The following is a 181256-nucleotide window of genomic DNA, read 5'->3' on the forward strand; positions in this document are numbered from 1 at the left end:
CGGGTGTCGGACTGCTCGCGGTAGGCCGGGTAGTTGGACAGGGCGAGGGTGAACTTCGCGCGGAGCACGCTCGGCGTCGTGGCCTGCAGCGCGCTCGGGTCGATCTGCAGCTCGGCGTACTGCCGCAGGATGGTCGCCTGGGCCGGGTTGTGCTCGATGCGGCGCAGTTCGGCCGCCTGCTCCTCGGTGGCGAACCGGCCGAACCGCTCGGCCTGGTGCTCGTACAGCTCGTAGGCGCCGACCGCGCTGATGAACTCGATGAGCGCGTTGGAGTCCCCGGTCGAGGCCGAGAACACGCTGGTCTCGAACGAGCTGTGGGCGGCGTCGGCGCGCAGCAGGGAGTCCAGCAGATTGCCGGTGAAGGTGGCCGCGAGGGCCTGGTTGCGGTCCAGGCCGAGGCCGTCGATCACGCCCTTGGCGGCGTTGTAGTAGGCCGGGTCGATGTTGTCGGCGGGCAGATAGCCCTGCTCGATGGTCCGGCGCAGACTGCTCAGGCCGTTGACCTCCCGCAGCGCCTGCGCCTCGGTCTCCGGCAGCCGGTCGCCGAACGTGGCGCGCACCTTCTCGACCTGGGTGTCGACCTCCCGTTGCGCCGTCCGGTAGTCGGTCAGCGAGGGCTTGGCGCCGCTGCCGCCGGCCTCGTACCGCACGGACAGCAGGATGGCCTGCTGGTGCTCGGTCTCCACCCGGTCGACGAGTTCGGCGACCTGCGCGCTGTCCCTGACGAGGGCGGCGGCCTCGGCCGCGCTGCGGGCCTGCGTGACCTGGCCGGAGATGAGATACGTGAGCAGCACCGCGAGTCCGGCCAGCGGCACGCCGACCAGGACGTTGAGCTTCTGACGGAACGGCCGGCGATCGGCGAAGCCGCGCAAGCCACCCCGGGCCGGCCCGGGGGAGGGCGCGCCCACCTCGTTCGTGGACACCGAGCCTCCTTCGTGGGGTGTCGCACCGCGCGTGGGTCAAACGCGCGTGTCCGTTCGCGTGTCGTTTCCGATCGGCTTCGGCCGGTGTACGACGACACCGGTGCGGTTTGTGTCACCGCTGTGACCGGAGGGCAACTGCGGTGAGACTATCGCCTCTTGGGAGGGCGGATCGCACCACTCCAAGTCAAGAATCCGTTACAACCTGCTCCTCGGAGCGCGGAAATCGTTCGCGCCTCCTTCACAACTGGTCACTTATTGAAGCCGATTGGTGACCTGGCTGCTCTTGACTGAGTGAGAACGGGCTGGATTGGATCAGTGAGTGCGGTGTGTGCGCTGCGTCCACGGGGGTCCGGTGTGCCCGCACGTCACGTCATCGCCATGCTCCCCCGCCAAATTCCTCAGCCGGAAACGGGAACCGTGACTTCAACCGTGAAGAGCACCTGGTCCAGTACGAGACACCGCGGCGCGGCCGCCGTCGCCCTCGCCGTCGCGGCGGCGCTGGTCGCCGGTTGTGGCTCGTCCTCCGACGACACGTCCGACAACCCGCTCTCCGAGGGCGGCGCGTCGGACGGCAAGACCGTCGTCGTCGGCTCCAACAACTTCGCCGAGAGCATCCTCCTCGCCGACATCTACGGCGAGGCCCTGAAGGCCAAGGGCGTCAAGGTCGAGTACAAGCCCAACATCGGCAGCCGCGAGACCACGTACGGCCTGCTGAAGAACGGCTCCATCACCGTCCTGCCCGAGTACAACGGCTCGCTGCTTGCGTACCTCGACCCGGACGCCGAGCAGAAGTCGACCGAGTCCGTGAACGCGGCGGTCAAGGCCAAGCTGGACTCCAAGTTGACGCTGCTGGAGTCGGCGCCGGCGGAGGACAAGGACTCGGTGTCCATCAACGCCGCGACGGCCAAGAAGTACAACCTCACCGCCCAGTCCACCCTCGCCGACCTCGAGGACATCGCGCCCGAGCTGGTCATCGGCGGCTCGCCGGAGTTCCAGACCCGGCACCAGGGGCTGGTCGGGCTGGAGAAGGAATACGGCCTGAAGTTCAAGTCCTTCAAGGCCCTCGACGCCGGTGGCCCGCTGACTCAGGCGGCGCTGACGAAGAACACCGTGCAGGCCGCGGACATCTTCACCACCGACCCGACCATCACCAAGGAGAAGTTCGTCGTCCTTCAGGACCCGAAGAACCTCTTCGGCTTCGCGAACGTGACCCCGCTGGTGTACAAGAGCGGCCTCCCGCAGGAGGGCGTCGACGCGCTCAACGCGGTCTCCGCCAAGCTCGACACCAAGACGCTGCTGGACCTGGACTCCCAGGTCCAGCTGGAGAACAAGGACCCGCTGGACGTGGCGCAGGCCTGGCTGAAGTCGGTCGGCCTGGACTGACACCTTCCGCCGCCCTCGCCGAGGGTCTCGCCGTACCTCACGTGCCCCGCGCCGCCTTGGAGCCGCGCGGGGCACGCACGTGTCAACCCTCGGACACCAAGGGTGAGTTTCCGGCCGGATAAAGGGTTTCCCCTGTATCCGTCCGGCGGTTCCGTTGCCTATCGTTCCAGCACAGCTGACCCACAGGTAACCCCTGACGGGTCGGTTCGCGCCAGGCCGGCCTCCGCACGCCGCTTTTCGACATACCCCCCTCCGCTTCGACGACGAAGCGCCTCGACCGCCGCTCCGCGCTGTCCGGAGTACGGCCACGAAAGGCAAGCCCTTGCGAACCTCCCCTGCCATCAGACGCAAGCTGATATCCGTCGCCGCCGTCTCCGCGGCGCTGCTCACCGCAGCCGCCCCGGTCGCCGCGGCCCAGGACCCCGCCCCGCGCGAAGCCGCCGTTCCCACCGCCCAGACCGAGGCCGCCCCCGGCACCCCCGCCGAACGCCTCATCGTCGGCTACAAGTCCGGCGCGGACGAGGCCAAGTCCAACAAGGCCGCCGAGGCCGACGCCGAGGCCAAGGGCGAGGAGGCCGGCGAGAACCTCGACTTCCAGCGCCGCCTCGGCACCGGCGCCGCCCTGGTCGACCTGGGCGAGAACCTCACGAAGTCGGACGTCGCCGACGTCGTCGCCGAGTACCGGGCGGACCCGCAGGTCGCCTACGTCGTACCGGACCGCCTGAACAAGCCGCAGGCCGACCCGAACGACACGGACTACGCCAAGCAGTGGGACCTCTTCGAGTCCACCGCCGGCATGAACGTGCCGGGCGCCTGGTCCACCTCCACCGGCACCGGCGTGACCGTCGCCGTCATCGACACCGGCTACGTCGCCCACTCCGACCTCGCCGCGAACATCGTCGGCGGCTACGACTTCATCTCCGACACCGCCGTCTCCGTCGACGGCAACGGCCGCGACAGCAACCCGGCCGACCCGGGCGACTGGTACAACGCCAACGAGTGCGGCGCGGGCATCCCGGCCAGCAACTCCTCCTGGCACGGCACCCACGTCGCCGGCACCATCGCCGCGGTCACCAACAACAGCAAGGGCATGGCCGGCATCGCGTACGGCGCCAAGATCTCCCCGGTGCGGGTGCTCGGCAAGTGCGGCGGTTACGACAGTGACATCATCGACGCCATCACCTGGGCGTCCGGCGGCACCGTCTCCGGCGTGCCCGCCAACTCCAACGTCGCCAAGGTCATCAACATGAGCCTCGGCGGCGACGGCGCCTGCAGCTCCGCCACGCAGAGCGCCATCAACGCGGCCGTGAACCGTGGCACGACGATCGTCGTGGCCGCCGGAAACGACAACGACAACGTGGCGAACCACTCGCCGGGCAACTGCAACAACGTCATCTCGGTCGCCGCCACCAACCGCTCCGGCGCCAAGGCGTCCTACTCCAACTACGGCTCCCTGGTGGACATCTCGGCCCCCGGTGGCCAGACCAGCACCGGCACCGCCAACGGCATCTACTCCACGCTGAACTCCGGCACCCGGACGCCGTCCACCGAGTCGTACGCCTACTACCAGGGCACCAGCATGGCCACCCCGCACATCGCCGGCCTCGCCGCGCTGATGGAGTCGGCCAAGTCGTCGCTGACCCCGGCCCAGATCGAGTCGGCGATCAAGTCCAACGCCCGTCCGCTGCCCGGCGCCTGCTCCGGAGGCTGCGGCGCGGGCCTGGCGGACGCCGCGAAGACGGTCCAGGCCGTGGCGGGCGGTACGTCCACCGGTACGACCTTCTCCAGCACCTCCGCCGTCTCGATCCCGGACGCCGGGTCGGCCGTCGAGTCGCCGATCACCGTCAGCGGCCGCAGCGGCAACGCGCCCTCGGCCCTGCAGGTCGCGGTGGACATCACCCACACCTACCGCGGTGACCTGGTCATCGACCTGGTCGCGCCGGACGGCTCGACGTACCGCCTGAAGTCCTCCAGCGGCTCGGACTCCGCGAACGACGTCAAGACCACCTACACGGTGAACGCGTCCAGCGAGGTCGCCAACGGCACCTGGAAGCTGCGGGTGCAGGATGTCGCCGCGCAGGACACGGGCACGATCAACAGCTGGAGCCTGACGTTCTGACGTAAGCCTTCACAAGAGCGTCTCCTGAGCGGGCGGGTCGACCGGTGCGGATGGGTGCCGGTCGGCCCGCCTTGTTGTCGTGTCCGGACGTGTCGGAGTCGGTTCACTGAAACGTCCGGCGGATCGCTACGCCACCCGGCTCTCCAGCGACGCCAGCACCCGCGCCCCCCGGTCGGCCCGGCTGTCCAGCCCGAGCAGTAACCCGGGCACCGCGATGCTCGGCAGCATGTGGGACCACAGCACGGACAGGCGTCGCCCCAGATCGTCCCGCCCGGTCAGGGCCCGTGACATCAGCTGTATGCCGGTGAACGCACCGACGAGCAGCTCCACCGTCTCCCGCGGATCCACCGTCGGCAGCAACTCCCCCTGTGCCCGCGCCTGTTCCAGCAGCGGCGTCAGATGGTCGGTCCACTGCCGGAACGGCCCGGTGTGATCCACCCCCGGCGGCGCGCACTGGTCCACCGCCAGCCGCACACTGCCCCGGAGCAGGGCGTTGCTCAGCAGCCGCTGGCCGACGACGAAGGTGATGTCGATGACCTCCTGCAACTTGCACGGCTGGGAGGGGATCGCGCCGAAGGGCACCTGCTCGTCGAGGACGGCCTGGGCGAGGGACTCCTTGGAGGGGAAGTGGAAGTACAGCGCGCCCTTGGTGACTTCGGCGCGTTCCAGCACCATGGCGATGGTGGTGGAGGTGTAACCGTGTTCGTCGAAGACCGCACCGGCGGCTTCCAGGATCGCCCTGCGTGTCCTGATGGCGCGCTCCTGTTTCGCCATGAGAACCCCCCTCCGACGCCCAGTTGGCCGGTTCATGCCGTTGGCGCCACGATCGTGCCGGAACTGCCCTGATCATAGGGTGTTACGGAGTGATCGCATTGAAAACAAACCGGTCGCCTCGTAATCTGACGCCCACCCGCAGCGGATGTCTCCACCGTCCGCAGAGCCCTTCGGGGGACGTAGGGAGAAACATGCCACTATCGCGGCAACTTGCCGAAACCCCGACCCTGACGGCGACTGTTCCCCGGCAGCTCGTGCACCGCGCGGCCGTCGCCGAGACCTTCCTCACCGGCTGGCGACGGACGGAAACCGACCGCTTCGCCGTTTCCGCCCAATGGCCCCGGGCCCACGGGTTACACGTGTCGCCCGACCGCTCCGCGTACGAGCCGCTTCTCGTCGTCGAAACCGTGCGCCAGAGCGGAACCCTGATCGCCCACACCGAGTACGACGTGCACCTGGGCCACCACTTCGTGCTCCAGGAATTCGAAGTCGACACGTTTCCCCAGCACTTGGCCGTCGGCCCGATACCGGCCGAGCCGGTCGTCGACGTCCACTTCGTCGAGGTGCGCCACCGGGCCGGCCGCCCTGCCGGGGCCCGCTACACCGCCGAAGTACTGCTCGACGGTGCCCGCGTGGCGACCGCCCGGGTCGCCTTCACCTGCGTCGCCGAGTCCGTCTACCGCAGGCTGCGCGGCGGCCGCACCCCCGCCACCGTGTCCGCCCTCCCCGCGCCGCCCGGTCTGCCGCCCCAGGCCGTGGACCGCGCGCTGCCGGAGGACGTCGTCCTGGCCCCGGCCGACCGGAATGACCGCTGGCGCCTGAGAATTGATACCGCGCATCCCGTTTTCTTTGACCATCCGCTCGATCACGCCCCCGGCATGCTCCTGCTGGAGTCCGCCCGCCAGGCGGCCCGGGCCCGGGCACCCGAGGCCGGGACGCCCGCCTCCTTCCGGTCGTTCTTCCATCGCTACGCCGAACTGGACGAACCCGTATGGATCGAGGCCTCTGACGAGGGTGGCACGGACATACGGATCGTGGCCACGCAGGGGGAGTCGGCGGTCTTCGAGTGCCTGGTCGGCATGGCGAAGGAGTGAGATATTGTGAACGCGGGGTAAGAAACAAACGGCATAACCCGTTTTCATTCCCAGGAGAGTCCAGCCGATGGCGAGGCAGTTACGAGCCGAGCAGACCCGGGCCACGATCATCAGGGCCGCCGCCGACCTGTTCGACCGTCACGGCTACGAGTCGACCAGCCTGAGCGACATCGTCGAGCACGCCCAAGTCACCAAGGGCGCCCTGTACTTCCACTTCGCGGCGAAGGAGGACCTGGCGCACGCCATCATCGAGATCCAGTCCCAGGCCTCCCGGCGGCTGGCCCGTGAGGTGGACGACCGGAAGTGCTCGTCGCTCGAAGGCCTGATGCGCATCACGTTCGGCCTCGTGCGGCTCACCGTCGAGGGGCCGGTCGCCCGCGCCGGACTCCGGCTCGCCACCGGCGGCGTCGGGGTGCGGCCGCCGCTGCCGCACCCCTTCACGGAGTGGCTCGACATCGTTTCCAGGAAACTCCTCGGCGCCGTCAAGGAGTCGGACATCCACCCGGACGTCGACGTCGACGCCGTCGCCCACTCCCTCCTCAGCTTCTTCGTCGGGATACGCGTGACGAGCCGCACCCTCGAACCCGTCCTGCGGCTGCCCCGCCGGCTCACCGAGATGTGGTACGTCCTCATCCGCGGCCTGGTCCCGGTGACCAGACGCCCGCGGTATCTCGGCCTCGCCACGCAGCTGGAACGTGAGATCAGAGCCATCTGAGCGGCGCGCGGTACGGTGAGCCGCATGCCCGACGCCGCGCCCGCGCCAGTGATCCTCGGCAACGAAACCGGTTCCTTCCCGTACAGCGTGCTGGCCGAACGCCATCCCGCGATCATCCGGCAGGTACGCGAGTCCCTGCCGTACGGCCCCCACCGGCAGCGCGCCCTCGACGCCCTGCTCACCAGCTGCACCAAAGGCGTGATCGAATCGTTCCCCTCCGACGCGCACGACCGGGACCGGTGGGCCGCGTGGGGACTCGACAGATACGCCGGACAGTCCTGGTTCGACGTGCCCTGGCTGTGGTCGGAAAGCTACTTCTACCGCCAACTCCTCGAAGCCGTCGGTTACTTCGGCCCCGGACCCGAACAGGCCATCGACCCGTTCGGCCCGGTCAAACTCGCCGAACTCGACGCACCCGAGACCGACGAGGAGCTGGCCGCCCTCGACAGCCTCGAATCCCGCCCGGCCGACGAGCGTGCCCAGGCCCTGCTGCACGGCTCGCTCTGGGGCAACCGCGCTGACCTCGGCTTCCGGCTGTCCGCCGGCGGCGACACCCCGGCCGCCGCCCCCGGCCTGGTCGCCGACGACAGCGAGACCCTGTGGTCACTCCTGCCGCCTTCCGGCACCGGCACCCTCTGCCTGATCGCCGACAACGCCGGCCGCGAACTCATCCCCGACCTGCTGCTCATCGCCCACCTCCTGGCCGAGGGCCGCGTCGAGCGGGCGGTGCTGCACGTCAAGCCCGACCCGTACTACGTCTCCGACGCCACCCCGGCCGACGTACTGGACGCCCTGCGCCGGCTGACTGCGGCGCCGGGCGCGGCCGCCGCGTATGGGCGGTGCCTGTGGTCGGCGACGACCGACGGTCGGCTGACGGTACGGGCCCACCCCTTCTCCTGCGGACCCCTGCCGTACGCCGAGATGCCCGACGATCTGCGCGCCGAGCTCGCCGCGGCGACGGTCACCGTCGTGAAGGGCGACCTCAACTACCGTCGCCTGGTGGGCGACCGCCACTGGCCCCCGCCCACCCCTTTCGCCGACGTGACCGCTTACTTCCCCGGTCCGGTCGCCGCCCTGCGCACCCTGAAATCCGACGTGATCTGCGGCCTCGACATCGACACCGAGGCGGCGCTGGTCGCGGAGGAGGGGCAGGGCTGGCGGACTGGTGGGACGCATGCGCTGATCCAGGTCAATGCGTGGGCGGGTGGTGGAGGTCGAGGTCCAGGTGCTTGATGCCGGGGACAGGCGGGGCGTGCGGCCTCACGCCGGTTCGCCCCCGGACACCGCGCCGTCTCGGCCCCCCATCCCCCCTCGGGCCTGCTACTCGTCCCGGTCCCGGCGGAGGAAGTCCTCGATGACGCGGATCAGTTCGAGTGGGGTCTCGTCCATCGCGTAGTGGCCGGCGCACGGCAGCTCGTGGAGTTCGGCGCGCGCGTACCAGGTCAGCCAGGTCCGGCGGAGGAGATCGGCCGACAGGGCGGGGTCGAGCGCTCCGGCGACGGCGAGCGCGGGGACCGTCGAGCCCTCTACCTGCTCGTGGAAGTCCTCGCCGGCCCAGGAGTCCAGCCAGGCGCGGAACGCCTTCGGGTCGCTTTCCGCCAGGGAGCGGGCGACCATGCGGTCCAGCCAGGCGGCGGGGCGGTGGCCGCCGGTGGTGATGTCGATGATGGCGCGCCGGTTCTCCGGCCGGTGAGCGGCGTCCGCGAACAGCTCCCACTGCTCCGGCGGCAGCGCGAGCCCGGAGGCGGGCACCGGGGAGACGCCCACCACCGTGCGCAGCCGGTGCGGGGCGATGGCAAGCATCCGCTGGGCGATGGCGCCGCCCATGGAGTGCCCGACGACGGAGAACCGGGCCCAGCCGAGCCGGTCGGCCAGTGCCACCAGGTCGCGCGCCGCCTCACCGGTCGTGTACGCGCCGTCCGCGTCCCTGGCCTGCCCGTAGCCGCGCAGATCGACGAGCGCGTACTGGAAGGACGTACGGTCCAGGTCCGGCAGGACGGGCGCGTACGCGGACCGGTCGGCGAACCAGCCGTGCACGGCGAACACCTTGTGGGTGCCGCTGCCGTGCAGCTCATGGGGGAGCATGAAGGAGGTCATGCGAACACCGTGGCCGGTGGGCCGGGGCTCGGCAAGGGCGCGCGGCGAGGGTGTCGCGTTGTCGCGCCCGGCGCCGAAGTGGCGGTGCCCCCTGGCAGAAGCGCATGGCTCCCGTGTCCTGGCGGGGAAGCGGCTCAGGCCACCCGTATGTCCTGCCAGACCAGCCGGTGGTCCGAGGTGGGGACCGGCCAGCCGCTGCCGACCAGCCGGTACAGCGGGTCGTCGGACGTCGGCCAGAACACGCCGTTCGCGACCGGCGTCAGTCCCTTGCTGGGTATGACGTAGTCCACCCTCAGGTTGCCGGGCGCGGAGTCGGAGAAGTCGGCGGTGTCGTAGGCGGGGTTGCCGGTGTGGGTGGTGTTGGCGCCGCCCTGGCGGCTCGCGGCCTCCACTGCGCCCGCGCTGGCCGGTGGAGTGGCCGGCAGGTTGACCGCCGGGTGGTCGAGCAGCTGACGTATCGCGTTGGCGTAGCTGTCGCCGTCGTGCGGGTCGGCGTTCTGGTCGCCCGCGATCACGAAGCGCGCGCCGGGGCGCAGTCCGCCGCGCCGACCCTTGTCGTCGTAGAGATAGAAGCCGCGCCTGCGGCCGCTGATGTAGTCGGCCCAGAGGCGGATCTCGTCGTGGTTGCGGCGGCCGTTGCGGTCCTCGGGGCCGTCGAAGGTGGGCGGGGTGGGGTGCGAGACGAGGAAGTGCACGGTGTCGTGGCCGATGCGGACCGGTACGTCCCAGTGGCTCTTCGAGGAGAGCCGGAAGACCGCGCTGGCCTCGTCGCTGTAGTAGTCCGCCGGGAGGAGGTTGCCCGGCATGTCCTTCCACAGGAAGCGCTGGAAGGTGCGCACCGCGCGGGTGTCGATGGGGTACTTGGAGAGTACGAGCATGCCGTACTGCCCCGGGAACCAGCCGTAGCCGAAGGCGTCCTGCCCGTACGCGTCGGAACCGGGCGTCGTGACGGCGCCGCCACGTCCGTCGAAGTCGATCCCGGAGGCCACGCCCGTGTTGACGGGGCCGGTGAAGTGGTACCGGTAGCGCACCGGACGCGCGCCGTTCTGGCTCACGGCCAGGTAGTTGCGCTGGAACTGGCGGGCCGCGGTGCCGTCGCTGTCGTAGTCGAACTCGTTGATCAGCAGGACGTCGGGGTCGACCCGCTGGATGGTCTCGGCGGCGTTGCGCGCCTGGACGTTGTCCGGGGTGGACAGGTCGGTGACGAGGGCGCCCTGGGCGGTGCGGTTCAGCGAGGCGTTGAACGTGGCGAACCGCACCGTCCGCCGGTGGTGGCCGGTGGCCGACGCCGGGAACGCCGCGGTGCCGGCCAGTGTCGCCCCGGCGAGCGAGGCGAGCGCGGTCCGGCGGGAGAGAGCTCTGGGGTCGTTCATCGGGACTCCGTAAGTCTGGGAGTTGCGTGGGTCCAAGGTCGCTTGTTCTGCAATTGCCGTAGTCTGCGCGCGTAGAGATGAACGCCACAAGGCCCGGCGAGAACTCCCGGATTCACCCTTGATTCACGCGATGGTGTGATCATGTCCTGGCCCGCGGATGCCCCCGGTGGGCCGGGGGTAGGGCCCGGCCATGACGCAGCAGCCGTTCGAACTCCCGCACTTCTACATGCCGTATCCCGCGCGGCTGAACCCACATCTCGACGAGGCCCGGGCCCATTCGACCGTGTGGGCACGCGAGATGGGCATGCTGGAGGGGTCCGGGATCTGGGAGCAGGCCGACCTCGACGCGCACGACTACGGCCTGCTCTGCGCCTATACGCACCCCGACTGCGACGCCGAAGCCCTCTCTCTCATCACCGACTGGTACGTGTGGGTCTTCTTCTTCGACGACCACTTCCTGGAGACCTTCAAACGCAGCCAGGACCGCGCCGGCGGCAAGGCCTATCTGGACCGGCTGCCGCTGTTCATGCCGCTCGACATGTCAACGCCCGTACCGGAGCCCCAGAATCCGGTCGAGGCGGGCCTCGCCGACCTGTGGGCGCGCACGGTGCCCTCGATGTCCATGGACTGGCGCCGCCGCTTCGCCGTCGCGACCGAGCATCTGCTGAACGAGTCCCTGTGGGAGCTGTCGAACATCAACGAGGGGCGGATCGCCAACCCCGTCGAGTACATCGAGATGCGCCGCAAGGTCGGCGGCGCTCCCTGGTCCGCCGGGCTCGTGGAGTATGCGACCGCCGAAGTGCCCGCGTCCGTCGCCGGTTCCCGGCCGCTCAGGGTGCTCATGGAGACGTTCTCCGACGGCGTCCACCTGCGCAACGACCTGTTCTCCTACCAGCGTGAGGTCGAGGACGAGGGCGAGCTCAGCAACGGAGTGCTCGTCCTGGAGACGTTCTTCGGCTGCACCACCCAGGAGGCCGCCGAGGCCGTCAACGACATCCTCACCTCCCGGCTCCACCAGTTCGAGCACACCGCGTTCACCGAAGTGCCCGCGCTGGCCCTGGAGAAGGGCCTCACCCCGGACGAACTGGCCGCGATCGCCGCCTACACCAAGGGCTTGCAGGACTGGCAGTCCGGAGGCCACGAGTGGCACATGCGCTCCAGCCGCTACATGAACAAGAACGCCACGGCCACCGCTCCGTGGAGCGCCGGCGCCACCGGACTCGGCACGTCGGGGACCGACATCCGGTCACTGCTCGCCTCGGCTGGTGCCGAGCGGCTGCGCGCGTACACGCACGTGCCGTTCCAGAAGGTCGGAGCGTCCCGCATTCCCGATATCTACATGCCGTTCCAGGTGCGCCTCAACCCCGCCCTCGAAGGCGCCCGCGCGCGTCTCCTGCCCTGGGCGCAGGGCCTCGGCATGCTCAGTGAGGGCGTCTGGGACGAGGACAAACTCGCCGCGTTCGACCTGCCGTTGTGCTCGGCCGGACTCGACCCGGACGGCCCCCCGGAGGCCCTCGACCTCAGTGCGGGGTGGCTGACCTGGGGCACGTACGGCGACGACTACTACCCGCTCGTCTTCGGCCACCGCCGCGACCTCGCCGCCGCCAGGCTGTGCACGGAACGCCTCTCGGCCTGCATGCCCGTCGACGGGGCGGAACCGCTCGTCCCCGTGAACGCCATGGAACGCGGCCTGATCGACCTGTGGCAGCGCACCACGGTCGGGATGGACGAGGACGGCCGCCGCCGGCTGAAGGCATCGATCGATGTGATGACGGAGAGCTGGGTGTGGGAGCTGGCGAACCAGCTCCAGAACCGCATCCCCGATCCCGTCGACTACCTGGAGATGCGCCGAGCCACCTTCGGCGCCGACCTCACGCTCAGCCTCTGCCGGACGGGCCACGGCCCCGACATCCCGCCGGAGGTCTACCGCAGCGGATCCGTCCGCTCCCTGGAGAACGCCGCCGTCGACTACGCCTGCCTCCTCAACGACGTGTTCTCCTACCAGAAGGAGATCGAGTACGAGGGGGAGATCCACAACGCCGTCCTCGTGGTGCAGAACTTCTTCGGCACCGACTACCCGACCGCCCTCGGCATCGTCAACGACCTGATGACGCAGCGCATGCGGCAGTTCGAGCATGTGGCGGCGACCGAACTGCCGGTCGTGTACGAGGACTTCGGGCTGTCGGCCAAGGACCGCGAGAGCATGGCGGGGTATGTGACGGCGCTGCAGAACTGGATGGCGGCCATCCTGAACTGGCACCGCGAGGTCCCCCGCTACAAGGCGGACTACCTGGAGCGACGAGCCCACGGCTTCCTGCCGGACCGCGCGCCTGCCGCACCCGTGTCGGTCAGCTGATGCCGCGCAGCCGTGCGGCTGTCTCCTCGGCGAGCTCTCGTACGCCCTTCGCGGCGTTTTCCGAGAGCTCGCCGAGTATCGCGTCCCCGGACGCGAGGACCGCGCGGGCCTGCTCCGGCAGGTTCGCCTCGGCCAGCGCGCGGGCAAGGGCGTAGTGCTCCGTGGTCGTGAGTCGGCCGAGGTTCACCTGCTGCCAGTGGCGCAGGGAGTCGTCGCCGGGGTTGTCGAGGGTGGCTCTGAGCGATGCCAAGGTGCGTACCGCTTCGAGCGGTTGCCCGGCCTCCCGCTCCAACCGTGCCTGCGTGAGACGGGCCGAGACGCGGTCCCACGCCGTGTCCTGGAGAACGGCGTACAGGCGCTGGGCGCGCAGCGCCTGCGACAGGTCACCCAGACGCTCGAACGCAGTGGCGAGTGAGCGCAGAGGGCTGGTGTTCAGCCGTGTCGGGTCGTCGGGGCGGCGCAGTTCGCCCTGGTCCAGGATGAATCCGTCCAGCCTGCGGATCAGCGCGACCCGGGCGAGCTCGGTCATGCCCTGGTCCATGGCCAGGTCGGTCCATGTGCACGACGGTTCGTCGGCAGGGTCGGTGCCGAACAGGGCGTCGTCCAGCTCCCGCGCCCAGCGCCGCAGCTCCGACGCGTCGGCGCCGCACTCGGGCAGGTCACTCAGCCCGCACGCGGTGTCGAAGTCCGTCTCCCGGACCTCGTGCAGCAGCGGCAGGTCGTCCGTGTGGCCGTGCAGGCCCACCAGTACGGCGGCCAGCCGCAGTTCGTCCGCCATCGACGAACTCGCCTCGTGCCGCAGCAGATGCCGCAGCAGGCCCAGATCGCCGTCCGCCCGGTCGAACTGCGCGGCGCGCAGGGCGAGTCGGCGCCGTGCGGCGTCCGCCGCGAGCGCGTCCCACACCGCACGGTCGCCGGAACGCAGCAGCGAGAGGTCGGCGCGACCGGCCGCGAGGACCGGCTCCCAGAGCGGTGGCCGAGGGTGGCCGTCGAGCAGGTCGTAGCCGCACAGCTCTTCGGCGTTGATCAGGAGGAAGTCGGGCTCGGTGCGCAGCAGCGCGGAGTGCAGCCGGGCCACGAGCTCGACGGGGGAGCGGTCCGGGAATCCCAGGGCGGCGCGCAACTCGGCCCGCTCCTCGTCGATTCCGTAGTACTCACGGAGCTCGTCCTCGACTTCCGTGACCCGCTCCCGGATCGCCTGCTCGCCGTCGGCCGGGGACAGGTGCGTACAGCTTCCCCAGCCGGGCAGACCGATCAGCATCTCCAGCGCCTCGTCGACGGTCGAGCCGATGATCCCGGCCGAGCCGTCGGAACTGGCGTAGAGCATCGATCCGTCCGCGCACACGAAGTACGTACCGCCCGTGTCGTCGCCCGCCACGACCTCCAGCGGCCCGCCCGACGCCAGGCGGACCGGCTCGACATGACCGTGCGCCGCGCGGTCGAGGTCGAAGTTGAACGGGAACGCGGCGAGAGCGGCCAGACGGGGGTCCCGCCGGAGCAGGCGCAGGGCGTGATCGGTCATGTCACAGAACGTAACAGGGCCCACTGACAACGCGGTGCGCCGCTGCCTCTGCCCATGCACTGGCGCACCTTCCATTTCTGATGGTGAGTCAGTCTCACTCGTTCGTGGCTCGTTGTGCGCCGTTGCGCCGGGTAGTGCACCAGGGGAGGTGAACCATGGAACAGACTGCGCTGCGTCCCAAGCCGAAGCCCGGTCAGGAGCCCGGTGGCACCGGCTCCAAACCCGTCAAGCGCCCGCATGCCGCGCGCCGACGCGGCCGACGGCTCACGACCCTGCTGCTCGGCCTGCTCGTCGCGGTGGTGCTGGTGCTGTCCGGCGTCGGACTGGGCACGGTGGCCGCGACGGTGATCGGCATGAGCAAGCTCGCCGAACTCCAAAGCCAACCAGGCCGACCCGGCCGCCCCGGACCGTCGGCGCCCGCATCGCCGGTGCACCCGTCCACCTCGCCGGGCCCGAGCGCTTCCGGACCGTCGGCCGCCGCGTCGACCCCTCCGGCGGACATGGTCCTGGGCGTCGAGGTCGTGGACGCCGAGAAGTCCGGCGCCCTGATCGTCGGCGTGCATGTCCCCGGGCCCGGCTATACGGCGGGCCTGGTGCGGGGCGACGTACTGCTCACCTTCGACGGCACACCAGTCGAGTCCGCGGCGGACCTCGTACGGGCGGTCGACCGGGCGCGTCCCGGGGCGACGGTCACGGTGACGGTACGACATGAGGGCGGCGGCTACCAGCAGTTGGCGGTGGCCCCGGGGATCGTCACGTGACCACCCGGAAGTGGCTGGTGAGCCGCCCCTCGTCGTCCAGCACGTGGAACGCCAGCCCGACCGGCGCCTCCCGGTCGGCGGCCCCTTCGCCCTCCCAGGGCAGCCGCAGCGTCCACGTCACACCGGGTCCGACGACCAGTGGCCGCCCGGCGAAGGTGGTGGCAGTGGCCGTGTGCGCGTGCCCGGTGATGAGCCCGGCGATCTCGGGTCGGCGCTCCATGAGGGCGGCCAGCCGGTGGGGTGCGCGCAGCCGGTAGGAGTCGGGCAGCGGGTGGTGCAGTGCGACCGGTGGGTGGTGCAGGGCGAGCAGCACCGGAAGGCTCCCGTCGAGCTCGTCGAGCGTCGCCTCGACCCAGTCGTACGTCTCCTCGTCCAGAGCCCCTTCGTCGCTCCCCGGGATGCTGGAGTCGCACATCAGTACGGTGGCGTCGTCGAAGACGTGCGCCCCGTTGACCGGTCCCTCGGTCGCGGGCAGGCCCAGCAGCGCCTTGCGGAAAGGGGCACGGCTGTCGTGGTTGCCCGGGCAGGTCAGCACCGGGAACGGCGCGTCGCCGGACCGCAGGCCGAGGATGCGGGCCGCCTCCTCGTACTCCGCCTCCGTGCCGTGGTCGGCGATGTCGCCGGTCACCAGCAGCGCGTCCACGTGCCCCGGCAGCTCCCACAGCCGCTCGCGCACCCGCTCGGCGCGCTGCGTCGCCCGCGTGCTCCCGTCCAGATGAAGATCGCTGATGTGTGCGAGTACGAGCACGCCGGGTCCTCCCCGTGGGTGTCACTAATGGAACCCACGCATCTAAGCATTAGATCCGGTTTTCTTGAAGCCTGGCGGATCGGCGAACAAGTAATCGGTTGCCTGTTGGCGGTGGTGGGGGATCCAATGTCCGGCATGGTCAGCATCGGTGCTCTCGTTCCGCTGACTCGGCCCGGCTGGGTCGAGGGGGGCCAACACTTGCTCGCCGGCCTCGAGTTGGCCGTTCGTGAAGTCAATGACGCCGGCGGGATCGTCGGAAGACCACTCGAGCTGGTGGTCCGAGACACCGCGGCTGATCCACACAGGGCCGCGGCGGCCGTGGATGAATTGGCTCACCTGGGCGTGGCTGCCCTGGCGGGGGAGTACCACAGCGTCGTAGCTCGCGCCGCTGCCGTCAGGGCCGACGCCCTCGGCCTGCCGTTCCTCTGCTCGTCAGCGGTTCTCGACGCGCTCACCGAACAGCCGACGGAATGGGTCGCGCGCCTCGCCCCAGCGCAGTCCCACGGCTGGCAGATCTACGCGGATTTCCTCCTCGGCGCGGGCCACAGTCGTATCGCCGTAGCAGCCCAGTCGAGTGTCTACTGGTCATCCGGGGTCCGCATTCTGCGGGACTACCTCGCTCCGCGCGGCGGCACCGTCATCGAACTCGATATGCGCGCGCTCACCCCCACGGCCGTGTGCGACGAACTCGTCGACAATCGCGCGACAGCCCTCCTTCTTCTGGTCGGCCACCCGGAGCCGGCAGTGTCGATCGTCAAGTCTGTCCGCCGCGACCAGCGCCTCGCCGAGATCATGATTGGTGCTCCGGCTGGGCAACCGGAGTTCGCCGAATGGGCGACGTTGCTGGGCGAAGACGGCTCAGCGGTCCCGTTCTTGCGCTACCTGCCCGAGCGCCTCGGCCCACTCGGTGCGCGAGTCGAGACGGCCCTCCGCGAGCGGCTGGGCAACGCGCCCTCCTTCGTCGCCTTCGAGGGTTACGACACGGTCGCCGTCCTCGCCGATGTGCTGCGTTCTCACGGCGCGGACCGGGCGCGCACTGCCGAATCCTGGCCGCGCGTTGCTGTCGAGGGCACTCGCGGGCAGATCCGGTTCTCCCGCACGCCGGGCATCAGCGTTTGGCAATGGGCTTGGACGCCGGTCCAAGTCGTTGATCGGGATCCGGCGGAACCCGATCGTTTTCGGATCCTTCACGCCAGTTGAGAGAGCACGCAGGTCCGACTGCCCCAGAGGCCGGCCGCCCCACCAGGAGATGTCGCCGCCACCGGAGGAAGATGGAGAAACCCATCGGATCACGGACGGGAGCAGACATGAACGGCACTTCTCGCGCCTACGACGTGGTGGTTCTCGGTGCCGGTCCCGCGGGCGAGAACCTGGCTGATCGTACGAGGGCCGCCGGGCTCACATCGGTGATCGTGGAGAACGAGCTGCTGGGCGGAGAGTGCTCGTTCTGGGCGTGCGAACCCAGTAAGGCGCTGCTGCGTCCCGTGATCGCACGCGCCGACGCCCGCCGGGTACCGGGGCTGAGGCGAGCGGTCGAAGGACCGCTGGACGTGCCCGCGGTCTTCGCGCACCGCGACAAGATGGCCACCTACTGGCAGGACGAGGACCAGGTCGACTGGCTTCGTTCCGTGTCCGTGGACCTGATCCGGGGGCACGGCCGGCTGGACGGGCCGCGCCAGGTCGTGGTGGACATGCCCGACGGTGAGACCGTACGCCTCACGGCCCGGCACGCCGTCGGGGTGTGCACCGGAACGGTCACCGCCTTCCCCGATCTGCCGGGCCTGGAGCACGCCCGCCCCTGGACGAATCGTGACGCGACCGCCGCCCGGCACGTGCCGGACCGCCTCGCCGTGGTGGGCGGCGGCGTGGTGGCCGTCGAGATGGCCACGGCGTTCCAGGCGCTCGGATCGCAGGTGACCATGCTGGTGCGCGGACACAAGGGCCTGCTCAACCGGATGGAACCGTTCGCCGGGGAGATGGTGGCCGACGCCCTGCGGGCCGCCGGTGCGGATGTGCGGTTCGGCACCTCGGTGACCGGCGTCGCCCGGGAGGACGGCGCGCAGAGCCCGGTACGGGTCGATCTGGACGACGGAGACTCACTGGTGGCGGACGAGATCCTGTTTGCGACCGGCCGCTCGCCCCACACCGCGGACATCGGCCTGGAGACCATCGGCCTGACCCCGGGCGACTGGCTCACCGTGGACGACTCGTACCGGGTGACGGACGTCGCCGACGGATGGCTCTACGCGGTCGGCGACGTCAACCACCGTGCCCTGATGACCCACCAGGGCAAGTACCAGGCGCGCATCGCGGGCGCCGTGATCGGAGCGCGCGCCAAGGGAGAGGCACTCGACGACAGGCGGTGGGGCGCCCACGCCTCGACGGCCGACAGCGCCGCCGTGCCCCAGGTGGTCTTCTCCGAGCCGGAGGTGGCGAGCGTGGGGCTGACGACGCGGGAGGCGGAGCGTGCCGGGCTCCGCGTCGACGTCGTGGACTACGACATCGGCCGCGTCGCCGGCGCGGCCCAGTACTCCGACGGGTACCAAGGCAGGGCGCGTGTGCTCATCGACGCCGAACGCCGCACAGTCGTCGGTGTGACGTTCGTCGGTCCCGGAACACAGGAGCTCCTGTACTCCGCGACCGTCGTCGTCGCGAGTGAGGTGCAGGTGGATCGGCTGTGGCATGCCGTCCCGGCCTTCCCGACGATCAGTGAGGTCTGGTTGCGCATCCTGGAGACGTACCGGGACCGCACCGGCACGGTGGCGTGATCGCATGGCCGGCACGCGGCAGACGCCGTACGCGCCGGCCCCAATGACCGCGGCCGTCACGGAGTTGCAGCCCCACGCGGCACATAGGGTCCGCCTGCGTGACGGTATGTGCTGCCGTGCCTCCTCGGCCGGGAGGGCCGCCTGCCGCCTCGTGTGGTGGCGGGCAGCCAAGCGCGGTACGTTCGAAAGAGTCGGCCACGCCGTAGCGGTGTCCATCGACGGCTTGTGGCGCTGAGATCCCCTCGCCGGGGAGGCCTCCCATGAAGCTGGAAGGGTCCGTCGCGTTCGTCACGGGGGCCAATCGAGGACTCGGGGAGCAGTTCGTACGGGCCCTTGTCGAAGCCGGAGCAGCCAAGGTCTACGCCGGAGCGCGTGATCCCGCGAAAGTCTCCGCACCGAGGGCCGTACCGGTCGCCGTGGACATCACCGACCACGAGTTCGTCGGAGCGGAGGCCGACCAGGCCCAGGACGTGACGCTCCATCAACGTCCTCTCCGTGCTGTGCTGGATGTCGATCCCGGTCAGCGCCGGATACGCCGCGGCCAAGTCCGCCGCATGGTCGGTGACCAACGCCTTGAGGGTGGCCCTCGCGGAACAGGGCACCCAGGTCACGGCGCTGCACGTCGGCTCCTCGCGACCGACATGGCTGCCGCCGTGCCGGCCCGAAGTCCGATCCCGGCACGGTGGCCCGCTCCACCCTCGACGCAGTCGAGGCAGGACATCTCCAGGCGCTCGGCGACGACGTCAGTAATCAGGTCCAGGCGGCGCTGTCCGAAGGACCGGACGCGCTGTACCCCCAACTGGGCGGTGGCCGATCGCTCGTCTGACGCACGAGGACGAACCCCGGCCCTCCGAACCGTCGCCGCCCACTCATCACCGGAGAAGCAGATGACGGGCAGCCCGCCGAACCAGCACCGCGGCCTGAACGAACAGACCGTGGTGGTGATCGGCGCCAGTCCGGGGATCGGACTTGCGACCGCGCGTCTCGTCCGCGCCCTCGGCGGCCAGGTCGTCATGGTGGCGCGCAGCAGGCAGCGGCTGGAGCGGGCGGCGGCCGAGATCCGGCCGCTGAGCACCGCGGCCCTCGACGCCACCGACACCGACAGTCTCCAGCAGTTCTTCCACGACCTGCCCGGCACGGTCGACCACGTCATCTCGACAGCCGGTTCCCCGTCGTACCTGCCCTTGGCCGACCTGGACCTCGCCGAGGCGCGCCACCACTTCGGCTACCGCATCGCCATGACGCTCGGCATCGCCAAGTACAGCGGAGGCAAGGTGCGGGACGCGGGGACGCTGCTGTTCATCGGCGGCACCGGCAGTCGGCGCCCCGGCGTCGGCAGAAGCATCACGTCGGCACTCACAGCGGCGCTCCCCGCTCTCACCGCCAACCTGGCGCTCGAACTGGCGCCGGTCCGGGTCAATCTCATCGCTGCCGGCTTCGTCGACACACCTCTGTCAGCCTCGCTCCTGGGCGATCAGCTCGAGGCGCGGCGAGAGGAACTGCGCGCCACGCTGCCCATACGACGAGTGGTCGGCCTGGACGATGTCGCACGCGCTGGCCGTACAGATCATGTGCAACGACGCGCTGACGGGCGCCACTTACGACATCGACGGCGGTCAACAGCTGCTGCCCCACTGATCGAGGCGACTCACCAACATGTGTCTCCGGGAGAACAGGAGGGTTCCATCGTGGACATGGCACTCGAAGTGGTGGTGATCCCGGTCGTGGACGTCGACCGGTCGCTGGGCTTCTACAAGGCGCTGGGGTGGCGACTGGACGCGGACTTCGCCACCGGTGACGGCCTTCGGGTGGTGCAACTGACACCGCCCGGATCCGCGTGCTCGGTCATCTTCGGGGACGAGGTCAGCTCCGCCGCGCCGGGATCCGCCGAGGGCCTGCACCTTGTGGTGACGGACATCGAGGCGGCGCGGGCGGAGCTGAGCGGGAACGGGGTCGACGTCAGTGAGGTGTTCCACGACGCCGGCGGGGTGTTCCACCACGCGGGTACGAAGAACCGGGTACCCGGGCCGGATCCTGAGCGGCACAGTTACGGTTCCTACGTCTCGTTCAGCGACCCGGACGGCAACGGCTGGACAGTCCAGGAAGTCACTGAGCGGCTGCCGGGCCGGTGAGGGTTTGCGCGGCACCGGAGGCGTGACGCTGGGGACGCGGTCGCTATGGCGGGCGGCGTCGGCCACTCGGCCACCGTGGGAATGGTCCGACCGCCGTCCGGAGTTCCCGCCCGACTTCTGCCGAATCCCCGTTTACTGGCTCGCGTCGTCCCCTCCGGGCGGGCAGGATGCTGCCCGTGGTACTCCCGTACCGGCTCAAGGAGGCTTGGATGACCGGCAGTACGGCCGCGCCCTTCACCGCCGACGACTACCGCGCCCGCATGGAGCGCGCCTCGCGGGCCGCCGCCGACGCGGGGCTGGCCGGGCTGCTCGTCGCGCCGGGGCCGGACCTGGTGTGGCTCACCGGCTACGCGCCCACCGCGGTCACCGAACGGCTCACCCTGCTGGTCCTCACCGCCGACCGGGATCCCGTCCTCGTCGTCCCCACCCTGGAGGCCCCCGACGCCGCGCAGGCGGCGGGAGCGGCGGCCCTGACGCTGCGGGACTGGACCGACGGCAAGGACCCCTACGCCCTGACCGCAGGCCTGCTCGCCGCCGCGGGACGCTTCGGCATCAGTGACAACGCCTGGGCCATGCACCTGCTGGGCCTGCAGAAGTCGCTGCCCGGCACGTCGTACGCCTCCCTGACGGAGGCACTGCCCATGCTGCGCGCCGTCAAGGACGCGGCGGAGCTGGAGCTCATGGCGGCCGCGGGAGCGGCCGCAGACGCAACGTTCGAGGAGATCAGGAAGGTTCCCTTCGGCGGCCGACGGGAGTCGGACGTCGCCGGCGACCTCGCCGACCTGCTGCGCCGGTTCGGACACTCCCAGGTCGACTTCACGATCGTCGCCTCCGGCCCGAACGGGGCCAACCCGCACCACGAGGCCGGCGACCGTGTCATGGAGCGCGGCGACATGGTCGTCCTCGACTTCGGCGGCCTCAAGGACGGCTACGGCTCCGACACCTCCCGCACGGTGCACGTCGGCGAACCCACCGACGAGGAGCGCCGGGTGCACGACATCGTGCGCGAGGCCCAGGAGGCGGGCTTCCGGGCGGTCCGACCGGGGGTGCCCTGCCAGGAGGTCGACCGGGCCGCCCGCGCGGTCATCGCCGACGCCGGGTACGGCGAGTACTTCATCCACCGCACCGGGCACGGCATCGGAGTCACCACGCATGAGCCGCCGTACATGATCGAGGGTGAGGAGCAGCCCCTGGTCCCCGGCATGTGCTTCTCCGTGGAGCCCGGGATCTATCTGCCGGGGCGGTTCGGGGTGCGCATCGAGGACATCGTGACCGTGACCGAGGACGGTGGGCGGCGCCTCAACGACACCGCCCGGGAGATGCTCATAGTGGAGTGACCCGACCCAGGAGTCCCTGTCCGCACCCGAGCGACAACGGTCCGACCATGACCCAGGCACCGACACCCACCGAGGACACCGTCCGCCGACTGATCCGTTCCCTGCTCAAGGAGGGCGCGGCCGGTGCGGACGTCCGGCCGGTCGCCGAGGGCGGCGGCCAGGCCACGTGGTGGATCGGTACCCGGCACGTGCTGCGTCTCGCCCCCGACCGGGAGGCCGCCGCGCGGCAGCGCCGCGAACTGCGGCTGCGCGACCTCGTCCGGCCGCACGTCCCGGTCGCCGTGCCGACCAGCGTGGCGCACGGCGAGTGGGCGCCCGGCCTCACCTACACGCTCGATGCCAAGGTCCCCGGCGGCTCGGCGCCCGAGCGCGACGTCTCCGCCCTCGGCGAGGCCGACCTGGCCGGACTCCTCACAGGGCTGCGCGAGGTGCCCGTACGGCAGGCCGAGGCGCTCGGCGTGCCGCGTGCCGCTCCACGGTCCCTGGAGGCGCTGCGCAGGGCTGCGGGACGGGCCGCCGAACGCCTCACCGCGGCCGACGAGTTCGACGCCGCCCGTCTGCACCAGTTCACCCCGCCCGCGGCGGTCCAGCTCGCCGCCCAGCCCGGCGGCGCGGTTCTCGTCCACCACGGCCTCACCGGCGCGCACCTGGTGGTCAGCGCCGACGGCCGGGTCCGCGGCGTTCTGGGCTGGGCCGACGCGGTCGTCGGCGATCCCGCCGAGGACATCGCCGCCCTCGCCCTCGCCGTCGGCGCCCCCGCCGCCGTCCGCGCCGCCACCCTGGCCGGTTACGGCGCCCGCCCCTGCCTGCGCGGCCTGTGGCTGGCCCGCTGCGACAGCGTCATCCAGCTGTCCGACCGCCTCACCGGCCGGGGCGAAGCACCCCTGCCCCACCTCAGGACCCAGCTCCACCACGCCTGGGAGCCGATCCTGCTGGAACGCGTGACGGAACTCCGCGGTGACGACCCGGAGGACGCGCTCTAGGGACGGGCGGTGCCTGCTTGCCAGGAGCGGGGACGCGCGTGTGCCGACCTGAGTGGGCACCCCGTCCGAGCGCGACCTGGTGCGGGCCCTTGCCCGTGCGCGACGCCCCAGCGGGACCCGCACGCGCGCGACGCCCCAGCGGGACCCGCACGCGCGCGACGCCCTGGCGGGAGCCGCGCGCGTGTGCCGACCTGCGTGGGACCCGTCCGCGCGCGACCTCGTGCGGGCACTCGCCCGCGCGCCACGCCCGAGCGGGACCTGTACGCGCGTGTGCTGCCCTGATTGGGCACCCGCGTGCGTGCAAACCTCGGACGGCATTCGCCCGCGCGCGACGCCGGGGCGTGTGCCGACGTGAGTGGGCACCCCGTCCGAGCGCGACCTTGTGCGGGCACTTGCCCGCGCGCCACGCCCGAGCGGGACCTGTACGCGCGTGTGCTGCCCTGATTGGGCACCCGCGTGCGTGCAAACCTCGGACGGCATTCGCCCGCGCGCGACGCCGGAGTGGGACCCACCCGCGCGCGTGCCGACCCGATCGGGCAGCCGCACGCCGTGCGCCACGCCCGAGCGGGGACCCGCACGCGCGCGTGCCGCCCAGCGCACGCACCCCACGCGCGCGTGCCCCTACGGCTGCGCCACCACCACACAGCACTCCCCGGGCACCCGCAGCACACCCTCCCCGTCCGGCGGTCCGACCGGCTCCCACGCGGCGAGGACCTCGGCGGGGCGGGTGCCCAGGGGGATCTCCGCGGGGGTTTTGGCTAGGTTCACGGCCACGCAGAGGTCCCCGCGCCGGAAGGCGAGCCAGCGCGCCTCCTCGTCGTGGGCCACCTTGATGTCGGCGAGGTCGGGGTCGGTGAGGTCCGGCTGTTCGTGGCGCAGGGCGATGAGCCGGCGGTACCAGGCCAGCACGCGCGCGTGGGGCTCGCTGTCGGGCTCGGACCAGTCGAGGCAGGAGCGGTCCCGGGTCGCCGGGTCCTGCGGGTCGGGTACGTCCTCCTCGGCCCAGCCGTGCGCCGCGAACTCCCGCCGCCTGCCCCGCCGTACCGCCTCCGCGAGGTCGGGATCGGTGTGGTCGGTGAAGAACTGCCAGGGCGTGCCGGCCGCCCACTCCTCGCCCATGAACAGCATCGGCGTGAACGGCCCGGTCAGCACCAGCGCGGCCGCGCAGGCCAGCAGGCCGGGGGAGAGCTGGGCGGAAAGGCGGTCACCCTGCGCGCGGTTGCCGACCTGGTCGTGGGTCTGGCTGTACCCCAGGAGCCGGTGCGCGGCGACCCGCGTACGGTCCAGCGGCCGCCCGTGGCGCCGGCCCCGGAAGCTGGAGTACGTGCCGTCGTGGAAGAAACCGCCGGTGAGCGTCTTGGCGAGCGCGCTGATGGGGGCGCGTGCGAAGTCGGCGTAGTAGCCCTGCGACTCGCCCGTCAGCGCCGTGTGCAGGGCGTGGTGGAAGTCGTCGTTCCACTGCGCGTGCACCCCCAGCCCGCCCTCCTCGCGGGCCGTGATGAGCCGCGGGTCGTTGCGGTCGGACTCGGCGATCAGGAACAGCGTGCGGCCCGAATCCGCCGCGAGGGCGTCCACCGCGGCCGACAGCTCCTCCAGGAAGTGCACCGCCCGCGCGTCCGCCAGCGCGTGCACGGCGTCCAGCCGCAGCCCGTCGATCCGGTAGTCGCGCAGCCACGCCAGCGAGCTGCCGATCAGGAACTCCCGCACCTCGTCCGACCCGGGCGCGTCCAGGTTGACGGCCACGCCCCACGGCGTGTGGTGCCGGTCGGTGAAGTACGGGCCGAACTCGGGCAGGTAATTGCCGGACGGACCGAGGTGGTTGTGCACGACGTCGAGGACCACGCCAAGACCGAGTTCGTGGGCCCGGTCGACGAAGCGTTTCAGCGCCGCGGGACCGCCGTACGGCTCGTGCACCGCCCACAGCGAGACGCCCTCGTAACCCCAGCCGTGCCGCCCGGGGAAGGGGCACAGCGGCATCAACTCGACGTGTGTGATGCCCAGTTCGGCGAGATGCCCGAGCCGCTCCGCCGCCGCGTCCAGTGTGCCCTCACGCGTGTACGTGCCCACGTGCAGCTCGTACAGGACCACGCCCGGCAGCGGGCGGCCGGACCACTCGGCGCGCCAGGTGTGGAGCCCGTGGTCGAGGACCGCGCTCAGCCCGTCGGGGCCGTCCGGCTGCCGCCGCGAGCGCGGATCGGGCCGCACCGGGCCGTCGTCCACCGTGAAGCCGTAGCGCGTGCCGTCACGCGCATCCGCCTCGACGATCCACCACCCCGCTCGGTCCGGATCGTGCTCCATCGCGCGCGTGGCTCCGTCGCAATGGAGCGTCACACGGCCGGCCTGCGGTGCCCACACCTCGAACTGCACGGACGGTTCCCCTTCGTCTGCTCACCGTGATGTAGCCCGATCATCGTGCTTCAAACGAGATCAATCCGCTTGTGGATACCCTCTTTTGCGGCGAGTGTCGTCCGGTTACGCGCGCGTGGTGGCCGTTTCCCCGATTTCTGGACACCCGGGGTTCACTGCCCGACAATCACCCGTGTGACGTCGTCCTTCGAGTTCTCGACCCACCCCGCGCGGCTGTCCGACGCGGAGCGCGACAAGGCGCTGAAGGTGCTGCGTGACGGCGTCGCCATGGGCCGTCTGTCGCACGACACGTTCATCCGGCGCATGGAACTGGCGCTCGCCGCCCGCCGGTCCGACGAGCTCGCCGCCCTTACCGCCGACCTGCACTCCGAGGGCCGGGTCGCGCGCCTGGTGTTCGGCACGGTCGAGGCGGTGTCGGGCTTCACCGAGCGGCTGCGCAGGGCCTGGCGGGCCGAACGGCTGCCGAAGCTGCTGCTGCCCCACCCGGCGGCCGGCCGCCCCTTGCGCATAGGGCGGGACCCCGCCAACGGGCTCCGGCTGACCCACGAGACGGTCTCCCGGGTGCACGCCGAACTCACCCGCCAGGGCGGCATGTGGGTCCTGCGGGACCTCGGCTCGACCAATGGCACCACCGTGAACGGGCGGCGCGTCATCGGCGCGACCGTGGTCCGCGAGGGCGACCAGGTCGGCTTCGGGCAGATGGCGTTCCGGCTCGCGGACAACTGACTATGAAATGGCCCGGCCCCTGGCGGTGTTGACGTACATCTGAACTCGTGACTGACTGTGCGTGCACCACATACACCAGGTGAACCGACGGCGCCACGGAGGTGTGCCCTGCCGCCCCTCCTCCGCTATCCGACCGTCGACGAGCTGGGCGCGCGAGCGGCCGCGCTCGTCGCCCGCCGGCCCCGTTCCGCACGGCTGCGCCGTATCGGCACCTCGCGCGCGGGTACGCCCCTGTGGCTGCTGTCCGTCGGCCACGGCAGCCGCCACGCCCTGGTCGTCGCCGGACCGCACGCCAACGAGCCCGTCGGCGGCGCCACCGTCCTGCTGCTGGCCGAACGGGCCCTCGCCGACCCCCGCCTGACCGAGGGCGCCGACGCCACCTGGAACCTGCTGCTGTGCCTCGACCCCGACGGCCTGCGCCACAACGAGGGCTGGCTGACGGGCCCGTACAGCCTCGACCGGTACTTCCGCGGGTTCTTCCGCCCCGGCTTCCTGGAACAGCCCGAGTGGCTGCCCGACGGCGCCGACGGTGCCGTACTGCCGGAAACGCGGGCCCTGCTCGCCCTCCAGGACGAACTGAAACCTTTCTTCCAGTGCTCCCTGCACGGCGTCGACGTCGGCGGCGGCTTCGTCGAACTCACCCGTGACCTGCCCGGTCTCGCGCAGTCCCTGTCGCAGACGTCGGCCCGTCTCGGCATCCCGCGCGAACTCGGGGCGTACGACGCCCTGTACTGGCCGGCACTGGGGCCCGCCGTCTACCGGATACCACCGCCGCGCCGGGGCAACCGGGTCGAGGCCATCACCGAGGCGGCCGTCGAGTCGACCTGGTACCACCCGCACCGGCACGGCACCGTGACGGCCGTCGTGGAGGCGCCCATGTGGGGCGTGGACGGCGTGGCGGACGGCTCCGCGCCCGCCGACCCGGACGCCGCGCTGCGCACCATCAGCCGCACCCTGCGCCAGGACACGCGGCTGCTGCGGGGCATCCTCGCGCGCGTGCGCCCGCATGCCGCCGCCGTCCCGGACGCGGCCCGCCTGCTGGCCCCGGTCGACGACTACCTGCTCGTCTGCCCCGGGCTCGCCGACGCCTGGGACCCCGACGTCGACGACCCGCCGCACCGCCCCCTGCCGCCGCTGAGCACCGCCCACCTGACCGCCCTGCGCATCGCCGGGCGACGGCTGGCCCTGCGGACCGCGGGGCTGCTGCATCAGCTCGTCACGCGCGCGGGGCGCGATCCGGCCGGTGTGCTGGCGGAGCTGGACCGACTGGTCGACCAGTGGTGTGCGGAGTACCGGGACGGCTGCGGGGCCCGCTGGATCCCCGTCCCCAGCCAGGCCGAGTACCAGGCCCAGGTGGTCCTCGCCGCTTTCGAGCTGGCCCGGCGGCACGCGGGCTTCCGTTCGGGTGAGCCGGACTGGGGTTGTGAGCCCGTCGTGCCGATGCATCGGGAATGACGTACACCCTCACGACGAAAGCCGTACGGGGCGGTCTGCTGGCGGCGGCCGCCCTCCTCGCCCTCGGCGCCGCACCGGCGCGGGCGACGGTCCAGGAGTCCCGCACGAGCGACTGGCTCTACCTCTCGGTCACCCGGGGCGAGGCCCGGTCCAGCGACACGTGGGACACCCTGCTGATGTGCGACCCGCCCCTGGGGCACGGGCGTGCCGTCGAGGCATGCGCCCAGCTGGATGCCGTGGGCGGCGACATTCGCCGCCTGCCGCTGAAGCATGCCTACTGCCCGATGATCTATGCGCCGGTGACGGTCCACGCGCGCGGGCAGTGGGGTGGGAAGTCGGTCGACTACCGGCAGACGTTTTCGAACGACTGTGAGATGGGGGCGAGGACGGGGGCGGTGTTCGCGTTGGACGGCTGACGGTTGATGGCTGACGGGTGGTGGTTGGCGGCTGGTGGTTTGGCGGCTGGTGGTTTGGCGGCTTACGCCGACCCGTCGCGCGCGTGGAGGGCTGCCGTGACGACTGTGCGGGCCTGGTGCTCGACCTGGTGCTCCAGGGGCACCCAGCGGGCGCGGAAGCGGTCGGCGAAGGCATCGCTCCAGGTCGCGACGAGCCGTTCGAGGTGAGGGGCCGCCTGGTCGTCGGTCTCCTGAAGGACCCGCAACAGCATCGCCGCCGCCCGCAGGGGCAGGCGGCGGGCGAAGGCGTCGACGCTGCCGACGTACGCCATCGTGTGCCCGGCGGGCGGCGCGTACGTCCAGTCGGCGGCCAGCCCCGGCACCAGCTCCAGCGCCCATCTGGCGGCCCGCAGCAGGGGCCCGTCGACGCCTTCCAGGCGGGGTGACGCGTCGGACAGCACACGTTCCACCTGGAGCGTGTCCCGCAGCAGCCGGTCCGCCAGGCGCCGCATCGCCGCGGCAGGCGCCGGATGCGGGGCGGGGTCGTCCACCAGGTCGCTCGCCCACATCGGCACCTCCACGACCGCCGTCAGGCCGCCGTACCGGTGGACGTGGTACCAGGTGCTGTGCCGGGCGTCGTCCGCGGGCAGGCTCGGATAGGCCAGGCCGGCACCGGCGGCCGGCATCACATGCACCCCGGGGCCGGTCGCGGGCCAGCCCGCGGCGTCCGACGCGCCGGTCTCCACGGGTATGTGCAGCTCCGCTGCGGACTTGGCGAACGGCTCGGCCAGGCCGGGTATCTCCTTCGTCAACTGCACCCAGCTGCCGCCCAGGTCGGTGCCGTGCAGGGTCACCTGGAGGTAGGGGCGCAGCTCGTCGATGACGCCGGTCAGGGCACGTGTCTCGGGCGGCAGCCGGTCCGGGGGCAGCACGGCGGGCGACCACTCAGGCTGCTCCGGGCCGGCGGGCCGGAAGAACCCGAGGTGGTAGTCGAACAGGCTGCGGGGCGCCGGGGTGACGTGCAGGCTCGCCCCGTCCGGGTCCGCGCACAGCAGGAAGTGCCACGATATGCCGGACCGCAACGGCCGCTCGTGCACCACCCGTTCGGCGACCGCCAGCAGCGTCGAACCCCCGGTCGGTTCGTTCGAGTGGGCGCCCGCGACGACCAGGACGGCGCGCTGGGCGCGCCCCACGGACAGCAGATGCAGCGGCCGGCCCGCGCGGGAGACGCCGATCTGCCGGAGGGCACACAAGCCGGGATGCTGAGCGGCCAACGCCCGGGCGAACGCCACGATTTCGGTCACGGTGGGGTAGCGCAGCTCCGGCAGGAGACTCACCCCCGTTTGTCCGCCCGGCTTCGCACCCGCAGTACCGCACGGTCTCCGGGCGGTGTCAAGGAGATGGCGGGGGAGCCTCCAGGGGGCGCCCGGATGCACACACGCCCGCCCGAAAGCGAGTTCACGCCAGGACACGGCGCACACGCCCCCGCCCCCAAGCCCCCGGACTCCGCCGCCATCCCGCGCCTCGGTTGGACCTGCCCCCGGCTGCCCCCCGGGCGACCTCCAGTGCCACCCGCCACCGACACCGACCGACTGCTCCACGCCCAACCCGTCCGCCCGTCAACCCACCCGCTCCAGCAACGCCACAGGCAGCGGATCGAAAAGGTCCCCCACGCGCGCGTGCCCGCTGAACTCCCGCACCGGAGTCAGCGCATCGGCCCAGCGTCCGGGCGGCAGTGGCAGGGTCGTGTTCCGCCAGCCACCCGCCTCCTTCAGTCGCAGCGACAGCCGGGTGACGGCCGCGACGACCTCGCCGGAGCGTGCGTACGCCAGGCAGTGCGCGGCCGCTGAGCCCTCGGGCGCCAGGGGCGTGTACGTCGCCGCCTCCCCGAATACCTCGGGTCGGCGCGCCCGCAGACGCAGCGCCGCCCCGGTCACCGCGCCCTTGGCGCCCGGATCGTCAGAGGGCGGGAAACCGACCGGGCGGCGGTTGTCCGGGTCGACCAGTGCCCGGTACTCGCCCTCCGTGCCCTGGTACAGATCCGGCACCCCCGGCATGGTCAGATGGACCAGCGCCGTACCGAGCACATTGGCCCGGATGTGGGGCTCCAGCTCGGCGCGCAGGGCGGCCACCGGCTCCCCCGGGGGACCGCACGGGCCCGCCGCGACGAAAGCCGTCACCGCCTCCTCGTACGGCGGCTCCTGCTCGGTCCAGCTGGTGTACAGCCCGGCCTCGCGCACATGCTTCAGCAGCGCCTGCCGTACCCGGTCCGGGTCGGCCGGGCCGAGGCCGAACACCGTCTGCCAGGCCGCCCACGCCAGTTGCGCGTCCGGTACGCCTTCGCCCGTGCGGGTCACCTCGGTCAGTACGTCCGCCCAGCGCTGCGGGCACTCGGTGAGCACGGCCAGCGCCGCCCGCACGTCCGCGCTGCGCTTGGTGTCGTGCGTCGACACGACGGTCCCGGTCAGCGGCCAGTCGCGCTGCACGCGCGCGCAGTACGCGTGGAACTCCTCCGGGGACAGCGCCGGGATCCCCGGATTCCCGCCCACCTCGGTCGCCGACAGCAGCGGCACATAGCGGTAGAACGCCGTGTCCTCCACGGACTTCGCCCGCAACGCCGACGCGGTCTGCGCGAACCGCGCCCGGAACTGAAGATGGTCCGGCGCGTCGCCGTACCGCCCCAGCACCAGCCCGCGCACGACATCGACCGCACCGGCCTCCTCGGGGACCACGAAGGCCGCCCTGGCCTCCGCCGCGGCCTCCTCCGTGACGACGCCCGCCGCGTCCCCGGAGGCGTACGGCCGGTAGACCTCCAACCGCACCAGCAGCTCCCGCAGCGCCGTGTGCAGTGCCCAGGGCGCGCGGTCGCGCAGCGCCGGGTCGGGTGACGCCGCGCACAGGCGGCTCGCCGACCGGGTCAGCCGGTCCACCTCGGCGGCCAGTTCGTGCTCCAGCACGCGGTACGCGGCCCGCCGTGCCGTCGCCTCCCAGTGGCCGCCCCGGTCCGTCTGCGGGGCCGCGAACCGGCGGTACTGGCCGAGGAGTTCACCGGCCCCCGCGGGGTCCGTGAACACGCCGTCGACGTGCCGCAGGGCGTCGTAGCCCGTGGTGCCCGCGACGGGCCAGGAGGCCGGCAGCCGCTCCCCGTCGGACAGGATCTTCTCCACGACCGTCCAGCGGCCGCCCGTCGCCTCGTGCAGCCGCCTCAGGTAGGCGTCGGGGTCGGCGAGCCCGTCGGGGTGGTCGATGCGCAGCCCGTCGATCACCCCGTCGTGCAGCAGCTGCAGGATCTTGGCGTGCGTCGCCTCGAACACCTCCGGGTCCTCCACGCGCACCCCGATGAGCTCGGAGATGCTGAAGAAACGCCGGTAGTTGAGCTCGGTGCGGGCCAGCCGCCACCACACCGGGCGGTACCACTGCGCGTCCAGCAGCTGCGGCAGGGGCAGCTGTTCGGTGCCGTCGCGCAGCGGGAACGCGTGGTCGTGGTAGCGCAGGACGTCTCCGTCGACCTGAAGGTGCTCGAGCTCGGTGCCGAGCGGGTGCCCGAGCACCGGCAGCAGCATCTGGCCGCCCTGTGCCTCCCAGTCGATGTCGAACCAGCGCGCGTACGGCGACTTGGGGCCCTCCCGCAGCACCTCCCACAGGGCGCGGTTGTGGCCCGGCACCATCGCCATGTGGTTCGGCACGATGTCCAGCACCAGGCCCAGACCGTGCTCCCGCGCGGTGTGCGCGAGCGCCCGCAGCCCTTCCTCGCCGCCCAGTTCCGCACGCACGCGCGCGTGGTCCACGACGTCGTAGCCGTGCAGCGAGCCCGGCACGGCCTCCAGGACGGGGGACAGGTGCAGATGTGAGACGCCGAGCGAGGCCAGATACGGCACGGCCGCCGCCGCGGCCCCGAACGGGAACTCGGGCTGCAACTGCAGCCGGTACGTGGCCGTGGGCACCACCGGGTCAGGACGCGCAGGTGTCATGGAAAGCTACGTACCCGCCCGGCCGGGTTTCGTGTCATCGTCCCCCGGTGCGTCCGCCCACACGCGGAGCAGGCCGCGCTGGTGTACGCCGCCATGGGAGTGACGAGCGCCGCCGCAGGGGCCTCTCCACGGCCGCCGCCCTCGCCGGGACAGTGCGTCCGGCGACGTACACCGGACGCACCGACAACACCTCCCACGCGCGCGTGCCCGACAGCGGCACCCCCGCCTAGTCGGGCCGCTGCAACACCGTCAGGCTCCGGTCCACCAGCGTCAGCCGGTCCCCGGCCGCCACCTTCGGGCCCGTGCCCGGCGGCACGCCCTCGGGCCGGGCGGTGTCGACGACGACCTGCCACTGTCGTCCGTGGTTGACCGGCACCACGAAGTCCAGCGCCTTGGGTGAGGCGTTGAACATGAGCAGGAACGAGTCGTCGGTGATCCGTTCCCCGCGCGGCCCCGGCTCGGAGATCGCGTTGCCGTTGAGGAACACCGTCAGCGCCGACGCCTGCGCCGACTCCCAGTCCCGTTGGGTCATCTCCTTGCCCTCGGGGGTGAACCAGCCGATGTCGGACAGATCGTCGTGCGTGCCCTCCACCGGCCGCCCGTGGAAGAAGCGCCGCCTGCGCAGCACGGGGTGGTCCTTGCGCAGCCACACCATCGCGCGCGTGAAGTCCAGCAGATCGTTGTCGTCCTGCGGCCACTGGACCCAGGACAGGTCGCTGTCCTGGCAGTAGGCGTTGTTGTTGCCGCGCTGGGTGCGCGCGAACTCGTCGCCGTGACTGATCATCGGCACGCCCTGGGACATCATCAGCGTGGCGACGAAGTTGCGCATCTGCCGGGCCCGCAGTGCCAGCACGGCAGGATCGTCGGTGTCGCCCTCCGCGCCGCAGTTCCAGGACCGGTTGTGGCTCTCGCCGTCGCGGTTGTCCTCCCCGTTGGCCTCGTTGTGCTTGTGGTTGTACGACACCAGGTCATGCAGGGTGAAGCCGTCGTGGCAGGTCACGAAGTTGATGGAGGCGAGTGGCCGGCGCCCGTCGTCCTGGTACAGATCGGACGAGCCGGTCAGCCGGGAGGCGAACTCCGCCAGCGTGCGCGGCTCGCCCCGCCACAGGTCCCGTACCGTGTCCCGGTACTTGCCGTTCCACTCCGTCCACAGCGGCGGGAAGTTGCCCACCTGGTAGCCGCCCTCGCCCACGTCCCACGGCTCGGCGATCAGCTTCACCTGGGACACCACCGGGTCCTGCTGCACCAGGTCGAAGAACGACGACAGCCGGTCCACCTCGTGGAACTGCCGCGCCAGCGTGGCCGCGAGGTCGAAGCGGAAGCCGTCGACGTGCATCTCGGTGACCCAGTACCGCAGCGAGTCCATGATCAGCTGAAGGACGTGCGGGGACCGCATGAGCAGGGAGTTTCCGGTCCCGGTCGTGTCCATGTAGTAGCGGGGGTCGTCCGCAAGCCGGTAGTACGACGGGTTGTCCAGGCCTCGGAAGGACAGCGTCGGGCCCAGATGGTTGCCCTCGGCGGTGTGGTTGTAGACGACGTCCAGGATCACCTCGATCCCGGCCTCGTGCAGCGCCCGCACCGCCGACTTGAACTCCAGGACCTGCTGCCCGCGGTCGCCCCAGGAGGCGTAGGTGTTGTGCGGGGCGAAGAAGCCGATGGTGTTGTAGCCCCAGTAGTTGTTCAGGCCCATGTCCACCAGACGGTGGTCATTGACGAACTGGTGTACGGGCATGAGCTCCAGGGTGGTGACGCCGAGTTTCGTGAGGTGATCGATGACCGCCGGATGGGCGAGCGCCGCGTAGGTGCCGCGCAGCTCCTCCGGCAGCTCCGGGTGGCGCATGGTCAGGCCCTTCACATGGGCCTCGTAGATCACCGTGTCGTGGTACTCCGTGCGGGGCGGCCGGTCGTCGCCCCAGTCGAAGTACGGGTTCACCACGACGGACGTCATGGTGTGCGGTGCGGAGTCCAGGTCGTTGCGCTTGTCCGGTGAGCCGAACGGATAGCCGTACACCTCCTCGCCCCACGAGATCGAACCGCTGATCGCGCGCGCGTACGGGTCGAGCAGCAGCTTCGCCGAGTTGCAGCGCAGCCCCCGCTCCGGGGCGTACGGGCCGTGCACTCGGTAGCCGTACCGCTGCCCCGGCATGACGCCCGGCAGGTACGCGTGCCGGACGAACGCGTCGCTCTCCCGCAGTTCCACCGCCGTCTCCGAGCCGTCGTCGTGCAGCAGACACAGCTCTACTCGGTCCGCGGCCTCCGTGAAGACCGCGAAGTTGGTGCCGGCGCCGTCGTACGTGGCGCCGAGCGGATATGCCTCTCCAGGCCAGACCTGCATGGATACGACTCTTCCAGGTGTGTCGCGCCGGTGGGGCCGCCTTTGACCCCGAGTCTCCCCGAAAGTGAGGGAACCACCTATGACTTACTCCCCTCTTACCGGTCGACCAGTGCATACGACGTATGCCGAACCAGTGGGGCAGACGCGTACTCCCATGGAGTTCAGGGGGAGTAGGGGGAGATTGTGCGCAACACAGTGCACCGCCATCTGGGCAAGATGGTGGCCGGTGCCGCCGTCGCGGTCGCCGGCACGGCCGTGATGGTGGGAATCACCCTGCCGGGCACGGCAGGAGCGGACGACACGGCCGGGGGAACGGCCGGTGGGGGTGGAGCCCGGCAGGCGGCTCGGAGCGCGGGAGAGGGCCAGGCAGCCGTTCCGCCGGGCGTCGTCGAGCAGGCCCCGGTCCAGGGTGAGAAGGGCACCGGCCGCGACCCGCTCACCGAGGACGAGGTGAACCGGGTCGAGCGGATCGCCCTCAGCCGGCAGCTGCGCAGCGCCGGTGAGGACGTCGACGGCGGCCGCGGGCCGCAGCGCCTCGGCGTCGACCTGGCCGAACCGGAGGCCGGTGAGGTGGGCGACGCGAAGGCGCCCCGGCGCGCCGAGGTGTCGTTCTACGACTACCGGGACGACACCCTCGTCACCAGGACCGTCAATCTCGACACCGGGAAGGTCGAGCGGACCGCCAGTCAGCAGGGCGTCCAGCCGCCGCTGAGCCGCGACGAGGCCACCGAGGCCGCCCGGCTGCTGATCGCCGACCCGCTGGGCGCGGGCCTGAAGGCCGACTACAAGGACGCCACCGGCAAGGAGCTCACCTCGCCGGACCAGCTGCTGCTCAACAGCATGGTGTTCCGCGCCACGCCGGGCGCCCAGCCCGCCGTACTCGACCAGTGCGGTGAGCACCGCTGCGTGCGGCTGTTCCCCAAGGTGAAGAACGGGCCGTGGATCGACGCCCGTTCCCTGGTGGTCGATCTGAGCGCCCGCAAGGTGGGCGAGCTCGCCGGCTGAGCCACCCGCGCGCGGGAGCGGTCCGCGACCACGCGACTCAGTCCGCTTTTCCAACCCGATACTCCAGAAGGCTCTGGTGAGCCTTCCGCAAGGGAGTCGTTTTCGCCATGCCCGTGATCATGCCCATGATCGGCAACAGCCGTGCCCGCAAGCGGACGGCCCTGGCCCTCGCCCTGGCCGGCCTGGCCGCCGGCGCCACCACCGGGGCCGCTCCGGCGGCCGCCCAGCCCAAGGCCGCGCCCGCTGCGGCGGCCGACTGCAGCGCGGCGTACCGCATCGAGCAGAAGCTCTCCACCGGCACCACCTGGCGGATGTGCTGGCGCTACCACAAGGAGGCCGGTCTCGTCCTGGAGCACATCACCTACCAGCCGCCGGGCGAGGCCCGCCCGATCAAGGTGCTGGCCTCCGCCAAGCTCGGACAGATCCATGTGCCCTACGACGACGGCCAGAACGAGTACCACGACCTCACCCAGGCTGGTTTCGGTCAGGGCCTGAAGGACCTGGCACCCGGCGAGTGCCCCGGCGGCACCATCAAGACCGTCCGGGTTCCCGAGGCCTGGGACCCGTCCCACCAGAACGTCAAGGGCCTGTGCACCACCACCCGTTCGCGTGGCCACGCCTACCGCATGCAGGGCGACACCGCGAACAAGGTCTTCCAGAAGCAGGGCAAGGACCTGCTCGTCTACACCGTCAACCAGGTCGGCTGGTACGAGTACATCACCGAGTGGCGCTTCCAGGACGACGGCACGATCAACATGAACGTCGGCGCCACCGGCTCCCTCTCGCCCATGGACTACGACGCCGGCGACGGCCGCGGCTGGCCGATAGGCAAGGGCGCCAAGGCCTACGCCACCAGCCACAGCCACAACGTCTTCTGGAAGCTCAACTTCAACCTGGACGGCTCCACCAAGGGCAGGATCGAGCAGTACGACTCCAAGGTCAGCGCCCCCGCGAACGGCCGCCCGGCGCCCACCAACAAGACCACCCGCACCCCGATCACCAAGGAACTCGCCGGTGACGCCAAGAACATGCGCTGGTGGCGCGTGGTCAGCGCGACCGGCAAGAACAAGGACGGACACGCACGGTCGTACGAAATCGTGCCCGGCGCCAGCGCCAAGTACCCCGGCCGCAGCTACACCCAGCACGACGTGTACTTCACCGAGTACAACAAGTGCGAGCAGTACGCCAGCGACAACCTGCCCAACTGCGGCGCCGGGCACGGCAAGTCCGTCGACAAGTGGGTGAACGGCCAGGCCCTGAAGAACCCCGTGGTCTGGGTGAACGTCGGCTTCCACCACGTGGCGCGGGACGAGGACCAGCAGCCCATGCCGGTCCACTGGCAGGGCCTGTCCGTCGCCCCGCGTGACGTCACCGCTATGAATCCGCTCACCCCGACCGAGCTGGCTGATCAGAATGGGCGGCCCGAATAAGGAAGTTGGGAAACGAGCCTGCCCATCCGGCTGCACCGCCGACCGCTCCCGGAGTACCCTTCCTTGATCGTTGAGACGGGAGTGCTCGGGGGAGCGGAAGGCGGTGCGCGGGTGGGCTCGGGAGGGCTGGAGTTGCCCCCTGGTGACGAGGGTCACGAGGGGAACTCCACAGACGTCCCGCCCGGCACGGTGTCCCTGGCCAGACCGATGGAGCCCCACTCGATCGGCCCGGAACTCGACTGGGACGCCGACGCCTGGCACGAGGTGCGCACCCGCGCCCAGCGAGCCGGGCGTGCCTACATCTGGCTGAACCTCGTCGAACAGCGGCTGCGCGCGGTCGTGGCCGCCGTACTGCGCCCCATCTACGAACCCGTCCACGGCGACGACTGGGTGGTCGCCGCGGCCGGCCCGGCCGGCCAGGAATGGGTCCAGCGCGCGGTCGCCGTACGCGAAGTCAGCCGCCGCAAGGGCTATCTGCTCGACCCCGCCGACGACAACGTCCTCAGCTTCCTCACCCTGCCGCAGCTGCGTGAGCTGATGGTGCAGCACTGGCCGTGCTTCGAGCCGTACGTCGACGAGCGGCGGGATGTCGAACTCGCGCTCGACGAGCTGGAGGTCACCCGGAACGTCGTATCGCGTAACCGGGCCCTGTCCGAGGCCGTGCTGAACCAGGCCGAGCGTGCCTCGGCACGGCTGCTGGAGATCCTCGGCGCGGGCGGTGACGTTCCCTCGGCGCGGCGGCTGCCGGTCGACGCGGTCGAGGACCTGGTCGGCGACCGCTACTCGGACGTGGTCGCCGTACACCCCGACCGCGTGCGGCTGATGCGCCAGTTCCCCGCCGAGGACATCTTCGGCGGCGCCCGCCGTCTCGACGCCATCGGCATCGGCCTCAACCTGCTGGTGCAGAACTTCTCCGGGCGCCGCCTGGTGCGCCTGGCCGAGAGCGGCTGCCGGGTGCGGCTGCTGTTCCTCAACCCGGCCTCCAGCGCGGTGAAGCGACGCGAGCGTGAACTCGGTATCAAACGGGGCGAACTGGGCCGGGCCGTGGAGATGAACATCCTGCACATGCGCCGGGTCCGCTCCCGGCTGCGGGACCCGGGCGCCTTCGAGATCCAGGTCTACGACGAGACACCCCGCTTCACCGCCTACCTCGTGGACGGCGACGGCTCCGACGGCATCGCGGTGGTGCAGTCCTATTTGCGCCGCACCCGGGGGATGGAGGCGCCGGTGCTGGTACTGCGGAACGGCAACCGGGTGGTCAAGTCGGGCGAGATGGACGAGGGCGGACTGTTCGGTACGTACCGGGAAGAGTTCGAGGCGGCATGGGTGGATTCACGGCCTGTGTCCTGAATCGGCGTCACCTTTCCCGCCCTCCCGCCCGCGCCTTGAGCCGTCAAGCCCGCACCCGAAGCGGAATGCTGTCCTCTGATTGTCAGTGCCGCATGCGAGGGTGGAGACCACTGGGGGAAAGCACCACCAAGAAGGGGGGCCGCCCATGGGCTGGCACCGGGAGCTGCTGATCGGCTTCGACCTGGAGACGACCGGGACCGATCCGCGTGAGGCGCGCATTGTCACGGGGGCCGTGATCGAGGTCAGAGGCGGACAGCCCCTGGGACGCCGGGAGTGGCTGGCGGACCCGGGAGTGGAGATCCCGGCGGACGCGGTGGCGGTGCACGGAATCAGCAACGAACGCGCGGCCGCCGAGGGCCGCCCCGCCGACCGGGTCGCGGACGCCATCGCGGACGTGCTCGTGGCGTACTGGAAGACGGGCGTCCCGGTCGTCGCCTACAACGCGGCGTTCGACCTCACCCTGCTCTCCGCCGAACTGCGGCGGTACGGCCTGCCGTCCCTGCGCGACCGCCTCGGCGGCCTGGATCCGGCACCGGTCATCGACCCGTACACCATCGACCGCCAGGTCGACCGCTACCGGCGCGGCAAGCGCAACCTCGAAGCGGTCTGCACGGAGTACGGCATCGCTCTCGACGCCGCCCACGACGCCTCCGCCGACGCCCTCGCCGCGGCCCTGCTGGCCTGCGCGATAGCCGGCCGCCACCCCAAGATCGCGGCCCTCGGCCCGGCGGAACTGCACCGCCGCCAGGTCGAGTGGTACGCCGAGTGGGCGGCGGACTTCCAGAACTTCCTGCGCCGCAAGGGCGATGCGACCGCCGTGGTGGATGGGGTGTGGCCGTTGCGGGAACTGGTGGGGGAGAGGGTGGCGGGGGAGGCGGTGTGAGGGGCGGGCGGTCTTGGGGCCGGGATGGGCTGAGGGCGGGAAAGGTCTGGGGGCTGGGCGGTCTGAGGGCGGGAAGGACTGAGGCGGGAAAGGTCTGAGGGCCGGGCGGTCTTAGGGCTGGGCGGTCTGAGGGCGGGCAAGGTCTGAGGGTCCGGCGGTCTTGGGGCTGGGCGGTCTGAGGGCGGGAGGTTTGAGGGCCGGACGGTCTGAGGACAGCAGGCCGTGTGCCGGCCGCCGGTGCGGGCCGGTCTGGGTTGCGGTGGCGTCCGGCGTGGTGCGCGCGGCGGTGGGCGGCGTCCGGCACGCGTGCCACGGGCGCGTGCCGCGTGCCGGTGGCGTCAAGAACGCGGCGCCTGGCGCATCGGCGGATGGCCGTAGCGATCCGAGCCTCCCGCGGTGCCCACCGTCACGCCGACGCCGACGCCGACGCCGACGCCGACGCCGACGCCGCGATGCGCTCGATGCGGGGCTTGGCCAGCCGCTCGTAGTCCGCGCCCGAGATGAGGAGCGAGCGGTCGAGCCTGGCCGCGTTGAAGTACAGCTTCGGCTGGGCCACGACGTCCGGATCGGCGACGACTTCGAGGTCGGGTTCGAAACTGAACGGCAGCACGGTGCCGGGGACGGCGCGGGCCAGCCGCTCGGCGGTCTCCGCGTCGCTGAAGCCGACGTAGCGCGCGTCGAACAACGCCCGGACGGCGTCCAGGTCGACCCGCCGGTCCCCGGGGACGACCGCGAGCACGTGGCGTGTGGTGCGTCGGTCCACCTTGACCCGCAGCACGATGCACTTCGCGGCCTCGGAGGCAGGGTGGCCGCGCAGGGCGCAGACGGCCTCGGTGCTGCCTTCGGGCTCGTGGTCGATAAGGCGGTAGTCGACGGAGGAGGAGTCGAGCAAGGAGATCAGGTGGTCGTAAGTGTCGTGGTGGGCGTTGGCGTCGGGGGTGGTGGCGTCGTGGATGTGCTCGGGCATTCGGAGTCCTTGTTAAGGGGGTGGGCTGAAGGGAGAGGGAGTTCTGGTCTGCTTCGGTGCGCTCGCTCCACCGCCTGCCCCCAGTAGGTACCGGCGACCATGAGGGCCGCCCCGAGGCCGGTGAGCGGGGTGAGGTGTTCGCCGCCGAGGGCCACGCCCACCGTGACGGCCCAGACCGGCTCGGTGCCCAGCAGCAGGCTGGCCCGACTGGCGGAGGTGCGCTGTACGGCCCAAGTCTGCGCCAGGAAGGCGAACACGCTGCAGAACAGGGCGAGATAGGCGAGCTGCGCCCAGGTCGCAGGGTCCGCGTGGACCAGTGTCGGCAGGTCAGGCGCCGCGACGGGGAGGAACAGGGCGGTGCCGACGAGGGTCTGCACGGTCGTCAGGTGCAGCGGCCGGATCGCCCGCCCTGCGGTGAAGCGGCCGACCAGCGCGACATGCACGGCGCGGATCAGCGCGGCGCCGAGCATCAGGAAGTCGCCGAGACGGGGCGCGTGGAAGCCGTTGCCGGACATCAGTAGTCCGACGGCGAGGACGCACACGCCGGTCGCGGCGAAGAAGGAAGGAGGCAGTGCGCCGCGGTGGCCGCCGCGGTCGAGGAGCGGGGTGAGGACGATGGTCAGGCTGATGATGAGACCGGCGTTGGCGGCGCTGGTGTGGGCGACGCCGTACGTCTCCACGAGCAGGACCGCGGCCTGGGTCAAGCCCAGGGGCACACCGGCCCGCAGTTCCGCACGCGTCCACAGCCGCGACCCGGCGGGCCTCCGGGCGGCGACGACGCCGAGGCAGGCGAGCGCGGACAGGGCGTAGCGGGCGAACAGCACGAGCAGGACGGGCAGCGCGGCGGTGGCCGTCTGGGCGGACAGATAGCTGGAACCCCAGACGAGCGCGACAAGGAGGAGTACCGCATCGGTACGGCGGACGTCGGACACGTGCCTACGGTGCACCGGAGGCGTCCCTGAAGCCCAGTACCACCTTCTAAAACGATCATTTAGCAGAGCTACAGCATCCCTACACTGACGGCATGGACGAACGGCAGCTGAGGATCCTGCGGGAACTCGGCGAACTGGGCAGTGTCACGGCGGTCGCCGAGGCACTGCTGGTGACGCCCTCGGCGATCTCCCAGCAGCTACGGCTGCTCCAGCGCGCGATCCCGGTGCCGCTCACCGAGCGTCAGGGGCGTCGGCTGGTGCTCACCGACGCCGGACAGGCGCTGGCGGGGGCGGCCGTCGAGGTGGAGACGGCGCTCGCGCGGGCCCGGCATGCGGTCGAGGAGTTCGTCGGGCGGCCGGACGGGGAGGTGTCGGTGGCGGCGTTCCACAGCGCGGGAGCCGCGTTCTTCCCCCTGCTGCTCAAGGCACTCGCCGCCACCCCGGGCAGACCAGTGGCGAGGCTGGCCGACGAGGACGTACCGCAGGAGGACTTCCCCCGGCTCACCCGGGAGTACGACATCGTTCTCGCCCACCGCCTGGACCACGCCCCGCCGTGGCCGCACACGGTGGCCACCACGACGCTGCTGCGCGAGCCCCTGGACGTGGCCATGCCAGCCGACCACCCCCTGGCCGCGAAGCGCCGCGTCACTCCGCGCGACGTGGCCGACGAGCCATGGATCACCGTGCACGAGGGCTTCCCGGTCCTCGCGGTCATCGAGGCCATCGCCGCGGCCACCGGCCGCCGCCTTCACCTGGCCCACCGCATCAACGAGTTCGCGGTGGTCGCCGAGGTCGTGGCGGCCGGCGGTGGTATCGCCCTGATGCCGCGCTGGACGATGCGCCCGCATCCGGCGCTCGCGCTGAGACCGCTCAGCGGCGTCCAGGCGAGACGCCACATCGACGCCCTCTACCGCCCCGAGCGCACGGCCCGCACAGCGGTCCGCACGGTCCTGACGGAGCTGCGCCGAGCCGCGCGTAGCATCCAGAACAGGGACAGTGACGGCGAGGAGACGCCCTGAAGGGGCGCGGGCAGTCAGGCGCTCAGAACGGGTACCACCGCACGGTCTCGTCCCCGTCCCGCAAGGACGCCACCCGCCGCCCGAACTCCACCAACGCCTGCGGGTTACTGGGCGCATGCTGCGCCACCCACGCACAGCTGGCCGTCTCCCGCGCGCCCCGCAGCACCGCACACCCCTCCCACTCCCGCACATCCCAGCCATAGGTCTCGACAAACGAGTCATAAGCCGCCGCAGGCAACCCGTACCGATCCCGCGAGAGAGCCATGACCACCAGATCGTGCTCACGCAGATCGGCCGAGAACGTCTCCAGGTCGACCAGGACCGGCCCGTCGGGACCGACGTGCACATTGCGGGGCAGCGCGTCGCCGTGGATCGGGCCGGGCGGCAGATGCGGGGTGAGCGCTGCCGCGGCGGCCGCGAACCCGTCGCGCCGCTCGCGCAGATACGCCGCGTCCGCCGGATCGATCGCGTCCCCCGCCAGCCGCAGCCACCGCTCCACCCCACCCAGCAACTCACGCGACGGCAGAGCGAAGGAGGGCGCGGGCAGGGCGTGCACGACCCGTAGCAGTTCGGCCAAATCCCGTGGCTCGGCGGGCCGTACGGGATCGGGCAGCCGGTGCCACACGGTCACCGGGTGCCCCTCGACGAGCAGTGCCGCGTCCCCGGCCGCCCGGACCGCGGGGACACCGGCCTCGGCCAGCCACAGCGCGATGGCCAGCTCCCGGCTCGCCCGGTCGAGGAGTTCGGCATCGCGGCCCACCTTGACGACCAGGTCACCGGCGGCGAACACCGCGTTCTCGCCGAGGGCGAGGAGCCGCGCGTCCCGCGCCGGACCGGGCAGTACATCCGCCGCGGCCAGTACGTCCCGCGCCCGTGCCTCGTCCATCCTTCGCCTCCGTGTGGTCGTACGCCTGCCTGAACGGCGTCGGGTTCTCGCCATCCACCGGCCAGTCTCGCATTTGCACAGGTCGGACCGCGTGCGCGTGGCCTTGACGGGGCACGACGCCTTCACGACCATGACGGGGCCCATCCGAGCCGCGCAAAGGGGCTGATTCCGTGACATTGGTGAGCGAGGCGGAGAGGCCGGTGAGACGCGCGCCGGGCGGCAAGGGACAGCGGCGCGTCACGGACCACGGCGCCTGGTTCCTCGTACTCCCGGCGCTGATCCCCATCCTGATCCTCAGCGTCGGACCGCTGCTCTACGGCATCCTGCTGGCCTTCACCGACGCCCAGTCCGGACGGACTCAGCCCACCCAGTGGATCGGCGCCCTCAACTTCCGGGATCTGCTGCAGGACACGCTGTTCTGGGAGTCGTTCCGGATCGGGCTGGTCTGGGCGGTCGGCGTCACTGTGCCGCAGTTCCTGCTGGCTCTCGGCCTCGCCCTGCTGCTCAACCAGGACCTGCGCCTGCGCTGGCTGGCCCGCGCCCTGGCGATCGTCCCGTGGGCGATGCCCGAAGTCGTCGTCGGCATCATGTGGCGGCTCGTCTACAACCCGGACGCGGGCATCCTCAACGAGACCCTGCGCGACCTCGGCCTCGGCGACGGCCGGGACTGGCTCAGCGGGATCGGCACCGCCCTGCCCGCGGTGATCGTCGTCGGTGTCTGGGCGGGGATGCCGCAGACGACGGTCGCCCTGCTCGCCGGGTTGCAGAACACCCCGCGCGAACTGCACGAGGCGGCCGCGATCGACGGCGCGGGCGCCTGGCGCCGCTTCCGGACGGTCACCTGGCCCGCCCTCCGACCGGTCGCACTCGCCATCACGGCCCTCAACTTCATCTGGAACTTCAACGCGTTCGCCCTGGTCTACGTCCTGACCAGCGGCGGTCCGGGCGGCCGCACCCGGCTGCCCATGCTCTTCGCCTACGAAGAGGCCTTCCGCTACGGCCAGTTCGGCTACGCCGCGGCGATGGGCTGCGTGATGGTCGCGGTGATCTCGATACTCCTCGCCGTCTTCCTGGTGGGTCGGCTCAAGGGAGGTGACGACGCATGAGGACCAGCCCCGGCGCGCGCGTCGGCCAGTACGTGGCGCTGCTCGCGTATCTCTTGTTCCTCGCCTTCCCCTTCCTCTGGCTGATCTCCACCGCCTTCAAACCGCCCCAGGAACTCGGCAACCTGCACCCCACCTGGATCCCCCAGGACCCCACGCTCGCCAACTTCCGGCAGGCCTTCGACGAACAGCCACTGCTTCGGGCCGCGCTCAACTCCCTGCTCGCCGCGACCGGAGCGGCGGTGATCGCCGTGCTGATCGCGACGCCGATGGCGTACGTCATGGCCCGCCACCGCACCCGGCTGGCGCGGGCTGCGACCGGGTGGGTGGTGGTCAGCCAGGCGTTCCCCTTCGTGCTGGTGATCATCCCGCTCTTCCTGGTCCTGAAGAACCTGCGGCTGATCAACTCCGTGCCGGGCCTGGTGATGGTGTACGTCGTGTGGGCGCTGCCGTTCGCGCTGTGGATGCTCGTCGGATACGTCCGGGCCGTGCCGGCCGAACTGGAGGAGGCGGCGGCGGTCGACGGGGCCGGGCGGCTGCGGACACTGGTGTCGGTGACAGCGCCGCTGCTGGCGCCGGGGATCGTGGCGACGGCCCTGTTCGCGTTCATCACCGCGTGGAACGAGTTCTTCTTCGCCCTGGTCCTGCTCAAGACCCCGGAGAAACAGACACTGCCCGTGATCCTCACCCACTTCATCGGCGCGGAGGGCGTGGCGGACCTGGGCCCGCTGGCCGCCGCCGCGTTCCTCGCGACCCTGCCCTCGCTGATCGTCTTCGCCGTCATCCAGCGGCGGATCACGGGCGGCATGCTCGCCGGGGCGGTGAAGAGCTGATGCGCAGAAGGAGCGGATGGATCGTCGCGGCCGTCCTGATGCTGCTGGTCAGCGCCTGCACGGGCGGCGCTGAGGACGGTTCGGCGGACGGCCGGATCACGCTCCGCTTCCAGTCCCTGGCCTGGCAGGAGGAGTCCGTCGAGGCCAACAAGGAGCTGGTGGCGGAGTGGAACGCCACCCATCCCGACGTGCGCGTCGAGTATGTCCAGGGCAGCTGGGACAGCGTCCACGACCAGCTCCTCACCTCCTTCGAGGGCGGCGAGGCGCCGGACATCATCCACGACGCCTCCGACGACCTCGCCGACTTCGCGTACGGCGGCTACCTCGCCGATCTGACCGGCCTGCTGCCCGAGCGGCTCAAGGCCGACATCCCGCAGCGCAGTTGGGAGACGGTGACCTTCGGGGACGGGATCTATGGGGTGCCGTTCCTCCAGGAGCCGCGGGTGATCGTCGCGAACGCGACCTGGCTGGAGGAGTCGGGCGTACGGATCCCGACCCCTGAAGAGCCCTGGACGTGGGCGGAGTTCCGCGAGGTGACGAAGGAGCTGAGCGCCGAGGGGAAGTACGGTGTGGCCTGGCCGCTGAAGGAACCCGTCTCGGCGACGCTGAACCTCTCCCTGTCAGCGGGCGGGCAGCTCTTCCACCGGGGCGCGGACGGCAAGGTCACCGTCCGCTTCGAGGCGGGCGACGAGGTCGTGCCGCGCACGATCCACGACCAGGTCAACACCGACGCCGGCGCGTCGGGTTCGACGCTGGGCAGCAGCGGCTCCGACACGCTCCCCGGCTTCTTCGGCGGCAAGTACGCGATGGTCCCGCTCGGGTTCTCGTACCGCCAGCAGATCGTGCAGCAGGCGCCGAAGGGCTTCGACTGGCAGGTGCTGCCGGCCCCGGCCGGTGCCGAGGGGCTCGCCCAGGGGGTCAGCCCGCAGACCCTCTCCATCGCCGAGGACAGCCCGCACAAGAAGGAGGCGGCGGCCTTCATCGACTTCCTGCTCCGGCCGGAGAACATGGTGCGGCTCGCCCTGGGCGACTGGATGCTGCCCACCGGCACGCAGGCCCTGAAGGACCCGGCCCTGCACACCACCCGGCACGACTGGGCCACCGGCACCGCCCTCGCCGGCCACCTGCGCTCGGCGCCCGCGCAGTCCGTGCGGGGCTATCCGGAGTGGAAGGACAAGGTGGCGACACCGGCGCTCCAGGAGTACTACAGCGGCGCGATCGACCTCGACGAGCTGCGCAGACGGCTGGAGGAGGACGGGAATCTGGTGCTGGCGCGGTATCAGCGGTGAGCGGCGACGCGCGGGGTGTCGGCACCGAGCAACAAAGGAGGTTGCACGAGACGTCTCGTCTCGCATATGGTCAAGGACATGACTCACATCGCCATGTTCTCCATCGCCGCCCACGGCCACGTGAACCCGAGCCTGGAGGTGATCCGCGAGCTCGTCGCGCGCGGACACCGGGTGACGTATGCGATCCCCCCGGCGTTCGCGGAGAAGGTCGCCGAGACCGGCGCCGAGGTGAAGCTCTGGAACTCCACGCTGCCCTCGCCCGACGACGACCCGGAGGCGTGGGGCACCACCCTGCTGGACAACGTCGAGCCTTTCCTGAACGACGCCATCCAAGCCCTTCCGCAGCTGATCGCGGCATACGAGGGCGACGAGCCGGACCTCGTGCTGCACGACATCAGCTCGTACCCGGCGCGGGTGCTGGCCCACCGCTGGGGCGTCCCGGCGATCTCGCTCTCGCCGAACCTCGTCGCCTGGGACGGCTACGAGGAGGAGGTCGCCGTGCCGATGTGGGAGGAGCCCAAGAAGACCGAGCGCGGCCGGGCCTACTACGCGCGCTTCCAGGCCTGGCTGGAGGAGAACGGCATCTCCCAGCACCCCGACCCGTTCGCCGGCCGCCCGGCCCGCTCGATCGTCCTGATCCCCAAGGCGCTCCAGCCGAACGCCGACCGGGTCGACGAGAGCGTGCACAGCTTCGTCGGCGCCTGCCAGGGCGACCGCAGCGCGGAGGGCGACTGGCAGCGGCCCGCCGGCGCCGAGAAGGTCGTGCTCGTCTCGCTCGGGTCGGCCTTCACCAAGCAGCCGGCGTTCTACCGGGAGTGCGTGAAGGCGTTCGCCGGGCTGCCGGGCTGGCACCTGGTGCTCCAGGTCGGCCGGCACGTCGACCCCGCCGAGCTGGGGGAGGTGCCGGGGAACGTGGAGGTACGGTCCTGGGTCCCGCAGCTCGCGATCCTCAAACAGGCCGACCTCTTCGTCACGCACGCGGGCGCGGGCGGCAGCCAGGAGGGCATGGCCACCGCCACCCCGATGATCGCCGTACCGCAGGCGGTCGACCAGTTCGGCAACGCGGACATGCTCCAGGGCCTCGGCGTGGCCCGCCATGTCCCGGCGGAGGAGGCCACCGCCGAGACGCTCCGCGAGGCGGCCCTCGCGCTCATCGACGACCCGGAGGTCGCCCGCCGACTGGCCGACCTCCAGGCGGAGATGGCGAAGGAGGGCGGCACCCAGCGGGCCGCCGACCTCATCGAGGCCGGACTGCCCGTGCGCTGAGCAGCACTGAGGGCCCGTCGGTTCCCCGGGAACCGACGGGCCCTCGCTCACCGCGGCACGGTCAGACCCGCACCGGCTCTTCCTCGTCCGCCGCGGCCGCCTTGTGGGTGATGGCCTCGGGCGCCTCGTCGTGCGTCAGGTCCGGGAGCCGGTTCAGCCACTTCGGCAGATACCAGTTCCGCTCCCCGAGCAGCGCCATCACCGCCGGCAGCAGCACGCCCCGGATGATCGTGGCGTCGATCAGCACCGCCGCCGCGAGGCCGACGCCCATCTGCTTCATGGACTGCATGGACAGGGTGCCGAAGATCGCGAAGACGGCGACCATGATGACCGCGGCGCTCGTCACGACCCCCGCTGTGGTGACCACGCCGTGCGTGATGGCGTCCTTCGTCGTACGGCCGCGCAGCCGCGCCTCACGGATCCGCGAGACCACGAACACGTGGTAGTCCATCGACAGGCCGAACAGGATCACGAACAGGAACAGCGGCAGCCAGCTGACGATGGCGCCCACGCCCTCCGCGCCCACCAGCGAGGCACCCCAGCCGTGCTGGAAGACGGCGACCAGGATGCCGTAGGCCGCGCCCACCGACAGCAGGTTCAGCACGATCGAGGTGATCGCGATCGTCAGCGAGCGGAACGACAGCAGCATCAGCAGGAACGCGAACACCACGACGAACGCGAAGACCGGCGCGACCGACCCGACGAGCTGGTCGTTGAAGTCCTTCGAACCGGCGACCTGACCGGTGATCGGCGCCTGAACGCCGTCGACCGTGCCGAGCGTCGCCGGACGCACCTCGTCGCGGAGTTTGTCCAGGCTCGCGCCCGCCTTGTCCAGGTCGGAACCGCCGACCAGCGGGACGTATACGAAGGCGACGTTCTTCGCGTCGTCCAGCTTGATGTCGACCGGGCCGCGCGAGGCGCCCGAACTGATCGCCCGCTCACGGAAGTCGGCGAGCGCCGACTGCACCTCGGGCGCGTTGATGTCCTCGGCCTTGACGACCACCTCGGCCGGCTCGGAGCCGCCCGGGAAGGCCTCGTTGACCCGGTTGTAGGTCTGCACGATGGGCAGCGAGTCGCCGAACTCCTGGTCCAGCGTGAGGTTCTGCGTCTTCATACCGACCGCGGGAGCCGCGATCGCCAGCAGCACGCCGGCCGCGACGACGACGGACACGACCGGCCTGGCGAGGATCCCCTTCAGCACGGCCGTCCAGAACCGGCTCTCCCCGGAGCCGTTGCCGCCCCGACGACGCCGGCGCAGGAACGGGATGCGTCCCTTCTCGACCCGCTCGCCCAGCAGCGACAGCAGCGCGGGCAGCACCGTCACCGAACCGACCATGGCGACCGCGACGACCATCAGGGAGGCCAGGCCCATCGCCTCGAACTCGGCGAGCCCGGTGAACAGCATGCCCGCCATCGCCACGCACACCGTGACACCGGAGACGATGATCGCGCGGCCACTGGTCGCGGCGGCGACCCGCAGCGCCGTCTGCGCGTCCCGGCCGGCCTGGCGCTCCTCGCGCTCACGGCGCAGATAGAACAGGCAGTAGTCGACGCCGACGGCCAGACCGACCAGCAGCATCACGGAGTTCGCGGTGTCGCTCATCGGCATCACATGGCTGACGACGCCCATCAGCCCCATCGTCGCCATGATCGCGGTGATCGCCAGAGCCACCGGCAGCAGCGCCGCCACCAGCGCGCCGAACGCGATGAGCAGAATGCCGAGCGCCACCGGTACGGCCGAGTACTCGGCCTTCTGGAAATCGTCGCCGAAGGCGTCGTCGAACGTCTTCATCATGCTGGCGCCGCCGATCTCCTCGATCCGCAGCGTCTCGTGCTCCTGCTGGACCCGCTCGACGGCCTTCAGCACGGGCTCCACCCGCTCGCCCGCGGTGTCCGACTCACCCTTCATGTCGAACTGCACCAGCGCGCTGCGCCCGTCCTGGGAAATCGTGTCCGTGTCATACGGCGTGGTGACGTCCGTGACCTCACCGGTCGCGTCGACGGCCCTGACGACATCGGCGACGGCGGCCCGGAACGCGGGGTCGGTGGCCTTGAGGCTGTTGTCTTTCGCCTGGATCAGGACGGTCTCACTGGCCGGTTCCTCGATGCCGGCGTCCTCGATGATCTTCGCGGCGGTGTGGGTCTCCCCCTTGAGCTGGTCGCTGTCCTTGACGTCGACCCGGCCGGCCGCCGAACCGAGCCCCATCGCCAGGGCGACGAACAGCACCCAGATGCCGACGGCCGCCCATCGGTGCCGGGCGCTCCAGCCGCCGGCGCGGGCGGCGAGTCCCCGCACGCGTATGTCTCCGTTCCCCATGACGGGCTGCCCCCTCGTGAGCGGTGGCGGCCCCCTGCCGCCACCTTTCGACTCGAAGGTATGGGCCGGATAAAGCCATCTCGTCGTGCTGCCCGGTGAAGCGCCGGGCCTCCGGATCCTCCGGATGGCCACCCCGCCCTCACCACTGGGGAGGACACCGGCCCCTTACATCTATCGGCGAATGTCCGGGCCGATGATCAGGGATCCGCTCTTGGCGACCTTTGTGCCGACACGTGATTACGAAACCTTGTTGAACAAGTCACAGGTGCGTGTAGTGGTTGCTACCGGCCCGCTCGTCGGCCAGAGTTTCGCGCAACCCGCACCAAGGCCCGGCCGTCGTGCCCGCCCCCACGGGGCACGACGGCCGCTTAGGGTGGACGGATGACGACGTATGCGGCGCTGCTGCGCGGAATCAACGTGGGCGGCAGCAAGAAGGTCCCGATGGCCGAGCTGCGCGCCCTGATTGAGAGCCTCGGCTACGACGGCGTGCGCACGTATCTGCAGAGCGGCCAGGCCGTGTTCGCGAGCGAGCACGGCGACGAGGAGTCCCTGGCCGGGGAGCTCACGCAAGCGATCGAGAAGCGGTTCGGCTTCGGGGTGGACGTCATCGTTCGCGACCACGCCTACTTGAAGGCGGTTGCCGACAACTGCCCGTTCCCGGCCGCCGAGTTGGAAGCCAAGCAGCTGCACGCCACGTACTTCTCCACGCCGGTCGACGCCGAGCGCTTCGCCGAGATCGACCAGGCGGCCTTCCTCCCCGAGGAGTTCCGCCTCGGTGACCGCGTCCTGTACCTGTACGCACCGAACGGCCTGGGCCGCTCCAAGCTCGCCGAGTACCTGGCGAAGCCCCGGCTGAACAAGGGCCTGATAGCCACGTCCAGAAACTGGAACACCGTGGTCAAGCTCGTGGAGCTCACCGAGCCGACGTCAGGGTGACCCGCCTGTCCGTGGCGGTGGCCGCCGCCGAGCGGCGCGGCGAGAAGGTGCTGCGGGATCTCTACACCGCCTTCGGCGTCCGTATCCACGAACGCGAGGACGAGGACTTCGACGCGGTGATCGCCGAGTCCCTGGCCGAACTGGGACTGCCCGGCGACCTCGCCGCCGCCGCGCACGACCCGGCCTACGACGAGGCCGTCCGCCGTAGCCACGAGGCCGGGGTCGAGGCCGACTCCGGCGGATACGTGGGGACTCCCACCATCCATGTCGACGGAACGGTGTGGTTCGGCCCCGTACTGCGGGCCATTCCGCGCGGTGGGTTCTTCGAACTCAAGCGGACCCGGACGGGAGGGCTCCGGTTCGACTGACAGAACTGACGGAGAGGGGTTGTTCAGGCCCCCACAGCCGTCAGCCTCGGCACCCGCGCCCCGTCATACCGTTCCAGCAGCACCCGGGCCACCTCCGGCGCCGGTCCCAGCACATCGGCGAGTACGTCCGCCTCGGCCGCCCCCCGCGCGATGCGGTCCGGCAGGAAGCCGGGGGCCAGGACGTACGGGGCGACCGCCACCCGCTCGCAGCCCAACGCCCGAAGCTCCCGTACCGCGTCCTCGGTGCGGGGAAGGGATGCGGAGGCGAACGCAGGCCGCACGGCGCACCAACCGGTGTGCCGCCACTCCCGCGCGATGTCTGCGATCACTGCGATCGCCTCCGGGTCGGTGGACCCCGCCGAGGCCAGCACGACCCCGGTCGAGGACTTGTCGGCGGGCGTCAGCCCCGCCTCGTACAGCCGCCGCTCCAGCGCGGCCAGCAGCAGCGGCGAGGGGCCCAGCACGTCCGCCTGGCGGATCCGCAGCCGCCGCGGCGCCTCGCGCAGCACCGCCGGGATGTCCGCCTTCGCATGGAAGGCACGCGTCAGCAACAGCGGCAACGCCACGACGTCGCGGACGCCCTCCGCCGCCAGGGACTCCAGCACGCCCTGCACGGAGGGGATGTTGAAGTCCAGGAAACCGGTCTCGACCCGCAGGCCCGGCCGCAGCGACCGTACTCGCCGCACCAGGGCGTGCACGGTCGCGGCGTGCCGCGGGTCGCGGCTGCCGTGGGCGATGACGAGGAGGACCGGTTCGTGGCGCATGGGGATCAGCTCTTCACCAGCAGGCCGCGGCTGCGCAGCACCCGCCGCTCCAGCGGACTGAAGATCAGCAGGTCGATGGCGATACCGACGATCAGGATGAGCAGGATGGCGAGGAACACCATGGACATGGAGCTGGTGTTGCGGCCGTTCTCCAGCAACTGGCCGAGCCCCACGCCCAGGTCGGGGGAGGAGGCGATGATCTCGGCGGCCATCAGCGACCGCCACGAGAACGCCCAGCCCTGCTTCAGACCGGCCAGGTAGCCGGGCAGCGCGGCCGGCATCACGATGTGAAAGGTGCCCTTCAGGCCGGTCGCGCCGAGCGTGCGGCCCGCCCGCAGGAACAGCGGCGGCACCTGGTCCACGCCCGAGACGAGGCCGTTGGCGATGGAGGGGACGGCGCCCAGCAGGATCACCGCAAACATCATCTGGTTGTTCAGGCCCAGCCAGATCACAGCCGGGGGCACCCAGGCGACCGACGGCAGCGACTGCAGACCGGACAGGATCGGCCCGATCGCCGCCCGCACGAACCGCACCCGCGCCACCAGCAGCCCCAGCGGCGTGCCGATGGCCAGCGCGATCAGGAAGCCCAGCAGGCCACGGGAGACGCTGGTCCAGATGTAGTCGAACAGCGTGCCCTGCAGCCAGGCCGTCCGGACCTCGCCCCACACGTCGGCGGGGGAGGGCAGCTTGGTCGGGTCGTCGACGACATTGAAGCTGATCAGCGCCTGCCACACCGCCAGCACCAGCACCACGGCGGTGACCGGCGGGACGATCTTCTGCATGAACGTCGTGCGGAACGGCGTACGACTTGCCTGCACCGTCTCCAGTGCGTCCAGGCCCGCTTCGAGCCCGGCCAGATCGTTGCCGTCCTTGCCGTCCTTGAGGGCGGACGTGTCAGTGCTGGCCATGGCGGCGGATCTCCCCACGCAGTTCTTCGGTGATCTCACGGGACAGCTCCGCCACCGCGGCGTCCTCGATGCGGCGCGGCTGCGGGATGTCGACCGTCCACTGGCGCGCGATCCGTCCCGGACGCGACGACAGCAGCACCACGCGCTGCGCGAGCCGCACCGCCTCGCGCACGTTGTGCGTCACGAACAGCACCGAAAGCTGGGTCTCGTGCCAGATCCGGGTCAGCTCGTCGTGCAGCACGTCGCGGGTGATCGCGTCCAGCGCCGCGAACGGCTCGTCCATCAGCAGCAGCTTGCTGTCCTGCCCCAGCGCGCGGGCCATCGCCACCCGCTGCCGCATACCGCCGGACAGTTCGTGGACACGCTTTCCGTACGCCCCCTGCAGCCGGACCAGTTCCAGCAGTTCCTCGGCCCGGCCGCGCCGGTCGGCCTTGGGCACGCCGCGCAGCTTCAGGGCGAGCTCGATGTTCTTGCCCGCGGTCAGCCACGGGAACAGGGCGTGCTCCTGGAACATCAGCGCCGGACGGCCGTCCGTCGTGATCGCACCGGCCGACGGCTTGTCCAGCCCCGCCACCAGGTTCAGCAACGTGGACTTGCCGCAGCCGGAGGCGCCGAGGAGGGTGACGAACTCGCCGGGTGCGACATCGAGCGTGATGTCGTCGAGGACGAGCTGGCGCCCGGCGGGGCCGGCGAAGGACTTCGAGACGTGGTCGATGCGCGCGGCGTGCTCCACCGACGTACCGGCGTCGGCGGCCTTGGCGAAGGTCGTGGCCATGGTCGTCACCTCCTGGGAACTCAACGGGGCTTGGGGTTACTGGGCGCCGAGACCGGCATCGTCGACGGTCGGCTTGCCCTCGGCGGCGAGGACCTTGTTGAGCGGGGCGAGGTCGTAGATGCCGTTCAGGTCGGGCTGGTCCAGCAGCCCGGCCTTCACGGCGTGCTCGGCCTCGGTCCTGAGGCTGGCGGCCAGCGGGTCGTCGGTGATGTGGATGGACTCCCACGCCGGGTCGAGCACGTCGGCCGGCAGCTCCTTGCCCGAGTCCACCTCGAGCTGGGCGTTGGCCGAGGCTTTGGCCTTGTCCGGGTTGGCGTTGATCCACGCGTTGGTCTTCACGGACGCGCGCAGTACCGCCTCGACGGCCTTCGGGTGCTCCTTCAGGAACGACTGCGACACGATGATGTTCGTGATCACGAACTTCTTGTCGGGCCACAGGTCGGCCTCGTCGAGCAGCACCTTCGCGCCCTCGGCGACCAGCTTCGACGCGGTCGGCTCCGGCACCCACGCGCCGTCGATGGAGCCCGACTTGTAGGCGTCCGGCGTGATCTTGTTGTCGGTGCGGACGACCGAGACGTCGCCCTGGCCGCTCTCCGCGTCGACCTTCCAGCCCTTGCCGGCGATCCAGTTGAGGAACGCGACGTCCTGCGTGTTTCCGAGCTGTGGGGTCGCGATCTTCTTGCCCTTGACGTCGTTCAGGGTCTTGATCTTCTCCGGGTTGACCACGAGCTTCACGCCACCGGACGCCGAACCGCCGATGATCTTCAGGTTCTTGCCGCCCGACTTGACGAACCCGTTGATCGCCGGGGACGGGCCGATCCAGCCGATGTCGATGGACCCCGAGTTGAGCGCCTCGATCTCGGAGGGCCCGGCGTTGAAGGTCGCGTACTTCACCTGAGTCCCGCCCAGCTCCTTCTGGAACAGCCCCTCGTTGCGGCCCACCAGCGCGGTCGCGTGGGTGAGGTTGCCGAAGTAGCCGATCCTCACGCTGTCGAGACCGTCGACCTTCTTCGCACCGGCGACGACCTGCTGCCTGGTGTCGTCCTGCGCCTGGGAGCCATAGCCGCAGGCGGCGAGCGCGAGGAGGGGGAGCGCGGCGGTCACCGCGAGACTGCGGCGAAGGGCGGTGGTGGCAGGCACGGGAGGTGTTCCTCTCGTCGGCCCGGCGGGTCACGATCTGTCAGGTCGTGGCCGGGAGGTCGGCAGGTTTTCGGCGGCGGCGCGCGGCGTGCGCGTACGTCGTCACGCACATCGCGCCACTCCGCCCTGCCCGCTGCCGAGGGCGCCGCTGCCGACGCGGCCGCCCTCCTTGGCGAAGGACGAGTAGAAGTCGGTCGAGGCCATGGTCAGAAGTCCCACCCGTCGTCCTCGGCCTCGTCCCGGACCGGCTCCGGGGAGGCGAACGACTCGCCGACCATGCCCGCGGTGAGCGTGGTGCCGTCGCTGGGGTCGATCAGGATGAACGAGCCGGTGCGCCGGGAGTCGGCGTAGGAGTCGACCGGCAGCGGCTCGGCGGTGCGGACCTTCACCCGGCCGATGTCGTTGGCGACGAGCTGTCCCGGGTGCGGGTGCAGGGACAGGTCGTCGAGGGTGAGCCGGGACGGGATGTCCTTGACGATCGCCTTGACCGTGCGGGTGCCGTGCTTGAGCAGCACCCGGTGGCCGACGGTCAGCGGCTGGTCGGCCACATGGCAGACGGTCGCCTCGATGTCCTGGGTGGTCGGCGGCGCGTCCTTGCTGGGCACGATCAGGTCACCGCGCGAGATGTCGATGTCGTCCTGAAGCAGGAGGGTGACCGACTGCGTGGTCCAGGCGACGTCGACCGGCTTGCCCAGCAGGTCGATGCCGGAGATCTTCGTCGAACGGCCGGACGGCAGGACCGTGATCTGCTCGCCGACGCGGAACGTGCCCGCCGCGATCTGACCCGCGTAGCCCCGGTAGTCGGGGTGCTCGGCGCTCTGCGGCCGGATCACGTACTGCACGGGCAGCCGCGCGTGGCAGTGCGCCAGGTCGTGGCTCACGGGCACGGTTTCCAGGTGTTCCAGAACGGTCGGTCCGCCGTACCAGTCCATGTGCGCGGACGGTTCCACGACGTTGTCGCCGTTCAGCGCGGAGATCGGGATCGCGGTGACCTCGGGGACGCCGAGTTCCGTGGCGTACGCCGTGAACTCCTCGGCGATCGCGCCGAAAACGCTCTCCTCGTACCCGACGAGGTCCATCTTGTTGACCGCGAGCACCGCGTGCGGGACGCGCAGCAGCGCGGCGATCGCGGCGTGCCGGCGGGTCTGCTCGACGACGCCGTTGCGGGCGTCGACGAGGATGATCGTCAGCTCGGCGGTGGAGGCGCCGGTGACCATGTTCCGGGTGTACTGCACGTGGCCCGGGGTGTCGGCGAGGATGAACCGGCGGCGGGGCGTGGCGAAGTAGCGGTACGCGACGTCGATGGTGATGCCCTGCTCGCGCTCGGCGCGCAGGCCGTCCGTCAGCAGCGCGAGGTCGGGGCCTTCCTGCCCTCGCGAGGCCGAGGCGCGTTCCACGGCCTCCAGCTGGTCGGTGAGGACCGACTTGGAGTCGTGCAGCAGCCGGCCCACGAGGGTGGACTTGCCGTCGTCGACGGAACCGGCGGTGGCGAACCGCAGCAGGGTTGTGGCCGAGAGTTCCTCGGTCGTGGTCGTGCTCATGTTTAGAAGTACCCCTCGCGCTTGCGGTCTTCCATCGCGGCCTCGGAGAGCTTGTCGTCGGCCCGGGTGGCGCCCCGCTCGGTCAGCCGGGACGCGGCGATCTCGGTGATGACCTGCTCCAGCGTCTCCGCGTCGGAGTCGACGGCGCCCGTGCAGGACATGTCGCCGACGGTCCGGTAGCGGATCAGCCGCTTCTCGACGGTCTCGCCGTCCTTGGGGCCGCCCCACTCGCCGGCGGTCAGCCACATGCCGTTGCGCCGGAACACCTCACGCTCGTGCGCGAAATAAATGGCGGGCAGCTCGATGCCCTCGCGGGCGATGTACTGCCAGACGTCCAGCTCGGTCCAGTTGGACAGCGGGAACACACGGACGTGCTCGCCGGGGGCGTGCCGCCCGTTGTACAGGTTCCACAGCTCGGGGCGCTGCCTGCGCGGGTCCCACTGGGAGAACTCGTCGCGCAGCGAGAACACCCGCTCCTTCGCCCGTGCCTTCTCCTCGTCCCGGCGCCCGCCGCCGAACACCGCGTCGAAACGCTCCGCCTGGATCTTCTCCGTCAGCGGAAGCGTCTGCAGCGGGTTACGCGTCCCGTCCGGGCGCTCCTTCAGCACACCCCGGTCGATGTAGTCCTGCACGGACGCGACATGCAGCCGCAGGCCGTGCTCGGCCACCGTACGGTCCCGGTAGTCGATGACCTCGGGGAAGTTGTGCCCGGTGTCCACATGCAGCAGCGAGAAGGGCACCGGCGCGGGCGTGAACGCCTTCAGCGCCAGGTGCAGCATGACGATGGAGTCCTTGCCGCCGGAGAAGAGGATCACCGGCCGCTCGAACTCGCCCGCCACCTCACGGAAGATGTGCACCGCCTCGGACTCCAGCGCGTCCAGGTGCGACAGGGCGTACGGGGTGTCGGTGCCCTCGTCGATCGTGGCGACGGTCGTCATGCCAGTCCCCTCTCGGTGAGCAGCGTGTACAGCGACGCCGCGGACTCCTGCACGGTCTGGTTCTGGGACTCGATCCGCAGATCGGGCGCCTCGGGCTCCTCGTACGGGTCGTCCACGCCGGTCAGCCCCGTCAGCTCGCCCGCGGCCTGCTTGGCGTACAGCCCCTTCACATCGCGCACGGAGCACACCTCGACGGGCGTCGCCACGTGCACTTCCAGATACGGCGTGCCGTTCGTCTCGTGCCGCTTGCGCACCGCGTCACGGCTGTCGGTGTACGGCGCGATCACCGGGACCAGCGCCTTGACACCGTTACGGGCGAGCAGCTCGGCGACGTAACCGATGCGCTGCACGTTGGTGTGCCGGTCCTCGCGGCTGAAGCCGAGGCCCGCCGAGATGAACTCGCGGATCTCGTCGCCGTCGAGCACCTCGACGAGGTGGCCCTCCTCCCGCAGCCGGCCGGCCAGCTCGTACGCGATCGTGGTCTTGCCGGCGCTCGGCAGGCCCGTGAGCCAGACGGTGGCTCCGCTCGTCACGTGCTTCTCCTGAGGGGTCGGTGTGGTGGTCGTCATCCGTGCAGCCCGCACTCGGTCTTGGCCCGCCCGGCCCAGCGGCCGGCGCGCGCGTCCTCGCCCGCGAGGACCCGGCGGGTGCAGGGGGCGCAGCCGATGGAGGCGTAGCCGTCCATGAGCAGCGGGTTGGTCAGGACGCCGTGCTCGGTGACGTAGGCGTCCACGTCGTCCTGGGTCCAGCGGGCGATCGGCGAGATCTTGATCTTCTGGCGCTTTTCGTCCCAGGCGACGACCGGGGTGTTCGCCCGGGTCGGGGACTCGTCGCGGCGCAGTCCGGTCGCCCATGCGTCGTAGTTCTTCAGCCCCTGCTCCAGGGGCTTGACCTTGCGCAGGAAGCAGCACAGGTCGGGGTCGCGGTCGTGCAGCTTGGGGCCGTACTCCGCGTCCTGCTCGGCGACGGTCTGGGCCGGGGTGAGGGTGATGACGTTGACGTCCATCACCGCCTCGACGGCGTCCCGGGTGCCGATGGTCTCCTCGAAGTGGTAGCCGGTGTCGAGAAAGACGACGTCGACGCCGGGCATCGCGCGGGACGCGAGGTGGGCGACCACCGCGTCCTCCATGGAGGACGTCACGCAGAACCGCTTGCCGAAGGTTTCCGCCGCCCACTGGAGGATCTCCAGTGCGGAAGCCTCTTCCAGTTCGCGGCCCGCCTGCTCGGCGAGCGCCCTCAGCCGCTCTGTCTCCCGCGTTTCCTGAGCGGTCGTCATATCGCGTCCCCTCCCGTTGTGTCGTGCTGGAGTCCGCGGGCCAGCAGCCCGAGGAACTTCAGCTGGAATGCGCGGTTGCATGCCGCGCATTCCCAGGCGCCGTGGCCCTGCTCACTCGGACGCAGGTCCTCGTCGCCGCAGTAGGGGCAGTAGAAGGGGGCCGCACGCTCGCTCATGACAGCGACTCCTCGCTGGCGCGCGCCGCCCAGGTGGCGAACCGCTCGCCGTCCTCGCGCTCGTCCTGGAACCGCTTCAGGACACGCTCGACGTAGTCGGGCAGCTCCTCGGAGGTGACCTTCAGACCGCGTACCTTGCGGCCGAACCCGGCCTCCAGGCCGAGCGCGCCGCCCAGGTGCACCTGGTAGCCCTCGACCTGCTCGCCCTGGTCGTTCATGACCAGCTGGCCCTTGAGACCGATGTCCGCGACCTGGATACGGGCGCAGGCGTTCGGGCAGCCGTTGATGTTGATGGTGATCGGCTCGTCGAAGTCCGGGATCCGGCGCTCCAGTTCGTCGATCAGCGAGGCGCCGCGCGCCTTGGTCTCGACGATGGCGAGCTTGCAGAACTCGATACCGGTGCAGGCCATCGTGCCGCGCCGGAACGGGGACGGCTTGACCGTGAGGTCCAGCGCCTCCAGGCCCTCGACGAGGGAGTCGATCCGCGACTCGTCGACGTCCAGCACGATCATCTTCTGCTCGACCGTGGTGCGGACCCGGCCCGAGCCGTGCGCCTCCGCCAGTTCGGCGATCTTCGTGAGTGTGGCGCCGTCGACGCGGCCGACTCGCGGTGCGAAACCGACGTAGAAACGGCCGTCCTTCTGCCGGTGCACCCCGACGTGGTCGCGCCAGCGCTCCAGGGGCTGGGCGGGCGCGGGGCCGTCGACCAGCTTGCGCTTGAGGTACTCGTCCTCCAGCACCTGGCGGAACTTTTCCGCACCCCAGTCGGCGACCAGGAACTTCAGCCGGGCGCGCGTGCGGAGGCGCCGGTAGCCGTAGTCACGGAAGATCGAGATGACGCCCTCGTAGACGTCGGGCACCTCGTCGAGCGAGACCCAGGCGCCGAGCCGGACGCCGATCTTCGGGTTGGTGGACAGGCCGCCGCCGACCCACAGGTCGAAGCCGGGGCCGTACTGGGGGTGGTTGACGCCGACGAAGGCGATGTCGTTGATCTCGTGCGCCACGTCAAGCAGCGGCGAGCCGGAGACCGCGGACTTGAACTTGCGGGGCAGGTTCGAGAACGCCTTGTTGCCGATGATCCGGCGGTGGATCTCCTCGATCGCCGGGGTGCCGTCGATGATCTCGTCCGCGGCGATACCGGCGACGGGCGAGCCGAGGATCACACGGGGCGTGTCACCGCAGGCCTCGGTGGTGGACAGGCCGACCGCCTCCAGGCGGTTCCAGATCTCGGGCACGTCCTCGATCCGGATCCAGTGGTACTGGACGTTCTGCCGGTCGGTGATGTCGGCCGTGCCGCGCGCGAACTCCTGCGAGATCTCACCGATGACGCGCAGCTGCTGGGTGGTGAGCCGGCCGCCGTCGATACGGACGCGCAGCATGAAGTACTCGTCGTCCAGCTCCTCCGGCTCCAGGATCGCGGTCTTGCCGCCGTCGATCCCGGGCTTGCGCTGGGTGTACAGGCCCCACCAGCGCATCCGGCCGCGCAGGTCGTTGGGGTCGATCGAGTCGAAACCGCGCTTGGAGTAGATCGTCTCAATGCGTGTCCGCACATTGAGACCGTCGTCGTCCTTCTTGAACTGTTCGTTGCCGTTGAGCGGGGTGAAGTGACCCACGGCCCACTGACCCTCGCCGCGGTGACGGCTCACCTTGCGGCGGGGAGTCGCGGCGGCAGGGTTCTGCGGGGTGGCGGCCATGGTGATAAGTCCTTCGGGACAGGCGGAAAAGCGGCTCTGACCTGCGCGTACGGCGCATGGGGGCATACGTGCGCATCATTGCGCAGGGACAGACAAAGCGGGGGAGAACGGCGTTGCTGGAGAGGTCTCAGCTCGCCGGACAGATGGCGCTGGACATGCGGCCGAGGTCGACGTGCCGCCGACTCACCAAGGCAATTCCAGTTCCAGACATGACGGAAGCGTGTCACGGCGATCTGGACACAGTCCAGCTTTATCCAAAATGCGGACACCCTTGTCTCGTATGGCGAAACAAGGGTGTCGTCGGTCACATGGCGTGAACGCCGTCTTGTCCGACCAGGTCAGGCAGGGTATGCACCGGGCCACGGACCGGGCGCCCCGACCTCCGGCTCCTCCTCGACCTTGGTGTCGAACAGGGTGAAGCCGCGTCGCAGGTAGTTGTCCATCGCGTGTTCGCCGTCCTTGCTGCATGTATGCAGCCACACCCGCTTGGTCGGCGCAAGCCCCGGCCACCGGTCCGCGAGATCCCACGCGCGGGCAGTGCCGTACGACAGCAGGTGCCCGCCGATGCGCCGCCCGCGGAAGGCCGGGATCAGTCCGAAGTAGACGATCTCCACCACTGCGTCGTCCTGCGGTTCCAGCTCCACATAACCGGCGGGCGTGCCCCGGTCGTAGGCCACCCACGTCTCCACCCCGGGCCGCTCCAGGTGCTCCTGCCACCGCGCGTACGTCCAGCCCAGCCGGTCGGTCCAGTGGATGTCCCCGCCCACGGACGCGTACAGGAAACGGCTGAACTCGGGCGAGGGCACCTCGGCGCGGACGATCCGCACGTCGCCCTCCGGCGCCGCCGCCGGGAGCAGGTCGGTCGGGGCGGTCTGCTCCAGGGACCAGGTGGTCACGGGGATGTTCGTCATGCAGGTCAGGGAATCATCTAGCCCAGGGCCCTGTCGATCGTGTCCAGCGGCAGCGAGAACAGCATCCGCCCCGACTGCGACCAGACCTCACCGCTCTCCTCCCAGTAGGAGAGGGACTGCGCGGGGCCGCTCCAGCACAGATACGTCTCGTCCGTCCCGCAGCGCGCCCCGCTCGCGCCACCGCTGTCCTGCCGCCACAGCGTCCCGTGTCCGCCCGCCGCGCGGGCCAGGTACCACTGGGACCGGTGGGCGAGCACACCCCGGACGTCGGCCGCCTTCGTCTCGTACGCCTCCTGCGGCCCCGTGCCGAGCAGGCCCGCGCCGGACGGGTCGTCGTCGAGGGCGTAGCGCCACAGGCGGGTGGGCCGGTCGCCGTCCGCCGGGACCGACTCGCTCGCGACGAGGCTGTCGGGCGTGGTGCTGCGGTCCAGGGAGAGCGCGCCGATCCGGGCGCCGGTCAGACGGTACGAGCGGACGGCGGGCAGCGTGTACCGGTCGCCGCGCGCCGGTGGCGCGGTCGCCGCGATGTCGGCGGAGGTGCGCCGGATGCGGTCCAGGTCGTAGAGGTACAGGGCGCGGCCCTCGTCGGCGGTGACGAGCAGCTTGTCCTGGTACCAGACCATGCCGGACAGCGTCGACACCAGCGGCCGGCCGACGGGGTCGCCGCTCGCCGGAACGGTGAGGGCCACCCAGGTGTAGGTGAGCCGCTCCTGGTCGCCTGCGTCGACGAACGCGACCCGGGAGTGGCCCTGCTGGTCGCTCCAGCCGGAGAGCACCACGCGGTTCGAGCCCCACCGGCCGTCGTCGTCGGCGTCCCCCGAGGTGGTCACCGCGCCCGTGTGCCACTCCTCGGTGCGCGCTTCGTCCCAGCAGTGCGCCCGGGTGGCCGCGGGCGCTATGGGCAGCGCGGCGCGGTCGGCGTCGGTGCAGTCGGCCGCGGCACGCAGGCTGCGGTCGGCGTCCGCGAGGACGGCGGCGACGCCGACGGGCTGGGCCGGTCCGTCGGGCACGGGCTGCGGGATCCGCTCCTCGCGCAGGCGCAGATCCGCCAGGGAGGCAGCGGAGGTGACGGGCTCCAGGGCGCCAGGGTCGGTGCTGACCGTGGCCTGGGAGGCGCTGATCACGGTGGCGGCGCCGGTGAGTGCGAGAGCGGTCCCGGCCAGGAACGCCCGCAGCGCTTGGCCCCGCTTGCGTCGGCGGTGTCTGCCGCGATGCTTCATCTGGTCCTCCCGAGGCGGGCCAACTGCGCCTGACGACCTGTGCGTTGACCTGGGAGCAGGTGGGGTGGCCCGGTAAGGGATGCTACGTCAGGTACGGCGAACTGTGGACGCAGACCCCGCAAATATGCGGAAGAAGCTCTCGAACATGCGGCCTTGGGACTCTCACGGCACCGTCGAATGTGCGCCCTCGGGACTCTCACAGCACCGTCGAAGCCGCCCGCGCCCTGCGCACCGCCGGTGCGCTGGAGTGCGGCAGGAGGTCGGACGGCTCGGGCGGGAGGATCACCTCGATCTCGGCGTCGTCGCAGAAACGATACGGTCGGTGCTCCAGAAAGCTCCCGAGATACCGCCGTACCCGCGACATCTCGGCGCGCATCGTCACCGTGCGGCGCGGGTCGCCGAACACGTCCGCGGCCAGCTGCGCGGCGGTGCGCCCCGCCCGGTGCTCGGCCAGCAGGAACAGCAACTCGCTGTGCCGCGGGCTCAGTTCATGGGTCCAGGAACCCACACCGCCCGACACCGTCACCGTACAGCGGCGCGGCTGCCCCAGGTCCAGCACGATCCGGGTGGCACCGAACGGCAGCGGCTCGTCGGCGGGCCGCACCAGCCAGCCCTCGGCAAGCGGTTCCACCACGCACAGGCCCAGCATGGGCAGCCAACGGCGGCCGGGCGACAGCGCCTTGGGCAATGCGATCCGGTTCGTGTACGGCATCCCCGTCACGGCCGCCGTCCAGCCCTCCCTGTCCACCACCAGCGCGCGGCCGGTCAGCCCGGCCAGCACCGGAGCGGCCACCGCGCGCAGCCGCTCCAGCGCGGTCAGATGCAACTCCCGCAGCCGGGCCTCGGCGAGCTTGGCCACCGAGTCGACCCAGGCGAGGGTGGCCGGATGCATCGTCTCCAGCGGCCCGCTCACGTCCACCACGCCGATCAGCCGCCCGTCGCGCGGATCCGTGATGGGGGCACCGGCGCAGGTCCACGAGGCATGCGAGCGGACGAAGTGCTCGGCGGCGAACACCTGCACCGGCCGCCGTACCACCGCCGGCGTCCCGACGCCGTTGGTGCCCACGATGTTCTCCCGCCAGTCCGCGCCGAGCAGAAAACCCAGCCCGTCCGCCTTGCGCAGCACCGCGGAACTGCCCTCGCGCCACAGCACCCGGCCGTCCGCGTCGGCGATCACCATGATGTGTCGGGCGGTGTCCGCGACCGAGACCAGGCCGTCCCTGAGCACCGGCAGCACATGCCGCAGCGGCGAGTCCTCGCGCCGCCGCCGGATCTCCTCCGGTGTCAGCAGGCCCGATCTGAAGTCGTGGTCCGGGTCCACCCCGCTGCGCAGCATGCGTCCCCACGACTCCCCGATGACCGGGCGGGGAGCGACGTGTGGGCGCTTGCCGGAGAGGGCCTCGTCGCGGACCGCGCTGAGCATCCGCGCGGCCCGTGGCGCGTCGACGGCGGACAGGTCCGTCACATTCATGGGCGACCGCGGCACTGAGATCCTCCCCCGGATTCACACTGACGTGCGACCGGCTGTCAAGCTCCCACGGCGTCGTTTTCCGGTCGCGTCCTGATGGTGCGTCCCATACTGCCGCCCGCCGCTGACGGAGGGGCCCAGTCCGGTCACAGACACCGGAAAGTTGCAACCCCTTGCAACCCTGGTGAACCGCCCCACGGTGTTTGAAACTTGAGCGACGTCGCCCGTGCGGCGCGCTCGGCCTGAACGGGCCGGCCAGGGCAGGGGTGGTGCCGTGTCGGCGCAGCACCACCCCTGTCGGCGTGCGGTTTTCCGGCATCGTCCCTCTTGTGCGGACTCAAGTTGACGTACCCGCTCCAGGGACCTAGCCCCGGGTCAGGACACCGGCCGCGCCCGCTCCACCACCGACGCCAGGTCCAGCGTGTGCGGCAGCGTCCCGAAAGCGGTTCCCCAGTCGCCGCCCAGCCGGGAGCCGCAGAACGCGTCGGCGACCTCGGGGGGCGCGTACCGGACGAGCAGCGCGCCCTGAAGCACCAGCGCGAGCCGCTCGACCAGGCGCCGGGCGCGGGCTTCGATGCCCTCCAGGTCGGCCAGTTCGGTCAGCAGGTTCTTGATCGCGGCGTCCAGCCGGTGATCGGCGCCGCGCGCCCGGCCGACCTCCTGCAGATAGGCGTTCAGGGCCTCCGGCTCGCGTTGCAGCGCACGCAGCACGTCCAGCGCCTGGACGTTGCCCGCGCCCTCCCAGATCGAGTTCAGCGGCGACTCGCGCACCAGCCGGGGCAGCCCCGACTCCTCCACGTAACCGTTGCCGCCCAGGCACTCGGCCGCCTCCACCGCCACCGGCGTACAGCGCTTGGTCACCCAGTACTTGGCGGCCGGCACCGCCAGCCGCAAAAACGCCCGCTCCTGTTCGCTCCCGTCGTCGTAGGCGGCGGCGAGGCGCAGCCCGAGCGTGGTCGCCGCCTCCGACTCGATGGCGAGATCGGCCAGAACGTTGCGCATCAACGGCTTGTCGATCAGCCGTCCGCCGAACGCCTCCCGGTACGTGCAGTGGTGGACCGCCTGCGCGACTGCCTGCCGCATCAGCCCCGCAGAGCCGAGCACGCAGTCCAGCCGGGTCGCGGCGACCATCCCGATGATGGTCCGCACCCCGCGCCCCTCCTCGCCGACCCGGCGCGCCCAGGTTCCGTCGAACTCGACCTCGCTGGAGGCGTTGGAGCGGTTTCCCAGCTTGTCCTTCAGCCGCTGGAGCAGAAAGACGTTGCGGGTGCCGTCCGCGAGCACCCGCGGCACCAGGAAACAGGTCAGCCCGCCCGGAGCCTGGGCCAGCACCAGGAAACCGTCCGACATCGGCGCCGAGCAGAACCACTTGTGTCCGGTCAGCTCGTACGTGCCGTCCTCGGCGAGCGGCCGGGCGACGGTGGTGTTGGCGCGGACATCGCTGCCGCCCTGCTTCTCCGTCATGCCCATCCCGAACAGCACCCCCGCCTTCTGCTCGGCGGGCCGCAGATCACGGTCGTAGACCGTGGACGTCAGCCGCGGCTCCCACTCCGCGGCGAGGGCCGGATCCGTGCGCAGGGCGGGCACGGCGGCGTGGGTCATGGACAGCGGGCAGCCGTTGCCCGCCTCGACCTGCGTCCACATCAGGAACCCGGCCGCCCGCCGCACATGCCCGGCGGGCCGCGCCCACGCCGCGGTCAGGCCCGCGGCGACGCCCTTGCCGAGCAGCCGGTGCCAGGCCGGATGGAACTCGACCTCGTCGACGCGGTGGCCGTAGCGGTCGTGGGTGTGCAGCCGGGGCGGGTTCTCGTTGGCCAGCACCCCCCACTCCTGCGCCTGCGCCGACCCGGCGGTACGGCCGAGCCCCGACAGCTCGCCCCGGACCTCGTCGAGCAGCTCCGGGGCAACGTGCCGCTCGACGGCCGCCACGAGGGCGCGGTCGGCGCCGAAGACGTCGTATCCGACGAGCGGCGGGACCTGATTGGTCACGGTGTGGGTGCTGCGTGCCATGCTCGGAACCTACCCCGAGGTACGGAGGTGGTCACCCCGCGGACCCGGGCACCTGGGCCACCGTCCCACCAGGGTGAACCGTGCCCGCTGCGGCGGATACCGTTGGGTCGTGCAGTCAGCAAGTGTCACCCCCGAACGACCCTCCGGTCGCCTCCACCGCGCGCGGGCCCTCTACCGGAATGTCTCCAAGCGCAGGACCGCCTGGCTGCTGCTCAAGGACACCGTCAACTCCTGCATCGAGTACCGCATCCTCGGCCTGGCCGCCGAAGCCGCGTTCTTCACGCTGCTGTCCGTGCCGCCGCTGCTGCTCAGCATGATCGGCCTGCTCGGCTACGTCGACGACTGGACCGGCACCGACACCATCTCCAGCCTGCAGACCAACCTCCTGGAGGCCTCCCGCACGGTCCTGTCCGACAAGGGCGTGAACGAGATCGCGCGGCCGATCCTGGACGACGTGATGCAGGGCGGGCGACCGGACGTCATCTCCATCGGCTTCCTGTTCGCACTGTGGTCGGGATCCCGGGCGGTGAACGTCTTCATCGACACGATCACCGTGATGTACGGCCTCGATGGCGTCCGTGGCATCGTCAAGACCCGGCTGGTGGCGTTCCTGCTGTTCATCGCGGCCTTGCTGATCGGCTCGGTCGCGCTGCCGCTGATGGTGGCGGGACCGGACGCGGTGGTGCGGATCGTGCCGTGGTCGACGACGGTGGTGCAGGTCCTGTACTGGCCCGTGGTGATCGTCCTGTCGATCGTCTTCCTGACCACGCTGTATCACGTCTCCGTCCCGGTCCGTTCCCCGTGGGTCGAGGACGTCCCCGGCGCCCTGGTGGCCCTCGGCATGTGGGTGCTGGGCAGCTTTTTGCTCCGCATCTACCTGCAGAACACCGTCGAGGGCGCGACGATCTACGGCTCCCTGGCCGCCGCCGTCGCCGTACTGCTGTGGATCGGTGTGTCCGCCTTCGCCGTGCTGGTCGGCGCCGCCGTCAACGCGGCGATCGACCGCGTCTGGCCGGCCGCCGCGACGGCCGCCGCCCGCGCCGCCAACGAACGGCTGCGCGAGGCGCAGGTCGCCGAGTACGTCGCCCGCGCCGCCGCGGCCCGCGAGGCCGACCCCGACGATCCCGACATGCCGTCCGAGTTCCCCGAACGCTGGTCCCGCTTCCTTCCTCCGGAGGACGTGACGGCACGGCTGCGCACCCAGGTGAAGAGCTCGCAGAACGCGCACAAGGGTGGCGGGGAGGAGCCGTCGGGGTCGGCGGAAAAGTGAGGCGAGCGGCTGCTCAGGGCGTCCAGGTCCCCGCCGCCGCTGCCTCCGCCGCGAACTCCGCGAAGTCCCGCGGCTCGCGTCCCAGCACCCGCTGGACGCCGTCCGAGAGGTGGGCGTTGCGGCCGTCGAGGAGGGTCTCGAACACGTCCACGAGCAGCTCGACCACCTCGGGCGGCTCCCCGAACGCGGCCAGCTGCGCCCCGTACTCCGCCGCCGGCAACGGCCGGTACGTCAGCTCGCGCCCCGTCGCCTTCGCGATCTCCGCCACCGCCTCACCGAAGGTCAGCAGCCGCGGCCCGGACACGTCGATGCCCTGCCCGACGTACCGATCACCCGCCGTCAGCGCGGCCACCACCACGTCCGCCACATCCCGCAGATCGACGAACGGTTCACGCACCTCACCGCCCGGGAACACCAGCTCCCCGCCCAGCCGCAGCCCCTCCACCAGCGGCCCCTCGCTGAAGTTCTGCATGAACCACGCGGACCGTACGACCGTCCAGTCCGCGCCCGACTCCCGCAGCGCCTCCTCGGTCGGCCGCGCCTGCACCTCGCCGCGCGCCGACAGCAGCACCAGCCGCCGTACGCCGAGGGAGACCGCCTCGTGCGCGAGCAGCCCGACCGCGCGGGTGGCCGCCGCGGAGCCGACGTCCCCGGGGTGGACGAGATACGCCGCGTCGGCGCCCTGCAACGTCCGCGCCCACGTCGACCGATCCGCCCAGTCGAAGCCCTCGGCACGCGAGGCCGCCCGCACCGCCAGCCCGGCCGCCTGCGCGGCCCGCGCCACCCTGCTGCCCGTACGACCGGACGCCCCGGTCACCACCACGGTCATGCCCGTTTTCTGTCTCATGCCTCCAGTGAACTGCCGTATCGCTCCCCGCGGTGAACAGTTCTGAGACTGCTGAGGCACATAGTGCTCAATGGGAGCCATGTGGCTGAAGGTGCCGCGCCTAGGACACCGGCGCAGCGGAGGTCACCTCGGTCTACGCCGAACGCGGCCGGCACGGCGGGTTCGCGTTGCTGCCCGATTTCCAGACCGATCTCAGCGGACTGAACCATGACGAGGCACTTGCCTTGCTGGTCGCCGGATCGGGGCGCGGCGAGCAGGTATTCGGCCTCGGCTCCGCGCTCGCTTCGGCCATGCGCAAGGTGGTTGACGCGCTGCCCGAAGGCCATCGGGCCGCCGCGAGCGACGCCGCCCAGCGATTGCTCATCGACCCGGAGACCGACCTGCTCTCACACCGCCTGGTCACCGAGGAGTTACCCGACACGACAATGATCGAGGTCCGGCGCGCGGTGCTCGCCGGCCACAAGCTGCGCATCCACTACGCCGCCACGGACCAGACGCCGCAGTGGCGCACCGTGGACCCGATCGGCCTGGTCACCGTACGCGACCGGGGCTACTTGCTGGCCACAAGATCCGGCGCGGACCGCACCTACCGGCTGTCGCGGGTGTTGGCCGCCGAGGAACTCCCCGAACCGGCACAGCGACCCAACCGGGTCGATCTGGACCGGATCTGGCGGGAACGCTGCGCGCAGTTTCTGTCCGACGGCGATCAAGTCACCGTGCAGGTGCGGGTGAACCCGGCGCGGCGGGAGGACCTGGTGAGCACCGCACAGACTGTCCGCGCCGAGGAACCCGACGCCGACGGCTGGCTGCGGCTGGAGGTGACCTTCCAAGACGCGCGCCACGCCGAATGGGCGCTGTGGCAGCTCACCACGGACGTGGAAGCCCTGTCCCCGCAGTGGCTGCGCACCTCCCTGCGCAACCGCGCCGCGGCGATTGTCTCCCGCTACGGAGCGTCATCCTGAGAGTCGCTCCGTACTACACCGCGGCGCGACCGGGTCCGGGCGTAGACCCCGCGCCAAGCCTCCGAGGTCTGCGGTGGCTCACGAGAGTTCGCCCGGCAACTCGGTTACCCATGGCCGCAGAAGTTCTAAGAGGCGCGCGTCAAACGCCCTTCAGGACACGGTCAAGTGCCGCCCGGCCTACAGGCCCCCAGTTCGGCTTGCCGCCGGGAAGGCCCCGATCTCCGTTCTGCCCCATGAGCATCAGGAAGAGGCTCTTCATCGCGGCCAGCCCGCGGGCGCGCCGGATCGCTGCCTCGTCTGCGTGCGCGTACATGTCGAAGAACCGTGAGGCCGTGCCCGCGGGTAGCAGCACCCATGCGGCGGCGAGGTCCCACGCCGGGTCGCCGGCGAACATGGCACCGAAGTCGACGATGCCCGAGAGCGTTCCGTCCGAGACGACGACGTTCGCGGGATGGAGGTCGCCATGCACCCACACCGGCGGGCCCTCCCACGCCTGGGCCGCAACCGCGTCGTCCCAGACGGCCCGGACGTCGGCAGCGATGTCGTCGAGGGCAACGGCTTGGAAGAAATTCTCAAAGCCGTCCGTGCAGCTCCTGGGATGGGCACCGCGGTCCGTAGCGATCGGCGCCTCGGCGGGAGCCTCCACATGGAGCGCCCGGAGGAAGCCCGCCAGCGTGTCGGCCGCGTGGGCGCCGCGGCTGATCGAGCCGTGGTCCAGCGGCTCGCCGGGAACCCACGTCATCACGGTCCAGTGCTTGGGGAAGCGCTCGGACGGTTCGCCGAACCGCACCGGGGTCGGCACCGGGAGCGGAAGGCGCGGAGCCAGCACGGGTAGCCACCGCCGCTCCTTGAGCTGGAGTTCCGGGGTGGGGTCCATACGCTGCATGCGCACGGCCAACTCGTCCCCGAGACGCCACATTTGGTTGCCCCAGCCGCCCGCCACCTCGCGGATGGCCAGCCCTGCAAGGTCTGGATGTTGCTCCTGCAGCAGGTCGCGAACCAGGTCTGCGGTGATCTCGATCTCGGTGTCGGTCATACGAAGTCACAGTACTGAGGCGGCAGGCGGATAAATCACGTCGGTGCAGCCCCGCCGCTTGGTGATGTCGTCGACGTAGGCGCGGAACAGGGCTGACAGCGCCTTGGCGCCGAGGACGCCGTCGTAGACGTAGCTGGAGCTGAGGGTGTGTAGGGCGGGCTTGCCGTCGCAGGTGGAGGAGGCCCACCAGGCGCCGTGTGTGTGCCCGGCCGTTCCCGCTTCGATGACTTTGTCGCCGTCGGCGTAGTCGTCGTATCCCACTGTGTGCGCCTCTGGGCCGAAGTAGGAGACGGTGCGCAGCCACCAAGGCGAGTGGGTGAGCGCGCTGCGTGCGTAGCGGCGCTGGTCGTCGGGAAGGTTGTCGCCGATGCGGCCCACCTGGTCGGGACTGACCGCCAGGAAGCAGCTCTCGATTGGGTTTGCGTCACGCGTGGGCGCTGCGAGGGCACGGTCGGGCAGCCGGCCTTGCCCTTGCTCCTTGAGGTGTCGGGCAAACCAGCTGCACGAGCCGTCCGCTGCCTTGGCGGAGTGGAGGGCTGACGGTACGGGCTCCAACGGATGGTCAGGCAGTTGGGGCAGTTGGGTCTGGCAGCCGATTCGGTCGGCGAGCTCCTTCGCCGCCGATCGGGCGAGGCGGGCGAGGCGCTGACGGTCGGCTGCGGAAACGTCTTCATAGTCGGCGCGGGCGGTGACGTTCAGGAGCTTCGGGGCTGTCGCGCTGCTGCCGGGGCCGCATTCAGCACGGATGGTGGTGTACCAGTTCCCGTACCAACCCAAGGTGCCGTCGCCGACTTGTCGCGCTTCGGGGCGCCGGTCGGCGACAGCGGTCACGTCGTCGCTGGGCACTTTGTAGACGGTGCAGGAACTGGGCAGCTCGCGCGCATCCAGCCTGTCGTAGTCGCTGGTTTCGGCCCGGACCATCCCGCCTTGGAGGTCCATCACCGAGGCTGCGGATACGAGCCCATCACATGCCGCGTTGATGTCGCGTTCACTGGAAGCCCGGTCCCGGATGTCATCGGCCGTCAGCCAGCCGGCATACAGGCTCAGCCCGATGCCACCCCATGCCGCACACCGCCACAGCCATCGGCTCACCAGGCAGGGCGGATCGGGCCCGGCGGTGCAAGGAGTGTCAGGTCGGCGACGAGTTCGCTGAAGCGCGCCTCGCCCAGTACCTCTCGCCACGGTGCGACGGCAGCCCGGGCCGCCTGGTCGGCGGCGCGCGTGGCGGCCCAGCCGGTCTCGGTCAGTCCCAGGAGGCGGGCGCGGGCATCATGCGGGTGTGGATGCCGCTCCACGTACCCCTTTCGGACCAGCTCCTCGACCAGCTGGGCGGCGGCCTGCTTGGTCACCCCCAGGTGCTCGGCCAGGTCGGCCGTGGTGGCGCCGCCCGCCGAGATGCGGGCGAAGGCGAAGCCGTGTGCAGGTCGTAGGTCCTGGAATCCCTGCTGGGACACGCTGGTGTGGATTTCCTGCACCAGCTGTCCGGAGAGTGCCAGCACGAGTGCGGAGAAAGCCAGGGCGTCGTCCATGGGCTTGACTATAACTCGTCAATCCGCTTGTCTATTTGGACAAGAAGCTTGTCTAGGTGGGGGCTGGAGTATGCCGTTCATCCGCAGTGACGAGGCCGTCGTACACGAGATTCACGGTGGCCGTTTCGTTTCCTACGTTCGTCCGGACACCGGCAGCCGGGACCTCGCCGCCTGGCGCGTCGAGATCCCGGCCGCAATGCTGGGGCCGACCCACACGATCAGCGACGAGGAGACGTTCTACGTCCTCTCCGGTCGCCTCCGACTCACCATCGACGGTGAGAGCGCCGAACTTTGCGCAGGTGACGCGGCAGTGGCACCTGCAGGCTCCGAACTGGCGGTCGCCAACACCACCGACCAGCCCGCTCGGATGTGGGTCACCACACGTGTCGGGCTCACCGCCAAACTGGCTGACGGCAACACCATCACACCGCCCTGGGCTCACTAGTGTGTTCGGCGGCCAGGATGGCGACGCCGCGGCGAGCGCGGAGGCAGTGTGACGCCTCACGCGGTTGCTCAGCACGACGTAGCCTGGCGTACGTGTACGTGGAGTGGGCGTCCCGGCTGAGCGGCGCGGTGGTGTGGAGGAACACGCCGACCGGGGCCGGTGCGGGGCGGGTGCTGCCCGACGGCTGCATGGACCTGTTGTGGAACGACGGCAGGCTGCTTGTCGCGGGTCCCGACACGCGCGCGTACGTGAGTGCGGACGGGGCCGGTGCGTGGGCGGGCGTCCGCTTCTACCCGGGGGCGGCGCCGACGCTGCTCGGCGTGCCGGCGCACGAGGTACGCGACCGGCGCGTCGCCCTGGCCGAGCTGTGGTCGGCGGCGCGGGTACGCCGTCTGACGGCTCGCGTGAACGCGGCCGCGGATGCGGCTAGCGGGCTGGAGGAGGTGGCGCTGGGCCTGGCGGGCGACGCCGACCCGCCGGATCCGCTGCTGCGGCGGGTCGTACTGGCCCTGGACGCGGGCCGGACTGTCGCCTCGACGGCCGACGAACTGGGCCTCGGCGCCCGGCAGTTGCACCGCCGCGCGTTGCACGCCTTCGGTTACGGCCCGAAGACGCTGGCGCGCGTGCTGCGCTGGCAGCGGGCCCTCGTGTTGGCGCGGAGCGGGATGCCCTTCGCGGAGACGGCGGTGCGCGCCGGGTACGCGGATCAGGCCCACCTTTCCCGGGACACAAAGGAGTTGGCGGGCACCACATTGGGGGAGTTGCTACGACGCTGAAGGCAGCCGGGCGAACAGGTCGACCCCGTTTCCGTCCGGGTCGTGCAGGGACGCGTACCGCTGCCCCCAGACGGCGTCCCACGGCTTGAGCTCGCCGTGATACCCGGCGGCCACCATCTCCTCGTACAACGCGTCGACCTCGCCGGGCGTGTCGCACAGCAGCGCGAGCGAGGCCCGACCGCCCCCGGCGGGCGCCCGCCACCCGGGGTGGAAGGACCGCACGCTCTCCTCGGTGTCCAGCAGCAGCCGCAGCCCGCCGGGCAGTTCGGCCTCCGCGTGCGGCTGCTCCTCGGCTCCCTCGGGGAACGCGAACCCCAGCCGACGGTAGAAGACGACAGCGGCGGCCATGTCGGAGACCACCAGGCCAATGGCATCGAATCGTGGAGTCATGGGGCCACGGTACGGATGGGCCGGGACACCCGTCTTGAACGAATCGGACACCACGGGAGGCGGCCGCATGCCGGGTAATCCGCTTGCCCGCTCCCGCCCGCCTCTCTACCGTCGCCCGCATGGTTGACGCGCTCTTCGGGCACCCGCGACTGGCCGCGATCTACGACGTGCTCGACTCCGACCGCAGTGACCTCGACGCCTACCTCGGCATCGCCCGGGAGTTCGGCGCACGCCGGGTGCTGGACATCGGTTGCGGAACGGGCGTCTTCGCGCTGCTGCTGGCCGAGCGCGGCATCGAGGTCGTCGGTGTCGATCCCGCGCAGGCCTCCCTGGACGTCGGCCGCGCGAAACCGGGCGCCGACCGCGTCCGCTTCATCCACGGCGACGCGACCGCCGTTCCGCCGCTCCGGGCGGACCTCGCGACCATGACCGGCAACGTCGCCCAGGCCATCGCCGACCCGGAGTCTTGGCGGGCCACCCTGCGGGCCATCCACGCCGCCCTGCGACAGGGCGGACACCTCGTCCTCGAAACCCGCGACCCGGCCCGCCGGGCCTGGGAGGAGTGGAACCGGGACGCCACTCACCGCGTCACGGACGTCCCCGGCGTCGGTGCCGTCGAGAACTGGGTCGAAGTGACCGACGTCGACGGGCCGTTGGTGACCTTCCGCGGGACCTTCGTGTTCACGACGGACGGCGCACGCCTGACCTCGGACTCCACCCTGCGATTCCGCTCCCGCGAGGAGGTGGAGGCGGATCTTCTCGGCGCGGGCTTCACGGTGGACGACGTCCGTGACGCTCCCGACAGGCCCGGACGGGAGTTCGTGTTCGTGGCGCACAATGCGGGTGGCGGTAGCGGTCAGCCTTGCCGGCGGAAGTCCAGCATGTAGAAGACCTTGTCGTAGCGGCGTTCACCGACGGCCACGAAGCCGGGCAGACGGCCGTATTCGGTGAAGCCCAGCGATCGGTAGAGGTGCAGGGCATTGGTGTTGTCGCCACGGGCGTCCAGAGTGAGGACCTCGATACCCGCCTCCCGGGCGTCAGCGATCAAGGCAGCGGTCAGCGCCCGACCGATACCGCGACCATGGGCAACAGCATCCACCGCGATCTTCTCCAGATCGGCGTGTGGCCGATGGGTCGGTCGGGCGTAGCGGAGCCAGTACCCCAACCCGACAAGTCGATGGTCGAGGTAAGCGGCACGCAGAGCCGCATCCCCGGCCTGTACCGCAGAGACGACATGGCCGAGAAGTTCCGCCACCTCGTCCCGCGAGGGTGGTTCCACCCAGCCCAGCGCGGCACCCGAACGGACCAGGTCCGCCAGGATCCGGTGGGCCGACTCCACAAACCGGGCCTCCGGCTGCGGATCGGAGGTCAGCTCCATGGCATCGAGGATGACGGGCTCAGTGGTCACACCGCTGGTCATGGCCGGATTCATGACCGGCAGCCTAAAGGCTGTGCCGTTCGGGGCGGGAGTCGTCCCGTGAGCTACGGCGTGCCGGGGAGGCGGACCGTGACGAGGAGGCCGCCGGTGGGGCGGGGGGCGAGGTCGAGTGTGCCGTCGTGGGCGCGGACGATGCTGTGCACGATGGCCAGGCCGAGGCCGACGCCCGCGTGCTCGTCGGTGCGTACGCGTTCCGTTCCGCGCTGGAAGGGTTCGGTGAGGGTCGGTACCAGTTCCGGTGGCACTGGATGGCCCGTGTTCTCGACCCGCAGCACGCTCGCGTCGCCCTGCGCCTCGGTGTGGACCGTCACGGTGCAGCCGGCGGGGAGGTTGTGGACGATGGCGTTCTGGACGAGGTTCGTCACCATCCGCAGCAGGAGTTCCGCGGAGCCGCTGGTCCGGGCCGCCCCGCCGGTGACGTCGAGCGTGATCCCGCGCTGTTCGGCGAGGGGGAGCAGGGTTTCGGCGGCCTCTTCGGCGACGAGGGAGAGGTCGACGCTCTCGCGGGTGAAGTTCCCGCGGTCGCTGCGGCTGAGCAGCAGGAGGGCCTCGGTGAGGTCGATCGCGCGCGTATTGACAGCCTGCAGGCGTTCGAAGATTTCGGCCTGGTCCCGCGTGGGGTCTCTGCGGGCGACGTCGAGCAGCGTCTGCGAGATGGCCAGCGGGGTGCGCAGTTCGTGGGAGGCGTTCGCGGCGAACCTCTGCTGCTCGGCGACGTGGGACTCGAGTTGTTCGAGCATCGAGTCGAACGCGTCGGAGAGTTCACGGAATTCGTCCTGGCGACCCTTCATACGGATCCGGTGGGACAGTGACCCGTTCCCGGCCATCCGTGCCGCATCCGTGATCTGTGTGAGTGGTGCGAGCATCCGGCCGGCGAGGATCCATCCTCCGACGAGGCCGAACACGAGCAGCAAGGCCAGTGCTACGGCCGCGGCGCGACCGAAGACGCGCGAGAGGAGGTACCGGTTGGGTGAGATCCCGAGCAAGCCCTGGGGACTGTCGGGTACGTAGCGCAGCAGGAACACCCACACCACGGCCAGCAGGACAGCGCCGGTGACGAGGACGAGTCCGGCATAGCTGATGGTGAGTTTCAGGCGGGCGCTGGGTCCTGGGCGTCTATTCATCGCCACGGTGCCCGGCGTCGATGCGGTAGCCGACGCCGGGCACCGTGGCGATGATCCATGGTTCGCCGAGCCGTTTGCGCAGTGCGGAGACGGTGATGCGCACGGCGTTGGTGAGGGGGTCGGCGTTCTCGTCCCAGGCCCTTTCCAGCAGCTCTTCGGCGCTGACGACCCCGCCCTCGGCGGTGACGAGGACTTCCAGCACGGCGAACTGTTTGCGGGTGAGCGCGACGTAACGTCCGTCGCGGAAGACCTCCCGGCGGAAGGGGTCGAGCCGCAGGCCCGCGATCTCGCGGACCGGGGGCCGGGCGTACGCGCGTCTACGGTGGAGCGCCCGCAGCCGCAGGACGAGCTCCCGCAGCTCGAACGGTTTGGTGAGGTAGTCGTCGGCCCCGAGCTCGAACCCGGACGCCTTGTCGTCGATCCGGTCGGCGGCGGTGAGCATGAGGATCGGGATGCCGCTGCCGGAGGCGACGATGCGCCGGGCGACCTCGTCGCCGGAGGGGCCGGGGATGTCGCGGTCGAGGACGGCGAGGTCGTAGGAGTTGACGCTGAGCAGTTCCAGGGCGGCGTCGCCGTCGCCTGCGATGTCGGCGGCGATCGCCTCCAGCCGCAGACCGTCACGGACGGCCTCGGCCAGGTAGGGCTCGTCCTCCACGATCAGTACACGCATGTCAGAAGCCTAAGCGGCACAACATTTCGCGGACGTATGCAAAGACGCGTGCACAGACGTGTGCACACCGGACACGCGACTCAGCCTGCCGCTGCCGCGGCGGGGCGAGGCCGGTCCGCCTGCGCTTGCGCCGTCGTGCGCCACCAGCGGCGCGAAGCCAGCCCGGCCAGCACCGCGCCGGTGGTGTTGACCAGTACGTCGTCCACGGAGGACACCCGGTCCAGCTGCAGGACGTACTGTGCGGTTTCGACCAGGACCGAGCAGCCCGCCCCGAGTGCCAGGACCCGCGGCACGGACGCCAGCGCCGCGAACCGCATCGGGGCGAAGAACCCCAGCGCCGCGAAGACCAGCAGGTTGCCGACGATCCCGAGCGGCCCCATCGTGACCAGGTCCCGCAGCGGTACCAGGCTCACCCGTGCGGGGACGATGCCGGCCCCACCGCCCGGCATCATGGTCAGCCAAAGGAACGGCACCGTCCCGTGGACCATGCCCACCTCGGCCAGCGACATCCGCCACGCCGATGTGACGCCGGCGGCACGCCGACGGAGCGCCAGAGCCCACACCACCAGCGCGGCCAGCGGCAGCGTGACCAACGTCATGAGCACCACACCGTTGAACGTGTCGAAGCAGCCGTGCCACCGCCCGGCCATGCACCGCGGAGCGGACATCATGAGCGGGCCCCGCACGACGAACAGGGCGCTCGCCAGGCCGAGGATCGCCAGGCCGACAAGCACGATCCTGCGCGCGCGGCCGGGCGGTGCTGACAGGGAGGCGTCATGGTTCATGCCCCCATTGGAGACGGAGGGCCGTTGCGCGGGCGTATGCGATTTTCGATACGCCCGCGATACGCCCGCGAGACACTCCGTTGCACGCTCCGGACAGGCCCTAATCGTCGGCGTGGTACACAGCGACCTCGGTCAGTGTCGGGGTGTACTGCTCCGCCGCGATCTGCCGGGTGAGCGCCACCCGGAGCCGGGAGGTCGTGACGTTGCCGAAGCCGGTCACGGTGCGGTCGTGCCCGATGCCGTCGTCGTAGCTCGCGAAGGTCACCCACTGGCCGGTCCCGGGGTCCCACCGCTGAAGCGCGAAGGACTGCACCCGCGGATTGGTGCCCGAGTCGGTGTACTCGTCCAAGTAGACCTGGTCGAAGGTGGTGTCCGTGCCGAAGTCGATGTCGAGCGTGATCGGGTAGGTCGCGTCGTCGGCCGCGGCCCAGCGGGTCGTCAGGTCGCCGTCGGTCAGCTTGTCCGCGGTGAGCGTCCCGTTCGCGCCGGGGTGGGTGGAGCTTGCGGTGACCGGTTTGCCGAGGGCGAGGTCGACGCGGTTGTCCGCTTCCTCCTCGATGGGGTCGGTGTCGACCGGGTTGGTGACCTGTCGGCCGATGCGCCTCTCGGCGATGCCTATGTCCGGTGCCTTGCCGTAGTAGATGTGCGTGCCGAGGAAGTCCTTGGTGCCCAGGTGCGGGTTGTACCGGCCGGCGTCGATGAGCGGCGAGTCCTTGCGGAGGGCGAAGTGAGCTGCCGCCTTCCGGATGTGGTCCACGCCCGCCCCGGTGACGTAGTCGGCGGGGTCACCGACGAACCGTGGGTCGGCCCGCAGGCCCTTCGGGTCGGCCGGTTCCTGGGTGGAGTGGGTGCCGCTTGCCTCGTAGTAGTCGTTGTTGGAGAACACGGCCTGTCGTAGGGCGCCGGTGCGGCGGTACCACGGTGTCGGGGTCGTCTCCGAGGTGTTGTAGAAGATGTTGTTCAGGAAGTAGACGCGGCTCAGGAACGTCTCGTCGTGGACGTAGTCGAGGTCCGCGCCGTCGTAGACGAAGGTGTTGTTCGTGAAGTACGTCGGTGAGTAGTTCGTCGACAGCATGTTCTTCACGAGCACGCCATTGTCGTTGACGCTGAGGTTGTAGCGGGCCGTCGAGTTGGAGCTGTTGCCCATGTAGGCCATCCAGCCCGCCGCGTTGTCGTGCGAGTAGTTGTACTGGTACGTGACGTTGAAGTTGGTGTATTCGAGGTCCCAGGGGGTTCCGTCGAACTCGTTGTTCGGGCCGCCGTACACCTCGTTGTACTGCATGACCGAGTCGGCGCCCGCCCACAGATACAGCGCGCACGACACGGCGTCGTAGCGCTCCAGATAGCCGTTGACCTCGTTGTACTCGACCGTCATGTTCTTGGTGTTGGCGAGCTGGATCGCGCCCTGGCCGATGCTCTCGGAGTAGTTGTGGCCGATGTAGACGTCCCGGCTGTACAGGTCGCGGGTGCGCACCCACAGCTGTTCCCAGCCCTCGTGCCACTTGCCGTTCTCGTCGTACTGGCCCGCGTCCGCGCCGTCGGCCGCGAACCAGTTGAACGCGAACTGGACGGCGTGCAGTTCGACGTTCTCAAAGGTGTTGTCCTCGATCCGGACGTCCTTGAAGAAGTAGCCGCCGGTGCCGTAGTCCTTGTAGCTCTTGCTGCCGAAGACCTGGAAGTCGACGGCACCGTAATGGATTTTCTGCCAGTGGCTCGGGCCGTCGATGTTGTGGACGTATATGTCAGAGATGCGGAAGTGGTCCATGATGCTGTCGGCGCCGGGCTTCAGGAGGTCGGCGTTGATCGAGACCATGATTCCGTCGCGGACGTAAGGCGCTGCGGGTGTCCCTTTGGTGATGTTGGTCGCGAAGTCGTCGTCATTGGACAGCTCGACGTTGTTGATGTCCCAGTACTGCTGGTTGCGCAGCACGATGGCGCCGGTCAGGCCGACGGTGGCGGGATTCTTCGTGCCGTCCGCGTTGAACGGGCTCGGCACCTTGCCATTCGTCGCGATGTACGGCCGTCCGGCGCGCGGGTCGCCGTACGCCGAGATGGTGATCGGCCTGCCCGCGCTGCCCGAGCCCTTCGGCCAGAGCTGCTCGTCCTGCCATTGCTCACCGGCCTTGAGCAGGATGCGGTCGCCGGGCTCGAACGTCGTGGCGTTCGCCTTGGCGAGGGTGCGCCAGGCGGTCTTGGGGGAGGTCCCGGCCGCGTTGTCGTGGCCGTGGGTGGCGTCGATGAAGTAGTCCGTGCCGCCGGTCCTGTTGGGGGTGTTGCCCGGCCAGGTCGGCTCGGCGGCGGCGGGGACGCGGGAGGAAGCGCGGTCCGGGGCCGCGGCGGCGTACGCGGCGGGAACGAGCGAGCCGACGAGCAGTGCGGCGAGCAGGGCGATGAAGCCCGCGTACAGCGTTCGTATGAGGGGTGGTGATTCCGTGTCGAAAGATCTCATTGCTGCACATCCTCTGCGGTGATGGCGTCCAACGCCGCGATGTCGATGTCGATGTCGCTCTTGTCGACACGGCGCTGGAGGTACTGGTCGAACTTCTCCTCGACGAGCGACTGCCGGATCCGCTGGGCGTAGTCGGTGAACGCCTTGTCCTCGTCGATGTCCTTGCTGTCGAGTTCGTAGTAGGTGATCTGGCCGGTGCCCCTGACGGGGGCGGAGATCCGGCCCGGCTGGAGTCCGCCGAGGATCGAGAGGAGGTCCTGGGCGTGGGCGTTCAGCGAGGTGGAGCCACCGCCGTCGTACGTGCCGGTTGTGAGCTTGGCGCCCGGTTCCCCGGCGACGGCGTCCGCGAGGCGCCCGGCGGACGTCACCCGCTGCTGGAGGCGCTCGGCGTACTCCGCGGCGGCGCCTTCCGGTACCGGCACCACCAGCCGCGTGTACGTGTACGTCGTCGCGTTGGCGCTCCAGGCGTCCCGGTCGGCGTCGAACGCGCGCCGGACTTCGGCGTCGGTGACCCGGAGCGGGCCGCCGGGGGCAGCGCTGAGCCGCTTCTTCAGGGTGGTGGTGAGATCCGTGAGCCGGTGTGTGTAGTACTCGCCGGGGGAGAAGCTCGCGACGCCGTACACCGTCTCGCCCGCCGCGATGGCCTGCGCCCGGGACTCGTTCTCCTTCGCCAGGTCGGCGAGGAAGTCCGCGTAGTCCACCGAGTCGACGAGCCCCTGCTCTTTCGCGAGGACGAGCGTGCTCTTGTCCCGCCAGATCTCGTCGAGCGCACGGGTTTCGAGCCGTTGGAGTGCGGTCTTGTCTCCGGCTTTCGCGTTCCAGTTGGTCGTGCCTTGCAGGCGGTACTTGTTGCGCAGCTCGTTCTGCACGGTCGGAGCGAGCCGCCGCATGTGGAAGAGCAGTTCGTCGCGGGTCACGGGGTGGCCGTCGAGGGAGGCGACCTCGTCCTCGGTGTGGTGGTCGCGGAGCAGTGTCACTGCGGTGATCACCAGTGCGGTGAGGGCGAGGCACAGGCCGGTGAGGATGAGGACGGCCCTGCGCGACGGCAAGGTGCCCTTCATGAGGCGCCCCCGATCGCGGCCGCGCGCGCCACGACGGGCGTGTCCCGCGCCTCCGTCACCTCGACCAGCACGGCGTCGACCTCGGTCGGCGCAAAGGTCAGGATGCGCTGGTAGCCCACCGCATGCGCCTCGGCGAGCGTCGTCCAGCGGCCGTCCCGGCGGCCCCGGACGACGACGTGCTCGATCCGCTGTCCCTGCGTGATGTCCTCGCCCACGACGACCGCCTCGACCGGGCGGGGCCGCCCGAACGCGAGCGTCACGCCGGGACGCGGGTCCGTGTCGTCCGGCCGCCACGGCGTACGCCCTGCGCCGGGCCACGCCGTCGCGATGTCACCCGGGGTGCCGGAGGAGACCGTCGCCGTCGCCTCGATCCGCCGCGCCCGGAAGTCCTCGATGCGCCGCCCGAGTCGCTCAAGGACCGCCACGTCGGTGTCGCGTATGCGCCCGTCCCGGGCCGGTGGGACGTTGAGCAGGAAGCAGGAGTTGCCGCCGACGGCGCGCAGGTAGATGGTGAACAGCTCGTCCACGGGCCGGACTTGGGCGTCCTCGGCGGGGTGGTGGAACCAGCCGGGGCGGATCGAGGTGTTGACCTCGGCCGGGTACCAGACCAGGTCGTCCTCGTGCCCGGCCAGCGCGGTTCGGCTGCCGAGGTCGCGGTCGTCGTTGCGGACCAGCCGGGCGAAGGTGCCGTCGTCCGTCTGCTGCGAGCGGTCCGCGGTGCGTTCGGCGTCCTGCAGGGCGCGCGGGACGACGCTCCACTCGTCGGGGCGGGTGTCCCCGGCCTCGTTGCCGCACCAGCGGACGTCGGGCCCGCACACGCTGATGACCGCGTCCGGCTGCAATTCGCGTACGACGGCGTAGTAACGCTCCCAGTCGTACACCTGGACCTTGCCGTTCGGGCCCTCTCCGTTCGCGCCGTCCAGCCACACCGAGAACACCGGCCCGTACCGGGTGAGCAGTTCGGTGAGCTGGGCGACGTAGAAGTCGTCGTACGCGGTCCCGGAGCCGTAGGACGCATCGTGGCGGTCCCAGGGGGAGAGGTAGATCCCGAACCGCAGGCCGTGCCGCCGGGCCGCGGCGGCGACCTCCGCGACCACGTCGCCCTGGCCACCCAGCCACGGCGACGAGGCGACCGAGTAGGCGGTGACGTCGCTCGGCCACAGACAGAAACCGTCGTGGTGCTTGCAGGTGAGGATCACGCCGGTCATCCCGGCGCTCTTGAGGGTCGCGACCCACTGGTCGGCGTCGAGCCCGGCCGGGTCGAAGAGCGCCGGGTCGTCGTGTCCCTCGCCCCACTCGCGGTCCGTCACGGTGTTCATGCCGAAGTGGATGAAGCCGTAGAACTCCATTGTCTGCCAGGTGAGTTGGCGCTCACTCGGCCGGACCGCGGCCAGCGCCGGCGCCCGCGCCCGTCCGGATGCCGCGGCCGCGGTCACCGGAACCGCCGGTTGTACGAGGCGAGCAGGGCCAGCAGCCCGGCCAGCGCGCCGAGCATGACCAGGAGGTGCCCCCACCCGACCGTCGTGCGCGCGATGACGACGAGGGTGAGGCAGGCCGCCGCGACGAGCGTACGGACGGTGATGAGCAGCGCTGTGTGTGTCGAGTCCTTCATGGGTTTCCTTCCGTCAGCCCTTCACGCCGCCCGATGCCATGCCCTCGATGAGCCGGCGCTGGATGAGCGCGTAGAGGAGGAGGACGGGGACGATGACGATGACCATGCCGGCGTACAGGCGCCCGTAGTCGGCCGCCGCCTTCTGCGCGGTGAACAGGTTGAGCAGGCCGACCTGCAACGTCTTGTTGTCGCCGGGGAGCAGGGTGAGCGAGATGATGAAGTCGTTCCAGTAGGCCAGGAAGTCGAAGAGGATCACGGTGGTGACCGCCGGGCGTGCCATCGGGAGCATGACCTGGGTCATGATCCGGAAGCGGGACGCGCCGTCCAGGGCGGCGGCCTCCTCGTACTCGACCGGTATCGACCGGAAGTACGCGGTGAGCAGGTAGATGGTGAACGGGATCGACGTGGCCGCGTAGACCAGCGACAGGACTCCCGGGTTGTCGATGAAGAACCCGCCGGGGAAGACGTCGATGAGCGCGCGGTCCCAGTCGACGAGCATGAGGAAGATCGGTACGACGATGTAGTTGACGTTGACGAAGAGACCGGCCAGGAGCGCGAACTCCACGACGCGGCGGCCGCGGAACTCGTACCGGGCGATGACGTAGGCCGCCGGCACGGAGACCGCCAGGACGAGCACCAGTGCGAGCACCGTGACGAGCACCGAGGTCAGGAAGTACTGACCCATGTGTGCGTCGAGGAACGCGGCGACGTAGTTCTGGATGTGCAGGCCCTTCGGCAGCGTCCAGGGGCTGGCGAAGAACTCGCTCTTCTGCTTGAGCGAGGCGAGCAGCACCCAGGCGACCGGCACCGCGATGGCGAGCGCGATCGCGGTGACGAGGGCGTAGGTGAGCGCGCGGCCCAGGCGGGGGCGGGGCGACGAGTTGATCGTGGTCATGGTGCCTGTCCTCGAAGAGCTCTCAGAACTGGAGGGGTTCGCGCTTGGTCGCCCGGCTCACCAGGAGCGACACGAGGAACGAGAACGCGAAGATGACGACACCGATGGCCATGCCGTAGCCGTACGACGAGTTCGTGTACGCCTGCTTGTACATGTAGTTCAGCAGGACATCGGAGGAGCCGTCGGGCCCGCCGCCGGTCATCGCGCGGACCAGGACGAAGCTCAGGTTGACGGCGCTCATGACGAAGAACGTCAGCGTGGTGCGCAGGCTCTCCCAGATGAGCGGCAGCGTGATCGCGAAGAACTGCCGGGTGCCGGAGGCCCCGTCGAGTGCGCTCGCCTCGTAGAGCTCCTCCGGGATGCTCGCCATGCCCGCCATGTAGAGGACCATGTAGTAGCCCAGCGACTGCCAGACCATCGCGATGGCTACGGAGTAGAGCACGATCTTCTGGTTGCCGAGCCAGACCTGTTGCAGTCCGTCGAGCGAGAGCAGCCGGAGCGTGCCGTTGATCAGACCGTTGTCCTGGTCGTACACGGCGGAGAAGATCGCCGCGATGACGACCACCGAGAGGACGTTCGGGATGTAGAGGACGAACCGGTAGAGGTTCCGTCCGCGCAGCCGTTGCCGGGTCATGATCGCGGCGAGGAACAGGCCCATGCCCATCGTCACGACGGTCACCACCACCAGGAGGGCGACCGTGTTCTGGAACGCGCGTACGAACTGCTGGTCGTCGAGGAGGTGGCGGAAGTTGTCGAGCCCCACGAACTGCTTGTCGGGGGAGAAGCCGCCCCAGGTGTAGAGGGACGTCCGGAACACGTTCACGGTGGGGATGACCATGAAGACCGTGAAGAGCACCAGCGCGGGCAGCAGGCAGGCGAGTACGAAGCCGGTGTTGCCGCGTCGGCGGCCGACGCGGGCCGGGGCCTGGGCGCCGCGCCGGGAACGCCCGGTGGACGGCGCCTTGCCGGCCGTATCGGATGTGCGGTTCGTCGAGCCTGGGGGTGGGGTGGAGAGGGTCGTCACCGTGCCGGTCCTTGGGTCGATCGGCGGAATCGGGGGAGTCGTACGGTCACGCACGGCGGCCCGGGCTTCGCAAGCCACCGGGCCGCCGGGCACGTCAGTCGCCCGCCTGGCGCAGCTTCTCGCTGGCGTCGTTCAGCGCGGTCTGCCACTTGTCCTCGGTGGTGTCGCCGCTGATGATGCTGTTGGCGGTGTCGAAGAGCGTGGCCTTGATGTCGACGCCCGCGACGGGCGCGGTGCTCGCGAATCCGCCGACGAGCGCGGAGACCGACGGGTCCTCGTACACCTGGTAGAACTCGGCGTTCTCCCCGGTCAGGCTGCTCGCGATGCCCTCGATCGGCTGGATCGCGTTGGACTCGGCGAAGATTTTCGCTGCCTTGTCGGAGTACAGGTAGGCGATGAAGTCCTTTGCCGCGTCCTTGTGTTGGGCGGCCTTGGGGATCCACACCGACTCGACCGAGGTCGTGATGTAGCGCTTGCCGCCCGCGGTGACCGCGGGCAGCGGCGTCAGACCCCACTTGAAGCCCTTCGCGCGAGGAGCATCCGCCATCCCGCCGACGATCCATGTGCCGTTCGGCATGAACAGCGCCTTGTTGTCGAGGATCAGCTGCTGGTTCTTGGTGAAGTCCTGCTCGTTTGCGTATCCGACGGTCGCCGGTGCGGCGTAGCTGAGCAGCCGCGTGGTGATGTCCAGGGCCTTCCGGGCGTTCGCCGTCTTCCAGACGTCCTTCTTGTACGTCATGACGTCGGTGTAGAACTGCTCCCCGCCGATGTCCGCGAGGAGCGCGAAGAAGTACGAGTCGAGGTAGCCGGCGGTCGGGTACGTGAACAGTGGAATGCCCTGCTTCTTGGCCTGGTCGCCGAGCGCGAACATCTCGTCCCAGGTGCTCGGGACCTTCCAGCCCTTCTGCTCGAACAGGCCCTGGTTGTAGAAGAGGCCGGTCGGGGCGTAGTACATCGGCATGAGGTACGTCTGATCGTTGCCGTACGGATTGGTGTTGAGGTTGCCGACGATGCCCTTGGTGAGCTTGTCCCCCACGGTCGTGTTCTCGCCGGGGACCTTCTCCTTGAGCACCGGTGTGAGGTCCTCCAGGGCCTTGTCCTTGATCAGCGTCTCGGTGAGAGCGGCCTTGCGGCCCTGGCCGAGCACCACGACGTCCGGGTACTTTCCCGCCTTCATGTTGGGGGTGATCTCGTCCTCGATGCTCTTCGAGATCTGCAACTCGACATCGATGTCGGGATGGGAGGCCTCGTACTCCTCGATGACCTGCGTGTACATGGCGCGGCCGTAGCCGCCTTCGAGGGCGGCGACCTTGAGGGTCGTCCTGCCGGAATCCGATCCGCTCCCGCCGGACGAACAGCCGGCGAGCAGTCCGAGCACCGTGACCGCGGCGCCCGTGAGGACGAGCGATCTCCTCATCTGGGGTCCTTCCCGTGGACAGTTGCCCACCTGGCTGCGAGCGAACTCCGGATCACATGGGATCCGGGGTGTTACGGTGGCACCGATAACATGGGGCCTTACGGTGGCACCGAATCGCATGCAGGCGCAAGAGGCCCACAGGGGGCATTTCAGGGAGGGGTGGCCCGGAACCCGCAGGGGCCGGAGCTCACAGGGAGCGCGGCGCCGCCGTCGACGCGCGTACCGACAGCGACGCGGTGGCGACGGAAGCGTCGACCTCGGCGTCGTCGCCCCGCAGCAGCAGCTCGACCGCCGCCGCGCCGTACCGGTAGAAGTCCTGCCGGACGGTCGTCAGCGGCGGAGCGCAGTAGGCCGCCAGGGCGATGTCGTCGACGCTGACGATGGACACGTCCTCGGGCACCGACCGGCCGCGCTCGCGCAGCGCGCGGATCACCCCGAAGGCCATCTCGTCGCTGGCCACGAAGACCGCGGTCACCTCGGGGATCATCGCGATGATCTGCCCCTGCCGGTGTCCCGAGTCGGGCGACCAGTCCCCTTCGAGGACCGGCGGCGCCTCGATCCCGGCCGCGGCCAGGCACTCCTGCCAGCCCTGCCGCCGCTGGCGCGCCTCGATCCACTCGTCCGGCCCGGAGATGTGCCAGACCTGGCGATGCCCCAGGTCGAGCAGGTGCTGCGTGGCGACGCGGCCCGCCTCCTGCTGGTCGATCCCGAGCACCCGGGCGTCCGCCGTCCGCGAGCCGTCGAGGGTGACGGTCGGGATGTCGTGGGTGATCTCCTCCATCTTCCGCGTCACGGAGATGAGCGGTACGGCGATGACGAAGCCGTCGACGCCCTGGTCGGCGAGCTTGGACAGGGCCCGCTCCATCAGGCCGGTGTCGAGCGCGGCAATCGTCGCGATGTTCACCGCGTACCCGGCCTCGCCGGCAGCCGCCTCGACGCCGGCGGTCACCGCCGAGCGCGAGTAGTACCCGCCGGACGCCAGCAGGACGAGCCCGATGGTGTGGCTGCGCCCGGAGGACAGCGCCCGGGCGGCGCTGTTGAACCGGTAGCCGACCTGCTCCACGGCCGCGAGTACGCGCCTCTTGGTCTCGGGGTTGACGTTCGGTGAGCCGCGGAGCGCACGCGAGACGGTCTGTGCCGACACCCCGGCGGTCCGGGCCACATCGGCCATGCTCGGCTGCCTCAGCCTCGCGGCGCCCTCGGTCATGGCGCTCCTCTCCCGCGGCAGCCCGCGACGTCCTCCCTGAGATCCTATCGAACTTGTTAGGCATGGCATCGGTAACATACGCTCGCACGGTGACTGAGCCGCCCACGACACGCATCGCCCCGGCCCACACCACGACCGACACGGCGAACGCCGCCGCGACCAGCGCGCTCACCTGGCACGGGGGCCGCCTGTACCGGCACGGCGTCCCGCACCGCATCCTGTCGGGGTCGCTGCACTACTTCCGCGTCCACCCCGACCTGTGGCGGGACCGGATCCGCCGGCTCGCCGATCTCGGACTCAACACCGTCGACACCTACGTGGCCTGGAACTTCCACCAGCCCAGGGAGCAGGAGGCGCCCTCCTTCGACGGCTGGCGCGACCTCGAACGGTTCATCCGCACGGTCGGTGAGGAGGGCCTCGACGTCATTGTCCGGCCCGGCCCGTACATCTGCGCGGAGTGGTCCAACGGCGGCCTGCCGAGCTGGCTCACCGGCCGGGACGTCGCGATCCGCAGCTCGGACCCGGGGTTCACCTCCGTCGTCGCCCGCTGGTTCGACGAACTGGTCCCGCGCATCGCCGCGCTCCAGACCGCCGAGGGCGGGCCGGTCGTGGCGGTGCAGGTGGAGAACGAGTTCGGCAGCTACGGCGACGACCGCGCCTACCTCCTCTGGAACCGCGAGGCTCTTTCCACCCGGGGCATCCGGGAGCTGCTGTTCACCGCCGACGGCCCCACCGAGCTCATGCTGGACGGCGGCACCCTGCCCGGGACCCTGACGGCCGTGACCCTCGGCTCCAAGCCCGACGCCGCCCGGCGACTCCTCGCCGCCCGGCGACCCGACGAACCGTTCCTGGTCGCCGAGTTCTGGAACGGCTGGTTCGACCATTGGGGCAAGCGGCACCACGTCCGCGGGGTGGACAGCGCGGTCCGCACCCTGCGCGGCATCGTCGCCGACGGCGGCAGCGTCAGCATCTACATGGCACACGGCGGCACCAACTTCGGGCTCTGGGCGGGCGCCAACGACCACGAGGGCCGACTCGAACCCATCGTGACGAGCTACGACTCCGACGCACCGATCGCCGAGGACGGCACGCTCACCCCCAAGTTCTTCGCCATGCGCGAGGCACTCGGCGTCGCCCGCGGCCCCCTCCGCTCACCCGAGCGCACGCCGAAGCTCCCCCCGGCCCGCGTCCCGCTCGTCCACCACGCCGACCTGCTCGCCGGCCTCCGCGCCGTACCCGCCCCCACCTCGACCGCCCCGCGCCCCGCCTCCTTCGAACAACTCGGCCTCGACGCGGGCATGGTCCTGCACACCGCCCACCCGCGCATCCCGGCGGGCGAGCACCGGCTGACCCTCACCGACGTACGCGACCGGGCCCTGGTCTTCGCCGACGGCAGCTTGCTCGGCGTCACCGCCCCCGATGCCCCGGAACTCCCCATCCACGGCACCGGCGACGTCGTACGACTGGAGGTCCTGGTCGAGAACCTCGGCCGGGTGAACTACGGCCCGGGCATCGGCCGGCCCAAGGGCCTGCTCGGTCCGGTCCTCGTCGACCGGCGCAGCGTGCAGGGCTGGGACAGCACGCCGGTCGCGCTGCAGGAGTGGTCCGCCGCGGAGCTGGCCGCCGCGGTCGCCTCCGGCGCGGCGACCACGCAGGCCGGGTTCGCCGTCGCGGAGTTCCACGTCGACACGCCCGCGGACACCTTCCTCGCAGTGCCGGGATCGAGCCGGGGCCTCGTCTGGGTCAACGGCTTTCTGCTCGGCCGCTACTGGGAGATCGGGCCCCAGGTCACGCTGTACTGCCCGGCACCGCTGCTGCGCGCGGGCGAGAACACCGTGACGGTGCTGGAGCTGGAACGGCTCGGGGGGGTCCTGGAGTTGCGGGATCGCCCCGAGTTGGGGCCGCCGGAGGAGTATGTCGAGGAGTTCGGCTGACGGAGTCTGCCGCGGCCGGTAGTTCGGAGGTCGGTCCCTGGTCTCACTCGGCGCGCTGTCCGACACGGAGGACGCTCAGATAACGGCGCGATGCTCGGTCGCCCATCCGCGTGCGGATGCGCTCGGCGACGGCGTCGAGCAGGGGCTCACGGACGTCACGGTCGAGCCTGCGATACAGCGACGTCGAGCGAAGGAGATCGGCAAAGCCGTCCCCGTCGAACCACTGAACGGTCGGGTACCAGCGCACGATCACTGGGCCGAACAATCCTCCGGGATCGTCGACCAGGCCCCAACCCTCGTCGGTGGTGCGTACGTCGTCCTCCAGCGGCGGATGACCCCAGCCGGGGTTCCCGGGGCAGAACCGCTCGTGGAGATCGGCGGTCTCGGCGTAGACTTCCGGCTCTCCCGGCCTGCGGACAACGACGTGACCGAGCAGCGCCATCCAGCCTCCGGCATCGAGCACGTCGTGCGCGCGCTGCCAGCCGATCGACGGGTCGACCCAGTGCCACGACGACGCAGCCACGAGGGCATCGAAGCGCCGGCCGCGGTCGTCCCACTCCTCGAACGTCGACATCTCGACTTCGACGTTGCGGAAGGTGGCGATCCGCCGGCGAGCGAGCGCGGCCATGTCTGCGCCCGGCTCGATGGCGGTGACTGAGCATCCGAGTGCGGCCAATGAGCGCGTCGCCTGACCGGTACCGCAGCCCACCTCCAGCACCGACGACTTTTCGGCGATACCGGTGATGGCGCAAAGGTCCGCGAACAGCTCGTCGGGGTATCCGGGCCGGACCCGGTCGTAGAGCTCCGGAACCTCGTTGAACACTCGGCCGAGGTCGTGTCGATTCGGGCGCATCTGCGGATCGTCAGGGGGTGAGCTGCTGGTGCCCGATGACGGAGAGCAGTTCGAGCTTGCTGTGGCTCTCCGTGCCGGGGCGGGTGGTCAGCACCACCAGGGTCTGGGCGCGGTTCTCGGTGAACAGGACCTGGGCGTCGACGTCGATGCGGCCGAGTTCGGGATGGAGGATGGTCTTGCAGTCGTCGTAGCGTTGGGCGACCTCCTGAAGTTCCCACATGCGGACGAACTCGGGGCTGTGTTCCTGGAGTTCGGCGAGGATCCGGGCGGCTCGGGGGGTGTCGCTGCCGGCTGTCAGCGCGGCCCGCAGGCGTGCTGCATGGGCGCGGCCGTGGTGTTCGTGGGTCTCCTCGGGATACACCAGACGCTCGGCCGGGTCCATGAACCAGCGGTAGTAGCCGCTGCGGGCCAGACCGGTGTGGCGGGTCAGGTCGCCGACCAGCGCGACGGCCAACGGGTTCATCGCGAGGGTGTCGAACAAGTCGGTCTGCACCAGGGCCGGGGAGTCGTCCAGGCGGTCCAGGACCCGCATCAGCGTCGGGCTGACATGTTCGGAGCGGTGGAAGCGGGCCGGGGCGTTGTGGCCGATGAGGACGAAGAGATGGTCGCGTTCGTCCAGGGTCAGCCGCAGTGCCCGGGCGAGAGCCGTGGTGATCTGGACGGAGGGCTGCGGAGCTCGCTGCTGTTCCAGCCGGGCGTAGTAGTCGGTGGACATACCGGCGAGCTGCGCGACCTCCTCGCGGCGCAGCCCCTGCGTACGCCTGCGCGGCCCCTCGACCAGCCCGACGTCGCGGGGGCGCAGCGTCTCACGCCGGTGGCGCAGGAATTCCGCCAGTTCCTTCTTGTCCATGCCTCCATCCTCGCCGCATCCCGCCCGGCTATCCAGAGACCGCCGATCCATGGATGAGTAGTGCATGGAAGACGGCCTGCCGCGACGGTCCCCGTCGAGGACGCCCGACGCTTTGGACCGGCCCCGGGCCGCTTCGTCGTCTTCGTCCGTGTGTTTCGCGTCAGCTACCGCTGATCATGGCGAGGACGTCGTCGTAGGAGCCGTTGGTCTCCGCGTCGCGGATGAACCTGGCGCGCTCGACGACCAGCTCCTTCGCGTCGGGCTTCTCGCGCAACAGGTCGAGGGTCTCGGTGAGGAAGTCGTCCAACGGCATGGATTGTTCGCTGTCCTGCTGGCCCAGCAGGGTCGTGCGCACGCCCGGCGGGACCACCTCGATCACCTGGACGCCGGCGCCGGCACCGGCGAGCTGGATGCGCAGGCTCTCGGAGAAGGAGTGCAGCGCGGCCTTGGTCGCGCTGTAGGTCGGGGTGCTCGGGTACGGGACGAACGCCAGCGACGAGGTGACGTTCATGACGACCGCGTCGTCCTTGCCCACCAGCAGCGGCAGGAAGGCGTACGTCATCCGGATCGTGCCGAGCAGGTTGACCGTGACGTGATCCTCGGCGACCGGGAGTCCGGCCGGGTCGAGGAGGCTTTCCCGCAGCATGATGCCGGCGTTGTTGACCAGGACGTTCAGCCCCGGGTGGCTCGCCGCCACGGTCTCACGAGCCCGGGCGATCGAGTCGGGGTCCGCGACGTCGAGGACGAGCGCGTCGATGCCCGGGTGCTCGGCCGTGATCTCGTCGAGGAGTTCCTTGCGCCGGCCGGCGACGACCACCTTGTTGCCGGCCTCGTGCAGACGCAGGGCCAGGCCGAGCCCGATGCCCGAGGTGCCGCCGGTGATCAGGATCGTGTTGCCGGTCATCTTCATGAGGGTCTCGCTCCTTCGTTGCGGCGGGCCGGTGAGCGCCCGCAGCCTCGACCGTAGGGGCGCCCGCGCAGGGGCGGGAGAGGACGGTTTATCCATGGATCGGCGGTCCCTGCCTGGCGGAGTGGTCCCACCCAACTCAGTCGAAGCGCACCGGTCCCCGTGGGGTGTCCACCGTGAACGTCAGGCCCACCGGGCCCTCGGTGAGGGTGAGGTTCGTGTCCAGGGCCGTCAGGAGGGGGCGGAGTTCGGCCGGGTCCGGGTGGCTGGCAGAGACGGCCAGTAGGGGAGTGGTGGGGAGGTGCGACGCCGTGGGGTGGGGTGAGGCGCCCCAGTCGATGAGGAAGGGGACCAGGCCGGAGGGGTGGGCGGACACGCCGTCGGTCAGGCGCCATTGCAGGAGCGTGCCGTCGGGGGTGCGGCGGCTCATCGGGAGCGGCGGGCCGGGGTCGTAGCCACGGGCACGGGCGGCCGCGATCGCCGCGTCCAGGTCGGGAGGGCTGATCGCCCACGTGAGCGTGCGCGGTCCGGGCAACTCGTCGACGCCGAAGGGGCGCGGCCCGTCGGGCGTGGACTGTTCCGGGTCCGGACCGATGATCTCCAGGTAACCGGTTCCGCCCAGACCGACCAGGTAATTGCGGGTGCCGAGACCGACGTGCGTGCCGCCGACCGCCGGTTCCACACCGGTACGCCGGGTGAAGTCGGCGACCGTCGCCGCCAGATCGGGCGTTGCGAGGACGAGGTGGTCCAGGTGTGCCGGAATCGTGTTCATCGTCACCAAGGCTACGCAACCCGCACGCAACTGTGGAACGCCTGTGCGGCAGGATGGGCGCATGATGCGTTCCGTACGTGCGCTGCCGCTGGCGGCCCTGCTGATGCCCGTACTGCTCACCGGTTGCGGCACAGAGCAGGCCGGCGCCGCCGACCCGGCCGAACTCAGGTCCCGCGCCCAGGCGTTGGGCATCGCACCCGAGCACGTCTACGTCACCGAGGCCGACGGCTTCACCCTCGCCCAGCAGTCCGTCGGTGTGTACGGCGGCGACGGTTTCTCCGCCGTGTACGTGTCACAGCAGACCGGCGCCCAGATACAGCTCACCGTCGACCGCGGCACCGTCAACTCCGCCAACTGTTCCGACTGCGTGCGCGACGGCGACGCCTGGTTCCGTGGCAGCGGGGAGCAGCGCGAGTACGCCGTACCCAAGGACGGGCACGTGCTGCGGATCAGTGGCGCCGCGGTCTCCCGCGACGTGCTCCGCGAGGCGGCCCTCGCCGCCCACCCTCCGTCCGCCGACGAACTCGACACCCTCCTGCCACCTGCCCAGGACGCCGCCACGCCCGTCGAACGCGGCGACCTGCCTCCGGCCGGTGACGGGGCGCCCAACAACGACGTGGGCGCGAGCGGTTGACGTCACAGCGCCATCAGTTGTCGGGCAGCTTCGGCGACCTCGTCGTCGCAACCAACTGCTCGACCTCGTCATCGTCGAGCCCTTCGGCGAGATCCGGCTTCAGTGGCCGTCGGCCCTGCTCGATCGACGCGATCTGCTGCTCGCTGATGCCGAACCGCTCGCCCAGTGACCTCTGCGTGTATCAGGCGGCCTCGCGACAGAGGGCGAGCAGTGCGCCCACCATCTTCATCGCCGAGGCGTTCCTCCGTGACCGTCGAGTCGTGCTGATGCGCGCCGTCTCCGACGGTGGCACCCAGTCTTTCAGTCGGTCGGCGGTTCCGGCAGCCAGTCGCGCGCCGGGTCGTACTCCAGCCATCGACTGGCCCCGCTTCCGCGGCGCAGGCGGCGGTGAGGCTGTTCAGTCCCGGGTGCCCGTTGCCGGTGCGCCACAGCAGCGACCAGGCGTACAGCGGCGTGGGGTCGACCAGCGGGACGGAGCGCAGCCCGGGGACCTCCGGCAGGGATACGTCGGCGGGCAGCAGGGAGAAGCGTTGCGGCTGTGACACGACTTCGGTGAGGAAGTGGGCCAGCCCCAGGTTGACGCTCGTGGCCCGGTCACGGATGTCGAATCGCTCGGCGAACTGGTGGAGGAAGTCGAGCCGGTCCAGCGCACCGGGCGCCCACAGCACGCTGCCGCGCAACTGGTCGGGCCGCAACGCGGTTTCGGCTGCGAGCGGATGGTCCGCGCTCAGTACGGCGTCCACTGGTTCGAGGCGGACCAGGCGATGTGCCAGCCCTGGGTGCAGCGGGGGGTGGACCCGGCCGAAGGCCGCGTCGATGTCGTCGTGCAGCAGTGCCGCCGTCACCGAGGGCAGATCGCGCCCGTGCCCCAGTACCAGATCCCCGGCCTGTCCGGCGACCTGGGCCAGCGTCCGCATCGGCGCGTAGAGGTGGCCCCAGATGTCCACCCGCAGCGGACGGTCCTGCCCGATCGCCGCGCGGACTGCGGCGTCGGCGGCGGCCACGGTCTGCCGGGCCGGCTGGAGGAAACGATGTCCGGCATCGGTGAGGCGTACCCCGGTGCCTCCGCGCTGGAACAGCTCGGTGCCGAGGAGGGATTCCAGCCGCGCGATCCGCTTGGACAGCGCCTGCTGGGAGATGGCGAGCGTCCCGGCTGCCCGCCCGAAGTGCAACTCATCGGCGGCGCATACGAAGGCACGTACCTGTGCCACGTCGAGATCCACGGCCCCACCATAGGTGACAACCGAAAGTTGTCGGCATCTCCCGCCTGTTGTTGGATCGTGCGGTGGCCGCGGAGGTTGCATCCTCGGCATGCTAAGACTGATTCCCACGGGGGAAGCGGCCCGGCCCGTCGCCTTCGCCGAGGTCCCCCAGCCCGTCCCGGAGCCCGGCGAGGCACTGATCAAGGTCGAGGCGTTCGCACCGAACCGGGGCGAGACGTTCCTGCTCGAAGAGCCTGCGCCGGGGCTGTTGCCCGGCAAGGACGTCGCGGGGCTCGTCGTACAGGCCGCCGCGGACGGCTCGGGCCCCGGCATCGGCACCCGCGTGGTCGGGCATCCGGCGCAGGGCGGCTGGGCGGAGTACGCCGCCGTGCCCACACACTCTCTCGCGGTGCTCCCGGACAGCATCGACAGCGCACGCGCGGCCGCCCTGCCGCTGGCCGGGATCACCGCCCTGCGACTGCTGCGTAGAGCCGGTTCCCTGGTCGGCCGGCGGGTGCTGTTGACCGGCGCTTCCGGCGGTGTGGGCCACTACGTCACCGAGCTGGCCGCCCGGGCCGGAGCCGAGCTGACCGCGGTGACGGCCACGCCGGTGCGCGGCGAGCGGCTCGCGGAGCTGGGTGCGCAGGTGGTGCACGAGGTCGCGGCAGCTGAAGGACCGTTCGACGTCGTGCTGGAGTCCACGGGCGGGCCGGATCTCCCGGTCGCCCTGTCGAAGGTGCGCCCGGGCGGCACGCTCGTCTGGTTCGGCCAGGCGAGCCGCACTCCGGTGACCCTCGACTTCTTCCAACTGCTGGGCGGGCCCGAGCGTGTCGTGATCCAGCACTTCCACTACGCCGGCGCCCCGTACGGCTCCGATCTCGCGGCACTGGTACGACTCGTGGAACGGGGGCAGTTGCATCCGGAGATCGGCCGGATCTCGGACTGGGCCGAGACCGCCGGCAGGCTGGTCGACCTGCGAGAGCGCCGGATACGCGGCAAGGCCGTCCTGCTGACGCTAGAAGGACGATGAGCGCTTCCGAGTTCGCCGCCGCGCAGTGGACACGCGCCACCGGTGCGGGTGTCGACCCCCACGAGTACTGGCGCGTCACCGACGGCCTCACCTCCGTCGCCGACTGGGGACCGGCTTTCCTGCGCACCGGACACGCCTACCTGGAGCGCGCGCAGGACGCGGGATCGCCCCGCTCGGCGGGTGAGCAGCTGCTGATGGCTGCCCGGTGGTTCCACCTCGCTACGCTCGCGCCGTACGCGGAGGCAAGCCGTGCCGCCGCCGCGGCGGACCGCGCCTTGAGCAGAGCCCTCACCGTGCTGGAGCCCGGTGCGCGGCGCGTGAGCGGCGAGGGATTCACCGGCTGGCTGCGCGGCCCCGCCGACGCCCCCGGCACCGTGGTCGTCGTCCCCGGCCTGGACTCGGCCAAGGAAGAGTTTCTCGATCTGGCGTCCGCGCTGCTCGCCAGAGGGCTGGCAGTGTTCGCGATGGACGGCCCCGGGCAGGGCGTGCTCGCGTCCACGACGTCCCTCAGAGCGGACTACGAGCAGGTCGTCGGCCGGGTCATCGACGCCCTCGGCGTCGCACGCATCGGACTCGTCGGCCTCAGCCTGGGCGGCTATTTCGCGGCCCGGACCGCGGCGCTGGAGCCGCGCGTGGCGGCGGTCGCCACCGTCAGCGGTCCCTTCCGCCTCGACTGGGAGCAACTGCCCCCGCCGGTCAGGGACATCATGGCCCGACGCACCGGAGGGGCCGACGCCGCCCGCGACTTCGCCCGCCATGTGGACCTCACGGCCCTGGCACCCCGCATCGCGGCTCCGCTGCTGGTCGTGGACGGGGGCCAGGACGTCATACCCGGCGTGACGAACGGCGAGCCGCTGGCCCGTCTGGCACCGCACGGCACGTACCTGTCCGTCCCGCACGGCGATCACCTCCTCGGCAACGCACGGCCCGACTGGCTGCCCCACCTCACCGACCACATCACGCACACTCTGTCTGCTCGATGAGGTCCGGATTGTCCGGCCGGCGCCTTCCGGCCCAGGCCAGTGCATCCTCGGCTTGGGCAGCCAGCGTGGTGACGAGGTCGGCAGCGGAAGGCAGATCGGTGATGAGGTCGACTCCCTCGCCCGCCCAGACCGGCAGGGGTGGAATCACTCCTCTTGCCACGTCGTCCTGGTAATCCTGACGCGCCTGGGAATCGCCGGCCAGCTCGTCCTCCCGACCACGCCATCGGTCGAGATAGGGGTGGGCGAGAGTACGGGCGGTGTACTTCTCGATCGGCCAGCTCGCGCCGCGGGCGATGTCCAACACGCTGTTGCGTTCGGTGTCCTGTCCGCGTCCCTCGATGATGGCCTTGCTGATGGAGGGGTCGACCAGGGCTTCGACCGTGGCCTGGAAGCGGGTGCCGATGACAGCTCCGGCGGCGCCCAGAGCCAGGGCTGCGGCGACGCCGCGGCCGTCGGCGATCCCGCCGGCTGCCAGGACCGGAACCGGTGCCGCGAGGTCCACCACAAGCGGCACGAACGGGAGGGTGGAGCGGCCGCGGCGTGCGCCGTGGCCACCGCTCTCGGTTCCCTGCGCCACGATGACGTCGGCGCCCACGTCCACGGCCTGCCTGGCCTCGTCCAGATCGGTGACCTGAACGATCAGAACCGCGTCCGACCGGCGGATCCGATCGACGAACGGGCTCGGGTCACCGAAGGACAACATCACCGCCGCGGGATTGAACTCCAGCGCCTGCTCCACCGCGCCGGCATCGACCGCCCAGGTCAGAAAGCCGACACCCCACGGCTCGTCGGTTCCCTCCGCGACGATCGGCAGCTCTCTCTCCAGCCAAGCCCGGTCCCCGTACGCACCGCCCAGCAACCCGAGGCCGCCTGAGCGGGAGACAGCCGTTGCCAGTGCGCCTCCGGCCGAACCGCCCATCGGTGCCAGCACGATCGGGTGCCGCACGCCCAACAACTCCGTGAACTCCGTCGACAACGCCATGGCCACATCATTCCTCCGGCACCAACGGCCACGACCCGGTTCGAGGCAACGCGCCTTCGCGAGAGCACCACTCCCTCACGTTCCGTCCCTCATCTCCTGTTGACGGATTGCTCAGCCGGTGCAGCCGGGGATGCTGTCCGGCGGGGCGCAGTTGTTCGGAGTATTGCGTTTGAACCTGGCTGACGTTGAGGGTGACCGTGCCGGACTCCTCGAAGATGCCGCCTCCGTCGCCGGCCGTGTTGTCGGTGACGGTGCTGTTGTTCAGGGTCGTGGTGCCGACGGCGTTGTAGATTCCGCCGCCCTGAGCGGTGCCGCCGTCCGGAGCCTTTGCGGTGTTCCCGCTGATCTGCGACTGCTCGATCGTGGCAGTGCCGCCGAGGGCGTTGCCGATGCCGCCGCCCAGGGCGGTGCCGCCGTCGGGGGCGCGGTGTTGCCGCGCACCGTGCTCCTGCTCAGGGTGAGCGCGCCGGTGGGGCCGATGTTGATCCCGCCGGACTGGGCGGTGCCGCCGACGGCGGTGGCTTGGTTGCCGATGACTTGGCTGCGGGTCATGGACAGCGGGGCGTTGGCCGCGACTCCGCCGCTGAAGGCGAGGCCGCCCGGGGCGCTGGCGGTGTTGTCGCGGATGACGGTGCCGGTCATGATCATGTCGGGCGCTGTCGGTGCGCTGTGCGTCAGAGCGGCGCGCGCGGTGCCGCCCGGGGCGCTGGCGCGGTTGTGACTGATGATCGTGTTCCTGATCGTCGTTGGGGCGCTACTGGCATGGCCGGCGCCGAACGCGAAGCTGTCGGTGCCCGCGGCGACGCGGACGGTGTTGTGGTGGACCCGGCCACCGACGACCGTCAGCGGGCCGTCATTGGCGATGCCACCACCTGCGGCCTGGCTCGAAGAGGTGCCGGTGAAATCGGCGGTGTTGCCGCTGACTTCCGTGCTGTTCAAGGTGGCGGTGCCGTCGTTGTCGATGCCGCCGCCCTCGGCCGCGACATCGGACGTGGCGGTGTTGTTGATGACCCGGCTGTTGTTCACCGTCCTCGTGCCCGCGTTGGCGATGCCACCACCGCAGACTCCCGGCAGAAGGGGGCAGTCGGTCGCCTTGCCGCCGCTGATGGTGGCATGGCTGAGGCGGAGGGTGCCGCTCTCCGCCACCAGGAGGATGCGGAAGTCGGGGGCGGACTTGGCGCGGGTGATCGTCGCGCCGTTGCCGTCGATGGTGATGTCGCTGGTGATGGGCGGCAGCCCGTTGGCGGTGTTGCCGGGGGCGGGGGCCACCAGCCGGTAGGTGCACTTGCGGGCCGGACGGAGGGTGTCGGGACCGGGGGAGCTGTTGGCAGTGCTGATCGCCTCGACCAGCTCACGCACGGAGCACCGTACGGACACCGTCGCGGCGTGCGCGTGCGCGAGCGGGGCGGGGAGCGCCCCCGCTGCCATGACCGACAACCCTGCCGTGGCCAGGAGCCGGCCCGTATGGGCTCGCCGGGCGCCGACAACTGGTCTGCTCGTTTCGCCGCGCGGCAAGGACATCAAAGGTTCCTCCAATTCCGGTTCCCATCCAGGAACTCAGCCGATCACCTTCTCGTGCCGTCGGCTGCCTGGCGAGGCCCGTTCGAGCGAGCCGCAGCAAGATGCGCATCCACCGGTGATCCGAAACTTTCGGATCTTCCGTGAGCAGGGGACCACTGCCCCGCCCCGGCTACGCTCGGCGGCATGCTCCCCCGACTCCTCGTCCACACCCGCACCACCGCCTACCGGCACGACTCCATCCCGGCCGCCGTCGCCGCCCTCCGTGCGCTCGGGTACTTCGACGTCCACCACACCGAGGAGCCCGCCGACCTGGAGATCCCCCTGGACGGGTACGCCGCCGTCGTCTTCCTCTCCACCAGCGGCGAGGTGCTCACAACGCCCGGGCGCGAGCGGCTCGCCGCGTACGTCGAGGCGGGCGGCGGATTCGTCGGCGTACACGCCGCGGCCTGCACCGAGTACGAGTGGCCGTACTACGGCGAACTGCTGGGCGCCTGGTTCGACCGGCATCCCGCGTACCAGCCGGGCAAGGCCGTCGTCGAGGACCGCGATCACCCCGCCACCCGGCACCTGCCCGCCGTCTGGGACTTCACCGACGAGTGGTACGACTTCCGCTCCAACCCGCGAGGGGCGGTGCGCGTGCTCGTGTCCGCAGACGAGTCCTCGTACGAGGGCGGTGGCATGGGGGACGACCATCCGCTGGCGTGGTGCCGGGAGCAGGGCGCCGGGCGCGTCTTCTACACCGCGCTCGGCCACGCCTCCGAGGCCTATGCGGACCCCGACTTCCGGGCCCATCTGCGGGGCGGGATCCGATGGGCGGCGCGGCTCGGCTGACGGGCGGTCGCCCCGCCCCTTACTTGTAATACACGTGCACTACCCGCCCGGCCGAGCCGTGCTTGCCCGTTCCACCAGACGGGTCGACAGTTCCGTGCGGGTGCCCTCCGGGCGGTCGCCGTCCATCATGCGGACGAGCAGGCGCAGGGCCGTGGCCGCCATTTCCGAGATGGGCTGACGGACCGTCGTCAGGGGAGGCGCGGCCCAGCGGGCCTCGGGCAGGTCGTCGAAACCGACCACGCTGATGTCGTGCGGGACCCTCAAGCCACGCTCGGCCACGGCGCCGTACACACCCAGGGCCATACGGTCGGAGCAGACGACGACGGCCGTCGGCGGCTCGGGCAGGTCCAGGAGTTCACGCATGCGTCTGCGGGCCATGGACTCGTCGAACCCGGCGTGCCGTATGTACTCCGGGTGGTGGCGCACCCCGGCCGAGGCGAGCGCCGAGCGGTGGCCCGCGATCCTGGCGCTGCCGCTCATGGTCCGGCGGTGGCCGGCGATGACGGCGATGCGTTCGTGGCCGAGGGACAGCAGGTGCTCGGTCGCCGTCACACCGCCCTGCCAGTTCGCCGCGCCCACCGACACCACGCCGGGCGGCGGTTCGAGCACCGGGTCGATCATCACGAAGGGGATGCGGTGCTGTTCGAGCCAGGCGTACTGGGACTCGGTCAGCTCGGCGAGGTTGAACAGCACCCCGGCCGAGCCGCGCGCGGTGAGCTTGTCCAGCCAGCCGCGCTCCGGGTGGCCGGAGCGGCCGCGGGCGAGATCCGCCGAGACGACCACGTCCAGGCCCGCGTCGTGCGCCGCCTGCTCCACGCCGTGCAGCACCGCACCGGACCAGGAGCTGTCCAGCGAGTGCACGACGAGGTCGACGAGGCGGGGCGCCTTCGCCGCGTCGAGGCGCGGTCTGCGCACATAACCGAGCCGGACCAGGGCCTCCGTGACCCTGCGGCGCGTCTCGGGCGCCACGTCCTCGCGGCCGTTGACCACCTTGGACGCGGTCGGCACCGACACCCCCGCCTCCCGGGCCACCACCGCCAGCGTCGGCCCCGCCGGCGCACTCGCACTCCCCGTACGGACCATCGGGAACCACCTCTCCGGCCCGCCCGAGGGCCATCGAAAGCTGCGACCAGCACTGCTTCCCGCCCGCCGGTAGCCCCGGCCACGATAGAAAGCGCTTCCTACCCTAAGCGGGCCGCAAGCGGACGGGAAGACGCCGGGAATCACGGGAGCTGCGGTGGCCTGAACTTCCGAAACCTCGAACGGCGAAGCGGGTCCGGCTCATGCTCCGCCGTACAGGCGTCCCAGGTCGACCAGGACCACTTCGCCACGCTTGGCCGCCGCTTGCAGCTCCGGGGTGAATCCGACGCCGCTGTAGCAGGCCGGGCGGGCGTGCGTGGTGTCGATGCCGCGGGCCGCGAGGAGTCCGAGGATGTGGCGGAGCCGGTCCAGGTGTCGTACGTCCATGAGCTTGTTCCACTTCGCCTCGCCGATCGAGAGGAGGATGCCGTGGTCCTGGCCGACCGCGCCGCGTACCACGACGTCGACCTCGTGGGACGTGCGCGCGGCGGGATCGGCGACGGTCCCCGAGGTGACCTCGATGGGGAGACCACCGAAGGTGTCGGGCTCGGCGTGCCAGGAGACCCACTCGCGGCACAGCTGCTCGAAGTGCGGGCCGACGACCTTGCTCAGGAACGTGTCCCGGGACAGGAGCCAGGCCGCCTTCAGGTTGCGTCGCTCGGCCATGAGGGCCTGGTTGCGGCGTACCACCGCGTGGTGGAACGTGATCAGCGGCTCGGCGATGCGGTAGGCGCTGCGGTTGCCGCGGAAGGCGTCCGCCTCCACGGTCAGCAGTCCGCACCGCTTGAGTACTGTCAACGGCTGGGAGATGTCGGTGGCCTTGCGGCCCACCGCGCTCGCGATGCCACCGCTGGTGTGGTTGCCGGACGCGACCGCCGCGAGGACGGAGTGGTAGAGCGCGCGGTCGCGTACGTCGGGTTCGGCGGCCAGCAGAAACTCCGCCTCGCCGTGGATGGGGCGCATGGGGTTGAGGACCGTACGGCACACCCAGTCGTCGAAGTCGTCCAGCCCGTCCGGTACGTCGTCGGCCACGAACTCCCGCCGGTAGGCCGGGGTTCCGCCCACCACGGCGTGGGTGAGGACGGCGAGCCTGGGGTCGGTGATGCCCCAGAACTCGGCCGCCTCCCGGTAACCCAGGGAGTGCACGACGAGGTTGAGTCTCGCGCGGCCGTACAGCGGTGACGTGCCGGAGAGCAGACCGCCCATGAACGACATGGCGCTGCCGCAGAGGAGGATGCGGGGGTGGCGGCGCAGATCGCGACCGAATCCCGCTCCGATGGCCGCCTGGAGGCGGGAGGGGAGGGAGGTGTCGCCCCGGACCAGATACGGGAACTCGTCGATGACGATCGTGACGGGGCGCTCCGCGGCCAGGTCGAAGAGCAGTTCCAGGGCCTCGCTCCAGTGATGAGGGCGGGGTGGCACGGGAGCGTCCGTGAATCGTCCGATCTCCTCGCCGAGCAGACTCAGTGACTCGGCCCGCGTGGCCTCGACAGCGGCGAAGTAGAAGCCGTTCGTCGCTGCGGTGAGCGCTTTGAGCAGGAAGCTCTTCCCCTGTCTGCGACGCCCGGACACGACCGCGAGGCGCGGTCCCGGCTCCTCGTCGGAGACGAATGCGGTCAACTCGCTCCACTCCCATTCACGGTCGAAGATCTGGGGCGGCTTCGGGATGTTCCGGAGGGCGCGTCGTGGCATGACAACCTCGGCTTTAAAGGCGTAGTTCTAAGAAGTACATCCCTAAGAACGAAGGCGTACCTGTGCGGACACGGCCCGGGCGCCGCGTGCCCACTTTTACGGACGGCTCACCAGCCGGAACCCCCGGAAATCCGCCGTGAACGACGCATCGACGAGGTCCCGGGCGTGGATCCCGGCCATGGCTCCGGTGAAGCGCAGGCGGGAGCCGTAGTCGTCGGACAGTCGGCTGAAGTCCAGCGGTGGTCCGATCGGGGTGCGGGCGCCGTCCCGGACGTACCAGAAGCGGGCCTCGGCGTCGTCGATCGTCACGCCCAGCGTGACCGGCGCCTGCGCCTCGACGTCGACCACCGCCACCTGCCGGGCGCCCTCCTCATCCCGTTCGACCAGGCTGAGCACCGTCCGGCCGCCGCCCCGCCACTGCTGGCCGCGCTGCGGCTCGTCCTCCGGCTCCGTCCAGGTCAGGTCGAGGCTGAGGTACGCCTCGCTGTCGTAGCGCAGGACCAGACCGGCGGCCTGCGTGAAGCTGCGCGGCCGGGCGTCCACCGTCACCTCCGCCTCCGCGCGGTGCTCCGTGATCCGCTGGGCGAGCAGACTCTGCGCCCACCGCGACTCGGGTCCCTGCCGGCCGCGCAGCCGGATCCAGCCGGGGCGGCTGGTGGTGTCGGCCCAGGAGGGGTCCGGGTACTCGCGCAGGGTGCTCCACGGCCAGTCCAAGTGCGCGGAAGCTGGCGGGAGTTGGGGATTCCAGGGCTGCGTCGGTACGTCGACCTCGACCGCTGGGTGCCAGCCGCCCTGCGCCAGCCTCGGCCACCCCTCCGCGTCCCACACCACCCGCTGGATCGCCGTCTCCCGGCCGAGTGTGCAGCGCGGGCCGTGCGGGGTGTGCAGCGGACGGGCCGTCAGGTGGCTGAGCAGCCACTGCCCGTCCGCTGTTTCGACCAGCTCCCCGTGCCCGGCCTTCTGCAACGGCACCTCGGCGTCGTCCCGCGTCGTCAGCAGGGGCCGGTCGTCGAGTTCGTACGGGCCGGTCAGGTCACGGCTGCGGGCCACCCGTACCCCGTGCTCCCATCCCGTGCCGCCCTCCGCGAGGACCAGGTAGTACCAGCCGTCGCGCCGCAGCAGCTTGGGGCCCTCGATGAGCCGGTCGTGCTGCAGGAGCAGGTGCGTGTCGCCGAGCGGGACCAGCGTTTCCCGGTCCAGCTCGGTCATGACGATGCCCGCGAAGCGCCGACCCCCTGGGCGATGGTCGTTCTGGAGGTTCAACAGCCAGAGCCTGCCCTCGTCGTGGAACAACGCGGGATCGAAGCCATGGCTCGCCACCCGGCGCGGCGCCGTCCACTTCCCGGCCACGTCCGTGGCCGTGGAGACGTACGTATCCAGGTCGAAGTACGGCGTGCCGACCGAGCGCACGACGGAGTACGTCACCCAGAACCGCTCCCCGTCCCAGCTCAGGGACGGCGCCCACACGCCGCCCGAGTCGGGCACCCCGGCCAGCGAGTCCCCGGGGACCGCGCCCCGCACATGCCCCGCGTACTCCCAGTGCGCCAGGTCGCGGGAGCGGTGGATCGGGATCGTGGGGAACCACTCGAAGGAACTGGTCGCCACGTAGTACCAGTCGTCCACCCGGACCATGGACGGGTCCGGGGCGAAGCCCCGGATGACGGGGTTGTGCAGCAGCGTCACTTCAGCGCCCCCAGCGTGACGCCCGTCCGCCAGTAGCGCCGCATCGCGACCATCATGATCGCCATCGGGATGATGGACATCAGCGCGCCGGTCAGGACCAGGCTGGTGAGGTCGACGCCGGATTCGAGGCGTTTGCCGGACCAGTTGTACAGGCCCAGGTTGAGGGTCCAGTTCTCCTCGCCGCGCAGGACGGTGAGGGGGAGGAAGAAGGCGTTCCAGGTGTTGACGAAGGCGAGCAGGAACACCGTGGCGCCGCCGGTCGTCATCATGCGCAGCACGATGCTGAAGAAGATGCGCAGCTCGCCCGCGCCGTCGATGCGGGCCGCCTCCAGCAGTTCGAACGGGATGGTCGACTCCGTGTAGACCTTGGCCAGGTACACGCTGAACGGGTTGATCAGGCAGGGGATCAGCATCGCCCACGGGGTGTCGACGAGGCCGATCTCCGAGAACATCAGGTACAGCGGGAGCGTCAGCAGGGCGATCGGGATCAGGAACGAGCCCACCACGCAGGCGAACACCAGTTGGCGGCCCGGGAAGTCGAAGCGGGCCAGGCCGTAGCCGGTGGCGAGGGCGACGAGGGTGCCGCCCAGGGAGCCGACGCCCGCGTACAACAGGGAGTTGGCCGTCCAGCGCAGGAAGATGCCGTCGTCGTACGTGAAGAGCTGATGCAGGTTGTCCCACAGGTGCATGCCGGAGAACCACAGGCCGTTGCTCTGGTACAGCCCCGTGCGGTCCTTCGTGGCGGCGACGATCAGCCACCACACCGGGAACAGGCTGTAGACGCTGGCCAGCACCAGGCCGATGAGGAGGAAGCGCTGCCCGCCCCGTGAACGGGCAGCGCGGTCGGGGCGGCCCAGGCGGCGCACCGTGCGCGTGGGCGGTTTTTTCGTACGGTCCTCGGTGAGCACCATCAGTCGGCCTCCCTCGAAGTCAGCCGGTAGAAGAGGAAGGACGCGACGCCGAGGATGAGCGCGAGGAGTACCGACAGGGCCGCGGCGTAGTGGTAGTTGCCCGCGTTGAAGGCCTGGTTGTAGATGATCATGATCGGGGTGAAGCTGTCGTTCACCGTCTGCGGTGTGACGTTGCGGAAGAGGGCGGGCTCGTTGAAGATCTGCAGCATCTGGATGATCGAGAGCATGCCGGTCAGGACGAGTGCGCCGCGTACGTGCGGGATCTTGATGCTGAGGGCGATCCGGCGCTCGGAGGCGCCGTCGAGGCGTGCGGCCTCGAACAGTTCGCGGGGTACCGCCTGCAGGGCGGCGTAGATGATCACCATGTTGTAGCCGATGCCGTGCCAGGTGAGCAGGTTGCCGATGGACGGCCACACCATGGACGGGGCGAAGAAGTTCCAGTCGAAGCCCAAGGACTCGCCCAGCGGGGTCAGCGGGCCGACCTCGGGGCTGTAGAGGTTGATCCAGACGAGCGCGGCGACCACACCCGGGATCATGTACGGGACCAGCAGCAGGATCCGGAAGCCGCCGGCCGCGCGGGCGGTGACCGCGTCCAGGAGCAGCGCCAGGATCAGGCTGATCAGCAGCATCACCGGGATCTGCACACAAGCGAACAGCACCACGCGCAGGACCGAACCCATGAACGCGGAGTCGGTCAGGCCCTGCTGGTAGTTGTCGAGACCGGAGAACGTCTCCGTGGACCCGCCGAGACCCAGGCCCGAGCTCTGCTCGGTGTACAGGGACTGGTAGACGGCGTACCCGATCGGGAGCAGGTAGAGGAAGACGAAGCCGAGCTGGAAGGGCACCGTGAAGGCGGCGCCCTTCCAGCGCAGGGAGCGAATCATTGGTGAGTGCCTAGCCCTTGACGCTGATACCGCGGGACTTCAGGTCGTTGACGGTCCACTCCTGCATGTGCGCCAGGAGGTCGGTGACCTTCTGTTCCTTGTTGATGACCTTGGCCCAGCCGGCCTGCATCTCCGTGAACATGGCCGTCCAGTTCGGACCGAAGGTCCAGTCCGTGGTGACGGTGCCGAGGCTGTCGGTCACGATCTTCTGCGCGGGCTCGTAGTTGTTGCCGAGCAGCTTCTCGGAGATCGACTCGGCGACGTACGCGTTGCTGTCGGCGAGGGCCGGCATCACGCCGTTGCCGGTCTCCGGGCTCGCCATCGTCTTGACCGCGCCCGGGTCGGTCGACAGCCACAGCGCCGCCTCGGCGGCCTGCTCCTTGTGCTCGCACTGCTCCGTCACCAGGGTCACGCTGCCGGTGAGGTTGGTGCCGGCGGGCGTCTTGGGTGCCTCACCGGTGAAGGTCGGCCAGGGCGAGAGCGCCCAGTCGCCGAAGGACTCGGTGAAGTTCTGCACCATGCCGGCCATCTGCCAGGTGGAGATCTGCCGGGTCGCGGTGCCGCCCTTGTCGTAGTTGCGCTGCACGGCGGCGTAGTCGGCGAAGGACAGCTTGGAGTTGAGGTCGTTGTCGATGATCTCCTGGATCACCTCGGCGGCCTTGAGGGTGCCCTCGTCCTGGAAGTTCACCTTCCAGGAGTCGCCGTCGACGGCGTACCAGTGCGCGCCGGCCTGCATGGCGAGCACCTCCAGGGTGCTGGGATCCTCACCGGCGTAGTTGGTGATCTTGATGTTGTGCTTCTTCAGCTCCTTGCCCGCGGCGATGAAGTCGTCCCACGTGGCCGGGGGCTCGATGCCGTACTTCTCGAAGATGTCGGCACGGTAGATCGTGAAGTTCGGCGAGGAGCTCGTCGGGACGCCGTAGAGCTTGCCCTGCACCTGGGCGCTGGCCCACGAACCGGCGTTGAACTTGTCCTTCTCGCCCTCGACGTACTGGGTGATGTCGGCGAGCGCACCCTCCGCGACCCAGCTCGTCACGTACTCGGCGGTGTTCTGCACCAGGCAGGGCGCGTTGCCCGCCTTGACCGCGTTGGTCAGCTGCTTCTGCATGGTCAGCTGGTCGGTGACCTTCGTGTACTTGAGCTGGACGTCCTCGTGAGAGGCGTTGAACGCCTTCACGACCGCCTCCTGGCCGTTCGCCCAGCCCCAGAAGGGCAGGGTCACCGGGCCGGAACCCGAGGAGTCTCCGGAATCGGAGCCGGAGCCGCCGCAGGCGGCGAGCAGACCGGTGAGCGCGACACCCGCGACTGCGGCGCGGGCGAACCTTCTCCGGGGGCTGGTGAAGTTCATCGGACCGTGTTCCTTCGGAAAGTAGGCGTCTCACAACGGGGGACGCGGCGGCTCGGTACTGGCCGGCAACGGCGATCTGTGAAAACCGTCGGCTCGGTGGCGGGGGGCGGCCAGGCAGAAGTGATAGAAACCGGTTGCTGGGACGTTAGGCCGCTACCCCCGCCTCTAGCAAGAGGTGTGCGGCAATTTGTTTCGTTGGACCGGTAGAAAACGCTTACGGAAACACTCTTCGCCGCGGGCGACTAACCGTGCCGCCGGGGCGGCCGTACCGACTGGCGTACGACGACATGGGTGCCCAGCACCAGATGCTCCCCGTCGGCCCCCTTGCGCCGCCCCGCACCGCCCTCGCGCCGGTCGGCCACCGCGCGCAGGGCGACCCGGCCCATCTCCTCGTACGGCACGTGCACGGTGGTCAGCTGCGGGGCGAGCTGGGACGCCAGCGGGATGTCGTCGTAGCCGACGATCGACACGTCCTCCGGTACCCGCAGCCCGGCCGAGCGCAGCGCCTGCATGGCGCCCGCGGCGACCACGTCGGTGCCGGCGAGCACGGCGGTGAAGTGCAGCTTCTCGCGCAGGGCCGACTCCACGGCCTCGTAGCCGTGCTCGTAGTCGTACTGGCCGTGCCGCACCATGCCCGGCTCGAAGGGCACGCCGTACGCCTCGAAGGCGCGCCGGGCGCCCCGCAACCGGCCCTGTGCCGTGGTCAGTTCCGCGTGCCCCGGCAGCACCAGGATGTCCCGGTGGCCGGCGGACAGCAGATGGCTGGCCATCGCGTAGGCGCCGGACTCGTTGTCGTAGTCGACGGTCGTCGCCGGGACGGCGCCCTCCAGCGGGGGTCGGCCGACCAGGACGAGGTGGGAGCCGGCCGCGTCCAGGGAGCGGGCGAAGCGGGCCATGCGCAGCTGGTACTCGTCGTAGTCGTAGGCGCCGCCGAGCAGGACGACGGCGGCGACGCCCTGCTGGCGCATGAGGTTCACCAGGGCCAGCTCCCGCTCCGGGTCGTCGCCCGTCGTGCCGACCAGTGAGAGCCAGCCGCGCAGCGTCGCCGCGCCCTCGACGCCCTTGGCCACGTGGGCGAAGGCGGCGCCGGTGATGTTGTTGATGAGGATCGCGACCGTCGGGGTGCCGCCACCGGCCAGGGAGCGGGCGTGGGCGTTGGTGACGTAGTCCAGGTCCCGGACGACCTTCATCACCCTGCGGCGCAGGTCGTCGGAGACCGGGTAGTTGCCGGACAGCACGCGCGACACGCTCGCCACGGAGACGCCCGCGCGTTCCGCCACGTCCCGGATCGTCGCCCGGCCGGCGTCGCTCGGTGCCTTGCGCTGACTCACCGTTGCGGCTCCTTCACCGTCGTGGCCCGGACACCGGGGCGGGCGCGCTCGCCACCGGTACGGAAACCGTATCCCATCGTTTCTCCTGGCAGCAGGCCTGTGGACAGCGCTGCGGCGGTGGCCGTCAGGCGACCCGGGGCAGGTCCGCGTGGCGCACCTCGTGGGCGAGGGGACGGCCCGCGGCCAGGCGTTCCAACTCCTCGACGACGATGCGGCCGAGACGCTCCAGTTCGTTGCCGAGCGAGCCCGCGATGTGCGGGGTGAGGAAGACGTTGGGGAGTCGGTAGAGGGGCGACTCGGCGGGCAGCGGCTCGGGTTCGGTGACGTCGAGCACCGCGCTGAGGCGGCCGGAGAGCAACTCGTCGGTGAGGGCGTCGTGGTCGACGAGGGCGCCGCGGGAGGTGTTGATGAGGACGCCGCCGTCGCGGATGAGGGCGAGGCGTTCGCGGTCCAGCATGTGGTGGGTCTCGGGGATGTCGGGGGCGTGCAGGCTGACGATGTCGCTGTCGCTCAGCAGCTCCTCCAGGGACACGGACCGGGTACCGAGCGCGGCGGCCTCCGTGGCGGTCACGTAGGGGTCGTGGAGCAGCACCTCGAAGTCGTACGGGCGCAGCAGTTCGAGGAGTCTGCGGCCCACGCGTGAGGCGCCGATGACGCCGACGCGGCGGCCGAGGTTGCCGATGGCGGCGGTCTCGGCGGGGGCCGGGTGGGTGTGCGTGGCCCGGAAGCGCTCGCGGTGCGCGAAGGCGTCCTTGCCGGCCAGCAGGATCATCGCGAGCGTGTACTCCGCGACCGGCAGCGCGTTGCCGGTGACCGCGCTGGAGACGCTGACGCCGCGCTTCCACAGGGCCTCGCCGACCAGGGAGCGGACGGAGCCGGCGGCGTGCAGGACCGCGCGCAGGCCGGGTGCCGCGGTGAGGGTGTCCTCGTCGAGGTGCGGGCAGCCCCAGCCGGTGATCAGCACGTCGGCGCGGGCCAGCCGCGCCGCGGCGTCAGGGGCGGCGAAGTCCCGTACGACGAACGCGGGGTCTATCTCGGCCGTCTGCTGCAGCCGTGCCACGAGGGCCTCGGGGAACAGCAGCGGGAGATGCACCGGATCCATGGCGAACACGGCCCGGGGCAGCGGGGCGCTGGGCATGACTCTCCTGAGGGGCGAGGGGTGGGTCGGAAACATTTTCTGAAAGCGTCTTCTACCGTAGATCCGCTGTCGACAGGGGGCAATCGCCGGGCCGGGATGGAAGATCCGCAAAATTTTCGGGCCGACGGTCACGGATGCCGACGTCACGGGGGACAGGTGCTCAGGGTGCCCGTTCTGTGAGATGTGGGCAACCGGTTGTGAGGCGGCCGCCAGGTTGCGCTCCTCCGCGGCGATCCTGACATTTGCGCTGGTCAGCGGCTGGTTGAGGGGCAGTGTCGGGCCTCATGGGTCGTGTCGTCGGCATTTCGTGGACCTTTCGAAAGTGTGCGAGGACTCTTGACGTGACCTCCGGACGGGCCGAAGCTCTGGCCACTCGGTCATAGCAACCGGTTGCTACGACGTTACAGCGATCCGACCCACGATCCGGCCGAGCAAGCCGTGCTCCCCGACCAGAAGGTGAGGCGCCCATGCCTGCCCATGCCGGTGCTCCCCACAGTCGCCGACGCTTTCTCGCCATGTCGGCCGGCGGCGCCGTGGCCGGTGCGGCGGCGTTGAGCGGTTGTGCCATGCAGGTGTCGTCCGGGGTCAGCGGCAAGGGCGAGACCATCACGGCGATGGTCAACTCCGGTGACATACTCCCGGAGCAGATCAAACAGGCCCATAAGGAACTCGGCATCAAGATCAATCTGGTGAGGTACGACATCACCAAGCTGATCGCGATGCTCACCAGCGGGAACCCGCCCGACCTGGTGCGCGGCGTCGGCGCGGTGGACCTGCCGTTCTTCGCGGCGCGGGACGTGGCCGAGGAGCTGGACCCCTACTTCGCCCGCAGCAGCGTCCTCAGACTCGACGACCTGGACCCCGTCAACGACCTGTGGCGGTTCGACGGCCGCACTCAGGGCAAGGGCCCGCGCTACGGCATGGCGAAGGACTTCTCCCAGGACTCCATGTACTGGTACAACACCGCGGCCTTCGACAAGGCCGGTGTCGACTACCCGCCGGAGACCGAGCCGATCACGTTCGAGGAGTGGCTGGACAACGCCAAGCGCCTCTCGCAGCGCAAGAACGGCCAGACCACCGTGTTCGGCGGCAGCTACTGGGGGCTGACCCGGTCCACCCTCCTGGCGACCCTGACGGCGTCCGCCGGAGGCAGCCTCTTCACCGATGACTTCTCCCGGGTCGACTTCACCACCCCCGAGGCCCGCAAGGCCTTGACCTGGTGCATCGACTACTGCAAGGCCAGGGTCGGGACGAGCCTCATCCAGCCCGACCCCAACGGCTGGGACGGCCCCACCTACCAGGCCGGGCGGCTGGCCATGTCGAACTCCGGCTACTGGTTGGGCGGCATGATCTACCCCGACAAGAAGCTCGCGGAGGTGTCCCGCCTGGCGCCCGCCCCGGTCTTCGCGGGCGGCCCGCGGATCAGCGCCTGCCAGGGCGGTACCGGCCTGTGGATGCCGCGCGGGGCGAAGAACAAGGACGCCGCATGGCGGGTCTTCGAGTGGTTCTTCGGCGAGGAGCCGGCCAAGGCGCGCGCATCCGGCGGTTGGGGCATCCCGACCCTGAAGTCGCTGCGCTCGCTGATGCCGGCCCAGGAGGACTACCAGAAGCGGGTCCTGAAGGTGCAGGAGAGCGAGCTGAAGCATTTCTCGGTCGTCTCCTTCACCCCCTACACCAGGGCGGACGCACTCGACGCCCTCTTCAACCAGATCGCCCCCGCCGCGATGAACGGCCAGATCTCCGTCGACACCCTTGCCGGGCGCCTGAACTCGGCCATCAACGAGCAGCTGAAGCGCGGTAAGGAGCAGGTGGGATGACGGCTGATCAGATATCCACCGCGTTGGACCGGCCCGGTACGACCGCGACCTCCGGCCCGGCAAGGCTCGCGGACCGGCCGCGGACCTCCATGACCGCGCGCAGGCACCGGGCGTTCTACATGTTCACCTCGCCCTGGATCATCGGTTTCCTGCTGCTGACCGTCACCCCGATGGCCTACGCCCTGTGGCTGAGCTTCACCACCTTCGACGGCATCTCGCCAAATTGGCGCTACGTCGGACTCGGCAACTACCGCGAGCTGATGAACGACCCGGTGACCTGGGACGCGCTCGGCCGCACCGGCCTGTTCGCGGTGACCTCGGTGCCGTTGTCGATCATCGCGGGGCTCGGCCTCGCGGTCCTGGTCAACCGGCCGATCAAGGCACGCGGCCTGTTCCGCACCCTGCTGTATCTGCCCGCCGTGGTGCCGCCGGTGGGCGCCGGCCTCGCCTTCAAGTTTCTCTTCGACCAGAACTCCGGTGCCACCAACGGCGTCCTGACCATCTTCGGCATCGACGCCATCGGCTGGCTCGCCGACCCCTACGCCCGCTACGTACTGCTGATGACGGTGCTCTGGGCCGCCGGAAACATCATGATCATCTCGCTGGCCGGCCTCCAGGACGTACCCAGGGAACTCCATGAGGCGGCCCGCATCGACGGGGCGAGCTCCTGGCGCACCTTCCGCAGCATCACCATTCCGCTGCTGTCACCCGTCCTGCTCTTCCAGACGGTGACCGGGATGATCGCCTCGGTGCAGACGATCATGCCGCTGCTGCTGGCGCCGCTCGGCGACACGGGCGGTGTCACCACGGTCCCGCAGTCCAACTACCTGTACATGATGCACGTGTTCGCGCAGTACTTCGCGCTCGGCCGCTACGGCTACGCCTCCGCACTGCTGTGGGTGCTCTTCGTCCTGATCCTCATCGCGACCGGACTCATCTTCAAGTTCACGTCCGGCGCCGTGTTCTACAACGTCGACCCGGAGGCGAAGAAGTGACCGCCACCAGTCTGCCGCCCAAGTCATCGCTGACCGACGTGCGCGTGCGGGTGCGAGCCAAGCGCCTCGTCCTCTACACGGTCCTCGTCTCCGTCACCGGGCTGTTCCTCGGCCCCTTCGGCTGGCTGATCCTCTCCGGTCTGAAGACCCAGGGCGAACTGGCCGCCTCGCCCGTGCACTGGCTGCCCGAGGTCTTCCAGTGGCACAACTTCGCCGACGCCTTCACCCAGATCGACTTCCTCGGCTACGCCCGCAACTCCCTGATCATCGCCCTTCTCTACGCCACGCTCGTCACCCTGAGCTCGGCCTGGGTCGGCTTCGGCTTCGCCCGGCTCGACGCCCCCGGCAAGAAGGTGCTGTTCGGCGTCCTGCTCGGCTCGATGATGCTGCCCCAGATGGTCACCCTGCTGCCGACCTACCTGATCTTCGCCAAGCTCGGCATGGTCGACACGTACTGGCCGTGGGTGCTGTGGGGCCTGTCCGCGGCGCCGTATCTCGTCTTCCTCTTCCGGCAGTTCTTCGCGGGCATGCCGCGCGAACTGGAGGAGGCCGCGATCGTCGACGGCTGCGGATACACGTCGATCTTCTGGCGGATCTTCCTGCCGCAGTCCTGGCCCGTGCTGTCCGCGAGCTTCATCATCGCCTTCACCTGGACCTGGGGCGACTACATCGCCCCGCAGCTGCTGCTGTCCACCGACCGCACCACGCTCGCCGTCGCCGTGATGACCACCTACGTCAATGACGGCGGCACGCCCGTCCCCGAGCTCCAGGCCGCCGCCTCCGTGATGTACGTCGTCCCCATCCTGCTGATCTTCCTCGTCGCCCAGCGCGGTTTCGTCGCCGGGATGTCCACCTCCGGCCTCAAGTAACGCACCCCTCTTTACTTAAGGAAGCTGTTGATGAACAACACCCAGAGCACCGGCCCGTCCCGGCGCACCGTCCTCCAGGCCGCGGGCGCCACCGCCGCCGCGTACTCGCTGGTCGGCGCCGCGGCAGGCACCGCGAGTGCCGAGGACGGACGGAAGACCGACCGGCTGGTGATCCACCCCGTCCCGGGCGCACTGCCGATCAACACCACCTACGTCGTCAAGGCCCGTACCCCCGGCGGCCAGTGGAAGCCGGTGCCGGTGCTGCGCGCGGGGACGAAGACCATCAACGAGAAGACCGGCGCCGGCGTCATCCGGTACACCTCGGTCGCCAACCTCGACTTCACCGGCACCGTGGAGGTGCAGGTCACCTGGTCCCAGGGCACCATCCCCTCCGCGCGGATCCGCCCGCTGTCGTACGACATCCCGCACGAGGTGAGCGGCGACACCATCACCTTCAGCCTCACCGAGCCGCGCAACCTCTCCATCGAGATCGACGGCGACATCTACGGCAACCTGCAACTGCACGCCAACCCGATCGAGACCCGGCGGCCGGAGGAGGACGACGAGGACGTCATCTACTTCGGCCCCGGCCTGCACACCCCCGCGGGCGGTGTGGTGAAGGTGCCCAGCGGCAAGACGGTGTACCTGGCCGGTGGCGCGGTGCTCAAGGCCCGCGTGGAGTTCGTGAACGTCGAGAACGCCCGGCTGATCGGCCGGGGCATCATCTGGGACTCGGACGCCGCCACGCTGGTGCAGTTCTCCAAGAACATCGAGATCGACGGCATCCTCGCCCTCAACCCGAAGACCGGCTACTCGTGCACCATCGGCCAGTCGAAGCAGGTCACCGTCCGCAACCTGCACTCCTACAGCAACGGCCAGTGGGGCGACGGCATCGACGTGTTCAGCAGCGAGGACGTCCTGATCGAGGGCGTCTTCATGCGCAACAGCGACGACTGCATCGCCATCTACGCCCACCGCTGGGACTACTACGGCGACTGCCGCAACGTCATCGTCCGCAACTCCACCCTGTGGGCCGATGTCGCGCACCCGGTGAACATGGGTACGCACGGCAACCCCGAGAATCCGGAGACGATCGAGAACATCGTCTTCAGCAATATCGACGTCCTCCAGCACCGTGAGCCGCAGGTCCTCTACCAGGGCTGCTTCGCCCTGAACCCCGGCGACAGCAACCTCATCCGCAACATTCGCATCCAGGACGTCCGGGTGGAGGACTTCACCTGGGGCCAGCTGTTCAACATGCGGGTCATGGCCAACCGGTACAACGCCTCGCCCGGCCGCGGCATCCAGGACGTCTACGTCCGGAACCTGACCTACAACGGCAAGAACGCCATCATGCCGATCGTCGTCGGCTACGACGCGGACCGCCCCATCAAGAACCTCACCTTCCAGAACCTCCAGATCAACGGCACGGTCATCCACGACAAGATGCGCAAGCCCGGCTGGTATCTGACCCCGGACATGGTCCCGATGTTCGTCAACGAGCACGTGAAGGACCTCCGCTTCCTGGACGCCGACACACCGGCCGCCACGGTGGCCTCCGAGATCACCAGCGCGGGCGAGGTGACGGCCACCAAGAAGCGGATCGTCCACCACCTCGTCACCGCGACCGCGCTGCCCACGTCGTTCGGCGCCGAGGGGCTGCCGCAGGGCATGCAGATCGACGAGAAGACCGGCCTCATCTCCGGAGCCCCGGGGCGCCGCGGCACCTACACGGTCACCGTCTCGGCCACCAACAGCGTGGGTACGGCGACCCAGACCCTCAAGCTCACCGTGCAGAACCCGTAAGCCAGGAGCATCCCTTGCATTCCCTCAGCCGACGCACGCTCCTCGGCACGGCGGGACTCGCGGCCGTGGCCGGAGGCGGACTGCTGTCCGTCTCCGCCACGCCCGCGTGGGCCCGGGCCGCCGAAGCGGCGTTCACCTTCGCGCATCCCGGTCTGCTGCACTCCCGGGCCGACCTGGCCCGAATGAAGTCCGCGGTGGCGCAGGGACGCGACCCGATCGCCTCCGGCTTCGCCGCGACGGCCGCCGACTTCCGTTCCCAGCACAGCTACGCCGTCCGCAACACCGGACAGATCACCACCTGGGGCCGCGGCCCCACCGACAACACCAGCCAGGCCGTCACCGACGCGGCCGCCGCCTACCAGAACGCCCTGATGTGGGCGGTCACCGGCGACGTACGCCACGCCGACAAGGCCCGCGACATCCTCGACGTCTGGGCCGCCTCCCTCACCGGCATCACCGGCGCCGACGGGCAGCTCGGCGCCGGAATCCAGGGCTTCAAGCTCGTCAACGCAGCCGAGATCCTGCGGCACAGCGACTACGACGGCTGGAGCGAGGAGTCGATACGGCGCTGCGAGCGCTCCTTCACCGACGTCTGGTACCCGGCCCTGTCCGGCTACTGCCTCTACGCCAACGGCAACTGGGACATCGCCGCGCTGCGCACCATCCTCGCCATCGCCGTGTTCTGCGACAACCGGGTGATGTTCGAGGACGCCCTGCGGTTCGCGGCCGCTGGGGCCGGCAACGGCTCGGTGCTGCACCGCATCGTCACCGCCGCGGGCCAGGGTCAGGAGTCGGGCCGCGACCAGGCCCACGAGCAGCTCGCCGTCGGCCTGCTGGCGGACGCGGCCGAGGTCGCCTGGCAGCAGGGCGTGGACCTGTACGGCTTCGCGGACAGCAGGATCCTCGCCAACTTCGAGTACTTCGCCCGCTACAACCTGGGCGACGACTCCGTACCGTTCGTCCCCGATCTCGACCGCACCGGCAAGTACGTCAAGACGACCGTCTCCAACCGGCAGCGCGGAGTGTTCCGCCCGGTGTGGGAGATGGCGTACGCGCACTACGCGGGCCGCCTCGGCAAGCCCGCGCCCCACATCGAGAAGGTCATCTTCCGGGGCACGGACGGAGCACGCGTGGTGGAGGGCTACCAGGAGGACCACCCCGGCTGGGGCACGCTCACCTACGCCGGGACGGCGACCGCCTCACCGGCCGCGCCTACGGCACCCGCCGGGATCACCGCGGTCGGCGACGACGACGCGGTCACCGTGTCCTGGCTGCCGTCCGCGTGGGCGACCGGCTACACGGTCGAGCGGGCCACCAGCCCGGAGGGGCCGTACAAGCGGCGCGCGTCCGGGGTCGAGGCGCCCAGGTTCACGGACCACGACGTCCGCCCGGGACGGACGTACTACTACACGGTCACCGCCACCAACTCCCGCGGCACCAGCGCGGCTTCCCCCTGGATCGCCGCCACGGCCGGTCTCCCCGAGCCCTGGTCGACCCGGGACATGGGGAAGCTACGGATCCCGGGCACCGCCACCTTCGACGGCGAGCGCTTCGTGCTGACGGCGAGCGGCACCTCGGACACGTACCAGGTCGCCTACCTGCCCCTGCGCGGCGACGGCGTCGTCACCGCGCGGATCGTGTTCCCGCTCAGCTCCCAGTACTCCAAGATCGGCGTCACCGTCCGCGACTCCCTCGACCCGGACGCCGCGCACGCCTCGATGCTGATCCAGGGCCTGCCGCTGCACACCTGGAGCGGCGTGTGGAGCGTCCGTCCCTCGGCCGGGGCGGACGTATCCGGCACCGGCAGCACGCCCGTGCCGCCCTCCCAGCAGCAGGCGATCACCAGCGCGGCCGCGTTCCCGATCTCCGACCTCGGCTCGCTCCCGGAGTCGGCGACGCCCCTGACGGCGCCGTACGTCGAGGGCGCGGGCGACGGCTACCGGCTGCGGGCGCCGTACTGGGTCCGCGTGGAGCGCAAGGGCGGCCGCTGCACCGGCTCCCTCTCCCCGGACGGCATCCGGTGGACCGAAGTCGGCTCCACTGAGGTCGAGATGGGGCGCACGGCCTACGCGGGCCTGGTCCTCACCTCCTGCCTGGGCGTCGACGCGGAGTACGCCGAGACCGGCACCGGTGCCTTCGACAACGTCAGCGTGGTCACGGCCAGGGGCGCCGACTGGGTCACCCCGCGCCCCCCGCACGCCGCCACCGGCCTGCGGGCGGTCACCGGCGCCGACGCCGTCGAACTGAGCTGGACCGACCCGGACCCCTCGGCCACCTACGCGGTACTGCGGGCCACGGACGCGGGAGGCCCGTACCGGACGATCGCGAACGGCGTCACCCCGGTCGGCTTCGGCACCCGCATCCGGTACGCGGACCCCACCGGCAGTCCCGGCAGGACGTATCACTACACCGTCACCAAGACCAATACCGGTGGCCGCGGCCCCCGTTCGGCGCCCGCGCACGCCGAGATGCCGACCCCCTCGAAGCCGGAGTTCGTCTCCCAGGACACCGCGTTCGCGAACCGGGGCGTCATGTTCCGCCACCTGCTGAGGGCCTCCCCGGCGGCGGTCCGGTTCACCGCACGCGGCATGCCCGACGGCCTGCGCCTCGACCCGCGCACCGGTCTGATCTCCGGAACACCCACCGAGAAGGGAGAGTTCACGGTCACGACCACCGCGTCCAACGCGGCCGGCACTGCGACCGCCACCCTCACGCTCACCGTCGGCACCCCGCCGCCCGCCCCGTGGACGTACGGCGATCTCGGCGACGTGGTGCTCGACGAGCGGGAACTCGCCACCTACGGCGTGGTGTACGTGCGCACACCCGGCAGCACCGCCTACGAGGACGGGACCTTCGTGGTGCGGGGCGCCGGGACCGATCTGACCGTCAACAACCAGGGAATGACCGGCCAGTTCGTACGACGGCCCGTCACCGGCGACTGTGAGATCACCGCCCGGCTCGCCGCCCGCACGGGCGCGAGCGGCGACCGGGTGGGTCTGCTCATGGCGAAGTCCCTGTCGCCGTTCGACCAGGCGGCCGGGGCCATCGTCACCGGCGGCAGCAGCGCGCAGCTGATGCTGCGCACCACCGTCGCCGGGCGGTCGGCCTTCACCGGCAACGTGCCGGTCACCCCGCCCTGCCTCCTGCGGCTGAAGCGCACCGGAACCGCCTTCACCGCCTACACCTCGACCGATGACGGCGTCAGCTGGACCCCCCTCGCCGAGGGAGAGATCCCCGGCTTCGGCGACGCCCCCTACTACGTGGGCCTCGTGGTCTGCTCCCGCAGCCCCCTGGTCCGCAGCACCACCGAGTTCGACGAGGTGAGCATCACCGCCATGTAAATCGACATTGGAATGGAGCTGCACTGCAATGAGCCGCACTTCCCCCCACCAGCACCTCCACAACAGTGCGTTGAGCCGCCGCGGTCTGCTGAAGACCGCCGGCGGCCTCACCGCCGCCCTCGCCCTCGGCGCCGCCACCGCCTCCCCCACTCTCGGCTACGCTCGAGCGGGGGGACCCCCATCGGCGAGCGCGGCCCCGGCGACCTGGACGCACCCCGGCATGCTGCACAACTGGGGTGACATCAACCGCGCCCGGGTCCGCGTGGCCGCGGGCAACGACCCCTGGCTGTCCGGCTGGAACCGGCTGGTCGCCAACTCCCACTCCCAGTCGACCTGGACGCCCAACCCCCAGGCGACCATCATCCGCGGCGGCACCGGCCAGAACTACAGCATCCTCTACAACGACATCGCCGCCGCCTACCAGAACGCGCTGCGCTGGCACGTCGGCGGCACCGAGGCGAACGCCGCCTGCGCCGCTCGGATCCTCAACGCCTGGGCCACGACCCTGACGTCGGTCACCGGCAACGCCGACCGGTTCCTCGCGGCCGGCCTCTACGGCTGGCAGTTCGCCAACGCGGCCGAGCTCATGCGGGACTACGACGCCTTCGACCTGGCCGCCTTCCAGGACATGATGGCCAGGGTCTTCTACCCGCTGAACAACCAGTTCCTCACCGGCCACAACGACGCCTGCATCACCAACTACTGGGCCAACTGGGACCTGTGCAACATGGCCTCCGTCCTGGCCATCGGAATCCTCAACGAGGACGCCGCCAAGTACGACCAGGCCGTCACGTACTTCAAGTCGGGCGCGGGCAACGGCTCCATCACCCACGCCGTCCCGTTCCTGCACACCGACGCCGACGGCTACGCCCTCGGCCAGTGGCAGGAGTCCGGGCGCGACCAGGGGCACACCGTCATGGGCATGGGCCAGATGGGCGCGATCTGCGAGATGGCCTGGAACCAGGGCGAGGACCTGTACTCCTACGACGGACGGCGCTTCATGAAGGCCGCCCAGTACGTCGCCAAGTACAACATCGGCCAGGACGTGCCCTTCACCACCTACAGCTGGGGCACCGGCCAGAACTGCGCGTACCGGGAGCACACGGTGATCTCCTCCGCCTCGCGGGGTCAGGTCCGGCCGGTCTGGGCGATGCTCCACTTCCACTACAACCGGCGCCTGTTCCTCGACGACCGGTACATCTCCCAGATGTACTACAACCTCGTCGCCCCCGAGGGCGGCGGCGGTGACTACGGCTCCAACAGCGGCGGCTACGACCAGCTCGGCTTCGGCACGCTGATGTACGCCAAATAGGCGCTGAACCGGCTCGTGCACCGGAATACCTCCGAGCGATGTGATGCTCTGAGGTGAACGGTGCACGAGCACGGCGAAGGGCTGGTGGGCGGATGACCGCAGCAGACCTGACGGGCCCCGTGGTGAGCACGCCGTACGGGGCGGTACGCGGACGGTACGAGCAGCACGTCGCGGTGTTCCGGGGCATCCCGTACGCCGCACCGCCCTTCGGGCCACGCCGGTTCAGGCCCCCGGTGCCGCCCGAGCCCTGGGACGGCGTCAGGGACGCGGGCGCCTTCGGGCCGACGCCGCCCAAGCCGCCGTACTCGGAGGCCTTCGCCCAGTATCTGTCGGACCCCGTCGTGCCCGGGGACGACTGCCTCAACCTGAACGTGTGGACCCCCGAGCCGGGCCCCGGCGCCCGGCTCCCGGTCCTGGTGTGGCTGCACGGCGGGGCCCTGACCAGGGGATCGTCGTGTGTGCCGGTGTACGACGGACACAGCTTCGCCCGCGACGGGATCGTCTTCGTGTCCCTCAACTACCGGCTCGGAGTGGAGGGCTACGGACTGTTCCCGGACGCCCCCGCCAATCCCGGCCTGCGCGACCAGCTCGCCGCCCTGCGCTGGGTGCACGAGTCGATCGAGCCCTTCGGCGGCGACCCCGACCGGGTCACCCTCTGCGGACAGTCGGCCGGTGCGATCAGCATCGGTGCCCTGATCGCCGCCCCGCAGGCCCAGGGACTGTTCCGGCGTGCGGTCCTGCAGAGCGGGCCGCCCGAGGCGGCCGAGCGGGACAAGGTACGGCGGATGGTGCGCCGGATGGCGACCCGGCTGAAGGTGCCCGCGACCGCCGAGGCCTTCGCCGCCGTCGACCGCGAGCTGCTGCTGCGCACCCAGGCCGAGGTCGGCCGGCTCAGCAGCCCGGTGCTGGGCGGCCCCGCCTTCGGGATCGTCGTCGACGGCGACCTCGTACCCCGCGATCCTCTGGAAGCGCTGGTCGAGGGGGAGGCCGCGTCCGGCGCCGACCTGCTCCTGGGCTGGACCCGCGACGAGTACCGGCTGTGGCTTGTGCCCGGCGGGCTGCTGGAGCGCGTCGACCGGCTCGGCCCCGTCGCCCTGGCCGGAGCCATGGCCCGCTGCCACTGCGGCCACGAGGTCCCGCGCGGCTACCGCGCCCTGCACCCCGAGGCCGGCACCGCGGAGATCGTCGGCCAGCTGGTCACCGACCACCTGCTGCGCATCCCGCTGCACCGCCTGGCCGACGCCCGCCCCGGACCGTCGTACGTCTACGAGTTCGCCTGGCCCTCCCTGCTGCCCGGGCTCGGCTCCTGCCACGCGCTGGAACTCGGTTTCGTCTTCGACACCGGCGACGTGCCCGAGGCGGCGAAGCTGGCGGGCTGGGGCGCCCCGACGGAGCTGGCCGACGCGATGCACCAGGCGTGGGTGCGATTCGCGGCCGACGGTGACCCGGGCTGGGAGGCATGGGACGCCACCCACCCGGTGCGGATCTTCGGCGAGGCCGAGCCGCCCGACACCCCCGGCTCACCGGCGGCCCCGTACACCGTGTACGGCCCGCGCGACCGCGAGCTGGCGCTGTGGACGGCCGACGCCACCGCCCGGGAAACCGCACCCGCGGCGGCTCCTGCCGAGGGTGCGTCCGCGCGCCGTGCGGAGCTGCGGTCGGTCGCACGTCTCCTCCGTCGTCCCGGCGGTGTCCGTCGGCAGTGACGCGGGGTGCCCTGCTCTACTCCACCGCCCGCACCGAGTCCCGCACCACGACATGCGTGCCCAGCAGCAGGTGCTCGGCCCGGGTTTCCGCGGTGCGGCCGAGGGCGGTACGGACCGCGAGGCGGCCCAGCTCCTCGTAGGGGACGTGCACCGTCGTCAGGGCGGGGTGCAGGTCGCGGGCGAAGGGAATGTCGTCGTAACCGGCCAGCGAGACATCGCCGGGGACGTTCAGGCCCGCCTCGTGCAGGGCGGTGAGCGCGCCCGCCGCGACCATGTCGGTGGCGGCCACGACGGCCGTGAACTCCAGCTCCGCAGCGAGGGCTTGGCGCATCAGGCGGTGGCCGGAGTCACGGGTGAAGTCGCCGTGCAGGAGCAGCGCGGGGTCGGCGTCGACGCCGCGGGCGCGGTGGGCGGCGAGGTAGCCGCGCTCACGCCCCAGTGCGGTGGTGTGGTCGGGCTTGCCGCCGAGGAACAGGATCCGCCGGTGGCCCTGCGCCAGGACGTGTGCGACCAGGGCGTAGGCGCCGCCCTCGTTGTCGTACTCGATGACCGTGACCGGCGCCCCCGGGCCCAGCGGCGGGCGGCCGCACAGGACGAGCCGGGAACCGGCCGAGGCCAGTGAGTCGGCCATCCGGCGGGTGCGTTCGCGATACTCGGGGGTGTCGGCGCTGCCGCCCACCAGGATCACCGCGGCGGCCCGCTGGGCGCGCATCATCTCCACGAAGTCCAGCTCGTGCTGGACGTCGCCCTCCGTGCTGCACACCAGGCACAGATGACCGAGCCGGGTCGCCTCGCGCTCCACGCCGTGCGCCATGTGCGCGAACGATGGGCCGGTGATGTCCTCCAGGACGAACGCCAGCGTGGGCGTCCCGACGCCCGCGACCGCCTTGGCGCGCGCGTCGGCGACATAGTCCAGGTCGCGCACGGCCCGCATCACGCGCGTGCGGGTCGCCGAACTCACCGGGTACGCCCCGCCGAGCACCCGCGACACCGTCGACGCCGACACCCCCGCACGCAACGCCACGTCCCGGATCGTGCTCCGGCTCGCACCCCCGCTCTTGCGCGTCATACCCGCCCCGCTCCTCTCCCCGCCCCCTGCGCACCCTCCGGGAACTGCGGCAACTCGATGGAAACCGGTTCCTGGTGCGGTGAGGTTAGCAGCGCCGGGGCAGGTCCGGACCGTGGTTCACGCCGTCAGCGTGCGTGCGATCGAGGTGATCGCCTCCGGTCCCACCCGGCAGCACCCGCCGATCAGCCGGGCCCCGGCGGACCGCCAGCCCTCGACCTGTTCGGGAGTGAAGGTGGAGCGGCCGCTCCAGGCGCGAGCCCGTGCGTCCCAGGTCTCCCCGCTGTTGGGGTAGACGACCACCGGCTTGCCGGTCACACGCGCCGCCGTCTGCACCGCGGCGTCCACGTCCTGCGGGGCGCAGCAGTTCACGCCCACCGCGATCACCTCGTCCACGTCGGCGGCCAGGGCGAAGGCCTCCTCCAGCGGCTGTCCGGCGCGGGTGCGGTCACCGGTCACGGTGTACGACAGCCAGGCCGGCACGCCGAGTCCGCGCACCGCCCGCAGCAGGGCCGTCGCCTCGTCGGCGTCGGGCACCGTCTCCAGCGCCAGGACGTCCGGCGCGGCGGCCGCGAGCGCCTCCAGGCGGGGGCGATGGAAGCGCTCCAGCTCGGGCACCGTCAGCCCGTAGCGTCCCCGGTACTCCGAGCCGTCCGCCAGCATCGCCCCGTACGGGCCGACCGAGGCCGCCACCCACAGCGGACGCGTGACCCCCTTCGCCCGGGCCCGCGACGCCGCCTCCCGCGCCAACTCCACGCTGAGCCGCAGCAGTTCGGCCGCCCGCTCCTGACGGATCCCGCGCTTGGCGAAGCCCTCGAAGGTGGCCTGGTAGCTGGCGGTGATCGCCACGTCCGCGCCCGCCATGAAGTACGCGAGGTGCGCCTCGATGATCGCCTCGGGCCGCTCGGCGAGCAGCCGCGCCGACCACAGCTCGTCACTGAGGTCGTGCCCCGCCGATTCGAGCTGGTTGGACATGCCGCCGTCGAGCACGACCGTCCCGGCGGCGAGGGCGTCGGCGAGGCCGCTCGGGGCTGCGGGGGTGTCGCTGGTCATGTGTCGAGGCTACGCCCGGGCGGAGGTCTCCAGAACGGCGAGCATCCCCCGGACGCGGGTGCCGTCCGGCATCTGCCAGGAGCCGGTGACGTGGCCGACCGCTCCCTGCGGAGGCTGGATCGGGCCGTCCGGGGCGGGCTGCAGCACCCGGTTTAGGCGGAGGGTCGTGCCGTGCGGGGCGGCCAGTGCGGTGCCTTCTTCGTCGTCGGTGGCTGTGAAGCCGTTCGGGACGGAGCCTTCGCCGGTGTAGAAGGCGATGACATCCCGGTCGGGGACGTCGCTGACGTTCTGGTCCTGGGCCTGCGCCCGCCCCTCGATCAGCGCCAGCAGCTGGGCGACCAGCACGGGGTCGTGGCAGCCGTCGTACGCCCAGCGCCGCCCCAGCACCCCGTGCTCCATGGTGCCGACGAGGGCGTGCTCCGCCCCGTCGAGCGGGGCACCGCGATAGGTGAGGGGCACCAGATAGGTGATCAGATCAGACCCGGAGGCATCGGTGACGACGATGAACTCGATCCCGACCTCGCCTTCCGGGTCGTCCAGCCGAAAGCCCCCGGCCTTCGCAAGCTCCGGCTCACCCGAGCCACCCCGGTACCACGGGCGGGAGGGCAGCCAGGAGATGAGCAGTTCCAGCTTGCTCGGCTTGAGGACGGTGCGGTGGATGACGGCCATGCCGAAGGATCTCTTCCCTAGAGCGGATGCGGACACTGAGGCAGACCCTAGCGGTGCGCCGCATGCCGGCCCCCGCCCCTGCGGCGGCCGCCCCGCGTGCGGCGGGTCGCGGGTATCAGCAGGCCGCCCAGCAGGCCGAGGCTCAGTACGTACGGCCACCAGCCCAGCCCGGAGTCGTCGGCGGTGCTCGCGCTGCGTGTGCCGACTGCCGCCGAGTTGGACGCCGATCCGGGGGACGGGGAGGCCGACGGGCTCGCGGCGGTGGCGGTGAGGGCGACGTCGTTGCCGTCGCCGGCGCGGTAGCTGATGCGGTAGACGGTGTCGGCGAGCTTCACCTTCGTACCCTCACGCAGACCGGAGAAGGCGCCCTTCGTCGCTCCGCGCCCCGCGTTGTCGAGAAGCGTGATCTCGCGAGCCGAGGACCTGCCCGCCGCTGAAAGGTCCACCTCCCCGGCCAGCCGAACCGAGCCCCCGGTCACCTTCAACGGCTTGGCCTGGAGCACCAGTCGGCCCTTCGCGCGCTGCGTATAGCCTCCGGTCACCGTCAGACCGCCCGCCACCACCCCGTCGTTCGTCACCGCACCCCGCACCGTGCCCTTGCCGGTGAGTGTCGTCGTCACCCGAAGCCCGGACGTGCCCACGTCCAGCCGGGCGCCCGGCGAGGTGAGCCGAATCGCCTTGCTGCGGCCGAGAGTCGCCCCGGACTTCAGCGCCAGCGTGCCCTTCCTGACCGTCGTCGTCCCGGTGTACGTCACCCCGCTCCCGGCCAGCGTCGTCGTGGCCGCGCCCGACTGCACGAACGCCCCGGAGCCGCTGACCCGGGACAGCGAGATCGGCGTCGACGCGTTCTGCACCACGAGCGTCCCGTCGTTCACCACCCGGCACAGGTCGCCGTCCATCCACAGCGAGCCGTCACCCTGCCCCGACCCCAGCCGCAGCACCGCGCCCTTCTCGACGGTGGTCGAGCCGTCGTAGTACTGCTTCGCCGCGAAGGTCACGTCGTTCCCGCGCGTCCCCGCGATGACGACGTCCCCTGCGCCGGGCGCGGCCAGCGTGTCGTGGAACAGGCCGCCGCCGATGGGGGCGCCCAGCGTCACCGGGCCGTTGTAGTCGAAGGTGAGCAGGGAGCGGGAGCGGGCGGCGAGCAGGTTGATGTAGACGGTCTCCGCGGTGCCCGGCATGAAGATCTTGCTGGTCGTGCCGTCGCCCCACTGGACGTTCGCGCCCTTGATGTTGGTGCCGCGCTTGTTGACGTTCTTGCGCGCGGGCGTCCAGTTCAGCGCGGGGTCGCTGAGCGAGGGGTCGGTGTCGCCGCCCTGGTTCGACCAGCTGTACTGGCCGGTGAGCACGACCTTGCTGCCGGGCCGCGACTGGACGTTGATGTCGCTGCCGTACTCGCGCTGGTAGAAGTCCATCCCCATGGTGACGGTCTGGCCCAGTGGGGTGTCGACCGTGTACGTGCCCTGGTTGAGAATCTTGCGCACATTCGGCAGCGACGTCGCGAACTCCGGCCGTCCCGCGTTGACCTGCGTACCGTTGTCGATCACCCCGGAGAAGGGGTGGGCGCCCGACAGGTCCCAGGTGCCCCACAGGAACCTCGGCTGGCTGATCAGCCCGGAGCCGCTGATCGTCCCCAGGTTGTAGGCGCTCTTCAGGGACAGCCGGAGGGTGCCGTCGACCCGGATGTTGGCCTGGTTGAGCCGGAACGCGGGCGTGCCGTACGGAAAGTGGCCGATCAGGCCGGTCGTACCGCCGTTGCCGTACTGAAGCGTGGCGCCGCGCTCGACGGTGACCGCGGGCGGGTCGGGGTTGGTCGTGGTGACGTACGGGTGGTTGCCGCCGAGGATGCTCACCTTCTGCCGCTGCCGGGACTTCGGCAGCGTGAAGTCACTGTCCTTGGTGAGGATCAGCGTGCCGGTGCCGCGCACGGTGAGCGTGCCTTCGCCGCGGAAGACGCCGTTGTACGTCGTCTGCCCGGACGGGACGGTGACGACCGTGTCGCCGGTGAGCGTCACGTCCCGGTTCGCGAGCACGTCCGCGGTGACGTCCCGCGGACCGGCGGCGAAAGAAGGGGGAGCGGTGACCAGGGCGGCGACCGCCGCGAGGGCGCCGACGGCCGCTGCTGTTCTGTGGGTTTGGCTGCGCACGTGAGGGGAGACGGCCGGGACGTCGGCCGATAACAGAAAATCGTCGCCGTACTTTGTCCCGTCCAACCCGTTGACCTCCTCGTAACGCACCTTTACCTTTTCGGCGTTCGGAATGACAGATGCCGTACGAAATGTCGAACAGACTCCGTCGAGCATACGAGAGGCAGTCCGCATGAGCCGCGCCGACGACCTGCCCACCCCCAACCGCCGACTCGTACTGAAGAGCGCCGCCCTCGCCGCGGGCGCCCTGGCCGCCGCCGCCACCACCGCAACAGCAGCCCCTCGGAAAGCAGCCGGTCCTTACGTGAACCCGCTCGTCCTCAACCGCGCCGACCCGCACATCACGCGGCACACGGACGGCTACTACTACTTCACCGCCACCGCCCCCGAGTACGACCGCATCATCCTGCGCCGCTCGCGCACCCTGAACGGCCTCGGGACCGCCGCCGAGTCCGTCATCTGGCGCGCTCACCCGACCGGTGACATGGGCGCCCACATCTGGGCTCCGGAAATGCATCGGATCAAGGGCAAGTGGTACATCTACTTCGCCGCCGCCCCCGCCGAGGACGTGTGGCGGATCCGCATCTGGGTCCTGGAGAACTCCAACCCCAACCCCTTCCGCGGAACCTGGGTGGAGAAGGGCCAGATCAAGACGGCCTGGGAGACCTTCTCCCTCGACGCCACCACCTTCACCCACCGCGGCAACCGCTACCTCGCCTGGGCCCAGCACGAGCCCGGCATGGACAACAACACCGGCCTGTGGCTGTCGAAGATGGCGAACCCGTGGACCCTGACGGGCCCCCAGATCAGACTCTCCACCCCCGAGTACGACTGGGAGTGCATCGGCTTCAAGGTGAACGAGGGGCCGTACGTCCTCAAGCGCAACGGCCGGATCTTCATGACCTACTCGGCCAGCGCCACCGACCACAACTACTGCGTCGGCCTGCTCACCGCCCCCGCGAACGCGGACCTCATGAACCCCGCCAGCTGGTCCAAGTCCCCGACGCCGGTCTTCACCAGCAACGACACCACCAAGCAGTACGGCCCCGGCCACAACTGCTTCACGGTCGCCGAGGACGGCCGCACCGATGTCCTCGTCTACCACGCACGCCAGTACAAGGAGATCAACGGCGACCCGCTCAACGACCCCAACCGCCACACCCGCGTGCAGACCCTCCGCTGGAAGCCGGACGGCACCCCGGACTTCGGCATCCCCGTCGCCGACACCGCACCGCGCGGAGCGTGACATGAGACGCCTGTACGCGATCCTCCTCGCCCTGTGCTGTGCGCTCGCCGGTGCTCTCGTCACCGCGGCCCCGGCGAGCGCCGCGCCGCAGACGATCACCAACGGCACGCAGTTCACCGACACGTCGGGCAACCCCGTGCACGCCCACGGCGGCGGCATCATCAAGGTCGGCGCCTACTACTACTGGTTCGGCGAGCACCGCAACGCCGACAACACCTTCCGGTACGTGGACGCCTACCGCTCCACCGACCTGAAGAACTGGGAGTTCAGGAACCACGTCCTGACCCAGTCCACCGACCCGGAACTGGCCGTCGCCAACATCGAGCGGCCCAAGGTCATGTACAACGCGTCCACCGGCAAGTTCGTGATGTGGATGCACAAGGAGAACGGCTCCGACTACAGCGAGGCCCGCGCGGCCGTCGCCGTCTCGGACACCGTCGACGGCGACTACACCTGGCAGGGCAGCTTCCGCCCGCTCGGCCAGCACATGTCCCGGGACATCACGGTCTTCGTCGACACCGACGGAACCGGTTACATGATCTCCGCCGCCCGCGAGAACTACGACCTGCACATCTACCGCCTGACCAGCGACTACACCGGCATCGCCGCCCTGGTCGCCGACCCCTGGCACGGCGGCCACCGCGAGGCCCCGGCCCTGTTCAAGCGGAACGGCGTCTACTTCATGCTGACCTCGGGCGCCACCGGCTGGAACCCCAACCAGCAGCAGTACGCCACCGCCACCAGCATCACCGGCCCCTGGACCGCGATGACCAACGTCGGCGACTCGACGGCATACGGCTCGCAGACCACGTACGTCCTGCCCGTGCAGGGCACCTCGGGCACCGCGTACCTCTACCTGGGCGACCGCTGGGGCAACTCCTTCGGCGGCACCGTCAACGACTCCCGCTACGTCTGGCTGCCGCTGACCTTCCCCACCTCGCGATCGATGTCGATGTCCTGGTCACCGGAGGTCACCATCGACGCGGCGGCCGGCACGGTGAGCGGTGCCGGCGCCACGTACCAGACGCTGATCGCCCGGCACAGCGCCAAGTGCGCCGACGTACCGAACCAGTCGCTGTGGCAGGGCGCCGCGCTCAGCCAGTACACCTGCAACGGCGGCAACAACCAGAAGTTCTGGTTCAAGCCCGTCGGCAGCGGCTACTACCAGCTGATGGTCCGCAACAGCAGCCTCTGCCTCACCGAGAACGCGGCCAACGTCACCCAGGAGAACTGCAACACCGCCGCCACCAACCAGCAGTGGAGCGTGACCGCTTCCGGCAGCTACTGGCTGATCAGGGCCAGGACCACCGGCGAGTGCCTGGACGTGAACGGCGCGTCCACCGCCAACTCCGCCGCGCTGATCACCTACACCTGCAATGGAGGAACGAACCAGCAGTGGACGCGCGGAACGTGACGGTCAGGCGAGCAGGTCGATCGCGTCGATCGCGGTGCCCGCGCTGAGATAGGACGTCGTCCCCGAACCGCTCACCACGTGGATCTTCAGCGTGTTGTACGCGCCGGTGTCCGTCAGCCAGGCGGACGCCGGAACGCTGTAGGTGAACGTGTGGTTGTTGCCGCGGTACGAGCCGTTGGTCAGCGACCTCGTGTTCGGCTGGGTGGGCGGTGCGGGGATCGCCGACGTCCACGTGTCGTTGACGACGACCTGCGGGCGGCCGTTGGCGTAGGCCGTCGTCACGCCGATCCGCAGCGTGTGGGCGGCGGCGGCCTGGGCGGCGGTCAGCCGGAAGTAGACGATGATCCCGCTGTTGACGTCCTTCCAGAGATAGCAGGGGAACGCCGACGTCTCACTGCCGCTGCCGATCACCACATTGCCGGTCCAGGGGGCGGCCCGGACGTCCGACGGATGGGCGTACGTCATCAGGTCGGCGTTCTTGAAGCCCCTGGGCGTCCCCGTCCAGTCGCCGATCCGCCAGATCGCGCTCGCGTTGGACGGGTCGTTCGAGGAGGGGACGGCGATCGTGTTGAGGGTGGTCGTCGCGCCCGCGCTCACCGTCACCGACTGCGTATACACGGCGAGTTCGTCCTTGAACACGGTCAGGGTGTACGTCCCCGGAAGGACACCCCCGATGGAGAAGTAACCGTCCGATGCTCGTGCCGAACCCCAGTACTGCGCCGCCGAGTCGGCGAGGCCGACGGTGTACGGGTGCGCCGTGTTCCGCCCGCTGATCCCGACGCCCGCGACCCGGCCGCGGCCACTCGCCGCGACGTACCCGGAGATGCCGAGCGAGTCCGCCCACGGGGTCGTGAGCGTTCCCGGGAACAGCGCCGAGGAGGGCGCCCCGCCGTCCGTGAAGGCGATGACGTACGGGCCCTGGAGGCCGAAGCGCTGGTCCTCGGTCTGGTTCTGGCCGTAGTAGAGGATCTCGTAGAGGCCGCCGCCGTCCGCGCTCTGGTGGCGGAGGAGGGAGCGGTAGAAGGGGCCGCCGGAGGCCTTCTCGTGGTTGCTGCGCACGATCCACAGGCCGACGCTGCCGGTCGTCCAGCCGATGTAGTTGTAGTCCATGACCCGCAGCCGGGAGTAGTGCTTGGAGCGGGTCTGACCGTCGGACTTTCTGAACACGTCCTGCGCCTCGATGGTGGTGGGCGCGTAGGTGTAGGAGTCGGGCTCGTCGTTGAGGAACAGGCCCTTTCGCACCCGCAGGATGTAACGGGTCGCGGAAACCGATGTGTCGGCCTTGTTGGTCCACAGGTAGATGTTGTTCTCGCCGCTGCGGGCCGCGTAGTAGTGCCGGAGAGTGCCGTAGGCGACGGAGATCAGGATCGTGGTCCCGGACTGCCTGATCGTCACCGTGGAGCTGCCGAGGCCCGACTCGATGTGCGAGTTCATGCCGCCGTAGCCCTGGTACTCCGTGCCCCGGTAGACCAGGGAGGACAGATCGCCGTTGGACTTACGGACCTTGAAAACGAGGTCGGCGCCGGTGTCGACGACGTAGTTCGAGCCGTCGTCGCTCCAGCCGAAGGCCGCGGCCCGCGCGGTGCCGGTGAGCGCGGCGCCGGCGGCGGCCGCGGTGGCGCCGACGACGAAGGCGCGGCGGCCGAGGGCCGGGCGGACGCGGGGCCCGTCTGTGGCTGAGGACATGGGTCGCCTCCTGGGTCTGTGGGGGCGGTGCGGGTGCTGGGAAGGGTGACAGTCGAATCGCGTTCGCGAAAGGGCTTTCGCACGCAGGAAGTTGGCGGTGATGCGAATTGGCGCAGAGGTCTAGAAAGCGCTTGCTGAAACGTTGTACGGTCCGAGCCGCGCGCCTTGTCGACCTGCCTCGGGAGCAGCCATGAGACGTTTCACCCTCGCCGCGCCGGCCGCGCTGGCCATTGCCACCTTCCTGACGGCCGTGCCGGTTCAGGCGTACGACGGGCACCGCGCCCTCGGCCCGGAGAACTGCACCGCCACCGCCTGCCACTTCGACGTGCCGCCCGGGACGTACGACGTGCGCGTCGTCCTCGGCGGAGAGGAGCCGTCCAGCACGGCCATCACCGGCGAGACCCGGCGCTCGCTGCTCCCCGAGACGGCCGTCGCGGCGGGCGAGCGCGTGGCCCGCAGCTTCACGGTGAACGTCCGCACGCCCGAGGGCGAGCCGACCGGAGCCGACGGCGCCGCGGGCCTGGATCTGGTGCTGGGCGGTTCGGCCCCCGCGCTCGCCGACATCCGGGTGACGCCCGCCCGGCACACCCGCCAGATCTTCCTCGTCGGCGACTCCACGGTCTGCGACCAGCCCGGCGACCCGTACTCCGCCTGGGGCCAGCAACTGCCGCAGTTCCTGCGCAAGGGCGTCTCCGTCGCCAACTACGCCGACTCGGGCGAAAGCACGGTCACCTACCTGCAGAACCCGCAGCTGTGGGCCACCGTCCAGCCGCAGATCCGGCGCGGCGACCTCGTCCTCATCCAGCTCGCCCACAACGACAAGCAGACCGACGAGGCGACCTACCGGGCCAACCTCGAAACGCTCGTGGACGGCGTGCGCGCCGAGGGCGGCCGTCCGGTGCTGGTCACGCCCATCGTGCGGCGCTGGTTCAACTCCGACGGCACCCTGAACAACGGCACCGCACTCCTGGTCAACGGTCTGGGCGTCGACCACCCGGCCGTCACCCGCTCGGTCGCGGCCGCCAAGGGCGTCCCCCTCATCGACCTCACGGCGAAGACGAAAGCCCTGGTGGAGACGCTGGGCGTGGAGGCGTCCAAGGCGCTGTACCTCTACAACGAGAAACGGGACAACACGCACACCTCCGTGCACGGCGCCACGGTCTACGCGGGCCTGGTCCGGGACGAACTCACCGCTCAGCATCTGGTGCCGCAGGGCAAGGTGCGGGTGGGATGAACTCCTGGGGCGCCCCGACCGGAACCGGGGCGCTCCAGGACCAGCTGGAAGGAAGGCCTGCCGATGGATCTGCCCCCCGACGACCGCACCCTGAGCCCGTACACCGGGTACACGCGCGCCCACTGGGAGGCCGCCGCCGACGCCCTGCTCGCCGCCGTGGAGCCGTACGCCACCGAGGAGCACGCCCTCTACGATCTGCCCGGCGATCACACCAGCTGGTCCGGCAGGCTCTCGGACGGCCTGGAGGGCCACGCCCGTACGCTGCTGCTGGCGGCCTTCCGCCGGGACGGGACCGCGCTCGAACGGTACGCCGAGGGACTCGCCGCCGGAGTCTCCGGAGTCTGGCCCCGCATCGTGGACCGTGGCCAGCCCCTGGTCGAGGCGGCGTCCATCGCCCTGGCCCTGCGCCTGACGCGCGACCTGCTGTGGGACCGGCTCGACGACGCCGTACGTCAGCGGGCGGCCGCCTGGCTCGCCGACGCGCTCACCGCGGAGCCCTGGCCGTGCAACTGGGAACTGTTCCCGGTGACGGTCGGTGGATTCCTGGAGGACATCGGCTACGAGACCGAGGCGTCCCGCAAGGCGATCGACCGGGGGCTGGAGCGCATCGAGCAGTGGTACCTCGGAGACGGCTGGTACACCGACGGCGACGGCCGCAAGTTCGACTACTACAACGGCTGGGCGATGCACCTCTACCCGGTGCTGCACGCCTGGCTCGCGGACGACAACCGGTTGCTGGACCTCTACGGCGGCCGGCTCTCCCGGCACCTCGCCGACTACTCCCGCCTGTTCGGGGCCGACGGCGCCCCGATGCACCAGGGCCGCTCCCTCACCTACCGTTTCGCCACCACGGCCCCGCTGTGGCTCGGCGCGCTCAGCGGCCACACCCCGCTGTCGCCGGGGGAGACGCGGCGGCTGGCGTCGGGTGCGCTGCGCTATTTCCTGGACCGGGGCGCGGTGGACGAGCATGGGCTGCTGACCCTGGGCTGGCACGGCCCCAATGAGGCGCTGCTGCAAGGGTATTCGGGACCGGCGTCCCCGTACTGGGCCAGCAAGGGTTTCCTCGGTCTCCTCCTGCCCCCCGACCACGAGGTGTGGACGGCGACCGAGGAACCGGGTCCCGCGGAGCGCGCCGACGCGGTAACGCCGCTCGGCCCGCCCAACTGGCTGCTCCAGTCCACCCGTTCGGACGGCCTGGTCCGACTCCACAACCACGGCAGCGAGGACGTGCGCTACGACCCCTTCTACACGCGCCTCGCCTATTCGACCGTGACGGAGCCTTCGGCGTCGTACGACAACAGTGTGATCGTCGGGGAGGACGCGAGCCGGACGGGGATCGTGCCGTTGGGGGTGGGGGAGGGCTGGGCGGCCTCCCGGCACACGGTCGGTGACGGGGTTCAGGTGACCAGCGTGGTGCTCGCGCACGGTGCCGCAGAGATGCGGGCGTATCTGGTGACGGGCGCTGCGCCCGGGACCCCGGTGCGGGTGACCGGGTGGGCGGCGGGGGAGGGCGTGCGGTCCGAGTTGCTCCCCGTCCTCGGCCTCACCGACTCCCTCACGGGCGTCATGGGTGACGACGGCGCCACCCTCTTCGCCGCCCTGGTCCGGCTCACTGGCGAACCGGACCCCGTGCCGCTGGAGGAGACGGTGACCGTGCGGAGCGGCGGGCCGGGGGAGCTGAGAGTGCGGTGGAGCGCCGGACCCGAGGTGCGGGTCCGGCTGGACGCCTCCGGAGTGGAAGTGGTCCCGGTCGCCTGACTCGCGGGCTTCGTGTGTTCCCGTGCGGCGGTCAGCCGAGCCAGCGGCCGTCGCGCATGAGGTCGCGTCCCCGCAGCTCGTTCGCCTCACGCCAGGCCTGGATACGCCGCGGCCGGATCAGGAAGTACTGGTAGGGCTCGTCGAGCTCACGCGGGTCGAAACCGGTCTTGGCCGCGAACGCGTCGCCCGTCTTGGCGGCGAGGTCGGCGAGGTCCACCGGCTCTGCGGTGCCGTCGACGACCACGACGTCGCGGGTCGGCCCGAGGCTGAGTCGTACCCGGCCGTCCGCCAGCAGGTTGCGGCCGGTGACCGAGGCGCGCGGCGTCGAGATGAGAAACGCGGTCCCGTCCCAGAGGTACGAGAGCGGCACCAGGTGGACACCGCCCGGAGAGCCCGCTGTCGCGACCCAGAGGTCGACCTCGTTCTCCAGTTTCGCGCGAGTGTCCCGAAGTCTCTGCTCAAGCCCACGCGGCGGCGCGTCCGTCATGCTTCCTCCAGTCACGTCGTGGAGAGCCCGGCCTCCAGGCGGACTGTCCATGGCGATCAGGCTAGGTGCGGCGCCGTGGCCCGCGCTTCTCGATTCCTGATCGATCCGGCCTCGGGCCGCTGTTGCCCGGTCTTCGTATGCTGGGCGCGTGATGGCGGGTGGGCTGCGATGGCCTCTTGAGCTGCGGGACGGCGCTTGGGAGCGGCCGCTCGGAACGCCGGGTAGGGCCGCGGAGCCCGGGCTCTGGCTGGTGCGGGCGGAGGCGTTCCGGACGGTGGTGGCCCGGCTGGCCGACTCGGTGCTGGATGTGGCCGAGAAGCAGCGTGCGGCGGCGTTGCGGAGGGCGCGGGACAGGGACACGTATCTGGCGGGGCATGTGGGGCTGCGTCTGCTGCTGGGTGCGTACCTCGGTGTCCCGCCCGCCGATGTCCCGTTCCAGCGGCTGCCGTGTCCGTCCTGCGGTGAGCTGCACGGGCGTCCTGGGGTGCGGGGCGATCCGGTGCACTTCTCGCTGTCGCACAGTGGTGGGCTTTGTCTGCTGGCGTTCGCTCCGGTGCCGGTGGGGGTGGACATCGAGGCGGTCCCGGCACTTGAGGTGGCGCAGGAGGTGGGGATGTCCCTGCATCCGCAGGAGACGGCGGAGTTGCGCGCGGTGCGGGCGGTCGACCGACCGGCGGTGTTCGCCCGGGTGTGGGCGCGTAAGGAGGCTTATCTCAAAGGGCTGGGTGTGGGGCTGGGACGTGCCATGTCGCTCGATTATCTGGGGACGGCAAGTGCGGTGGCGAAGGTGCCGGGCTGGACGATCGAGGATGTGGCGGTGGGCGACGGCTACGCTGCCGCAGTCGCGGTTCAGGACTGCGTTCAGGACTGAGGGAGACGTTCAAGGCCGAGGTGACCGTTCCTGGCGGGGGCGCTCTGTGGGGCGGCGGTGGTGAGTGCCTCGGGGCCGAGTACGTCGTCGCCGTAGAGGTCCTGCACCCAGTTGGTCTGGTAGATGGTTTCGAGGTAGCGCTCGCCGAGGTCGGGGGCGATGGCGACGGCGGTCGGCTGCCGGTCATGCTGTTGCCGGTATCGGGCCAGCCACTGCGTGGCGCCGCTGACCACGGTGCCGGTGGAGCCGCCGAAGACGAAGCCGCGTCGGGCGAGCTGGTGGCAGGTGCGGATGGTGTCGGACTCCTTCACATGGACGACTTCGTCGATGTACGAGGTATCGAGGAGCGGGGGCCGGATGCTGGTGCCGAGGCCGGGGATCATCCGGCGGCCGGGGGTGTGCCCGAAGGTGGCGGAGCCTTCGGTGTCGATGGCGACGATGTGCACCGGCCGGTGCCAGGCACGGAAGTAGCGGGCGCAGCCCATGAGGGTGCCCGTGGTGCCGGCTCCGACGAAGAGGACGTCGAGGTGGGGGAAGTGGCGGGCGATGGCGGGGGCGGTGGTGCGGTAGTGAGCCCTGTGGTTATTGGGGTTCATGTACTGGTTGAGCCATACATAGCGGTCGTCGGAGGCGCACAGGGCGCGGACGTGGTCGATGCGGGCGCCGAGCAGGCCGCCGGTGGGTGAGGGCTCGGTGACGATGTGGATCTGGCTGCCGAGGGCCTCCATGAGCAGCCGGGTGGGCAGGTTGCAGCGGGAGTCGGTGACGCACACGAACCGGTAGCCCTTGTTGGCCGCGATCATGCTCAGCGCCACGCCGAGATTTCCGGACGAGGATTCGACCAGGATGGAACGGGGCGTGAGCCGGCCGTCGCGTTCAGCCGCCTCGATCATCGCGGCGGCGGCTTTGAGCTTGATGGAACCGGCGAAATTGAATCCTTCGCATTTGAGGAATATCCGCTGTCCGGTAATCGCCTCCAGGTCGACGTAAAGGTCGTCCTGGTTGAAGGCCTGGGGGGTGGATATGACCGGCACGGTCGTCCTCCTCTGTACTGATGGTGGCTTCGGGACTCCTCCAGTACGCGGGCTGACCGCGGCCGATGTCATGCCACCGAATCTCGGGGCTTGACACCGGCCCCCATTACGGCTAAATGCACCGGTCCGATAACGCTGCTGCTGCGCGGTGTCAAGGTACGAAATTCAGGGGCATGACGGGCGTCTGCCGGGCGGGCCTACTGAAGGGGCGGGTTTCACCGATCCGCCGCTGAAGGCTCAAGGCCCCTCACAGATGGACGACCCCATGCATTTCCTTTCCCCAGCACCCCCCGACAGTCGGCCCGACAGCAGGCCGGACAACAGGTTCCCCGGCCCGGCGGCAGACACCGCACGGCTTCTGGTGGATGTGCTGGCCGATGTCGTGGCTGTGGAAAGAGTGTCGGCCGACAGCCATTTCTTCGACGACCTGGGTGCTGATTCGCTGGTGATGGCGCGCTTTTGCGCCCGGGTGAGAAAGCGGCCGGATCTGCCGTCCGTGTCGATGAAGGACGTCTACCGGCATCCCACCGTCAACAGCCTGACTGCCGCGCTCACCGGTGGCGGGCCCTCCGAGTCGGACCCGCCTGTTACGGCGTCCGTTGCGGAGCCGGGCGCCGCGGAGAGGGCCGGCACGGGACGGTACTTGCTGTGTGGAGTACTCCAGTTGCTGGTGTTTCTCGGATACGTCTACCTGGCTGCCCTGGCCACGGTCCGGGGCTACGGGTGGGTCGGCGCCGGCTCGGGTGCCCTCGATGTGTATCTGCGGTCCGTCCTGGTGGGCGGCGCGGGCTTTGCCGGGCTGTGCGCCCTGCCGATCGTGGCGAAGTGGACGCTGATCGGCCGCTTCGCCCCTCGTGAGTTTCCCGTGTGGAGCCTCGGCTATCTGCGCTGGTGGCTGGTGAAGACCCTGATCCGCACGAGTCCCGCGCGTCTGTTCACGGCGTCGCCGTTGTACGTGCCGTATCTCCGGGCGCTGGGCGCGAAGATCGGACGGAATGTCGCGATCTTCTCCACGCACATTCCCGTGTGTCCCGATCTGCTCACGATCGGTGACGGCACGGTGATCCGCAAGGACGTGTTCTTCTCCTGCTATCGCGCGCACGCCGGTCTCATCCAGACCGGCCCGGTCACGATCGGCAGGGATGCCCTGGTGGCCGAGCAGACCGTCCTCGACATCGGCACCTCGATGGGCGACCGGGCCCAGCTCGGGCACGCCTCCAGCCTGCACACCGGTCAGGCGGTGCCCGCCGGGGAGCGCTGGCACGGGTCGCCGGCCGAGCCCACCACGACGGATTTCCGTGCGGCCGTTGCCGCCGACTGCTCCACCGGCCGGAAGGTCCGCTACGCGATCGGGCAGCTGCTGGCACTGCTGCTGGTGTATCTGCCGCTGGCCGCCGGCGGCGTGAGCGTGCTGCTGGCCGCACTGCCGCAGCTGAGGGCACCGCTCGATGCCGGGTCCTCGGCGTCCACCGGTGGGATGCTCTGTCTCCGTGCGCTGGCCGCGTCCTTCGTGCTGTTCTTCGGTGCCGCTCTCGCCGGGCTGGTCATGCAGGGCACGCTGCCGCGCCTGCTGAATCTGGCGGTCAAGCCGGACAGGGTGTATCCGCTCTACGGATTCCCTTACGGACTGCAGCGTGTCGTCGCTGCTCTGACCAACCGTAAGTTCTTCCTGAGGCTGTTCGGGGACAGCTCCGCGATCGTCCGCTACCTGCGTTATCTCGGCTACCGCCTGTCGCCCGTCACGCAGACCGGTTCCAACTTCGGCACCGAAGTGAAGCACGACAGCCCGTTTCTGAGTTCGGTGGGCAGCGGAACGATGGTCGCCGACGGTCTGTCGGTCCTCAATGCCGAATTCTCCAGCACTGCTTTCCGGATGTCCCGGGTCTCGATCGGGGCGCGTAGTTTCCTCGGCAATCACATCGCCTATCCCTCGGGCGCGAGGACAGGTGACAACTGTCTGCTCGCGACGAAGGTGATGGTCCCGGTCGACGGGGAGATACGGGAGGACGTCGGTCTGCTGGGCTCGCCGCCGTTCGCCATTCCGCGGACGGTGATGAGGGACACCCGGTTGAACGACGTGGAGAGCGGGAGCGAGCTGCGCCGGCGCCTGGCCGCGAAGAACCGGCACAATGCCGTCACCGCGGGGATCTATCTGCTGGCGCGGTGGCTCCACCTCTTCGCCGTCATCCTCATCGCCCTGGCTGCCGAAGCCCTCTACCCCGCTCTTGGCGCGTCGGCGATCGCGCTGGCCGGTGTCCTCACCCTGGTCTTCACCGTCGTCCACTTCGCGCTGGCCGAACGGGCTGTCACGGGATTCAAGGCCCAGAGGCCGCTGAACTGCTCGATCTACGATCCGTCCTTCTGGCGCCATGAACGCTTCTGGAAAATGGCCCATGCCGATTACACCGCCTTCTTCAACGGGACCCCGTTCAAGAACGTCGTCTGGCGGCTCCTGGGTATGCGGATCGGCAAACGGGTCTTCGACGACGGCTGCACCGCCCCCGAGCGGACCCTCGTCACCATCGGGGACGACTGCACGCTCAATGCGGGCACGGTGATCCAGTGCCACTCGCAGGAGGACGGCGCCTTCAAGTCGGACCGCACCACGATCGGTGACCGCTGCACTCTCGGTGTCGGCGCGTTCGTCCACTACGGCGTGACGATGGCAGACGGTGCCCAACTCGCCTGCGACTCCTTCCTCATGAAGGGAGAACAGGTCCCGCAGCACGCCCGGTGGGGAGGAAACCCGGCCCTGCTGCTGCCCGGCGACACCCCCTCGACCCGCACCCACGGCCACCCGCGACGCGCCCCCGCCCCGAACCCGCTGGGCAGCGTGTGACGCCGCGCCCCTCACCACCGAGCAGAGGAAAGACCCCCATGACACGCAACGCCCCCACCCGTCGAGAGTTCTGGCACGGTGTCCTGGCCGCCGGCAGCGGCCTCACGCCCCTTCCGCGCTGGACCAGGGAGCCGGTCACCGGCCTGGCCGAGTACCGGGCGCCTGTGCCCGCGGGCCACGCGACAGCTCTGCGTCGGCTGGCGGACGACCTGGCGATACCGCTGAGCAGCGTGGTTCTGGCCGCGCACGCGAAGGTGCTGGCCACGCTGAGTGGCGAACGCGAGGTCACCACCGGTTACGTCGCCGCCGACGGCCGGCCGCTGCCGTGCCGGCTGACCACCGGAGCCGGCGCGTGGCGGACCCTGCTGCACGACACCCACGACGTCGTCTCGCACCTTCTGGCCCACCAGGACTTCCCCGTGGACGACCTCAGGCGCGAACTCGGCCTGACCGAAGCATCGTTTGAAACCGAGTTCGATCCCACGGGCAGCGACAACACCGACACCGGGGGCGGACCGGCCGGAAACACCGTGCTGTGGGTGGGCATCGAGCACCACGGCGACGCTGGGCCGACACTGCGGCTGCGCTACCGCACGGACGTCTTCGACCGTGGCTACGCCGCCCGGGTCGCCGGTTATCACCTGACCGCGCTCGCGCTGATCGCCGCCGACCCGGATGCCGACCATGCGGCGCAGAGCCTGCTGTCCGCTAAGGAGTTGCGGTTCCAGCTCGACGGGCTGGCCGGGCCGCGCCGGGAACTGCCGGAGCGGCGGGTGCACGAGCTGTTCGAGGAACGCGTACGGCTCCATCCGAACGCCGTCGCCGCGCAACACGGCACCCGGCAGTGGACCTACCAGGAGCTCAACCGCCGCGCCAACCGGCTGGCCGGAGCCCTGCGGGACCGAGGACTGCACCGCGAAGGCGTCGTCGCGGTGGTGACGGAGCGGAACCTGGACTGGCTGGCCGCCGTCCTGGCGGTGTTCAAGGCCGGCGGCGTCTACCTGCCCATCGAGCCGCATCTGCCGACTGAACGCATCAAGGCGATGCTGACCCGTGCCGGATGCCGGCTCGTGGTGACCGAACCGGCCGCCACCACGACCCTCCGGCCGGCCCTCGCCCCGCTGCCCGACGTCCGGACGCTGCACGTCGAGACCGCCTACGACGAGGACCACCCCGAGACCGATCCCGATATCGACGTGGCAGCCGACCAACTGGCCTACATCTACTTCACCTCCGGCTCCACGGGTGAGCCCAAGGGCGCGATGTGCGAACACGCGGGCATGCTCAACCACCTCTACGCCAAGATCGACGACCTGGAGATCGGCGAAGGGGACGTGGTCGCGCAGACCGCGCCGCAGTGCTTCGACATCTCGCTGTGGCAACTGGTCTCCGCGCTCCTGGTCGGTGGACGGACCCTGCTGGTCGAGCAGGAGGCGATCCTCGACGTCGAGCGGTTCGTCGAGAAGATCGTCGACGGCCGGGTCGCCGTGCTCCAGGTCGTCCCCTCGTACCTCGAAGTCGTACTGGCCTACCTGGAGCAGCACCCGCGCGAACTTCCGGACCTGCGGCATGTGTCGGTCACGGGTGAGGCGCTGAAGAAGGAACTCGCCCAGCGCTGGTTCACCGCCCAGCCCCACATCAAGCTCGTCAACGCCTACGGGCTGACCGAGACCAGCGACGACACCAACCACGCGATCATGGACCGGGTACCGGACACCGACCGGGTCCCGCTGGGCCGACCGGTCAACAACGTGCACGTCTATGTCGTCGACGAGCACCTCAACCCCGTGCCGCTCGGTGCGCCCGGCGTGATCGCCTTCTCCGGGGTCTGCGTCGGCCGCGGCTACGTCAACGACCCCGAGCGCACCCGGCCGGTCTACCTGCCCGATCCCCACCGTGCGGGCATGCGCCTGTACCGCAGCGGGGACGTCGGCCGCTGGCGGCCCGACGGCACGCTGGAGTTCCTCGGCCGCCGGGACAGCCAGGTGAAGATCCGCGGGTTCCGGATCGAGATCGGCGAGATCGAGAACACTCTGCTGCGCGTGCCCGGGGTCCGTGACAGCGCCGTGGTGGTCGCCGAACGGCCCGACCACAGCACCCACCTGGTGGCCTTCTACACCGCCCCGCACCCCCTGGAGACGGGCATCCTGCTGGACCGGCTGGGCGCATCACTGCCCGCGTACATGGTTCCGTCAGCCGTCCACTGGCGGGAGAGCCTCCCGCTCACCGCGAACAGCAAGGTCGACCGAAAGGCCTTGACGGCCCTGGCCACGCGGCTGCAGGCCGCAGAGGCGGGTGTCCAGGCGCCGAGTACGCCGGCCGAGCAGCGGCTGGCGGCAGCATGGTCGGGTGTGCTCGGCATCCCGCAGGACCGGATCGACCGGCGGGACAACTTCTTCGACCGGGGCGGCACCTCCCTGTCGGCCGTGAAGCTCGCCATCACCCTGGACCGCGCGGTGTCACTCAAGGACGTCATCCGCCACCCCGTCCTGACCGACCTGGCCCGGTTCCTGGACGACGCGACCCATCGGCACTCCACCGCACCGCAGGCCTTGACCTGATCGCTGTCTCAACGCCACAGAAAGAACCGCACGGAAAAACCTCACGGAAGGGACGAAAACCATGTCATTCCCCACCACTCCCGCGCCCGTGTTCGCCTCAGTGCCCGAGGTGGGCCAACTGGACCTGCACCCGGCCAAACCCCCGATACTCCACGCCCCCGCCCACGTGGCCGGCGACGCGGCAGCCTGGGCGGCCGAGCACCGCCCCACCCTGCGCGGCCTCGTCACCGAACACGGTGCCCTGCTCGTCCGCGGCCTGGGCCTGAGCGACACCGGCCAGGTCGGCGCGGTCTTCCACCGACTGGCCCCCGAGCTGATGACCGACAAGGAGGCCTTCGCACCCCGCGGCACCTACGCGCCCGGTGTGTACTCCTCCACGGTGTGGCCGGCCAACCAGCCCATGTGCATGCACCACGAACTCAGCTACACCCACCGGCCTCCCGGCCTTCTGCTGCTCGCCTGCCTGACCGCGCCCGCCACGGGCGGAGCGACCGCCCTCGCGGATGCTTCCAGTGTCCTTGAGGCGCTGCCGCCGGAACTCGTCCAGCGGTTCGAACAGGAGGGCTGGCTGCTCACCCGCACCTACAACGACGACATCGGTGCCTCCTGGGCCGAGGCGTTCGGCACCGACGACCGCGGCGCCGTCGAGGACTACTGCCGTGCCAACGCGATCGAGTTCGCCTGGCAGCCCGACGGTGGCCTGCGGACCCGGCAGCGCCGCCACGCCGTGGTGCGCCATCCGGTCACGGGCCGACGCTGCTGGTTCAACCAGATCGCGTTCCTCAACGAGTGGACGCTGGCGCCGGAGGTGCGGGAGTACCTCATCGAGGTCTACGGCCCCGACGCCCTGCCGTTCAACACGCGCTTCGGCGGCGGCGACGCGATCGGCGAGGACGTCATCGAGCTGATCAACACCGTCTACGCCGACCACACCGTCCGCGAACCGTGGCAGGCCGGCGATCTGATGCTCGTCGACAATGTCCGCACCGCACACAGCAGGGAGCCCTTCGAGCCACCGCGCGAGGTCCTCGTAGCCCTGACCGAACCACAGCACCCCACCCCGTAACCCGAACCCGACCCTCGCAAGGAGCACCCCATGACCACGCCCCTTTCCCCCACACCCCTTTCCCCCACACCCCTATCCGCACGACCGGAGCCGACCGCCGCGCCCCCTCCGGTCACCGTGCCGCCGTTCGCGGTGATCCCCGGCGCCCAGGTCCAACGCAGCCTCCAGGGCCAGGAGAGGAGGATCGTGGAGCTGGTCGAGGCCACCTACCGGCTGCACGCAGAGGGGGAGTCGGTCAACCCGCCCTCGTACTTCCTGCGCTTTCCCGACCGCCCGAGCGCCCGCATCATCGCGCTGCCCGCCTCCATCGGCGGGCAGGTACGGGTGGACGGCCTCAAATGGATCTCCAGCTTCCCCGAGAACGTGCAGGCGGGCGTCCCCCGGGCCTCGGCCGTGCTGATCCTCAACGACCACGACACCGGCTATCCGTTTGCCTGCCTGGAAAGCTCCATCATCAGCGCCACTCGTACGGCCGCGATGGCCGCATCGGCGGCAACCCGGCTCAGCCGGGGCCGCCGCACCCGCCCGACCCGTGTCGGCTTTTTCGGAACGGGCCTGATCGCCCGCTACATCCACACCTTCCTCACCGCGACCGGCTGGTCCTTCGACGACATCGGCGTGCACGACGTGTCCGCGGAACACGCGGCCGGCTTCCACAGCTACCTGCAAGCCGACCAGGCCGCCCGTGCCACCACCGGCAGGATCACCGTGCACGAGACCCCCGAGGAACTGATCCGCTCCAGCGACCTCGTCGTCTTCGCCACCGTCGCAGGCCGGCCGCACGTCACCGACCCGGCGTGGTTCACCCACAACCCGCTGGTGCTGCACGTGTCGCTGCGCGACCTCGCCCCCGAGATCCTGCTCGCCTCGGCCAACATCGTCGACGACGTCGAGCACTGTCTCAAAGCCGACACCTCACCGCACCTGGCCGAACAGCTCACCGGCAACCGGGACTTCCTCACCGGCACCCTGCACGACGTCATGACCGGCCGCGCGCCACTGCCGGAAGACCGGCCGGTGGTGTTCTCCCCCTTCGGCCTCGGCGTGCTCGACCTCGCCGTCGGCAAACACGTCTACGACGAGGTCGCCCGCACCGGACAACTGCACGTCATCGCCGACTTCTTCCACGAACTGCGCCGCTACGGCTGAGCCGCCCGCGGACACGGTACGGGTGCCGCATGCCCCGTCAGTTCGGCCGACGCCGAAGCAACGGGGACCTAGCGTGTTCCCATGACGCCCTTCGCCACCCTCCACCACGCCGACGAGCCGCTGCTGCTGCCGAACGCCTGGGACCACGCATCGGCCCACGCGCTGGCCGCGCAGGGGTATGCGGCGATCGGGACGACGAGCCTGGGGGTAGCGGCGGCAGCCGGGCTGCCGGATGGGGCGGCGGCGACACGGGACGAGACACTGCGGCTCGCGCTCACACTCGGCTCGGGACCCTTTCTGCTGTCCGTCGACGCGGAAGGGGGCTTCAGCGAGGACCCGGAAGAGGTGGGGGAGTTCGCTCGGCAGCTGGCGGTGGTCGGAGCGGCCGGGATCAACCTGGAGGACGGACTCGGGCCGACCGCCCGGCACGCCGCGAAGATCGCCGCGGTCAAGGCAGCGGTACCCGACCTCTTCGTGAACGCCCGGACCGACACGTACTGGTTGGGAGACGGGGAGGGAACGCTGGAGCGGCTCGACGCGTACCAGGAGGCCGGCGCGGACGGGGTGTTCGTCCCGGGCCTGAGTGATGTCGAGGAAATCGCCGGTCTGGTGAAACGTCTCGATGTCCCCCTCAACATCCTCTACTCACCGAACGGCCCCACCGTCCCCCACCTCGCCGCCCTCGGCGTCCGCCGCGTCAGCCTCGGCTCGCTGTTGTACCGACGGGCACTGGGAGCGGCGGTGCAGGCTCTGACCGACGTACGAGCCGGCCACACGCCGAACGGCCCGACGCCGACGTACGCGGAGGTACAGGCGTTCAGCGGCTAGCGCTACGGCAGTTGACTTCCGCGATCGGGGGCGCCGGAAAACGGTTCGACGGCTTTGCGGGAGCCTGACACAGTGGCGCACTATGGCGAACGTCGAGTCTGTGACGGCCCTGGACGTGCAGCTCATGCAGGGGCTGGCGCAGCGTGTCACCGCCAGCCGCCCGGACCTGGTGAACAGCGATGCGACGTTCGGCGAGCTGGCCTGGAACTGGGGCAAGGGGCACGCCAGTGACGGCGCGAGCTGGCGGCGTCGGTTGTGGTTCTCCGGCGGGGATCTGGTGGCGTGGAGCTGGGCCCATCTTCCGCACCAGGTGAGGCGGAGCGACGGGTCGGTGAAGGACGTCACCGGCGCCTATCTGGCGTATCAGGTCCATCCCGACCACGCCGGGCTGGTCGACGAGGTGATCGACTGGTACGACGGTACGGCGGCGGACCTCGACCGTACGGTGATGCCGAGCGCCGCCGATGAGTTCGCCCTGCAGCGATGGGCGGCGCACGGCTATGAGACCGACCCGGCCTCGCTCGGCGACGCCGGGTCCTGGACCCAGCTCAACGAGCGTTACCTCACCGACGTGGAACAGCCGGTACTGCCGGACGGATTCCGGTTCCGCACCGCCGACGAGGCCGGGCCGGAGGCCGCGGTCCAGGCCCATCTGGACGCCTGGGCTCCCTCGACGTACACGGCCGAGGGCTACCAGGGCGTCCGGCAGACGGCGGGGTACCGCGGCGACCTGCACATTCTGGTGGAGGCGCCGGACGGGACGATGGCATCCTCGACGATCATGTGGCTCGACGAGGCGAACAAGACCGCCGAGTTCGAGCCGGTCGGGACGCACCCGGACTACCGGCGTCGGGGGCTTGGAAGGGCGATGCTTCTGCACGGAATGCATCTGGCGCGGGCGGCCGGGGCCACTCATATGACGGTCGCCTGCCTGGGCGCGCCGGGGCACCCCCAGACCCGCGGGCTGTACTACAGCGTCGGGTTCCGGGAGCTCACACGGGATGTGCCGCTCATCAAGTCGGATCATGCTGCCACGGGCAGGTAAAGATCGGCCATCTGTCGAAACCATTGACGCGGGCATGCCCCCCTCCTATCTTCTGACCGAATTCACGAACCACGTTCGAGATTACGGACAGGGGTGGTCTGGTATGCCTCGAATACCCCACCTCGCCGGCCGACTGCGGCACCGCGAACGGCACCGACGTACGGCAGTGGACGTGGCTGAACAACAGCTGCCAGCAGTGGCGCCTCGTACCGACGACCTGACCGGATCTGGAGAACTCCCTTGAGACGTAACGCCGTTCGCCTGCTCCTGGCGATGCTGGTCGCCCTCGCGGCCTGCCTCGTCGCACCGGGCTCCCCCGCGCAGGCCGCTGTCCCCGCGTCCCCCGCCGTGACCTACACCAACCCGATCGCGGAGAAGCGGGCCGACCCGCACATCTTCAAACACACCGACGGCTACTACTACTTCACCGCGACCGTCCCCGAGTACGACCGCATCGTGCTGCGCCGGGCGACCACCATCCAGGGGCTGTCCACGGCCCAGGAGGTGACCATCTGGACCAAGCACGCAAGCGGGGTGATGGGCGCGCACATCTGGGCGCCGGAGATCCACTTCATCGACGGCAAGTGGTACGTCTACTTCGCCGCCGGCGCCACCAACGACGTGTGGGCGATCCGGATGTACGTCCTGGAGGGCACCGGCGCCAACCCACTGACCGCCACCTGGACGGAGAAGGGCCAGATCAAGACGCAGTGGGAGAGCTTCTCCCTGGACGCCACGACCTTCGTGGTGAACGGCGTGCGCTATCTGGCCTGGGCCCAGCGCGACCCGTCCGTGAGCAACAACACGGACATCTACCTCGCGAAGATGGCCAACCCGTGGACCATCACCGGCACTCCGGTGATGCTGTCGCGGCCCACCTACTCCTGGGAGACGGTCGGCTACAAGGTCAACGAGGGCCCGGCAGTGATCCAGCGCGGCGGCAAGGTCTTCATGTCGTACTCCGCCAGCGCCACCGACAGCAACTACTGCCTGGGCCTGCTGTCCGCCTCCGCGAGCGCCGACCTGCTCAACGCGGCGAACTGGAGCAAGAGTTCCACGCCCGTGTTCACCAGCAACGCCGCGACCGGCCAGTACGGCCCGGGCCACAACTCCTTCACCGTCTCCGAGGACGGCAAGAGCGACATCCTCGTCTACCACGACCGCAACTACAAGGACATCACCGGCGACCCGCTCAACGACCCCAACCGCCGCACCCGCGTCCAGAAGCTGTACTGGAAGGCCGACGGCACGCCCGACTTCGGCATCCCGGTGCCCGACGGGGTCACGCCGCAGCGCTTCTCGTCCTACAACTTCGCGGACCGGTTCATCCGCCACTGGGACTACCGCGCCCGGATCGAGGCGAACGTCAGCCCGCTCGCCGACTCGCAGTTCCGGGTCGTCCCCGGCCTGACCGGCAGCGGCACGGTCTCCCTCGAGTCCACCAACTTCCCCGGCCACTACCTGCGGCACAAGAACTTCGAGGTGTGGCTGGAGAAGAACGACGGCACGGCGCAGTATGCCTCCGACGCCACGTTCTTCCGGCGGGCCGGCCTGGCCGACTCGGCGGGCATCTCGTACGAGTCGTACAACTACCCGGGCCGCTACCTCCGCCACTACGAGTACCTGCTGTACGTCCAGACCCCGAGCACCACCACCGACCGGGCAGACGCCACGTTCTACGCCCAGTGACGATCCGCACCCACCGGGTGCGGCCAGTGCTCCAACGCCACGTGCAGCGCGTCGATGGCCCTGTCCCATGACGCCTGCACGTCGCGTGGGGCACCGAAGGCGCCGGCCGCCTCCAGAGCGCAGTAGCCGTGGAACGTGGCGCGCAGGAGACGGACGGCGTCGGTGAGGTCGGGTTCTTCGAGGTCGTAGGCGCGGAGCATGCCGTAGGTGATCTCGGCGGTACGGAGCAGTGCGGGGGAGTCGGCGACGAGGTCCTGGTCGATGCGGATCTGGGTGGCCGCGTACCGGCCCGGGTGCGCCAGCGCGTACTCCCGGTAGGCGTCGGCGAAGGCGACCAGCGCGTCCTTCCCGGCCCGCCCCGCCACCGCCGCCGCGATCCGGTCGATCATCTCGCCGCCCGCCAGCAGCGCCAGGCGGGTGCGCAGGTCCTGGAGGTTGCGGACGTGTGAGTACAGGCTCGCGTCCTTGACGCCGAAGCGCCGGGCCAGCGCGGAGAGCGTGACGTGGTCGAAACCGACTTCGTCGGCGAGGTCGGCGGCGGCCGCGACGAGGCGGTCGGTGGTCAGACCGGCTCTGGCCATGGAGTACCCCCTTTGCGGACCTAGGGGTATTAGGTTACTGCCTAGGGGTAGTCCCGGGGGGCACCTCCAGGGGGTACTCCTCCACAGCGAAGGCCAGGTCAGCCGATCGGCGCGTACAGCACCCCCAGCTTGTCGATCTCGTCGCCCGCGCGGCCCGTGAAGCCGACGATCTGCCAGCCGGACGGGGCCGTGAACGTCCTGGTCGCGGTCGTCGCCGTACCGGCCGTGAGCGTACGGCCCTTGTCCGTGGTGAACGCGGCCGAGAAGATCCGGGTGCGGCCGTCCTTCTGGCCCTGCGTCAGCTTCACGGACGTGAGGTGCTCACCCGACCCCAGCGTCAGCGTCGTCGCCGTGCCGCCCGTACCGCCGTGCGACAGGACCGTACCGCCGTCGTGCGTGAGCGAAACCGCGTCCAGGCGGGCGGCGCCGCGCAGGGTCAGCGTGCGGGGCGAGGGGGCCGCCGGGAGGTCGTCCGCGTCGTTGAACGCCGTGCCGTGCGGGCCGCCGAAGAAGTCGCTGGCCTTCAGGGACGGGTTGACGGTGTAGGAGAAGTCGACCGTGTGCGGGAAGTGGTCGGAGAGGTGCTCGCCGTCGGAGCGGAGGAACTTCGCCCACTCGTTGTTGTAGCGGGTGGCGTCGAGGCCGACGAGGTCGCTGCCGCGGTAGAGGACCTTGTCGACGACCTCGCAGTCATTGGTCGGGGCGGCCGCGTCGCAGACCTGCGCCTCGCTGCCCTGCGCCGGGGGTGTACCGCCCTTGACCAGGTCGACCCACGGGTCCTTGAGGCCGTTCTCGGCGATGAGCGTGCGGATGTTGTCGCCCGTCCGCGTGTAACGGGTGTTGGTGTCGCCCATGACGATCACCGCGTTGCCCGCGGAGTTGGCCTGGATGAAGTCCGACAGCTGCTCGATGTTGGCGCGCCGGGCGGCCAGGGCGTCGTCCGTCGCGTCCGCGTTGGTGTGGACGTTGTAGAGGTCGACGAAGACCCCCTCGGCGAGGCGGACACGAGCGAGCGAGAATCCCTTGGGGGTCAGGCAGTTCGTGCCCGTGCAGTTGTTCCACTTCACCCGCTGGAAGTCCTCGAAGGGGTGGTCCGAGAGCGTGTTGAGGCCGTCGCCGAACCCGGCGCCGCCGCTGGTCGCGGTGCGGTGCGGGTGGTTGTCGTTGGCGTACAGCGACGCGTGGTAGTTGAAGTCCTCCTGGACGTTCACGATGTCGTACGCGCCGAGCCGCTGCCCGATCAGCGGGGTGTTGGTCTCGGGGTCGCTGTCGCCGAGGCCGAGCGGCAGGCCCGCGATGTTGTAGGTGAGGACGTTGAAGGTGCCGGTCGTGGCCGCCGCCGCGGGCGTCGAAGCGGCGGTGACGAGTCCGGCCACGGCCAGCGCGCCGGCGGTGAGGGCGCCGATGAGTCTTCTCATGGGGGGTCTCCGTCAGGTATACGGGGAGGAAGATCAGCGCTGCTCAGCGTCATGGCAACTTCGGTTACGTACAAGGGTAGTTGGGGAAACTGTCGGTGCCGAGGCGAGCGGCCGTGTCAGGGACGCCCGGCGCTCACCCGCGATTCGTTGACTATTCATCTTCTGCCTCGATTCTCCTCACGCGGCACAGCAGTGCCGAAGAAGGCGGCCGCAGAAGGCAGCGGCAATCAGGAGGGGCAGGGCACATGGGGCACAGCCACGGACACGGGCATCACCATCACCACGGTCACGACCACGACCATGACCACGAACACGCGGCCCTGCCCGCCGCCTTCGACACCTCCGTGCCCGACGAGGCCCTGAGCCCCGAGCAGCAGTCGCGCCGCTCCCTGCTGCGCCGCGCCGGTCTGCTGGGCGCGGGCCTGGCCGCGTCGAGCGTGCTCGCGGCGTCCCCGGCCGCCGCCTCCGCCCCCTCGACCGGCCGCCGCGGCAAGGGCTTCCTGTGGCTGGCCGGCGACCACCACATCCACACCCAGTACAGCAACGACGGCAAGTACCGCGTCGTCGACCAGGTCCGCCACGGCGCCATGTACGGCATGGACTGGCTGGTCATCACCGACCACGGCAACGCGACCCACGCCAAGATCGGCGTCGAGAAGGTCAACCCGGACATCCGCGAGGCCCGTGAGGCGTACGAGGACACCCTCGTCTTCCAGGGCCTGGAGTGGAACATCCCGGCCGCCGAGCACGGCACGGTCTTCGTGCACCCCGGCAAGAACGAGGTCTCCGTCCTCAAGCAGTTCGAGAACGACTACGACGGCTCGGTCAAGGGCGCCTCCGCCTCCACCCCCGCCAACGAGGCGCTCGCCATCGCGGGCCTGGCCTTCCTGTCCGACCAGGTGAAGCGGCGCAAGGTCAAGGACGCGCTGATGCTCGCCAACCACCCGGCGCGGCGCGGTGTCGACTCCCCGCACGAGATACGCGCCTGGCGTGACGCGACGCCCGCGAGCCACCAGATCGCCGTCGGCTTCGAGGGCGCGCCGGGCCACCAGGCGGGCGGCATCGCCGCGCCGCTCGGGATGGGCCGGGCGCGCGGCATCTACGACAACAACCCCAGCGCCAACTCCTTCCCCGGCTATCCGCCGGAGAGCTACCGCACCTGGGGCGGCTTCGACTGGATGACCTCCACCGTCGGCGGCCTGTGGGACAGCCTCCTCGCCGAGGGCAAGCCCTGGTGGATCACCGCCAACTCCGACTCCCACCAGAACTACGCCGACACCGCCGTACGCGGCCCGGGCAGCGACTTCAACGCCAACGGCAAGTACGAGGACCCGGTCTACGGCGGCAAGATCGACCTCACCCAGGGCGACTACTGGCCCGGCTACTACAGCCGCACCCACGTCGGCGCCGACGGCTTCAACTACGCCGCCGTCATGGACGGCATCCGCGCCGGCCGTATCTGGGTCGACCACGGCCAGCTGCTCAGCGGCCTCGACGTCCGCGTGTCCGGCGGCAGCCGCTGGGCCACGCTGGGCGGCGCACTGCACGTGCGCAAGGGCACGAAGGTCACGCTGACGGTCGACGTCGCGCTGGCCGGCGGCCCCAACTGGGCCGGTTTCGTCCCGACACTGGCCCGCGTGGACGTCATCCAGGGCGATGTCACGGGCGAGGTAAAGGACAAGGACACGTTCACCGCGCCGACGGCCAAGGTCGTCAAGTCGTACGAGATCAACAAGTCGACGGGCACGGTCCGGCTGTCGTACGACCTCGGCCGGGTCGACCGCCCGGTCTACGTCCGCCTGCGCGGCACCGACGGCAAGCGCACCGGCGTCGGCCCGATGGGCGCGGCCGTCGACCCGGCGGGCCCGGTCCTGGACGTCGTGGGCGACGCCGACCCGTGGCAGGACCTGTGGTTCTACTCCAACCCGGTGTGGGTCCTGCCCTCGTGACGCCGTACGTCCTCACCGTCGACGCGGGCCTGAAGGAACTGCGCCCGGCCGACCACCTGCTGCTGACGCTGGCGGCCGAACTCGCCCTCCCCGAGGGCACGTTCGGCTGCACGCACCTCGTCCGGGACGAGCGGCCCCGGGTCGTGCTGTCCTTCGCGATGGAGTCGGAGGCGGCTGCGCTGACGGCCCGGGAGTGGCTGACGGCCAAGGGTTACGAGGTGACGGACGGCGCCCCCGACGAGGTCGGCCGCGCCGTGCTCTACCCGGGCGCGGCCGAGCTCACCGGCACGCTGTCGATCTCGGAGCTGCTGTCCCGCTCCGCGATCGACCGCGTGACGGTCCTGGGCGCCAGTGGGGAAACGGCGCCGGAAGCCGCTGTCGTCACCCGGGACCACGTACGCCCGCAGTGGCAGAACGGTGAGCTGGTCCTGGCCGTGATGCCCGCGGTGGGCGGCACGCTCGTGCCGTTCGAGGTTCCGGACCCGACCCCCTGCTGCGCCGACCACTGAAACACGGTTGCCGCCCCGGTCACGCCTTGGCCATCACGCGGAGCGCCTCCGCTTCGGGCGTGTCCGGGGCCGCCGTGTAGACGAGCAGGCTCAGATCGGGGTCGTGCGGGAAGTGGGTGAGCTCGTACGCGAGGGTGAGCGGGCCGGCCTCGGGGTGCAGCAGCCGCTTGTGCCCGAAGGACTTGGTGCGTACGGCGTGCCGCTCCCAGTGGTGACGGAACTCCGGTGACTTCTCGGTGAGTTCGGCGATGAGCCAGTGCAGCTCCGCGTCCCGTGGATGGCGTCCGGCGGCGATCCGCAGATGGCCCACCGCCTCCTGCGCGATGAAGTCGCGGTCGGGATAGCGGTTGCCGATCTCGTCGTTGAGCAGGTGCAGACGGGCCATGTTGCGCTCGGCCCGCGGCAGCGCGGCAAAGTCCGTGATCAGCGCGCAGGCCGGGCGGTTCCAGGCGAGGACGTCCAGCCGGTGGCCCACCGCGAGGGCCGGCGCCGCGATCCAGTCGAGCAGTTGCCGCACCCCGGGGCGTGCGCTGCGGTCGCCGGGCGCCCCCGACGTGCGGTCCGGCCGGGCCAGCCGGACCAGATGCTCCCGCTCGTCCGCGTCCAGCCGCAGGGCGTCGGCCACCGCGCCGAGGACCGCGTCCGAGACGCCGCGATTGCGGCCCTGCTCCAGCCGTACGTAGTAGTCGACGCTCACACCCGCCAGATGCGCGACCTCCTCCCGGCGCAGGCCCGGCACCCGACGCGGCCCCGACCCCGAGGCGAACCCCACGTCCTCCGGGCGGATCCGCGCCCGCCGGGACCGCAGGAACTCACCCAACTCCCGTACTGGCTCCATGGGTTCATTGTCGCCGTGGGTGGGTCTCGGCGTCCCAGGGTCCAGGAGGGCCTGGGAGCGCGGGGCCGGGCGGGTGACCATGAGGGCAGCGGATCCCGGACGGACGTGAGGGGAGCAGGGGCGTGCTACGACGGTTGATGTGCTTGGGTGTCGCGCTGTCGGCGGTGCTGGCGGGACCGGCCTGGGGAGCCGAGGGCGGTGGGAAGGCGCCGCCGGACCCGACGCCCGGCGGACCCGAGCGGCCGTACGAACCGGACGTGGCCGGACCGCGCAACGTCGACTTCCTGAGGGTGGGCGTCACCGGCGACGGCGGCGACGGGGTGCGCGTGGCGTTCGACCGGACGAGCCGCGCCGAGCCCGCAGGACCGCCGGCCGCGCCCCGCCGCTTCGTGTTCCTCTTCGACGAGTCGCTGCGCTTCCACCCGGACGACTTCCCGGTCTGCGCCCGCTCCACCATCGAGCAGGGCGGTACGGCGGCCTGCCCCGAGAGCTCCCAGGTCGGCCGGGGCACCAGCCACCTCTACCCGGAGGGCACGGCGGACGTCTACGCCTTCAACACCCGGCACGCGAACGGCCTGCGCGGTGCCCTCGTCGTCATCCCGGCGAGCGGCACGATCCTCGAACTGACCTGGGAGAAGGTCACCAAGCCCTACCGCGACCGCGGCTACCGCTGGGCCCTGGACGAGATCGTCCCGCCCACGCCCGTACCGCCGCAGCAGCGGGTCGGCACCCGCCGCTTCGAACTGACCTGGGGCGCCACGCACGGCCCGGCGAGCTTCGCGACCCTGACCGGGACCAAGCACGGGAAGCTGCGCTTCGGGCTGTGGAGCGAGTTCGTCACGGGCCAGGTCGTCCTCCCGGAGACGACGTCCGGCATCACGAACCGGGCACGTGCGCTCTGATCAGGTCACACGTGGGCGTGCAGAAGCGCGTCGGTGTGGCCGTCAGCCGTTCACCCCGCTGTAGTGCCGCAACGCCCACCGCCACAACAGGCGCGCCCCCAGGTACGCCAGTAGGCCCAGCAAGGGCGAGGCCGCCGCCAGCCAGTAGGGGACGGCGGTGTCGTGGCCGGTGAGGACGGCCGCCGGGAAGTAGGCGACGAAGGCGAGGGGGAGGCCGTACGTCAGGAGGCCGCCCACCGCCCTCGGCAGGACGTTGAGCGGGTAGCTGCCGAACGTGCCGAGGAGTTCCTCCAGCCAGCGGCCCCAGTAGTCGGCTGCCGGGAAGCGCAGCGCCGCCGAGGCCACGACCGTGAACAGGGCGGCCTCCAGGAGCATGCCGCCGAGCACGGCCGCGATCAGGTACGTGATGCGGCCCGCCGTCCAGTCGAGGTCGCTGCGCGACAGCGCGCCCACCATCAGGCCGGCCGCGACCGTCAGGTCGCCGATGGCGTTGGTGGGGAAGTAGGCGAGCTGGACCTGGCGGTGGACCGGCATGGGGCGGAGCAGGTAGACATCGATCCTGCCCTCCTGGATCTGCCGGCCCGCCCAGTGCATCCGTCCCAGGAAGAGGACGAAAAGCCCGTGTGCCAGCATCCGCGTCGCCGGGATCAGCAGCACGTCCGAGCTGTCCCAGCCGCCCATCCCGGTGAACCGGGTCAGCAGCACCGTCGCGAACACGATCACCGACACCTGCCAGACCGCGCCGATCGCGACCATCAGCAAGAACTCGGTGCGGTACTCCAACTGCGCACGGAAGTTGAGGGCGGTGACGCGCCACACGATGCGCAGAGCCTTCAGCGACATCTCAGCCTCCCTGCGAGATCACGCGCTGCGCGGCCCGCCGCCACACCCACCGGGTGAACAGCGCCAACGCCACCACCCAGGCGGCCTGTACGGCGATCTGGAGCGCCGCGTCCGACAACGGAATCCGGCCCACGTACAGCGACAGCGGCACGCTCAGCGTCGCCTGGAAGGGCAGGAAGGCGCTCATCGTGATGAACCAGTCGGGAAAGAACCACAGCGGCGCGTACACCCCGGCCAGCAGGTTCTGCGCGAAGAGGAGGATCAGCATCGCGGCGTTGTTGCGGAGCGTGAAGAAGCACAGCTGGTCCAGGACGAGCATGACGTAGTACAGGACCCACTGGCCGAGCAGCATGCTCAGCAGGAACACCCCGGCCACGGCCGCCGACCTGGGGGGCTCCACGGCTCCCACGGCCAGGCAGACCGCGTAGCCGCCCAGCGCCCACGCCAGCCCGTAGAGCTGTTCGCCGAGGGCGCGCAGGGCGTAGTACCGCTGCGGCGGCAGCGGGCGCAGGTACCAGTAGACGATCGTCCCGAAGTGCATGTGCTGCAGCACGGTGTCCCGGCCCGTGTACTGGTCCAACTCCCGCAGACGGGAGGCGAGTACGGCGAGCACCGCGTACGTCACCGCCTGGTCCCGGTCGAGTCCGGCGGTGGTGCCGGTCTGCGCGTACAGGCCGCGCCACAACGACCACACCAGCACCACCTGCACGCTCAGCCGCAGCAGGACGGCGGTCATGCGGGGCGGGGCGTGCAGCTCGCCGAGCGGGGTGACGCGGGCGGCGCGCCAGGCGTGCACCATGGCCATCAGGCGTCCCCCGTCGCCTGGACGTACGCGGCCCGCATCACGTCTTCGAGGTCCGCCTCGTCGATGCCGATGTCGGTCACCTCGAACCGCTCGATGACCGCCTTCAGCGCCTGGTGCACGGTCGGCGCGTCCGGCCCGTCGGGTCCGAAGACGACCCGGGGGCCGTCGTGCCGCAGTAACGCGATGCCCGGCGGCGGTACGACCTCGGCGTGCGGGTCGGCGAGCGTGGCCCGCACCTGCCAGGTGGAGCCGAACTTGCGGCGGATCTCCTCGAGGGTGCCGTCCAGCATCAGCCGGCCGTGGTTGATGAGGACGACGCGTTCGGCGAGCCGCTCGACCTCGGTCATGTCGTGCGTGGTCAGCAGGACCGTACGGCCGCGCTCCTCCACCTGGTTGCGGAGGAACTCCCGCACCTGCTCCTTGACCACCACGTCCATGCCGATGGTCGGCTCGTCCAGGAAGACGACCGGCGGGTCGTGCAGCAGGGCGGCGGCCAGATCGCTGCGCACCCGCTGGCCGAGGGAGAGGTGACGTACGCGCGTGTCCCAGAAGGAGGAGAGATCAAGGAGCTCGTCGAACTCCTTGAGCCGCGCGGCGTGTTCGGCCTTCGGCACCTCGTAGATGTCCCGCAGGATCGCGAACGACTCACGCACGGGCAGGTCCCACCACAGCTGGGTGCGCTGCCCGAACACGGCGCCGATGTTGCGGGCGTTGCGCTCCCGCTCCTGGTACGGCACTACCCCCGCGACCCGGGCCTCACCGGCCGTCGGGGTGAGGATGCCGGTGAGCATCTTGATGGTGGTCGATTTCCCGGCGCCGTTCGGGCCGAGCAGCGCGAGGAGTTCACCGGGGGCGACGTCGAAGGAGACGTCGAGGACGGCGTGCTTGGCGACCCGCTCCGGGTTGACGAGGGAGCGCAGCGCCCCGGCCAGGCCGGGACGCCGCACCGTGGTGTGGAAGGTCCGGGTCAGGCCCCGGACCTCGATACTGCCACTCAATTGATCTCCGAGAAGACGAAGGAGAACTCCGCGGGCTCCGCCGGCAGGAAGTACTGCGGCAGCGGGCCCGGGCCGCACGACTGCGAGCCGATGCCGTGCTGGCCGTGGTCGAGATTGACCCACACTGTGTCGCCCGGCGTGAGGTCGGTGCGGTGCCGGGCGGTGTCCAGCTGTTCGGTCGTCCAGCGTCGGGCGGTGAACCAGAACTCCGGGTCGCCCTCGATCCGCAGCCCGCCGAGCTCCACCCAGCGGACGTCGGCACGGGCGCCGTTCTCCTGCGGGCGGACGTACGGCGTCTGCAGCTCGTCGACGGTGGAGTGCCAACGCCCCAGCATCGAAGCCGACTTGGTGTCCGGGTACGCCTCGCCGGGACCGCCGCCGAACCACTTCACGGCGTCCGCCTGGGCGAGCCCCAACCGGATGCCGAGCCGGGGCAGCGGTACCGTCCAGTCGCCCTCCGGCGTCACCGACACGGTCAGCCGCAGCCGGGTGCCGTCGGAGGTCCAGCGGTACACCGTGGCGAGGCCCACCTCCCAGGCGGCGGGCGCCACCCGGGTCCGTACCGTCAGCGCGTCGTCGGTCAACTCCACGGCGTCCAGGCGGTGCCGCATACGGTGCAGACCGTACTTGCGCCACAGCATCCCGTAGCGGGTGTCGGTCTGCCATTCGGCGCCGTCGTCGTTGTCGGTGGGCGCCCGCCACACGTCCAGGCGCGGGGCGGTCACCTCGACGCCGCCGATGGTCTTCAGCGCGCCCGTGCGGGCGTCGAAGGAGGCCGGGCCGAGATAGATCAGGCGATCGCTCGTGGTCGGGCGGTCGGTCGCGGCCACCGTGGGCAACGGCCGGGCGGAGACGGGGAACTGGCCCCACGCGACCTCGTGGTCCTTCGGCCCCCACACGGTGTCCGCTGCCAGCAGCGCTCGTACCGTCCACTGGGTTTCGGCACCTTGCGCGTCCGCCGGGGGCTCCGGCAGCTTGACGTCGGCCGACTCGCCCGGCGCGAGCGCCGGCACCGACAGGGCGCCCGCCTCGACCGTCTCGCCGTCCACCTGGTACGACCACTCGAAGGCCAGCGCCGACAGGTCTGCGAAGTCGTACTTGTTGGTCACGCGTACGGTGCCGTCCGCGCCGTCGCCGTCGATGCCGACCGGCTCGATGACCTTCTTGTACTCGACAAGACCCGGCGAAGGCGTCCGGTCCGGGAAGATCAGCCCGTCGCAGACGAAGTTGCCGTCGTGCAGCTCCTCGCCGAAGTCGCCGCCGTAGGCGTAGCCCAGCTCGGGATGCTTGATGCCGTGGTCGATCCACTCCCAGATGAACCCGCCCTGGAGCCGGTCGTACGCCTCGTACAGCCGCTGGTAGTCGGCGAGCCCGCCGGGGCCGTTGCCCATGGCGTGCCCGTACTCGCACTGGATGAGGGGCAGCTCGCGGCGCTTGTGGGTGCCGCCGTCGAGCTTCCGGCCGATCTGCTCGACCTCCGCGTGGGATGCGTACATCCGCGAGTACACGTCCGTGTCCCGGCAGTTCCAGTCGCCCTCGTAGTGCACGAGCCGGTCGGGGTCCCGTTCGTGGATCCACTCGGCCATGGCGGTCAGCCCACGCCCGGTGCCGGCCTCATTGCCGAGGGACCAGAACACGACGGACGGGTGGTTCTTGTCGCGCTCGACCATGCGGGCGGCGCGGTCCAGCAGGGCCGGGGTCCAGCGGTCGTCGTCGACCGGGTTGTCCCGCCACGCCTGCTCGGTGAAGCCGTGGGTCTCCAGGTCGCACTCGTCGATGACCCACAGGCCGTACTCGTCGCACAGGTCGAGGAAAGCCGGGTGCGGCGGGTAGTGCGAGGTGCGGACGGCGTTGAGGTTGTGCCGCTTCATCAGCAGCACGTCCTCGCGCATGGTCTCCAGGTCGAGCGCGCGGCCCCGCTCCGGGTGCCACTCGTGCCGGTTGACGCCCTTGAAGAGGATCGCCCTGCCGTTGACCTTGATCAGGCCGTCTTCGAGTACGACGGTACGGAAGCCGATGCGCAGGGGCACGCGCTCGCCCGCCGTGACCAGCTCACCGTCGTACAGCTTCGGCGTCTCCGCCGACCACGGTTCGACCGGGACCGTCACCGACTCGCCCGTCGCGACATCGATGTCCAGGGCGGGCACGGACACCCGCCCGTCGACGTCGGAGTCGACGCGCAGGGTGCCCTCGCCGGTGAGGTGGTCGTAGGAGGTGTGGACGAAGAAGTCACGCACGCTGCCCGCCGGGCGGTGCAGCAGGGTGACGTCACGGAAGATGCCCGGCAGCCACCACTGGTCCTGGTCCTCCAGGTACGAGCCCGCCGACCACTGGTGGACACGGACCGCGAGGACGTTGCCGGATGGCTTCAGCAGATGCCCGACCTCGAACTCGTGCGGCAGGCGGGAGCCCTTGAACTCGCCTAGCTCCGTGCCGTTCAGCCAGACGCGGGCACACGACTCGACGCCGTCGAAGCGGACAGTAACGCCGCCGTCCGACGGCCAGCCGTCGGGCAGGTCGAAGACGCGGAGGTGGTCGCCGGTGGGGTTCTCGGTGGGGATGTGCGGGGGGTCCACCGGGAAGGGGTACAGGTGGTTCGTATAAATGGGCGAACCATGGCCCTGCAGGACCCAGTGCCCGGGGACGCCGACCTCCGCCCAGTCACCGGCGTCGTAGCCGGGCTCGGCGAAGGAGTCGTCCTCGGCGTCGGCGGTCGGCGACAGGCGGAAGCGCCAGCTGCCGTTGAGGGACAGGGACGCGGCGTCGGAGGACGCGTACCAGGCGCGGGGCGGCAGGGCGCCGGTGCCGGGCGCGACGTCCTCGACGTACTGGATGGCCGTTGTCGTGCGGAAGGACATCTGTCTCCTAGGTCAGCCCTTGATGCCGGTCTGCGCGATCCCCTGCACCAGCCAGCGCTGGAGGAAGAGGAACACAAACACCAGGGGCAGGATGGAAATTGCGGTGGCCATGAAGATCAGGTGGTAGTTGACGGTCTGGTTCGTCATGTACGAGGAGAGCGCGACCTGGACGGTCCAGGCGCTGGGGTCCTGGCCGATCACCAGCGGCCACAGGAACGCGTTCCAGCCGTTGATGAACGTGATCGTCGCGATCGCCGCGAAGAAGTTCAGCGAGTTGGGCACGACGACACGCCAGTACGCACCCCAGTAGCCGAGCCCGTCCACACGCGCCGCCTCCTCCAACTCCTTCGGGAACCCGAGGAAGTACTGCCGGAAGAGGAAACAGGTGAAACCACTGAACAGGCCCGGAATGATGAGACCCCGGTAGCTGTCCACCCAACCGAGTGACGAGACCAGCACAAAGCTCGGCACGAAGGTGACGGCGGTGGGGACCATCAGGGTGAACAGGACGGCGTAGAACACCTTGTTCGCGTGCTTGTACGGGATGCGTGCCAGGCCGTAGCCCGCGAGGGAGCACACCAGGAGGATGCCGACGGTGTGCAGGACTCCGACGACCGCCGAGTTCCACAGCGCCTGGCCGAAGTCCACGGTCGGGTCGGCGAACGGCTCGGTGATGTTGCCCCACTGGATGTCCGTGGGGAAGAGCTTCCAGTCCTCGCCGGTGATCTCCGGGTCGGTGGAGAGGGCGTTGCGGAGCAGGACGTAGAACGGGATCAGGAAGAGGAGGGCGGCGACACCGATGGCGATGTAGAGACCGGTGGAGCTCATGACGCCACCGCGGCGCGCGCCGCGTGCGGTGCTGCTCGCCTTGACCGTCTTGGAGGTCACTTGGACTCGTCACCCCTTCCGAAACCCATGATCTTGCCCTGGAGCAGGGTGACGGCGCAGATCAGCAGGGTCAGGATCACCGCGCCCGCACTGCCCGCGCCGTAGTCCTGGCTGTCGCCGAGGGCGGTGTAGTACAGCTCGACCAGCGGTGGTCGTCCCCAGGTCGTCTTCGACAGGAGGTTGAAGAACTCGTCGAAGGCTTGATACGCCGCGATGAGCAGCAGCAGGATCACGGCCGTCGACGTGGCCCGCAGCTGCGGGAGCGTGATGTACCGGAAGGTCTGCCAGCCCGGCTTGGCGCCGTCGATGGCGGCGGCCTCGTACAGCTCGTCCGGGATGTTCTGCAGCGCGGCCAGGAACAGGATCATGTAGAAGCCGGACTGCAGCCACAGCCGTGCCGTGACGATGACCAGCCAGTACCACGGCGGGTCGGGGTTGGCAAGCCAGGCGATGTTCTCCACGCCGAACCAGCCGAGGACGGTGTTCGCCAGGCCGAAGCGCACCCCGTTGAAGATGGACATCTTCCAGATCAGGGAGGCGGCGACGTAGCTGCACGCGGTCGGCAGGAAGAACACCGACCGGAAGAACGCCCGCATGAAGCGCAACCGGTTCACCATCAGGGCCAGGCCCAGCGACAGCGCCCAGGTGGTGGGCACGATGATCGCGGCGAAGACGGTGAAGGTGAGGAGGGAACCGGTGAAGTTGCCGTTCCCCAGCATCTGCCGGTAGTTGTCGAACCCGATGAACTTGTCGGGCGTGACGGTGAAGCGTGCCTCGAAGAAGCTGAGCCAGATGCTCCAGCCGATGGGGACGTAGACGAAGATCAGCAGGCCGATGAGGAACGGCCCGGTGAAGAGCCAGAAGTTGAAGGTGCTGTTGCCCCGCAGACCCCGCCGCGGCCTGGTCCCGGAGGACTTGGCCGGGGCGGGGCGCGCGAGGCCGCGCGTGGTGGTCGTCGACATGTCGCGGTCCGTCCGGCGGTCTATCCGAAGAGCTTCTTCAGTTCGGTGTTGACGGCCTTGTCGCACTTGTCGAGCGCGGCCTCCGGGTCACCGTCCTTGCGCACACAGTCCGCGAAGACGTCCTCCGTCGCCTTGATCATGGCCTGGGTCCACCCGATGTTGTCGAAGTGCCCGTAGTCGGTGAAGAGCTTGACGCCCTCCGCCGGCAGCCCCGACTTCAGCTTGTCGGCGCTCTCGGCGATCGAGGTGCGCGGCGGGACGTGGAAGCCGTAGGACAGCGCCCAGTCCTCCTGGTACTCCTTCTGGTCGATCCACAGCCACTTCACGTACTCCTTGGCCTCGTCGGCCTTGTCGCTCTTGGCGTTGACGAACATCGACCAGCCGCCGTTGTAGACCGAGGGCTTGCCGGCGTCGGTGACCTGGGGGAACGGGAAGACCCCGAGGTCGTCGCCGAGCGTCTGCTGCATCGCCGGCATCGCCCACATACCGCAGAACTGGATCGCGGTCAGGCCCTGGTTGAGGGCGGAGGGGTCCCAGTAGTCGGCCGGGGCGTCGAGGAGCAGATCGCCGCTGGTGAACAGCTTGCGCATCTTCTTCAGGCCCTCGACGACCCCGTCCGTGTGGTAGGCGATCCGGTTGTTCTCGTCGAGGGTGTCGGCTCCGGCCGCCCAGATCATCGGGCGGATCACAGCCTGCAGCGTGTTTCCGAGGTACACGCCCTTCACCTTGTCCGTGGTGAGCTTGGCGGCGACCTCGATCAACTCGTCGAGGGTCTGCGGCACCTCGACGCCGGCCTTCTCGAACAGCGAGGGGCGGTAGAAGAAGAACTGCGGGTCGTCGATCATGCGGACGCCGTATATCTTGCCGTCCACCGTGTGCGACTGGATGTCGGCCTGGTTGAAGTCGTCCTTGACCGGTTCGACGATGTCGGTGAGGTCCAGCACCTGACCGCTCGTGACGAGCTGGATCTGTGGGTGGAACTCGAAGAGGTCGGGCGCGTTGTCGGTGAGCAGGCTGGCGAAGAGCTTGCTCTCGAAGTTCGACCCGGTGATCCACTGGGTGGTCACGTTCGCCTTGTCGTAGGCGGCCGCGTACTTCTTGATGGCCTGCTCGGTCCCCGCCTCGCCGTACGCGTGGAAGTACTGCACGAGAGCGTCGCCCGAAGCTCCGCCGCCCCGCCCGTTGTTGCTCCCACAGGCTGCCAGCCCGCCGGCGGCGGCCAGGCCCATGGCGGCGCGCAGTACGGATCGGCGGTCCCAGTTGCTCTTGCTGAATGCCGACATGCTGACGTCCTTGTCTCTTGTGCGGCTGCGGCTCGTTCAGAAGGTGCGGTGCGGGACGCTAACCTTCGGCTAAGGCTTCGGCAAGGGGTCGAACGAAGTCTGTTCGAAACGTTGCGTAGCGTTCGGAATGCCGGACGTGACGGTTCGGCAGGCCACCCAACGGACCGTCGTCATGAAGACGGCGCGGTACGGCTCCTCGCGGGGGTGGTGGTGCGCTTGCCGTTCCTCTGCCCGACGGACTGCAGGGCGCCTTCGAGCGCGAACGTCGCCGCGCCGAGGGAGACCGGGTCGGTGGGGATCGGGGAGAGGACGATCTCGGTGGCGGCCAGCGGCCGCCGCAGCGCGTGCCGGGAAACGGCTTCGCGCACTTCGGCGAGGAGAGGTTCGCCGAGCGTGGCCGCTACCCAGCTGCTGAGCACGACCACTTCGGGGTTGAGGAGATTGACCAGGTCGGCGATCCCGGCGGCGAGGTAACGGGCGGTGTCCCGGACGACCTTGAGGGCCACCGGGTCGAGCGCGGCGACCGCGCGGGCGAGGGCGTCGATGGTGGCCGTCTGGTCCTCGGGGTGGAGCAGCGGACTGCCGGGGCTCAGCTCACGCAGGTGCTGCATGATCCCGGGAGCGCCCACGTAGGTCTCCACGCAGCCGTGGTTGCCGCAGTGGCACAGCCGGCCGTCCAGGACGAGGGTGGTGTGACCCCACTCGCCGGCGCTGTTGCTGACGCCGCGATGCAGCCCACCGCCCAGGACCAGCCCGGCGCCCACCCCCGTCCCCAGGTTGACCACCACCGCGTCGCCACGCCCCCGCGCCGCTCCGAACCACAGCTCGGCCACCGCGCAGGCGCGCAACGGGTTGTCCAGGTAGAGGGGGTAGGCGATGTGCTCGGCGAGCAGGTCGAGGAGCGGCACATCGTGCCAGTCCCAGTTCGGCGCGTACTCGGAGATGCCCGTGTCGCGGTCCACCTGCCCCGGCACGCTCACCCCGACGCCGAGCACGCGCGCGCCCTCGACCCCGGCCTGCGCGACCACCGAGCCGACCGCGGCGGCGACATGGCCGACCACCTGCTCCGGGCGGCTCTCCCCGGGACGCATGTCCTCGTCGGCGCGGGCCAGCACGTTCAGCCCGAGGTCGAACAGCTCGACATGCACGTACGTTTCCGCGATGTCGACGCCGATCAGCGCGCCGCCGGACGCGTTGACGGCCACGAGCCCGCGCGGGCGGCCGCCCGCCGAGTCCTCGAAACCGACCTCGGTGATCATGCCGAGGTCGAGCAGCTCGCCGACCAGCGTGGCGACGGTGGCGAGGCTCAGACCGGTCGCGGCGGCCAGCTCCTGCCGGGAGGTGGGAGACTCGGCGATGATCTGGCGCAGCACCTCGTAGCGGTTCGCGGTGCGGATGTCACGTGATGTGCGCTTCACCGGGCCGACCCCCATCCCTTCAGCTCAGGCCGGGACGACATCGGCACCGGCGCGGCGCAAGGCTATGGGCTGGGGGAACATTCGACAAGGGGTTAGGAAAGGGGGTGTAGAAAGTGCGACGCAGGGGGAGTCCTGGCCGGTTCAGGCCGCCAGGATGTCCCGCACGAAGGCGTTGGCGAATGTGCCGCTGGGGTCGAGTGTCCGGGCCAGCACCCGGAAGTCGCCCAGCCGCGGATAGCGCTCGCGCACCACCGCCGCCGGCATCGCGGACACCTTCCCCCAGTGCGGCCGCGCGTCAAAGGCCTCCAGCGCCTCCTCCACCCGCCGCACCACCGGCAGCACCGCCGCCATGTCCTCGACCCAGGTGAAGTGCACCGCCATGCTGTCCCGCCCGTACGCGGGGCTCAGCCACTGCTGATCGGCGGCGATCGTGCGCACCTCGCAGGTCTGCAGGACCGGCGCCATGACCGTACGGATCGCGTCGAGGGCATGCAGTACATCGACGGCATACGACCGCGGCATCAGGTACTCCGACTGCAACTCCGCACCGCTGCTCGGCGTGAACTCCGCGCGGAAGTGCGGCAGTCGCTCATGCCAGGGCCCGGGGACGCCGAACTGCTCGGTGCAGTTGACCGCGGGCATCCCCGGCACCGGGTGCAGCGCCTGCGTCGCGGGCGCTGCCCAGGGAAAGGCGGGCAGCGGCTGGTCGGTACGGCGCTTGACCCACACCTGCCGGAAACCGGGCTCGCGCCAGTCGGTGAACAGGCTGACGCTGTACGCCGCCGCCATGACGGTCTCGAAGTCGATCCCGGACAGGGGCAGTTCGGTGAAGACGTACTGCTCGACGTCGTAGGACGGCTGCAGATCGAGGGTGAGCGCGGTGACGGCGCCGAGTGCGCCCAGCGAGGTGACCGCGCCGCCGAAGCGCTCCTCGCCCCGGGCGACCGTGACGGTCGTACCGTCGCCGGTGACCAGGTCGACCTCGCGCACCGCGGCGGCGAGGGGTGGGTTGCCGACCCCCGAGCCGTGGGTGCCGGTCGCCACCGATCCGGCGACGGAGATGTGCGGCAGGGATGCCATGTTGGCCAGAGCCAGGCCGTGTGCGTGGACATGGCGGGCGAGTTCGGCGTAGCGGACGCCGCCCGAGACCCGTACCGTGCGGGCCGCCGTGTCGACGTCGATCTCGGGCGGCAGGGCGTCCAGGGAGAGCAGCATGCCCTCGGGGCCCGGTTCGGCGATCTCGTTGAACGAGTGCCCGCTGCCCAGCACCCGCACCCGCGCACTGTCCGCGACGAGCGAGCGCAGCGCGTCGAGCGTGGGCGGGCGGTGCAGCTCCTTGGCGGCGTACGTGATGTTGCCCGCCCAGTTGGTCACGGTACCGGTCATGCGGTCGCCCCTCCCCGCCGAATGTTGTCCATGTCGGGTCCAGCAAATCACCCTCGGACATGCCTGCCGGACCCGGCTGCACGGCTCGGGAGGCAGTGGGCATACCGTGAGGAGTCGTACGTCCGAACTGGGAGGAGACACGAAGATGGGCAGCCGCACCGCGCTCGTCGAGGATCTGATGGAGCGCTTCCCGCATGTGCCGCGGGAGGCCGTCTTCAAAGAGGACCTGCTCCGGGGTGGTGTCGCCTTCGACCCGTCCGCGCTGAGCGACAATGAGGGCGGTGAGGTCAAGCCGAAGTCGTACTTCATCTTCTCCTTCGACCACGGCACCCTGCCCGAGCTGGGCGAGGCCGCGCTGCGCCGCCCGCCGGAGGAGATCATCCTGACCGGAGGGCCGTACGACCTGCGGCGGACCGTCGTCTCCGTGCGTGTGAACCCGTCGTCTCCGTACCGCGTGGCCGCCGACGAGGACGGGATGCTCGGGCTGTACCTCGACGGCGGGCGGATCGCTGATGTGGGCGTGCCGCCGATGCCGGAGTACTACCGGCACACGCTGTCCAACGGGAAGTCGGTGATGGAGGTGGCACCGACGATCCAGTGGGGTTACCTGATCTACCTGACCGTCTTCCGTGTCTGTCAGTACTTCGGCGCCAAGGAGGAGTGCCAGTACTGCGACATCAATCACAACTGGCGCCAGCACAAGGCGGCCGGGCGGCCGTACACCGGGGTGAAGGACGTCGAGGAGGTCCTGGAGGCCCTGGAGATCATCGACCGGTACGACACCGCCAAGGCGTCCACCGCCTACACGCTCACCGGCGGTGCGATCACCAAGACGGTCGCCGGGCGGGACGAAGCCGACTTCTACGGGCACTACGCCAAGGCCATCGAGGAGCGGTTCCCGGGGCGGTGGATCGGCAAGGTGGTGGCCCAGGCGCTGCCGCGTGACGACGTGCAGCGGTTCAAGGACTACGGCGTGCAGATCTACCACCCGAACTACGAGGTGTGGGACCGGCGGCTGTTCGAGCTGTACTGCCCCGGCAAGGAGCGCTATGTCGGCCGCGACGAGTGGCACAAGCGCATCCTCGACTCGGCGGAGGTCTTCGGCGCGCGCAACGTGATCCCCAACTTCGTGGCGGGCGTGGAGATGGCGGAGCCGTTCGGTTTCACCACGGTCGACGAGGCCATCGCGTCGACCACGGAGGGCCTGCGCTTCTTCATGTCGCACGGCATCACGCCCCGGTTCACCACGTGGTGCCCCGAGCCGACCACGCCGCTCGGCAAGGCCAACCCGCAGGGTGCGCCGCTGGAGTATCACATCCGGTTGCTGGAGGCGTACCGCGCCACCATGGACGACTTCGGCCTCACCTCCCCGCCCGGCTACGGCCCGCCCGGCCCCGGCCGCGCGGTCTTCTCCGTCAGCTCGTTCATGGACAGCCTGCCCGCACGGGAGGCGCAGCAGGAGACGGCGCAGGCGTAATCCGGGGCGGCAACAGGGCGTTGCGGCCGAGACGTGCAGCACGGCGGGCTGGGACGTACGGCATGCGCTACGGCGGACGCACCAGACCACGCCGGGTGAGTGGTCGAGGCGCCGCACACCGGGCACACCCCACAACTCGGCGCCGCCCGCCACGCCGCGCTCGATCCCGACGGCAGCGGGCCGCCCCGCCGGACTCGTCCCGACCGCCCCTCGACGGTGACGCCGTACGTGGAGCGCAGCCACCGCGCCGCGCCGCCGCGCGCAGCGCCGCGACGAGGCCGAGGCCCGCCGGGTCGCGGCCCGGGCCACCGAGCAGCGCACCGCGATGCGGCTCGCCCTCGCCGCCTGGCACACCGCCGACCTGCCGGAGACCCGGCAGGCGCTGCGCACGGCGGCGGCACAGACCGAGCGGGACGCCTTCACCCAGCCGGAGGGCGGGGGCCGCGCGGTGAACGCGCCCGCCTGGCGATCCGCCCGCCGCACTCGCCCCCGCCCGCCGTCGGCCTCCTCCAACAGCCCCCGGCCATCCCCGCCCGCCCCGCCGCGCTCGCCCAACCACCGCCGGACCCCCGGCGCGCGTCCCCGTCCACCCCGCCGCGCGCGCCTGCGCCCATCCCCGCGCCGCCCCGCCTGCTCCGCCGCGCTCGCCCCGACCGCCGCCGGACCTCGGCACGCCCCCGCCCCGCCCCGCCCACGACACCGCAGTTTGAATACCCGGCTTGTCAGTTGTGTCGAAAGCGTGAAAGGCTCTTGCCCTGCCCGAGGTTCCCCACAACTCCCCTTGTCCCTATGGTGAGTTGACCTCGCACGATGCAGGAGACTCATGCCCGACCTGCCGACCCCCCAGGACGCCACCGAGGCGGCGCTGTTCTCCGAGTGCTGGGACACGGTGCTGTCGTACGCCGACCTGTGCACGGCCGGATCCGCGGCCGCGACCCAGCTCGCCCGGGAGGCGTTCGCTCACGGTATACGCGAGGCCCGCACCGCCGAGTCCGAAACGCACCGGAACGCCGGCCGCCGCCCACCCCGACTGCCCCGCATACCCCTGCTGCTGACCGCCGTACGCACCACGGCGGCCGACTGGGAGATGCAGGGCCACGGCCACCGGCTCGACCCCGAACTGCGCCTGTGGCTCAACTCCGACAACGCCGCCCGCTACACCGGCCCCCCACTGCGCCGCCCACTCGCCCTGCGCGCCCTGCGCGACATGCAGGGACCCGACGCCGAACTGCTGTGGCTCGCCGAGGTGGAGGCCCTGCCGCTCCCGGTGGTCGCCCGCCGCCTCGGCCTCGACCCGACCGGCGTCCCCGACGAACTCACCGAAGTACGCGGCCTGTTCCGGGACCGCTGCCTGCGCAACCATCTCGACACGCCGATGGACCCGCAGTGCCGCAGTTACGCCCGACTGCTCGACGCCGTCACCCGCTCACCGGTCGCCGACACCCCCGACGACCTCTCCCGGCACCTCGCCCGCTGTGTGCAGTGCGCAGAGGCCGCGGCCTGCCTGCGGCTGCACGGCGGTGGCCTGCCCGGCGCCCTCGCCGGCGGTGTCATCGGCTGGGGCGGCCTCGCCTACCTGGAGCGCCGCCGCCGCGCCGCCGAGGTACGCCTCGGCGCCGGCCGCCCCGACGGGCTCGACCCGGACGACGAGGCGGCCGGTGCCGACCGGGCGCGCGTGCTGCGCGGCGGCCTGCTCGTCGCCGCCGTCCTGGTCTCCCTGCTGGCCCTCGCCGTCACCCTGCTGCCGCAGGGCAGCACCGGCGACGGCGCCGCGCCACCCGCCGACGCCACCGACCGCCAGCCGGTGGCCGACCCCCGCCCCTCCCCGCCGGTCGCCACCCGCTCACCCTCGGAGTCGGCGTCCCCCTCCCCGAACTTCCCAGAGCCGTCGGACAAGGAGACCCCCGCCCCGCCGTCCGACCACAAGGGCACCGACCCGGAACCCCAGGGATCGTCCAACACCTCGACGGAGACCAGGCCGTCGCCGGGGGAGGGTGAGCAAACGACCTGTCACGTCACGTACGACCTCGTCGGACAGTGGCCCGACGGCTTCCAGGCCGCCGTCACCGTCACCACCGAGCAAGCCCTCGACAACTGGCGCGTCGCCTGGACCTTCCGGGACGGCCAGCGGGTCGGCCAGATGTGGGACGCGAGCTTCACCCAGAACGGCTCCCGCGTCACCGCCGCCGCCGCCGACTACAACAAGGCCGTCCCCGCCGACGGCAGCCTCGCCTTCGGCTTCCTCGCCTCCTGGCGCGGCAAGAACTCACCGGCGTACGACTTCACGCTGAACGGGCAGGACTGCGCCCAGGCCTGAGTGCGACGCCGCGAGACCGGCCGGCTCCCGCTACCCGGTGAGGCCGGCCTGGGAGCAGGCCTGCCGGAGCTTGGGGGTGCAGATCTGGTCGATGGTGTACACGCCGTCCTTGATCAGGGTCTGTTCGATGTTGTCGCGGGTCACCGCCCTCGGAGTGAGCAGGATCGACGGGACGCCCTTGGTGGTGGGGCTGTCGGTCGTCGTCGTGGCGATGTCGTCGAGTTTCTCGCCGCGCCCGAGGGCGACGGCCATGGCGGCGGCCGCGTCGGCTTCCGCCTTGAAGGGCTTGTACACCGTCATGTACTGCTCGCCCGTGATGATGCGCTGCACGGCGTCGAGGTCGGCATCCTGGCCCGTGACCGGAGGAAGGTCCCGGACACCGGCAGTCTTGAGAGCGGCGATGACACCGGCGGCAACCGCGTCGTTGACCGCCAGGACGCCGCTGATTCGGTCCGGGCCCAGGGCTGCGATGGCAGCGGACATATTGGCGTAGGCGTTGTCCGTGCTCCAGCCCTGGGTGGCGTACGACCTGCCGATCTCCACCTTGCCCGCGAGGACGGACATCGCGCCGCTCCGGAACCAGGCCGCGTTGGGGCTGGTCGCGTCGCCGTTCATCATGACGACGCTCCCGCGGCTCGCCTCCTCGCCCATGGCCTTCAAGAGCGCCTCGGCCTGGAGCCTGCCGACCTGTGCACCGTTGAAACTGACATAACCCGAGATCGGGCCTTCGGCGAGCCGGTCATAGGCGACGACGGGGACGCCTGCCCTCTGTGCCTCCCGGATGGAGGAGCGGAGAGCCTTGGTGTCCGCGGCGTCGAGGATCAGGACGCTGACACCCTTGGTGATCATGGAGATGACCTGTTGCTGCTGCCTCCTGGCGTCGCTCTCGGCATTGGCGTACTCCATGGTGCAGCGGTCACACAGCTCCTTCAGCCGCTTCTCGATCAGCGGCTTGTCCGAATGCTCCCAGCGGGGGATCGCTTTGCTCGGGAGCAGCAGGCCCACGGTGAAGCTGTCCGTGTCCGCATCGCTGTCTCCTCCGCAGGCCGCCAGGGACATCGTCATCAGTCCGGCGACGAGCGCGGCGACGACGTGTCGCATACGAGGCCTCATGGCAGACCCCCTCGTTCCGTCAGGGGCGCCGAGGCCGCGGGATCCGGCTCGCCCCGCCGCACCAGGATCTCGCTCCACACCTGTTTGCCGCCGGCCACCGGCACCGAGCCGACGGACTCCGACACCGCTTCGACCAGGAGCAGGCCTCGGCCACCGGTCGACTCCCAGTCCACGATCACCGGCTTGGCGGGCGCACGCGGTGAGGAGTCGCTCACGGAGACCCGTACCCGGTTCCCGCCGAGCACCAGGTCGAGGCGGACCGGACCCTGGGTGTGCACCAGGGCGTTGGTGACCAGTTCGGACACCACGAGCAGCACCGCGTCGGCTGCGTCTTCGACCTGCCAGCGACGCAGGGTGCGCGCGGTGAACCGGCGGGCGTGCATCACGGCGTCGGGCAGCCGCCACACCGCCCAGCCCGCCCGGATCGGCCGGATCTTCATGCCGTCGTAGCGCAGCAGCAACAGCGCCACGTCGTCCTCACGACGGCCGACGTCGCCGAGCAGCGCGTCGGCCATCCGCCCCGGGTCCGCCGGATCGGCCGCGGCGAGCGCGGTGCGCGTCCGGCGCATGCCCTCGTCCAGGGGCAGGTCCGAGGCCTCGACCAGCCCGTCGGTGATCAGGGCGAGCACCGTGCCGGGGGCCAGCGCGAGAGCGGTCAGGGGGAACTCCGCGTCCGCGAGAATGCCCAGCGGGGGCCCGCCCTCGGCAATCACCTCCTCGGTGCTTCCGTCGGGATGGCGCACCAGCGGTGAGAGGTGCCCCGCCCGGACGAACAGCGTGTTGCCCTCCTCCATGTCCAGCTCGGCGTAGCAGCAGGTGGCGAACAGATCGGTCTCCATGCCGACGAGCAGACGGTTGGCGTGGGAGACCACCACGTCGGGCGGATGACCTTCCACGGCGTACGCCCTGACCGCGGTGCGCATCTGACCCATGATCGTCGCGGCACCGGCACTGTGTCCCTGCACGTCACCGATGACCAGCGCCACCCGCCTCTCGGAGAGGGCGATGACGTCGTACCAGTCGCCGCCGACCTGCAGTCCCCGCCTGGCGGGCAGATAGCGGGCGACTGCCGTCCCCCCGGGCAACTGGGGGAGGCGCCGGGGCAGCAGACTGCGCTGCAACATCGTCGCGAGCTCCTGCTCGGCGTCGTGTGCGTGCGCGCGCTTGAGTGCCTGCCCGACCAGCGCCGCGGTCGCGGTCAGCAGGGACCGCTCCTCGGGGACGAAGTGGTGCGGCCGATCCCAGCCGACCACGCACACGCCGGCGACCCCGCCCTTGGCGGGGAGCGGCAGCACGGCCAGCCCTCCGGTGCCGACGCCCGCGAGTCCGGGTTCGAGGGCTGTGCCGGCGGGCCACAGATCCGTACGCCCGTCCCGCAGCGCCATGCGAAGCGTGGGCAGGGCGCTGACCGGTGCGTCGGGCCACTCCGAACGCCACTGGGAACGCCAGATCTCCGGCCAGGCGTCGGGCCGCGGCGGGTCGAGCATGGTGACCATGAACCGGTCGTCCCGCAGCTCGGCCAGCGCCACCCGGTCGGCGCCCAGCGGTTCACGCAGTGCTGTGACCGCCACTCGACCGACGTCATGGACCGTGGCGGCCTCGTCGAGTGCGGCAGTCAGCCACTGGATCCTGGACACGTCGTCGGGGCTCCGGTGCAGGACCGAGGTCGCAGCCACCACGCCCAGCACCTGTTCCGGCCCGCCGTCGGCGTGCGTCACCACCCGGCAACTCAGGCTCAGCCAGCGCATTCCACCAGTGGGGCGGCGGACGCGGAACTCCAGCTCCCGCCGGCCGAACGCCTGGGCGGACGGCTCCAGGACGGACATCAGTGCGTGCATGTCCTCCGGCAGGGCGTGCGAGAGCAGGGTGTCGGCCTTGCCGTCGAAGTCGTCCGGCGTGATGCCGACCAGCTCCATGAGGGTCTCGTCCGCCTCGATCAGGCCGGTGTCCGGCACCAGGACGAACGAGCCGACACCCAGACTGCGCAGGGCGGAACTCAGCAAGGACGACGGTGCGGGCGGTCCGGTCCCGGCCTGGAGCAGCCCGGCGACCGCGTCGGCGTACCGCTCCAGGAAGCGTCGCTGCTCGGCCTCGAAGCCGTCCGGGGAAGCGCCGACGACGACGAGGCAGCCCAGCCGCCTGCCCGGCGTGCCGAGGGGCAGCGCGCCGAGCGGCGCCTGTGCTTGCGGGGGCATCGGCCCGCCCTCGTGATAGGAGGCGAGCGCCGTCGGATTCAGCCACAGGGGCCCTTCGGCGCGGTAGGCGTGGGCTGCGGGGGAGCCACCGAACAGGGGCAGACGCTCGGGCAGCTCGTACTGATCGGTTGCGCCTCCGGCCGTTTCCACCAGGCGAAGCTCCTGCTGCCCGGACTCGGACACGTAGACGGCTGCCAGCGCCGCTCCGGCGAACGTCAGGGCCCGGTCCCTCGTGATGGCCTCGCACAGCGGAGGCGGTGAACGGTCATCAGGCATGTCCGCAACCCACCTCCCGTCCATGCGGGGCACCCCGCTACCAGATTGTCATATGCGAACCAAGCGGACAGAATCGTCGATTTCTTGACCAAAGCTGACTTGGTTCGCAGATCGCGGCAGCCGGTGTCAGACTGACGACGTGGTCGTCCTGCCACTTCCGCGACCCCCGACAAGGGAGGTCTTCCGCATGAAGACCTGCGTAAGGGACGCGGCCCTCGCGATGACCGCGGTTTCGACGGCCGTCACCCTCTTGGCCTGCGGGCAGGGCACCGGGAGCGGCTCGGACGGGGGGAACGCGCGCACGATCGGTGTGCTGCTGCCGGACGCCACCACGGCTCGCTGGGAGACACAGGACAGGCCTCTGCTCGACAGAAAGATCAAGGAGCTGTGCGCCGACTGCACGATCGAGCACGCCAACGCGAGGAGTGATGTGGCCACCCAGCAGCGACAGATGGAGTCGCTGATCACCCAGGGGGTCGATGCCATCCTGCTCGTGGCCGTGGACGCCCGATCGCTCCAGCCCGAGGTGAGGGCGGCGGATGAAGCAGGTATCCCCGTCATTGCCTACGACCGGCTCGCCGAGGGCCCGATCTCGGGTTATGCCTCCTTCGACGCCGAGGAGGTCGGCCGGCTCCAGGGCAGGGCACTGCTGACGGCCATGGGCGACAGGGGGGCCGGCGGCCAGATCGTCATGATGAACGGCGATCTCACCGACCCCAACGCGGTGTCGTTCAAGGAGGGCGCACTGTCCGTGCTCGAGGGGCGGGTGAAGATCGGCAAAACCTACGACACCCGCCAATGGCGGATGGAGAACGCCTACATGAACATGTCCAGCGCCATCTCCGCCCTCGGTGTCGGGAACATCCACGGGATCTACGCCGCCAACGACAGCCTCGCCGCCGGCTGCATCGCAGCCCTGAAAGCCAACAAGGTCCGGCCGCTTCCCCCCGTCACCGGGCAGGACGCCGAACTGGCCGCCGTGCGGCGCATCGTCGCAGGCGAGCAGTACATGACCGTTTACAAGCCCTTCGAACCCGAGGCCTCCGCCGGCGCCGCCATGGTCGTGGCCGCGGCCCGCGGTGAGAGCCTCGACCGGATTGCCAGGGACCAGGTGAGACCCGCTGGTGGGCACGCGGTACCGGCTGTTCTGCTGACCCCCGTGTCCGTGACCGTCGACACCATCAAGGACACCGTGGTGAAGGACGGCGTGTACACGGTCCAGCAGATCTGCCCCCCTCGGCTCGACGCCGCCTGCAACAGAGCCGGACTCACCTGACAGGCCGGTGCCGGCGTGAGACCGGTCACGGGAAGGAGATGGTCTGAGTGCCGACTCCCCCCTTGTTGGCGCTGTACGGCGTGTGCAAGCGCTTCGGCGTAGTCGACGTTCTCACCGACGTCGAGCTGGAGATTCGTGCCGGCGAGGTGGTCGCGCTGCTGGGCGACAATGGGGCCGGCAAGTCCACGCTGGTCAAAGTGATCTCCGGCGTCGCTCCCGCGGACCGGGGCGTCATCAAGTGGGAGGGCCGGACGGTCCACATCAGGCGCCCCCAGGACGCCCGGGACCTCGGCATCGCCACCGTCTACCAGGACCTCGCGCTGTGCGGGAACCTCGACGTCGTCGGCAACCTGTTCCTCGGCCGGGAAATCCGCAGACTCGGCTTCCTCGACGAGGTCGAGATGGAACGCCGGACCGGCCACCTCCTGGAACGCCTGACCAAGCGCGTTCCCGATCTGCGTGCCCCCCTGGTCTCACTGTCCAGCGGCCAGCGGCAGACCGTCGCCATCGCTCGTTCGCTCCTGGGCGACCCGCGACTGCTCCTGCTGGACGAGCCGACCGCAACTCTGGGACTCGAGCAGACCAATGAGGTCCTGGACCTCGTCGACCGGCTGCGTGACCGCGGCCTCGGTGTACTGCTCATCAGCCACAACATGGGTGATGTCAAGGCGCTCGCGGACCGGGCCGCCGTGCTGCGGCTCGGTCGCAACAACGGCTTCTTCGACGTGAACACCACGTCTCAGGAACAGATCATCTCGTCCATCACCGGCGCCGCGGAAAACGTGCCGCGCCGGATGGCCCACCGGGAGTCAGGGTGGTGAAAGGGAAGCGCAACACGGCGGACAACCCGCGGGCCGACCTGCCCACACCCACCGTCGAGGCCCGTCAGCCGCACCGCCGGCGGGTCGTGGCCCGCGCCGTGGAAAGCCAGGTCACCGTTCTCCGGCGCAAGCTGGGCGCCGGCGAACTGGGCCTGCTCCCGGTCGTTCTCGTCCTCGTCGCGGTCTGGATCAGCTTCCAGTCCCTCAACGAGAACTTCCTGTCACCCCGGAACCTGTCCAATCTCAGCGTGGACATCGTGGGCACGGGTCTGATCGCCGTCGGCATCGTCTTCGTGCTGCTGCTGGGTGAGCTCGACCTGTCGGTCGGCTCGATCAGCGGCCTCGCGGCGGCCATCTTCGCCGTTCTGAACGTGAACAACGGCGTACCGGAATGGCTCGCCCTCATCATCGCGGTGCTCGCGGGCACGGTGGCGGGAAGCGTCCAGGGCTTCTCGTTCGCCCGGACCCGCGTACCGGCCTTCGTCGTCACCCTCGCCGGGCTGCTCACCTGGAACGGCCTCATGCTCTACATCCTCGGGACCAGCGGCACCATCAACCTCGACGAGAACGGGCTCGTCGCCAAACTGACCAGCTATTACTTCACCAACGACGCTGCCGCCTACGGCCTGGCGGCAGTCGGCTCGGGCGCGGTGTTCCTGGTGTCCTACCTCGACAATCGGCGCCGAAAGGCCGTCGGCATGCGGCACCGCTCACTCCCTGCGATCGCCGTGCGTACGGGAGTCCTCGCGGTGATCGCGTTCGCCGCCGCGTACGTGCTCAACCAGTTCCAGGGTCTGCCGCTCGCCCTCCTGATCTTCCTCGTGATCGTGGCCGGCCTCGACATCGTTCTCCGCCGCACGCACTACGGGCGGCAGATCTACGCAGTGGGCGGCGGCGTCGAGGCGGCCCGTCGCGCCAGCCTCAGTGTGACGCGGGTGCAGACCGCGGTGCTCGCGGTCTCGGGCACCATGGCCGCAATCGGCGGTCTGTTCCTGGCCTCGCGCATCACCTCGGTGAGCCAGGGTTCAGGCACGGGCGTCCTGCTGCTCAATGCCGTCGCGGCAGCCGTCATCGGTGGCACCAGCCTGTTCGGAGGACGCGGAACGACCTGGTCCGCGGTGCTCGGCATGCTGGTCATCCAGTCGATCGCCTCGGGCATGGCGATCACGGACACCCCCGCCGCCGTCCAGTTCATGATCACGGGCGGCGTGCTCTTCGCCGCGGCGGTCATCGACGCACTGTCGCGACACTCGCAGGAAGCCCATGGGCGGGCGTGAAAACTCGGTGGCATCCGCGTGCGTGACTCTCTAGTGTGAGGGCTGCTTCGCGCAGCAGCCGTTGGCTGCTGCTGTCGGCCGAGCAGGAACGGGAGGTGTGACCGATGGCTGTCGTTGCGACGGGCGCTGCCCGCATCCAGGAGTTCATCAAGTCCACCTCCGTGGCCACCGGCTGACACATTCCACGCTTGCGCGCGTCGTCGTACGCACGCCCGCCGGGGCCACCCTTGTGAAGGGTCTCCCTGTTGTCTTCGTTGTCTTCCACCTCTGCTTTCGCCGCTCTCGCTCCCTACGGCTGGGACGAGGCATGGGCGGACGAATTCGCCCCGCACGACTCCGAAGGACTGCTGCCCGGGCGGGTGGTCCGGGTCGACCGCGGGCAGTGCGACGTGGTCACCGCGCACGGAAGTCTGCGCGCCGACACCGCCTTCGTCACACCGCACGATCCGATGCGCGTCGTGTGCACCGGCGACTGGGTCGCCGTAGAACCCGCGGGCAACCCCCGCTACGTACGGACGTATCTGCCGCGCCGTACCGCCTTCGTACGCTCCACCTCCTCCCAGCGGTCCGAGGGGCAGATCCTCGCCGCCAACGTCGACCACGCGATCATCGCCGTGTCGCTGGCCGTCGAACTCGACCTCGGCCGCATCGAACGCTTCCTCGCCCTCGCCTGGGAGTCCGGGGCGCAGCCGGTGGTCGTCCTGACCAAGGCCGACCTCGTGCCGGACGCGGCGACGCTCGGGCACCTGGTGCAGGACGTGGAGACCACGGCGCCGGGAGTGCCGGTGCTGGCGGTCAGCGCGGTCGGCGGGGACGGGCTGGACGTCCTCACCGCCGTCGTCTCCGGTGGTACGTCCGTCCTGCTCGGGCAGTCCGGTGCGGGCAAGTCCACGCTCGCCAACGCCCTGCTCGGCGAGGACGTGATGGAAGTGCAGGCCACGCGGGACGTCGACGGGAAGGGACGGCATACGACCACCACCCGCAACCTGCTGCTGATGCCCGGCGGCGGTGTGCTGATCGACACGCCGGGGCTGCGGGGCGTCGGACTCTGGGACGCCGCTACCGGGGTCGGGCAGGTGTTCTCCGAGATCGAGGAACTGGCGGCCGAATGCCGGTTCCACGACTGCGCGCACGTGTCCGAGCCGGGGTGTGCGGTCCTGGCCGCGATCGAGGCGGGCGAGCTGCCGGTACGGCGGCTGGAGAGCTATCGGAAGCTGATCCGGGAGAATCAGCGGATCGTCGCCAAGACCGATGCGAGGGTCCGTGCGGAGCTCAGGCGGGACTGGAAGCGCAAGGGGGCTGAGGGGAGGGCGGCGATGGAGGCGAAGCGGGGGAGGTGGCGGTAGCGCCTACTGGGGTGCCTTTTCTGCCGGCCGGCGGCTGCGGGTTTCGCTGTGGCCGGTCGCGCAGTTCCCCGCGCCTTCGGGGCGTGGCAGCGCCGTGTCCGATTTCCGCCAGCGGCGCCGCCGTGGCTCGCCCACACTGGACAACGTGATGGACGAGGACACCAGGTACGAAGCCGTGCGCAGCAGGGATGCCCGGTTCGACGGCGAGTTCTTCTTCGCCGTCGAGACCACCGGCATCTACTGCCGGCCCAGCTGCCCGGCCGTCACCCCCAAACGGCACAACGTACGGTTCTTCGCGACGGCCGCCGCCGCGCAGGGCTCGGGTTTCCGGGCCTGCCGGCGGTGCCGGCCGGACGCGGTGCCGGGGTCGGCCGAGTGGAATGTACGGGCCGATGTCGTGGGCCGGGCGATGCGGCTGATCGGCGACGGGGTCGTGGACCGGGAAGGCGTCGCCGGGCTCGCCGCGCGGCTCGGGTACAGCGCGCGGCAGGTGCAGCGGCAGCTGACCGCCGAGCTCGGCGCCGGGCCCGTCGCCCTCGCCCGGGCGCAGCGGGCGCACTCCGCACGCGTGCTGATCCAGACCACCGACCTGCCCATCACGCAGATCGCGTTCGCGGCCGGGTTCGCCAGTGTGCGGCAGTTCAACGACACCATCCGCGAGGTGTACGCATCCACCCCGAGCGACCTGCGGGCCGCCGCGCCCAGGGGTCGTACCGCCCGGCGGGCGGACACGCCGAGCGCCGGAATCCCGCTGCGGCTCGCCCACCGGGGGCGGTATCACGCCGGTGCCGTCTTCGACCTGCTGGCGCGCGAGGCCGTGGCCGGGATCGAGGAAGTGAGCGGGCCGCCCGGCCGACGCACCTACCGCCGTACCCTCCGGCTGCCGTACGGCACCGGGATCGTCGCCGTCGACGAGCGGACCGGGACCTCCGGCTCCGCCACCAACCCCGGCGGCTGGCTCGACGCCCGGCTTCATCTCACCGACCAGCGGGACCTCACCACCGCCGTCCAGCGGCTGCGGCGGCTGTTCGACCTCGACGCCGATCCGTACGCCGTCGACGAGCGGCTCGGCGCCGACCCACGGCTCGCTCCGCTGGTCGCCGCGCGGCCGGGGCTGCGGTCACCCGGCACCGCGGACCCGGAGGAGCTGGCGGTACGGGCACTGGTGGGGCGGTCGGCGGCCGAGAGGCTGGTACGGCGGTACGGCAAGGCCCTCGACGCGCCCTGCGGCACCCTCACCCACCTCTTCCCCGAACCGGCCGTCCTCGCCGGGGCCGAGCCCGAGGGCACCCTGGGCGCGCTCACCGCGGCCCTCGCCGACGGCGTCGTACGCCTGGACCCCGGCGCCGACCGGGACGACGCGCAGGCGGCCCTGCTTGCCCTGCCCGGCCTGGACGCCGCCACTGTCGCCGTCGTCCGCACCCGCGCCCTCGGCGACCCGGACGTCGCCCCGCCCGGCGCGGCCGTCCCCGACAGCTGGCGCCCCTGGCGCTCGTACGCCGTACAACACCTGCGCACAGCAGGGGAGTTGGAGTTCCCGTGAACACCTCCATCAGCACCGCCCCGATCTACTGGACCACTGTCCACAGCCCCCTCGGCGAGCTGCTCCTCACCGCCGACCCGAGCGGCACCCTCACCTCCCTCTCCGTGCCCGGGCAGAAGGGCGGACGGACCGTCCAGGACGGCTGGCGGCACGATCCCGCGCTGTTCCGGGAGGCGGAGGAGCAGCTCGCCGCGTACTTCGCCGGGGAGCTGAAGGAGTTCCGGCTGCGGTCGCGGTCCGAGGGCACGCCGTTCCGGCAGCGGGTGTGGGCGGCGCTCGACTCGCTGCCGTACGGCGCGACCACCACGTACGGCGAGATCGCCGCGCGGATCGGCGCCCCGCGCGCCGCCGTACGGGCCGTCGGGGGCGCGATCGGCGCCAACCCGCTGCTGATCCTGCGCCCCTGCCACCGGGTCATCGGCGCCGACGGCTCGCTGACCGGCTACGCGGGCGGCCTGGACCGCAAGGTGCGGCTGCTCACGCTGGAGGGCGTGCTGCCACCGGTGGCCGACTGACCCGGCTCGGATAACCGATTGAACCGCCCGCCGCCCACGTGATTGCGTGGGCGGCATGGTGTCGACCGATCGACTCGTGGCCTTCGCCGCCATGTCGTTTCTGCTGATCGTGGTGCCCGGGCCGAGTGTGCTCTTCGTGGTCGGGCGGGCCCTGGCGCAGGGCCGCCGGGCCGCGCTGACCACGGTCGTGGGGAACACGCTGGGGGCATACGTCCTCGTGGTCGCCGTGGCGTTCGGCGTCGGGGCCGTCGTGGAGCGGTCGGCCGTCGTCTTCATGGCGCTGAAGCTGGTGGGCGCGGCCTACCTGATCTATTTGGGTGTCCGCGCGATACGGCAGCGGCATCCGCTGCGGGCGGCGTTCGGCGGGGCGGCGGAGGTGGCCCACGGGCGGCTTCGCACGCTGGGGGAGGGGTTCGCGGTCGGGGTGACCAACCCGAAGACGATCGTGTTCTTCGCCGCCGTACTGCCCCAGTTCGTCGACCGCGCGCAGGGGCACGTCATCGCGCAGATGCTGCTGCTCGGCCTGGTCTTCAACCTCATCGCCGTCGCCTGTGACAGCGCCTGGGGGCTGGTGGCCGCCGGTGCGCGGGACTGGTTCGCCCGTTCCCCGGGGCGGCTCGCGGCCGTCGGCGGCGTCGGCGGCCTGACCATGATCGGCCTCGGCGTGACGGTCGCGGCGACGGGCCGCAAGGATTAGACGCCTGGTGGGTCAGTCCCAGGCTCAGGTCAGCCCCAGAGCACCGCGCCCAGCCATGCGCCCATGATCAGCAGGCAGGTGAACAGCTCCGCGAGCACACTGGAGCCGCCCGAGCGCATCGCTGTGCGCAGGGCGGCCCTGGCCTCGCCGTGGCGGCCCAGGCGGAGGCGTTCGCAGAGGTAGATGCCGGCCATGAAGCCGGGGATCGCGCCGATGACGGGGACGACGAAGAAGCCGACGAGCGCGCCGAGCCCGGCGTACACCGCCATTCGGGGGGTGGCGCCGCCCTCCCGGAGCCGGCGGGGCGGCAGGGCCCAGCGCACCACCTGTGACAGGAACAGCGCGAAGGTGGCGCCCACCAGCACGAACCAGGCGACCGGCCGTGGATCCTGCAGCGCCCACCACATCACCGCGGCCCACACCAGCCACGACCCCGGAACACCGGGCACCAGCACTCCGCACAGGCCGAACACCATGACCAGGCCGGCCAGCAGGAGCTGCCACACCTCCATCTGCCCAGCGTGCCGGACCCCGGGGGAGCCCGCAGGCCGTCAGCGTTACCGGGCCACCCACCCCCGCTCGTACGCATGCCACCCCAGCTGCAACCGGGTCGTCACCCCCGTCAGCTCCATCAGCCGCTTCACCCGCCGCTGTACGGTCCTCAGGCCCAGGTCGAGCTGCTTGGCGACGCTCGCGTCGGTCAGTCCGGCCAGCAGCAGGGACAGGATCTCCAGGTCGGTGCCGTCGGGACCCTCGGGGCCCTGTTCGGTGACGCCGGTGTCGCCGAGCCGCAGCGGCAGCGCCTCCCGCCACACCGACTCGAACAGGCCCGCCAGCAGCTCCAGCAGCCCACTCGCGTGCACCACCAGCGCGGCCGGTTCCGCGATCGGCGAGGTGAGCGGCACCAGGGCGAGCGTGCGGTCGGCGACGACCAGCTTCGTCGGCACCCGGTCCACCACCCGTACCTCCTCGCCCCGGCCGAGCGCCGCGCCCAGTTCGGTCATGCCGTCCGGCTGGTCCAGCACCGCCCGCTCGACCACGACCCGGTAGCGCACGCCGCGGGCGGCCGCCTGCTCCTCCGCGTGGTTCTCCTCGCCGGTCACGGCGACCGGCGTGCCGGTGACCAGCGCGCACACCTCGTCGCTCGCCCCCAGCTGCAACTGCAGGAACCGCTGCGTGACCGCCGCCGCCCCGATCACCACCTCGACCAGGTCGTGCACGGCCGGTTCGGCGGCCGCCGCCCGGTACTCCTCGGCGAGCAGCGCGGCCGCGAGCTCCGCCTGCTCCAGTTCGTGGCGCCGCTGGTTGAGCAGCGCGCCCAGCGCCACACCGGGCGGCGCGGCCACCCAGCGGCCGGGCCGGGCGGACGACTGGGCGGCGAGACCGTGCCGTTCCAGGCGGCGCAGCGCGCGCTCGGTGTCGTGCTCGGCGAGGGTCAGTCGCCGGGCCAGATCGGACACATCGGCGGCGCCCACCGCCACCAGTGCGCGGTACGCCGACTCGTGTATCTCGTCCAGGCCTATCGCCGCCAGCATCGACCGTTGCCCTCCCCGGTATCCGGACCCCGCGGTACCGCCCGTGGCGGAAACCGGCCACGGCGCAAAACCGCCTCGGCACATCATCGCCGTACCGCCCGTAACCCTGCGAAGGTGGGGTCACCGGCACTGACGGGGGGCCGGGCCTTTCGACGTCGCCGGGCGCTTCTCCCGTGGGGGGTGGAACCGCCCGGCGACGTCTCTTGCACGTCCCGGCGATCGCCTGTCCGGGGGGATCCGCCGGTCCCTGGCGGTCTGGCTTGGCCCGTCCCTGGCAGTCTGGCTTCGCCGGTCCCTGGT

General features: G+C 70.5%; 149 protein-coding genes and 5 pseudogenes (1 of these 154 cut by a window edge). 69 read left to right on the forward strand and 85 right to left on the reverse strand.

Features of this window, described 5'->3' with window-relative positions; genetic code table 11:
* Positions 1-923, reverse strand: the beginning of a protein-coding gene (locus SSP24_RS07140; protein WP_141307949.1) for a sensor histidine kinase. It extends 1603 nt beyond the left edge of the window; only the first 923 of its 2526 coding nucleotides appear in the window; its start codon is at positions 921-923; the stop codon falls past the left edge of the window.
* Positions 924-1340: 417 nt separating this feature from the next.
* Here SSP24_RS07140 and SSP24_RS07145 point away from each other — a divergent pair, with 417 nt between their 5' ends.
* Together SSP24_RS07145 and SSP24_RS07150 are read left to right on the forward strand one after the other, a co-directional pair.
* Positions 1341-2306 (forward strand): ABC transporter substrate-binding protein, encoded by a 966-nt coding sequence (locus SSP24_RS07145; protein WP_229864882.1) that lies wholly within the window; start codon positions 1341-1343, stop codon positions 2304-2306.
* Between the two features lie 322 nt (positions 2307-2628).
* Positions 2629-4425, forward strand: a complete 1797-nt coding sequence (locus tag SSP24_RS07150; RefSeq protein ID WP_141307951.1) for a S8 family peptidase — start codon at positions 2629-2631, stop codon at positions 4423-4425.
* A gap of 126 nt (positions 4426-4551) precedes the next feature.
* Here the strand turns inward: SSP24_RS07150 and SSP24_RS07155 are convergent, their stop codons facing one another.
* Entirely contained in the window at positions 4552-5199 is a 648-nt protein-coding gene (locus SSP24_RS07155) for a ScbR family autoregulator-binding transcription factor (protein ID WP_141307953.1), read from the reverse strand.
* A gap of 191 nt (positions 5200-5390) precedes the next feature.
* Here SSP24_RS07155 and SSP24_RS07160 point away from each other — a divergent pair, with 191 nt between their 5' ends.
* From SSP24_RS07160 to SSP24_RS07170, 3 genes are all read left to right on the forward strand, one after another.
* Positions 5391-6293 (forward strand): ScbA/BarX family gamma-butyrolactone biosynthesis protein, encoded by a 903-nt coding sequence (locus SSP24_RS07160; protein ID WP_141307955.1) that lies wholly within the window; start codon positions 5391-5393, stop codon positions 6291-6293.
* A 67-nt stretch (positions 6294-6360) separates the two neighbouring features.
* Positions 6361-7008 (forward strand): ScbR family autoregulator-binding transcription factor, encoded by a 648-nt coding sequence (locus SSP24_RS07165; protein WP_141307957.1) that lies wholly within the window; start codon positions 6361-6363, stop codon positions 7006-7008.
* 24 nt (positions 7009-7032) lie between these two features.
* The gene (locus SSP24_RS07170) at positions 7033-8241 is read left to right on the forward strand and encodes a damage-control phosphatase ARMT1 family protein (RefSeq protein WP_141307959.1); all 1209 of its coding nucleotides are present in this window, start codon (positions 7033-7035) and stop codon (positions 8239-8241) included.
* 87 nt (positions 8242-8328) lie between these two features.
* On the opposite strand, the gene SSP24_RS07175 is transcribed toward SSP24_RS07170, so the two are convergent.
* Both SSP24_RS07175 and SSP24_RS07180 read right to left on the reverse strand, forming a co-directional pair.
* Positions 8329-9105 (reverse strand): alpha/beta fold hydrolase, encoded by a 777-nt coding sequence (locus tag SSP24_RS07175; protein ID WP_141307961.1) that lies wholly within the window; start codon positions 9103-9105, stop codon positions 8329-8331.
* A gap of 134 nt (positions 9106-9239) precedes the next feature.
* A complete protein-coding gene (locus SSP24_RS07180; RefSeq protein ID WP_141307963.1) occupies positions 9240-10478 on the reverse strand; it encodes an endonuclease/exonuclease/phosphatase family protein in 1239 nt (412 codons plus the stop codon).
* A gap of 190 nt (positions 10479-10668) precedes the next feature.
* Here SSP24_RS07180 and cyc2 point away from each other — a divergent pair, with 190 nt between their 5' ends.
* A complete protein-coding gene (cyc2, locus tag SSP24_RS07185) occupies positions 10669-12834 on the forward strand; it encodes a germacradienol/geosmin synthase Cyc2 (RefSeq protein ID WP_141307965.1) in 2166 nt (721 codons plus the stop codon).
* Here cyc2 and SSP24_RS07190 read toward each other — a convergent pair.
* A complete protein-coding gene (locus SSP24_RS07190) occupies positions 12827-14356 on the reverse strand; it encodes a hypothetical protein (protein WP_141307966.1) in 1530 nt (509 codons plus the stop codon). The genes cyc2 and SSP24_RS07190 overlap by 8 nt on opposite strands.
* A 155-nt stretch (positions 14357-14511) precedes the next feature.
* Between SSP24_RS07190 and SSP24_RS07195 the strand changes: the two genes are divergently transcribed.
* Positions 14512-15117: a PDZ domain-containing protein gene (locus tag SSP24_RS07195; protein WP_141307968.1), complete on the forward strand. Its 606-nt coding sequence runs from the start codon at positions 14512-14514 to the stop codon at positions 15115-15117.
* Here the strand turns inward: SSP24_RS07195 and SSP24_RS07200 are convergent.
* A complete protein-coding gene (locus tag SSP24_RS07200) occupies positions 15110-15865 on the reverse strand; it encodes a metallophosphoesterase (RefSeq protein WP_141307970.1) in 756 nt (251 codons plus the stop codon). The genes SSP24_RS07195 and SSP24_RS07200 overlap by 8 nt on opposite strands.
* A 135-nt stretch (positions 15866-16000) precedes the next feature.
* Here SSP24_RS07200 and SSP24_RS07205 point away from each other — a divergent pair, with 135 nt between their 5' ends.
* The 6 genes from SSP24_RS07205 (at position 16001) to SSP24_RS07235 (ending at position 23085) form a co-directional block, all read left to right on the forward strand.
* A complete protein-coding gene (locus SSP24_RS07205) occupies positions 16001-17065 on the forward strand; it encodes an ABC transporter substrate-binding protein (RefSeq protein WP_229864881.1) in 1065 nt (354 codons plus the stop codon).
* Between the two features lie 107 nt (positions 17066-17172).
* On the forward strand, positions 17173-18633 hold the full coding sequence (locus SSP24_RS07210) for a dihydrolipoyl dehydrogenase family protein (RefSeq protein ID WP_141307972.1): 1461 nt from the start codon (positions 17173-17175) through the stop codon (positions 18631-18633).
* 682 nt (positions 18634-19315) lie between these two features.
* A complete protein-coding gene (locus SSP24_RS45090; protein ID WP_308439608.1) occupies positions 19316-19459 on the forward strand; it encodes a hypothetical protein in 144 nt (47 codons plus the stop codon).
* Positions 19460-19520: 61 nt separating this feature from the next.
* Positions 19521-20765: an SDR family oxidoreductase gene (locus tag SSP24_RS45095; RefSeq protein ID WP_308439607.1), complete on the forward strand. Its 1245-nt coding sequence runs from the start codon at positions 19521-19523 to the stop codon at positions 20763-20765.
* 209 nt (positions 20766-20974) lie between these two features.
* Complete coding sequence (locus tag SSP24_RS07230; protein ID WP_141307976.1) at positions 20975-22102, forward strand: aminopeptidase P family protein; 1128 nt, start codon at positions 20975-20977, stop codon at positions 22100-22102.
* 47 nt (positions 22103-22149) lie between these two features.
* A complete protein-coding gene (locus SSP24_RS07235) occupies positions 22150-23085 on the forward strand; it encodes a phosphotransferase family protein (RefSeq protein ID WP_141307978.1) in 936 nt (311 codons plus the stop codon).
* Between the two features lie 621 nt (positions 23086-23706).
* On the opposite strand, the gene treZ is transcribed toward SSP24_RS07235, so the two are convergent.
* Entirely contained in the window at positions 23707-25452 is a 1746-nt protein-coding gene (treZ, locus tag SSP24_RS07240; RefSeq protein WP_141307980.1) for a malto-oligosyltrehalose trehalohydrolase, read from the reverse strand.
* A 174-nt stretch (positions 25453-25626) separates the two neighbouring features.
* Between treZ and SSP24_RS07245 the strand changes: the two genes are divergently transcribed.
* From SSP24_RS07245 to SSP24_RS07255, 3 genes are all read left to right on the forward strand, one after another.
* Entirely contained in the window at positions 25627-26178 is a 552-nt protein-coding gene (locus tag SSP24_RS07245; protein WP_141307982.1) for an FHA domain-containing protein, read from the forward strand.
* A gap of 108 nt (positions 26179-26286) precedes the next feature.
* On the forward strand, positions 26287-27633 hold the full coding sequence (locus SSP24_RS07250) for a M14 family zinc carboxypeptidase (protein ID WP_229864902.1): 1347 nt from the start codon (positions 26287-26289) through the stop codon (positions 27631-27633).
* Positions 27630-28049: an SSI family serine proteinase inhibitor gene (locus SSP24_RS07255; protein WP_141307985.1), complete on the forward strand. Its 420-nt coding sequence runs from the start codon at positions 27630-27632 to the stop codon at positions 28047-28049. The genes SSP24_RS07250 and SSP24_RS07255 overlap by 4 nt, the downstream gene beginning before the upstream one ends.
* A 62-nt stretch (positions 28050-28111) precedes the next feature.
* Here the strand turns inward: SSP24_RS07255 and SSP24_RS07260 are convergent, their stop codons facing one another.
* The 3 genes from SSP24_RS07260 to glgX form a co-directional block, all read right to left on the reverse strand.
* Entirely contained in the window at positions 28112-29365 is a 1254-nt protein-coding gene (locus tag SSP24_RS07260; RefSeq protein WP_141307987.1) for a M14 family zinc carboxypeptidase, read from the reverse strand.
* Positions 29366-29647: 282 nt separating this feature from the next.
* Positions 29648-31999: a malto-oligosyltrehalose synthase gene (treY, locus tag SSP24_RS07265; protein ID WP_141307989.1), complete on the reverse strand. Its 2352-nt coding sequence runs from the start codon at positions 31997-31999 to the stop codon at positions 29648-29650.
* Positions 32000-32225: 226 nt separating this feature from the next.
* The gene (gene glgX / locus SSP24_RS07270; protein WP_141307991.1) at positions 32226-34334 is read right to left on the reverse strand and encodes a glycogen debranching protein GlgX; all 2109 of its coding nucleotides are present in this window, start codon (positions 34332-34334) and stop codon (positions 32226-32228) included.
* A 183-nt stretch (positions 34335-34517) separates the two neighbouring features.
* Between glgX and SSP24_RS07280 the strand changes: the two genes are divergently transcribed.
* From SSP24_RS07280 to SSP24_RS07295, 4 genes are all read left to right on the forward strand, one after another.
* The gene (locus SSP24_RS07280) at positions 34518-35339 is read left to right on the forward strand and encodes a Tat pathway signal sequence domain protein (RefSeq protein ID WP_141307993.1); all 822 of its coding nucleotides are present in this window, start codon (positions 34518-34520) and stop codon (positions 35337-35339) included.
* A 119-nt stretch (positions 35340-35458) separates the two neighbouring features.
* A complete protein-coding gene (locus tag SSP24_RS07285) occupies positions 35459-36769 on the forward strand; it encodes a copper amine oxidase (RefSeq protein ID WP_141308250.1) in 1311 nt (436 codons plus the stop codon).
* 111 nt (positions 36770-36880) lie between these two features.
* Positions 36881-38119 carry a DUF5919 domain-containing protein gene (locus SSP24_RS07290; protein ID WP_141308252.1) on the forward strand — a complete coding sequence of 413 codons (1239 nt, stop codon included), beginning with the start codon at positions 36881-36883 and terminating at the stop codon, positions 38117-38119.
* Positions 38120-38264: 145 nt separating this feature from the next.
* Complete coding sequence (locus tag SSP24_RS07295; RefSeq protein ID WP_141307995.1) at positions 38265-39002, forward strand: 3'-5' exonuclease; 738 nt, start codon at positions 38265-38267, stop codon at positions 39000-39002.
* A 406-nt stretch (positions 39003-39408) separates the two neighbouring features.
* Here the strand turns inward: SSP24_RS07295 and SSP24_RS07300 are convergent, their stop codons facing one another.
* Positions 39409-39969 carry a YbaK/EbsC family protein gene (locus SSP24_RS07300; RefSeq protein WP_141307997.1) on the reverse strand — a complete coding sequence of 187 codons (561 nt, stop codon included), beginning with the start codon at positions 39967-39969 and terminating at the stop codon, positions 39409-39411.
* Positions 39900-40901 carry a DMT family transporter gene (locus SSP24_RS07305; protein ID WP_141307999.1) on the reverse strand — a complete coding sequence of 334 codons (1002 nt, stop codon included), beginning with the start codon at positions 40899-40901 and terminating at the stop codon, positions 39900-39902. Before SSP24_RS07305 ends, SSP24_RS07300 begins: the two co-directional genes overlap by 70 nt.
* Before the next feature lie 92 nt (positions 40902-40993).
* Here SSP24_RS07305 and SSP24_RS07310 point away from each other — a divergent pair, with 92 nt between their 5' ends.
* Positions 40994-41920, forward strand: coding sequence for a LysR family transcriptional regulator (locus tag SSP24_RS07310; RefSeq protein ID WP_141308001.1), 927 nt, complete (start codon positions 40994-40996; stop codon positions 41918-41920).
* 22 nt (positions 41921-41942) lie between these two features.
* Here SSP24_RS07310 and SSP24_RS07315 read toward each other — a convergent pair whose 3' ends face one another.
* Positions 41943-42806 carry a phosphotransferase enzyme family protein gene (locus SSP24_RS07315; RefSeq protein WP_141308003.1) on the reverse strand — a complete coding sequence of 288 codons (864 nt, stop codon included), beginning with the start codon at positions 42804-42806 and terminating at the stop codon, positions 41943-41945.
* A gap of 170 nt (positions 42807-42976) precedes the next feature.
* Between SSP24_RS07315 and SSP24_RS07320 the strand changes: the two genes are divergently transcribed.
* The 4 genes and pseudogenes from SSP24_RS07320 to mgt all read left to right on the forward strand — a co-directional run bounded on the left by SSP24_RS07320 (position 42977) and on the right by mgt (position 47297).
* Positions 42977-43912, forward strand: a complete 936-nt coding sequence (locus SSP24_RS07320; protein WP_141308005.1) for a carbohydrate ABC transporter permease — start codon at positions 42977-42979, stop codon at positions 43910-43912.
* Entirely contained in the window at positions 43909-44742 is an 834-nt protein-coding gene (locus tag SSP24_RS07325) for a carbohydrate ABC transporter permease (protein ID WP_141308007.1), read from the forward strand. The genes SSP24_RS07320 and SSP24_RS07325 overlap by 4 nt, the downstream gene beginning before the upstream one ends.
* The gene (locus tag SSP24_RS07330; protein WP_141308009.1) at positions 44742-46031 is read left to right on the forward strand and encodes an ABC transporter substrate-binding protein; all 1290 of its coding nucleotides are present in this window, start codon (positions 44742-44744) and stop codon (positions 46029-46031) included. The genes SSP24_RS07325 and SSP24_RS07330 overlap by 1 nt, the downstream gene beginning before the upstream one ends.
* Positions 46028-47297 (forward strand): annotated as a pseudogene (gene mgt / locus SSP24_RS07335) (macrolide-inactivating glycosyltransferase). Before SSP24_RS07330 ends, mgt begins: the two are co-directional and overlap by 4 nt.
* Before the next feature lie 61 nt (positions 47298-47358).
* On the opposite strand, the gene SSP24_RS07340 reads toward mgt, so the two are convergent.
* On the reverse strand, positions 47359-49614 hold the full coding sequence (locus tag SSP24_RS07340) for an MMPL family transporter (RefSeq protein WP_141308011.1): 2256 nt from the start codon (positions 49612-49614) through the stop codon (positions 47359-47361).
* 381 nt (positions 49615-49995) lie between these two features.
* Here SSP24_RS07340 and SSP24_RS07345 point away from each other — a divergent pair, with 381 nt between their 5' ends.
* Both SSP24_RS07345 and SSP24_RS07350 read left to right on the forward strand, forming a co-directional pair.
* On the forward strand, positions 49996-50550 hold the full coding sequence (locus SSP24_RS07345; protein WP_141308013.1) for a DUF1697 domain-containing protein: 555 nt from the start codon (positions 49996-49998) through the stop codon (positions 50548-50550).
* A gap of 5 nt (positions 50551-50555) precedes the next feature.
* Positions 50556-50918, forward strand: a pseudogene (locus tag SSP24_RS07350) (mycothiol-dependent nitroreductase Rv2466c family protein); the annotation flags it as partial.
* 23 nt (positions 50919-50941) lie between these two features.
* Here the strand turns inward: SSP24_RS07350 and SSP24_RS07355 are convergent.
* From SSP24_RS07355 to SSP24_RS07425, 15 genes are all read right to left on the reverse strand, one after another.
* Positions 50942-51682: a sirohydrochlorin chelatase gene (locus SSP24_RS07355; RefSeq protein WP_141308015.1), complete on the reverse strand. Its 741-nt coding sequence runs from the start codon at positions 51680-51682 to the stop codon at positions 50942-50944.
* Between the two features lie 5 nt (positions 51683-51687).
* On the reverse strand, positions 51688-52590 hold the full coding sequence (locus SSP24_RS07360) for an ABC transporter permease (RefSeq protein WP_141308017.1): 903 nt from the start codon (positions 52588-52590) through the stop codon (positions 51688-51690).
* A complete protein-coding gene (locus tag SSP24_RS07365; protein ID WP_141308019.1) occupies positions 52577-53365 on the reverse strand; it encodes an ABC transporter ATP-binding protein in 789 nt (262 codons plus the stop codon). Before SSP24_RS07365 ends, SSP24_RS07360 begins: the two co-directional genes overlap by 14 nt.
* 36 nt (positions 53366-53401) lie before the next feature.
* Positions 53402-54505 carry an aliphatic sulfonate ABC transporter substrate-binding protein gene (locus tag SSP24_RS07370; RefSeq protein WP_141308021.1) on the reverse strand — a complete coding sequence of 368 codons (1104 nt, stop codon included), beginning with the start codon at positions 54503-54505 and terminating at the stop codon, positions 53402-53404.
* A gap of 206 nt (positions 54506-54711) precedes the next feature.
* Positions 54712-56046, reverse strand: a complete 1335-nt coding sequence (locus SSP24_RS07380) for a sulfate adenylyltransferase subunit 1 (protein ID WP_141308023.1) — start codon at positions 56044-56046, stop codon at positions 54712-54714.
* 2 nt (positions 56047-56048) lie between these two features.
* Entirely contained in the window at positions 56049-56984 is a 936-nt protein-coding gene (cysD, locus tag SSP24_RS07385) for a sulfate adenylyltransferase subunit CysD (protein WP_141308025.1), read from the reverse strand.
* Positions 56981-57553, reverse strand: coding sequence for an adenylyl-sulfate kinase (gene cysC / locus SSP24_RS07390; RefSeq protein WP_141308027.1), 573 nt, complete (start codon positions 57551-57553; stop codon positions 56981-56983). Before cysC ends, cysD begins: the two co-directional genes overlap by 4 nt.
* On the reverse strand, positions 57550-58260 hold the full coding sequence (locus SSP24_RS07395) for a phosphoadenylyl-sulfate reductase (RefSeq protein ID WP_141308029.1): 711 nt from the start codon (positions 58258-58260) through the stop codon (positions 57550-57552). Before SSP24_RS07395 ends, cysC begins: the two co-directional genes overlap by 4 nt.
* The gene (locus SSP24_RS07400; protein ID WP_141308030.1) at positions 58257-58436 is read right to left on the reverse strand and encodes a hypothetical protein; all 180 of its coding nucleotides are present in this window, start codon (positions 58434-58436) and stop codon (positions 58257-58259) included. Before SSP24_RS07400 ends, SSP24_RS07395 begins: the two co-directional genes overlap by 4 nt.
* Entirely contained in the window at positions 58433-60130 is a 1698-nt protein-coding gene (locus SSP24_RS07405; protein WP_141308032.1) for a nitrite/sulfite reductase, read from the reverse strand. The genes SSP24_RS07400 and SSP24_RS07405 overlap by 4 nt, the downstream gene beginning before the upstream one ends.
* 127 nt (positions 60131-60257) lie before the next feature.
* The gene (locus SSP24_RS45275) at positions 60258-60341 is read right to left on the reverse strand and encodes a putative leader peptide (RefSeq protein WP_309486338.1); all 84 of its coding nucleotides are present in this window, start codon (positions 60339-60341) and stop codon (positions 60258-60260) included.
* Positions 60342-60468: 127 nt separating this feature from the next.
* The gene (locus SSP24_RS07410; RefSeq protein ID WP_141308034.1) at positions 60469-61041 is read right to left on the reverse strand and encodes a GNAT family N-acetyltransferase; all 573 of its coding nucleotides are present in this window, start codon (positions 61039-61041) and stop codon (positions 60469-60471) included.
* Positions 61042-61058: 17 nt separating this feature from the next.
* The gene (locus SSP24_RS07415) at positions 61059-62261 is read right to left on the reverse strand and encodes a hypothetical protein (RefSeq protein ID WP_141308036.1); all 1203 of its coding nucleotides are present in this window, start codon (positions 62259-62261) and stop codon (positions 61059-61061) included.
* Between the two features lie 196 nt (positions 62262-62457).
* Positions 62458-63732 (reverse strand): GAF domain-containing protein, encoded by a 1275-nt coding sequence (locus tag SSP24_RS07420; RefSeq protein WP_229864880.1) that lies wholly within the window; start codon positions 63730-63732, stop codon positions 62458-62460.
* 372 nt (positions 63733-64104) lie between these two features.
* Entirely contained in the window at positions 64105-65739 is a 1635-nt protein-coding gene (locus SSP24_RS07425) for an acyl-CoA dehydrogenase family protein (RefSeq protein WP_141308040.1), read from the reverse strand.
* A 109-nt stretch (positions 65740-65848) separates the two neighbouring features.
* Between SSP24_RS07425 and SSP24_RS07430 the strand changes: the two genes are divergently transcribed.
* The gene (locus tag SSP24_RS07430; RefSeq protein ID WP_141308042.1) at positions 65849-67009 is read left to right on the forward strand and encodes a YihY/virulence factor BrkB family protein; all 1161 of its coding nucleotides are present in this window, start codon (positions 65849-65851) and stop codon (positions 67007-67009) included.
* Positions 67010-67022: 13 nt separating this feature from the next.
* Here the strand turns inward: SSP24_RS07430 and SSP24_RS07435 are convergent, their stop codons facing one another.
* Positions 67023-67856 carry an NmrA family NAD(P)-binding protein gene (locus SSP24_RS07435; RefSeq protein ID WP_141308044.1) on the reverse strand — a complete coding sequence of 278 codons (834 nt, stop codon included), beginning with the start codon at positions 67854-67856 and terminating at the stop codon, positions 67023-67025.
* 131 nt (positions 67857-67987) lie between these two features.
* On the opposite strand from SSP24_RS07435, the pseudogene SSP24_RS07440 reads away from it, so the two are divergent.
* Positions 67988-68818, forward strand: a pseudogene (locus tag SSP24_RS07440) (helix-turn-helix transcriptional regulator); the annotation flags it as partial.
* A 139-nt stretch (positions 68819-68957) separates the two neighbouring features.
* Here the strand turns inward: SSP24_RS07440 and SSP24_RS07445 are convergent.
* Genes SSP24_RS07445 through SSP24_RS07455 form a run of 3 tightly spaced genes read right to left on the reverse strand, consistent with a single transcriptional unit; the run spans position 68958 to position 71383 of the window.
* Positions 68958-69854: an aminoglycoside phosphotransferase family protein gene (locus SSP24_RS07445; protein ID WP_141308048.1), complete on the reverse strand. Its 897-nt coding sequence runs from the start codon at positions 69852-69854 to the stop codon at positions 68958-68960.
* A 6-nt stretch (positions 69855-69860) separates the two neighbouring features.
* Positions 69861-70946: a hypothetical protein gene (locus SSP24_RS07450; protein ID WP_229864879.1), complete on the reverse strand. Its 1086-nt coding sequence runs from the start codon at positions 70944-70946 to the stop codon at positions 69861-69863.
* Positions 70943-71383: a MarR family winged helix-turn-helix transcriptional regulator gene (locus SSP24_RS07455; protein WP_141308050.1), complete on the reverse strand. Its 441-nt coding sequence runs from the start codon at positions 71381-71383 to the stop codon at positions 70943-70945. Before SSP24_RS07455 ends, SSP24_RS07450 begins: the two co-directional genes overlap by 4 nt.
* A 70-nt stretch (positions 71384-71453) precedes the next feature.
* On the opposite strand from SSP24_RS07455, the gene SSP24_RS07460 reads away from it, so the two are divergent.
* Both SSP24_RS07460 and SSP24_RS07465 read left to right on the forward strand, forming a co-directional pair.
* On the forward strand, positions 71454-71828 hold the full coding sequence (locus SSP24_RS07460) for a cupin domain-containing protein (protein ID WP_141308052.1): 375 nt from the start codon (positions 71454-71456) through the stop codon (positions 71826-71828).
* 92 nt (positions 71829-71920) lie between these two features.
* A complete protein-coding gene (locus tag SSP24_RS07465; RefSeq protein WP_141308054.1) occupies positions 71921-72604 on the forward strand; it encodes a helix-turn-helix domain-containing protein in 684 nt (227 codons plus the stop codon).
* Here the strand turns inward: SSP24_RS07465 and SSP24_RS07470 are convergent.
* Positions 72593-72994: a VOC family protein gene (locus SSP24_RS07470; protein ID WP_174864616.1), complete on the reverse strand. Its 402-nt coding sequence runs from the start codon at positions 72992-72994 to the stop codon at positions 72593-72595. The genes SSP24_RS07465 and SSP24_RS07470 overlap by 12 nt on opposite strands.
* Before the next feature lie 119 nt (positions 72995-73113).
* On the opposite strand from SSP24_RS07470, the gene SSP24_RS07475 reads away from it, so the two are divergent.
* Positions 73114-73881 (forward strand): class I SAM-dependent methyltransferase, encoded by a 768-nt coding sequence (locus SSP24_RS07475; RefSeq protein WP_141308058.1) that lies wholly within the window; start codon positions 73114-73116, stop codon positions 73879-73881.
* Here the strand turns inward: SSP24_RS07475 and SSP24_RS07480 are convergent.
* From SSP24_RS07480 to SSP24_RS07535, 12 genes are all read right to left on the reverse strand, one after another.
* Complete coding sequence (locus SSP24_RS07480; RefSeq protein WP_141308259.1) at positions 73851-74414, reverse strand: GNAT family N-acetyltransferase; 564 nt, start codon at positions 74412-74414, stop codon at positions 73851-73853. The genes SSP24_RS07475 and SSP24_RS07480 overlap by 31 nt on opposite strands.
* 62 nt (positions 74415-74476) lie before the next feature.
* The gene (locus tag SSP24_RS07485) at positions 74477-75556 is read right to left on the reverse strand and encodes a sensor histidine kinase (RefSeq protein ID WP_141308060.1); all 1080 of its coding nucleotides are present in this window, start codon (positions 75554-75556) and stop codon (positions 74477-74479) included.
* Positions 75549-76226 carry a response regulator transcription factor gene (locus SSP24_RS07490; protein WP_141308062.1) on the reverse strand — a complete coding sequence of 226 codons (678 nt, stop codon included), beginning with the start codon at positions 76224-76226 and terminating at the stop codon, positions 75549-75551. Before SSP24_RS07490 ends, SSP24_RS07485 begins: the two co-directional genes overlap by 8 nt.
* A gap of 80 nt (positions 76227-76306) precedes the next feature.
* Entirely contained in the window at positions 76307-77011 is a 705-nt protein-coding gene (locus tag SSP24_RS07495; protein WP_141308064.1) for a VanZ family protein, read from the reverse strand.
* A 100-nt stretch (positions 77012-77111) separates the two neighbouring features.
* Positions 77112-79460, reverse strand: a complete 2349-nt coding sequence (locus SSP24_RS07500; RefSeq protein ID WP_141308066.1) for a discoidin domain-containing protein — start codon at positions 79458-79460, stop codon at positions 77112-77114.
* The gene (locus tag SSP24_RS07505; RefSeq protein WP_141308068.1) at positions 79457-80521 is read right to left on the reverse strand and encodes a peptidylprolyl isomerase; all 1065 of its coding nucleotides are present in this window, start codon (positions 80519-80521) and stop codon (positions 79457-79459) included. Before SSP24_RS07505 ends, SSP24_RS07500 begins: the two co-directional genes overlap by 4 nt.
* Positions 80518-81957, reverse strand: a complete 1440-nt coding sequence (locus SSP24_RS07510) for an alpha-L-fucosidase (RefSeq protein WP_218037070.1) — start codon at positions 81955-81957, stop codon at positions 80518-80520. The genes SSP24_RS07505 and SSP24_RS07510 overlap by 4 nt, the downstream gene beginning before the upstream one ends.
* On the reverse strand, positions 81954-82133 hold the full coding sequence (locus tag SSP24_RS07515; RefSeq protein ID WP_141308070.1) for a DUF6903 family protein: 180 nt from the start codon (positions 82131-82133) through the stop codon (positions 81954-81956). Before SSP24_RS07515 ends, SSP24_RS07510 begins: the two co-directional genes overlap by 4 nt.
* Positions 82134-82146: 13 nt before the next feature.
* Positions 82147-83028, reverse strand: a complete 882-nt coding sequence (locus SSP24_RS07520; protein WP_141308072.1) for a carbohydrate ABC transporter permease — start codon at positions 83026-83028, stop codon at positions 82147-82149.
* A 22-nt stretch (positions 83029-83050) separates the two neighbouring features.
* The gene (locus tag SSP24_RS07525; protein WP_218037071.1) at positions 83051-84052 is read right to left on the reverse strand and encodes a carbohydrate ABC transporter permease; all 1002 of its coding nucleotides are present in this window, start codon (positions 84050-84052) and stop codon (positions 83051-83053) included.
* 94 nt (positions 84053-84146) lie between these two features.
* Positions 84147-85469, reverse strand: coding sequence for a carbohydrate ABC transporter substrate-binding protein (locus SSP24_RS07530; RefSeq protein ID WP_141308074.1), 1323 nt, complete (start codon positions 85467-85469; stop codon positions 84147-84149).
* 187 nt (positions 85470-85656) lie between these two features.
* Positions 85657-86676, reverse strand: a complete 1020-nt coding sequence (locus tag SSP24_RS07535; protein WP_141308076.1) for a LacI family DNA-binding transcriptional regulator — start codon at positions 86674-86676, stop codon at positions 85657-85659.
* A gap of 62 nt (positions 86677-86738) precedes the next feature.
* On the opposite strand from SSP24_RS07535, the gene SSP24_RS07540 reads away from it, so the two are divergent.
* Positions 86739-88610 (forward strand): glycoside hydrolase family 35 protein, encoded by a 1872-nt coding sequence (locus SSP24_RS07540; RefSeq protein ID WP_141308078.1) that lies wholly within the window; start codon positions 86739-86741, stop codon positions 88608-88610.
* A 43-nt stretch (positions 88611-88653) separates the two neighbouring features.
* On the opposite strand, the gene SSP24_RS07545 is transcribed toward SSP24_RS07540, so the two are convergent.
* From SSP24_RS07545 to SSP24_RS07560, 4 genes are all read right to left on the reverse strand, one after another.
* Positions 88654-89463, reverse strand: coding sequence for a class I SAM-dependent methyltransferase (locus SSP24_RS07545; RefSeq protein WP_141308080.1), 810 nt, complete (start codon positions 89461-89463; stop codon positions 88654-88656).
* 10 nt (positions 89464-89473) lie between these two features.
* Positions 89474-90313, reverse strand: coding sequence for a helix-turn-helix transcriptional regulator (locus SSP24_RS07550; RefSeq protein ID WP_141308082.1), 840 nt, complete (start codon positions 90311-90313; stop codon positions 89474-89476).
* 160 nt (positions 90314-90473) lie between these two features.
* Positions 90474-91223, reverse strand: coding sequence for an SDR family oxidoreductase (locus SSP24_RS07555; protein ID WP_141308084.1), 750 nt, complete (start codon positions 91221-91223; stop codon positions 90474-90476).
* Positions 91224-91359: 136 nt separating this feature from the next.
* Positions 91360-91992 carry a VOC family protein gene (locus SSP24_RS07560; RefSeq protein ID WP_141308086.1) on the reverse strand — a complete coding sequence of 211 codons (633 nt, stop codon included), beginning with the start codon at positions 91990-91992 and terminating at the stop codon, positions 91360-91362.
* 61 nt (positions 91993-92053) lie between these two features.
* Here SSP24_RS07560 and SSP24_RS07565 point away from each other — a divergent pair, with 61 nt between their 5' ends.
* Complete coding sequence (locus SSP24_RS07565; protein WP_141308088.1) at positions 92054-92626, forward strand: hypothetical protein; 573 nt, start codon at positions 92054-92056, stop codon at positions 92624-92626.
* 13 nt (positions 92627-92639) lie between these two features.
* On the opposite strand, the gene SSP24_RS45280 is transcribed toward SSP24_RS07565, so the two are convergent.
* Both SSP24_RS45280 and SSP24_RS07575 read right to left on the reverse strand, forming a co-directional pair.
* Entirely contained in the window at positions 92640-92792 is a 153-nt protein-coding gene (locus SSP24_RS45280; RefSeq protein ID WP_373866237.1) for a helix-turn-helix domain-containing protein, read from the reverse strand.
* Positions 92793-92926: 134 nt separating this feature from the next.
* Positions 92927-93849 (reverse strand): annotated as a pseudogene (locus SSP24_RS07575) (LysR family transcriptional regulator).
* An 88-nt stretch (positions 93850-93937) separates the two neighbouring features.
* On the opposite strand from SSP24_RS07575, the gene SSP24_RS07580 reads away from it, so the two are divergent.
* Both SSP24_RS07580 and SSP24_RS07585 read left to right on the forward strand, forming a co-directional pair.
* Positions 93938-94858: a zinc-binding dehydrogenase gene (locus tag SSP24_RS07580; protein WP_141308090.1), complete on the forward strand. Its 921-nt coding sequence runs from the start codon at positions 93938-93940 to the stop codon at positions 94856-94858.
* Positions 94855-95841, forward strand: a complete 987-nt coding sequence (locus tag SSP24_RS07585; protein WP_141308092.1) for an alpha/beta hydrolase family protein — start codon at positions 94855-94857, stop codon at positions 95839-95841. The genes SSP24_RS07580 and SSP24_RS07585 overlap by 4 nt, the downstream gene beginning before the upstream one ends.
* On the opposite strand, the gene SSP24_RS07590 is transcribed toward SSP24_RS07585, so the two are convergent.
* A complete protein-coding gene (locus SSP24_RS07590; protein WP_141308094.1) occupies positions 95816-96823 on the reverse strand; it encodes an NAD(P)H-dependent flavin oxidoreductase in 1008 nt (335 codons plus the stop codon). The genes SSP24_RS07585 and SSP24_RS07590 overlap by 26 nt on opposite strands.
* Before the next feature lie 261 nt (positions 96824-97084).
* Entirely contained in the window at positions 97085-98251 is a 1167-nt protein-coding gene (locus SSP24_RS07595) for a hypothetical protein (RefSeq protein ID WP_141308096.1), read from the reverse strand.
* A 276-nt stretch (positions 98252-98527) separates the two neighbouring features.
* On the opposite strand from SSP24_RS07595, the gene SSP24_RS07600 reads away from it, so the two are divergent.
* Positions 98528-99175, forward strand: a complete 648-nt coding sequence (locus tag SSP24_RS07600) for a ThuA domain-containing protein (protein WP_141308098.1) — start codon at positions 98528-98530, stop codon at positions 99173-99175.
* A gap of 39 nt (positions 99176-99214) precedes the next feature.
* On the opposite strand, the gene SSP24_RS07605 is transcribed toward SSP24_RS07600, so the two are convergent.
* The 8 genes from SSP24_RS07605 to SSP24_RS07640 all read right to left on the reverse strand — a co-directional run bounded on the left by SSP24_RS07605 (position 99215) and on the right by SSP24_RS07640 (position 109242).
* A complete protein-coding gene (locus SSP24_RS07605) occupies positions 99215-100258 on the reverse strand; it encodes a LacI family DNA-binding transcriptional regulator (protein WP_141308100.1) in 1044 nt (347 codons plus the stop codon).
* A gap of 198 nt (positions 100259-100456) precedes the next feature.
* Positions 100457-101947, reverse strand: a complete 1491-nt coding sequence (locus SSP24_RS07610) for an AAA family ATPase (protein WP_229864877.1) — start codon at positions 101945-101947, stop codon at positions 100457-100459.
* 96 nt (positions 101948-102043) lie between these two features.
* Positions 102044-103630 carry a glycoside hydrolase family 43 protein gene (locus SSP24_RS07615; protein ID WP_141308102.1) on the reverse strand — a complete coding sequence of 529 codons (1587 nt, stop codon included), beginning with the start codon at positions 103628-103630 and terminating at the stop codon, positions 102044-102046.
* Complete coding sequence (locus SSP24_RS07620) at positions 103627-104541, reverse strand: carbohydrate ABC transporter permease (protein ID WP_141308104.1); 915 nt, start codon at positions 104539-104541, stop codon at positions 103627-103629. Before SSP24_RS07620 ends, SSP24_RS07615 begins: the two co-directional genes overlap by 4 nt.
* Positions 104541-105425 carry a carbohydrate ABC transporter permease gene (locus SSP24_RS07625; RefSeq protein WP_141308105.1) on the reverse strand — a complete coding sequence of 295 codons (885 nt, stop codon included), beginning with the start codon at positions 105423-105425 and terminating at the stop codon, positions 104541-104543. Before SSP24_RS07625 ends, SSP24_RS07620 begins: the two co-directional genes overlap by 1 nt.
* 10 nt (positions 105426-105435) lie before the next feature.
* Positions 105436-106773 (reverse strand): ABC transporter substrate-binding protein, encoded by a 1338-nt coding sequence (locus SSP24_RS07630; protein ID WP_141308107.1) that lies wholly within the window; start codon positions 106771-106773, stop codon positions 105436-105438.
* A gap of 242 nt (positions 106774-107015) precedes the next feature.
* Positions 107016-108104 carry a LacI family DNA-binding transcriptional regulator gene (locus tag SSP24_RS07635; RefSeq protein WP_141308109.1) on the reverse strand — a complete coding sequence of 363 codons (1089 nt, stop codon included), beginning with the start codon at positions 108102-108104 and terminating at the stop codon, positions 107016-107018.
* Between the two features lie 124 nt (positions 108105-108228).
* The gene (locus SSP24_RS07640; RefSeq protein WP_174864617.1) at positions 108229-109242 is read right to left on the reverse strand and encodes a hydroxyacid dehydrogenase; all 1014 of its coding nucleotides are present in this window, start codon (positions 109240-109242) and stop codon (positions 108229-108231) included.
* Between the two features lie 467 nt (positions 109243-109709).
* Between SSP24_RS07640 and SSP24_RS07645 the strand changes: the two genes are divergently transcribed.
* The 7 genes from SSP24_RS07645 (at position 109710) to SSP24_RS07675 (ending at position 121088) form a co-directional block, all read left to right on the forward strand.
* On the forward strand, positions 109710-111059 hold the full coding sequence (locus tag SSP24_RS07645) for an extracellular solute-binding protein (RefSeq protein ID WP_141308111.1): 1350 nt from the start codon (positions 109710-109712) through the stop codon (positions 111057-111059).
* Positions 111056-112054: a carbohydrate ABC transporter permease gene (locus tag SSP24_RS07650; protein WP_141308113.1), complete on the forward strand. Its 999-nt coding sequence runs from the start codon at positions 111056-111058 to the stop codon at positions 112052-112054. The genes SSP24_RS07645 and SSP24_RS07650 overlap by 4 nt, the downstream gene beginning before the upstream one ends.
* Positions 112051-112923 (forward strand): carbohydrate ABC transporter permease, encoded by an 873-nt coding sequence (locus SSP24_RS07655; RefSeq protein ID WP_141308115.1) that lies wholly within the window; start codon positions 112051-112053, stop codon positions 112921-112923. The genes SSP24_RS07650 and SSP24_RS07655 overlap by 4 nt, the downstream gene beginning before the upstream one ends.
* 30 nt (positions 112924-112953) lie before the next feature.
* Positions 112954-114729, forward strand: a complete 1776-nt coding sequence (locus tag SSP24_RS07660) for an Ig domain-containing protein (protein WP_141308117.1) — start codon at positions 112954-112956, stop codon at positions 114727-114729.
* Positions 114730-114743: 14 nt separating this feature from the next.
* Positions 114744-118070: a putative Ig domain-containing protein gene (locus SSP24_RS07665; RefSeq protein WP_141308119.1), complete on the forward strand. Its 3327-nt coding sequence runs from the start codon at positions 114744-114746 to the stop codon at positions 118068-118070.
* A gap of 28 nt (positions 118071-118098) precedes the next feature.
* Positions 118099-119382, forward strand: a complete 1284-nt coding sequence (locus SSP24_RS07670; RefSeq protein WP_141308121.1) for an alginate lyase family protein — start codon at positions 118099-118101, stop codon at positions 119380-119382.
* 92 nt (positions 119383-119474) lie between these two features.
* Positions 119475-121088, forward strand: coding sequence for a carboxylesterase/lipase family protein (locus SSP24_RS07675; protein WP_141308123.1), 1614 nt, complete (start codon positions 119475-119477; stop codon positions 121086-121088).
* Positions 121089-121104: 16 nt separating this feature from the next.
* Here SSP24_RS07675 and SSP24_RS07680 read toward each other — a convergent pair whose 3' ends face one another.
* The 4 genes from SSP24_RS07680 to SSP24_RS07695 form a co-directional block, all read right to left on the reverse strand.
* Positions 121105-122157: a LacI family DNA-binding transcriptional regulator gene (locus SSP24_RS07680; RefSeq protein ID WP_141308125.1), complete on the reverse strand. Its 1053-nt coding sequence runs from the start codon at positions 122155-122157 to the stop codon at positions 121105-121107.
* Positions 122158-122274: 117 nt separating this feature from the next.
* Entirely contained in the window at positions 122275-123207 is a 933-nt protein-coding gene (gene mmuM, locus SSP24_RS07685) for a homocysteine S-methyltransferase (protein ID WP_141308127.1), read from the reverse strand.
* 9 nt (positions 123208-123216) lie between these two features.
* On the reverse strand, positions 123217-123876 hold the full coding sequence (locus SSP24_RS07690; protein ID WP_141308129.1) for a maltokinase N-terminal cap-like domain-containing protein: 660 nt from the start codon (positions 123874-123876) through the stop codon (positions 123217-123219).
* Positions 123877-123923: 47 nt separating this feature from the next.
* Complete coding sequence (locus SSP24_RS07695) at positions 123924-126023, reverse strand: autotransporter (RefSeq protein ID WP_141308131.1); 2100 nt, start codon at positions 126021-126023, stop codon at positions 123924-123926.
* 172 nt (positions 126024-126195) lie between these two features.
* On the opposite strand from SSP24_RS07695, the gene SSP24_RS07700 reads away from it, so the two are divergent.
* Together SSP24_RS07700 and SSP24_RS07705 are read left to right on the forward strand one after the other, a co-directional pair.
* Positions 126196-127269: a glycoside hydrolase family 43 protein gene (locus tag SSP24_RS07700; RefSeq protein ID WP_141308133.1), complete on the forward strand. Its 1074-nt coding sequence runs from the start codon at positions 126196-126198 to the stop codon at positions 127267-127269.
* Position 127270: 1 nt separating this feature from the next.
* The gene (locus tag SSP24_RS07705) at positions 127271-128683 is read left to right on the forward strand and encodes an RICIN domain-containing protein (protein ID WP_141308135.1); all 1413 of its coding nucleotides are present in this window, start codon (positions 127271-127273) and stop codon (positions 128681-128683) included.
* A gap of 3 nt (positions 128684-128686) precedes the next feature.
* On the opposite strand, the gene SSP24_RS07710 is transcribed toward SSP24_RS07705, so the two are convergent.
* Positions 128687-130369, reverse strand: coding sequence for a rhamnogalacturonan lyase B N-terminal domain-containing protein (locus tag SSP24_RS07710; RefSeq protein ID WP_141308137.1), 1683 nt, complete (start codon positions 130367-130369; stop codon positions 128687-128689).
* 190 nt (positions 130370-130559) lie between these two features.
* Between SSP24_RS07710 and SSP24_RS07715 the strand changes: the two genes are divergently transcribed.
* Positions 130560-131603 (forward strand): rhamnogalacturonan acetylesterase, encoded by a 1044-nt coding sequence (locus SSP24_RS07715; RefSeq protein ID WP_141308139.1) that lies wholly within the window; start codon positions 130560-130562, stop codon positions 131601-131603.
* A gap of 63 nt (positions 131604-131666) precedes the next feature.
* Positions 131667-133361: a DUF2264 domain-containing protein gene (locus tag SSP24_RS07720; RefSeq protein ID WP_141308141.1), complete on the forward strand. Its 1695-nt coding sequence runs from the start codon at positions 131667-131669 to the stop codon at positions 133359-133361.
* Between the two features lie 31 nt (positions 133362-133392).
* Here SSP24_RS07720 and SSP24_RS07725 read toward each other — a convergent pair whose 3' ends face one another.
* Positions 133393-133848 carry a pyridoxamine 5'-phosphate oxidase family protein gene (locus SSP24_RS07725; RefSeq protein ID WP_141308143.1) on the reverse strand — a complete coding sequence of 152 codons (456 nt, stop codon included), beginning with the start codon at positions 133846-133848 and terminating at the stop codon, positions 133393-133395.
* 151 nt (positions 133849-133999) lie between these two features.
* Between SSP24_RS07725 and SSP24_RS07730 the strand changes: the two genes are divergently transcribed.
* A complete protein-coding gene (locus SSP24_RS07730; RefSeq protein WP_141308269.1) occupies positions 134000-134719 on the forward strand; it encodes a 4'-phosphopantetheinyl transferase family protein in 720 nt (239 codons plus the stop codon).
* Here SSP24_RS07730 and sbnA read toward each other — a convergent pair.
* The gene (gene sbnA / locus SSP24_RS07735; protein ID WP_141308145.1) at positions 134710-135753 is read right to left on the reverse strand and encodes a 2,3-diaminopropionate biosynthesis protein SbnA; all 1044 of its coding nucleotides are present in this window, start codon (positions 135751-135753) and stop codon (positions 134710-134712) included. The two genes, SSP24_RS07730 and sbnA, sit on opposite strands and share 10 nt — an antisense overlap.
* Before the next feature lie 382 nt (positions 135754-136135).
* Here sbnA and SSP24_RS07740 point away from each other — a divergent pair, with 382 nt between their 5' ends.
* The 8 genes and pseudogenes from SSP24_RS07740 (at position 136136) to SSP24_RS07775 (ending at position 146930) form a co-directional block, all read left to right on the forward strand.
* Positions 136136-138592: a Pls/PosA family non-ribosomal peptide synthetase gene (locus SSP24_RS07740; protein ID WP_444546197.1), complete on the forward strand. Its 2457-nt coding sequence runs from the start codon at positions 136136-136138 to the stop codon at positions 138590-138592.
* Between the two features lie 38 nt (positions 138593-138630).
* Positions 138631-141153, forward strand: coding sequence for a non-ribosomal peptide synthetase (locus SSP24_RS07745; RefSeq protein WP_141308149.1), 2523 nt, complete (start codon positions 138631-138633; stop codon positions 141151-141153).
* A 61-nt stretch (positions 141154-141214) separates the two neighbouring features.
* Complete coding sequence (locus SSP24_RS07750) at positions 141215-142219, forward strand: TauD/TfdA family dioxygenase (protein ID WP_141308151.1); 1005 nt, start codon at positions 141215-141217, stop codon at positions 142217-142219.
* 30 nt (positions 142220-142249) lie between these two features.
* The gene (gene sbnB, locus SSP24_RS07755) at positions 142250-143368 is read left to right on the forward strand and encodes a 2,3-diaminopropionate biosynthesis protein SbnB (protein ID WP_141308153.1); all 1119 of its coding nucleotides are present in this window, start codon (positions 142250-142252) and stop codon (positions 143366-143368) included.
* Between the two features lie 81 nt (positions 143369-143449).
* Positions 143450-144196, forward strand: coding sequence for an isocitrate lyase/PEP mutase family protein (locus SSP24_RS07760; RefSeq protein WP_141308155.1), 747 nt, complete (start codon positions 143450-143452; stop codon positions 144194-144196).
* A gap of 82 nt (positions 144197-144278) precedes the next feature.
* Positions 144279-145241: a GNAT family N-acetyltransferase gene (locus SSP24_RS07765; protein WP_141308157.1), complete on the forward strand. Its 963-nt coding sequence runs from the start codon at positions 144279-144281 to the stop codon at positions 145239-145241.
* Positions 145242-145369: 128 nt separating this feature from the next.
* Positions 145370-145462 (forward strand): annotated as a pseudogene (locus SSP24_RS45100) (hypothetical protein); the annotation flags it as partial.
* Positions 145463-145514: 52 nt separating this feature from the next.
* Positions 145515-146930 (forward strand): family 43 glycosylhydrolase, encoded by a 1416-nt coding sequence (locus tag SSP24_RS07775; protein ID WP_141308273.1) that lies wholly within the window; start codon positions 145515-145517, stop codon positions 146928-146930.
* On the opposite strand, the gene SSP24_RS07780 is transcribed toward SSP24_RS07775, so the two are convergent.
* Together SSP24_RS07780 and SSP24_RS07785 are read right to left on the reverse strand one after the other, a co-directional pair.
* Positions 146918-147511 carry a TetR/AcrR family transcriptional regulator gene (locus SSP24_RS07780; protein WP_141308159.1) on the reverse strand — a complete coding sequence of 198 codons (594 nt, stop codon included), beginning with the start codon at positions 147509-147511 and terminating at the stop codon, positions 146918-146920. The two genes, SSP24_RS07775 and SSP24_RS07780, sit on opposite strands and share 13 nt — an antisense overlap.
* Before the next feature lie 98 nt (positions 147512-147609).
* On the reverse strand, positions 147610-148929 hold the full coding sequence (locus SSP24_RS07785) for a jacalin-like lectin (RefSeq protein WP_141308161.1): 1320 nt from the start codon (positions 148927-148929) through the stop codon (positions 147610-147612).
* A 245-nt stretch (positions 148930-149174) separates the two neighbouring features.
* Here SSP24_RS07785 and SSP24_RS07790 point away from each other — a divergent pair, with 245 nt between their 5' ends.
* Together SSP24_RS07790 and SSP24_RS07795 are read left to right on the forward strand one after the other, a co-directional pair.
* A complete protein-coding gene (locus SSP24_RS07790; RefSeq protein WP_141308163.1) occupies positions 149175-150878 on the forward strand; it encodes a PHP domain-containing protein in 1704 nt (567 codons plus the stop codon).
* Positions 150875-151387 (forward strand): hypothetical protein, encoded by a 513-nt coding sequence (locus SSP24_RS07795; protein ID WP_141308165.1) that lies wholly within the window; start codon positions 150875-150877, stop codon positions 151385-151387. Before SSP24_RS07790 ends, SSP24_RS07795 begins: the two co-directional genes overlap by 4 nt.
* A gap of 19 nt (positions 151388-151406) precedes the next feature.
* Here the strand turns inward: SSP24_RS07795 and SSP24_RS07800 are convergent, their stop codons facing one another.
* Positions 151407-152225: a helix-turn-helix transcriptional regulator gene (locus tag SSP24_RS07800; protein WP_141308167.1), complete on the reverse strand. Its 819-nt coding sequence runs from the start codon at positions 152223-152225 to the stop codon at positions 151407-151409.
* 143 nt (positions 152226-152368) lie between these two features.
* Between SSP24_RS07800 and SSP24_RS07805 the strand changes: the two genes are divergently transcribed.
* Positions 152369-153127: a hypothetical protein gene (locus SSP24_RS07805; RefSeq protein WP_218037072.1), complete on the forward strand. Its 759-nt coding sequence runs from the start codon at positions 152369-152371 to the stop codon at positions 153125-153127.
* A 42-nt stretch (positions 153128-153169) separates the two neighbouring features.
* On the opposite strand, the gene SSP24_RS07810 is transcribed toward SSP24_RS07805, so the two are convergent.
* From SSP24_RS07810 to SSP24_RS07850, 9 genes are all read right to left on the reverse strand, one after another.
* Positions 153170-153970, reverse strand: coding sequence for an ABC transporter permease (locus SSP24_RS07810; protein ID WP_174864619.1), 801 nt, complete (start codon positions 153968-153970; stop codon positions 153170-153172).
* 1 nt (position 153971) lies between these two features.
* The gene (locus SSP24_RS07815; protein ID WP_141308169.1) at positions 153972-154775 is read right to left on the reverse strand and encodes an ABC transporter permease; all 804 of its coding nucleotides are present in this window, start codon (positions 154773-154775) and stop codon (positions 153972-153974) included.
* Positions 154775-155773: an ABC transporter ATP-binding protein gene (locus SSP24_RS07820; RefSeq protein WP_141308171.1), complete on the reverse strand. Its 999-nt coding sequence runs from the start codon at positions 155771-155773 to the stop codon at positions 154775-154777. The genes SSP24_RS07815 and SSP24_RS07820 overlap by 1 nt, the downstream gene beginning before the upstream one ends.
* Complete coding sequence (locus tag SSP24_RS07825) at positions 155770-158631, reverse strand: glycoside hydrolase family 2 TIM barrel-domain containing protein (protein ID WP_141308173.1); 2862 nt, start codon at positions 158629-158631, stop codon at positions 155770-155772. The genes SSP24_RS07820 and SSP24_RS07825 overlap by 4 nt, the downstream gene beginning before the upstream one ends.
* A 12-nt stretch (positions 158632-158643) precedes the next feature.
* Complete coding sequence (locus SSP24_RS07830; protein WP_141308279.1) at positions 158644-159459, reverse strand: carbohydrate ABC transporter permease; 816 nt, start codon at positions 159457-159459, stop codon at positions 158644-158646.
* Positions 159460-159515: 56 nt separating this feature from the next.
* The gene (locus SSP24_RS07835) at positions 159516-160481 is read right to left on the reverse strand and encodes a carbohydrate ABC transporter permease (RefSeq protein WP_141308175.1); all 966 of its coding nucleotides are present in this window, start codon (positions 160479-160481) and stop codon (positions 159516-159518) included.
* A 20-nt stretch (positions 160482-160501) separates the two neighbouring features.
* Positions 160502-161764 (reverse strand): ABC transporter substrate-binding protein, encoded by a 1263-nt coding sequence (locus SSP24_RS07840; protein WP_141308177.1) that lies wholly within the window; start codon positions 161762-161764, stop codon positions 160502-160504.
* A 170-nt stretch (positions 161765-161934) separates the two neighbouring features.
* The gene (locus tag SSP24_RS07845; RefSeq protein ID WP_174864620.1) at positions 161935-163197 is read right to left on the reverse strand and encodes an ROK family transcriptional regulator; all 1263 of its coding nucleotides are present in this window, start codon (positions 163195-163197) and stop codon (positions 161935-161937) included.
* Positions 163198-163323: 126 nt separating this feature from the next.
* Positions 163324-164568, reverse strand: coding sequence for an FAD-binding protein (locus tag SSP24_RS07850; RefSeq protein WP_141308181.1), 1245 nt, complete (start codon positions 164566-164568; stop codon positions 163324-163326).
* 145 nt (positions 164569-164713) lie between these two features.
* Between SSP24_RS07850 and SSP24_RS07855 the strand changes: the two genes are divergently transcribed.
* Complete coding sequence (locus tag SSP24_RS07855; protein WP_141308183.1) at positions 164714-166045, forward strand: radical SAM protein; 1332 nt, start codon at positions 164714-164716, stop codon at positions 166043-166045.
* Between the two features lie 823 nt (positions 166046-166868).
* Positions 166869-168362: a cellulose-binding domain-containing protein gene (locus tag SSP24_RS07860; protein WP_141308185.1), complete on the forward strand. Its 1494-nt coding sequence runs from the start codon at positions 166869-166871 to the stop codon at positions 168360-168362.
* Positions 168363-168392: 30 nt separating this feature from the next.
* On the opposite strand, the gene SSP24_RS07865 is transcribed toward SSP24_RS07860, so the two are convergent.
* Both SSP24_RS07865 and SSP24_RS07870 read right to left on the reverse strand, forming a co-directional pair.
* Positions 168393-169475: a sugar ABC transporter substrate-binding protein gene (locus tag SSP24_RS07865; RefSeq protein ID WP_141308187.1), complete on the reverse strand. Its 1083-nt coding sequence runs from the start codon at positions 169473-169475 to the stop codon at positions 168393-168395.
* Positions 169472-171946: a SpoIIE family protein phosphatase gene (locus SSP24_RS07870; RefSeq protein ID WP_141308189.1), complete on the reverse strand. Its 2475-nt coding sequence runs from the start codon at positions 171944-171946 to the stop codon at positions 169472-169474. Before SSP24_RS07870 ends, SSP24_RS07865 begins: the two co-directional genes overlap by 4 nt.
* Positions 171947-172133: 187 nt before the next feature.
* Here SSP24_RS07870 and SSP24_RS07875 point away from each other — a divergent pair, with 187 nt between their 5' ends.
* From SSP24_RS07875 to SSP24_RS07905, 7 genes are all read left to right on the forward strand, one after another.
* Positions 172134-173222: a sugar ABC transporter substrate-binding protein gene (locus SSP24_RS07875; protein WP_141308191.1), complete on the forward strand. Its 1089-nt coding sequence runs from the start codon at positions 172134-172136 to the stop codon at positions 173220-173222.
* Positions 173223-173269: 47 nt separating this feature from the next.
* Complete coding sequence (locus SSP24_RS07880) at positions 173270-174043, forward strand: ATP-binding cassette domain-containing protein (protein ID WP_141308192.1); 774 nt, start codon at positions 173270-173272, stop codon at positions 174041-174043.
* Entirely contained in the window at positions 174037-175320 is a 1284-nt protein-coding gene (locus SSP24_RS07885; protein WP_141308194.1) for a sugar ABC transporter permease, read from the forward strand. The genes SSP24_RS07880 and SSP24_RS07885 overlap by 7 nt, the downstream gene beginning before the upstream one ends.
* 254 nt (positions 175321-175574) lie before the next feature.
* Positions 175575-176666 (forward strand): ribosome small subunit-dependent GTPase A, encoded by a 1092-nt coding sequence (gene rsgA, locus SSP24_RS07890; protein ID WP_373306664.1) that lies wholly within the window; start codon positions 175575-175577, stop codon positions 176664-176666.
* Positions 176667-176814: 148 nt separating this feature from the next.
* Positions 176815-178209: a DNA-3-methyladenine glycosylase 2 family protein gene (locus SSP24_RS07895; RefSeq protein ID WP_141308281.1), complete on the forward strand. Its 1395-nt coding sequence runs from the start codon at positions 176815-176817 to the stop codon at positions 178207-178209.
* A complete protein-coding gene (locus SSP24_RS07900) occupies positions 178206-178724 on the forward strand; it encodes a methylated-DNA--[protein]-cysteine S-methyltransferase (RefSeq protein WP_141308198.1) in 519 nt (172 codons plus the stop codon). The genes SSP24_RS07895 and SSP24_RS07900 overlap by 4 nt, the downstream gene beginning before the upstream one ends.
* A 55-nt stretch (positions 178725-178779) precedes the next feature.
* Positions 178780-179421, forward strand: coding sequence for a LysE family translocator (locus SSP24_RS07905; RefSeq protein WP_141308200.1), 642 nt, complete (start codon positions 178780-178782; stop codon positions 179419-179421).
* A gap of 29 nt (positions 179422-179450) precedes the next feature.
* Here the strand turns inward: SSP24_RS07905 and SSP24_RS07910 are convergent, their stop codons facing one another.
* Together SSP24_RS07910 and SSP24_RS07915 are read right to left on the reverse strand one after the other, a co-directional pair.
* On the reverse strand, positions 179451-179933 hold the full coding sequence (locus SSP24_RS07910; protein WP_141308202.1) for a DUF456 domain-containing protein: 483 nt from the start codon (positions 179931-179933) through the stop codon (positions 179451-179453).
* Between the two features lie 45 nt (positions 179934-179978).
* Positions 179979-180956, reverse strand: coding sequence for a helix-turn-helix transcriptional regulator (locus SSP24_RS07915; RefSeq protein WP_141308204.1), 978 nt, complete (start codon positions 180954-180956; stop codon positions 179979-179981).
* Positions 180957-181256 lie beyond the last annotated feature (300 nt).

Source organism: Streptomyces spinoverrucosus, from assembly GCF_006539505.1.
Classification (GTDB): domain Bacteria; phylum Actinomycetota; class Actinomycetes; order Streptomycetales; family Streptomycetaceae; genus Streptomyces; species Streptomyces spinoverrucosus.

Bases quoted from the DNA above. Each gene is read 5' to 3' on its own strand.
- SSP24_RS07155 (WP_141307953.1), bottom strand. From the start codon at position 5,199: ATGGCGAAACAGGAGCGCGCCATCAGGACACGCAGGGCGATCCTGGAA.
- SSP24_RS07160 (WP_141307955.1), top strand. From the start codon at position 5,391: ATGCCACTATCGCGGCAACTTGCCGAAACCCCGACCCTGACGGCGACT.
- SSP24_RS07165 (WP_141307957.1), top strand. From the start codon at position 6,361: ATGGCGAGGCAGTTACGAGCCGAGCAGACCCGGGCCACGATCATCAGG.
- SSP24_RS07170 (WP_141307959.1), top strand. From the start codon at position 7,033: ATGCCCGACGCCGCGCCCGCGCCAGTGATCCTCGGCAACGAAACCGGT.
- SSP24_RS07175 (WP_141307961.1), bottom strand. From the start codon at position 9,105: ATGACCTCCTTCATGCTCCCCCATGAGCTGCACGGCAGCGGCACCCAC.
- SSP24_RS07180 (WP_141307963.1), bottom strand. From the start codon at position 10,478: ATGAACGACCCCAGAGCTCTCTCCCGCCGGACCGCGCTCGCCTCGCTC.
- cyc2 (WP_141307965.1), top strand. From the start codon at position 10,669: ATGACGCAGCAGCCGTTCGAACTCCCGCACTTCTACATGCCGTATCCC.
- SSP24_RS07190 (WP_141307966.1), bottom strand. From the start codon at position 14,356: ATGACCGATCACGCCCTGCGCCTGCTCCGGCGGGACCCCCGTCTGGCC.
- SSP24_RS07195 (WP_141307968.1), top strand. From the start codon at position 14,512: ATGGAACAGACTGCGCTGCGTCCCAAGCCGAAGCCCGGTCAGGAGCCC.
- SSP24_RS07205 (WP_229864881.1), top strand. From the start codon at position 16,001: ATGGTCAGCATCGGTGCTCTCGTTCCGCTGACTCGGCCCGGCTGGGTC.
- SSP24_RS07210 (WP_141307972.1), top strand. From the start codon at position 17,173: ATGAACGGCACTTCTCGCGCCTACGACGTGGTGGTTCTCGGTGCCGGT.
- SSP24_RS45095 (WP_308439607.1), top strand. From the start codon at position 19,521: ATGACGGGCAGCCCGCCGAACCAGCACCGCGGCCTGAACGAACAGACC.
- SSP24_RS07230 (WP_141307976.1), top strand. From the start codon at position 20,975: ATGACCGGCAGTACGGCCGCGCCCTTCACCGCCGACGACTACCGCGCC.
- SSP24_RS07235 (WP_141307978.1), top strand. From the start codon at position 22,150: ATGACCCAGGCACCGACACCCACCGAGGACACCGTCCGCCGACTGATC.
- SSP24_RS07255 (WP_141307985.1), top strand. From the start codon at position 27,630: ATGACGTACACCCTCACGACGAAAGCCGTACGGGGCGGTCTGCTGGCG.
- treY (WP_141307989.1), bottom strand. From the start codon at position 31,999: ATGACACCTGCGCGTCCTGACCCGGTGGTGCCCACGGCCACGTACCGG.
- glgX (WP_141307991.1), bottom strand. From the start codon at position 34,334: ATGCAGGTCTGGCCTGGAGAGGCATATCCGCTCGGCGCCACGTACGAC.
- SSP24_RS07285 (WP_141308250.1), top strand. From the start codon at position 35,459: ATGCCCATGATCGGCAACAGCCGTGCCCGCAAGCGGACGGCCCTGGCC.
- SSP24_RS07295 (WP_141307995.1), top strand. From the start codon at position 38,265: ATGGGCTGGCACCGGGAGCTGCTGATCGGCTTCGACCTGGAGACGACC.
- SSP24_RS07300 (WP_141307997.1), bottom strand. From the start codon at position 39,969: ATGCCCGAGCACATCCACGACGCCACCACCCCCGACGCCAACGCCCAC.
- SSP24_RS07310 (WP_141308001.1), top strand. From the start codon at position 40,994: ATGGACGAACGGCAGCTGAGGATCCTGCGGGAACTCGGCGAACTGGGC.
- SSP24_RS07315 (WP_141308003.1), bottom strand. From the start codon at position 42,806: ATGGACGAGGCACGGGCGCGGGACGTACTGGCCGCGGCGGATGTACTG.
- SSP24_RS07325 (WP_141308007.1), top strand. From the start codon at position 43,909: ATGAGGACCAGCCCCGGCGCGCGCGTCGGCCAGTACGTGGCGCTGCTC.
- SSP24_RS07330 (WP_141308009.1), top strand. From the start codon at position 44,742: ATGCGCAGAAGGAGCGGATGGATCGTCGCGGCCGTCCTGATGCTGCTG.
- SSP24_RS07340 (WP_141308011.1), bottom strand. From the start codon at position 49,614: ATGGGGAACGGAGACATACGCGTGCGGGGACTCGCCGCCCGCGCCGGC.
- SSP24_RS07345 (WP_141308013.1), top strand. From the start codon at position 49,996: ATGACGACGTATGCGGCGCTGCTGCGCGGAATCAACGTGGGCGGCAGC.
- SSP24_RS07355 (WP_141308015.1), bottom strand. From the start codon at position 51,682: ATGCGCCACGAACCGGTCCTCCTCGTCATCGCCCACGGCAGCCGCGAC.
- SSP24_RS07360 (WP_141308017.1), bottom strand. From the start codon at position 52,590: ATGGCCAGCACTGACACGTCCGCCCTCAAGGACGGCAAGGACGGCAAC.
- SSP24_RS07365 (WP_141308019.1), bottom strand. From the start codon at position 53,365: ATGGCCACGACCTTCGCCAAGGCCGCCGACGCCGGTACGTCGGTGGAG.
- SSP24_RS07380 (WP_141308023.1), bottom strand. From the start codon at position 56,046: ATGAGCACGACCACGACCGAGGAACTCTCGGCCACAACCCTGCTGCGG.
- cysD (WP_141308025.1), bottom strand. From the start codon at position 56,984: ATGACGACCGTCGCCACGATCGACGAGGGCACCGACACCCCGTACGCC.
- cysC (WP_141308027.1), bottom strand. From the start codon at position 57,553: ATGACGACCACCACACCGACCCCTCAGGAGAAGCACGTGACGAGCGGA.
- SSP24_RS07395 (WP_141308029.1), bottom strand. From the start codon at position 58,260: ATGACGACCGCTCAGGAAACGCGGGAGACAGAGCGGCTGAGGGCGCTC.
- SSP24_RS07400 (WP_141308030.1), bottom strand. From the start codon at position 58,436: ATGAGCGAGCGTGCGGCCCCCTTCTACTGCCCCTACTGCGGCGACGAG.
- SSP24_RS07405 (WP_141308032.1), bottom strand. From the start codon at position 60,130: ATGGCCGCCACCCCGCAGAACCCTGCCGCCGCGACTCCCCGCCGCAAG.
- SSP24_RS45275 (WP_309486338.1), bottom strand. From the start codon at position 60,341: ATGTCTGGAACTGGAATTGCCTTGGTGAGTCGGCGGCACGTCGACCTC.
- SSP24_RS07410 (WP_141308034.1), bottom strand. From the start codon at position 61,041: ATGACGAACATCCCCGTGACCACCTGGTCCCTGGAGCAGACCGCCCCG.
- SSP24_RS07415 (WP_141308036.1), bottom strand. From the start codon at position 62,261: ATGAAGCATCGCGGCAGACACCGCCGACGCAAGCGGGGCCAAGCGCTG.
- SSP24_RS07420 (WP_229864880.1), bottom strand. From the start codon at position 63,732: ATGAATGTGACGGACCTGTCCGCCGTCGACGCGCCACGGGCCGCGCGG.
- SSP24_RS07425 (WP_141308040.1), bottom strand. From the start codon at position 65,739: ATGGCACGCAGCACCCACACCGTGACCAATCAGGTCCCGCCGCTCGTC.
- SSP24_RS07435 (WP_141308044.1), bottom strand. From the start codon at position 67,856: ATGAGACAGAAAACGGGCATGACCGTGGTGGTGACCGGGGCGTCCGGT.
- SSP24_RS07445 (WP_141308048.1), bottom strand. From the start codon at position 69,854: ATGACCGACACCGAGATCGAGATCACCGCAGACCTGGTTCGCGACCTG.
- SSP24_RS07455 (WP_141308050.1), bottom strand. From the start codon at position 71,383: ATGGACGACGCCCTGGCTTTCTCCGCACTCGTGCTGGCACTCTCCGGA.
- SSP24_RS07460 (WP_141308052.1), top strand. From the start codon at position 71,454: ATGCCGTTCATCCGCAGTGACGAGGCCGTCGTACACGAGATTCACGGT.
- SSP24_RS07470 (WP_174864616.1), bottom strand. From the start codon at position 72,994: ATGACTCCACGATTCGATGCCATTGGCCTGGTGGTCTCCGACATGGCC.
- SSP24_RS07475 (WP_141308058.1), top strand. From the start codon at position 73,114: ATGGTTGACGCGCTCTTCGGGCACCCGCGACTGGCCGCGATCTACGAC.
- SSP24_RS07480 (WP_141308259.1), bottom strand. From the start codon at position 74,414: ATGACCAGCGGTGTGACCACTGAGCCCGTCATCCTCGATGCCATGGAG.
- SSP24_RS07485 (WP_141308060.1), bottom strand. From the start codon at position 75,556: ATGAATAGACGCCCAGGACCCAGCGCCCGCCTGAAACTCACCATCAGC.
- SSP24_RS07490 (WP_141308062.1), bottom strand. From the start codon at position 76,226: ATGCGTGTACTGATCGTGGAGGACGAGCCCTACCTGGCCGAGGCCGTC.
- SSP24_RS07495 (WP_141308064.1), bottom strand. From the start codon at position 77,011: ATGAACCATGACGCCTCCCTGTCAGCACCGCCCGGCCGCGCGCGCAGG.
- SSP24_RS07500 (WP_141308066.1), bottom strand. From the start codon at position 79,460: ATGAGATCTTTCGACACGGAATCACCACCCCTCATACGAACGCTGTAC.
- SSP24_RS07505 (WP_141308068.1), bottom strand. From the start codon at position 80,521: ATGAAGGGCACCTTGCCGTCGCGCAGGGCCGTCCTCATCCTCACCGGC.
- SSP24_RS07515 (WP_141308070.1), bottom strand. From the start codon at position 82,133: ATGAAGGACTCGACACACACAGCGCTGCTCATCACCGTCCGTACGCTC.
- SSP24_RS07520 (WP_141308072.1), bottom strand. From the start codon at position 83,028: ATGACCACGATCAACTCGTCGCCCCGCCCCCGCCTGGGCCGCGCGCTC.
- SSP24_RS07530 (WP_141308074.1), bottom strand. From the start codon at position 85,469: ATGAGGAGATCGCTCGTCCTCACGGGCGCCGCGGTCACGGTGCTCGGA.
- SSP24_RS07535 (WP_141308076.1), bottom strand. From the start codon at position 86,676: ATGACCGAGGGCGCCGCGAGGCTGAGGCAGCCGAGCATGGCCGATGTG.
- SSP24_RS07540 (WP_141308078.1), top strand. From the start codon at position 86,739: ATGGCATCGGTAACATACGCTCGCACGGTGACTGAGCCGCCCACGACA.
- SSP24_RS07545 (WP_141308080.1), bottom strand. From the start codon at position 89,463: ATGCGCCCGAATCGACACGACCTCGGCCGAGTGTTCAACGAGGTTCCG.
- SSP24_RS07550 (WP_141308082.1), bottom strand. From the start codon at position 90,313: ATGGACAAGAAGGAACTGGCGGAATTCCTGCGCCACCGGCGTGAGACG.
- SSP24_RS07555 (WP_141308084.1), bottom strand. From the start codon at position 91,223: ATGAAGATGACCGGCAACACGATCCTGATCACCGGCGGCACCTCGGGC.
- SSP24_RS07560 (WP_141308086.1), bottom strand. From the start codon at position 91,992: ATGAACACGATTCCGGCACACCTGGACCACCTCGTCCTCGCAACGCCC.
- SSP24_RS07565 (WP_141308088.1), top strand. From the start codon at position 92,054: ATGATGCGTTCCGTACGTGCGCTGCCGCTGGCGGCCCTGCTGATGCCC.
- SSP24_RS07580 (WP_141308090.1), top strand. From the start codon at position 93,938: ATGCTAAGACTGATTCCCACGGGGGAAGCGGCCCGGCCCGTCGCCTTC.
- SSP24_RS07585 (WP_141308092.1), top strand. From the start codon at position 94,855: ATGAGCGCTTCCGAGTTCGCCGCCGCGCAGTGGACACGCGCCACCGGT.
- SSP24_RS07590 (WP_141308094.1), bottom strand. From the start codon at position 96,823: ATGGCGTTGTCGACGGAGTTCACGGAGTTGTTGGGCGTGCGGCACCCG.
- SSP24_RS07595 (WP_141308096.1), bottom strand. From the start codon at position 98,251: ATGGCAGCGGGGGCGCTCCCCGCCCCGCTCGCGCACGCGCACGCCGCG.
- SSP24_RS07600 (WP_141308098.1), top strand. From the start codon at position 98,528: ATGCTCCCCCGACTCCTCGTCCACACCCGCACCACCGCCTACCGGCAC.
- SSP24_RS07605 (WP_141308100.1), bottom strand. From the start codon at position 100,258: ATGGTCCGTACGGGGAGTGCGAGTGCGCCGGCGGGGCCGACGCTGGCG.
- SSP24_RS07610 (WP_229864877.1), bottom strand. From the start codon at position 101,947: ATGCCACGACGCGCCCTCCGGAACATCCCGAAGCCGCCCCAGATCTTC.
- SSP24_RS07620 (WP_141308104.1), bottom strand. From the start codon at position 104,541: ATGGTGCTCACCGAGGACCGTACGAAAAAACCGCCCACGCGCACGGTG.
- SSP24_RS07625 (WP_141308105.1), bottom strand. From the start codon at position 105,425: ATGATTCGCTCCCTGCGCTGGAAGGGCGCCGCCTTCACGGTGCCCTTC.
- SSP24_RS07630 (WP_141308107.1), bottom strand. From the start codon at position 106,773: ATGAACTTCACCAGCCCCCGGAGAAGGTTCGCCCGCGCCGCAGTCGCG.
- SSP24_RS07640 (WP_174864617.1), bottom strand. From the start codon at position 109,242: ATGCCCAGCGCCCCGCTGCCCCGGGCCGTGTTCGCCATGGATCCGGTG.
- SSP24_RS07645 (WP_141308111.1), top strand. From the start codon at position 109,710: ATGCCTGCCCATGCCGGTGCTCCCCACAGTCGCCGACGCTTTCTCGCC.
- SSP24_RS07650 (WP_141308113.1), top strand. From the start codon at position 111,056: ATGACGGCTGATCAGATATCCACCGCGTTGGACCGGCCCGGTACGACC.
- SSP24_RS07660 (WP_141308117.1), top strand. From the start codon at position 112,954: ATGAACAACACCCAGAGCACCGGCCCGTCCCGGCGCACCGTCCTCCAG.
- SSP24_RS07670 (WP_141308121.1), top strand. From the start codon at position 118,099: ATGAGCCGCACTTCCCCCCACCAGCACCTCCACAACAGTGCGTTGAGC.
- SSP24_RS07675 (WP_141308123.1), top strand. From the start codon at position 119,475: ATGACCGCAGCAGACCTGACGGGCCCCGTGGTGAGCACGCCGTACGGG.
- SSP24_RS07680 (WP_141308125.1), bottom strand. From the start codon at position 122,157: ATGACGCGCAAGAGCGGGGGTGCGAGCCGGAGCACGATCCGGGACGTG.
- mmuM (WP_141308127.1), bottom strand. From the start codon at position 123,207: ATGACCAGCGACACCCCCGCAGCCCCGAGCGGCCTCGCCGACGCCCTC.
- SSP24_RS07690 (WP_141308129.1), bottom strand. From the start codon at position 123,876: ATGGCCGTCATCCACCGCACCGTCCTCAAGCCGAGCAAGCTGGAACTG.
- SSP24_RS07700 (WP_141308133.1), top strand. From the start codon at position 126,196: ATGAGCCGCGCCGACGACCTGCCCACCCCCAACCGCCGACTCGTACTG.
- SSP24_RS07705 (WP_141308135.1), top strand. From the start codon at position 127,271: ATGAGACGCCTGTACGCGATCCTCCTCGCCCTGTGCTGTGCGCTCGCC.
- SSP24_RS07710 (WP_141308137.1), bottom strand. From the start codon at position 130,369: ATGTCCTCAGCCACAGACGGGCCCCGCGTCCGCCCGGCCCTCGGCCGC.
- SSP24_RS07715 (WP_141308139.1), top strand. From the start codon at position 130,560: ATGAGACGTTTCACCCTCGCCGCGCCGGCCGCGCTGGCCATTGCCACC.
- SSP24_RS07720 (WP_141308141.1), top strand. From the start codon at position 131,667: ATGGATCTGCCCCCCGACGACCGCACCCTGAGCCCGTACACCGGGTAC.
- SSP24_RS07725 (WP_141308143.1), bottom strand. From the start codon at position 133,848: ATGACGGACGCGCCGCCGCGTGGGCTTGAGCAGAGACTTCGGGACACT.
- SSP24_RS07730 (WP_141308269.1), top strand. From the start codon at position 134,000: ATGGCGGGTGGGCTGCGATGGCCTCTTGAGCTGCGGGACGGCGCTTGG.
- SSP24_RS07745 (WP_141308149.1), top strand. From the start codon at position 138,631: ATGACACGCAACGCCCCCACCCGTCGAGAGTTCTGGCACGGTGTCCTG.
- SSP24_RS07750 (WP_141308151.1), top strand. From the start codon at position 141,215: ATGTCATTCCCCACCACTCCCGCGCCCGTGTTCGCCTCAGTGCCCGAG.
- sbnB (WP_141308153.1), top strand. From the start codon at position 142,250: ATGACCACGCCCCTTTCCCCCACACCCCTTTCCCCCACACCCCTATCC.
- SSP24_RS07760 (WP_141308155.1), top strand. From the start codon at position 143,450: ATGACGCCCTTCGCCACCCTCCACCACGCCGACGAGCCGCTGCTGCTG.
- SSP24_RS07765 (WP_141308157.1), top strand. From the start codon at position 144,279: ATGGCGAACGTCGAGTCTGTGACGGCCCTGGACGTGCAGCTCATGCAG.
- SSP24_RS07775 (WP_141308273.1), top strand. From the start codon at position 145,515: ATGCTGGTCGCCCTCGCGGCCTGCCTCGTCGCACCGGGCTCCCCCGCG.
- SSP24_RS07780 (WP_141308159.1), bottom strand. From the start codon at position 147,511: ATGGCCAGAGCCGGTCTGACCACCGACCGCCTCGTCGCGGCCGCCGCC.
- SSP24_RS07785 (WP_141308161.1), bottom strand. From the start codon at position 148,929: ATGAGAAGACTCATCGGCGCCCTCACCGCCGGCGCGCTGGCCGTGGCC.
- SSP24_RS07790 (WP_141308163.1), top strand. From the start codon at position 149,175: ATGGGGCACAGCCACGGACACGGGCATCACCATCACCACGGTCACGAC.
- SSP24_RS07800 (WP_141308167.1), bottom strand. From the start codon at position 152,225: ATGGAGCCAGTACGGGAGTTGGGTGAGTTCCTGCGGTCCCGGCGGGCG.
- SSP24_RS07810 (WP_174864619.1), bottom strand. From the start codon at position 153,970: ATGTCGCTGAAGGCTCTGCGCATCGTGTGGCGCGTCACCGCCCTCAAC.
- SSP24_RS07815 (WP_141308169.1), bottom strand. From the start codon at position 154,775: ATGGCCATGGTGCACGCCTGGCGCGCCGCCCGCGTCACCCCGCTCGGC.
- SSP24_RS07825 (WP_141308173.1), bottom strand. From the start codon at position 158,631: ATGTCCTTCCGCACGACAACGGCCATCCAGTACGTCGAGGACGTCGCG.
- SSP24_RS07830 (WP_141308279.1), bottom strand. From the start codon at position 159,459: ATGAGCTCCACCGGTCTCTACATCGCCATCGGTGTCGCCGCCCTCCTC.
- SSP24_RS07835 (WP_141308175.1), bottom strand. From the start codon at position 160,481: ATGTCGACGACCACCACGCGCGGCCTCGCGCGCCCCGCCCCGGCCAAG.
- SSP24_RS07840 (WP_141308177.1), bottom strand. From the start codon at position 161,764: ATGTCGGCATTCAGCAAGAGCAACTGGGACCGCCGATCCGTACTGCGC.
- SSP24_RS07845 (WP_174864620.1), bottom strand. From the start codon at position 163,197: ATGGGGGTCGGCCCGGTGAAGCGCACATCACGTGACATCCGCACCGCG.
- SSP24_RS07850 (WP_141308181.1), bottom strand. From the start codon at position 164,568: ATGACCGGTACCGTGACCAACTGGGCGGGCAACATCACGTACGCCGCC.
- SSP24_RS07855 (WP_141308183.1), top strand. From the start codon at position 164,714: ATGGGCAGCCGCACCGCGCTCGTCGAGGATCTGATGGAGCGCTTCCCG.
- SSP24_RS07860 (WP_141308185.1), top strand. From the start codon at position 166,869: ATGCCCGACCTGCCGACCCCCCAGGACGCCACCGAGGCGGCGCTGTTC.
- SSP24_RS07865 (WP_141308187.1), bottom strand. From the start codon at position 169,475: ATGAGGCCTCGTATGCGACACGTCGTCGCCGCGCTCGTCGCCGGACTG.
- SSP24_RS07870 (WP_141308189.1), bottom strand. From the start codon at position 171,946: ATGCCTGATGACCGTTCACCGCCTCCGCTGTGCGAGGCCATCACGAGG.
- SSP24_RS07875 (WP_141308191.1), top strand. From the start codon at position 172,134: ATGAAGACCTGCGTAAGGGACGCGGCCCTCGCGATGACCGCGGTTTCG.
- SSP24_RS07895 (WP_141308281.1), top strand. From the start codon at position 176,815: ATGGACGAGGACACCAGGTACGAAGCCGTGCGCAGCAGGGATGCCCGG.
- SSP24_RS07905 (WP_141308200.1), top strand. From the start codon at position 178,780: ATGGTGTCGACCGATCGACTCGTGGCCTTCGCCGCCATGTCGTTTCTG.
- SSP24_RS07910 (WP_141308202.1), bottom strand. From the start codon at position 179,933: ATGGAGGTGTGGCAGCTCCTGCTGGCCGGCCTGGTCATGGTGTTCGGC.
- SSP24_RS07915 (WP_141308204.1), bottom strand. From the start codon at position 180,956: ATGCTGGCGGCGATAGGCCTGGACGAGATACACGAGTCGGCGTACCGC.